Raw genomic sequence first — 193,942 nt, forward strand, 5'->3', positions numbered from 1 at the left:
ACCCCCGCCCCCAGCGACACCGTCGGCATCAACCTTCCCAAGCCCGAACGACTCCAGGCAGCTTGACAACGCCCGATTTCACTAGGAAATGGAGGCTTTTGTGACTGCTCGCGGCTGTTACTCCCCGGCCGGCGCACCCGCCTGAGCGAGATCCGCCTCGGCCGGCTTCTGGCTGCCGGCGAAGGTGAACACCGCATTCTCATGCGCGCCCTCGCCGTCCCAGTTCTCGACGTCGACGGTGATCAGCTGACCGGCGACGATCTCGTCGAACAGGATCTTCTCGGAGAGCTGGTCCTCGATCTCGCGCTGGATGGTGCGCCGCAGCGGGCGCGCACCCAGCACGGGGTCGAAGCCGCGCTTGGCCAACAGCGACTTCGCCTTGTCGGTCATCACGATGTCCATGTCCTTGGCCTTGAGCTGCTTGGCCACCCGGCCGATCATCAGATCGACCATCTGGACGATCTCTTCCTTGGTGAGCTGGTGGAAGACGATGATGTCGTCGATGCGGTTGAGGAACTCCGGGCGGAAGTGCTTCTTGAGCTCGTCGTTGACCTTGAGCTTCATCCGCTCGTAGTTGTTGTCCCCGCCGCCCTGGGTGAACCCGAGCCCGACAGCCTTGGAGATATCGGAGGTCCCCAGGTTGGAGGTGAAGATCAGCACGCAATTCTTGAAGTCCACCGTGCGGCCCTGACCGTCGGTGAGGCGGCCGTCCTCCAGCACCTGCAACAGACTGTTGTAGATCTCCTGGTGCGCCTTCTCGATCTCGTCGAACAGCACCACCGAGAACGGCTTGCGCCGCACCTTCTCGGTCAGCTGGCCGCCTTCCTCGTAGCCGACGTAGCCGGGAGGCGCACCGAACAGCCGCGACGCGGTGAACCGGTCGTGGAACTCGCCCATGTCGATCTGGATGAGCGCGTCGTCGTCGCCGAAGAGGAATTCCGCCAGCGCCTTGGACAACTCGGTTTTACCGACACCGGACGGGCCGGCGAAGATGAACGAGCCGGAAGGCCGCTTCGGATCCTTCAACCCGGCACGGGTGCGCCGGATCGCCTTGGAAACCGCCTTGACCGCGTCGTCCTGGCCGATGATCCGCTTGTGCAGCTCGTCTTCCATCCGTAGCAGACGGGTGGTCTCGGCCTCGGTCAGCTTGAACACCGGGATACCGGTCCAATTGCCCAGCACCTCGGCGATCTCATTGTCGTCGACCTCGGACACGACATCGAGATCACCGGAGCGCCACTGCTTTTCGCGCTCCGCGCGCTGCGCGACGAGTTGCTTCTCCCGATCCCGCAGGCTGGCCGCCTTCTCGAAGTCCTGCGCGTCGATCGCGGACTCCTTCTCACGGCGCGCGTCGGCGATCTTCTCGTCGAACTCGCGCAGGTCCGGCGGTGCGGTCATCCGGCGGATCCGCATCCGCGCACCGGCCTCGTCGATCAGGTCGATCGCCTTGTCCGGCAGGAACCGGTCGTTGATGTAGCGGTCGGCCAGGGTGGCTGCCGCCACGATGGCCGAGTCGGTGATCGAGACCCGGTGGTGGGCTTCGTAACGGTCCCGCAGGCCCTTGAGGATCTCGATGGTGTGCTCGACAGTGGGCTCACCGACCTGCACCGGCTGGAACCGCCGCTCCAGGGCGGCGTCCTTCTCGATGTACTTGCGGTACTCGTCGAGGGTGGTGGCGCCGATCGTTTGAAGTTCACCACGAGCGAGCTTCGGTTTCAGGATCGAGGCCGCGTCGATCGCGCCCTCGGCCGCGCCGGCACCGACCAGGGTGTGCAACTCGTCGATGAACAAGATGATGTCGCCGCGGGTGTTGATCTCCTTGAGGACCTTCTTCAGCCGCTCCTCGAAGTCACCGCGGTACCGGCTGCCGGCCACCAGCGAGCCCAGGTCAAGGGTGTAAAGCTGCTTGTCCTTGAGCGTCTCCGGAACCTCGCCGGCCACGATCGCCTGGGCCAGTCCCTCCACGACGGCCGTCTTGCCGACGCCGGGCTCACCGATCAGCACCGGGTTGTTCTTGGTGCGCCGGGAAAGCACCTGCATGACCCGCTCGATTTCCTTCTCCCGGCCGATAACCGGGTCGAGCTTGCCCTCCATCGCCGCGGCGGTCAGGTTGCGGCCGAACTGGTCGAGCACCAATGAGGTGGACGGCGAGCCGGACTCCCCGCCGCGGCCACCGGTGCCGGCTTCGGCGGTCTCCTTGCCCTGGTAGCCACTCAGCAGCTGGATGACCTGCTGACGCACCCGGGTCAGGTCGGCACCCAACTTGACCAGCACCTGCGCGGCAACACCCTCACCCTCTCGGATCAGGCCGAGCAGAATGTGCTCGGTGCCGATGTAGTTGTGGCCGAGCTGCAACGCCTCACGCAGGCTCAGCTCGAGCACCTTCTTGGCACGGGGGGTGAACGGGATGTGCCCGGACGGCGCCTGCTGGCCCTGGCCGATGATCTCCTCGACCTGGCTGCGCACGCCCTCCAGGGAGATGCCCAGCGACTCCAGCGACTTGGCGGCCACGCCTTCGCCCTCGTGGATCAGGCCCAACAGGATGTGCTCGGTCCCGATGTAGTTGTGGTTCAGCATCCGGGCCTCTTCCTGGGCCAGGACGACAACCCTGCGGGCGCGGTCGGTAAATCTTTCGAACATCGGCGGTTACCTGCTCTCCCTCACCATCGGTACCTGGTCGGCCTCACGTACCTGCCGTCCACTGTAGTGGGCGGCACAGCGCACTGTGACCTGCCGTGCAATGCGCACTGAATCGACCACTTGCGGTGGCAGACCCCGAATGGCCTGGCACCTGATGTAAGGGAGTAACGCCGTGGCCCCCGAATGCGTTCCGGGGGGGCATCCGGTTCGCCAGAAGCGAAACGCCGGGTTGATGCGGCGGTCCCAGCTTCGGCTCTCCTTCGTCGAGCCTCGCTGAACGGCCTGGGTCCATGCGGCGGTCCCAGCTTCGGCTCTCCTTCGTCGAGCCTCGCTGAACCGCCTGGGTCCATGCGGCGGTCCCAGCTTCGGCTCTCCTTCGTCGAGCCTCGCTGAACCGCCGGGTCAGCTTGCGGCGTGAAAGGCGTCGATGATGTCGGCCGGGATACGACCGCGTGTCGACACGTTGTGGCCGTTGCGGCGAGCCCATTCGCGGATCGCGGCGCTTTGTTCGCGGTCGATCGTTCCGCGGCGGCCACCACCCGCCCGTCCTCGCCGGCGCCCGCCGACCCGACGGCCCGCGTCGGCCCACTTCTTCAACTCAGCGCGCAGTTTCCCGGCATTCTTGCTTGAAAGGTCGATCTCGTAGGTCACCCCGTCCAGCCCGAATTCGACTGTTTCGTCGGCGGCACCTTCACCATCGAAATCATCGATCAAGGTGACGGTCACTTTTTTCGCCATTGGCACCCCTCAGTTAGCTTTCGTGCGCGCAAACTGTGCGCAAAGCCGTATTCGACCTCGCGGACCAATGTGCCATAAAAATACGCCTGCTTCAACACAACAGGTGCCGGCAGGAGTTTCAGTTGCCGTGACGCCGAACAATCGGGAACAAAACGGTGTCCCTAATTGACAGGCCTGTCAAGACCATCAGCAGCCGGTCGATGCCCATTCCGGTACCGGTACACGGCGGCATCGCGTGTTCCATCGCGACCAGGAAGTCCTCGTCAAGGGCCATCGCCTCGTCGTCGCCGGCCGCCGCGGCACGCGCCTGGGCCTCGAAACGGTCGCGCTGCACCACCGGGTCGATGAGCTCGGAGTAGCCGGTGGCCAGTTCAACGCCCCGCATGTACAGATCCCACTTCTCGGTGACCCCGTCGATGCTGCGGTGCTGGCGGGTCAGCGGAGTCGTCTCGACCGGGAAGTCCCTGACGAAAGTCGGGGCGCTCAGGCCGTGGCCGACCGTGTGTTCCCACAGCTCCTCGACCAGCTTGCCGTGCCCGTAGCCGCGGTCGGTGGGAATTTCCACACCCAGGCGGTCGGCGACGGCCCATAACCGATCGGCCGGGGTCGCCGGGGTGATCTCCTCGCCGATCGCCTCAGACAGTGACGGATACATTTCAACGGTCACCCATTCGCCGTCAATGTCGTAGAAGCTGCCGTCGGGCAGCGGCAGTTGACGGGTCCCGATCACTTCGTCCGCGACCTCTTGAATAATCTCCCGGGTAGCCACGGCCGAGTCATCATAGGTGCCATAGGCCTGGTAGGTCTCCAGCATCGAGAACTCCGGGGAATGGGTGGAATCCGCGCCTTCGTTTCGGAACACCCGATTGAGTTCGAAGACTCGGTCGAACCCGCCGACAACGCACCGTTTCAGGAACAGTTCGGGAGCGATTCGCAGGTAAAGATCCGCGTCGAGAGCGTTCGAATGGGTGACGAACGGCCGGGCCGCCGCCCCACCGGCCAATGTCTGCAACATCGGCGTTTCGACTTCGAGGAATCCGTGGCGCTCCAATGAGGAGCGAACGGCTCGAACGATAGCGATCCGCTGGCGAGCCACGGTGCGCGCCTCCGGACGGACGATCAGGTCGACATAGCGCTGCCGGACCCGCGACTCCTCGCTCATCTCCTTGTGTGCGACCGGCAGTGGCCGCAGCGACTTCGACGCCATCTCCCAGGAATCGGCCAGCACCGACAGCTCGCCGCGGCGGGAGCTGATCACCTCGCCGTGCACGTAGACGATGTCGCCGAGGTCGACGTCGGACTTCCATGCCTCCAACACCTGCTCGCCGACGCCGGCCAGGCTGATCATCACCTGCAACTGGGTGCCGTCGCCCTCTTGCAGGGTGGCGAAGCACAATTTGCCGGAGTTGCGGGCGAACACCACCCGGCCGGCGACGCCGACGACCTCGCCGGTGGCGGTGTCGGCGGCAAGGTCGGGGTGGGCGGCCCGGATCTGGGCGAGCGTGTGGGTGCGGTCGACGGCCACCGGGTACGGATCGCGGCCCTGCTGAAGCAACCGGGCCCGCTTGTCGCGGCGGATCCGGAACTGCTCGGGAAGATCGAGATCGTCGTTCTGCGACAGGTCTGGGGTATCGGCGGAGCTCACGACGTGCCAGCTTAATCAACCGGCGGGCGCTCAGCGCGCCGGCCGCAACCTGCCCCGTTGACTGTCCCGGTTGCGTTCGAACACCAACCGCAGCCCGTCCAGGGTCAGGTTGGCGTCGTACTGGTCGACCGTTTCCAAGTCGGCGAGCAACAGCGGAGCGGTGTGCCCGGTTGCCACCACAGTCACGTTGTCCCCGAAGCCGGGTGCATCGTCGCGGACCCGTCGCACCAGTCCGTCGACCAGCCCGGCGAAACCGAACACCGCACCGGCCTGCATGCATTCGACGGTGTTCTTGCCGATCACCGAGCGCGGGCGGGTGAGCTCGACCCGGCGCAACCCCGCGGATCGGGCCGCGGCGGCGTCCGAGGAGATCTGAACCCCGGGCGCGATGGCGCCGCCCAGGAATTCACCCTTGGCCGAAACCACGTCGACGCAGATCGACGAACCGAAGTCCACCACGATCGCCGCCGTATTGAACTTGTGGAAGGCAGCCAGGCAGTTGACGATCCGGTCGGCGCCGACTTCCTTGGGATTGTCCACCAGCAGTGGGATACCGGTGCGCACGCCCGGTTCGATCAGCACCGACGGCACCGAGGGCCAGTACTGATCGAGCATCAGCCGGACCTCGTGCAGCACCGACGGCACGGTGGACAACGCGGCAGCACCGGTGAGCTGTTCACCGTCGTCACCGATCAGGCCGTCCAGGGTCAGCGCCAGCTCGTCGGCAGTGATCTCCGCTTCGGTGCGAATCCGCCACTGCTGCACGACGTTTCCGTGTTCGCCCGAACCGGCGATCAGGCCGATGACGGTGTGGGTGTTGCGGACGTCGATGGCCAGCAGCACGGCTATCGCACGCTTCTGGGTGAGAGTAGATCCGACACGTCGTCGGGCACGAAGGCCGGGTCGTCGCCGAGGTCCACTTGCTTGTTGTCGGAGTCGACGAAGACGATCCTGGGCCGGTAGCGGCGGGCCTCGGCGTCCTCCATCGTGCCGTAGGCGATCAGGATCACCAGATCGCCGGGGTGCACCAGATGCGCTGCGGCACCGTTGATCCCGATAACACCGCTGCCCCGCTCCCCGGTGATGGCATAGGTCACCAGCCGAGCGCCGTTGTCGATGTCGACGATGGTGACCTGCTCGCCTTCGAGCAGGTCGGCGGCCTCCATCAGATCGGCGTCGATGGTCACCGAGCCGACATAGTGCAGGTCGGCATGGGTGACCGTGGCACGGTGAATCTTCGACTTGAGCATCGTCCGAAACATCAATTCCTCCGGTTTGATACGTGATATCGATCCGAACCGACCGACGCCACCTCGGCGTCGATGGGAAGTCCGAGCGTTATGGCGGCGTTGTCGATCAATCGGGTCGCGTCCACCCGGGCGGCGATCAGCAGCCGCCCCGGGCCGTCGACCGGTGCCGGGCCGAGGTCGACCCCGCGCACCTGCAGGTAGTCGACTTCGACGGCGGGCACCGCGGACAGCACCGCGCCGGCGGCATCGAGCACCGCGGTAGCCCCGTCCGAAGCCGCGTGCTCACCGGCCGCCAAGGCCGCCGACAGCGCCGCCGCGGCTTCGCGCTGCGCGGCGTCGAGGTAGCGGTTGCGCGACGAGAGCGCCAGACCGTCGGATTCGCGCACCGTCGGCACCCCCACCACGGCCACATCGAGGTTGAGGTCGGCGACCATCTCGCGCACCAGCACCAGCTGCTGATAGTCCTTCTCGCCGAAGAACACCCGGTCGGGGCGCACGATCGACAGCAACTTGCACACCACGGTGAGCATCCCGGCGAAGTGCGTCGGGCGTGCGGCGCCTTCGAGGTCGGCTCCCAACGCACCGGGGTGCACGGCGGACCGCGGGCCGTCCGGATACATCGCGGCGGCGGTCGGGGTGAAGGCCAGCTCGACACCTTCGGCGCGCAGCAGGGCCAGGTCGTCGTCCAGGGTGCGCGGATAGGCGTCGAGGTCTTCGCCGGCGCCGAACTGCAGCGGGTTGACGAAGATCGACACCACCACAACCGCGCCGGGCACTTTACGCGCGGCGCGCACCAACGCCAGGTGGCCTTGGTGTAAGGCTCCCATCGTCGGCACCAGCATCACCCGGCGTCCGGTCGACCGCAGCGCGCCGGTGACGCGGGCGACCTCATCCGGCCGGGCGTAGACGTTGAGCCCGCCGGCGGCGAAGGTGGGCGCAGACCCCCCGGCAGCGTTCGGCCTCACCGCGTCAGCACCGTCAGCACGTCGTCGGCGGCGCCTGCGCAGTGCGCGGTGCGCAGCGCATTGGTGCGATAAGCCTCCGCCAGATCGGGGTCCACGCCGGCCAGCGCTTCCAGGTGTCGGGCCAAGGTGGCCGAATCGCCGCGGGCCACCGGCCCGGTCAGTGCGGCCCGGCCGTCCCGCAGGGTGTTGGCCAGTGCCGCCCGCACCAACGGCCCGAGCACTCGTTCAGCTACGCCGTCGGGGTCTGCTACCCCGGTGGCGCCGAGTCCCCCGCCAACAGAAGGTCCCCCCAGGCCGGGCAAGGCCGCCCGCAACGCCGCCAGCGCGTCGTCGATCACGGTGACCACGTGGTTGCCGCCGTGACACAGCGCGGCGTGGTAGAGGGTGCGGGCGCTTTCGTCGACCCGGAACGGCTGGGCGCCGATCTCCAGCACCAGCGCCTCGGCGATGGCGTAGCCGATCTCGTCGGCGGCGGTGATGCCGAAGCAGCTGTCCGCCAGCCGGTCGATGTCCTCGTCCGCGCCGGTGAACGCCATCGCAGGGTGTATCGCCAACGGCAGACAGCCCTGCTCGGTCAGCGGCGCCAGCACGCCGATCCCGCTGGCACCGGAAGTGTGCACGACGATCGTTCCGGCGCGCACCGCTCCGGTGGCCGCCAGGCCGGACACGATGCCGGCCAGCTCGGTGTCGGGAACGCACAACAGCAGCAATTCGGCGTCGCCTGCGACATCGTGGGCCGGACGCACCAGGGTGTCTGGCAGTCGCAGCCGGGCGCGCTGCCGTGACTCTTCGGAGATGGCGCTGCAGGCCACCACGACATGGTCGACACGTTCCAACGCGACGCCCAGGGCGGTGCCGACCCGGCCGGCAGAGATGACGCCTACCTTGAGTCGGGCGGGCCGCAACCCGTCGAACTGCGCCATGCAGACGACCTCACAGGTTCTCTTGGTTCGTTCCAGTCCCGCGTTGCAGGTACCGGACGGTCGCGGAGAGTCTATCTCGATCGACCCTGGCCCCGCGAGTGACGTTGGTCGCAGATGCGGCTGTTACTCCTCGCGGCGGCGACGCCGGCGGCCCTCGGTGGGGGCGGTCTGCAAACGGGCCAGCAGGTCAGCCACCGACTGACCGCCGGTGTTCGGGGCGGCCTCGGTTCCCCGCTCGGAGCCGGTGGAATGGCGTGCCGCCGCAGCCGGGGCGCTTTCGGGCACCGTCTCCACCTGCGCCGGCTGGGCATGGCTGCCGGCCGCATCCGCCGAGTGCCGGGAGGGTGCCCGCCGGCGTCCCTCCCCGTCGGGACGTACCTGCTCGGCGCCGTTCACCGGAGCGTCGGCGGGCGCGCCGGGGCCGGCGTGGCGGCCGTGCCGGGACGGCGCCTCGGCGCCATGCTCGGGCACACTCGCCGCGCGGTCGCCGGAATACCCGGGCTCGTCGGCACCGTGTCGACCTGAGTCCGCGGGAGGATTCGCGGACCAGTTGCTGCCCGGGGAGCCGGGCGGTAGCCATTCCCCTTCGGCGCCAACCGGTTTCCATGAGGCGGGTGGCGGGGGTGACGTCGCGACCCAGGGTTGCTGCGGCGTCGGGGGCGGGGAGGGAGGCGCAGGCGGCGGCGGTTCGGGCCCGCGACGGGGTTCCGGCGGGACGAACGGCTGCGACGGTTGCGCCCAACGGCCCGGGGGTTTCTGGACTTCTTCCGCGGACCGGCGGGGAGCCTCGTCGGCGGGCCGGCCGGGGGCCTCGTCCGCGGCCCGGCGGGGAGTCTCGTCGGCGGCCCGACGGGGAGCCTCGTCGGCGGCCCGGCGATGCGAACCCCGGCGGGCGGTCTCGTCATGCGGGGTCTGAGGCGTCTGAGACGCCGCAGGCGTGGGAATTCCGCCGGTCGGAATCCGCACCTCCGGAACGTCGATGATCGGATTCTCGGCCGTTTGGGTGACCGCGTCCTCGGGATAGAACCCCGCAGCGGCCGGGGCGACTCGGGCACCGACGGACTCCCCACCCGAACGTGCCCAGTCGCTGTAGGCACGAATAGTCGTGCGCGCAGAGGAATCAGTCTCCAGCGCCGGCCGGTGACTCAAGTCGGCGTCGAAGAGGATCTCCAGGTTGGTCCGTAGCGCGGACAGCTCGGTTCGCAACGCGGCAACCTCGTCGGCGGCCTGCGCCCGCAGCTCCGATGCCAGCTCGCGGCGCAGCTGCGACTCCACCGTCAGCTCGTACTCGCGTCGTGCCGAGATCTCACGGTCCAGTTGCAGGTCGTAGACCAGCTTCAGGTCACGGGCCCGGGCTTGGTCGACGTCACTTTGCCGCCGGTAGATCACCGACACGAACGCCGCTGCGACCGCGGCCCACAGCGCCACGATGACGGCGAGCTTGAGTAACTCCACCCGACTGGTGAACACCAGTGCCGAACTCGCCGCGATCGCAAGGATCAGCAACGCGGTCATCAACGTCCAGCCCGGCCTGCGACCGCCACGCCGACCCGGGGCGCGGGACAGGACCGAATTCATCTGCGCCGCTCCACCTCGTCGCCTTGTCCCTGTCGCCGCTGCGCGACTGGGGGTGCCCCAGCGCATCCGCATCATTGCTGACACGCATTGCCCGACTGTACCTGTACGAGGTCATTCCGCGTGTCGCCCCGCTCCGGCGATTCTCACCCAGGTTGATTTCCGGTCAGCTGCCCGGACTGACCGGGATCCTGCGGCGATTTGCAGCAGTTCTGCAGCCACAGTGCGGCGACGAGCACAGCCAGCGCGCTCGCCGCGGCGACCGCGGCACCCCCGGTGTCCTCGGCCGCGGCGTGCAGGGTGGACCGGCGCGGCAGCAGGTAGCCCAGCACGCCCAACCAGAAGCCCAACACCAGCGCACCCATCCAGGCCGAGGCCTTGGCGATCACAACAGTGCGGGCCACCGCCAATGGGTCCAGCCACCCGGATCCGACGCCGATCCGGCCGTCATCGATCTTCCCCCGGACGTAGCGGCCCCAGGCGGCCTCGGCGACCGCGACCACCAGCAGCGATATCCCGGTCCACACGGTGATCGGCGGGAACCATCGGTACAACAGACCCATCGCCAGGTAGCTGAGGACGGCGGCGACCGCGGCGGCTGTGGTCACGTCTCGTTTGCGGGTCGGGCCCATCAGCGGTGCAGCACCAGGTCGGTCAGCCGCAGTGAGTCGCGGTCGGCGGGCTCCAGTTCGTTCAGCAGATCCGCCACCGGGCACCGCCGACCGGCCACCGTGAGCTGCGCCTCCGGCTCAACATCGAGCCACGGGACCATGACGAACGCCCGCAGGTGAGCCAGCGGATGCGGCAGGGTCAGCCCTTTGTCGCGAGACGCCAGCTCGGTCCCTCCTGGCTCACGGCAGCTGATCACGTCGACGTCCAGGGTTCGCGGGCCCCAGCGTTCGCCGCGCACCCGGTCTGCCGCCTGTTCGAGCTCGTGGGCCCGCCGCAGCCAACCGTGTCCGTCGATGGCCGCGTCGTCCGCGATCAGCACCGCGTTGAGGAAGCGCCCCTGGTCGACCCCGCCCCACGCCTCGCTCTCGTACACACCCGACACCTCCCGCACCGCAGCGCCGAAACCGTCGACGGCCGACTGCAGCCGGGCCAGTCGATCACCCAGGTTGGACCCGATGGAAAGCACCGCTTCAGTCATCGGCGCGCTCATCCTCGTAACCTTCGGCGCGCGTCATGCCGGGACCACCGTGCCGCGCCGATCGCGCCGTGACCGCCGCGCCACCACCGCTACGTCGGCGAAGGTCAGCGGGATGGGGGCGTGCGGCTTGTGCAACGTCACCTCGACGGCCTGCACCCGCGTATCGCCCATGACCTCCTCGGCTATCTCGGCGGCCACGGTCTCGATGAGGTCCCGGGCCGGGCCGGTGACGATGTCCGCGGCCCGCTGGGCCAGTACCCCGTAGTCGTAGGTGTCGGCCAGCGCGTCGCTTGCGGCTGCGGCGGAAAGGTCCATCCACACGGTGATGTCGACGATGAAATCCTGTCCATCGGCCCGCTCATGGGCGAACACCCCGTGGTTGCCGCGAACCTTCAGGCCGCGCAACTCGATCCGATCAGTCATCGCTCGTGTCTCCCTGCGTCCGGGCTGCAGTCCAGGCTTCCAAGACCCTAAGCGCGTCGACCGAGCCGCGCACGTCGTGCACCCGCACGCCCCAGGCCCCGTGCAGGCCGGCGAGCGCCGAGACCACCGCGGTGGCCGTCTCCCGCTCGTCGGGCGGCCGCGGCGTACCGTCCGCTCCGGACAGCAGCGTACCGAGAAATCGCTTGCGCGACGCCCCGACGAGGACCGGCATGCCGAGCTCGACCAATTGCGGCAGCGCGTTCAGCAGGGCCCAATTATCTTGCGCCGTTTTAGCGAAGCCCAGACCGGGATCGACGATCAACTTCGCCGGGTCCACCCCGGCGGCGACGGCGGCATCGACGGAGACGAGTAGATCGTCGCGCACTTCGGCGACGACGTCGCGGTAGTCCGGTACGCGGTGCGGGTGTTCGGGATCGACTGGGCGCCAGTGCATCAGCACCCAGCGGGCACCCGACGAGGCCAGCAGGGGCGCCATCGCCGGGTCGGCCCGTCCTCCGGAGACGTCGTTGACGATCCCGGCCCCGCAGTCCAGAGCTGCCCGAGCCACTGCAGCGTTCATCGTGTCGATGCTGACGGTAATGCCCTGGGCGGCAAGTTCTTTCACGACCGGGACGACCCGCTGCGCTTCGGCGGTCGGATCGACACGCACCGCGCCGGGCCGGGTCGATTCACCCCCGACATCGATGATCGCGGCTCCCTGGGCCGCCAGCGCCAAGCCGTGTTCCACGGCACGTCCGGCATTCAGGTAGCGCCCGCCATCGGAGAACGAGTCGGCGGTGACGTTGACCACCCCGACGACCTGGACGCGTGTCGGGCTCACTTGCGCCGGATGAGTTCCAGGGCCTCAGCGCGCGACGTGCTGTCGGATTTGAACTGTCCGCGAACCGCCGACGTGGTTGTGATCGCCCCGGGCTTGCGCACACCTCGCATCGCCATGCACAGGTGCTCAGCCTCGACCACCACGATCACTCCGCGCGGGTTGAGTTTGCGCATCAGGGCGTCAGCGACCTGCGCGGTCAACCGCTCCTGCACCTGCGGTCGCTTCGAGTAGAGGTCGACCACCCTCGCCAGCTTGGACAGGCCGGTGATCCGGCCGTCGTAGCCGGGGATGTACCCGACGTGCGCGACTCCGTGAAAGGCCACCAGATGGTGCTCGCAGGTCGAGTACAGCGGGATCTCCCTGACGATCACCAGCTCTTCGTGCTGCTCGTCGAAGGTGGTCTCCAGCACCGCGTCCGGGTCGGTGTAGAGCCCGGCGAACATCTCCTGATAAGCCCGCGCGACCCGCGCCGGGGTGTCGACCAGACCCGCTCGGTCGGGGTCTTCGCCCACCGCGAACAGCAGTTCACGCACTGCGGCCTCAGCCCGCGCCTGATCGAAAATCGCCGGCGTCATCGTCGACCCAACTTTCTCAGTCACCGGACGGCTGCTCGGGCCGGTTGTTCTCCGCACTGCGACGGCCGTCGGCCTCACCGGGAGGCGCCGGCGGTGGTGGCGGCGGCTGGCCCGCACCGGGGTACGGCCCAGCAGGCGGGTAGGACGCAGCCGGCGGGTAGTGCGAGGCCGGCGGATAGCCCTGCTGCGGCCACTGCTGGGGCGGATACCAGTAGCCGGCCTGCGGCGACGGCTGTTGGCCTGCGGGAGGCCAGCCGGGCGCATGCCAGCCCGCCGGGGCGCCGTAGTCTGGCTGGGTGCCCGGGGCTGCGTCTCCGCCGGCAGGCACGCCGTTGCTGCCGTTGGGAACGGAATCGCCCACCTTGGCTGCTGCTTCGCGGGAAGCCTGGGCGATCGCGGCCTTGAACGCCGGCTCGGGGACCGGCTGGGGCCACGGCTCGCCCCGCTCGATGGCCAGTTCGCCGGGAGTCTTGATCGGCGGCTTGTCGGACGGCACCCGCCCGCCGAAGTCGTCGAACGTCGTCAGTCGGGGTCGCTTGTTCACGTCGCCGAAGATCTTCTCCAGATCGGCGCGGTGCAGCGTCTCCTTCTCCAGCAGTTCGCCGGCCAGCACATCGAGGACCTCGCGGTACTCGGTGAGGATCTCCCAGGCCTCGGTGTGCGCGGCCTCGATCAGCTTGCGCACCTCGTCGTCGATGTCGCGGGCCACCTCGTGGGAGTAGTCGGGCTGGGTGCCCATCGCGCGCCCGACGAACGGGTCACCGTGGTCGGTGCCGTAGCGGACCGCGCCGAGCTTGGCGCTCATGCCGTATTCGGTGACCATGGCACGCGCGACCGCGGTGGCCTTCTCGATGTCGGAGACCGCTCCGGTGGTCGGCTCGCGGAACACCAGTTCCTCGGCGGCGCGCCCGCCCATGGCGAAGACCAGTTGGGCGATCATCTCCGAGCGGGTACGCAGCCCCTTGTCCTCCTCGGGCACTGCCACCGCGTGCCCACCGGTGCGGCCGCGGGCCAGGATCGTCACCTTGTAGACCGGGTCGATGTCGGGCATCGCCCATGCCGCCAGAGTGTGTCCGCCCTCGTGGTAGGCGGTGATCTTCTTCTCGTGCTCGCTGATGATGCGGCCCTTGCGGCGCGGACCGCCGATCACCCGGTCCACCGCTTCTTCCAGTGCCGCACCGGTGATCACGGTGCCGTTCTCCCGCGCGGTCAGCAGCGCCGCCTCGTTGATCACGTTTGCCAGGTCCGCGCCGGACATGCCGACGGTGCGCTTGGCCAGCCCGTCGAGGTCGGCGTCCGGGCCGATCGGTTTGCCGGCCGAATGCACCCGCAGCACCGCGCGCCGCCCCGCGATGTCGGGGTTGGTCACCGGGATCTGACGGTCGAACCGGCCGGGGCGCAACAGCGCCGGGTCCAGGATGTCGGGCCGGTTGGTGGCCGCGATCAGGATGACGCCGGCGCGCTCACCGAAACCGTCCATCTCCACCAGCAACTGGTTGAGGGTCTGCTCACGCTCGTCGTGGCCACCGCCCATGCCGGCGCCGCGCTGGCGTCCGACTGCGTCGATCTCGTCGACGAAGATGATGCAGGGGCTGTTCTGTTTGGCCTGCTCGAACAGGTCACGCACCCGCGAGGCGCCCACACCGACGAACATCTCCACGAAATCCGAGCCGGAGATGGTGAAGAAGGGCACGCCTGCCTCACCGGCCACCGCGCGGGCCAGCAGTGTCTTGCCGGTGCCCGGCGGGCCGTAGAGCAGCACGCCCTTGGGGATCTTGGCGCCCAGCGCCTGGTATCTGCTGGGGTTCTGTAGGAAGTCCTTGATCTCGTAGAGCTCTTCGACCGCCTCGTCGACGCCGGCGACATCGGCGAAGGTGGTCTTGGGCATGTCCTTGCCCAGCTGCTTGGCCCGGGATTTGCCCATCCCGAAGCCCATCCGGGCGCCGCCCTGCATCCGCGAGAACATCACGAACAGCCCGATCAGCAACAGCATCGGCAGCATGTAGATCAGCAGTGAACCCAGCACGCTGCCCTGGTTGACGACGGTGTTGATCTCCGCCTTCTTGTTGGTCAGCGCGGTGTAGAGCGGAACCGCGTACCCGGTCGGGTACTTGGTGATCAGCTTGTCGACCTTCTCGTCCTTGCCGGACTTGGCGGCCTTGTCGGCTTTGTCGGACACCTCGACGCTGGTGAGTGGTTTCTTCAGAATCAGCCGCAGCTGTTGCTCGCGGTCGTCGAGCTGAGCGCTCTTGACGTTGCCGCTGTGGATCTGGGCCACGGCGATCGAGGTGTCGACCGGTTTGTATCCGCGGGTGTCGTCACTGAAATAGAAGAACGACCAACCAAGCAACAGCACCACGGCGATCGCGGTGATGGTGCGGATCACGTTTTTGCGATTCATCAGACACGGCCGAACTCGGCCCCATTTCCTTCCAGTACATGCAGCTGGGCATGTTCAGGCTACCGTCCCCGGACATCTGGCATGGTCGGAGCTGCCCGGACCCGGCAATCCGTTCTCCGTCCAGGTCCGGTTGTGCTTTGGTGAGACGGTGACCCCCGCAATTCAACGAACAACCGAACGCCTCGTCAACACCAACGGCGTGACCCTGCGGGTAACTGAAGCGGGCGAGCACAATGGGCCCGGCGCTCCGGTCGTCCTATTGGCGCACGGGTTCCCGGAGCTGGCCTATTCCTGGCGACATCAGATCCCGGCGCTGGCCGACGCGGGCTTCCACGTGCTGGCCCCCGACCAGCGCGGCTACGGGGGTTCGTCACGGCCGGATGAGATAGCGGCCTATGACATAGCTGCGCTCACCGGCGACCTGGTCGGTCTGTTGGACGACGTCGGCGCCGAGCGCGCGATCTGGATCGGTCATGACTGGGGCGGTCCGGTGGTGTGGAGCGCCGCCCAACTACACCCCGACCGAGTGGCCGGCGTGGTGGGGCTCAGCGTTCCGCCGGTGCCGCGTCCACAGGTCTCGCCGACGGCGGCGTTCGGCAAGATTTTCGGTGAGAACTTTTTCTACATGCTCTATTTCCAGCAACCCGGCGTCGCCGACGCGGAGCTGGATTCCGATCCCGGGCGCACCATGCGCCGGATGATGGGCAGCCTCAGTCCGGCCGACCGCGACTCGGCGCTGTTGATGACCGCCCCCGGCCCGATGGGCTTCATCGATCGACTGGCCGAGCCGGCTGCGCGACCGGACTGGATCAACGCCGACGAACTGGACCACTACATCGCCGAGTTCACCCGCACCGGTTTCACCGGCGGACTGAACTGGTACCGCAACCTCGACCGCAATTGGGAGATCATGGCGAATCCGCCCTCGGCCACCATCGACGTCCCCGCGTTGTTCATCGCCGGAACCGCCGACCCGGTGCTCGCTTTCACCCGACGCGACCGGGCCAGCGAACTGGTCAGCGGCCCATACCGCGAGGTGATGATCGACGGCGCCGGGCACTGGCTGCAGCAGGAACGGCCCGACGAGGTCAACGCGGCGCTGCTGGAGTTTCTGGCCGCCGTGCCGTCCGGACGGGTGTCGTGATGGCCGCGCCGCTGCGCTTCGGGGTCTTCATCACCCCGTTTCACGCGCTGGGTCAATCACCGACGGTCGCACTGGAATACGACCTTGAACGGGTAGTCGCACTGGACCGGCTGGGATTCGACGAAGCCTGGTTCGGCGAGCATCACTCGGGTGGCTACGAACTGATCGCCTGCCCCGAGGTTTTCATCGCGGCGGCCGCGGAACGCACCAAACACATCCGGCTGGGCACCGGCGTCGTCTCGCTGCCCTATCACCACCCGCTGATGGTGGCCGACCGCTGGGTGCTGCTGGACCACCTGACCCGCGGCCGGGTGATGTTCGGCACCGGGCCGGGCGCCCTGCCCACCGACGCCTACATGATGGGCATCGATCCCGTCGAGCAGCGCCGAATGATGCAGGAGTCTCTGGAGGCGATCCTGGCGTTGTTCCGCGCCGAGCCCGGCGAATTGGTCACCCGGCACTCGGACTGGTTCACCTTGCGCGACGCCGCGCTGCACATCCGGCCCTACACCTGGCCGTATCCGGAGATCTCCACGGCGGCAATGATTTCCCCGTCCGGGCCGCGGCTCGCCGGAACGCTGGGCACCTCACTGCTGTCACTGTCGATGTCGGTGCCGGGCGGATTCGCCGCACTGGAGAACACCTGGGAGGTGGTTCGCGATCAGGCCGCCAAAGCCGGCCGCGACGAACCGGATCGCAACGACTGGCGGGTGTTGAGCATCATGCACATCGCCGACACCCGCGAGCAGGCGGTGGCCGACTGCACCTACGGCCTGCAGGATTTCGCGAACTACTTCGGCGCGGCCGGGTTCGTCCCGCTGGCCAGCGAAGTCGAAGGCTCACCGCAGACGCCGACCGAGTTCGTCGAGGCTTACGCCGCCGCCGGCAGCAGCTGCATCGGCACCCCCGATGACGCGATCGAACACATCACCGGCCTGCTGGAGCGCTCCGGCGGATTCGGCACCCTGCTGTTCCTGGGACATGACTGGGCCTCACCGGAAGCGACGTATCACAGTTACGAACTGTTGGCCCGCAAGGTGATTCCACACTTCAAGGGCCAGCTCACCGCACCCCGGGCATCACACGACTGGGCGCGGGGCATGCGTGACACCCTGTTCGGCCGGGCAGGTGAGGCGATCAAGAACGCCGTCGTCGAGCACGTCACCGAGTCAGGCTCCGATCAGGCCAATAGGCCACGCTGATGCGCGCCGCGGTGCTGCGCGACGGCCGAATGATCTACCGCGATGACGTGCCGGAGCCGACACCGGGCCCGGGTCAGGTGCTCGTCGAGGTGACGGCCTGCGGTATCTGCGGTTCCGACTTGCACTTCGCCGCGCACGGCGACCAGGTGCTGGCCGCGACGCAGTCGATGTCCGGCAGCCCTTCCTCCGGCGCGGTTGTCGACCTGGGCGCCGACATCTTCATGGGTCACGAGTTCAGCGCGAAGGTGCTGGAAGCCGGTCCCGGCACCGAGACCGTTACCCCCGGAACGCCGGTCACCTCGATCCCGGTTCTGCTGGCCGCCAAAGGCATTGAACCGATCGTCTACTCCAACACCACGGTGGGCGGCTACGCCGAAAAGATGCTGCTGTCGGCGCCGCTGCTGGTGCCCATCCCCAACGGACTGGACCCCCGCCACGCCGCGCTGACCGAACCGATGGCGGTAGGACTGCACGCGGTCAACAAGTCCGGCGTGGCGCCCGGCGAGACCGCACTGGTGTTGGGCTGCGGACCGATCGGGATGGCCATCATCGCCGCACTGCGCACCTCGGGCGTGGAAGACATTGTGGCCGTGGATTATTCACATGCCCGCCGAAATCTGGCGACGATGATGGGCGCGCATCGCACACTCGACCCGGCGCAGGGTTCGCCGTTCGACACAGTCAAACCGAAGGTGATCTTCGAAGCGGTCGGCGTGCCGGGCATCATCGACGACGTACTGCGGCGGGCACCGGTCGGCAGCCGGCTGGTCGTTGCGGGAGTGTGTATGCAGCCCGACACCGTGCACCCGTTCTACGGCATCGCCAAGGAGATCAGCGTGCAGTTCGTGTTGGCCTACGAGCCTGTGGAGTTCACCGCGTCGCTGCGGGCCATCGCCGAGGGACGAATCGACGTGGCGCCGCTGATCACCGGCGAGGTCGGACTCGACGGCGTGGGTGCTGCGTTCGACGACCTGGCCGACCCCGATCGGCACTGCAAGATCCTGGTCACCCCTTAAGCAGACGGCGACGGCCCGCCGCTACGGGAACGCGCCGGCGTCGCGCAGCAGCTGCGACCACCCACCCACCAGCTCGACCAACTCTCCCAAGTCGTCACCGAGACGAGCGACGATCGGGGCACACGCCTCGTCGGTGGTCGTCTCGACCCCCTCGCGAGCCGCGTGTCCGGCATCGGTGAGTGCGCCGTCACGCGCCAGGCCCCGCTCGGCCAGCCGAGCCTCGCCGGCGGTGAGTTCGTCATCGGTCCAGGCCCTGGTGCGGACGTAGGTGCGCGGCGGAAGTCCCCGGTAGAGCTCGGTGATCAGCCCGATCTCGACGCCGTCGAATCCGGCTGCCGTCCAGGCGTTCACGTGCGCGTCACCGCGGAACTCACGCAGCTGGTCGGCCAACTGCCAGGCGTCGGTGAGCGGGTCTCCCGCCGGCCCGTCGGCAACCAGCCCGGCGAACAGTGGCTTGCCGGCCAGCGAGAGCCCGTCGGCGGCGCGACGCAACAGCAGCACCGCCCGATCGAGACCGTCCGGTGCGTCCCCGAGGACGCGCCGCAGCTGGGCCACCGAGCCCTCGACGCGGGCCGCGCGGATGGTCGGCGCGTCGGTGAGCGTCCAGCCGTAGTCGACTGCCGGCACCACCACCGCCGGGTTGAACACCCCGAAAGTCGCGGCGATCACCTCCCCAGAGGCCTGCCCCAACGCCGAGCCGCGGCTGCAGAAGTAGGCCGGTCCGTCCGGCATCTCGACGCCACCGGATTTTGCGGGACTGGGCGCAAAGCCCAGGGTCGCGTACCCCCGGTGACACTCCGGTGCGAAGTACACCTGCCCGGCGAAGGGTTCGATGGCCTTGGACAGTGCTCTGCACGGCGCGACGGTCATCGTCTCAGTGTGCCGCATCGGACTTTCATCAAGACCTGGTCCTCGACTCCGATAAGGTGCCAGTCATGCCGACACGCAGCGCCCGGAAGGTTCTCCGCTGGTCGATGACGCTGGCCCTGGCCGGCCTGACCACCGCCGCGATAGCCGGATGCGACGTCAGTCCCGGCGGTGACGGCGCGGATCTGCCCAGGCAGGTCACGGTCGTCGGATCCGGTGAGGTACAGGGTATTCCGGACACGTTGACCACCGAGGCGGGCATCGAGTTCATCGCCGGAGATGTCACCAACGCGATGAATCAGACCAGCGAGCGTCAGCAGGCGGTGATCGACGCACTGGTGGACGCCGGGGTGGACCGCAAGGACATCAGCACCACCGGCGTCAGTCTGCAACCGCAGTACGGCAACTCCGAGCCCAGCGGTTCGGCGAACATCACCGGCTACCGGGCCGGCAACACGATCCGCGTCAAGGTCGAACGGGATTCCGCCTCCCAGGTGCTGGCCGTGATCGTGCGGGCCGGCGGGGACGCCACCCGGATCAACGGGGTCAGCTACTCCATCGAGGATGATTCTCAGCTGGTGCGCGACGCGCGTGAGCGGGCCTTCAACGACGCCAAGGACCGCGCGGATCAGTACGCGCAGCTGTCCGGTCTGCATCTGGGCCGGGTGCTCTCGATTTCCGAGGTGGCCGGTGGGGCGGCGCCCCCGGTAGCGGCGGGGATGCCGATGCCGCGCGCGATGGCCGCCCCGCCACCGGTGGAGCCCGGCCAGCAGACCGTCAGCTTCTCGGTGACGGCGGTGTGGGAGCTCAGTTAGCCCGATCATTCCACTGCGACAACGCCACAGTGTGGCGTACGGTAGGTCACAGCGGTGATGCTCCACTTCATCCGATCGAAGCCACATTCTTTGCGGACCCGCAGGGCGGGCGTTTGAGCCTCCCAGTCGCAACGAGGTGCCCTTGTGCCATCGCGACCACCGGGATCGTCGTCGACCTGAAGATGCGAGGCGAAGGCAACCCTCCGCGGTATCTGGGTGCGGATCGACCAGATTCACCCAGCCGAACCGGCGTTCTCGCGTAACCACTTTCGAATCGCCGACGGCGCCTGTGCCGTGTCTGGAGTTTGTGCCCTGATGTTGATTCCCATGTCCCTAACCGACTCGATGTTCTTGCTGGCCGAATCGGAGAATCGCCAGATGCAGGTCGGTGGTCTGGCATTGTTCACCCCGCCCGAGGGTGCCTGCGCCTCCGATGTGCGCCAGATGTTCGCCGCGGCCGTCGCCCGCGACAAGGTGACCGGCATGTGGCGCAAGCGGGCCCGCCGGTCGGTGCTGTCACTGGGACAGTGGGGCTGGGACAGCGACGCCGACGTCGACCTCGACCGCCACGTGCACTATTCGGCGCTGCCGCGGCCCGCCGGAATGCTGGAGTTGTGGACGCTGGTGTCGTGGCTGCACGCGACCCCACTGGACCGGGATCGGCCGCTGTGGGAGATGCACCTGATCGAGGGCCTCGCCGACGGTCGGTATGCGGTCTACATCAAGGTCCACCACGCACTCACGGACGGAGTTTCCGCGATGGGGATGCTGCGGGCCGCACTGAGTGCCGACCCCGAGCTGCGCGGTCAGCCTGCGTTGTGGGAGCCGGTCGAGACCGCATCCGAGCCTGCAGCGGCGGCGACGTCGGGTGGTTGGCTGCCGGGGCGCGCGGCGACGGCGATATGGGATGGCGCGCGAGATGCCGCCGGGTTGCTACCCGCACTCGGCGGCACCCTCGTGCAGGCTCTGCGCCAGCGCGGCGGGGCGCTGTCGCTGGTCACACCCAACACCATGTTCAACGTGGCGATCGACGGTGCCCGGTCCTTCACCGGGGGCTCGTGGCCGCTGGAACGACTGCGGTTGGTCGCCAAGCACAGCGACGCCACCGTCAACGACGTGGTGCTGGCCATGTGCGCCGGCGCGCTGCGCAGCTACCTGACCGGTCGGAGTGCGCTGCCATTGGCCTCGCTGGTGGCGATGATTCCGGTATCGCTGCGGCTGCCCCGGCCCGCGGGCGGCCGGGACGACACCGCCGACACCGGCAATAAAATCGGGTCTTTGATGTGCGGCCTGGCCACCGATCTGGCCGATTCCGGCGAGCGGCTGCTGTCCGTGCGCAACAGCATGCGCGAGGGCAAGGCCGCGCTCGGCGCGCACAGTCAGTTGCAGATCCTCGCGATGAGTGCGCTGGGAGCCACACCACTGGCACTGGGCATGCTGCTCGGTCACCACGGGCTGCTGCGGCCGCCCAACGTGATGATCTCCAACGTGACCGGGTCGCCGGTGCCGCTGTACTGGAATGGCGCCCGTCTCGATGCGCTTTACCCCCTGTCGATCCCGGTCGACGGGCAGGCGCTGAACATCACCTGCACCAGCACCGACGACACGATCGCGTTCGGGCTCACCGGCTGCCGCGACGCCGTTCCCGGGATGGGCGCGCTGACCGGACTGCTCGACGACGAGCTCCGGCTTCTCGAGCATGCCGCTGGGCTCTGATGACCGCGCGGACCGGGTCGCGCCGGGTGGCCCGGCGTCCGCTCTTCGGGCTCCCTTCGGCCCGGACTCGGGTAGACTTCGACATATCGGCGGTATATCGCATCTGACCGCTTTCTAGGTTGTATCGCCGCCGATTTGAAGATTATTTGGCCGGTTCGCGGCCAAGTCAGGAACGTCGCAATGACGCTACAAATGACGCTGCAACAGGACCGCTCCGCAGGGGGCCGACACCCGACGCCACCCGAACACCGGCCGCGGTTGCGATTGAAGCCGAAGGCGCCGCAAACGGGGTACGTCGACGGGGCTTGGTGGCCGTGGAGTGGCGATCTGACCACTGAACTCCCGGGCCTGCTCTCGGTGTTGTCGGTTCGAGTCGGGTCAATTCGGCGAGTGAGGTACAACGTCGGCGAATGGGCGACCGCTCCCGCCAAGCTCGTTACCGATGGACGAACGGTGCGACTCGACGGGTACCAACGCCAGCCGGTGAACACGCTGGAGGTACTCGGCGCCAGCGGGGCCAAGATCGTCCTGCTCGTGGTTCCCGCGCACACCGACCCAGACCAAGCACACGAGGCGATGATGACGGCGGCCGCCCCCGATAACGACTCGAGCGTCGACGCCCTGCTGGTGATCAGTGGGAGCGAAAGAGAGACCCGCAGCGAAAGAACCTGTGCAGAAGAGCAATGGGTCTCCGAAGGTGGCTTCGCTCAGCCCTGATAAACCCGCGGATCCAGCGTGCCGATGTAGGGCAGGTCGCGGTAGCGCTCGATGTAGTCCAGCCCGTAGCCGACCACGAAGTCGTTCGGGATGTCGAAGCCCACGTAGGCGATGTCGACGCCGGCGCGCGCCGCGTCAGGTTTGCGCAGCAGCGTGCAGACCCGCAGCGACCGGGGCCGGCGGGCGGCCAGGTTGCGCAGCAGCCAGGACAACGTCAGGCCGGAGTCGACGACGTCCTCGACGATCAGCACGTCGCGGTCGCTGATGTCGCGGTCCAGGTCCTTGAGGATGCGCACCACCCCCGACGACGACGTCGAGGACCCGTAGGAGCTGACCGCCATGAACTCGAACTGGGTGGGCAGCGGGATCGCCCGGGCCAGGTCGGTGACGAACAGCACTGCGCCCTTGAGCACGGTGATCAACAGCAGATCCCGGTGCTCGCCGCGGTCCGCAGGATTCGAGTCGTCGGAATAGTCGGCGGCGATCTGCGCACCGAGTTCGGCGGTGCGGGTCCGGATCTGCTCCTCGCTCAGCAGCACCGATTTGATATCACCCGCGTACGACTCGGGTGTCTCCCCCGGCGAGAACGCAGCCACCAACACAGCGTGCCATGCGCGATGTTCGACAACCAACTCAGATCGGCTCCCGGCGCAGCCGCAGCAGACCGTCCGCACGGACCGCGAAAAGTCGTTCCCGCCGCAGGCCCGATCCGACCGCCACCCCGCCCTGCCCGCGCCACTGCGTGATCAGCCGATCCACCGCGCGGATCTGCAGGTCGGTCAGCCCGCGGCCGCCGCCGGCCAGCAACCAGCGGCGGATCACCGCCCGCCGCACCGGGCCGGGCAGCGCGACGAGGCGAGCAGCGTCCAAGGCGGCGGTGTCCGGACCGGCGCCAGCTGCGCCGGCGTCGACCGTGGCGTCGGGCAGGGCCTGCTCGGCCAGCGCATCGATCAGCCCGGTGTTCTCCCGCAAGGCGACCGCGCTGCGGGCCAGGGCCTCGGCCACCCCGCCCCCCAGCACGTCCTCCAGCAACGGCAGCACCTCGGAGCGCAGCCGCACCCTGGTGAAGCGCTTATCGCGGTTGTGCGGGTCGAGCCACGGGGTCAATCCCAGCTCGGCGCAGGCATCCCGGGTCACCTCGCGGCGCACACCCAGCAGCGGCCGGCACCACGGCGGGTCGTACGGCCGCATCCCGGCCAACGAGCGGGGCCCCGATCCGCGGCCCAGGCCGAGCAGCACCGTCTCGGCCTGATCGTCGAGGGTGTGCCCCAGCAGCACCGGCCTGCCGGCGCGGGCGTTGTCCAGGGCGGCGTAGCGGGCGGTGCGTGCCGCCGCCTCCGGGCCGCCCTCGGATCCAACGGTCACCGAGATAACCTGCGCATCAACACATCCCAACTCAAGGGCCTGCTTGCGGGCGAGATCCGCCACCTGCGCCGAGCCGGGCTGCAGGCCGTGATCGACGATCAGCGCAGTGGTGGGCCGCTCGGGCGCGGCGACAGCGGTCAGGGCCAGCGAGTCCGGCCCACCCGACAGCGCCACGCACCAGCGCCCTGGCTCGGGCAGCTGCTGCTCGGCGAACGCCAGCAGCGCGCCACGCAGCCGGGCTACAGCACCCGGTCGATCCACTGCTGCGGCTCTTCGATCTCGGCGGGCAACGGCAGGTTCTGCGGACGCGCCCACACCGCGTTGAACCGGTCCATGCCGACCCGGGCCACCACGGCGTCGACGAAAGCCTTGCCGCGGACGTACTGGCTGAGCTTGGCGTCGAGACCCATCAGCGCCCGCAGCAAGCGTTGCAGCGGCGGCTGGCTGCGCTGACGACGTTCCTCGAAGCGGCTCCGGATCGTCGCCACCGAAGGCACCGCCACCGGCCCCACAGCGTCCATCACGTGGTCGGCGTGGCCCTCGAGCAGCGTGCCCAGGGTCAGCAGCTGGTCCAGCGCGGTGCGCTGCTCCTCGGACTGCACGGCCCGCACCAGGCCCAGGATTCCCGACGGCCCGGCCGCCACGTCAGCGGCGTTACGGCCCCTTACGTGGTCGGCCAGCCGGCTCACCACCTGCGTGACGTCCAGGCCGCTCTCGTCGGTCAGCACCGCCAGTGCCTCCGACATGTAGCCGGCCAGCCACGGGTTCACCGAGAACTGCACCCGGTGGGTCACCTCGTGCAGGCACACCCACAGCCGGAAGTCGGCCGGTGTCACCCGCAGCTGCCGCTCGACGGCGATCACGTTGGGGTAGACCAGCAGCAGCTGCCCCGCACCCTCAGCTCCGTCGGCACCGAACGGGTCGTACTGGCCGAGGATGCCCGAGGAGACGAATGCCAGCAGCGCGCCGGTCTGCGCCCCGGCCAGCCGGCCGCTGAGGAATCCGACGGACTTCTCGGCGCCGCCTGTCATCACCCGCATCGACTCGGCGGCGGCGGCGATCCACTGCGGCCGGTCGATGACGCGCGCTTCGGGCACAGGGCCGTCGGCGCCCAGCCCGGTCACCTCACGGACCAGCGGTTCGGCGGCCCGGGAGCTGCGGTGCAGGTCGTCGATCACCTGCGCGCGGGTGTAGTCGGTCATCGGGGGCGCCGGGCGCGTCAGCCAGCCGCCGACCGTTGCGGCGAACCCCCAGTCCACCGCGCGCCCGATATCGAGGTCGCTCATCCGCATCCGCAGGTCCGCAGCACCGCGGCCAGCGCGTCGATCGCGATTCGACCGGTCGGCCCGGCGTCATTGGAGATGAACGCGAACGTCAGCACCCGGCGGTCGCGGTCGGTGACGATCCCGGCCAGCGCGTTGGTACGGGTCAGCGAGCCGGTCTTGGCGCGCAGCCAGCCGGCCGCACCGCGCCCGGTGTTGAGGTTGAGAAAACGATCGGACAGCGTGCCGCTGCCACCGGCGACCGGCAGCATGTCCAGCAGTGGCCGCAACTCCGGCTGGTCCGGGCCGGCCGCCGCCTGCACCACCGCGTCGAGGGTCCGGGCCGACAACCGGTCGTCGACGGACAGGCCGCTGGAGTCCATCAGCGTGGCCCCGCTGACCGCGATGTGGGCGGTCGCCAGCCGGTTGGTCACCGCGTCGACCGCACCGGCGAACGACCGCGGCCGGCCCATCGACGCCGCCACCTCCCGGGCGATGCATTCGGCCATCACGTTGTCCGAGGCGTTCATCATCTCGCCCAGTCGCACCACCAGCGGCGCCGAGGAAACCGCGCCCAGTTCGCGACCGGTCACCGATGCGGTCGTGATGCTGACCGTCTCGGTGTCGATGCCGAGCGAGGCGGCCAGCGCCCGGCCGGCATCCAGCGCGGGGGTCAGCGAGCGCCGCGACTCGACCGTGGTCGGCTGGATGCGGCCGCCGTCGACCATCACCGCCTCGATCGGGGCGATGTCGCCACCTTCGATGTCGTCCGGGTCCCAGCCCGGCGCCATGCTCGGGCCGCTGAACGCCGACACGTCGACACGGACCTCGGTGGGCGTCACCCCGCTGCGACGGATCTGGTCGGCAAGGTCGCCGATCCGCGCGGCGTCCCGGTACCAGGTGTCCTGGCCGACTTCGGCGGTCGACAGCGTCGGATCGCCCCCGCCGACCAGCACCACCACGCCGGGCTCGTCACCCGTCGTCACCCGGGTGGTGACGCGGGCGCCCAGGTCCAGCGCCAGCAGTGCGGCTGCCGCGGTGAGCACCTTGTTGGTCGACGCCGGCTGCATCGGCAGGTTTTCCTGCTGCGTCCACAGCGTCTTGCCGGTCAGCGCGTCGGTGATCCGGCCGGTGAGGTGGCCCAGGTTCGGGTCGGCCAACGCGGCTGACATGGCTGCCGCCAATGCGCTGCCGGTCGGGACCGGGGCGTCGTCGGAGACCGGGACCACCCCCGGTTTGGCGGTCGCCACCGGCGCCTGCGGCACGTCGTGCGCGCCGGCACCGGACTCGTCCGGGAGCACCACCGCAGCCACGACCACCACGGCGGCGGCCAGCGCCAGTATCGCTCCCGCTATTCCCAGATGGGTGCTGCTGTGTCGCCACCGAGTCGGGTGCATGTCCCTCCCTGCCTGTCGGGGCCAATTGTGCCGGAAGGGCGGGGTCGGGGCATGACTCCGGCCCGCCTTAGACTGTCCGGGTGCAATTCGACGTGACCATCGAAATCCCCAAGGGCCAGCGCAACAAGTACGAGATCGACCATGCCACCGGCAGGCTCCGGCTCGACCGCTACCTGTACACGCCGATGGGCTACCCCGCCGACTACGGCTTCATCGAAGACACCCTCGGCGAGGACGGCGACCCACTGGACGCGATGGTGCTGTTGCCGCAGTCGGTGTTTCCCGGCGTGCTGATCGAGGCCCGTCCGGTCGGGATGTTCCGGATGACCGACGAGGCCGGCGGCGACGACAAGGTGCTGTGCGTGCCGGCCGGTGACCACCGCTGGGACCACATCGCCGACATCGACGACGTGCCGGCGCACGAACTGGATGCGATCAAGCACTTCTTCGTGCACTACAAGGACCTGGAGCCGGGCAAGTTCGTCAAGGCCGCCGACTGGGTGAGCCGCGCCGAGGCCGAGGCCGAAGTCACCCGGTCGATCGAACGGTTCACGTCCACCGGTCACTGATTCGGCGGTTTAGCGAGGCTCGACGAAGGAGAGCCGAGGCTGGAACCGCCGCGTTAATCCGCTTGCTGCGCGAACACGTCCAGCAGTAGCCCGAGCTGACGATCGAACATGTCCCGAGGGGCTGAGACGGTATCGGCGCCGTAGCCACCGAACACTTCCAGGCTGATCGCGCCGACCACGGCGGCCCACAGCAGGAAGCATTTCGCCAGGACGGCATTGTCGCCGGCGAAGCCGAACTCTTCGCGAACGTGATCGAAGTCGGCCGACAACGGCTGTGCCGCAACCTGATTGGTGGCCGCGACGTCCCCGGCGGCGATGCCGGCCGCAACGGCCTCGAGCATCGCCGCGATCACCCGGGTACCGGGGACGACGGTCTGTTCGGGCGGCGCGTGATAACCCGGAACCGGGCTACCGTACAGCAATGCCCACCGGGCCGGGTGCTCCAAGGCCCAGTCCCGCACCGCGTGGGCCATGACCCCCAGCTCGTCGCGCCACCCGGTCACCGGCGCGCGGGCGCGGTCCACCGTGTCGGCCAAGTCGGAAAAGGCGTCGACCAGAAGCAGAGTGAGTAGATCGTCACGACTGGCGACGTAGCGGTAGACCGCCGAGGACACCATGCCCACGTCGCGCGCGACGGCACGCAGCGACAACGCGGCCGGCCCGTGCGTCACCAGGTGGTGCCGACCGACCTCGATGATCTTCGCCTCGATTCGCGCGCGCGACTCCTGCCTTTTGCCCACCGGCCCAGTCTGACAGATCTGAGAGCACTGCTCTTGTTTTTGCCCGCGCAGTGTGTCACGATCCTCCAAGCGAGAGCACTGCTCTCAAACTGAAAGGGGCGGAACATGACCACCCGATACGACCGACCGAGTGCACCGGCCCGATTCGGCAATGCGCTGATCCGCAGGCTCGCCGAGGCGGGCATCAGCATCGCCGGCACCCGTGCGCTCGCGGTGCGCGGCCGCAAGAGCGGCGAGCTCCGCGGCGTCGTGATCAACCTGCTCACCGTCGACGGCGTGGCCTACCTGGTAGCACCGCGCGGTGAGACCGAGTGGGTGCGCAATGCGCGAGCCGCCGGCGAGGTGCTGATCGGGCCACGGTGGCGCCGGACCCGGGCCCTGATCACCGAACTCTCCGACGACGCCAAACCGGCAGTACTGCGCCCGTATCTGCAGCGGTGGTACTGGCAGGTCAGGGGCTACATCGCCGGAGTGACACCGGAGTCCAGCGATGACGAACTGCGTATCGCGGCGCCCTCGATCCCGGTCTTCTCACTCGGGTGACGAACCCGTCTGGGCCCCGCGGGTGCGGTAGAGGCTGGCCGCGGTCGTCAGCACCAGCACCCCCACGACGACCGTCAGGCTCGCCGGGGTGGGGATCTCCGGGACATTGAGGTTGCGGCCGGAGTTGATGAACCACACCTCGTTGGTGCGCAGCGCGTGCAACACCATCCGCACCCCGATGAACCCCAGGATCAGTGCCAGCCCCTTGGACAGGTACACGAAGCGGTTCAGCAGCTTGCCCAGGATGAAGTAGAGCTGACGCAGCCCCATCAGGGCGAACACGTTGGCGGTGAAAACCAGGTAGGGCTGGCGGGTCAGCCCGTAGATGGCCGGAATCGAGTCCATCGCGAACACCAGGTCGGTGGTGCCCAGTGCCAGCGCCACCAGGAACATCGGGGTGATGGCCCAGGCCCCGGTGTTGTCCCGGGTGAAGAACCGCACGCCCGCCCAACGATCGGTGGCGTTGAAGTGGGTGCGCGCGAACCGCACCACGAAGTTGTTGCCCCCGCCGCCGTCGCCGCCGCCCCCGTCACCGTCGCCGCCGTGGTCACCGTGGCGGAGCAGTTTGATCGCGGTGAAGGCCATGAACGCGCCGAACAGGTAGAACGTCCACGACAGGCGTTGCACGGCGACCCCGCCCAGCGCGATGAACACCGACCGGAACGACAAGGCCATGACGATGCCGACGAACAGCGCTTCCTGCCGGTACTTCTTGGGCACGTTGAAGCTGTTCATGATGATCACGAAGACGAACAGGTTGTCCACCGACAGGCTGTACTCGGTGAGCCAGCCCGCGAAGAACTGCATGCCGTACTTCGCGCCGTGATGCGCCCACACCCAGACGCCGAACGCCACCGCCAGGCCGATGTAGAACGTCAGCCGGGTCACGACCTCGCGGATCGTCGGCTCATGCACCCGGTGGGCGACCAGGAACAGGTCGAATCCGAGTACCACAGCCAATCCCGCGAACGTCACCAGCCATTCCAACAGCGACGCGTCCAACGGTGGGGCCTCCGGTCGATCAGCTTTTTTGGAAGTGGGCTTGCGCGGGCTGCTGCCGGCTTGTTCCAGCTAGTTTCAAGGGACGACCGACGGTACCCCGCAGCCCGCTTAGTATTTTCGCCGTGGTGACAGATATCGGTGGTAGCGGACCCCGCCGATCCCCCGGCGGTTTGACCGGTGGCCCCGTCACCCGGGCGAGTGTGGCCCGGGTCGGCACCGCGACCCTGCTCAGCGCCCTGTGCGGCTACGCGGTGCTCTACCTGGCGGCACGTGACCTGGATCCGGCCGGCTTCTCGGTGTTCGGCGTGTTCTGGGGCGCGTTCGGCCTGGTCGCCGGTGCCGCCAACGGGCTGCTGCAGGAAACCACCCGGGAGGTCCGGTTCGCCCGGGAAGTCCGGGACGCGTCGGCAGCACACACCCGGCCGCTGTGGGTGGCCGGGCTGGCCGGAGTGACGGCGGCCGGGCTGGTCGCCGGCAGCTCGCCGCTGTGGAGCAACCACGTGTTCGTCGAAGCGCGGTGGCTGTCGGTGGGCCTGCTGTGCTTCGGGCTGGTCAACTTCGCCGTGCACGCCACCCTGCTGGGCATGCTGGCCGGCACCAACCGGTGGACCCAGTACGGGGCGTTGATGGTGACCGACGCGAGCATCCGGGTGGCGGTGGCCACCGCGACGTTCGTGATCGGCTGGGGTCTGGTCGGGTTCCTGTGGGCCACTGTCGCCGGCGCGGTGGCCTGGCTGCTGCTGCTGGCCGCATCTCCCGCGACCCGATCGGCGGCACAGCTGTTGACCCCGGTGGGCACCGCGGATTTCCTACGCGGCGCGGCGCATTCGATCACCGCGGCCGGTGCCAGCGCGATCCTGGTGATGGGTTTTCCGGTGCTGCTGCAGGCCACCTACGGCGAGCTGGGCGCCGAGGGCGGCGTGGTGATCCTGGCGGTCACCGTGACCCGCGCACCGCTGCTGGTGCCGCTGACCGCCCTGCAGGGCAACCTGATCGCACACTTCGTCGACCAGCGCGGAAGACGACTGCGGGCGCTGCGAACCCCGACGGCGTCCGTCACCGCGGTGGGCGCGGTGGGCGCGGTGGCCGCCGGCCTGCTCGGCCCGTGGCTGCTGCGTACGGCTTTTGGCCCGGACTACAACGCCGGCGGGCTGCTGCTGGCCGGACTGACCACGGGGGCGACCGCGATCGCGCTGCTGACGCTCACCGGCGCGGCGGCGGTGGCCGCGGCACTGCATCGCGCATACGCGCTGGGCTGGGTGGGCGCGACCGTGACGTCGGCGTTGCTGTTGATGCTGCCCTTGGAACTGCCGACCAGGACCGTCGTCGCACTGCTGTGCGGGCCGCTGGTGGGAATCGCGGTGCATCTGGCCGCGTTGCGCGCGGCACCCTGAACCACCCACCGGCCCGGCTACACCGGTGCCAGCGGACCGACGTGTATTTTTTAGACATCGATACCAGGTCAAAGCCCCCTTATCCCGACGTCTGGATCATCGTCCCGGCCTTCGGCGAGGCGGCCGTCATCGGCGATGTGATCGCCGGCATCCGATCGGTTTTCGCATCGGTGGTCTGCGTGGACGACGGCAGCACCGACGACACCGCCGCGATCGCCCGGCGCGCCGGCGCCTACGTCGTGCGTCATCCGGTCAACCTCGGTCAGGGCGCGGCCATCCAGACCGGGGTCGAGTTCGCCCGCCGACAACCCGGCGCCCGACTGTTCGCCACCTTCGACGCCGACGGTCAGCACCGGGTGGCCGACGTGGTGCGCATGATCGAGCGTCTGGACAGCGCGGATCCCGACGCCGCGGTTCTCGATATCGTCATCGGCACCCGCTTCGCCGCGCCCGAGGCGGCCGCCGCGGTACCGCCGCTCAAACGACTGGTGCTGCGCACTGCGGTGTGGCTGAACCCGCGGATCCGCCGGCTGGGGCTCTCCGATGCCCACAACGGGCTGCGGGTGTTCAACCGGCGGGTCGCCGACCGTCTCGACCTCACCATGAACGGGATGAGCCACGCCGGGGAGTTCATCGCTCTGATCGCCGAAAACCATTGGCGGGTAGGCGAAGAGCCGGTCGAGGTGCTCTACACCGACTATTCGAAGTCGAAGGGCCAGCCGCTGCTCAACGGCGTCAACATCATGTTCGACGGCTTGCTGCGCAAGAGGATGTCGCGATGAACAGGATCGTTTTTCAGTGAACTGGATCAAGGTACTGCTGATCGCGGCGGTGATGGCGCTGTTGATCTACCTGCTGCTGTCGCGACGGTCCGCCCAGTCCCGGGCCTGGGTGAAGGTCGGCTACCTGGTGTTCGTGGTGGCGGGTATCTATGCGGTGCTGCGTCCGGATGACACCACCGTGGTGGCGAACTGGGTCGGGGTGCGCCGCGGCACCGACCTGATGCTCTACATCCTGATCATCGTGTTCGCATTCACGACACTGAGCACCTACATGCGGTTTCGCGACCTGGAACTGCGTTATGCCCGGCTGGCGAGGGTAGTGGCGCTCACGAAGGCCCAGCCGCCGGAACCTCCGCTGGAACCGCAGCCGAAACCACAGTAATTCGGCGACAGTTGGCCTCGCGGTAACAACAGGTTTGCCGCTCGTCTGGGTCCGCCCGTCACGCTTGGGCATATGAGGTCAACCGAAGTCCTGGCGGAACCACTGGCCGAAGTCACGGCACAGGTCCTGACGGTGCCGGTGATCGAGTTGTACGCGTGGCTCTGGCGCGCCGGGCTGCTCGAGGTGCGGCATCCCGCGTCCAAGCGCCCGCCGTCCGAAATACGGCACCTTCGAACGGCGGGATGACCCCTCCGGTGCCATGAAGGGAATCAGTTCGATGAACCAGAAACGGCTCAGCGCACCAATTCCAGCTTCCGGGACGTCTTCTTGGCGGTGGCCTTCGTGACCGGGGCCTGCTTGGCCGGCGTCTTCGCCGCCGGGGCCTTCTTGACCGGCGTCTTCTTGGCGGGAGCCTTTTTCGCCACCGGAGCCTTCTTGACCGGGGCCTTTTTCGCCACCGGAGGCTTCTTGACCGCCGCAATCTGCTTGGCCGGCGTCTTCTTCGCCACCGGGGACTTCTTGGCCGGGGTCTTTTTCGCCGCCGGGGCCTTCTTGGCCGCCGCGATCTGCTTGGCCGGAGCCGTCTTGACCAGGGCCAATACCGGGGGGACCTCGAGTGGGGCGTTCGCCGGGTCCTTGACGGGGCCGTCTTCAGCGACACCCGAGAACCGGCTTGCCACGGCCACCGCGGCGGTGGCCGCCGCGGCCGTGCCGACGCCCTGCGCCCAGCCGATCGGGCCGACCGGCGTGCAGCCGAGCAACTGGCTGATGCCGGGGGTGCTGACGAGCGCGGCGAACAGCGCGAACGACCCGGCCGCGGTCGCCAGCACCATCGGCGCCCGCGAATCGACCACGGTCTGACCGAGTTCGGTAGTCACCAGGGAGATGAGCGCCACCGTCGCCGCCCGCTGCGGCATGCCGGTGACGGAGGCCATCGCCCAGGCTGCGGTGCCCGCGGCCGCGGTGACCCCGCCTCGGAACGCCACCGCGCGCCACAACTTCTGCTCGTCGAGTCCGCGCACCGCGCCACCGATCGGGCCGGCCGGTGTGCTCACCGCGACGGCAGTGGCCGGCAGCGCGTCGGTCAGGGTGTTCATCAGCAGCAATTGCCGGGTGTTCAGCGGCGAATTCCCGGTGACCGCGGTCCCGATGACGGAGAAGATCACTTCGCCGGCATTGCCACCGAGCAGCCCGGAGATGGCGAGCTGCACACCGCGCCACAGTCGCCGGCCCTCGTCGATCGCGTCGACCAAGGCACCGATCTTGCCGTCGGTCAGCACGACGTCAGCGGTGGCGTGTGCCGAGTCGCTGCCGTGCGCGACGACACCCAGTCCCACGGTGGCGGCCCGGATCGCGGCCGCATCGTTGGCACCGTCGCCCACCATTGCCGAAACCCGGCCGGCGCGCTCGAGCGTCTGGACGATCTGCACCTTGTTCTCCGGCGACATCCGGGCGAAGATCACCCGTTCACACACCACCTGCTCTTGTTCCTTGCGGTTCAACGCATTCCACTCCGAGCCGGTGATGACCTGCTCGGCCGGGACCGTCACACCCATCTCGGCGGCGATGGCGGTGGCCGTGATCGGGTGGTCGCCGGTGATCATCCGGATGTCCACCCCGCGGGCGGCCAGATCAGCCAGCAGCTGCGGGGCGTCGGCGCGGGGGGTATCGGCCAGACCGAGGAACCCGATCAGCGTCAACCCCGAACCGGCCACGTCGACGATCCGGTCGGAGTCATCTCGAACGCTCCGCACCTGCACCGCGGTCAGCTTGCTCTGCGCCACCGCGATCACCCGCAGCCCTTGGGCGGCCATCTCGGCGACCTGCTGCTCCACCGCGGCACCGGCGTTCTTGCAGGCCTCCAGCACCACTTCGGGTGCGCCCTTGACGACCAGGTCCGACCCCAGCATCGATGCCGAGAACGCGCGTCCCGAACGGAATGGCAGGTGGGCGTCCGGTTCCTTCCACGGGCGGGTGCCGGACGCGGCTGCTGCACCCTCGACGATGGCCTGGTCGGTGGCGTGCGCGTACGCCGCACCGTCGGGCGCCGGCGCCGCCTGCGCCGCGGTACCGAGCACGTCGTCGGAGGAATGGCCCGGAAGCGGGCGCACGGTGGTGACCCGCAGCCGGTTCTCGCTGAGCGTCCCGGTCTTGTCGAAGCAGACCACGTCGACCCGGCCGAGCGCCTCCACCGACCGCGGGATCCGCACCAGCGCACCGGATTTGCTCAGTCGCTGCGACGACGCATGCTGGGCCAGGGTCGCCATCAGCGGCATCCCCTCCGGGACCGCGGCGATCGCGACCGCGATCGCGTTGCCGAGTGCCACCCGCAGTCCGCCCTGACGCAGCAGACCGAGCGCGCCGACCGCCACACCTCCGGCGGCGCTGTACGGGAAGGTCCGGTACATCAGCTGGGACAGGTGGTGTTGCAGACCGACCTCGGGCAGCTCGCCGGAGGCCAGTTCGGAGGCCCGGCGGGCTTGGGTGTCCGCACCGACAGCGGTCACCATCGCCAGTGCCTTCCCGGCGATCACCGTGCTGCCCGCGTAGAGCATGGAGCTGCGCTCGGCGATTTCGGCGCCGGGGGTCGGTTCGAGCTGTTTGCCGACCGACAGCGATTCGCCGGTCAGCGACGACTCGTCGACCTCCAGGTCGGACACCTCGATCACGCGGGCGTCTGCGGGCACCACCTCGTTACTGCGCACCTCGATCAGGTCACCGGGCAGCAGTTGTTCAGCGACGATCTCGTGGTAGGTCGGGGTCCCGTCGGCTCCGGTCAGCACGAGGCGGGCCGGCGGGGCCTGCTGCGCCAGCAGGATGTTCAGTCGGCTCTCGGCCCGCAGCCGCTGGTAGGCCGCCAGCATGGCGTTGCCGGTGAGCACCGTGCCCACCATGACGGCGTCGATCGGCGAACCCAGCATGGCGGTCGCCGCCGAGCACAGCGCCAGGATCGGGGTCATCGGGTCCGACAATTCGGCGCGCACGGCATGGAAGTACGGCCAGAACACGCCCTGCGATGCCGACTCGACCGGAGCCCGGTCGGCCAGCGGGGTCAGCTGCTCCGGCGTCAGCAGTTCCTGCACCTGCTCGATCGACATGGCGTGCCATTCATAGGCCGGCGCCGGCTTCGGCGCGCGAGTACGCAGCGTCCGGCGCGCGAGCAGGTAGCCGGACAGCATCCCGGCGCCCGCGCCGATGGTCACCGGCCCGGGGCCGCGGCCCTGCCCCGCACCGACGCCGGGAATCGTCGCCCGGACACCCCGAACCAGCAGCAGCCCGGCGATGGTCGAGGCACCGATCGAGATCGCGACACCGCGCTCACTGGCTTCGCGGGCGGCCGGCAGCGCGCGCAGCACCTGCCATGCGTCGGCCAGGTCGGCCAGCAACAGGTCGGCGTAAAAGGGTGGTGGGGTGTCAGCCTCCGGCATGACCCCCAGAGCCAGGTCCGCCGACGCCAGTGCCTGCGCCGCGACGCTGGACAGCACCGCCACGGTGCGGCCGGCCTGCTGCAGATCGGTCACCGCTGCGGCCAGGGCCGCGTCGATGTCGTCAGCGGCACTGCCGCCTTCGACTCCACGGACGTCGTCGAAGCCGGGACGCAACTCGCCCAGGATGTCGACGTCCACCGTGACCAGTTCTGCTCCCGAAGCACGCGCCTCGAGCACCACCGCCGACGCCAGCGCGTGGTGCGCGGGCAGGATCAGCGCTTCGACGGGCTGGTTGCGGCTTGATCCGCGAGCAGCCATCTTGGGGACCCGGTGCCAGCCCGAATGCAGCCCGGGCCGGTCGAGCAGGCTCTGCGCTTGCTTCCAGGCCAGCGGCAACTCATGCTCACCGGCGCCGCGGATCTGCACCACCCGGCGCTGCTCGCCTGCCAGCACCCGCGGGTCGATGACCACGGTGTCGACCTTGTCGAGGCGGCGCAGGCTGTCCGGGCGCAGCGGCAGCACCCCGTGCTGCTCCGCCAGGCCCTGGCCCAGGGTCGCGGCGAACGACTCGCAGCTGGTGCGCACCGCTTTCGGGGAGGCCGCCAGGATCGCGTTCGAAGTCATGTCCAGGTTGCGGGTCAGCGCTCCCACCACGCCGGCACCGACCACCTGCGCCAGCGCCGTGCGTTTCAGGTGGCGTTCGGCTGCGCCGTCCGGCCGCGGGACCGGGCGCGGTGCGGCGTACACGCCCGGATGATCGGCGTAACGGGCCAGCTCCGGCTCGTAGCGGTTCCATGCCAGGGCCCCGGCGCGCAACTCGGCGGCTTTGAGTCCCTCCACCATCAGGTCCACCGCGAGGATCACCGGTGACATCGTGATGACGTGCGACCCGAGCGAGGCCAGCGAGAGCACGGTGTCGGTCTTGCTGCGCCCGATCCGGCTTTCCAGCAGGCTGCGAACCCGCGGCTGGTAGCGCGCCACCGACGCCGCGGCATCGAAGATCTTGGGCGCGGCCGGCCATCGCAGCGCGCTGCCCGCCGTCGCGATCGCCAGTCCTACGGCATTGGCGCCCACCATCGCGCCCTTGGCTGCCAGCAGCAGGCCGTCGCCCGGCAGTGCCGCACCGTCGGTGGCGCTCAATTCGGCACCACTCTCGACGGCTTCCACCGCGGCACACAGGTCGGCCAGCGCAGTATCGTCGTCGATTTCGACGACCACCCTCGACAGCGGGCGGTTCAGCCGCACCGAGGTGACGCCCGGCTGGGCCTGCAGGGCTTCGAGCACCGCGGCCCCGATATCAGCGTCGGCGTCCTGATCCAGCCCGCGGATTTCGATCCAGGCCCGTCCCGCACCGCGCCAGCTGCGCCGGCTGGTCAGATCCGAGCGCTCACCGGCCAGGATTTTGGCGCCTTCACGAAGGGGGATGGCAGCGATGTCCAGGCTGGCCGACGCCATCGCGCCGACGGTGTCCAGGCCGACGCGGCCGAACGAGAACACATCCATGGATTTCCTCCAGCGTCATTGGTGCGCTGGAGGTCTCTTCCGCCGGTAACCGGCCCACAGCACCGGTCGTCCGATGACGGGCGACGAGTTGACGACACTGCGACGAAGGAATACTCCCCTCCGTGGAGGAAGTATGCCACATCGTTCAGTTCGATTTCACCTGCCGGAAATACGACACCGTTCGGGCGACGCCGTCGGCCAGCTCGACTCGCGGGTGCCAGTCCAGCACCTCCCGCGCCCGGGAGATGTCCAGGCAGGACCGCTTCAGATCGCCCAGCCGGGGCGGGTGGAACTCCGGGTCATCGGGTGCGCCGACCGCGGCGGCCACCGCCGAATGCAGTTGCCGGTCCGAGGTTTCCACGCCGGTGCCGACGTTGAACCGCTGCCCGTCGCCTCCCTCGCCAGCCGCCCGCACGAAGGCGTCCACCACGTCGTCGACGAAAACGTAGTCGCGGGTGTTGGATCCGTCGCCGAACACCTTGGTCTGTGTGCCGTTCAACAGCGCCTGGGCGAAGATCGCCACCACTCCGGCCTCCCCGTGCGGATCCTGTCGGGGGCCGTAGACGTTGGCCGGCGCGATGGCCGAACACTGCAGGCCGTAGAGGTGCCGGAACGTGTTGAGGTAGATCTCGCCGGCCACCTTGCCCGCGGCGTACGGCGAAGCCGGGTCGGTGGGATCGTCCTCACTGGTCGGGTAGCGCGGCGGGGTGCCGTAGATCGACCCGCCCGAGGAGGTGTGCACGATCTTGCGCACTCCGGCCGCGCGCGCGGCGTCGGCGAGCCGGATCGTGCCGACGACGTTGACCGAGGCGTCGAATGCTGGGTCGGCGACCGAATGCCGGACGTCGATCTGGGCGGCCAGGTGGAAGATCACCTCCGGGCGGTAGCGTGCCAGCACATCGCCCAAGTCGGCGGTGACGATGTCGGCCTCGACGAAACTGAAGTCGGCGTCATCGGTGAGGTGCTCGAGATTGGTGGCCCGCCCGGTCGCGAAATTGTCCAGTCCGACCACCACGTGACCGTCCACCCGCAGGCGGTCGACCAGCGTTGATCCGATGAATCCAGCTGCTCCGGTGACCAGTGCTCGCACCGGCCCACCATACCGACAGGTAAGAAAGACCAATGCGCATGCGCCGCCGGCGACGATGCGGAGCGGAGCGACGAGGAGGAGTGGCGGCATATGCCGAGCCGGATGACCACCCGACCCTGGGTCTGCTGGATTGCGGTGGCCCTGGTCGCCGCCCAGCTGGCGGTCCGGGCGGTGGTGGCGTTCGGAGGCTATTTCTACTGGGACGACCTGATCCTGATCGGCCGGGCCGGCACCCACGATCTGCTGTCGTCGTCGTATCTGTTCGACGATCACGACGGTCACGTGATGCCGGGCGCGTTTCTTCTCGCCGGCGCACTGAGCCGGATGTGGCCGCTGCAGTGGGCCGCGCCGGCGGCCAGCCTGGTGGTGTTGCAGCTGCTGGCGTCGTTGGCGCTGCTGCGGGCGCTGTGGGTGATTCTGGGCTGGCGGCCGGCGCTGTTGGTGCCGTTGACCTTCGCGCTGTTCTGCCCGCTGGGCCTGCCGGCGTTCGCGTGGTGGGCGGCCGCGCTGAACTCGCTGCCGATGTGCGCGGCGCTGGCCTGGGTGTGCGCCGACGCGATCCTGTTGGCGCGCACCGGGAATCGTCGCTACGCGCTCACCGGCACGCTGGCATACGCGGGCGGTCTGCTGTTCTTCGAGAAGGCCGCGGTGATCCCGTTCGTCGCGTTCGCGGTGGTGGCGCTGCTGCGCTACGTGTCCGGGGAGCGGTTGGTGGGTGCGCTCGCGGAGGCGTGGCGGGGCGGGGCCCGGTTGTGGACCGCGACGCTGGTGGTGACCGGTGGGTGGATCGCGGTCTATCTGGCGGTGGTCAACCAGAAGCGGTGGAGTTTCGACCTGGACATGACCCGCGATCTGCTGCTGCGCTCGATCACCCACGGGATCGTTCCGAGTCTGGCCGGCGGCCCGTGGTCGTGGGCCCGCTGGGCCCCGGCCTCACCATGGGCCCTGCCCGGTCCGGCGGTGATGACGCTGGGCTGGCTGGTGCTGGCGGGCCTGCTGGCGGTGTCGTTGGCCCGCAAGCAGCGGCTGGTGCCGGTGTGGCTGGTCGCGGCAGGCTACGCGGCGGCCTGCCAGGTCCCGATCTATCTGATGCGGTCCTCGGCGTTCACCGCGCTGGAACTGGCTCAGACCCTGCGATACCTCGCTGATCTGGTCGTGGTGCTGGCGATTCTGGGCGCCGTCGGATTCGGCGCCCCGAACCGGGATTCGTCGCGGTGGCTGGACGCCTCGCCGTTGCGCACCGCGGTGGTGACCGGTCTGGCGGCGGCATTCACGATGAGCAGCCTGTATTCGACGGCGACGTTCCTGACCCGCTGGCGCGACGACCCGGCCCGGTCCTATCTGCAGAACGCCCAGCACGCCCTGGCCGCCGCCCACGCCGACTCCGACGCGCCGCTGCTCGACCAGGAGGTGGACCCGCTGGTGCTGCAACGGGTGGTCCACCCGGAGAACCTGGCCAGCCACCTGTTCGCCCTCGTTCGTGACCGGCCCGAGTTCGCTTCGGCGACAACGCAACTGCGGATGCTCACCAGTGCGGGAACGTTGACCGACGCCCAGGTGACCTGGGTGCGGTCCATCGTGGCCGGACCGGTGCCCCGCTGCGGGTATCTGGTGCAGCCGGATCTGCCGGTAACGCTCGCGCTGGACGGTCCGCTGCTGCCGGCCGACTGGACCGCCGAGATCAACTACCTGGCCAACGTCGACGGTTCGATGACGCTGTCGCTGTCCGACGGACCCGATGTCCGGGTCCGGGTGCTCCCGGGGCTCAATCGTGTCTACGTGCGGCTTCCCGGAGCCGGCTACAACGTCACCGCCCGTGCCGACACCGCGGCGCTGTCGGTGTGCATCGCAGCGGGGCCGCTCGGGTACGTCGCGCCGAAATGACTCCGCGCGGCGCGCCGCACGTCGACCCGGCGCCGGTACGTTCTACAGACGTGCCCATGGTGCCAGTCCCGACGCCGCGTGTACCGACGCCGCGTGTACCGATGCAGTACCTGCGCGGCTCGTCGGCCGCGGAGCCGCGCACCCTGATCGACGTCCTGCAGGCGACCGCGGCCCGCTACCCCGAAGCCGCCGCGATCGACGACGGCGAAGTGATGTTGACCTACGGCGAGCTGATCGCCGACATCGAGGAGAGCATCGCGTGGCTGGGCGCCCGCGGTCTCGGCCGCGGCGACCGCATCGGCATCCGGATGCCATCGGGCAGTTACGCGCTCTACGTGGCGATCCTGGCCACGTTGGCCGCCGGCGCCGCCTACGTGCCGGTCGACGCCGACGATCCCGCCGAGCGCGCCGAACTGGTGTTCAACGAGGCGCAGGTGGCGGCGGTGCTCACCGAACAAGGCTTGATCGCCGGCCCGGGGACGTCGCACGGTCGGCAGGCGTCGGCGCCATCGCCCAGCGATGACGCCTGGATCATCTTCACCTCGGGTTCCACCGGCACCCCCAAGGGGGTGGCGATCACGCACCGCAATGCGGCGGCCTTCGTCGACGCCGAAGCACAACTGTTCTTGCAAGACAACCCGATCGGTCCCGGCGATCGGGTCCTGGCCGGGCTGTCGGTCGCGTTCGACGCCTCGTGCGAGGAGATGTGGCTGGCGTGGCGATACGGCGCATGTCTGGTGCCCGCACCGCGGTCGCTGGTGCGCAGCGGCATGGACCTGGGTCCGTGGCTGGTGTCCCGTGACGTGACCGTGGTGTCGACCGTGCCGTCCCTGGCAGCGCTGTGGCCGGCCGAGGCGCTGGAAGAGGTGCGGCTGCTGATCTTCGGTGGTGAGGCGTGCCCGCCGGAACTGGCGGCCCGGCTGGCGATGGACGGCCGCGAGGTGTGGAACACCTACGGCCCCACCGAGGCCACCGTGGTGGCCTGCGCGGCGCGGCTGGGCGGGTCCGGGCCGATTCAGATCGGATTGCCGCTGTCGGGCTGGGATCTGGCCGTGATCGACGCCGACGGGCAACCCGTCGCCCTCGGCGAGGTCGGCGAGTTGGTGATCGGCGGTGTGGGGTTGGGCCGCTACCTCGACGCCGACCGGGACACCGAGAAGTACGCGCCGCTGGCCTCCTTGGAGTGGCCGCGCGCTTACCGCAGCGGCGACCTGGTCCAGCTGGAACCCGACGGGCTGATCTTCTGCGGCCGTGCCGACGATCAGGTCAAGGTCGGCGGTCGGCGCATCGAGCTGGGAGAGGTCGACACCGCGCTGTTGGCACTGCCCGGGGTCAGCGGGTGCGCGACCGCAGTGCGGGCCAGCCTGACCGGTACGCCGCTGATGGTCGGCTACCTGGTGAGCAGCGACCCGGAGTTCGATCTGGCCGCCGCGCGCGCGGAGCTCGACCGGCGGCTGCCTTCCGCACTGGTCCCCCGGCTGGTGCTGATCGACGAGCTGCCCACCCGGACCTCGGGCAAGGTGGACCGTGACGCTCTGCCGTGGCCGGTGGGTCCGGAGCCCGGGTCGGGCAGCCTGTCGGGCACCGGCGACCCGGACAGCACCCTGGGCTGGCTGGCCGGGCTGTGGCGCGACGTGTTGGGCACCGCGATCGACGACGAGCAGGCCGATTTCTTCACCCTCGGTGGCGGGTCGCTGCAGGCAGCCCAGCTGGTGGCCGCGTTGCGGCAGCGCTACCCGCAGACCACCGTCGCCCAGCTCTACGACCGGCCGCGGCTGGGCTCGCTGGCCGGATTCCTTGACGACATGGGCCGGACCGATCCCGCGGGCGCGGCCACACCGTGCACGGTGCGGCCCACCCCGGCGCTGACGCAGGCCGCCCAGGTGCTGTTGTCGGTGCCGCTGGCCACCCTGACCGGGTGGGCGTGGGTGACCTGGCTGGCGCTGGCCAACAACACGCTTGCCGCATGGCACCCACTGCCCTGGCTGGTGCACCTCGACTGGTGGTGGGTGATCGCCGCCTTCGTGCTGTTCGTCACCCCGCTGGGCCGGATGGGCATCGCGGTGCTCGGGGCCCGCGTACTGCTGGCCGGCCTGCGGCCGGGAACCTATCGGCGCGGGGGCCCCGAGCACCTGCGAGTATGGACCGCCGAACGCCTCGCGGCGGCCAGCGGTGCCGAGAATCTCGCCGGGGCACCATGGCTGGTGTATTACGCGCGGGCGCTGGGCAACAAGATCGGCGAGGGTGTCGATCTGCACTCCGCCCCGCCCGTGACCGGGATGCTCACGCTGGGGCACCGCTGCTCCATCGAACCGGAGGTCGACCTGAGCGGGTATTGGCTCGACGGCGAGAAGTTCCACGTCGGCCCCGTCACGGTCGGCAACGACGCCACCATCGGCACCCGAACCACGTTGCTGCCGGGCGCCTCGATCGGCAAGGACGCCGACGTCGCCCCCGGCTCCGGGGTGATCGGCGAGGTGCGCAAGGGGCAGTACTGGACCGGTTCGCCGGCGATGAAATCCGGTAAGGCGCGCCACCCTTGGCCAGATCACCGGCCGCCGCCCCGCCCGGTCTGGGTGGCGATCTACGGGCTGACGTCGATACTGCTGGGCGCCGTGCCGTTGCTGGCGCTGGGCGCCGGGCTGGCCGTGCTGGGTTGGGCGATCCATGACGCCGCCACCTTGGGTGCGGCGATAGGCCCGGCGGCGTGGTGGACGCCGGTGGCGGCGCTGACCGCGTTGGGCAGCTACGCCGCCTTGACCATCGCCGGGGTGCGGCTGCTGTCGATCGGGCTGACCGAGGGCTACCACCCGGTGCGCAGCCGGGTGGGCTGGCAGCTGTGGGCCACCGAACGCCTGATGGACGCCGCCCGCGACTACCTGTTTCCGGTGTATGCCAGCCTGATCACGCCGTGGTGGCTGCGGTTGTTGGGGGCGAAAGTCGGTGCGGGCACCGAGATCTCGACGGCCCTGCTGATCCCGAAGTTCACCGTTATCGCCGACGGCGCCTTTCTCGCCGACGACACCATGGTCGCCTCCTATGAGCTGGGTGGCGGCTGGATCCACGTCGCGCCGGCCACCATCGGCAAGCGCGCATTCCTGGGGAACTCCGGGATCACCCAGCCGGGCCGACGGGTACCCGACAGGGCGTTGGTGGCGGTGCTGTCGACGGCGCCGTACAAGGCCAAATCCGGCTCGTCGTGGCTGGGCAGCCCCCCGGTCCGATTGCGCCGCAAAGCAGCCGACCTCGACGCCGAGCGGACCTTCGAACCACCGCTGCGGCTGAAGCTGATGCGCGCCGCCATGGAAATCTTCCGGTTGGTGCCGGTAATGGTGACCTTCGCGATCGGGGTCGCCACGCTCGGCGTCTTGCAGTGGGGGGCAACACAGTTCGGTTACGGCTGGACGGCCCTGGGCAGCGGGGTGACGCTACTGGGGGCGGGAGCGGTGGCCGGCGGCATCGCGGTGGTGGCGAAATGGCTGATCGTCGGCCGGATCCGGGCGAGGCAGCACCCGCTGTGGTCGCCGTTCGTCTGGCGCAACGAGGTGTCCGACACCTTCGTCGAGACGGTGGCCGCCCCGTGGTTCGCCCGTGCGGCCACCGGGACCCCGGTGATGAACCTGTGGTTGCGGGCCTTGGGCGCCACCATCGGCCGCGGGGTGTGGTGCGAGACGTACTGGCTGCCCGAAGCCGACCTGGTGACGCTGGGCCCCGGAGCGACCGTCAACCGCGGATGCGTGGTGCAGACCCACCTGTTCCACGACCGGATCATGGCGATGGACACCGTCACGTTGGAGGCCGGCGCCACCCTGGGACCGCATTGCGTGGCGTTGCCGGCGGCGCGACTGGGCGCGGGTGCCACCGTCGGCCCGGCCTCGCTGGTGATGCGCGGCGACGAAGTGCCGCCGGCGACCCGCTGGCAGGGCAACCCCATCGCGCCGTGGCCGGTGTCCCGCAAAAAGCGCGGCTCTTCGGATGGCCCGCCCGAGGAGTCCGCAGCGTGAGCAAACCTGTCAAAGCGTCCGCCAAGGAGGCCGAGATCGACCAGCCCGTCCTGGACCCCTACCTGCCCGGCAGCGGCAATACCGGCTACCGGGTGTCCCGCTACGAGCTCGACTTGGAGTACAAGGTCAACAGCAATCGGCTGTCCGGCACCGCGACCATCACCGCGGTCACCGTCGCCGCATTGCGCGATTTCACCCTGGATCTCGCAGATGCGCTGTCGGTGGCCAAGGTATGGGTCAACGGCCGGCAGCCCGCCCGGTTCGCCACCTCAGCCGCGAAGCTTCGGATCACCTTGGCGACCCAGTTGCCGGCCGGGGCCGCACTGATGATCACGATCCGGTACTCGGGTTCCCCGGGGCCCAGCGAAACCCTGTGGGGTGAGGTGGGTTTCGAGGAACTGTCCGACGGCGTGCTGGTCTCCGGACAACCCAACGGCGCACCGTCGTGGTTCCCCTGTGACGATCAGCCCACGGCCAAGGCCAGCTACCTGATCCGAATCAGCACCGACAGCTCCTATCGCGCGGTCGCCAACGGCGAACTGGTGTCGCGGCGGGCCCGCTCGGCCCGCACCACCTGGACCTACGAGCAGCCCGAGCCGACACCGACCTATCTGGTCACCCTGCAGATCGGCCGGTATGTGACCCACCAACTGCCCGATTCGGCGGTCCCCATCCACGCGGTGCTGCCCGCCCGGCTGGCACGCGAGTTCGACCAGGATTTCGCCCGTCAGTCGCAGATGATGGAACTGTTCGTGCAGTTGTTCGGACCCTACCCGCTGAGCGCCGGCTACACGGTGCTGGTCACCGACGATGATCTGGAAATTCCCCTTGAGGCCCAGGGGATTTCGATCTTCGGCGCCAATCATTGCAACGGCACGGGGAAAGCGGAGCGGCTGATCGCCCACGAGCTGGCCCACCAATGGTTCGGCAACAGTGTCACGGTGCGACGCTGGCGCGATATCTGGCTGCATGAGGGATTTGCCTGCTACGCCGAGTGGCTGTGGTCGGAGCATTCCGGCGGACGCAGCGCCGACGAATGGGCGAGCCACTACCACCGCCGGCTGGCCGCGCTGCCGCAGGATCTGCTGCTGGCCGATCCGGGGCCGGCCGACATGTTCGACGACCGGGTGTACAAACGCGGCGCGCTCACCCTGCATCTGCTGCGTGGTCAATTGGGTGACGACGCCTTCTTCGCCCTGCTGCGCGAGTGGACGACGCGCTACCGCCACGACAACGCCGATACCGATGACTTCACCGGGTTGGCCGCCGGCTATGCCAGCGAGGCCTCGGGGCCGCTGCAGCCGTTGTGGCAGGCCTGGCTGTATTCCACCGAGCTCCCCGCGCTGTAGCGCGGTCTGTGACCCGGACACATATGCGTTTCGTATGAGTCCCGGATGTCAGCTTGCCCGGCCGGCGCGACCGAAAATACCTTTGGATATCGGCGATTGAGGAGTGCCGATGAATTTTGCAGCGTTGCCGCCAGAGGTCAACTCTGCGCTGATGTATTCCGGGGCGGGATCCGGCCCGATCCGGGCCGCCGCCACGGCCTGGAAAGCCATGGCCGCCGAACTGGAATCAGCAGCCAACTCCTACCGCACCGTCATCGCCGGACTCACCGACGAAGCCTGGCAAGGCCCCGCCGCCACCTCCATGGCCGCCGCCGCAGCCCCCTACGCCGCCTGGATGTCCACCACCGCAGCACAAGCCGGCCAAGCCGGCACCCAGGCCAGCGCCGCCGCCGCCGCCTACGAAACCGCCTTCGCCATGACCGTGCCCCCACCGGTCATCGCCACCAACCGCACCCAACTGGCCACCCTGATCGCCACCAACTTCCTCGGCCAAAACACCGCCGCCATCGCCGCCAACGAAGCCCTCTACGGGCAAATGTGGGCCCAAGACGCCACCGCCATGTACGGCTACGCCGGCAGCGCCGCAGCCGCCACCCAACTCCCCACCTTCACCGCACCCCACAACAACGCCAACGCAGCCACCCAAAGCGCCTCAGCCCTGCAAAATGCCGGCAATGCCGCCGGACTGGTCGGCTCCGCTGCGGAGTCCTCCGGGGCCTACCAGGGTGCCGGTGAGGAGGGCTTGCTGCTGGACGTCCTGGTCGCGCTCGTCGAGGTGGACAGTCTTGCGCCGTTCGAGGGCGGCGGCGCGGGCCTTGAATTCGGTGGCCTGGCGATCGAGGCAGCCAGCCTGGGGCCATTCGCCGGGCTGGGTATCACCGGTGACTTCGGCGCCGCGAGCGGTCTGGGCCTGATCGGCCAGACAGCGCCGGCCGGCGGCCTGCTGGGGCTTGGCCCGTCCGTCGGCGCTTCGCTGCCCGCGGCCGGTCTGAGCGGCGCCGGCCGGGTCGGTGCGACCTGGGCGAGCATGGGCAAGGCGGTGCCGCTGGGCTCACTGTCGGTGCCGCAGGCCTGGGCCGCCGCCACACCGACCGTGGTACGCGAGATCGCCTTGGTGTCGGCACAATCCGGCGCGGCCTCAGCGGCTGCGGCCGTCGGAGCCGTGGGAGTGCAAACCCCCTTCGGCGAGATGGCCCTGGCCGGCATGGCCGGACGCGCCATGGCCGGCACCGTCGGCCCGGGACGCCGGCCGCCGATGGCAACCCAGCCAAACCCCACGGCACGTCCCGATCCCCCGTCCGAAGCCCCGAACGAACCCGGAGCGCCGGAGGACACCGTGACGGGCGTCCAGATTCTCGCCGAACTGCGGGGTCTCGCGGAGCTGCGGGATTCCGGGGTTCTGACGGACGAGGAATTCAACAAACAACGAGAACGCGTTATCGAAGCCTTTGTCGACGAGTGAATTTCAAACGGGGAGGTCAGTAGATGTCTTTCGTGGTCACACAACCGGAGCTGCTGTCGGGGGCGGCCGGCGATCTGGCGGGAATCGGTTCGGCGGTGCAGGCGCAAAGCGCCGCGGTCGCCGCCCCGACCACCGCGATGGCGGCGCCCGCCTCCGATGCGGTCTCGACGTCGATTGCGGTGCTGTTCAACACCAACGGCGCGCTGTTTCAAAGCGTGGCCGCGCAGGCCGCGGCCGTCAATGCGATGTTCGTCGCCGCGCTGAATGGCGGCGGTGCGTCCTATGCGACCGCCGAGGCCGCCAACGCGTTCGCCGCGGGTTGAGCCGAACGAGGAGTAACCGATGAATTTTGCAGCGTTGCCGCCAGAGGTCAACTCTGCGCTGATGTATTCCGGGGCGGGATCCGGCCCGATCCGGGCCGCCGCCACGGCCTGGAAAGCCATGGCCGCCGAACTGGAATCAGCAGCCAACTCCTACCGCACCGTCATCGCCGGACTCACCGACGAAGCCTGGCAAGGCCCCGCCGCCACCTCCATGGCCGCCGCCGCAGCCCCCTACGCCGCCTGGATGTCCACCACCGCAGCACAAGCCGGCCAAGCCGGCACCCAGGCCAGCGCCGCCGCCGCCGCCTACGAAACCGCCTTCGCCATGACCGTGCCCCCACCGGTCATCGCCACCAACCGCACCCAACTGGCCACCCTGATCGCCACCAACTTCCTCGGCCAAAACACCGCCGCCATCGCCGCCAACGAAGCCCTCTACGGGCAAATGTGGGCCCAAGACGCCACCGCCATGTACGGCTACGCCGGCAGCGCCGCAGCCGCCACCCAACTCCCCACCTTCACCGCACCCCACAACAACGCCAACGCAGCCACCCCGAGCGCTGCACCGGCACAGGCCATGCAAACCGCCGGCAGCGCCGCCGCCGGCCACGCCCTGACCGCAGCCACCCAACTGGCCGCGCCCGCCGCAGAAACATCCAGCGGTGCCATATCGCCCGGCTTGGCCTTCGATCTGGCCGGCGCGGTGCTCGAGGTGGGCAGTGTCGGCCCGTTCGGCGGAATCGGCTTGGGTGGCGCATTCGGCGGGTTGGCGATCACCCTGGGCGAACTCGCCTTCCCGGAAGGCGCCGAAGGGCTCGGAGCGCTGGGTGGCCTGGGCCTGATCGGCCAAACCGCCCCGGCCGTCGGTGCTCTGGGATCCGCAGTCGGCCCGGCCGGCGCGACGTGGGCGAGCATGGGCAAGGCGGTGCCGCTGGGCTCGCTGTCGGTGCCGCAGGCCTGGGCCGCCGCCGCACCGACTGCGGTACGCGAGATCGCCTTGGTGTCGGCGCAATCCGGCGCGGCCTCAGCCGCCGCTGCCGCCGGAGCCGCCGAAGCCGAAACCCCCTTCGCCGAGATGGCACTGGCGAGCATGGCCGGACGCGCCATGGCCGGCACCGTCGGCCCGGGACGCCGCCCACCGATGACCACCCAGCCCAATGCCACCGCACCGCCCAAGCCGGCCGACGAACCCGAAGAATCGGACAAGCCGGCGAAGGCGAAGGCGATCGGCGTCGTCGCCGAATTGCGCGCGCTCGTGGAGTTACGGGACACGGGCGTTCTGACCCAGGAGAAGTTCACCCAGCGCAAGGAACGCCTCCTCGGCGAATGACCTCGGATTCGGGGTGGACAATGATGACCGATGGCGGGTAACACGGACCACCGGAGTCCGCGCAAACCGATCCTCGGGCAACTGCCGCGGATCAATCGGCCCGACGGATCACCGATCCGCGTGCTGCTGGTCGACGACGAGCCGGCGCTGACCAACCTGGTGACGATGGCCCTGCACTACGAGGGGTGGGTTGTCGACGTCGCCCACAACGGACGGGACGCCGTTGCCAAGTTCCACAGCGGCCAACCCGATCTGCTGGTTCTCGACATCATGTTGCCCGATGTCGACGGGCTGCAGATTCTGCAGCGGGTCCGCGAATCCGACGCCTATACCCCGACGCTGTTCCTCACCGCCCGCGACTCGGTCACCGACCGGGTCACCGGCCTGACCTCAGGCGCCGACGACTACATGACCAAGCCGTTCAGTCTGGAGGAGTTGGTCGCCCGGCTGCGCGGTCTGCTGCGCCGTACCGCCGGGCTGATGCCACCGGTGGACGAGGTGCTCACCGTCGGTGATCTGACACTCGACGGTGCCAGCCGGCAGGTCACTTTCGGCCGCACCCCGGTGTCGCTGAGCACGACCGAATTCGAGTTGCTGCGGTTTCTGATGCGCAACCCGGGACGGGCGCTGGCTCGCGCCGAAATCCTGGACCGGGTCTGGAACTACGACTTCGCCGGCCGCACCAGCATCGTCGACCTCTATATCTCCTACCTGCGCAAGAAGATCGACGCCGACCCGCCGATGATCCATACCGTGCGCGGAGTGGGCTACATGCTGAAGCCGCAGCCGTGACCGCGCCCCGGGACGCACCGTGGTGGCGTCCGCGGGCGCTGCGCCGCCAACTGGTGCTCGGGGTGTCAGCCGTGGTGACCGTGGTGTTCGTGGCGGTCGGCGTGGTGTCGGTCTTGAGCCTGCGCGACTACGTCACCGCGACGAGCGACGCCGACCTGTCGGAGTCGCTGAACGCCTTCAGCCACTCCTACGCCAAGTATCGCCGCACCCAGAACGTCACCGGCCCGGACGACGTGTCGACCATCGGGCCGGCCATGCTCGGTTTCAGCGATCAAACGCCGGGCAACGTGCTGGCGGTGCTGCACAACGGCAGGGTGACCGGGTCGGCGGTGTTCACCGTCGAGGATCCCTACCCGGCACCCGCCGATGTGGTCGCGGCCATCAATGCGCACCACTGGCACAACGGTCCCCCACAGTCCATGGACTTGGGCAGCCTGGGACCGTACCGGGTTGAGACCCGCGTCGTCGACAACGACAACCTGTTGTTCATCGGCGGGTCACTCAACCTGGCGAACCGCACGGTCGCCCGTCGGATGGCCTCCGCCGCAGCGCTTTACACATTTGCGCTGCTGATCACCGCGGGGCTGACGATCACCGTGGTCAGCTATGCGTTGCGCCCGCTGCGGCGGGTCGCGACCACCGCCGCGTCGGTGGCCGCGATGCCACTCACCGACGGCGACGAACGCATCACCATCCGAGTCGCCGACGCCGACGTCGACCCGGACAACGAGGTGGGTATCGTGGCCGGCGCCTTGAATCGCTTGTTGGACAACGTCGACAGCGCGCTGGCCTACCGCAGCGAAGCCGACCGCCGGATGCGCCAGTTCATCACCGACGCCAGCCACGAGCTGCGTACACCGCTGGCGGCGATCCAGGGTTACGCCGAACTGACCCGACAGGACTCCTCGACCCTGCCGCCGACCACCGAATATGCGCTGGCCCGTATCGAATCCGAGGCGCAGCGGATGGCATCGCTGGTCGAGGAACTGCTGTTGCTGTCGCGGCTCGGCGAAGGCGAGGATCTGAACGTCGAAGACGTCGACTTGGCTGACCTGGCGCAGGACGCGGTCAACGACGCGGCGGCTGCCGCACCGAGCCACCACTGGATCAAAGACCTGCCCGAGTCCCCGTTGTGGGTTCGCGGCGACCGCGCCCGGCTGCACCAGGTCGTCACCAATCTGTTGAAGAACGCCTGGGTGCACACCCCGCCCGGCGTGACGGTCACCACCGCCATCACCGAGGATCGCTCCGGAGTGGGCGGGCCCACCGCGGAGTTGACGGTGGCCAACGATGGGCCCGGGATCGACGCCGACATGGTGCCGCACCTGTTCGAGCGGTTCGTCCGTGCGGACAAGGCTCGCACCGGCAAGCTGGGCAGCACCGGGCTGGGGTTGGCGATCGTCGCCTCGATCGTCGGCGCGCACCGCGGCTCGGTCGGCGCGGAATCCACCGATGGCGGCACGGTGTTCCGGGTTCGGCTGCCGGTGGCGAAGGGTCCCGGCGAGCGTGCACAGAATGCCGGCTGAAACGGTGTGCGGCGTAAAGACACGCACGCTCTCGGTCTCGTCATAGGTCAGCGCGACAACCCAGCACCCCGCAATCCCTTGGCGTCAATCCCGAAACCTTAATCGAGAACAACGATCTGGCCCGTGTCCCCGTTTACTTCAACCAGTTGCCCGTCTTGAAGTACCCGCGAGGCGATTTCGGTCCCGACGACGGCTGGGATACCGAACTCTCTCGCGACGATCGCAGCGTGTGACATCATCCCCCCAACGTCGGTGACTATGGCCGCGGCGGTGGCAAAAAACGGTGTCCAGCCGGTGTCGGTCACTTTGGCCACCAACACTTCGCCCGGTTCCAGCTCGTCATCTGGCGACCGCAGCACTCGGACCCGCCCGCGCACCACACCCGAGACTGCGGGCACGCCAGAGATGACAGATCCGACGACATCGCACCGTGATACCACGGTCAGGTCCATCGGTTGGCTGAACCGAAGTGGCAGGTCGAACTTGGCGAGCCGCTCGTGTTCTTCTCGACGCCGAGAAGCAATCGCCGCGAGTTCGGTGCCGCAACCAAATAGCTCGTCGTATCGGAGGTAGAAGACATCGAATCCTGACAGGAGAAAACCGCGCTCCGTCAGCCTGCCACCCCATTCCCGCAGAGCCAATCTCAACTGATGCGTCAAGCGCATCACTGCGTCACGACAGCGTTCACGCTGTCCCATCGTCAGCCAGCTGAGTTTGGTCAATCGCCGGCCGAGGAAATCGAGCCTCGGGATCTCGGCCGTCACAGGTCCGGCATCACTGGCACCGGCAATGGCCCGCAGCAGCAGACCGGGCTCATCGGCGTATACGCCGTTGGCCAATTCGGTCTCGCCAGGACCTCGGTGTCCGGCAACGTCGAGCAACCGCTGCATCAGCTCGGCAAACGGCGGGTCCCGGCGCTGCAATTCATGCCAGCTGTCGGACCGAACGCTCGAAAGCACCGCAGCGACTTCCGGCCGCTGTTTGGACAAAGCCGACAGCTCTCGGACACCACGCAGCAGGCGTGAACTCGCCAAACCCGGTGACTGCTGCGTGCGCTGCGCGATGGCGCCGGGGCCATACCGGCGTTCCAGCACCGAGGTTGGCGCACTAACCAGGAAAGTGCACAACAAGCCGACCTTCCACCCGTCAATGCAATCACTCCACAATGTGTCGATGCGTGCGCGTAGCCGTTCGTCGGTCAGATCGCCGAGGGATGTCTGTACAGAACACATTTCATCTGCGCGCTTCTCGACATCGCGAACGGCCCTCGGGAGACCCAACAGGCGAGGCCCGGCGACAGCCGCAAACTTCACGTATCCAGGTACATCGCGGAGGTTGGATTTCGGGCGAACATAATCGGCCGGATACGGCCTACCGTTGATCTGGTGCTCGAAATCCTCCGCGGTCTGTCCGGGAATCGCCGAGGCCATCTCCCGCAGCACAGTGACGTTTTGATAGAACCGGTGACCGAAGACGCCCAGTTGTCTACGCCGCACGTTGTCGCGCAATTGCTCGTTCAACGGCAGTAGCAACGCGACTTGGTCAGCGCCGGTGAACAGTGCGTCGCCGATCAGTTGAATCGACAACGGGGTCATCGGTCCCGGGAAGGCCTCGGCGAGGTTGGCGCAGGTCCACTCCGGATATCCCGGATCGGCTTGCCGCGTGTCCAGTTCTCCGGACGGTTCACCTGATATCACGTCGAGCGAGTGGCCTTCGGTGTCACCTTGTGCGGGTGGGTAAGGACGCGCTCGGTCCAATTTGGTCGGTCTGCGGATCTCCTTCATGCCGAGCACGAAGTGGCTGGTGGCATGCCGTCCCTGGTCCGCGATGGCCTCGGCAGACGAGTACCCGAGTTCGAATCGGAAATCCTCCTTCAACCGAGTGGTGTCGGCAATTGGCCAGTGCAGGAACATGTCGAACAATTCCGGGGCCGACCGGGCTACCGGCGCCAGCTTGCTGAGTAGGCGTAGAGCCGGGACCAAACTCCGGGGCGGCGTGGGAAGCCTGGGCCGGCGCGCCAGCTGTGCGACCTGACTCCAGGTGAGCACATCGTCAGCCGCCAGGTTGACTGCACCGACGGCGGCGCTGTCACATGCATGGGCAAAGAAACGGCCTACATCGTCGTGGTGGATCATCTGAATATTCGCACCACCGAGAGTGGGAATCATCAGCTGCCGATACACATTCGCCGGAGCATTGCGTGCGTCACGCCCGACGACCACCGTAGGTCGCACACGGACCGCCTCGACTCCAGAATCGACGACGCACTGCTCGGCTTGCGCCTTGTGCCATTCGTACACCAAACCGTGGGCCGGATCGAGATCTTCATCCTCGTGCCACGGCTGCGGGTGATCTGCATGGGCACCATAGGCGGTGACCGACGAAGAAAACACCAAGCGTTGACAGCCGGTATCACTCATGGCTCGCAGCACATTTCGGGTTCCGCCCATGTTTATCGGATCGGCCTGTTCATGGGTGATCGAGCCACTGAGTGCCCATGCCAGGTGCACCACAGTGTCGCAACCGCCCATACCGCGCCGGACCGACTCCGCTTCGGCGATGTCACCCGCCACGAACCGGGCACCCCTGGGCAGAGTGTCCGGTTCGTGGCGGGCAAAGACGACGACATCGTGGCCTGCGCGTAGTAGCCACTTGGTGGTCGCGGCACCGAGAGCGCCGGTGCCCCCGGTGACCAACACACGACCGTTCGATGTCACGAAATCTCCTATAGCTCAGTTGTTTGCGGCGTCGTCAAAAGATGGGATCTTGCTCTCCCGGATCCGATCACCGAATGTCTCCAACCAACTGAAGCCCAACCGCACTTTGCGGTCGTCACCGACGCGGCGGGTGTGCCCGGCCTGCGCTCGGTAGCCGCCCCACCGGGCTGCGGTGAACTCAGAGAGCTTGCCGCCTTCTTCCAATTCGAAGGTCCATTCTTCACCGCTGGACGCCTTCCATCGAGTGCGCTGCGCCCAATCGCCGTCACCGAGGTCGATACCGCCGGTGACGCCGCTGTCCATCACCACGGCACCGTTCTGGTCCCCCACACCGGCGAAGTTGAAGCCCTCGCGGCCCAAACACAGGTGTCCCCATTCGATGGTGCCGTCGTCGTACTCGTTGGCGTACGCCTCCCAGCCCAACTGCAGATCCTTGAACACCCGGAATTCTTTCCAGTCGTAGCCGGCCGGCCAGTAGGAGTGGTCCCAGAACACGAACCCCTCGACATCGTCCCCCAGCACTTTGCCATTGACCTTGTACAACTCGCTGATGTAGAGGATCGGTTCGCGCTCGTCTGGCGCATAGATCTGGACACCAGGACCGACGAGCGTTCCGTCGAGCGACAACAGATCGCCTTCGCTCCACTCAAACTTGCCGGGTGTGGCCTCAAAACGGAAGGCGCCGCCCGAGTCTCCCACCTTCTCCATCATCGCCCCGTGGAGCAGGACCCGATCATCGGAATACTCTCGTTTTACCTCGCCCCGAACGGTTTTCGCAGAATCAGGTTCGATGGCCACAGAGCCGCCGCGGGCGTTCATCAGCCAAAGCCCAGCGGTCATGGGCCCAATGAACTTGCGCTCGAAGACGTGCAGCGTTCCGTCAGCTTCGCGCCATCCCCCATAAAAGTAGACGACCTGCTCGGTAAGGCCGAACGGGGTGTTGTACGGGTGATGCACGCTCACGTCGGGTGTGTAGGCCGCCGTCAAGGCGCGGTGCTGAAACGATCCAATGTCTGATGCCATATCCCTTGTTCTTCCTAGCTCTTGGCTGATGAAGGCCCGAATCAACGCGGCCCTGGCCGCGGTCACCTCGGCCGTGTGTGTTGGCGTTGGTTACCACTTGGGATGCCCCTCCGTGGCGCGCCATAGGCAGCTTATTACCGACACTTTGTGTTGGCAATAGCCGCTCCGGCTAGTATTCCGCACAGCGCACTTCACGACCGCATACGTAGAGGGATACCGATGCCCAAGAGGGCCGACGCCGCCGATCCGTCGGGCTCCCCCGAATCCGACAAGACGCCGGGCGAATCGCGACGACGGCGACGCCCCGGTGGTGGACGTCGGCGCGACCCTGATATCGACCTTCGGGTTCTCGTGGCGGCCCGCCAGACCTACGCCGAATTCGGCTGGTCGGGTTTCCATTTCGATCGGGTTGCCAAAGCTGCGCAGGTGAGTCGCGATGTCATTTACCGGCGACACTCGGACCGCGAAGCGCTTCTGCTCGATGCACTCGCAGATGCAGTTCTGCCCGTCGTCGACGGACGTGGCCCCATCCGTGAGCAACTGATGCGGTACGCGCGTGACATCTACCGCTACTTCACCTCGGTCGAAGGCATCGCCAGTTTGCGCATCCACCTGGAAGGTCAGCAGTTTCCACAGCTGTACCACGCCTACCGGGAACGCGTCGTCGACCCGAATTTTGTCGTCAACGTGGCCGCGCTCGATGCCGCAGCACACCACCGGGGGCTGCGCGAAACCGTCGACCCCGTGGCGGTTTTGGAAGCCATCGGCGGAGGCGTCCTGATACACGCGCTCTTCAGCCAACATGCCGGCGCCGCACCCGAGGCCAGCGCGCCGAGTGACGATCAGCTCGAGGCGACGCTGACAAACTTCGTGAACCTCGCACTCGACACCCCACGGACATAGTGGGGTTAGAGCCACCCAAAGCCATTCGCGTCATACGCCGCCATTATATCGGTAACCAGGTTAGCATTTTGATCGCACGAGCCACCACGCCGGCGGGTCGGCGTATGTACGCAACAGCCCGGAGGCAACCGAAGTATGACAACGTTCGCAGGCAAGACCATGTTCATCTCGGGCGCCAGTCGAGGCATCGGTCTGGCCATCGCCAAGCGAGTGGCAGCTGAGGGCGCCAATGTCGCCCTGCTGGCGAAGACCGCCGATCCGCATCCCAAGCTTCCGGGCACCGTGTTCACCGCCGCCAAGGAGATCGAGGATGTCGGTGGTCACGCTCTCCCGATCGTGGGTGATGTGCGTGATGGCGATTCGGTCTCCGCTGCTGTGGCCCAGGCGGTCGCACAATTCGGTGGCATCGACCTCTGCGTGAACAATGCCTCGGCGATCAATCTCGGCTCCATCGTAGAGGTTCCGCTCAAACGGTTCGACCTGATGAACGGCATCCAGGTTCGGGGCACCTACGCCGTATCCCAGGCCTGCATCCCGCACATGAAAGGCCGGGACAACCCGCACATCCTGACCCTCTCTCCCCCGCTACGCCTGGATGCCGAGTCACTCAGGCAGACGCCATACATGATTGCGAAGTTCGGAATGACATTGTGTGCGTTGGGCATCGCCGAAGAGCTCCGCGAAGCCGGCATCGCCTCCAACACCTTGTGGCCGCGTACGACGGTGGCGACCGCGGCGGTGCAGAACCTGCTCGGCGGCGATGAGGTGATGGCCCGCTCCCGTAAGCCGGAGGTCTACTCCGATGCCGCCTATGCGGTATTCACCAAGCCGTCTCGGGCATATACCGGGCAGAGCCTGCTGTGCGAGGACGTCTTGGTGGACTCGGGAGTCACCGACCTGTCTGTCTACGACTGCATAGCCGGCGCCGAACTGAGCATCGACCTGTGGGTTGACACCCCGAATCCTCCTGGATACCAGGCATCGTCGGCGACCGCGGCCGGGGCGTTCTGATGGGCGTGAGGGTCGCGGTGGTCACCGGCGCAGCCAGCGGTATCGGTCGCGTTGCAGCAACCCGGCTGGTCGCCGATGGCTGGGCCGTGGCAGCGGTCGACCTGCCTGGCGCCGCACTGGAGCAGGCTGCCAATGAGCTCGGCGCCACCGCTTTCCCTTGTGATGTCTCCGATGCGGAGCAGGTATCGACGACCGCCGATGCGGTGCGGGCTCGACTCGGTGCGATCGATCGATTGGTCAATGCCGCCGGAATTGCGACCGCCGGTCGCATCGATGAACTTGCACCCGAACAGTTCGCCCGCACCATGGCTATCAACTATCTGGGCACTGTGCACTGGGTACAGGCAGTACTGCCGGACATGCAACGGCGACGCCGCGGTGAAATCGGGCTGATAGCGTCCATGGCGGGCTGGATGCCGTCACCGCAGATGGGTGCCTACACCGCCACGAAATTCGCCGTAGTCGGCCTCGCCGAGACCTTGGCCATGGAACAACGGCATTCCGGCGTGACCATCCGCTGCGTCTGTCCAATGGCGGTGAAGACGCCGATGCTCAAGGACATTCTGGGGCAGGGCCGTCATGAACGGCTGCAGCGACTGGTGCCCTTCATCACACCGGAGAAGGTCGTCGACGCACTGGACAAGTCACTGGCCAAGCGCGGCGGGAAGGTAATGGTGTTGCCCGATCTGTCCAGCGCGCTGGCGTGGCGGGCGCGCCGGTGGACCCCAGGCCTGTTGACCGCCGCGTTCAATGCCGCTGCAACTCGGTAATCAGGAATTCCACGTTATCCCTGGCATTCTCGGCAAGGGCCGGATCGATCCGTCCGCTGTAATCGACGATGGACCCGTAGGTCAGACCGGCGTCGGCGTAATCAGCCAGCCGCTGGCATACCTGCTCGCGGGTTCCGGCGAAGAACGCCAAGTCGCCGACGGCCTGCGGCGGGACCTGATCGATCGCGGCGTTCAGGTCGTCGGCGGTCGCCCGGCCCGGCGCGGCATCACGGGCATAGCCCCAGTTATCGCCCAGCGGATGCCGGTAGCCCCGGTCCTTCCAATAGACTCCGCGATCGGCGCCGAGTAGCAGGGTGTAGAAGCGTGCAACCCGACTGTCCAACAACGCATCCAAGGTCGACTTATCATCGGCGATCAGGCACAGTGCTACGCCTGCAACATCCATTCTCGAGGCGTCCCGGCCGGCATCCTTTATAGCCGAGCGCAATCGATCGACGTCGGCGCGAAAGCCCTCCAGCCCACCCCGATGGCGGCGCAGGCTCGTCAGCAGTCCATCGGCGCAGCGGCCCAGCACCTCCCACGGTGGACCGGGTGTGGACCAGATCGCCGGTGGCCGGTTCCCGTGGGGACGGATCGGCAGCCGGCCGCCGTCGATTCGCCAGTGTTCACCGTCCACATACACCGGTGCACCGTTGGAATCCAGGAGTGCCCGTAGGCATCGCAAACTGTCGGTCTGCTTGGCCAGCGCTGCTTTTCGACTGTAGCCGTACCCGGCGAGCTGTTTGACCTCGCCGGCACCGACGGCGAGCTTCACACGGCCTTCGGTGGCATGGTCGAGGGTCAACAGCGTCTGGGCCAGCACCGCCGGCCCCCTTCGTACGGTGTCGTAGGCACTGATCACCAGATCGATGTCACTGGTCAGCTGGCCCGCCGCCGCGATCACCGGCGCCGGGTCCGGGAACCCCATGCCGATCCGGTCACTGCCCAGCGGGCGTCCCGTCACCGCTTCGAGCACCTCGGGCTCGTAGTAACCCTGCATCTGGCTGGTGAAGAAACTCGCCTGATGGCCGCGCTGCTCTGCCTCGGCGGTGGCCGCGACACACGTCTTGAAGCTGTCGAATCGTAGGTTCGGCGTGCCGCATTTCACGTCCGCGGTGCTCCTGTCGTCGGCATCCGCACCACCAGACCCTCGGCTTCGGCGCACAGTCGCTGCAACGTGGTCGTCATGGTGGAACGCAACCGTCGTGGGCGAAGGGCAATTCGATCGAGGATCAAGACGAACACCGGTGAGTTGATGGTGCGGTAACTCTCGTACACGGTCGTGCCTCGCACCGCCGGTTGCATCGCAAACGTCCAGCGGGTGGTGGCTCCGCTGAAATGTCGGGCATCGAAGGTCAGGAGCCGACCGGGCTCGGCGACCAGAATGGTGCAGGTCGTCGACCACCGCAGCCTGCCCCACCTGTTCATCCCACGGAACTTGCGGCCCTGCAATGGTTCCGAATCAGGCATGAGCCACGTTCCGCCGGTGCATTCCGAACTCCACCGACCCATCTGCGTCACGTCACTGAGCAACGCCCAGATCGCGTCGGCCGACGCCGACGTTTGAATCGAGACCTGTCCGGCAAGAGATCTCATCGCGGGCGGAGATCAGCTCGTTGAGTCTGCCGACAGCAGCGCCTCCACCGAGCCGACGCCCTCCTCTCGGAAGCGCTCCATGAATGTCTCCCCCCAGGAGAAGGCGACTTTGACGTCCCGATCCTCACCGTCACGCAGAATGTGGCCGGCCTGCGCGCGGTAGCCACCCCAGCGCGCCGCGGAGAACTGCGACATCTGCCCTCCGGGCTCCAACGCGAATATCCAGGTCCGGCCGTCGTGTGCCTGGTAGCCGATGCGCTGGGCCCAGTCTTCGGGATCGGGGTCGATACCGCCGGCGGTGTCGACATCCATGACCACCGAACCGTGCTCGTCGGCGACGGCCACGAAATTGAAGCCCTGACGTCCGATGGCCACCTGGCCCCATTCGACATGCCCGTCGGCGAATTCAGTCGCGAATGCCGACCACGACAGCTGGATGCCATTGAAGATCTGGTATTCCTTCCAGTCCCGGCCGTGTGGCCAGTAGCCGTGGTCTAAGAACACGAACCCCTCGACAGCCTCACCCAGTACCGATCCGGTGACCTTGTACAACTCGCTGGTGTAGAAGAACGGCTCCTCGTGGTCAATCGACCCGATCTGGATGCCCGGTCCTACCAGGGCACCGTCGAGCTCGAGCACGGTGCCCTCACGCCAGTGCATGGCACCCGGGGTCAGCCTGTACTCGAGGCCCTCCTCGGGAGCGCCACCTGCCTTGCCGAGCAGCGAGCCATGCAAATGGTGCTCGGCGTCGGAGTATTCGCGCTTGACCTCGCCACGCACGGTCTGCAGTGACTCCGGCGCCAACGTGACCTTTCCCGATCTGTTGGTCATCATCCACAAGCCCGCAGTCATCGGACCGCAGAACTTGCGCTCAACGATGTGCAGGGCACCGGACTCGTCACGCCAGCCGCCGTACAAGTACATCGACTCTTCGGTGAGGCCGAGCGGCCGTGCCGTGGGCAGGTGCATGGCGAGGTTCGGCTGGTAACAGCTGACCGAGGTGGCAAAGTTGAGGTCACCGACCGCGGGGGCGGATGTCATAGATTGCTCCTATCGATGTGAATAATCAATCACCAGGCGGGATCTGCCAGCCGATGTACTTGACGGTGGTGTATTCGAGGACGCCTTCGTGTCCGACTTCGCGGCCGACGCCGGATTGCTTGTACCCACCGAACGGCGCCTCATTGGTCGACGCGGTGGCATTGACGCGCACTTGGCCCGCCCGAATGCGCTCAGCCAGCTGCAGACCGAGCGTAGTGTCGGCCGTCCAGACCGCACCGACCAGACCGTAGGGGTTGTCGTTGACGATACGAACGCCTTCGTCGGGATCACCGCTGTACCGGATGACCACGACGACCGGCCCGAAGACCTCTTCTCGGGCGATCGCCATATCGTTGGTCACGTTGGTCAGAACTGTCGGCTCCAGATAGAACCCGCTGTCCGGGACGTCTGCGGGGCGTCCGCCGCCGAAGGCGATGCGGGCACCATCGGCGAGAGCCTGACGCACGGTGGCTTCGATGCGGTCCCTGGCCGCCGCGGAGATGACCGGTCCCATCAGAACCTCGGGATCATCGGCCGGTCCTACCCGCACCCGACGCAGCGCCTCGACCAGGCCTGCAACCACGCCGTCGTGCAGCGTGTCGGGCACCACGATCCGCGTCAACAGACCGCAGCCCTGTCCCGCGAGCGTGACGAAGCGCAGTACCGCTGCCACCAATGACGGAATGTCCGCATCGGGCAGGGCAAGCAGCGCGGACTTGCCGCCCAGCTCCAGCAGGGTGTGCTTGAGTGTCGCGCCGGCCGACTGCGCGATCGCTCGGCCCACGGCGGACGACCCGGTGAACGCCACCATGTCGACCCGCGGATCGGCGACCATGGCCCGGCCTACCTCGGCACCGCCGGTGATCACGTTGAGCACCCCGGCGGGCACACCGGCTTCGGCGGCCAACTCACCGAGGAGCAGTGCACAGCTCGGCGCTTCGGGAGCAGGCTTGAGCACCATGGTGTTTCCGGTCGCCAGTGCCGGGCCCACCTTCCACAGGTTCAGCAGATGGGGTGCGTTCCACGGGGTGATCGCGGCCACCACACCCCAGGGCTCACGCCGGACACGCTGACCCGTCACGGGCGGTCCGGCCAACTGTGGGAGGGAACGACCGAGTTCAGAGCCTGCTCGCGCCACCATGTCTCGGTAGTGATCCATCGGTCTGACGACTTGCCCGGGACCGGCAATCTTGCGGCAGGTGCCGACCTCGGTCTCCACGAAGTGCGTGAAGTCGGCGGTATGGGCATCGACCAGATCGGCGAGACGGAGCAGAACCAGGGCACGCTCCTCGGCGGCCAACTGCGGCCAGCGTCCATCGTCGAATGCCCGGCGTGCCGCAGCGAGCGCGCAATCCAATTCGGTAGGGCCACCGTGCGGCACGGTACGTACTACTGCTCCGGTTGACGGATCGATGACCTCCGAGCGTGCCCCAGTCGAGTCGATCAGCGCACCGTCGATCAGCAACTGCCTCCCGAGGGTGTCTGTCGAGGTCATCGAGGCGAACCAGTGGGAAAAACGACCGGCATGGACTTGACACCACGCATCATCAACGGCCCGTGCGGCTGGTAAACGTAACTGTCCGCCAGTGCGAGGTCGGGGAGACGCTCCAGTAGCGCTTCCAGTGCAATGCTCGCTTCCAGCCGCGCCAGCGAGGAGCCGATGCAGAAATGCTCGCCGAAACCGAAGGTCTGATGGGTCCGGTTGTGTGCTGCTGGACGGTCCATGTCCCATTCAAAGGGTCGCTCCAGTCCCTCGACGTCACGGTTCGCGTGTCCAACGGCGTTGCACACCAACGTTCCCGACGGAATGGTTGTGCCGGCGAGTTCGGTGTCCGCGGCGGCTTTGCGCGGCACCCAGTACAACGGCGGGTCGAAACGCAGTGTTTCCTCGACCACGTTCGGTATCAGCGTCGGCTCGGCGATCAGGCGTTGCCAACGCGACGGCTCCGACAGCAGTTGATGCAGCATTGATCCGATCAGGTTTGCGGTCGTGTCGGTTCCCGCGAGAATCAACATGCGCACCAAGGCAACCAGCTCATCGGTGGTGAGGTGGTCGTCTCCGTCGTGTACTTGGATGAGTTGACTGAGCAGGTCCTCACCCGGAGCCGTACGACGTCGGTCGATGATGTCAAGCACGTAGGCCCGCAAGTCCGGATCCGACTCCGCATAACCGCTGGAACCCGGGCCGGCGGCGGTGATCGCGTCATCAGCCCACTGCACGAACGTCGAGCGGTCCCCCTCCGGGATACCGACCAGTTCGGCGATCACCATGGCCGGCAACAGGAAGGCGAATTCCGCACACAAGTTTGCCGTTCCACGTGTGACGAACCCGTCGATGAGTTCGTGCGCCATGGCGTAGGTCGGCGCTTCGAGCTTCTTCACCGCCCGTGGCGTGAACGCCTTGACCACCAGCTTGCGCATCCGGCTGTGCTCGGGACCGTCGAGGTGCACAAGGCTGGGCTGGGTCCCGGGTGCCGGCGGGCGCAGCTCGTTGAGAAAGGACTGCGCGTCCCTGAACACCGCCGCCACGTGCTGCGCGCCGGTGATCACCAGCGCGCCGCCGGGAGCCGTCAGCACCGGACAGCGCGCCGCAGCCTCGCTCAACGGCGTATACGGGTCCAATACCGGGGTGAACGGGTCGAATTGGGTCGTCGTGGTGACATTCTGCTCGGACATTGCTACCTCGCCTCTCGGACTGTGATCACGGTGGAATCGTCAATGGTGATAGCTGATTCCGGACATGCCTCGGCACCTGTGATGGCCTGTGCCACCAAGTCCCCGGTGATCTCGGCTACCGGCACCACGCAGTAACCCTGATCGTCCGACTGGTAGACATCGGGGCCCCAGGTGTAGCACTGTCCGTGGCCCATGCAGCGCTCGGAATCCACCGTCACCTTCATGACGACACCGCTTCGGGCGCACCCACTCGCGCACGCAGGTCGGCCTGGGTGGCCGGCCTGAGTCCCCGTTTGGTGATCAGGTCGATCGCGCGGTCTACCATCTCGGCATTGGTGGCGTCGGGGTAGGCCCACGGGCAGTCGCCGACACCGACGCGGATGCCCAGGCCTCGGTCGAGCGCGCGTTCCCACAGTTGTTGGCACCGCTGCGCCGAACTCATCGCGTAGGGCACCACTACGGTCTCGTGGTCGATGCCTTCGGGGATGCGCGAGATCAGAAAGTCGATCACGTCGGGATCGGGATCGTTGTTGGAAACCCATCGGTCGGAGAAGAACAGCTTGATGTTCAACGGCTGTCGCAGGATTCCGATCCGGGCCGCCAAGGTCACCCATCTCATGTCCGCAGCATTGAACACCGCGATATTCGGTACCAACCCGAGTTCGGCGAATCGATCCAGTTCCGGTGGATACGGGGGGTTCGAGTTGTTCGGGTCATCGGGACCGAAACTGACGACACCGAATCGGCTTTCGTCCTCCAGCCAGAGCACCCGTTTGATGTGCTGCACCGGGTCAAACGGAGTCAGCAGCAGCTTGGTCCCGGCCGGCGGACGCTCGGCCAGAGACCAGATGTGCTCGAGACTACCGTGATAGCTGGGGTATGCGAGGGGGTCGACCTCTCGCGCCGCGGCGGCGAGCACCGTGCGCGAGATCTCGTCATCGACCCAGGCTTGGGTCCCGTCGTCATTGCGGGCGTGGAAATGCACCGCGGTGGCACCGTGCTGGATGCAGTCGACGATGTTGCGCGCGGTTTCTTCGGCGCCGTAGGGCACGTTGGGGTTGTCGTCTTTGCTGACCACCTCGTTGACGCCGACCTCAAGGTAGACCTTGCCGTCATCGCGAAAACTCATGGCGCTCCTTCATTCTGCCGCTCGATATGGTGGATCTCGTTGTATGTGCGCAGTTTCCAGTTCCCGTCGGGTGCGATGGCAATGCGAGTAATCGATCCGTAGTCCGGCTCCGTGAGAGGCAGAGTCTCCCTGCCCAGTGCCCTTTCCAGGCATGCGCCGATCACCCCGCCGTGACAGAAGATCGCGGCGACTCCGGGTGGGCTCGCGGCCGCCACTCGTGCCACTGCCGCCGCTGCTGAGCGCCGGAATTCGACGAGTACTGTCTGCATGGCCGGATCAGCCAGGGTCCGCCGCCACTCGTCCAAGCGTGGATCGGCCTCAATGACCAACTCTTCGATGGGGACGTAGAAGTCCTCGCCGTTACTGAATTCCGCCAGGTCGTCGTGGATGTCGGTGACCAGCCCGAATTTCTCCGCCGTCGGTGCTGCGGTTTCACGAGCGCGCAGCAGAGCGCTGCTGGCGACGGCGCTGACCGGCAACAGCACCATCGCCGCCGCGACGGCGCGGGCCTGGCTTGCACCGACTTCGGTCAGTCCGGGATCCGGCTTCGCGACGCCCTCAACCCGCTTGGGTAGACCGTGCCGGATCAGTGCCACTTCCCTCATCGGCGCACCAGCAGCGCAGCGCCGGCTGTCGGGCCACCGCCGACGCCGACCGCAACCGTAGCCGGTTGCCCGGCCTGACGATCTCCGCCCCGGTCGGATAACTGCACGCACGCCTCGTAGAGCAGACCGCAGCCGTGCAGCCTGCCAGCGGACAGTTGGCCGCCACCGGTGTTCAGCGGCAGTGCACCCCCGCGCGCGATTCGCTTGCCCGATTCCAGGAACGGGCCGGACTCACCCTTGCCGCAAAACTGCAGCGCTTCCAACCACATCAGCGGCAGGAACGAGAAGCCGTCGTACAGCTGCACCTGATCGACCTCGGCTGGCGTCAGGTCACTGCGCTCCCACAGGTGCGCGGCGGCGTCCCAGGCCGCCATCTCCGTCCAGTCCGGCCATTGGTCCCACAGCGGCCGGTGGCGCATAGCCCAACCGATGGATTCGATGCCGATAGCGGGGTGGGGACCGTCGTCGGCGGTGTCGACGTGCGACACGATGAAAGCGACCGACCCGTCGCACGGAACATCACAGTCGAACATCCCGAACGGTGTCGTGATCATCCGCGCGGCGAAGTAATCGTCAAGCGTTATCGGGCTGCGGTAGACCGCATCCGGGTTACCACCGGCGTTACGCCGGTTGTTGACCGCGATCGCACCCAAATGCTCACGTGTGGTCCCGAACTCATGCATGTGTCGCTGGGCGTAGAGGGCGATCCAGTTTGCCGGTGAATGCGCGTCGAACGGGGCCAGCCACCGCCGGAACCCCGACACCGCAACGTCGGCCGTTGCTGCGAGCGCACCGGCCCGCCCGGCGGCACCTTGAGCGCTGGCTTCTCCGACGGTTCGGTACACCAGTACATGCCTGGCCAGTCCAGTCGCCACCGCCAAGCAGGCCGAGAAGAATGCACCCAGTTGACCACTCTCTGCGCCGCCGAACTTCCAATTGGTCCGCAGTCCCAGTGCGGCATGCACTTCGTCAGCCCCCGGTCCCGCCAGACCCGGGGTGTCGAAGCCGCCACCGGGGAATGTCGCCAAGCCATCGATATCATCACGGCTCAGACCTGCATCGGCGATGGCGGCCAGACACGCGTCGACGGTCAGCGCCATCTCACTGGCCGGAAGCCTGCGTCCGACCCGCGAAGATCCGAATCCACGGATCACCGCCTGTTGTTCGGGCCGGGTCATGCGGCTTCCTCCGCGGTGAACAGTGGTATGAACAGCCCGTCTCCGAGTGGCCGGAACGTCACTCGGACGCGCAATCCGATGCGGACCTCCGCGACGTCCACATCCACCAGGCGGCTGACGAACCGCAGACCGGGCTGCTCGTCCAATTCGACGACGATCACGGCGTAGGGCTCGTTCAGGTGCGGCAACCACGGCTGGTGGTTGACCGTGAATGAATACACCACCCCGGTGCCGTGGACGGGTTCAAACCTCACGTCACGCGAAAGACAGTGATGGCATACGGGGTTCGGAGGATGTTGCCATTTATCGCATCCCTGGCATCGCTGCATCCGCAGCAACTCGTCTGCTCCCGAACGCCAGAACTCCTCTTCGTCGGGATTAGGCGCGGGTCGCAACACCGGAACTTCGGTCATCGCCCGATGATCCGTCCCGTGCTTTCCCACGCCTTGATGGCAGGCGGAAAGAACTCGTTGTAAGAGTGGTAGACCACCGGCGTGCGGGTCTCCCCGGTGCGACGCAGGTAACCCTCCGACGAGCGGTAGAAGTCATGTCCCGAGGCCTGATCCGGTAGTTCACCGTCGTCTACGGCGCTCCACTCCCAGTCCACACCGTCAACTTCGTAGTACATGTGCTCGGGGAATGTGTCCGCCTGGTACTTGATGTCGCGCGCCTTCACATCTGACGTGCAGTGCAAGACCTGGTCGTCGCCGGTAGCGATCAGCGAGAAGTTGAAGCCGTTCGCGCCATAGCAGATATGTCCCATTTCGATGGAACCGTCGGAAAATTCGGTGCCGAACGGTGTCCAGGCCAGCTCGACACCCTTGAAGAAGTCGCTGTTACGCCACGTCACCCCGGGCGGGAGGTAGCACTGGTCCTGCCACAAGAAACCGTCAGCAGGCTTTCCGAATGCCGTTCCCGAAACACGGTGCTGCAACGAGGTATACAACAGCGGAGTCGGACCACTCGGCACGTATACCTGCATACCCGGGCCGATCCGCCGACCAGAGAACTGAAGCTCGTCGCCTTCTCGATATGTCAGATCGCTTGAGGTGCGTACGAATTCGAATGGCTGGCCCGTCGCATATCCTGCCTCTGCGGGCTTGCTGGCCATTCGGTAGATACCGTCGCCGGTCGTCGTGACCACCGGGCCGCGGAAGAACTCGCGCCCCTCGGGCATGGCGATCTTGCGCAGCGCCCCGTCACGCGATTCGTTGCAGGTGAAGTGCAACGATCCTTCCAGCCCCAGGGTCGTGCGGTAGGCGAAGTGCAGCTTGCCGTCTGCGTCGCGAAAGTTCAGGTAGAACCACGTACACGACAACGAAAGTCCGAAGTACGTGCGCGTCGGGTCGTCGTCGGCCGCAGCCGGATCAAACGTTCCGACCAGCGTTCGATGGCCGTAGTCACCTTTTCCTGACATGTTTCGCTCCTCTTAGCTGACAGGTGCTTGGTGGATGACGCGAACGGTTCCCGCACTGCCGTCGACCTCGACCAATTGCCCGTCCTGCAGTTGTTGAGTCGCGGTCACAGTGTTCACAACGGCGGGAATGCCGAACTCTCGAGCCACAATCGCCGCATGGGACATCGGGCCACCGACATTGGTGACGATCGCAACGGCGCAGCCGAAGAACGGGGTCCAACCGGTATCGGTGACATTGGCCACCAGCACCTCCCCTGGTTCGAAATCGTCGTCGGGATGCGCCAGGATGCGGACGATGCCGCGTGCGGTGCCCGGCGATACCGCTTGACCGGTGACCACCTCGTCGGCGCCGACCTCGACTGCATCCTCGGGCGTCCACGGCTGGGTGAAGTGCACTGGGTAATCGAGTTTGGCCAGGCGTTTCCGCTCATCACGTCGGCGTATCACCGCGTCTTTGGAATCGTCTGGAGGACAATAGATTTCGCTCATCGATAGGTAGTGAACGTCGTCGACAGAATCCAGGATTTCGCGGACCACCAGCCGGCGCCCCCATTCCCGCAGGACAAGACGCAACTCGTAGGTGATCTTCATACAGACGTCGCGTCCGTTTTCCCGACGCTCCATCGCGCTCACCGCGACACGCGTGAGCAACCGGCGCACCGGAGACCCGGGTGGCGCCGACACGGGAAGCGCTTCGACTCCCCGGATACTGCCCAACACCGACCGCAGCAGGAGTTCGGGCGAATCCGCGTAAACCTGGTTGCTCAGCTCGGTTTCACCGGGCCCACGGTGCCCGCAGTCGGCCACCAGCGCGTCGAATCTCGCCGCGAAGTCAGGCGCATCGCTACGCAGTTTGTCGAGCACCACCTCGCGCGGGCTGTCGATGATCAGTCGCCGCAGTCCAACGTCTTGTGCGACTAGATCGGCGAGCTCACGCACCCCACGCAGCAGTGCCGCGCTGCGCAGATTCTGCGTTCCGGCGCGTACGTTCATGGCGGCCCGTTCGCCATACCGCTGGGTGATCAGGTTCATGGGCAGACTCACCATGAAGGTGTTCATCAGGTTGATATCCCAGGCACGCACGACCATATCGGAGACCAATTCCAGCCGGGCCAGCAGCTGCTCATCGGTGATCTCCGCCAGCTCGGGACGATCAGCTACCAGACGCTGTGCCCGCCGTTCCATGTCGGCAACCTCGCGACCGAGACCGGCGATCTGGGGCCCCCCCTTCACCGCCGCATGGCCGCCCGCGAGTAGGTCCGCACGAGACATCGGCGGTGCCTTGTATCCCTCGGGCAGGGGGGTCCCGTTCATTTGCAGTTCGAAGCTCTCAGGGGTCTGCCCCGGGATGACGCTCGCCAACCGCTTCATCACCGTCATGTTGTTGTAGATGCGGTGCCCGATGGTGCCGACCTGTTTTGCACTCACCGTGCTGATGAGTTCCCGATCCATCGGAAACAGGTGATCGAGCATGTTGGCGCCGCTGAACAAGATGCGATTCGCGAGGCCGAGCGAAAACGGCGTCATCGGTCCCGGAAATGCTTCCGAGAGATTGGCGGCGCTCCATTCCGGAAAGTCGGGATCACCCGTGACGCTGTCGAACTCGCCGGTGTAGTCCGGCGGCACAATACGCGTCGAGCTGCCGTCGGGACCGCTGTTGCGTCGCGCATGTACGGCCGGCACCGCCAGCCTGTTCGGCTTCCGCACGGAGCGGGTCCCGACCGTCCACGAGCCGGCCGACCAGTCCCTCATGTCGGCGACGGCATCCGCAGAGCTATAGGCACATCGGAAACCGAAATCTTCCCGCAGCTTTCGCGTGTCACCCAGCGGATAGTGCAGGAACAAGTCGATGAGGTCCGGTACCGAGCTGAAGTTCTCGGACCGGCCGATCAGACCGGCAAGCGACTGCGAGAATCGCTTGCCCGAGTTGACCACGGGCCGTCCGACGATGCGCGCCATCTCGGTGAACGTCAGTGCGTCATCGGCGTTCAGGTTCACCGTGCCGGTGGGTCCGCCCAAGGCGGCCAGCGCGCAGAACCTTCCGACGTCGTCGATGTGCACCAGTTGCATGCGGGCGTCGCGCCCCGGCGTGACGACCACCGGCTGGCGGAAGATGTTGGCCGGCGCGCTCCATGATGAGCGGCCGACAATCACAGTTGGCCGTACGTTGACGGCCTCGACACCGGAGTCGACGATCATCTTCTCCGCGCGAACCTTGTTCCGCTCATAATGGAAGGAATCTGCCGGACAGGGGGTCTCATCCTCTGTGTACGGCTGCGGATGATCCGCATGTCCGCCGTACACCGTAATCGATGAGGCGAAGACCATGCGCCGGCAATCATGGTCGGCCATCGCACGCAGCAGGTTCGCGGTTCCACCTATGTCGATGCCCTCGGCTACCTCGGCGCTCTGCATCGCCGACACGGTCCATGCGAAGTGGGCGATCGCGTCGCACCCGGCGACCGCACGCGAGACGCCTTCGGCGTCCTGGATGTCGGCGGCCACATACTCCACGTCGGCAATGGGGACCGCCGGTGTGCGGCGCGCCAACACGACAACATCTGCGCCCATCCGCTTGAGCCATTTGACGGTGGCCGAGCCCGCAGCGCCGGTGCCACCAGTTACCAGAACTCGTCCCGCCATCTCACCTTCACACATCTCGTAGGAACGTTGTAACTATAACCTGGTTATATTATTCATGGTGTGGTGTGGAGCATAAACCTGACGATAGGTCGCGGTCCTATCCGCACACCGGTGCCTGTCACCGCACGGTGTAGCCGCCATCGACCGCGTAGCACGCCCCCGTGACGAACGATGCCTCGTCCGACAACAGGAATGCGACGACAGCTGCGACCTCGCGCGGCGTGCCGAGCCTGCCGATCGGATGCAACGCCGCCACAGCGTCCCGGACATCCGGCCGACTCGCGGTCATAGGGCTTTCGATCACACCCGGGCACACCGCATTGATCCGCACACCCTGCGCGGCGTACTCAAGCGCAGCACTCCGGGTCAGGCCAACCACGGCGTGCTTCGCTGCGGCGTACGCACCCCCGCCCGGCATCGATACGATTCCGAACATCGACGACATGTTCACGATGGATCCCGCCCCGCCCGCGAGCATCGTCGGGATCTCGGCCTTCAAGCACAGCATCACGCCGTCGAGGTCGACCGAGGTCACTCGTCGCCAGGTCTCCAGATCGATATCAGCCGTGTGCGGCTGACTTTCATCTCCGATACCGGCATTGTTGATCGCCAAATCGAGGCGCCCGAAGTGCGCGAGAGCCTTCTGCACCATTGCATTGACGTCGCCCTCGACCGTGACATCAGTCCGGTGGGCGACCGCCGCCTCTCCTAATCGCTTAGCGACCCTGCCGGCCGCGGCCTCGTCGATGTCGGCGATGACCACGCGGGAACCGCGCTCAACAAGCAGCTCGGCGCACGCCTCGCCGATACCGGATCCGCCGCCGGTCACCACCGCTACCTTCCCGGACAGATTGGCCATGACACCCAATTCCCCTCTACAACAGTCGGTTTCTCTCACAGGTCCGCCGGCAGGTCTGGGGGTCTGTGAACAGTTCCGCCGTTAGCCCGGCTGCGGTCGCGCCTGCCACGTTCTCCTCGGCATCGTCGAAGTAGAGCAGTTCGTCGGGTTTGCAACCCATCCGTTCCGATGCCAGAGCAAAGATCGCCGGATCTGGCTTGCGTAGGCCCACGTCAGATGAATCCACCACAGCGGTAAAGGTTTCCAACGGAAGGACGCCACTGCTCCACCACGACCTGGCCTCTTTGGCGTTGTTGGTCAGGATTCCGAGCTTCACGCCGTTGGCTGTCAGGTCACCGAGCAGCGCCACCATCTCGGTGCGCACCCGTTGGCCGGCGGCGAGGCACTCGGCGAGCCGGCGGATGTCGACCCGGACCCCATACCTTGCCCCTACATCCCCGCAGGCGAACTTCAGGAAGTCCCGCACCGACCGAATGCCGGTCTCCACTTCCGCGAACACCTTTCCGCGCAGCTGATCGACGAATGTCTCCACCGGGAGTCCCAGCTCTTCGGCGTAGCGTCGACCGGCCTCGAACGGATCCACGGTCAGCACCCCACCCATATCGAAAACCACTGCGATGGGTGAGTTCCCGTCCTTGCCCTTCATCTGGGTGCGTTCGCCTGAGCAGCCGCGATCCGCGCCGCAGCCTGGATCAACTCATCGAGGCGGCTCCGGTCGGCACCGAGGTCCGGCGCCGGCGCGCCGGCTCCGGCCGCCATGTCCTCAGCCTGCTGGATCCGTCGTCGCAAGATGGCGATTTCGTCCGAGAGGCGATCCGTGGCCTCGACAACAGTCAGCAGATCCTCGTCGTCCCAATCCGAGCTCCCGTGCATGTCCTCAGGCGGATTAGGGGTGACTGGCTCGCGGCTCATTTCTCGACGCGGGGAAAGTTGAACACTCTGCGCGCATTGAGTTCGACGATCTTGTGTACATCCTCGTCGGGAACCTTCTCGAAGACTTCCTGCGCGATCTTGCGACTGTTGGGCCAGTTGGAATCCGAATGCGGGTAGTCGCATTCCCACAGGATGTTGTCGAGCCCGACCTTGTCGCGGGCTTCGAGCCCGTGACGGTCGTCGATGAAGCACGAGTAGACGTGCTTGTAGTACAGCTCCGAAGGTCGGTACTCCTGATTGACGTTCTGGTAGAACCGATGCCGCTCCCACACGTAGTCGGCACGCTCGAGCATGTAGGGCACCCAGCCGATGCCGCCCTCGGACAAGGCGACCTTGAGCTTGGGGTGGTCATGAAACACCGGCGAGAACAGCAGGTCGGTCAGCGCAGACATGGAGTTGGTGCCGAACAACGTGATGCTGACCGCCATGGGCCCCTCAGGCGAGGGCTTCGGGGACTGACCCGAGGTACCGAAATGCATGGACAGCGGCAGGTCGTACTCTTCGGCGACGCTGAATAGCGGGCCCCAGTGATCAGTGTGGATCGAGGGCAGCCCCAACGGGTAAGGGTTCTCCGGGAACGCGATGGTCCGGGCACCCTTGGCGAATGTGCGGTGCACTTCGGCGACCGCGAGTTGCACGTCCCACAGCGGCAGGATTACCAGCGGGATGTAGCGGTGCGGTGCCGCCGCACACCACTCGTCGAGGATGAAGTCGTTGAACGCCTGCACGCTGGCCAGCGCCACATCGCGGTCCTCGCCCTCAAGGAACACGGTGCCGGCGAACCGCGGGAAGGACGGGAAGCACAGCGCGGCCTCTACTCCGTCGAGGTCCATGTCGGCCAACCGCTGCATCGGGTCGTAGCAGCCGGGCAGCATCTCGTCGAATCGCGACGGGTCGATGCCGTAGTCCTCGGGCTTCTTGCCGGCGACGGCGTTCAGGCCGATCTGCGGGTAGGTCTTGCCCTGGTACTCCCAGACCTGACTCGGTGGGCCGCCCTTGGCCCGGGGCACCTCGACGATCCGCGGACCGAGCTCGGCGTACTTGGCCGGCAACCGATCCGACCAGACCCTCGGATGCTCGATCAGGTGGTCGTCAACAGAGATCAACTGCATGTGATCCTGCAGAGGCATGAATACTCCTATTGTATAACCTGGTTATTGTTTTCTAGTCTAGTGCCGAAACGTCGCGTCCGAAAGGGGTCGCGGACGATCAACCCGCCCGGCGTTCGAGCACATGCACGGCACACGCACTGCCCAGTCCCAGGACATGCGCCAACCCGACCTTGGCACCGTCGATCTGCCGGTCACCAGCCTCTCCGCGCAGGTGCGTGACGACCTCGAAGACGCCGGCGATACCGGTGGCACCCAACGGGTGCCCCTTCGACAACAGGCCGCCGGAGATGTTGACCGGCGTCTTGCCGCCGCGCCACGGCGCCCCGGAATCCAGGAAGCCCGCCGCACCGCCCGGTTCGCACAGACCCAGATTCTCGTAGTGCACCAGTTCCGCTGTGGCGAAGCAGTCGTGCAGTTCGACCATGTCCAGATCTGCCGGCCCGATGCCGGCCGCCTCGTAGGCCTGCTGCGCCGCATCCTGGGTGACGGTGTCCACGTCCCACGACGCTTCGGCCTGCTCGACCCAGGGATCGCTGACCAACACCGACGCGCTGACCTTGACCGCGCGGTCGCGCACGCCGGGGTCGAGCTTGCTCAGGGCGGCATCGGTGGCCAGTACCACCGCCGCGGCGCCGTCACCGGTCGGCGAGCACATCAGCGCCGTGTTCGGATACGCGATCACGTCACCGCCGGCGATCTGCTCGAGACTGAATTCCTTGCGGTACTGGGCCAGCGGGTTCAGCGTGGAGTTCAGGTGATTCTTCTGCGCCACCTTGTAGAAGTGCTCGACGGTGGCCTCGGCGTTGCGCGCCAGGTAGGCGACGCCGGCCTCGGCGAACACCGAGGGCATCAGGGCACTACCGATCACACCTTCGGGTTCGACGACCGCGCCATCGCGGCCGCGCGGGCTGAACTCCGACCCGCGCGGCTCTTCACCGGCCGCCAGCAGACCCCGCTTGCCGAGCTGTTCGCACCCGATGGCCAGTGCCAGGTCTCCCTCGCCGGCGCGCAACGAGAGCAACGCAGTGCGTAGCGCGGTCGCGCCGGTCGCGCATGCGTTGGACACGTTGTAGACGGGTGCGCCCGTCTGCCCGATCTGATGCATGATCCGCTGCCCTACCCCGGTAATCCCCTCGAAGACATTACCGACGGCAACCGTATGCATTTGATGAATGGTGGTGCCACTGTCGGCCAACGCGGCGCGAGCGGCACTGGCACCCAGGTCGACCAGGTCGGCGTCGGGGAAGCGGCCGAACTTGGTCATGGCCGCGCCGACGATCCACACGGTGTCCGTCATTATTTCTGCACCTCGAATTCGTAAGCCACCGCTTCAACCCCGCGACTGTCGGTTCCGATCGACCTGGTGCGCATCGACGCGCGCCGGCCGACCGCCGCCACCGGATCCTCGGCGGCGCCCGTCAGGTTGGTTCGCACGTAGCCACCACTATCGAGTGCCACCACGCCGCTGACGAACGGGGTCTGCACACCTTCGGGTGCGCGATGAACCACCGTCGCCGCCGTCACTACACCGACATCGCCGAGGTCGACGCGCTCGCCGAGTTCCGCACCGCCGCATCGGGAGCACGCGGATCGGCGCAGCAAGTAGACGGCGTCGCAGTCCGCGCAGCGGAAGCCCGCCAGATGCGGGCTGTCGCCGAGCACGAGGTAATCAACGACGGGTATCACCTGATCGGTCATGCGGTCGGCCTTTCATGTGCGGCACCGGACGGAAGGAGGACCGTGGCCGAAGCGGACACAGCCACGCCCCCGATACTGCGCGAAATAGCCAGATCGATCTCGGCGGTATGGCCGTCATCGGTGGGCGTCACCGAGGTGACGTTGCCCCGGCACACCAGCTCGTCGCCGGGCCACACCTGCTCAGCGAACCGGACCGCGAGCCGGCGGACGCTGGTGGCGCCGAACAGGTCCACGCAGTAGCTGCCCAGATAGCCCGCCTGCAGCATGCCGACGCTGAACACCCCCGGCATGCCCGCCGACCGGGCGAATTCGGGGTCGTGATGGATCGGGTTGAAGTCACCGCTGGCACCCTGATACCGAATGATGTCGGTGTGCGTCTGCGGACCGAAGCGCCGTTCGGGCAGTACCGTCCCGACGCTGAACTGTGCCGGCGCGGTCATGATTCAGCTCGCTCGATCACCGTCGCGCGGCCCTCGACGGCCAAGCTGCCTGCGGGTCGGGTGAATCGGGTGAGCACCACGATCATCGTCATCGCACCACCGCGGCTGCTGTGCTTTTCGGTGACCGATTCCACCGAGGTCTCCGCGTGCAGGCTGTCGCCGGCCCGCGGCAGCGGGCCGGCGAAGGTGTATTCCTGACCGCCCTGCAGAACCCGGCTGAGGTTCAGGCCCAGCAGGGTCGCCAGCGGCGGGTCCTGAGGTTCCCAGTGCATGCTGGTGGCCATGAAGGTCGGCGGCACCGGCGGATTCGCTGTTTGGTAGGCCGGGTCGGTGGCCCCGGTGGCCGCGGCGAACTCGCGGATCTTGCCGCGCTCGATGGGCATTTCGTAGCTGAAAAGGACTGTGCCAATCAGCTTTTCGGCGGGGTGACTGGTGGATGTACTCATCGGTCCGGTCGGTGTCCGGTAATGTCGGCGCCCGGCAGCGCTTTGTCCAGCAGCCTGGGCATTTCCTGATCCAGCCGCTCCACCGTCCACCGTTCGGCGCTGTGGATCTCCGGTCCGTAGGCCCAACCGTCGACCACCGCCACGGTGCCGCCGATGGCCGCCAGCACCCGGCCGGTCACCCCGCGCGCTGCAGGACCGGCCAACCACAACACCAGCGGCGACACGCCTTCCGGTGCCATGTCGGTCGACGCTGCCAGATCGTGCATGGCCGGGACATCGTCGGTCAGTCGCGTCAACGCCGTCGGCGCAACCGCGTTGACGGTGACGCCGTAGCGAGCCAATTCCATCGCGGTGATGACGGTGAATCCGGCGATCCCGGCTTTTGCCGAACCGTAGTTGCTTTGGCCCGGCGCGCCGAATAATCCCGATGGCGACGTGGTGTTGATGACGCGGGCGTCGACCGGAGCGCCGGCCTTGGATTGGTTGCGCCAGTATTCGGCAGCGTGACGGGTCGGGCAGAACACGCCTTTGAGATGCACGGCGATCACGGCGTCCCACTCGGCTTCCGACATCGAGGTCAGCATGCGGTCACGCAGGATCCCGGCGTTGTTGACGAGGACATCGAGTTTGCCGAACGTGTCCACGGCCTGATCGATCAGTGACTTGGCGCCATTCCAGGTGCTGATGTCGTCGGTGTTGGCTGCGGCCCGGCCACCCGCAGCGATGATCTCATCAACTACCTGCTGAGCGGGACCGGTGGACCCGCCGTTGCCGTCGCGGCTTCCGCCGAGGTCGTTGACCACGACCGCGGCACCGGCTTGCGCGAAAGCAAGTGCGTGTGCGCGCCCGAGGCCGTTGCCGGCTCCCGTGATGACGACGACGCGGTCAGTCATGTCGGACTGCACTGTCGGGCTCCTTTGTTTATCAGATCCGCATCTATTGCGTTGCTGTCATAGATAATTCGAACTTCTCACGAACCTGCCTCCGGAGGATCTTCATCGCCGAGTTCCGTGGAATCGCATCGGTGAGTTGCACTCGCGTCGGCACTTTGTAACCGGGCAGTCGGGTCCGCGTCCAGGAGATCAGATCCTCGGCCGAGACCTCTCCGGCAGTTACTGCGACGGCGACGGGCACCTCGCCCAACCGCTCGTCTGCGACACCGAAGACCACGGCCTCGCGCACCTGGGGATGTGCTTCCAGACAGTCCTCGACTTCGGCCGGGAAGATCTTGAAGCCGCCGCGATTGATGACGTCGTCCGCGCGGCCATGGATCCAAACGAAGCCGTCGGAGTCAACACTGCCGAGGTCGTTGGTGCGCACCCACTGCGCGTTGCCTCCGGATGCCTGTGCAGAACGAATTTGGAAAATGCCCTGTTCGCCCGGCTCGAGCAGTTCACCGGTGGCCGCGTCGACCACCGAGATCTCCACGCCCGGATGCGCCCGTCCGACACTGCCGCGCTTGGTGTCGTTCCACTGCTGCCAGTCCTTGAGAGACCAGCCGGTGATGCCGCCGGTGAACTCGGTCGCGCCATAACTGAGCAGTACCGGGCAGCCGTAGGTCTCTTCGAATTGCAAGGCCAGATCGGCCCCCGTCGGAGCCGCGCCGGCCCACACCGCCTTGAGGCTGGCCAGTTTGGCCGGTTCCACTCCGGCGTCGAGGACCATGCGCAGCGCAGCGGGTGGCAGCGAGACCGAGCGCGGCCGATACTCGGCGACCGCCTCGGACCAGGCCAGCGGCTCGAACTTGTCCTGCAGCAATGCGCGACCGCCACCACTGAGTGCGGTGATGATCGCCCACAGTCCGCTGATATTGGTCGACGGCAGCGAAATGATCTGGACGCCACCGCCGCGGACACTGCCCGCACGGGCACTGCCCGCCATGTAATGCTCCTGCGCCCCATCGAGCGCCTGCTCGATCTCCTTGTACTGCAGGGGGATGCGTTTGGGCGGACCGGTTGTCCCGCTGGTCGGCATCAGAATGGCAACGCCCTCGTCAATGACAGCACACGGCGTATCGGTCCTGAGCGTCACTACGGTTGCCGGCGGATCAACGCCCGAAGGTACGTCAACCTGGATGCCCAGGGCGCCACAGGCGGAGACCGCCTTGACGAGTTCCGGACGCGACCAGTCTTCGGCGTCGGCAAGCACGGCCGCCGGACGCAGCGCCAACACGTCGTCGCCGATCGCACCGTCGGGCGTCGCCGGGTTGAGTACCACGAGCGGGCGCTCGGTGGCGAGCACGACGGTCAGCGCGGCCACCAGTCCCGGTCGGTTGCGCATGAAAATGCCCACAGGATCACCCCGAAGGACGCCGTTGTTCCTGAGAATGTCGTCGATATACGTTGCTGCAGCTGCGAATTCACTTCGACTCCGCCATTCGCCGCGATAGCACAGTAGCGGCTCGCTATCCACAGCGCGCATGCGCAACCGCATCGTTTCGATCAAATCCATCCAGACACCCTCACCAAGCGCAGTGCAATGTTCGTCGAACAAGCAGAATAATATAACCAGGTTAGCTTAACAAAATTCCCTGGGTCTGGGAAGCCGCTCAGCCGTCCGATCCCGACGCACCCACAGGTAGCCGCCCACCGCCCGACGACGACCGCCGGCGCCGACCAGCCACGACAACCACTGCAGGGCAGTTGTTTTCACTACTGCGCAAACAAGAACAACCGGGCGATACCGCAACAGTCCCAGATACGTGCCACTCCCCCGACATGCGTCAGGTGATGGCCCCCTCGACCTTCATCTGGACCAGTTCGTCCCAGTCGTAGCCGAGATCGAGCAGCAACCGGTCGGTATCGGCACCGAGCTCGGGCGCCGCAATCGGCTGCGGCGCGGCAGCCCCTTCAAACTGGATCGGCGCCATCGCCACCGAGACGGCGACATCATCGTCTCGCCGCACGGCTCCCACATATCCGTTGGCGCACACCTGGGGATCGGACGCGAGTTCGCGTGGGGTCTGTACCAGCGCCCAAACGCCGCGCTGGCGTCCGAGCAGCTCCGACCATTCGGTAGCGGTGCGTTGCGAGAACAGGGCATCCAACTCGGCGATGCAGGCGACATTGTTGGCGGCCCGAGCGGAGGCGTCACGAAACCGGGGATCTCCGGCCAGCTCCGGCCGGCCCGCCAGTTCGACCAGTGGCGCCCAGAAGCGGTCCGACTCGAGCATCACCAGCGCGACGAACCGGCCGTCTTTCGTGCGATAGGTATTGCTGATCGGGTTGTGCGCCGAGTGGTGATCACCCCGTGGCATCGCGTCGATGTCATAACACGATGTTGCTGCGATGTGCGGGGCGGTGCCCCACACCGCTGCTCCCAGCAGGCTGACATCGACAACTTGGGACTGGCCCGTGCGCTCGCGACCCAGCAGCGCCGCCGCCACACCGCCCGCTGCGTAAAGACCCGACTGCAGGTCGCCGAAGGCCGCGCCCGGCATCGGAGGCGGATAGTCCGCTTCGGCGTCGGTACTCACGTAGCCCACACCACCTCGAGACCAGTACGAAGCCAGGTCAAATCCACCGGTTGCGGCCTCGTCACCCTTCGGACCCAAACCACTTCCGCGGGCGTACACCAACCGGGGGTTGACTGCGAGCAGGTCATCGACGTCGACCCGCAGCTTCTTGCGCACTGGCTCGAGGTAATTCGTCAGGAATACGTCGGCAGAGGCAACAAGGCGAAGCAGCGCCTCTCGACCTGCCTCGGTCGTGAGATCGATACCCACGCTGGCCTTGTTACGGCTGAACGTCTCGAACATGAACGGAACCGGCCGTTGCCCCTTCGCCGCCAGCGCTCCACTGACCAGCCCCCGCATCGGGTCACCGTGGATCGGGTGCTCCACTTTGATTACCTCGGCACCCCAATCTGCCAGCGCCACACCGGCCGATGGGATGAATCCCCACGTTGCGAGCTCGATGACACGAATGCCATCCATGACCCCGGGCATGTGACGTTTCTCCTCGCGTAGGCAGCGTGACCATAATAGACTAACCACGTCATATAATTTGATGTGTTCGGACGTTGAAGCTGTGGAGAGAGGTCTGCGATGGGGCGAGTTCAGGGAAAGAAGGCGCTGATCACCGGGGCTGCGCGCGGCCAGGGCCGGCACCATGCGATCCGGCTCGCCGAGGAAGGTGCCGACGTCATCCTGATCGATGTCTGCGCCGACATCCCCGGTGTCGGCTACTCGATGGCCACGCCGGAAGACCTCGATGAGACGGTGCGGATGGTCGAGAAGTTCGAGCGGCGCGCCGTCCCTGCAATCGTCGATGTGCGCGACCGACACTCGATGGAGAAGGCCATTCAATCGGCTGTCGAGGCCCTTGGCGGCCTCGATATCGTCGTGGCCAATGCCGGAATCTGTCCGATCGGACCCGATTATCCGGTCACCGCGTTCGCCGATGCAGTCGATGTCGACCTGGTCGGCGTGTTGAACACCATTCACGTTGCACTACCACTGATTTCGCCTGGTGGGTCTATCATCGCCACCGGCTCGGTCGCGGCGATGCTGCCCAATGCAGTGAGCAACCCGGGCAACGGGCCAGGCGGAGCCGGCTACGGTCTGGCCAAGCAATTCATCACCGACTATGTCGTGGTGCTGGCCCGGCAGGTCGCTGCACAGGGCATCCGCGTCAATGCGGTCCATCCGACGAACTGCAACACCGACATGCTGCACAGCCCGCCGATGTACAAAGCATTCCGCAAGGACCTGGCCGAGCCGACCCGCGCCGACGCCGAAGAGGCGTTCCCGCACATGCAGTCGATGCCCATCCCCTACGTCGAGCCCGATGACATCGCCAATGCGGTGGTGTTCCTGGCCTCGGACGAATCCCGTTACGTCACCGGGCTGCAACTGCCGGTCGACGGCGGAGCACTGCTCAAGATCTGACGGCACCGAGAGGCGCCCTGGCATCCCGTCGACCGGAAAGCTAGGACACCTCTGCCCACCGTGGCGGACGCTTCTCGACGAAAGCAGCGAGGCCCTCACGCCCCTCATCGGAGGCGAAGTAGCGGGCAGATAGCTTCTCCAGGACGGCAAGTTCTGTCTCCAGCCGCGCGATCGCGTCATCGCTTCGCGACAGCCGCTTGGTGGCAGCCAGAGCCCGCGGCGCCGCCACGCTGAATGCGTCGGTGTACCGCCGCACTTCGTCATCAAGCCGATCGGGTTCAGCCACGACATCGACTAGCCCGGCCTGCTGTGCCCACTGCGCGGACAGCGGCAGCCCGGTCATATACAGCTGGTGGATCGCTGCACTCGACATCCTGGGGCGCATCACCGCGGAGATCACCGCGGGCACCACCCCGATCCGTACCTCGGTACACGCGAAACTCATCTCGCTGCTGGCAAGCACCAGATCGCATGCCGCTACCAGGCCCAGTCCGCCGGCTCGTGCCACCCCGTCCAGAACGGCGATGACCGGCTTGGGCGTGCGCCAGATCTCGACAAGAATCTGCGGAACTGTCGGGGTACCCGGTTCCGCTGGATCACCGCGCGCTTCCTTGAGATCCGCGCCCGAACAGAAGACGGTTCCGGCGTGGCTCAACACAACGCTGCGCACGCCATCGTCAGCGGCGGCAGCACGAAGTGCCGCGTAAAGCTCGGTGCGCAGTTGAGCCGAGAGCGCGTTGCGATTCGATGGCGAGTCCAGAATCAGCCGAGCCACACCACCGCTTCGCTCGACGTTGACCAGGCTCACGCGCCGCGGCCCGCCTCTGCCTCTTCGGCTCTCGTCAAGCCGGCCAACCCGATCAGGTCTTCATGCAGTTCGAACCAAACCGTGTGATAGCTGTCCAGAATGGGCTTGGACACGTAGTTGTTGTCGCCGGCGGCCACCGCGTCCGCGGCCTTGGCCAGCCGGGCCCGATAGTGAGTCAATCGCGGCGCGGCACTGCAGATTTGGTCGACCAGCGGCAGTAACTGCTGGTGCAGTCCCAGCAGCCGTCGCAGAACCTCGGCGTCGTATGCTGCGTCGGTGTGGTCGTTGGGCTGATCGGGGCCGCGAGTCTGCCAATCAGTGATGATCGCCTTGAGCTCGGTGTTGTGCTCAGTGAAGGCACCGTAGATCTCTGCCACAACCGCCGCGTCAGCACCCTGGTGTTCGGCGACCACCAGTTCGGTGCAGCGCTCGCGCCCCACCGGTGTGATCCGGTAACCCATCGGCGTGTTCTTGAATAGCCCCCGTTCGGCGAAGTCATCCAATTGGGCCTGAACCCGGGCCGCATCGGCACCCAGGCTGCCGGCGATTGCATCGGCGGTTACGCGCCCCTTGATGGCAACGAGCCGCAGGATGGTCAGTTCGTCGATCATGATCAGCTTTCCTTGCTCGAAGTGATACCGACTGAGGCTGCGATGGACTCACGATGCGCATCGGCGGAGCCCAGCAGGGTGGCGTTCACCCGTGCGCGTCGCAGATACCAGTGCGCGGAGTGCTCCCAGGTGAAGCCGGTACCACCGTGAATGTGAATACAGGATTCGGCGGCCGAGATCGCCGCGCGAGTGCCGACGACGAACGCCAACTCGGCGTCATCGAAGCTACGGTTGCTCACCGCCTGCTCCAGTACGCCTGCGGCCATCTCTACATCGAGCAAAGTTTCGGCTAGTCGGTGTTTGATCGCCTGGAACGATCCGATCGGTACACCGAACTGGGTTCGGGTCTTGGCGTAGTCGACCGATATCTCCAGACAGACTCGAGCCACGCCGAGTTGCTCGGCGCTCACCGCCAGCAGGGCCCGCCGGTAGGCAGCCTGCAGTGCCGCCGTCGCACTGTCCGCTTCGGCTACCAGCCGGGCCGGCGCCTGGTCCAGCACCACGTGCACCAGACCGCGTTGCGGGTCCAACTCGTTGGCGGGAGTGAGCGTCACGTCGGCGCCGTCTGCCACCAGCAGCGCAGTGGCCCCGTCGACGGCGACAGCGATCAGCAGCGCCTCAGCAGGCTCAGGTGTGGTCAACGCCCAAGCCGCCCCTTGCAGGACGTACTGTCCCGCGATCGATTTCGACGCGGTGACCGCGTCCGGCGAAGCGTCGACGAACCCGGTCAGGGCAACAGCATGGCGCTTTTCGGCCGCCGATGCCAGCAGGTCGGTCGCACCGGCCTCGGCCAGCAGCGTGGTGGCCAGCACCACCGCGGGCAGAAAGGAAGACGCCACGGGGTTGCGGCCGAGCTCTTCGCCGACGAGGACCATTTCGCGTTCGGTCATGCCGAGTCCGCCGTGTGCGGCGTCGAGCAGCAGACCGGCAAGGTCCAGTTGGTCGACGACATCGTGGTCGCCCCCACTGGACAGGGCTTGCCGAGTGGCCCGGCGCAGGTCGTCGAGCAGGTCTGAGCTCACGTCATCACTCTCCTCCAGCCGATACGATCAGAGAAAAGTATAACCAGGTTAACCCAAAGAGCTGCAGGGGGATCAGTCAATCAGGTCGAGCAACTCACGTTGTCCCTGATTTGAGAGCATCTTCTCAGTCGTCTCCTCGAGGTGACGACGCCAAAGCATCTCGGCGTCAGCGGATTTACCCTCCTCGACCAGACTCACAAGTTTGCGGTGCACCCGATGAGCGAGTTCGGCATCGGTCCGCTTCTGCGCGTCGTCGGTCGCGTGCTGCCATACAGCCTGGGTGTGCGCCGTGGTGATTTCGGACATGATGTTCGCGAACAGCGCTAGCGTGTTGCTGCCCGACAGCTCGACCACCAAGGTGTGAAAGTCCGCATGAATTTTGCCCCACCGACGTGAGTCGTTGATGCTTTCGGATTCCAGCTCGAGTGCCTCGCGGAGGCGCTGAGCCGTACTGGCCGTGGCGTTTTCGGTGAGCAAGCGCACCGCAGGTGGCTCGATGATGGCTCGCGCGCGAAATACGTCGAACACCGTGGTGTGACCGTATTGCAACAGCCCTCCGGCCTGCCGCGCGACCGGCTCGGGGCGCGGCGCATTGACCCGGGCTCCACCCTTGCTGCCGCGGCGGATAGTCAGCAGCGACTCGGACTGAAGAATGCGTATGGCCTCACGCAGCACCGGCCTCGACACTCCGTACTGGGTAAGCAAATGCGCCTCGTTGGGCAGGAAATCGCCATCCCGGAACTCGCCCAGAATGATCTTCCGGCGGATGTTGTCCGCCACCAGTTGGCCCGCGGTTGGGTGCGAAATGGCCTCGCTGTCGGAATACACGGGAATCATTCTCGCATCCAAATAGGAATCCTGGTTAGTGGATACCGCTGTCGGTGCTTCGAGACCGTGCCAGCAATGTCAGCAACACCGGGAGCGGATGCTCAGCAGCCACCGCCCGCTGTCCCGAATCGACGGCGCTGAGCACCCCTGCGATATCACGGTGATCGACCGTCGGCAGGCCCTCAACCTGTGGGGTACCGGCTTGATGGACCTCGACCGAGCAGCGCTGTCGGGCCCACTCCAGTAGCACCGCCATGTTCGGGTCGGCGTCCTCAGAAGGACTAGTCATCGGTAACAGGCCAGCAAACACTTGGCCGCTCGCCCCGTCGACGGTGACCATGCTGCCTGCGAGGTCGGCCAGCGCCCCCTTGCCACACCCCACCACGCAGGGAGTGTGCAGTTCCCGGCTGACTACGGCGGCATGCGATGTCGAGCCCCCCTGTTCGGTGATAACGGCCTGGGCGGCGATCATCCCGCCGACATCATCGGGGCTGGTCGTCACCCGGGAGAGCACGACATGCTCACCTTCGTCGGCGGAGTCTTCGGCACTGTCGCTGTCGGTAACCACCCGGCCGGCACCGACACCCGGGCTGGCCGGCAGCCCGCGGGCCACTACGGTGGCCGCTGCCATCGCCGCCGGCTCGATCACCGGCGTCAGAAGGGTTTCCAGCTGAGCCGGTGTCACTCGGGACAATGCCTGGTCAATATTGATCAGCCCTTGGCGCTGAAGTGCCACCGCAACCGAAACAGCAGCCTGCGCCGACCTTTTTGCAGCCCTGGTCTGCAGCAGGTACAGCTCGCCCGCCTCGACTGTGAACTCGATGTCTTGGATATCGGCTCCATCGTTTTCCAGCCAGCGGGCCGCCTCTAACAGTTCTCGGTGAATTTCTGGATGGTGGTCGGCGAGTGCCGTCAGTGGCATCGGGTCAAACTTGCCGCTGACCACATCTTCGCCCTGGCCCCGTGGCAGCCACTCGCCGTAGGGGACGTTTTCTCCGGTCAGGGGGTTACGGCTGAAGAGCACACCAGTGCCGGACTGGTCATCGAGATTGCCGAATACCATGGCCTGCACCGTGACCGATGTACCTGCCATCTTGCCTTCCAGGTTGTGGTGGCGCCGGTAGGCCACCGCCCGCGGCGAATTCCACGACTCGAAGACTGCGGTAACCGCACCACGCAACTGGTCCCATGGATCCGCGGGCACCACACCGTCCCGCGGATCGACGACCTGGCGGTACAACTCGCGGAATCGGGCGTGGGTGTCGGCAGCGAACTCGGCGCCACACTTTGCCGCCAGCATCTGCTCGACCTCATTATTGATGCCGAGATTCAGCACGGTATCCATCATCCCGGGCATGCTGGCCGGTGCGCCGCTGCGCACCGAGACCAGAAGCGGCACCGGTCCTTGCCCGAACGCGTGACCGGACTGCGTTTCCAGCCAGGACAAACCTTCGCGCACTTGCGGCCGCAACCGCCTAAGAAGATCGTCGGGAGCCTCGAAGTACTGCCGGCAGGCGTCGACGGTGACCGTGAAGGCCGGCGGAGTTGGCAGACCCGCAGCACGGATTTTCGAGAGACCATGGGCCTTGCCGCCAACCAGCTGCCGAGAATAGATACGGGCTCCGTCGAGGCGAACGACCAACTGCCCTTCGTCGAGTAGATCGACGGCGGGCTGCCCGTCCGGAGTGAACAACGGAGAACTCACTTACGACTCCTCGGTGCGACGTGATATCACTATCATATAACCAGGTTAGTAATTAAGTGCCAAGTGTCACCGCCCCAGACTGTACGGAGTGTGATGGAACCCCAACCGCCTTCGCTCGATACCTTCCGCCAACAGGCCAAGGTATTCCTCGACGCTCACGCCGAGCATCGGCCCGACGGCTTTCCCGATGCCATGTACGCGCAGTTCCGCTACCTGCGGGACCCCGAGCATTTCCGGGCCGACTGCGTCGCCTGGCAACGGTTGCTCTTCGACAACGGATTCGCCGGCCTCACCTGGTCGCGTGAGGTCGGTGGCCAGGATCTGCCGTCGGCCTACGCCCTGGCCTGGGCAGATCTGGAGGCCGAGTACGAGATTCCGCGTGGACTGTTCGGCGTGACGCTTGAGATGGTGGGTCCGACGCTGCTGGCGGTCGGCAATGGCGAGCAGAAGAAGCACTGCGAGGCCATCCTGCGCGGTGATGAGGTGTGGTGCCAGTTGTTCAGTGAGCCCGGCGCCGGCAGCGATCTGGCCGGGGTGGCCACCAAGGCGGTACGCACCGAGACCGGTTGGCGGATCAACGGTCAGAAGGTATGGACATCGGAGGCACGGCACGCGCAGTACGGCTACCTGATCGCCCGCAGCGATCCGACTCAATCGCGCCACAAGGGACTAACCGCATTTGTGGTGGACATGTCCACCCCGGGCATCGATGTGCGCCCGCTCAAGCAGATGACCGGCGGGGCGTCCTTCTCAGAGGTCTTCTTCGATGATGTGGATATGCCCGCCGATGCGGTGCTCGGTGAGGTCGGCGGGGGTTGGGCCGTCGCCATGACCACCCTGGGATTCGAGCGATTCTCCAGCTTCGGCCGATCACTGGGCCGTCTGGTGCGGCAGGCCGGCGCACTAGGTTGGGACGACAGCGTCGCCCGCGATACCTTCATCGACGCGGTGATCGATCAGCGGGCGCTGGCCGCGTTCGAGGCCGGGATACACCACCGCCTGGTGGCGGGTCAATCACCGGGGCCCGAGGCCGCGCTTGCCAAACTCGCAACCGGCAAGGTCGCCTCGCAGATTGCTGATGCGGTGGCCAAGAGACTGGGTAATGACCTCTCCAAACCCGATCCCGCCCTTGATGACTGGCGACTGGTCGTGCTGTCGGCACCCGCGTTCCATATCGCTGGCGGCACGGACGAGATCGTCAAGACCATGATCGCCGAGCGCGTGCTCGGACTACCGAAAGGCTGATGATGACCGACAACGACCCAGCGCCGATCATCGACGCATGGTTGCAGCCTTGGCTGCCGGACACGGTGGCCAAGATGCCCGAGCGAAACATGACCCTGGCCGACCGCATGCAGCACGGCGCCCGACTGCGCACCGGGATGCCGCTGGAGACCCTCATTGAGGAGATGGACGCCAACAACATCAGCAAGGCGCTGTGTTCGGCGGGCCCGTTGATCCCGAACGAGGACGTCCTCGAGGCCGTGCGGCGCTACCCGGACCGGTTGATCGGCGTCGCGAACGTCAACCCGTGGTCGGTGGACGGCGTCATGCCCGCCGTCCGCGAACTTCGCCGACTGGTGGGCGATTACGGTTTCAAGGGACTCAAGCTCGAACCATTCATCCTCGACAAGCTACCCACCGCGGCACAGTGGTACCCGCTCTACGCGGCCTGCACCGAACTCGACATCACCCTGCAGATCCAGGTGGGTGGCACCGGCCCGTCGACCTATACCTCCGAGACCGGCCGGCCCGGTCACATCGACCGGATCGCGATCGACTTCCCGGAATTGCGCATCGTCGCGGGACACATCGGTTGGCCGTGGACCGAGGAAATGATCGCCGTGGCCGCCAAACACCCGAATGTCTACATCGACACCAGCGCGCATCTGCCGAAGTACTACCCCGCCGCCTTCGTGCACTTCCTGCGCACCTACGGCCGCCGCAAGTGCATCTGGGCCAGCGACTGGCCGATTCTGACGTTCGAAGCTGCCCTGGACGGCTTAGACGCGTTGGACCTCAAACCAGAGGTGCGTCGGCTATTCCTGCACGACAACGCAGTGGAGGCGTTCGCGCTACAAGAGTGATGGGCTTGCTTCGACGCACATTCTTTTATATAACCAGGTTATCGACTTTGGAGGAATGGTGCCCCTTCTCACCACCGAGGTGAACCCGTCGAGCGAGCCCTACCGCAGGGCCCGCTCGCGCATGGAGGCGCTGCTCGCCGAAGTGGACGATCTTCACGGCCAGGTTGCCGAGGGCGGCTCGGCCACATCGGTACAGCGCCACCGTGACCGCGGAAAACTGCCGGTACGCGAACGCCTTTCGCTGCTCGCCGACCGCCACGGCTTCGTCATGGAACTCTCACCGCTGGCCGGCTGGGGCACCACAGATCCCCTCGGCGGCGGACTGGTCACCGCAGTCACAGAAATCCACGGGCGCGCGATCATGGTGATCGCCAACGATCCGACCGTGCGCGGCGGATCGCTGTCGCCGACCTCGATCGCCCGCACCCTGCGCGCCATGGACATCGCCGAGACCAACCGATTGCCGGTGGTCACCCTGGTTGAATCGGGCGGCGCTGACCTGGACAAGCAGGCCGACATCTTCGTCCCAGGCGGCGAGCAGTTCCGCCGCCTGACCGAGTTGTCGGCCGCCGGAATCCCCACGGTATCGGTCGTTTTCGGATCCTCCACGGCGGGCGGGGCCTACCTGCCCGGAATGAGTGACTACACCATCTTCGTCAAGGACCGCGGGTACGCCTTCCTCGGCGGTCCGCCCCTGGTCAAGATGGCGATCGACGAGGATGTCAGCGAACAGGAACTCGGCGGCGCCGACATGCATGCCCGGGTATCCGGGCTCGCGGACTATCTCGCCGCCGATGAACCGGACGCCCTCCGGCAGGCCCGATCGGTGATTTCCCGCTTCGGACTTTCGGATCGACTGCCCGGTGGGCCGGTGCCGGCACACGACCCCGACGAACTACTGGGCATCGTGCCCGAAGATCCCAAGACTCCGTTCGACATTCGCGAGGTCATCGCTCGGATCGTCGACGCCTCGCAGTTCGACGAGTTCAAACCGCTCTACGGGCCGAATCTGGTAACCGGCTGGGCCGAATTGAATGGTATGCCGATCGGCGTGCTGGCCAACAACGGCATCCTGTTCTCCCCCGAGTCACAGAAGGGTGCGCAGTTCATCGAACTGTGCAACCAACTCGGTACCCCGATTCTGTTCGTGCAGAACATCACCGGGTTCATGGTGGGCAGCGCGGCCGAGAAGGGCGGGATCATCAAAGACGGCGCCAAGCTCATCAACGCGGTGTCCAACTCGCGCGTGCCGCATGTGACGTTGATGGTCGGGGTCAGCTACGGCGCGGGAAACTATGCCATGGCCGGCCGCGCCTACCGTCCTCGGTTGGTGCTGACCTGGCCGACTCATCGCATCGCGGTGATGGGCGGACGCCAGCTCGCCGGCGTGATGTCCATTGTGCGTAAGCGTTCGGCGCAGTCGCGCAATATCGAGTTCGACGAGGTGGCCGATCAGGCGCAACGCGCCGAAGACGAGGCCCGCATCGACGCCGAGTCCACCGCGCTGTATGCCACCGGCCGCGTCTGGGACGACGGCATCATCGACCCGCGGGACAGTCGCGCCGCGCTGACCGTCGCATTCGCCATGTCACGCGACACCGAACGTCCGGGCACGCGCCAGCCCTCCGGTTTTGGCGTCTTCCGTTTCTAGTAAGGGATTTTCGTGCATCGACTGTTGATCGCCAACCGCGCCGAGGTTGCCAGCCGGGTGGCCCGCGCCGCGCGTGCCCGCGGTATTCACACCGTGGGGTTGTATTCCGATCCCGATGCGGCACTGCCCTATCTCGATGATGTCGATGAGGCCGTGTCGTTGCCCGGCGTGTCGGCGACCGACACCTACCTGAACATCGCGGCGGTGCTCGACGCCGCCCGTCGCACCGACTGCGATGCCATTCACCCCGGATATGGCTTCCTGGCCGAGAGCGCCGAGTTCGCCGATGCCGTTGCCGCAGCGGGCTTGACTTTCGTGGGCCCGTCCGCCAATTGCATCGCGACCATGGGATCGAAGGTGCAGGCAAAACAACTGGCGCGTGAAGCATCGGTACCGGTACTGCCCGACGCCGTTATCACCGACGAGACAACCGAGCTGAACGCACTCGGCACTCAGGTGGGCTATCCGCTGCTGGTCAAGGCGAGCGCCGGCGGCGGGGGCCGCGGCATCCGGCGGGTCGAATCCCCCGACGAACTGGCCACCGCGGTGACCTCCGCGCAGCGTGAGGCCCGGACTTCGTTCGGCGACGAGACCGTGTTCCTCGAACGGTTCCTGGCCGACCCCCGCCATATCGAGATCCAGATCTTCGGCGACACGCACGGCAACGTCGTGCATCTGGGCGACCGTGAGTGTTCGGTGCAGCGCCGCCACCAGAAGCTCCTGGAGGAATGCCCGGCGTCGCTGGTCGAGGCCGGGCTACGCGCCGCGATGGCCGAGGCTGCCGTGCGACTGGCCGCCGAGATCGGCTACGTCGGCGCCGGCACGTGCGAATTCCTGGTCCAGGGCGACGAATTCTTCTTCCTGGAGATGAACACCCGACTGCAGGTCGAGCACACCGTGACCGAGCAGGTCACCGGGCTCGATCTGGTTGCGCTGCAACTCGATGTCGCCGCGGGTGCACCGTTGCCGATCACTCAGGCCGATGTCACCTACACCGGCCATGCCATCCAGGCCCGAGTGTGCGCCGAGGATCCGCACGCCGGTTGGCTCCCCAGCACCGGCCGTATCGACCGATACTGGCATCCGGCCGATGACGGGGTGCGCTATGAGGACGGCGTTGCCTCGGGCAGCACCGTCAGCCCTTACTACGACTCGATGATCACCAAGATCATCGCCACCGGCCGCACCCGCCTGGACGCCATCAACACGCTGCGCGCCGCGTTGACCGCCCTGGAGCTGCACGGCCCGGCCACCAATGTGGTTGCGCTGCGGTCGGTCCTGTCTGACGCCGATTACCGCAGCGGCGAGGTGACGGTCAACTGGCTCGAACAGCGCGCTGATCTGGCTGCTGCCCGACCACTTCCACCGCATACGCTGGCAGCCGCCGTCATCAGTTCGATCGACGCCGAATCCGACCGGTTCGCGCTGCCCTCGGCCTGGTCGAACACCGCGCGCCCGCCGGTGCAGTTGACCGTCACCGACGATCACGGCGCCAACTACCAGGTCGATTACCGCCCGCCCGCGCGTTGCGACGAGATATTCGGCCTGTTTCGCATCGACGGCGTCGAGCACACCGTGCGCGCGCTGGCCAGTGACGGTGAACGCCACCGGGTCGAAGTCGACGGCATCGCCCGTAATCAGTGGGTGCGCTCCGATGGCGATATCGACTCCGATACCCAAACTCGGGTGTGGGTCAACGGAACCGACGGTCAGAGCTCGTTCACCGTCGCACCGCGGTTCAGCGAATCCAGCATCGACAGTATCGTCGGTGGCCCCACCTCCCCGATGCCCGGCACCGTGTTGTCGGTGTATGTCACCGCCGGCCAAGAGGTTTCGGCCGGTGATCGACTGGTCGTCGTAGAGGCGATGAAGATGGAACACGTAATCCGCGCCTCCGCGGATTCGGTGGTGACCGGCGTGCTGGTCGAGGCCGGACAGTCCGTCACCGCCGGGCGGGTTCTGGTGGAGCTCGAGGACCGGTCATGATCACCGGCACGGCCGACCGTCCGGTCCGGATCGCCAACTGTTCCGGCTTCTTCGGCGACCGCATCGGTGCGGCCGCGCAGCTGCTCGACAGCGGCGAGCAGATCGACGTGCTGACCGGCGACTGGCTCGCCGAACTCACCATGTCGATCCTGGCCAAGAGCCGCGGTCGAGGCCGGGCCGGGTACGCCGGCACCTTCATCACCCAGATGGATCAGGTGTTGGGCACCTGCCTGCGGCGCGGCATCAAGGTGGTGGCCAACGCCGGCGGCATCGACCCGCAGGGCTGCGCTGATCACGTGCGCGCCATCGCCGAGCGGCTGGGTGTGCCGATCGCGGTGGCTGTCGTCGACGGTGACAACCTGACGGACCGAATCGACGAATTGCGGTCCGCCGGTGAGGTTCTTCGCCACCTGGATACCGGACAGGCCTGGAGTATCGATGCCGGTGAGGTGATAGCGGCCAATGCCTATCTCGGTGGACATGCCATCACCGCCGGGCTGGCCGCGGGCGCCGAGGTGGTGATCACCGGTCGAGTTGCCGATGCCGCAGTTGTCTCCGGGGCGGCGGCCTGGTGGCACGGCTGGTCCCCCGATGACTTCGACGCGCTGGCCGGGGCGACCATCGCCGGTCACGCGATCGAATGCGGCACACAGGTCACCGGGGGCAACCTGGCGTTCTTCACCGAGGTGGCCGACCTGACCGAGCCGGGCTTCCCGATCGCCGAGATAGCCCACGACGGCAGCAGTGTCATCACCAAACCTGCGAACACCGGCGGAGCGGTGTCGCTGGACTCGCTCTCCGCACAGCTGCTCTACGAGATCGCCGGCCCACGCTACCCGGTACCCGACGTGGTGGCCCGTTTCGACAGCGTGCGGCTCAATCAGCTTGGCCCGGACCGCGTGCAAATCTCGGCCGCTCACGGCGAGCTGGCGCCCGCGCAGGCGAAAGCGCTACTCACCTTCCCGGGCGGCTATCGAAACGCGATGACACTGGCGATCACCGGCGCCCAGCGGCATGCCAAGGCCGAGCTCGGCGAGCGGGCAGTGTGGGCGCAAATTCCAGGTGGCCGCGAACGTTTTGCAGAGTCGATGGTCGAGGTGGTCGGTGCGAGCCTGGACTCTGACGCCCCCGGCGACCAAAGCTACCTGCGGATCTCAGTCGCCGACCCGCACGCCGACGCGGTCGGCCGCGAATTCTCGTCGGCGGTCGTAGCTACCGCTCTCGGCAGCTATCCGGGGCTGTATCTGACGGCGCCACCGGGCGCGGCCAGCGCGTTCATGGTGGGATGGCCCACGCTGATCGACGTGGGACACCTGCACCCCCGTGTGCAGCTCGATGGTAAGTCGCTCGTGGTGGCCAAGCCCAAAGCCACCGCATCACTGATCACCGATCAGCCCCGCGAACCGTCCGCGAAAGACGATGTCGCCGATACGGACCTCATCGAGATCCGTATCGGGCAGTACCTGGGCGCCCGCTCGGGCGATAAGGGCGGCAACGCGAATCTGGGTCTGTGGGTCCGAGACGCGCGTCACCTACCACTGCTCGACTACCTGAGCGCTCCCGCCCGTCTCCCGCAGCTCTTCCCGGAATTCGAAGGTCATCCGATGAAGGTCTTCCCCCTGCCGAACCTGCTCGCCGCGAATATCGTCGTGGTCGGTTTCCTGGGCAACGGGGTGGCCGCCTCGCTGCGCGAGGACCCGCAGGCCAAGAGTCTCGGTGAACGTTTCCGCGCGGCCCGCACACCGGTTCCTGCCGCACTCCTGCCCGACCTGATCTCCACGGAGGCCTGATGCAATTCACCGAAGAGCACGACCTGTTCCGCGCCAGTGTCCGCGAGATGCTGGCCAAGACCGTCGAGCCGCATTACGAAGAGTGGGAGCAGCGCGGCCAGTTCCCCGCCCATGAAATCTTCCCCGAATTTGCCAAGCTGGGTCTGCTCGGCCTGGAGTACGACCCCGCTTACGGCGGTGAGGGCGCCGATCACTGGTTTTCGGTGATCGCCTGCGAGGAGTTCGGCCGACTATCTGGTAACGGAATCCCGATGGCGTACAACGTGCAGGCGAACATGGCCACGCCGTCCCTGCATGCGCACGGCAGCGACGAACTCAAGCGTGAATTCCTCGCGCCGGCGATCGCCGGCGAACTGGTCTGCTCGATCGCGGTGACCGAACCCGACGCCGGCTCCGATGTCGCGGGCATCCGCACCAAAGCCGTTCGCGACGGCGATGATTGGTTGATCAGCGGCGCCAAGACCTATATCACCAACGGTGTCCAGGGTGACTGGTTATGCCTGCTGGTACGTACGTCCGACGAAGGCGGCTACCGCGGAATGAGCCAGGTCATCGTCCCGAACAACAGCCCCGGCCTGACCGTGAGCCGATCCCTGAAGAAGCTCGGCAACTGGTGCTCGGACACCGCCGAGCTCACCTTCGACAACGTGCGGGTGCCGATGCGCAACACGATCGGTGAAATCGGGCGCGGCTTCCAGCAGCAGATGGAGCAGTTCCAGACCGAACGCATCAGCGCCGTCTACCAGGCCATCGGCCAGATGCAGACCGCGATCGATCAGACGGTGGACTACCTGCAGGACCGTCCGGCATTCGGCGGCAAACTGATCGACAACCAGTACCTGCAATACACCCTGGCCGAACTGGCGTGTGAGGTCGACGCCCTCAAGCAGTACGCCTACTCGTGTGCCGAACTCATCGTTGCCGGCACCGATGTCACGCGCCGGACCAGCAGTGCAAAACTGCTGACTGGAAAGCTGATTCGTCGAGTGGCCGATACCTGCCTGCAGTATCACGGTGGTATGGGCTATATGGCGGAGACCTGGACGTCACGCTTTTTCCGCGATTCCCGTCTGCTCTCGATCGGCGGTGGTGCCGACGAAGTCATGCTGCGGGTCCTCGCCCGTGACGTCACCAGCAAGCGGTTCTTCTCCTAAACACCGCAAAAGACCCACACCCCCGTCACTTCGAAAGAAAGTAGGCCAACGATGACTACCTCCGAGACCACAACCGAACGGGTGCGGCTGGAAAAAGACCACGAGACCCACATCGCGAGGATCACCATCTCCAATCCGGAGAAGAAGAACGCGATGGCACCCGAGGATTGCGAGCTGATGGGCCGCCTGCTCGATGACGTCGCTGACGACGACGCCATCAAAGTCGTGATCATCCGGGGCGAGGGTGGCGTTTTCACCACCGGCGTCGACCTCAACCGAGCCTATGGCTGGTACAGCACGCCGGGGGATGACCGTCGGCCGAGCCAACGGCGGCGGCTCACCATCGATCGCAAGGGCCAGCGGATGTTCCACGAGTTCATCGGCTTTCCCAAGGTCACTGTCGTGCAGCTCGAGTCCTACGCCCTGGGATTGGGTTTCGAGTTGGCGCTCTCTGCCGACCTGGTCGTCGCATCCCGCCAGGCCAAGATCGGTATGCCCGCAGCACGTTTCCTGGGCCCGGTACTGGGCAATGTCGCTTTATTCCTGCATCGGCTTGGCCCCGTCGTCATGCGCGACCTCATGCTGACCGGCCGGATGGCCGCCGCCGAGGAATTCGAGTCGATGAAGCTGTTCACCCGGTTCGTCGACGAAGTCGACGTGGCCGCCGAGACTGAAGCGTTGGCCGCCCAGGTCGCCAAGATGCCGGCCGATGGCATCACCATCGCCAAGGAGGCTTACCGTTTGGTCGAGGCAAGCTCGGCGCTCGGCCTGGAAGAGACGACGGCTTACCTGTTCCATAGCTACGGTACTAACTTGCGGTTCGAGCCTGATGAGTTCAATTTCGTCAAAGAGCGTAAGACGAGCGGTACCAGCCAAGCCTTCAAGAAGCGCGATGAACACTTCGGAACCGGGAGCGCAGCACAATGACATCTGAGACGGCGAGCCAAAGAGCCCACTCGCGCACCTTGCCGGACAAGGTCTTCGTCATCGGTGGTAGCCGGGGAATCGGACGGTCGACGGTGATCCAGCTGACCGCGGCCGGAATCCACTGCGCCATCGGATATCTCGAGAACGACGCCGCGGCCAAACAGACCCAGGCGCTGGCCCGCGCCAGCGGCGGCCCCGAACCGGTGCTGGTACGCGGCGACCTGGGTACCGATGCCGCGGGCTTCGTAGGCGCCGCAATCGAGACGCTGGGAGGCCTGGGTGGATTGGTCACCACCGCGGTGCCGATCATCGCCGGCCGCACCCTGAAGGTCACCCGGGAGGAATACGACCGCGTCTTCGACGTCCAGGTGTGGGGCCTGTGGGAAGCGATCCGCACCGCGTTGCCCGAGCTGGAGAAGGACGGTGGCTCGGTTGTCGCGGTCAGCAGCCTCGGCGCCAACCACTACGCCCGCTACTACGGGGCCATCGGCCCAGCTAAGGCCGCGATGGAAAACCTGGTGCGCTACTTCGGCGCCGAACTGGGCCCCAAAGGTGTTCGTGTCAATGGGATCTCTCCGTCTCTGGTAGACAATCCTGGCCACGGCGGCGAGGACATCATCGCCGGGGTAGCCGATATGCAGGCGGCGGTGGCACAGAAGACCCCGCTGCGACGGTTGGGGCATCCCGATGAGCTCGCGTCGGTCATCGTCTCGTTGTTGTCCAGCGACTTCCAGTTCGTCACCGGACTGACCATCCCGGTCGACGGCGGTTACAGCCTGCTGGCCTGAGCGCCGACGGATAGGAAAGGTAGTCCCATGCGCTTCCGTCTCGACGAGTCCGAATCCCGACGACGCGACGATTTGCGCTTGCATATCGACGAATTCAGCACCGAAGACATGGCCGCGATACATGCGGAGATGACCGAACTGGAGAGTGACCGCCAGGCGCCGACCGCGTTCCACCCCTGGCTAGTGCGTCAGGATGTCATCGGATTGGGCTGGCCGGAGCCCCACGGCCGGCCCGCCACCCAGACCGACCGTTTCATCGCCCACGAGGAGATGGACTCAGCCGGATTGCCCACCTACGGCTTGGAGCAGGCCGAGGCCGTCGGCTGGATGCTGGCTACTTTCGGGCCCGATGAACTCGCCGGCGAACATCTTCCGCATGTCCTCGACGCCTCTTGGAACTATGCGGGCGGCTACAGCGAGCCCGAAGCGGGCAGTGACATGCTGGCCCTGCGCACGAAGGCCACCCGCAACGACAGCGGTGACTTCATCGTCAGCGGGCAGAAGATGTGGACCTCGGGCGCGCACCTCGCCGATTGGATCTTCACCCTGGTCCGAACCGACCCGGACAGCACCCGGCATAGAGGGCTGTCGCTGCTGATGATCGACGCGCATGCCCCGGGTGTGACCATCCAACCCGTACGGGTGATGGGCGGATGGCGGGTCAACGCATGCTTTTTCGACGAAGCGATTGTGCCGGCCCACAACCTCATCGGCGAAGAGGGCCAGGCCTGGTCGATGATGTCTCGGGCACTGGACATGGAGCGATCGATGAGCTTCGGCGGGCGCGAGGCCCGGCTGTTGCTGGCCCGTTATCTGCACCGCATCGGCGAGCGTGGTATCGAACTGGACGAGGCCGAGTACCGGCAGATCGGCGAGTTCGTCATGGAACTGCAGGCCGAACGCCTCCTTGGTCAACAGGTGGTGGCCTTGGGCGAGCGCGATGAATCGGCCAGCGGCGAAGCATCGATGAGCAAGCTGCACGGACCGGCCGCCGCGCAACGGGTGGCGCAGTGGCTGGTCGATGCTCTTGGACCGGACGCATACACCATGGACAGCGGCGACCGGCTGGCTGAGGACGCCGAGCATTTTCTGCGGGCGTCCACGGTCTTGTCGATCATCGGCGGTACCAGCGAAATTCAACGCAACATCATCGCCCAACGTTGGCTCGGACTGCCTCGGGGCTGAGGGGACGCTTGGGATGGATCTCGGTTTGAAGGGCAAGGTTGCACTGGTTCTGGGCGCTACTCAGGGCATGGGGCGAGCCACCGCTATGCGGCTCGCCGGTGAAGGTGTGCACTTGATCGTGTGCTCACGCGGCCACGTGGAGGGCGACGAACACTACAGCTACACCGCCAAGCCCGCCCTGGAGGCCGTGGCGGCCGATGCCCGCGCTGCCGGCGCGACATCGACGTCGGCGATCCCCGCCGACCTCACCGAGGCCGGCCAGGCCGAGCACCTGATCGCGGCCATCGCCGACCAGCACGGCCGGCTCGACATCCTGGTCAATACCGTGGGGCTGTGCGAACTCGGGGAATCGGTCACCGAGCCGGACGACTGGTGGGACCGCTCGTATCAGTCGGTACTGATGACCTCGGTGCGCGCCTGCCGCGCCGGGGTACCGCTGATGCTGCGATCGGGCGGTGGGTCCATCGTGACCACCTCGGCCATGTCGATGCGGCATTTCGTCCCGCGGATCGCGCACTATTCGGCACAGAAAGCGGCCCTGGCCCATTTCACCAAAAACCTCGCCCGCGAATATGGCCCGCAGGGCATCCGCGCCAATGCGGTGCTGCCGGGCATGATCGTCAACGAGCAGATCGCCGAGAAGCGCCGGCACTGGATGGCCAACACCGGCGGTGACGAGGACGATTACTTCGCCGACGCCAATGCGCGCTGGCATCAGGCCACCTGGGGCACCCGGCTCGGCGTGCCCGACGATATCGCCGACGCCATCACCTTCCTGGTGTCGCAGCGAGCCAGTTACATCAACGGTGTGCTGCTCAATGTCGACGGTGGGTCCGAGTACCTCTGACGGGGGGATAGCGCCCCTGCTATCGCCCGTCCCGACCGGTCGCCGATGAGCACGCGAATTTTGTGACAACTACCCGACCCGGGTGACCGTGCCGCGTGTGCCGTCGACCTCGACTAGGTCCCCGTCGTGCAAGTCGAGCGTCGCGCTGTTGGTTCCCACCACACAGGGCACGCCGAATTCACGGGCCACGATCGCCGCGTGCGAGTGCAGACCACCCACATCGGTGATGACCGCGGCAACGCACCCAAACAGCGGCGTCCATCCCACATCGGTGACCCGGACCACCAGGATGGTGTCGGGCTCGATATCGTCGATATCCTCGGCCGACGCCACCACACGGACAGGTCCGCGCACTCGCCCGGGCGAAGCGCCCACACCGTGCAAGATGTCGATGTGGGTGGAAGCAACCGAATTCAGCGGCTCCCAGTGCCTGGTGAACATCGGCGGCAAGTGCAGCCCGGCCAACCGCTTCCGCTCAGCTCGGCGGCCGGCAATCCGGTCGGCGAACAGCGCAGGAGCCGCGATCTCTTCTGGTGTCAGATAGAAGACGTCGCCGATCTCGTCGAATACTCCCGCGTCGACCTGGCGGCGTCCCACCTCACGCAGGGCCCGCCGGAGCAGGTGGGTGCTGCGCATCGTGACGTCCTTCGAGCGCTCACGCCTGCGTACCGCGGCGTTGAGCATGCCCACCGCACGCTTCGATGCCCCGGAGAGCGCGGTCGCGGTGGCTGCGGTGCGGGCCGGAACATCAAGGGCCATCCGAATCACGTCGATCAGTTGCGCCGGGCGGTCGCCGTACATCGGGTTCGCGAGCTCGGTCTCACCGGGGCCTCGATGGCCGGCCTCGGCGATCAGCTTCCAGAAGGCCGCGGCGAACATCGGGTCGAGGTCGTCGAGCCGCTTGAGCAGACCCTCGGACGGTTCGTCGCGCAAGATTCTCGCGGTGCGTGGTTGTGCCTGTGCAAGATCGGCCAGATGACGGACGCCGAAGAGCAGCGAGGCACTGGCCAAACCTTCTGCCCCACCGCGCATCGCGCCCAGACCGAGATTGGGCGAGACTTTGCGTACCAGTGCCTGGGCGGCTGAGGCGACGAGGTTGGTGGTCGTGCTGTACGCCCAAGAATCGAGCGTGAGTTCGCGCACCGAATCGATCAGCGTCAACAAGGCGTTGCGATCCAGCTCCAGCAGGGCCGCGTCGGTGACATTCATGGCGAGCAGGCGCGCATCGATGTCGGCGATTCTGCGCCCGCTGCCGGCCATCCGCAACACCGCAGTGGGCATACCCAGCACCGAACGCACCGAGGTCAGCACCGAGACGCGCTTATCGGTGGTCTCCGGGACATGGGCAATGCCCAGGATGTGCTCGTCGACGTCCCGAGCATTGGTGCCCGGCATCGCCGCGGCCATGGCGTGCACCACCGAGAGGTTGGTGTATAGCCGGTGCCCGACCGATGAGATACCCAATGTACGTTGGGCCGCAATAACATCAGCGTCGCGCATCCCGAGCACCTCGACCTGGATGGCCCCAGCCAACCGTAACGCATCGCGGCCTACCAACAGTGACATCGGGGTGAGTGTGCCACCGAATGCCTCCCCCACGTTCGCCGTCGTCAGCGTGGGAAAGCGATCGTCGATGAAATCATCGAATTCTCCGCGCAGCCCGGCAGGCGCCGGGTCGACGCGATGTTCCTCCGGCGGAAGGTGATCGCGCGTCCACCGGTGATCGGGAGCCGGCGTACGCCATGGGATGGGGACCTTCGCGGTACCGAGATAGGTCACCGCCCGCACTCCCGCGCGTGCATCGGCTAGCGCCGACCCCGAGTCGTACACCGGCGTGTACCCCCACTCACCGGCCATCCGCCTGGTGTCCAGCGTCGGCATGTACCGGAACCCGTCCAGATCGGCCGGGCTCAGCTCGAGCAGGTCAGCACGCCAAGCCATACCCGCGCCCGAACGCAGTGCCTTGAAGGGCAATTTGATCAGCGGCTTGCCCAGTATTTCGGCGATTTCTTCGATCGTGAGCCCGGTATCAAGCGGACCTACGTTGACGATTCCGGTGCGGTCGCCGAGCGTGGCCTGGGCGTGGAAACGGCCGACGTCATCGGTATGCAGGAACTGCCAGGGACGCATCACCCCGGTGGGCGCGACCAACATCGGGTGCGCCAGGAATCGGAACTCGTAATTGTCCATGTCCCGGCCGGCCACCACACACGTTCGGGTGATCACCGACGGGATGCCGGACTGCGTGATGAGCTCCTCACATTGCGCCTTGTGCCGCGCGTAGAGCACATCCGGGTGCGGACGCAGTGGATGCTCCTCGGGAATCACCTCAGGGTTGTCCGGCCAGGGTCCGTAGGCCAGGGTCGAGGAGGTGAAGACCAGGTGGTTAGCGCCCGTAGATTCCATGGCACGCAGCACGTTTCGCGTACCACCGATGTTGATGTCCTCCACTCCCGTCGATGACCGCAGCGGTGCGAGCAGGAAGGCCAGGTGTATCACCCGTTCACAGCCCTGCATGGCACGTTCAACGGCCTCGATATCGCGGATGTCACCGCTGATGGAATTCACTCCCGGAATATCAACGGTTCGCCGCGCCAGCGCCACCACGTCGGCGCCCTGGCGCACCAGGTCACGACAGATGACGCGGCCGAAGACCCCGCTGGCCCCGGTGACGAGGACCCGCATCAGCGGACCCGCTCCGGAAAAACTTCCTGCCAGGCCCAGTGCCGCTTAAGTTTCCGGGTCTCGCCGACCCGGCGGATCACGCCGGTGTGGCCGGACCATCCCGGGCGAGCGGCCGAGAAGTCAACCATCTTGCCGTTCGGATCGGTGACGAACTCCCAGGGTCGTCCATCGCCGACATCGAAGGTGATCCGATCCACGAATTCCTCGTCGCGCCACTCGATCGCCTCCTGCACAGACGCTGAATTCACCAGAACCGCATCGGCCGAGGACACCGCCACGAACCGGAAACGATCGGCGCCGATACTCATGTGCCCCCATTCGATAGAGCCGTCATCGTATTCGTTCGCGAAGACATTCCAGCCGCCCTGCAGGCGCATCCAGATGGCGCTGTTGTTCCAGCCGACACCGTTTGGCAGATAACTGTGGTCGACGGCGAAAAAGCCGGTGACCCGCTTGCCGAGCATGGTGCCCTCGGCCAGGTACGGCGTGGAGGTGTAGAAGCACGCGCCCGACTCGCCGGGCACGCCGCCTTCGCCCTCTGCGGTACGCCACGGCACGTAGACCTGGAAGCCCGGGGCGGCCAGGGTACCGCTGATGTTCAGCAGGGGCCCCTCGAGGCCATGCTCACGCCACAGGAAGTCGTGATCACCTAGCTGCACTTCGAAATTCGCGCCACGCGACGAGCCGCCCACGAAGGTCTCCCGGCCATCGACGTAGCCGCGTTCGACCTTGCACCCCTTGGCCCCCTGGGCACTGGCCGGGTGCACGCGCAGTCCGGTGTCATCGGCCGCCATGATCGAGATGTCGCGAGTGGTGTACGTGATCGCCTTACGGATGAAGGCAAATTCTTCGCCGTCGTCGGTACGCATGATCCCGTAGAAGTAGGTGCCCTCCAGCGGCAGGCCAAAGTAGGACTTGTGCAACAGGTGCTGGTCGGCTTCCGGGCGGAAGAATCCGACCAGGGGCTGATGGTCGAAATCTGCACGGCGGGGGAAGTCTTGCGTCATCGGCGACGTCCTCTCAGGGGATTGGGAACGCTCTGCGGCCCAGTCAAGTATTTAACTACAGTCATTGCAGTTAATTGATTGTCCTGAAGCTACACCGCATCCCCACATAGCAGCAAGAGTCTCAATCGGCCGCGAGTAACCGGCCGTCCAAAAGGAAGTCGACAAGCCGGCGAGCATCGGCCCCAGCGTCGGTCAACCGCTCCGGGAACGCCATGTGCGTATAGATGCCCTCCAGCATGGTGGCGCCGGTCAGGCTGCGGAGGAATTCGGCCGACGCGACATCGGCACGCCACTCCCCTCGCGCCACTCCACGTTTGAGAACCTCGGTGGCGCTCTGCAGCCGAACGGTGTTGATCTTCTCCCATTCCCGTCGCAACACTTGGTCGTCGCGACTGTCGAGCACGATGCGGAACGTCGCTATGCCGTGGACGCTGGAGAATCCTTCGAGCATCTGCTGAGTCACTGAGACCAGCTGATCGCGGGCACTCCCCTCGTCGGCCACCTCGAGACCGGCATCGAAGGTCTGCACAGCAGCCAGCAGCAGATCTTCCTTTGTGGGCCAACGCGCATACACCGCAGGTCGGCTGCAGCAGGCGGTCTTGGCCACCAGATCGACGGTGAAACCCGCCTTGCCGTGGGCGGCGTACACGCGCAAGGCAGCATCCAGAACCCGCGGATCCAGGTCGGGATCACGCGGTCGGCCCCGACCCGCACTCGACGTTCGACGTACCGTCACGCCGGGATTGTTACATGCCACTACAAGTCAGCGCGCTTCTCTGGCCCAGCGCGGCAGCTCGAATCCACGATCGAACTGCCACAGGTCAGAAACCTCTGAACGAGTCGCCGGGTCGGCCAGCGTTCGGGCCATCGCACCCAAGGTTGGCATCGGATCGCCCATAGCCGCACTCCACGCCCGGATCCGGCGCGAATACAGTTGGCAGTCGGCCTCAACGGTGAACCCATACCCGCCAAGCGCTTGGTGCACGATGCTGGCAGCTTGCCGCGACGCCGACCGCGCCTTAGCCGCCGCCATCGCGGCCCCGAACAACGGGACCGCGCCATCACAATCGGCTAGGTAGGCGGCATGCCGGGTCAGCAGATCGGCGGCTTGTACCGCCGTCGCGGCCTCGGCGAGCGGATGAGCCACCCCCTGGAAGCTGCCGATCGGAACACCGAACTGACGGCGCTCGGACACATACCCGACTCCGTAACGGATCAGCGCCTGCGCAGCCCCGACCAACTGCGCGGCTTCGAGTAGAAACCCCCAGGAGCGCACCGCATCCAGGTCCCCTTCCACCTCTGCACCAGCGACCTCACCGACCACCACCACGAGTTCTCCGCCGGCGCTGCGCCTCACGTCGTTCGACGCCTCGCCGATGGCGATCCGCGCGCCGGCGGCCACCGCGATTCGCGGCAATCCGACCGGAACCGTCTCCCGATCAACGCCATTGGCTACATCCGCCTCGCCGAGCACCACCCGCGCCGCCGTCGATGATACGAACGGTACCGGCGCCAAGCGAGCACCTAGGCATGCCGCTGCCCTGGCCAGCAGAATAGGCTCGTGCGGCAAGTCCCCCAATCCGAACTCACGCAACGCCCGACTGAGATCATCGCGACGGTCGACAGATTCGGCCCCCTCGCCCTCCATCACCCGAAGCGCATCTGGCGAGCAGTACCTGGCCAGGATGCCGTCCAGCGCATCCGCAAGTTCCTCGGCCTCTTCCGGCCAACGTTCATCGAACAAGGCTCACTCCAAGCCACTACACGAACAATGTGACAACCAGGTTATAGTATTCATGTGCAGCATGACACCGGGGCGCCGTCTCCCACCGGCCTCGACGAACTCGACATCGACTTGTCCGAGGCTGACGCCGCCTTCGGTGCGGCATGGTCGAGCTGGCTGGACGCGAATCTCCCGGCGATACATGCCGATTACGCGACGGCGACATCCGCCGCGGACAAACACGCCCTGGCCCGCAAGTGGCAGGCGCAGATGTCTAAGGGACGATGGGCCGCAATCCACTGGCCACCGGAGTTCGGTGGCCGATCGGCCACCGCCCGCCAGCAACTGCTCTACTACTTGATCTCGGCCGAGCGTCGGGTACCACCGCTTGCCGGGCGCATCGGGCTCAACCTCTGCGGTCCCACTCTGATCGCTCATGGCACTCCCGAACAACAGCAACGCTTCCTGCCCCCGATGCTCGACGCCAGCGAGGTGTGGTGTCAAGGATTCTCCGAGCCCGGCGCAGGGTCGGACCTGGCCTCGCTGAGTACCCGAGGTGAGATCGACGGCGACGAGCTGGTCATCTCCGGTCAGAAGATCTGGACCTCCGGAGCCCAGGTCGCCGACTGGATGTTCGCGCTGGTACGCACCGATCCCGACGCGCCAAAGCGCCAGGGCATCAGCTTCGTGCTGGTGCCGATGCACGCACCGGGTGTCGATGTGCGGCCAATCCGCCAGATCTCCGGCGATGCCGAGTTCAACGAGGTCTTCCTCGACGATGTCCGGGTGCCGCTGACCAACGTGGTCGGCCGACTCAACGACGGCTGGAACGTCACCCGCACCACGTTGGCCAACGAACGCGCGATCTTGTTCATGGGTCAGCAGATGGCGCTGACCGCCACGCTGCGCAAGACGATCTCGATGGCGAAAACACCCGATCCGTTCGGTGTGCGCGCCGCCGACAATCCACATCTGCGCGACCGCATCGCCCAAGGGTGGATCGACGTCGAACTGGTGCGACTCAACGGCATGCGCAACCTGGCCAAGGTGCTCTCCGGCCGAGAGCCCGGGCCCGAAGGGGCGATGTCGAAGCTGTTCGGTCAGCACACCGAGCAGAGTCTGCACGAACTCGCTCTCGATCTGGGCGGCGAATTCGCCATCCTCGATCGTGGTGCCGACAGCGCGCCCCACAAGGGCAAGTGGGCGCTTGGCTGGCTGCGCACCCGCGCGTCGACCATCGGTGGCGGCACTTCCGAAATTCAACGTAACGTGCTGGCCGAGCGCATTCTCGGCCAGCCCCGAGATCCATGGGCCGATGCATAGATGAAGTTTGAGTTCACCGACGAACACGAGGCCCTGCGCAGCCTGCTGCACGACGTCTGCACACGGGAGGGCGACGCCCGGACGGTCTACGACACCGATATCACCATCGATGGCCGGCTGTGGTCGGCGTTCGGCACTTCCGGACTGCTGGGGGTCGGCGCACCCGAAGTGTACGAGGGGGGCGGCGCCGGACCGGTCGAGCAAGTACTGATCGCCGAAGAACTGGGTCGTGTCGCAGGCGCTATCCCCTTCAGTGAACACACCGCCGCTGCCGATACCATCGCGCGACTGGGCTCCGACGATCAATGCAAAAGGCTTCTGGTCCCGCTCAATCGTGCCGAGCAGGTCGCCGGGATCGTGCTGCCCACCAAGGCCAATCTGGCCCGTATCAATGCCCGTACCGACGGTAACGGTTGGCGACTCGATGGCCGACTGCCACTGATCCCCAACGCCGCCGCGACAAACGTCTTGGTGGTTTCGGCGGTCATCGACGAGCAGGTGCGCTGGTTGGTCAGCGACGGCGCTGCGGTCACCGCACTGGCCACCGTCGACCGCACCCGACCGGCGGCGGCCATCGAATTCTCCGGCGCGGCGGCCGAACTGCTGGCCGTCGACGAGACACTCGGCCGCCCAAACGAACTCCTGTGGACACTCGCCGCAGCCGAAGCTGTTGGCGCCGCATCGACGGCGCTTGACATCACTGCACGGTATACCACCGAACGTCACCAGTTCGGGCTGCCGATCGGCACGTTCCAGGCGGTCAAACACCGCCTCGCGGACATGCTGGTGGCGGTCGAGAATTCCCGATCGGCGGTCTATGCCGCCGCCTGGGCGCTGGCCGAAGAAGGACGCGCCGGCCGGACCGCATCACTGGCGCAGGCCGTGGCAACCGGATCGGCCATCGAGGTCGTCAGCAGCGCGGTTCAGCTGCACGGTGGTATAGGCGTGACGTGGGAATGCGACCTGCACCTGTACCTGCGCCGAGCCAAGGCGCTGGAGGTCACCTACGGTTCGCCCGCCGAGCACCGGGCGCACATCGCCGAGAGTCTGCTCGACTCATGACGCAGGTGGTTGGCGCTGCCATGAACCTGTTGAGGTCAACGCCGAACAACGCGCAAACGTTGGCAAATGCGGCGGGTACCGGCGAGGTCAGCACCCCGCCGTAATCGATCAACAGCGTGGGCACAGCTGCACCCGAATTCGACACATCGACCTCCAGATCAGGGGACGGCAGAGCCCTCGTTGAGTTCGCGCGCCAATTCGCGCCGCAAAATCTTGCCGGTCGGCGACACCGGAAGTTCGGTGCGGAACACCACGCGGTCGGGCGTCCGCGAACCACGCAACCGGGCACGGACCCAGTCACGCAGTTCCTCGACGGCCGGGTCGGTATCCGGTTCGGCCACCACCACGGCCACGATGATCTGGCCCCATCCGGGGTCGTCGGCACCCACCACGGCGACCTGGTGGACCGAAGGGTGTTCGACCAGGACGTCCTCCAGCTCGCCGGGAGCGATGTTCTCCCCGCCCCGGATGATGGTGTCGTCGCTGCGGCCGTGCACGAACAGGTAGCCGCCGTCGTCTATGGTCGCCAGATCCTTGGTGGGGAACCATCCTTCGGCGTCCAGCACCGATCCGATCTCGGCGTAGCGGCCCGACACCTGCGGTCCGCGCAGGTACAGCTCACCTGTGCCGTCGGCAGCCAGGACCTGCCCTTGTTCGTCACGGATCTGCACCTCGATCCCCGGTACCGGGCGCCCCACCGAGCCGAGTCTGTGCACCGCGACCGTATCGTCGGCATCGAGCGCGGCCCAATGGTCCTCGGGCGTCAGGATCGCGACCGTCGAACTGGTCTCGGTCAGCCCGTATGCGTTGACGAAGCCGACATGAGGTAACAGCGCCAGTGCCTTTCGCACCAGGGGTAGCGGAACCCGCGAGCCGCCGTAGGCGAGGGTGCACAGCGAGCTCAGGGGTGCAGGCTGCCGTTGCAGCACCGACACGATGCGGTCGAGCATGGTCGGTACCACCGTCGCCGAAGTGACCTGCTCGGTGTCGATCAGCTCGATCCACGCGGCCGGATCGAAGGTCGGCAGATAGACCAACCGGCGCCCGGCGTACAGGTTCGACAACACCGCCCCGACACCGGCGATGTGATAGGGCGGCACACACACGAGTGCAGCGTCTTCCGGTTCCGCCGAATCGAATTCGACAGTGCCGGTGACATAACTGAACAGGTTGTCGTGGGTCAGCTCGACTGCCTTGGGTCGAGCGGTGGTCCCCGACGTGAAGAGGACGACCCCGACGTCATCGCTGTCGGCCACCGCGTCCACGTGGTCGGCCTTCTCAGCACGGCGCAGGAATTCGGCGCTGTCGACGACCTCGACCGCCGATGCTGCATCGACCGCATCGCGATACTGCGGGTCGGCGACCACCAGTGGTGCCGGCAGCCGCGCCAGCAGGCCATCGAGACCGTCGGCGCCCAGCCGATAGTTCAACGGGCAGAACGGAACCGCTGCCAGCGCGGCCGAGAACAGCAGTGCCGGCAGCATGGCACCGCCGACCCCGATGTACACCAGGGTGCGGGCACCACTTGCGGCGATCACCCCGGCGCCACCCCCGGCGAGGGCACCGAGCTGACCAGCCGACCATCGATGCTGACCATCGACGACGGCGATCCGGTCGGCATCACCCGAGGCCATCTCGAGCAGGAGCGAGAGAGTCAACCGTCCACCCTTTCGTGCATGCGCGGGCGCCGACCGGCCACCGCGTTGATCCGTCAGTTATTTGCAGCGTCAGTCGCTGGCCGGCAACGGCGCAGCAGTCTTGAGGGTCATGGCGGTCGAACCGACCGCCAGTGTCCCGGTACCGGCACGGGTCACCAGCACTTCGGCACCGGATGCATCGACGTAGCGTTTGCCCATTACGACACCCGCAGACCAATCCGGTTCCAGCGCCAGCCCATCGGCGTGCGCCGATCCGATTGGCACCATCGGGTGGCCGCCGGCGCGCAGGTCGTCGAGGCTGTCGGTGGCTTTCACCACGATGACCTGTGTGTCGCAGACCTGACTTTCCAGTCGTGCGCCGTTCTTGATCACGGGCCATTCTCCTCAAACCTCGACCGCCCCTGAGGGGCACAATATCGCCATAATAATACAACCTGGTTATATCTATTGATATTGCGTACAGGTACCAGCCGACTCTCTGGCGACCAGTGCGCATCTGCGCAGGCGCTCCGCAATACCATCGAACAAACACGTCAGGAGGGGCCGCGGTAGCGAGTCGGCCGGGCACTCCTGCTCGACATCAGGACCAGGATGAGCCAGACAACGAGCACCGGCGCGGGCCGTCCGCGCGATCCCCTGTTGGAGCAACGGGTGCGTAACGCCGCGGTGCAACTCTACGGCCGGGTCGGCTGGGCCGGATTCACCATCGACACCGTCGCCCGGGAAGCTCGGGTCGGCAAGTCCTCGATCTATCTTCGCTGGTCGGACAATACCGCGCTGCTCCTGGACACCCTCGAGGCCCGCATCGCCGTACCGTATGACATCGACACCGGTTCTGTGCGCGGCGATCTGCTGGCGATCGCTCGCAGCATCTTTGCGCTACTGACCGGCGATGCGGGTGACGCGTTACTGCGACTGTCCGCCGAGGGACGGCTGGTCCCCGAACTCGCCCCGCGCTGGGAAGACTTCATGAACGGCAACGTGACGGCGATGCGCAACATCACGCGTCGGGCGATCGAGCGCAACGATCTGCCAGCCGATACCCCCATGACCCTGTTCCTCGACGCACTTTTCGGCGGTCTGCTGATGCAGTGCCTGGCGACCCCGCCGTCGCGGATGGCCAAGCTGGTCGAGCAGTCCGACAGCTACGTCGAAGGCCTGGTCGACCTTATGCTGGCCTCGGTCACTCGGCCGCGCTGAGCCCCGAGTACTCCTCGATCAGTTCCCGTTTGTAGAGCTTGCCGGTGTCGCTACGCGGCAGCTGCGCCGCGAAAGCCACCGAACGCGGACATTTATAGTGCGCCAACCGATCTCGCAGCCAAACGATCAGCTGGGCACCGAATTCAGCGGTGCCATCCGCCGGGTTCACGGTCTGCACCACGGCGTGCACCGCCTGCCCCATCTCGGCATCGGGGATCCCGAAGACCGCCGCGTCCGCCACCTGTGGATGGGTGATCAATAGATTCTCGGCTTCCTGCGGATAGATGTTGACCCCGCCGGAGATGATCACGTGGTGGCGGCGGTCGGTCAAGAACAGGTAGCCGTTCACGTCCAGATACCCCATGTCCCCGACGGTGGCCCAACCCTGGCCGTTACGTGAGGCCACGGTCTTGGCCTGATCGTTGAGGTAACTGAACGCCATTCCGTCACCGAAGTAGATCTCCCCCACTTCACCGGGTGAAAGCTCTTGGCCGTCGTCGCCGACGATGTGCGGTACCCCGACCAGCGGTCTGCCGACCGAACCCGGGTGCGCCAGCCACTCTTCGGCGGTGATGTATGTGCTGCCCGCGCCTTCCGATGAAGCGTAAAACTCGTCGAGAATCGGTCCCCACCATTCGATCATCTGCGCCTTGATGCCCACCGGACAGGGCGCGGCCGCGTGTATCACGCGGCGCAGGCTGGACAGGTCGAAAATATTGCGCACGCTCTCGGGGAGTTTCAGCATGCGCACGAACATGGCGGGCACGAACTGCCCGTGTGTCACCCGGTACCTTTCGATGGCCTCCAGCGCACCTCGCGCATCGAAGGTCTCCATGACCACGACGGTGGCGCCCACCGCCTGGGCCGACATCGACCAGTAGGCCGGTGCCGTGTGATAGACCGGTGCCGGATTGAGATACACCGAGTCACGGTCGATGCCGAGTTTGTCGAACATCGGGGTCAGCAGCATCGGCGCATCGGCCGGCGACAGTCCGCTGAGCTGACGGACGATCCCCTTGGGTTTGCCGGTGGTCCCCGAGGAGTACTGCAGCAGGTCGCCCTCGCGCTCGTCGGGCACCGGCGTATCGGGATGCTCGGCCACGCATTCCGGATACCGCTGCCACCCTCGGATTTCAGTGTCGGCGATGATACGCAGCCCCGGCATCCGCGCGCCGAGCTCCGCATCGATCCCGCGGCACAGATCCGCAGTGGCGGGGGCACCGATCAGCCCGGCCGCGCCGCTGTTCGACACGATATAAGCAGCCTCCATGGCGGTGAGATGGGTGTTGACGACGACGTAGTACAAGCCGGTGCGACGGGCGGCCCACATCACCGCGTGGATGTGCTCGTTGTTGTTCATCACGACCGCGATCACCTCGCCCTCGCGTAGACCTGCCCGCCGAAAATGGTGGGCCAGCCGGTTCGCCCGGGCCTCCAACTCGGCGAAGCTCACGGTCGTCCCGGACGGATGCAGGACAAGTGCCGGCTTCTGCGAATCCATGTACTGACGAATCTGCACTGGCTTCCCACGTGGTCGTCGTGTGCGGCGCCGACGGCACCGATTCACTTGCAAGGCAGCGTGACCGAATGAATCACACAAGTTCTGATCATATAGCTACGTCGGCCTTGCCGGTGACGGCCGTGTCCGGCGACGGGCTCGGCTCGCGTCCCCACCCTTGCCGATCTTGCCACTCCCGCGGCGCCGTCCACGCTGAACTGGGAATGCCAGCGCTGCTCGGTATCTGAGTCGACACCGCAGCCACCGTCTCTGAATTCCACAACTCAATAACCGCGCTATTTCGTCGTCACGACACTAGCTAAGCCCACTGCGCCAGGGTCGATTTCCCCAGCGGTCGATGTGGGCCACCTCACCCACCGGTCGGCGGGAATTCGGTCCGTATCTGCCGCGTGGCCAGCCGAGCGGAATCACTCCCACCGGTGTGACGTTGCGGGGCAGGCCAAGAATGCGGCGCAATTTGCCGAGTCGCCACAGGGGCAGCGAAATGAGGCCTGCACCCAGGCCTACGGCACGCGCCGCAAGTAACACGTTCTGCATCGACGGGTACACCGACGCATACGGCGCGGAGTTGAACATGATTGGCCGCGGCAGGATTCGACCCGTCCAGCACGCCACGATGACCACTGGTATTTCGTTGAAATTATCGCGTTGCCACTCGATGGCCTTCCAGGTGCGGGCCCAGGCCACGTCGGTGCGCAACCGCCGCCGGTAGTACAGCGACATGATCGGAAAACCGCTGCGGTTCAATCGCGCCAACTCCGCTCGCACCAAAGGGTCTTTGACGATTACGAAGACAGCCTTCTGCTCGTTGCCTCCACTGGGGGCTTTCGTCCCGAGTTCGAGGACACGTTGAAGCACAGCATCATCCACCGGGTCGGGGTGCAGGCGCCGGATCGCCCGCTGGGTCTCCATCGCGTCCTGCAGGGGCATCACCAGTCCGCTCAGCGCAGCCTCTACCGTAGGGACGACACCAGTGGGTACCGCCTCGTCTGTCGTCACGATCACCTTTCGTCAATTCGAAGCCGACCATGCGCGGCCATACTGCCGGCCAGCTGGCGGAGCCAGCGAAGTCGTCGGCCGATCAGCAGTGCCCGCCGCTCGCATGGCGTGCTCTGCACACGAAACAACTTGGCACATCGATCGTTCAGGCCTTGCCCAGACAATGCGCTAACCAGGTTAGTAGATCACAGCGTGATGTCGCGCACAATCCGCTGGGAGGGTTTCACGGAGCCGCTGGGGCGGGTCCGCGGCAAGACAGCTGCCGAGCGGAGGCGGAGTTGAACGCCCCGACGCGTCCGAGAATCGGGGCGCTTCCGGAGAACTACTGCGCCTCGGTCTCCGTCGTCTGTCACCAACGCGAGAACGGGTTAGTCGGGTACGAGGCCACACTGCGTCGCGGTCGGTCATCCTGCGGCAGTCGCCCCGTCCTCGTGATGGTCTTTGCAATTATATTACCTAGTTAGTATTATCTGCCGCTGAGCTCAACAACCTAAGGACAGTGCCCCGATGGATTCACCGGTACTCGACGATCTGGTTGCCGAACAAGCGGTTCTCGATGACCTTCTATGCGATCTCGACGAGGCAGAGTGGGCGACTCCGACCCCCGCCGCGGGCTGGAGCGTTCGCGACCAGATCGCCCACTTGGCGATGTTCGATGACGTGACGATAACGTCGTTGACCGGCGGAGGCGAAGAGCGCTTTGCCAAGATCATCGCCGCGGTGGCGCGTGGAGACACGGCGTTCATCGATAGTCCGGCCGGGGATAGGCCGGGCAACGAAGTCCTGTCGGAGTGGCGGCAGGCCCGAGAGGGCGAGTTGGCAGCATTCCGGCGAATCGACCCCACCACTCGGGTGCCGTGGGGGCCGAACCTCATGTCGCCGGTGAGCTTGTGCACAGCCCGCCTTATGGAGACCTGGGCGCACGGACTCGATTGCTTCACGGCACTTGGTGTCGAGCCTGTCGATACCGACAGGCTCCGCCACGTCTGTCACATCACCTATCAAGCGATACCCTATGCGTTGATGCAATCCGGCGCGTCGACGCCGGTCGCGATCGATGATCTCGTTGTCGAGGTCGCCTCGCCCGCGGGAGCCTTGTGGCGTTTCGGCCGGCGCGACGCACCTAATCGCATAGCCGGGAACGCATCCGAGTTTGCCCGCGTCGGGGTCAGGCGGATGCCTCTGGAGAAATCGACTTTGCGTGCACAGGGACCCCTTGCCGAGTTGGCCTTGCCGAAGCTCAAGGCATACCTCTAGCAGGGCTCGCCCCAGACCGACGCGGCGCGGCGCATGAAACCGCGCATAGCGGTTCGTTGACCCGGTTGGCTGCCGTTTTCGACGAGAGCCCGATAACGGCGTGGCGCGAGCTGTCGCCGATGCCTTGGCTGATGGCGCTCGCTGAAATTCGGGGTAACCGAAACTGCAGCAGGCCCCCACCTTTGACATGTGTCGGCGCGTCCACGAGCAGCAGGGCGCCCTCAGCGCCATCCCCGCGTTGGCCTGAATGGATTTGCTCCTGCCTCTTCCGCGAACTGCCCTCACAATGATATAACCTGGTTGTCGTAATCGCGCAGCGGATTCTTCTGCGCCAATCTTTTGGACAGGAGGCTGGCCGATGACGTCCACCGAACTGGTCGTCGCCGACCTTGTTGGCAGACAAGCACGTCGGATTCCTGATCACATCGCTATCCAGGATGTCGCCAGCGCGGTCACCTACCGGGAGTTGGACCGTCGGGTGGATGGGTTGGCGGCTGGGTTCGCGCATGCCGGTGTCATGCCCGGCGATCGGATCGCGCTACTGGCGCCCAATTCCGCCCAGTATCTTCAAGTCCTGCTTGCATGTTCGAGAATGGGCGCGACGTTGGTTCCGATCAACGTGCGCTTGATCGCCGCCGAGGTCCGATTCCAAGTTGAGGATGCCAACTCACGATTCGCTGTGATCGACCCGTCGTTCGCCACACTGGCGACCGACGCCGGGCTGTTCGAACGCACCGTCTGGCAGACCGGTACCGAGCTGAATGAGTTGGCCGACCGCCACGTGAGCGAGGCCGCGGTGTCTCGCCCCGACACCCGCTCGACGCTGACCCAGCTCTACACCTCAGGCACCACTGGTCGACCCAAGGGATGCCTGCTGTCTCAATCTGCTTGGCTGGCCACCGTTTCAAACCAGATAATGGGATTCGGCTTCCACCATGCCGACGTAGTCACAATCCCCAACCCCTTGTTTCATGTCGCGGGCCTAGGACAGGCGTTGACGGTATTTGCCGTGGGCGGCACCGTCGTTCTGCCGGTATCGACATCCGTAGAAGATATTTGGGCGAGCTGCCGCGCGTACGGGGTGACGGTCGCTGCCTTCCCCACTGGCTTGGCCACCGCGCTGGATCACCCCAAAGCTGTCGAATCCGGCGTCAGTCTGCGGATGATCCTTGGTGGCGCGGGCATGGAAAAGGTTGACACCCTGCTGCGCTTGTCCACGATGCTGCCATCGGTCGAATTCGGGGGAATCTACGGCAGTACCGAAGCGGGCGGCTACTCCACTCGTAGTACGCAAAACGACGAGATCAGTCGACCCGGGACCATTGGACGTCCGCTGCCGCTGATCGACGCGATCCTGCTCGATGACGACGGTACGCAGGTCGAAGTCGGCGCAGTGGGGGAACTGGCGTTGCGGGGCAACAGCACGATGAGCGGCTACTGGAATCTGCCGACGGCGACAGCCGAGGCAACGCGCGATGGATGGCTGCGCACCGGCGATCTGATGCGGTTCGACGAAGAGGGCTACCTCTACTTCGCCGGCCGGTCCAAGGAAATGGTCAAGCCGGGCGGCGAGAACGTCTACACCATCGAGGTGGAACAAGCATTGCTGCACCATCCTCGGGTCAGTGAAGCGGCCGTCATCGGAGTCCCCGATGAGCGGTGGGGCGAGGCTGTGAAGGCAATTGTGGTGGTGAACGGCCCGGTTGAAGCTCAGGAGCTCGACGCATGGTGCCTCGAACGGCTCGCCCCATACAAGAGACCGCGGTGGTACGAGTTTCGCGAGGATCCGCTGACCCGCACGGCGATGGGGAAAGTGCCGAAAGCCGAACTTCGAGCTAGCCATGATCCGAAGACGTCGATCCGGCTGGGCGAGCGAGACCGCTCCGCTTCGTCGGCGACATGAAATGAGGAACTGATGGAAGCAGATTCAATCAAGATCGGAATCGACATCGGTGGAACATTCACCGACGGCATCGCATTGACCGGAGACGGGCAAGTCGCGCAAGCAAAGGCACTCTCCACACACGACACCAACCCTGCTGAAGGGGTCATGCGAGCCGTGGCATTGCTGGCTGCGAGCCTCGGCCGTGACGTCGAGAGCCTGTTACAGGCAACCGACAGGTTCAGCCACGGCACGACGATCGGCACCAATCTGGTTGTCGAGCGCAAGGGCACCCGCGTGGGCCTGATTACCACGCGCGGTCATCGCGACAACCTTCGAATCATGCGTGGTGCCGGCAGAGTTGCGGGTTTGCCGATCGACCGTGTTTTCGACGTGCAAGCGACCAAGAAGCCTGAGCCGCTGGTACCACACTCCTCCGTTCTCGAGATCGATGAACGCATTGACCGCCATGGGGAAGTGCTGGTCGCCTTCGACCCGCAACGTGTTCGCGCTCAGCTAACAGAATTCCTTGAGACACAGCCGATCGACGCATTGGCGATTAGCCTGCTCTGGTCGTTCAAAAATCCCGTACACGAGCAACAGATCGCAGCACTGGCCCGTTCGATCCGACCGGATCTGTTCCTCAGCCTCTCCTCGGAGGTTTCGCCGCGGCTCGGCGAGTTCGAGCGCACTGTTGCAGCCGTACTCAATGGCTACATCGGACCGGCGAGTCGCAGGTACATGATCGAGACGGGCCATCAGTTGCGCAGTCGCGGACTGGGCAACGAGCTCCTGATCATGCAGTCCCATGGCGGCGTGGTCCCAGTGACCACCGCAGCCGATGTTCCCCTCGCAACACTCGACTCCGGGCCGACCGGTGGGCTGGCCGCCACAGCCAGTCTCGCGGCAACTCTGAACCAACCCAATGTCGTAGCGACCGACATGGGCGGCACCAGCTTTGACGTCGGACTGGTCGTGCGCGGCGAACCGGTACTCGCGGAAGCGCGAGTGATCGACCAGTACACCTACCGCTCACCGGCACTCGACGTGCGCTCGATCGCCTGTGGTGGCGGTTCTTTGGCGTGGATCGATCCATACACCGGATCGCTGAGAGTCGGACCTTCTTCGGCTGGCAGTAACCCCGGTCCGGTCTGCTACGCACGGGGCGGCACCCAGCCGACCGTGACCGACGCCGATCTGGTTCTCGGGCTCCTGGATCCGAGCGGGTTCTTGGGTGGCACCATGTCATTGGATATCGAGGCCGCTCGCGCCTCGTTGGCCGCGTTGGGCGCCCAGCTGGGACTTTCGTCCGAGGAGACCGCAGCCGGAATTCTGCGCATCAACAATCACAACGCCGCGACCTTGATCCGGCAACGCACCGTGGAGCAGGGGCTGGATCCGCGCGAGTTCATGATCTATGCCTTCGGCGGCGCCGGACCAGTGCATGCGTCGGGGTTCGCTACCGACCTTCAGGCTGCCGGTGTTCTGATCCCGTTTGGGAATGGCGCATCGACGTTGTCGGCATACGGGATCGCATCGACCGACGTGCTCCGCTATTTCGACACCGAATGCCTGCTTCCCGCACCGTTCGATCACGAAGAGTTCGACCGCCTGCTGTACCAACTCGAAACGACGGCGTCCAAGGCGCTTGTCGAGGCCGGTTTCGACTCCGAGCAGGTATTGCTGGACCGCTTCGCCCTTTTGCGTTACGCCGAGCAGTACGCGTACAGCATCCGGCTTGCACTGCCCGACGGCGACGCGAAGAGTTGGACGGCAGAGCTTCCGTCTCGTTTCACCGACGCCTACTCCCAGCAATACGGCTCCGGTGCATCGTCGTTGTTCCACGGAATCGAGACCTTTGCGCTGCGTGTTCGTGCGCGCATCGCCTCTGGGGCACGTCCTCAACCGCAACCAGGCGGATCGACCCGCAGCCACCACGGTGTGAAAGAAGTGTTCTGGCCCGACCAGATGGATTGGGCAACCACCTTCCTCTGGGATGGGAGTGACTTGGCTGCGGACAGCCAGATCGACGGACCCGCGATCGTGCAATTGCCGCACACGTCGGTCTCGGTGCCGCTCGGACAGCGGTTGACCCGCGACACGTTGGGCAATCTCCTGCTACAGCCCTTGGAGGCGAAGTGACGTCGAACAGTCAAGCAATTCAGTCAGCTCCACAGACCCGATACTGGGATGGTGTGCTGCGCCCCTATGTTCCCGGGGCTGACTTGCAGATTGCGCCGGAGCTCGTGCTGCACAGGGAGATAGCCGAAGATATTGACCCGGTCACATACGAAGTCATCCGGTATTCTCTGCTTCAACTGAACTTCGAACATGCATCGCTGCTGTGCCGGCTGGCGATCTCGCCCGCGGTGATGATCACCCGCGACATGCAGACCACCATGCTGACGGAAGACGGCGATGTGCCGTTCATGGGTCCCGGACTGCAGTATTTCGCGACGGCGAGCTCGCTGATCGCCAAGTGGACGCTGGAACACCGGGCAGCAAATCCCGGCATCCGCGAAGGCGATATGTTCATATGCAACGACCCATACGTCGGCTCACCGCACCAGCCCGACACCTGTATCGCTGCACCGGTATTCGCCGATGGTCGGCTGTTCGGGTGGGTCACCAATACGATGCACCACCTCGACCTCGGTGGAATCAAGCTGGGCAGCACCGACGAGGCCGCCGCCGACATCTTCCAAGAGGGCATTTGTCTGCCCCCCACCACGGTCATGTCTGGCGGCCAGATTCGCGACGACATTGTTGACCTGTTCGCCCGATCCAGCCGGATGTCGCCCATGGTCGGCATGGATCTGCGCGCCAGCATCGCCGCCTGCGGTCGGGCGCGCGACCAGCTCAGCGCCCTGATCGACAAGTACAGTGCCGGAGCCGTCAAAGCAGTGATGCGGGGCACGATGGCCGCGGCCAGGCAGTGCTTCGAGGACCGGTTGGCTCAGATTCCTGATGGGCGTTGGGTGCATCGGGTGTACGCCGAGACCTGTCGCCCCGGTGACGACGGCATCTTCCGTATTCAGGTCGGCGTCACCAAAGAGGGCGGGCGCCTGCTGATCGACAATCGCGATACCGATCCGCAAGCCGGTTCACTGAACTGCGGATTCGGGGCTTTCTCGGGCGCGGTGCTTGCCGCCATCACGGCGAATCTCGTGTCCGATCTGTCGGGTTGCTACGGGGGGGTGTATTCCAATGTCGACTTCGAGCTCGAGCCCGGACTGCTCAATTGCGCTGAGTTCCCTGCGGCCGTCGGCCCGGTCGGCTCACGTAATGCGATGTTGAACATCAACGCCGCGGCGGTTGCGGTCGCCAAGATGATGTCGTGCGGCACTCCGGAAATTCGCGCGCGGGCGCTCGGGCCCAACACGACCAACTTCTACGGGGCGATCTGCGCCGGAGCCACACCGGCGAACGGTCCATTCACGATGTTCGACGCCGATGGCATGATCGGAGCGCTCGGCGCCCGCGCCAATGAGGATGGTGTCGACGCCGGCGGGCACTTTTGGATCCCCGAAGGCATCGGTGCCAACGTCGAGCACAACGAGCAGGGGAACCCGGTTGTCGCGCTGTACCGTCGTCTGGTGACCGGCGGCGCCGCCGGTGCCGGCCGATTCCGTGGCGGTCGCGGCGTAGAAGTGGCCTACATGATGCACGGAGCCGATGCCGCCGTTCTCTCGCTCTACAAGAATGAAGTCATTCCGAAAACGCAAGGCCTGTGGGGCGCAAACCCGGGATCGCTCGGAGCAATGCGCGTCAAGACCGACGCGCACGTCGACGCTCTGCTCGCGGCGGGCCGTGTTCCACAAGAATTTTCGGAACTCGATGGTGTCGAGACTCCGCTGCCCTTCAGCGGGGGCAGCCACCCGCCGATGACTCAAGGCGACGTGTGGACCATGACCAATCCCGTCGCTCCAGGGCATGGTGACCCGCTGCTACGGGACCCGAAACGCGTCGCCGAAGACCTTGCGGAGGGTGTTTGCTCCGTGGAGACCGCGGAGACGACCTACGGCGTGGTCTTCGACTCCGCAGGGACGCTGGACGCCGCGGCTACGGCGAAGACGAGGTCCAGCATCCGCGAGATCCGTCTCGGATATGCGCCCCGCCGCGACTTCCCCGCCGACGACGCCGAGGACACCGGCCGAGTGGGCGATACGCTACGCCACACCGAGGGCGCGTGGTCGTGCCAATGCGGTGCGGATCTCGGACGGGCGACCTCGTATAAGGAGCTACTTGTCCGACGGGAGACTCCGGGCGACAAGCTCGGCGCTAGCTATGCCTCGCCGGACCCACAGATGGCAGCTCGAATGAGCCTGCGCGAGTTCTTTTGTCCGCAGTGTGCCGTGCGGGTCGAGGCGGAGTTGGCCCGAGCTGATGACAGTGACTTGTGCGACATCGAACTCGCCATCTAGCCATCCAACGACAACGGGCCTCCTCAATGGGGTGCCTCGACGCCCGATAAGGAAGCAGAACATCCATGACCGCTAAGCTGATCCTCTTCGTCCGCAGGCGCAGCGATCTGACTCTCGAGCAGTTCAAGGATCGCTACGAATCCGGGCACGTGCCGCTGGCGCAGAGCCTATCGCCGCTACTGCGCAAATACGTCCGCAATTACTTGACGCAATTTCCGGGCGGCCCGGAACCTACATACGATGCGGTGACCGAGTTCTGGTTCGATAACATGGCGGATCTTGAAACGACGGTGAGCTGGGCGGCAAGCGACGAGGGGCAGGTGCTGGCTCGCGATGAAGCCGAATTCATCGACCGCGACTCGATGCGCCTTTTCATCGCCGACGAATGCAATCTCGCGGATGACTCGCTGCTCTGATCGACGTACCGTGCACAGCGACCCGCTCACCACAACCACTTCGTTCGACTGGTGGTCCGTCGGTGCATTCACGGGTTGAATCGTCCTAGCGGTCCAGAAGGCCTTGATGTGCCCCGGGGTTGGTCGACACCTGACCTATGACGATTCGTCCTTGCTGGAAGGATCAATGTCATGCCGACGCCGTTTCCTGCCGAGTTTCGCGCTGACGTGATCGACGTGGCCCGCAAGGGCCAGGCGCCATTGCGCAGCTGTCGGGAAGCCTCGAAAATGGTCCACGTGGGGAAATAATGTTCCCGCGCTGCAGGACTGGTCGGCGAGGTTGGCACACGCCGGCCAACGACGATCGAGGGAACTGTTCGTGCAGCAGACCCAAATGCCGACTCACGCGCCAATAGGCGCAGAACCCCTGAGTTAGGACATTTGGCATAGGAAGCCACTTTGATGCCGAGATCAGTGAGGATCTTTCGCTGGGGCTCGAGGATTTCGGATGGGAATGCCTGGGTGGGGCCGATGGACTCGACGCGCGAGGACCGGAACGTCAGGGCGGGCTGAGCCAGGTGCGCGTCGGAGTTACAAAGAATTTGTAGGGCCCGCGCGAGCAGAACGTGCTGGTGTCCGCCATGGTCGCGCAGCGGGTACCGTTGTACTCGATGTAGCGGCGAGTGGGTAGTTCCAGTTCTCCACGGCCCGACGGAAATTGCACGCCGAGCAGCCAGTCATAACGGGTCTGGACGTTGCCGTTGACCCAGCCGATGTTACGCGTGCCGGGCGGGGCGCCCCGGATGTCGCCAGTGCAGCCGAAGCTGCCACGATCCCAGATACCGCAGTTGAGTCCCAACGGCGTGGTGAACCACACGCCGCCCGCACTGGTGGTGAAGTAGTCGTCATACTTGACACGCTCGTACACGCGGAGAACGAGGTCGTCGTTGGGATATGGGCTGGGTTCGGCACGGCCCAGCGGCGACGTCATCGATCCGAAGGCAACAGCGATTGCCGCAGAAGTCAACAGCCGCTTGCTTAATCGCACCGCCCGTAGCTTGATCACGGCAGGTTCCCGGGCGATGACTCGTTCTCCGCCCGGTGCGGCACGCTACCGTAACAGGTCGCGTTCCCCACGTCGAGAATGCTCTCGCAGAGCAATTCGTCGCCCCGATAGATCCGCACGGTCACGAAGTGCCCGAGCAGGACTCGCCCGACCGTTGCGGCCGTGCGGAAGGGGGGCCGCCAGTCCGCGCGCAGTTCGGCTCCGTCGTTCTTCGGGCTCGTCGCGTCGACTACCGGCACGGTGAGGCTCCACGGCAGCGGAACATCCCGGAGCAGATGTTTTCCCGCCGTGTCGCGATACTCCACGCCGGCCAGTCCGGTTACCGAGTCCGAGAAGATCTGGTAGGTCACCGACTCCTCAGCGTGCGCCACCGGGAGTGCCGGCACACTTGTGAGAGCGACGAGCAGCGGGATGGCCCGTATCAGTGTTTGCTTCATCGAGGTCCTTTCGGAGGTCCACCGGCATACGGCGGTCGTGCGCCGCGCATCGGAACGTCTACGCGGCCAACACGACGGCCGCAAGAATCCAGCCGACCGAGTTCCCCTGCGACACGTTGACTCCGAAGTCAGTGAAGGAACAGTCGGGTATCTTGTCCCACCCCTGCAGCAGCGCCGCCTTTATCGAGTCGGACTCGTTCTTCGCAGCGCCGTGCAGGATAACCGACTTGGTCGCGGGAAAACCCAGATCATGTAGCCGCGGCTGGGCATCCAATTCGGGTTCGGTCCGTGATGCGTGGTCCAGCCATAGGTCATTGTCCCTGTTGATACCCGCGGCAGCTTCCTGGAGGATCGGGTTCGCCTTAAGGGGCGGGCACGATGGCGCCCGCGCGGCGATCACCGCCGAACCGAGGAGGCCCGAGTCGGCCGCTGCCGAGGGCGCCCAGCACCAACAGGCAACAATCAGGGCGACCGTCGTCACCGCACGACACCCAGCGCGGCATCGCCTCGGCTGACCCGCCAGCCTGTCGGGTTTCAGTTGCCGTGTCACCGATGCCTCCTATTCGCAGACGTGCGAGCGGTGGATGTCGCTGCCCCACCGCTTCGCTTTCTGGACCGACGGGCCTGTGAACCAGTTCGGCTGGTGCGCCAGGATGCCGTTGTTGACGTTGGACAGCTGTTCCCACAGTTTGAAGAACGCCTCGCCCTCGTAGATCGGGAAGTAGTTGTCGCCGAAAGAGTTCTGCGCCTGAGTCAGCGCCTGGGCACGCGGGGTCAGGAAGTCCAGGCTTTGCGCGATGTTGCCGGTGACGATATCGACCTGCTGGTCGATCTCGTCACGGGCGTAGTTGTCATCCCTGCCATCTGGAGCGATCCGGTTGAACTGCACCCGATCGACCTGCGCGCGCAGCGTGGCGTACTGAGCGTTGTACCACTGGCACATCTCCCGCATCGCCGTAACATCCGCATCGGTGACGCTGTTCCTCGTCTGGTCGTACGGGAACGGGTATTTGGGCTGCCAGTTCGAGGCGACCAGCACAACCGGCGGCAATGGGCGGATAACGTCGCTATCGGACGGCGGGTCGGGAGGTGACGGCAGGTCGCCCGGGCCCGCGGACGCCGGGACGACTCCGAACACGGCAGTGACAGCGATGACGACGGCACCGAAAAGACCGGATGCGACACGACCCGTGTACCGTTGTGCACCTTTGTCCTTGGAAGCACGTGCCATAACCAGACCTCCTCTCCGATGAGGGATATCAGTTGCCTTCCAACGCGGAAGCGATCCCACCGACATCGGTGATCTGCCAGTCGTTGTTCGTGTCGATCGTCATGCTGTAAGTGGCCGTCGACTGCAGTGGCTCCGGTGACTGGATCGTTTTGGTCTTGACGCTGACGAAACTGTCGACCACGTATACACCGTCGATGTTGGTGCGGACCTTAGCTACCAGTGGTCGCGCACTCGAACTCCACTGCAGCGGGGTAAGGACCTGCTCCATCGATGTGCCCGCTTCGGTGAGCTTCTTGTTCAGCTCCGGACTGGTGCCCGCGACAAGCCTGACCTTCCAAGCCTGGAGGTCCTTGTAATCCATCGTCGCCGCACTGACCGCGTAGTCCAGCGCCATCTTCTCGGCACGGGAATCGTTCGCCGACTGGGCGGCCTGCGCGTGGAGCTGATGGCGGGCGCCCAAATACAGCCATCCCATTGTCGCCATCGCGGCGATCAACATCGCCATGGCCCCGGTGATCAGCAGGCTACGCACGCTCAACGAGACTGAACGCGACTGCCTCCGCGGCTGACGGTCCGTTACCTCGTCCACGCTGCCGGATCTTTCCCCGCTCACCGTCGAGTCCTCCGCGGTGGCCGGGGCGTCCTGGTCGCCGGCTGCCGCACCATTTCTGTCGTCTGGCGTGGTTGCCATGGTTCTACCTCTCGTCGAACTGTGTTCGTCTCGATCCCCTCGTCACAGAGGTCGGCTCACGGCCTGATCCGAAGGGTGATGATCCCGTCTGGCGGAACCGTTTCGAGGAAATTGTCTAGAAGTTGCCCTGTGTCGAAATTCATCAACGACGCGGCGATGGCATTCAACTTGGGCTGGAACGCCTCGCCCAACACCTTGAGGTCGCTGCCGCGGTCATCGAGTAATGCTTGAATCCGGGCCACCAAGTTGTTCAAGTTTTTCACGTTCGCCGGTTCGCCACGGTGGGCCAAGATCGGATTGTGCTTGTAGAAATCCTGTGCGCCTCTGCCTATCTCGTGGAACTGCGGGGTGAGGAACTCCAGAATCGGACTGACCCATTCGGCGTTTTCGAGTAGGGTCTGAAAATTGCCGAGCAGGAGTCGCCCGCGCCCGTTCTGCTCGTTGACGGCGTTGTTCAGCAGTGTGCTGGCCCGCGCCAAGTTGGGCAGCGTAGCGTTCGGGTCAGGCAGTGCCGTGTTGATCTCGGTAATCACCCGGTTTAATGCGTCGGGGGCCATCTGACCGAGCACTCGTGTGACGCTCGTCGCCAGCTCCGAGATCGACGGGGGCTGAACAACTTCTTCTGTCGCAATCCTCTGACCGCTCTGCAGAATCCGTCCGCCGTCACTACGGGGCATGAGCCCGAGGTAGGACTCTCCGAGCGCGGAAAGATTCTCGAGATGCACTGCGGTGTCGACGGGAATCCGATACTTCCCTTCGACGTAGAAGTCAATCGTCGCCGCTGTCAGCGATGCCCGAATTTCAGTGACCTTACCGACGGGCACACCGCGCAACAGCACGTTCGATCCCACGGCCAGCCCGTTGATGTCCGGAACGTCCATCGACAGGTCGGTCCGGTCGTCTGGCGGGCTCACGCGCAACCCGAGCGTAGTGAGATAGCCCAGAACGAACGCGATGATCGCGGCGAAGGCGAGGAACGAGACGACATCACGCCGTCGGACAGCGAATCTCATGGCATCGCCCCCAATATCCGCAGGACTTCCTGCACGTTGCCCGACAGTTCTCGACCGTCCGGACCGACGATCGAGGTGATGTTGATTGCCGGGTACTTGTCCTCCGGTAGGAAGTAGTCAGTGAACAGCTTCCGGTACTTCGGTATCTCGGCCTCGGTCGCCACCTTCGATTGCTGCACCGCGCCCACGGTGTCGGCCATTGAGTTCAGGAACGGAACCAACCAGTAGCCACCGGACGCGATACTGCCGACGCCGGGAAGCAGCGTCGCGACATAGTTTGTAAGGCCGATGAGGCGCTCCAAGCCGAGTTGACCGTACGGTGAGAGCACGTAATTCAGCTCCGGTACGTGGAAATTGAGAGTGTCCGCCGTCCGGGCGGCGCCATCGAGCAGCTTGTCGACTCGGTCGATGTTCTCCGACAACGCATCGAGGTTCGTGTCGATCTGAGAGGTGAGCCTTCGTACCTCGTCGGTGGTGGGAACCACCCGGTTGAGCCGGATGACTGTGTTCTGCGCCCGCTGGATGGACCCGCTCGACACGAAGTTCGCCAAGCTGGCGATGGTGTCCTCGAGTTGCGGTGGGGACGTCGTCTGCTCGAGCGGTATCACCGCACCCCGACGTAGCGGAGTGTCGCCGGCGGATGCATCCTGGGGCCGCTCGAGTGCAACGTAGATGTCGCCGAGGACAGTGGCCTGCTGCAGTACCGCGTGAACCTGCGACGGGATTACGACATCGCGTCCCACCCGCGCGGTGACGTCGACGGCGTCGGGCGCCAATTTCATGTCGGACACAACACCGACGTTCACGCCGTCGAGCATCACCTTCGCGTGATTGGGCAGATTGAGCACACTCTGAAACCGCATCACGATGTCGTAACCGTCGCTGTAGGACGCTCCGGGTTGCGGGAAGGCGTTGACGTTGATCGACGCGCAGGACGAGATGGAGAGCGCGCACCCGACCGCGATAACAGCCCACCCGCGCCGCGCCCTCATCGACTCGCCTGCGTGAGAACGTACTGAAGCAGGGCGACATCCACTGCGTACGGGGTGCCCCGCACGTTCGCGCAACTGCCGGGCATCGCGGCGTTCATGATGTTGCACTGCGCAACGCCGTTCGGAGTCCGGATGCGGTACAGCGGCGGGCGGTACCGCAGTGTCCCGAACTGATGGTTATTGGCGATGTTGGCCGCTCCGTTGATGAGTCGCGGGGTGATATTCAGTAGGCTCGCGTAGAAAGGAGCGCGCGGCGTCAGCTTTCTGATCGTTACCGCTACCACATCCAGGAGTTGCTGAATCTGAGGGCCTAGTTGGGATTCGAGGTCGGCGGCCATCGTGAGGACGGGACCGATTCCCTCGTAGGCGTTCGATGCTGACACTAGTGTCTGATTGATCTCCGGGGCGACCACGACAGCATCGTGGAAAGCTACCTTCAACGTCGGTTCGATGTCGGCAAGCGACGACGTCAAGGTGCCCAGATTTCTAACTATGGTGCCGAGATCGCCGATTGCCTGGCCTGGCGATTCAAGCACTGCGGCAGCCGAATTCAGCAGCCTGTTCGCATTGGGCCCCTGTCCGCGCAGCGCCTCGTCCACGCCTTTCACTACGGCGGCGATGTTGTTCGACCCCTCGGGGCTGACTGAGTTCACGAAATTCGTCGAGGCGCCGATTACCTGGGACAGACTCTTCGGTGTCAGCGACCGGTCGAGCGGAACGCATGCTCCTGCCGGCAACTTCGGCCCGGCGCCGTAGTTGCCGACGAGTTCCAGTGCTCGGTCGGCGAGGATCGATGTGGACCGGATGACCGCCTTGACATCGTTCGGTAGGGCGCGTTCGTGTTCCACCGTGAAGTCGACGCGCACGGATTGAGCCGACGGGGTTATGCGCGAGACCTTCCCGATCTCATAGCCCATCTGGGTGACCGGATTGCGGACGTACAGTCCGACACTATCCGGCATGATCGCGCAGTACTCGGTTGCCTTGTCCTCGCGTGATGGAAAGTACGAGCCACACGAGAGCATCACGGCGACCGTGAGTAAGGCCGCTGCGGCGGAGCGCATGCGGGTTGACGACATACGGTTCATCAGCATGCGCTCCCCGGGATCGGCATGCACATGTCGGTGGCCAGCAGCGCTGGACTTGCGTTCTGCGCGTCCAGGATTCGGTCAAAAAGGTTCTGCACGCGCTTGAGAGCTCGTATCGTCAGCCCGTTGCGCTCGACGAAGAGTTGCCCCTCGTACAGATAGTTGCGCACTCTCTCGATGAATTCCAAACGGTGGCTCTCGTAGAAGTCGCCCACCGTCTTGAGTTGAAGAAGCACGTACCCCAGTCCGTCGATAGTGTTCTGCATACCACCGTTATAGAGCGCCAGCGTCTGGATCAGGATCGAGGCCTTCCGTACCAACTGACTGAACTTATCGCGATAGTCGGATAGAGCTCGGATGTACTCGTCGGACATGTTGAGGATCTCGGTGATCTGGCCCCGCTGGCGATCTACTGTCGACATGATGGCGTTGCCAGCATCAACCATGGTCGAGACTACCTCGACATTGGTGCCGGACAGACCCTGCTGGAGTTGGTTTAGCGACTCATTCAATGGCGTGGCGTTTACATTTTCGGTGATCTTGGTCGTGTCGGTCAGGGTCTGGATCAAGCTGTAGGGCATCGTCACTCGAGCGCGCGGAATCGTGTCGCCCCCCAGAGGCGTATCCCCGATCGACACGACGTTCACGTAGTAGCCGCCGACGACCGTCAACATCCGCACGTCCACCTGCGAGCGATCGCCGACAAAAGCGGTGTTGGCGACGCGCGCCGTCACCTTGACCTGGTCCGGCTCAAGCGAAAGTCGCTCCACCTTGCCGACCGCTATCCCAGCCATACGAATTTGGTCGCCGGCTCGTATCGACACCACGTCGTCGGTATAGAAGCTGATGGACTTGTTCTGCCCCGGCGGGTGATAGTAGATGTAGGCCAGTAGGAGAGCGACGACGACCGCGAACGCGATCGCACCGGCTCCCCATACCGTCGGGTTGCGAAGCGCCTGTTGCGGATTCAACGGTTGCACAAGACCACCCGCTGACCGTTCAGGAGCACATCCATCGTCTCAGGCAGCTGGAAACGGCCGCGCGAGCACGGTTCGACCACGTCGTCGTTCTCGCCGGGCGGCCGAATGTTGTCGTTCATCACCGGAACGAGCTTGAACGCGTCAAAGAAATTGTCGAGGTTGCTGAAGGCTTTGTCGAGTGCCTCGTCGATGTTGATCCCCGGCTTCAGTCCGGCGTTGTTGAGCAATCGAACCACCGGATCGAAGAAGTCCTTTCCATACAGCAGGGATTTGCGGAACTCGTCGAGGATCGTGAGCGCGGCGTCCAGCGGCTGATTGAACAGGTCGATGAGGTGGACGTACTGCGCGGACTTGCTCTTGATCTCGTTGGCCACATTGGTGAGGTTGTTCATCAACACTGCCACGACCTGCTGGCGGTTCGACACAAACTCGGTGAGGTTGCGCAAGCTTGCCAGCACCGGCGCCAGCCCGCTTCCGTCGCCGCTGAGCAGAGTCGCTGCCTTCGAACTGAAGTCGTTGATCTCCTCGGGGCTGAGCGTGGCGAGTACCGGCTGCAGTCCGTTAAACAATGCGGTGACGTCAAACGAAGGTTGCGTCATGCTCGTCGGAACATTGGCGATCAGGTCCGCCGCTTTGTAGCCCTCGGCCGCGTCGGTGATGTCGATGTACCGGACACCGGTGAGCGCCTGGAACTTGATGGCGAGCCGGGACATCGGCACGATGCCGTACTTCTTGTCGAGGGTGAAGGACACCCTCGCGACGTTCTGTCCGTCTCTGCGAGCAAGATCGACGGTATCGACCTTCCCAACGCGCACACCGCGGACCCGTACGTCGCCGTCGGGGTGCAGCCCTGACGCGTCGGTGAATTCGGCTGTGTAGCCATTCGTCTGCACGGCCACCGGGTTGGTGAGCGTATTGGACAGCAGGATGAACAGGAACGCGGCTATGGCGATGCTGAGACCGACGCGCCACAGCGCAGCAGAGGGTTTCACCGTGAACCTTGCGTCTCGATGCCTATGGGAGCCGCGACCCCCGGCAGGCTGTCCAACATGACGCGCACTGGGATCGCGCGTTGGTCCCCGTTACCCACATACAGCTTCTCGAACCTCGCGCGCAGTTCGGCGAGCTTCTCCGCGATATCCTCCGGGCGCAGCAGCGGAGGCACGGTGTCGGTGATGGACTTGATGCCGGTGATCAACGGATAGAGGTCGTCCACGTGAGTCCGTTCGAGTCGTCCGACGGCGGCGAACAATCCGACCGAAGCGAACTCGGCGAACGCGACCGGCGCCTTCTGGAAGTAGTCCTCGGACATGTCGGCGAGATTCTGCACCTCCGTGCACTCGAGGAACGGATATGCGAGCTGCTGAGGTACCGTCTGCGCCGGCGGACACGGCGCCCGCCCCGGGTAGTACTTGAAATCGGTAACCCGACGGGTGGTCTCGAGCGCCGAGTCCGTGAAACCGGGGAAGGCCGCTGCGATCGACGCAGAGTTCGTCAGTAGCCGCTCGGTCGGAATCGTCTGCACGTCAGCAAACGCTCGCGTCACGGTCGCGGCAGTCTCGAACAACGGGTTCAGCCCGTCGGTGTACTGCGTCACCCTATCGATCACCTGTACCAACTGGGGCGTAAGCGAAGCGGCCGAAACGTCCCCGAGCTGGGCTAGCAACTCGGAGAGAGTGAAGTTGCCCACCGGCACCGAGCTGATCTCGCTCCCGTCGTGCAGCAGCTGTCCACCCGGATTTGGTCTCAGGTTGATGCCCGCGACCCCGAAATAATTGATGGGCCGGAAGTCGAGGTTCATGGCGTCGGTGAGGCCCCGCACCGGATTCTTCTCGAGTTCCGCCACTATGCGAACCCCGCCGCGGGCGGTTCCGGCAACGTTCACCACTTTGCCGACCTCGACGCCGTGTAGCACGACCGCGGTTCCTGCAGCCACCCCCTGCCCGACGTAGGGCGAGTTGATGACGATCGAGAATCGACTGTCGTTGCGGCCGGCGAACGGATTCGCGGCCGCGAGGCACCCGATGAGCACGATCACGAGCAGGACCGTCAGGCCGCTGATCGCCAGCACCCGGTCCTGGTACTTCTGAGACCCTGTCGACAACACGTTCGCCTACCCTTTGAACACGAATTCGGGCTTGAGCCCCCATAGGAGCACGGTTGTCGTGAAGTCCAGAATCATGATCGTCACCAAGCTCGCGCGTACCGCGCGGCCGGACGCCTGACCCACACCGACCGGGCCTCCGGATGCGAAGTACCCGTAATAACAGTGGATGAGCGTAGCCGCAACGCAGTAGGTGGTGGCTTTTATGAGCGAATACAAGAGATCTACTGGAGTCAGGAACTGGATGAAGTAGTGATCGTAGGTTCCAGCGGGCTCGCCGTTGAACGTCGTGACGACTGTCTCGAGGATGAAGAAGGTCGCCACCATCGTGAGGAGGTAACCCGGTACGACGCAGAGCAGCCCACCGATCATCCTGGTGCCGACGACGAAAGGGATGGGCCGCAGCCCCATCACCTCGACGGCGTCGATCTCCTCGGCGATACGCATGGCGCCGATCTCGGCGGTCATGCGGGTGCCGGCCTGCGCGGTGAACGCGATGCCCGCCACCAGCGGTCCGATGACACGGACGGCTCCGACGCCGCCGATGAGTCCCGAAAGGGCGCCGAAACCGATGATGTTCAGGGTGGCCAGCGCCTCGATGGCCAGAGAGGCACCGACCGCCATGCCCAGGATCAGCAGGACAGTGATTGTGCCGCCATCTACGATCAGCGAGCCGCGGCCCCATGCTAGGTTGATCGTCGCCGCGAGCGTCTGTCGGGTGTACTTACGCACCGCCAACGGCAGATAGAGAATCGTCTGCGCGATGAACAACGTCCACTGACCCACCGTCCGCAGTGGCGCCGTCAGCGCCCGCTCCGAGAACAGGCGGCTACGCAGAAGCGAAGCGGGGGCGGCCATCACGCGATCGCCATCGGGAAGAACATGGTCTGGATCTGTGTCATGGCCAGATTCGTGAAGACGATGAGGACCACATTGATGACCACGGCTGCGTTCACCGCATCGGCAACGCCGCGGGGCCCGCCCTTCGCCTCCATGCCCCTCAGCGACGAGATGATCGCGACGATCGCCGCGAAGACCACGCTCTTCACCACGGCGAACCCGACGTCAACCATCTTCGCAAACGTGCCGAACGAACTCCAGAAGGAGCCGGGAGCCACCTCATTCACCGTCACTGACAGGAGGAAGGCCGCACCGGTACCCGACGCGATGATAACCACGCAGAGCACCGGAGCGATGAGGATGAGTGCAAGGAACCGCGGCACGACGAGTCGCCGGACGGGGTCGACGCCCAGGACTCGCATAGCGTCGAGTTCCTCGCGCATCGCCCGCGCCCCGAAATCGGACGCGATCGCCGAAGCGGCAGCACCGCCCATCAGGAGTCCGGCAGTGATCGGGGCGCCCTGCCGCACAACACCAACGCCGCTGGCCGCACCGAGTAGGGCGGTCGCACCGACTTCTGAGACCAAACCGGAGGTCACGACCGTGACCATGGCGCCAAAAGGAATCGCCATCAGCAACGCCGGAATGGCCGTGACCTTGAGCAGCACCCAGGCTTGCCAAAGGAACTCTTGGACCGGCAACCGCAGCGTGACCGTGTCGTACACCGCGTAACGCAGCACGTCAAGTGCGAGCTTCATCCCGCGGCCGGTCGTGCCCGATGCGCGCACCGGTATCGCCGCAGCCTTCGACAATGACCGGCCCACGGTCGATACCGGCCTCATCTCGCTGCCGGTTTTGCCGGACACACGCACCGGTATCGCCGCAGCATCCGATGCAGAATGCTCCCCTGTGGCCGATACCGACGTCAGTCCCCGCGGCGGAGCGGACTCCCCAACCCCGATGGCCACACAGTCTCCTTTGTATCAACCGCGTTCGCCAAGTGGCTGATAGCCAGCCTGCTCGACAATGCAATAACCAGGTTAGTAAATCAGAGTGTAACGGGGACCACAACTCGTACGGCCCCCGCTTGTTCGGCACCTGAACCCCGGTCAAACGACGTACGCCAACTGGCTGACACGCGGCCCTGTTCGGAAATACACTAACCAGGTTATAAAACAGAATGTGCCGGCGACCACAACCGTCGGGCCGACGACCAGTGAAGCTACAACAGATGTCGACAACCGCGCGGAACCGGTCGGTCCATGCACATTCAGTAAGTACGGCGATGAGGTCGAATCGGCGAGCGATGCGGCCTGAACGAGAGGACACGCTGGTGAACGCGCTGGGCAAGGCTGCAAGGGGAGCGCTGATCGCGCTTGCAACAATCGTCTCGAGCTTGAACGTCTCGCCATCTGCGACGGCCGATCCCCTGACGCCGCTGTCGGCGGCGGAGAACGAGTACCTTACCCAGGTTCGCCGGGTGTTCTCGCAGTATCGCGACCCTACCGAGTTCCGCAGCGACGGGGAGCTTTTGCATCTCGGGCGGGTTGCCTGTCATCAAGCCTCGATCGGCCTCGTCGGATACGGGGCGACGCTGATCACCCCCGCCATCACGCAGCTCGCCTTGATCTACCTGTGCCCGAGCTAGCGGACCGACCGTCAACAGCCCTCCCACCACGGAGTACACGCATGCGCATTATCGCCTCGATCGGCATCGCCCTCGCCAGCTCGGTTCTAGTCTCGACGGCTCCGTCGGCATCCGCCGACAACGACAGCTTCGTCAGCGAGACGAAAGACCTCGGATTCGTACAATCGGCCCCGAGCCTCATCAGTACGGCCCATTCCGCCTGCTACTTCCTTTGGCTGAATCGGGATCCCGGCCAGGTATCTGACCGCATATCACGCTATTTGGCCGTGGACCCCGGCACGGCGAACAGGTTCTTCACCATGTCTGTCCACGAGTACTGCCCCTGGTACAGCGATCGGATCGTCGGGTAGAACCGGCCGCCAACCGGATCGCGACAGCTAGTTCGCGCAGTCGGTCCTCGCAGTCGGTCACGAGCGACTCGACGATCTCGCGCGTCGGCCGCAGGTACGTGAACGCCCCGACCACTGCCCAATGAACAGGTCTCCAGCTCAAGGGCGCCAGCATGCCCGTCGGCGGCCGCCGCGTCGATCCGGCTGGAATGTCCCCGGTGCATAGTCCGGCCTGACCTGTCCCAGTGTTGTCAGTCAAGGGTTATGCGAGTCGAGGGCAGAGTGATCATCGGGAGGTCACACGCAGGTGCGGCAGGTAGATCCATCGGGCTGTCAAATGTAAAGGTTCAAGACATGTTGGACGACAGGGGTTCTAGAAATCCTTGACGGGTTCAGGGCTTGCTTGACGGGTCTGGTTTGATCTTGATCTTGTGACTGAACAGCTCCCGGACAGTGCTAGCGACTGGGTGATCGAGCACAGGTACCGCGCGGTCCTTCAGGTACTCGACGGGGTCTCGAAGAGTCAGGTGGCGCGGGAGTGCGGGGCATCACGGCAGTCCGTGCACTCATGGGTCATCCGCTACGAGGCCCTCGGCTTGCCGGGATTGGCCGACCGATCACGGCGGCCGTTGACGTCGCCGAACGAACTGTCGCCGACGGTGGTGGCGATGGTCTGCGAACTGCGCGGGTGGACGCGCCACCCTCGCGTTCGAGCGTGTATCGGATTCTGGTTCGGCACGGCTTGGTGGCTGCCCAACAGCAGAACCACAAACGCAAGTACCGACGCTGGCAGCGCGACGCCCCGATGCAGCTCTGGCAGATCGACATCATGGGCGGGGTCTTCTTAGTAGATGGCCGTGAATGCAAGTTGGTCGCCGGCATCGATGACCACGCCCGGTTCGTCGTGATGGCGACTGTCGTCGCCGATCCCGGGGCTCGCGCAGTGTGCGCGGCGTTCACCGCGGCCATGGCGACCTATGGTGTGCCGTCAGAAGTGTTGACAGACAACGGGAAGCAGTTCACGGGGCGGTTCACCAAGTCGTATCCGTCAGAGGTTCTGTTTGAACGGATCTGTCGGGAGAACGGCATCACCACGCGGTTGACCAAACCCCGGTCCCCGACAACGACCGGCAAGATCGAACGCTTCCATAAGACGCTGCGTCGCGAGTTCCTGGATTCCGCTGGCCCCTTCGCCAGCATCGAGACGGCCCAGGAGGCGATCGACGCCTGGGTGTACGGCTACAACTACAGCCGCCCGCACCAATCGCTGGGAATGGCGACGCCGGCGACGGTGTTTCGACCGGCGCCCGTCGAGGTGGTCCCGCCGGTTCCGGTGGACACCGAACCGCTGACTCCCAACATCGTCGACGTCGTCGTTCCGCCTCGTCCCACGCAACACCTCGCTCCGGCCGCAGAGCACTCGCTGGGCGGCATCGTTCACGCCGTCGAGTGGGAGGCCGTGCTGACGCCGCGAGCGCGGCTCCTGCTGCCGGGTGATCAGCAGTTCAAGTTCACCGCCGCGCTGGCCCGACGCGAGGTCACGGTATGGGCCAGCGACCGCAGCATCCACATCGTGCTCGGCGGCACGGTGATACGCACGCGACCGTCACGACTGTCCGAACACGACCTGCGCGATCTGCTGCGGCGCGGTGCACGCATAGCGGGACCCGAGCCAGCACGCGAGGCTGTCACCATCGACATGCTGACGACCAGCGCGGTGATCGAAGTCGCCCGCACCGTCTCGCGCGATGGCTCCATCGGCCTCGGCGGCCATAAGGTGCTGCTGGAGTCGACGTTGGTCGGCCAGCGCGTCCCCTCCGCTTCGAGGGCAGTCTGATGCACGTCGTGGCCAACGGCCGACTGGTCAAGACGCTGCCCGCGCCGCTGCCACCGGATCAGCGCGCGGCTCTGCGCGGTGCGCGGCCCTCCTCCGAGCCATTGCCGCCGCCAGCACCCCCGCACCAGGCCATGCGACGCGTGGCGGCCAACGGCACGGTCACCGTCGCCGGCCAACGCCTACGCATCGGACGTAGCTACCAAGGGCAAACGGTCGCTATCGTCATCGACGACAACGTCTTTCGCATCTTCACCGACGACAACGAGATATGCACCCGCTCAAGAAGAACCGATACGGACATCACCATCTTCAAGGCCTACCCTCGCCGCGATAGCACCTAACCACCGCGAAGATAAACGCAGACCGAATCCGTCAAGCATGTCCTGAAGCACAACCGTCAAGCATGTCTTGAAACCGCACACGGACACGGGCATCTCCTATGCGGTGCTGTACCTGGCATCGGATGAGTCGCGATTCGTAACCGGTCTGCAGCTTCCAGTGGAAGCCGGCGCGAGGATGAAAGGCACGGGCACCCGCAAAATGAAGCTCGCGGGCCAGGTTGCGATCATAACCGGCGATACCGGCGGAATTCCCGATGACCGCGCCACCTCAGTGCACCCGGGTATCGCAGTGGTGCGACGATGACCACACCGGCGTCGGGCGAAGGCGGTGACGCTGCGGCGGCAGCGTCACTGGAGAACATCCGTGCGTTCCTCTAGCTGATCGATGGGTCAATCAGTATCTTGGCGTGCCTCTCTGGATCGCCAAGGTCTCGAACCGCCTGCTCCACCCCATCGAGCCCAACCCTGCCGGTGATCATCGGAGCGACCTGAAGTTCTTCGGCAGCAAGGTGGTTCAGCGTCTGCACATACTCGTCGATAGAGTAGAAGAAGGAGAAGATCACGTCGACCTCCTTCGTCAACCCCGAAACCGGCTGAAACCGGTCTTCCTCCATACACACGCCGGCGACGACCACCTTCGAACCCGCCGCGGCGCCGGAGAGGATCTGCTGGAGGATTCCCGGCACCCCGGTACATTCGAAGACCACCGACGGCCGGTACGGCAGTCCCTGAAACATCAGCGTTTGCCGACCGAATCGATCTGGGTTGTCAGTCGCCGCGACCTGCTGCCATGCTTCGTACGGCGACGTTTCGCGCGGATCGACCACCACCTCGGCGCCGAGATCGGCGGCACGTTCGCGCCGCCGAGGAGAGAAGTCGGCCGCAACAATCGGCCCGATCCCCCGCATCTTCAACACCGCGATGATCGCGAGACCTATTGGTCCGCAACCAATCACCAGGGGCACCTCGTCGGACCCCAAGCCGGCGCGGTTGACCGCGTGCAACGCCACCGCGATGGGTTCGGTTAGCGCAGCGAGATCGGTACTCAGGTTGTCAGGCACCGGCAGCAGCAACGCCTCTGACAGCACCATCAGCTCGCCGTAGCCGCCCGGTGTGTCGACACCGCCGAATCCGATCAGGGTGGGCTCCGGGCGAAGCAGCATCGGGAACGACACCACCCGCGTTCCCGGCGCGAGCTGACCATTGGTACCCGGACCGTATTCGAGGACCTCGGCGCAGAACTCGTGGCCGAGAATCACCGGTTGCGTGACGTCCATCATGTCGACGCCAGTTACCTCGCGCATGCTTTCGACTAGCTCGGGACCATCGCTGATCGCGTGCAGGTCAGATCCGCAGATACCGGTCGCCAACGTCCGGACCAAGACTTCGCCCGACTGCGGCACCGGTGCGGGTACCGTTTTCACCTGGAGCCTTCGGTCGAGCAGCGTTACCGCGCGCATCGTGGTCATGACCGCGTCCTTTCAAGTGAGATGAATTCGGCGGTGAGTCTGTCAGGCATGGACGGCTCCTTTTCGGGGAGTGAGTCGGGATTCCGATGGTGCTCTGCTACGCGATTCGGGGCGGGAGTCGGCAAGTCCATGTAACGGACCGAGATCACCGTTCGGCTATCAATTCCTTCACCTTGTTTACTACCCCTGCGGAGGTGAGGTTGTACCGCTCACGCAAATGATGGGGCAGCGCAGTCGCCAGATCCGTTGCGGGTAGCGAGATGGTTGCAAGGCGGGCGCGCAGACGGCGCCGGGTCAGCACTTCACTCACCAAACTGCCCAGTCCGCCGATGGACAGGTGTTCCTCGACAACGAGGATGCGTTCGTTGCGGGAGAGTGCGTGTTCAACGATCTCCTCGTCGAATGGCGCGAGATAGATAACGTCGATCACCGTGACACCGATGCCGGCAGCTGCCAGTTCCTTCGCGGCCGTGACTGCGATTCCGGTGCCCAAGCCATGCGCCAAGATCGTGATGTCGGATCCCTGACCGAACTTCGTCCAGCCCTGCGCGGGGACGCTGAAATCCGCCGGATATACCGGTGGGTGTCCAGTGGGGCCGATGCGAAGGTAGAGCGGTCCATCGAGGTCGACGGTGGATCCCAGCACCGCGCAAGCAGCCGCGTCGTCGGCCACGGACGCCACGGACAGACCTGGGATCGCGCGAGTGACCGCGAGGTCCTCAAGCGCGAGGTGGCTGGTTCCGAAGTAGCCCATGTCCATGCCGCCCCAAGCCGCGATCAACCGGACCCGCATCCGGGTATAGGCGAGGTCGGTGCGAATCTGCTCAGCGCACTTCAGTGCGGTGAAGGCGCTCATGCCAACGACATACGGGATCAGTCCGCTCGCCGCCAACCCGGCAGCGACTGAGATCGCGTTGGCCTCGGCGATGCCCACGTCGAAGTATCGATTGGGGTGCCGGTCAACGAATGCGGCGGAAAGCGGTGATAGACCGACGTCTGGTGACACCAGGACAATCTCGTCCCTGGTATCGGCGATGCGCAGAAGTTCTTTAGCGATCGCTTCGCCACCGGTGACCTCGGTGCCACCGGCATTGGAGGAGAATGGGTCTGCGATTGCCGTCGACACTGTATCTGCAGTCACGATGCGTTGCTCCTGATCTCAAGTTCTGCTTGGGCCCGGTCCTGCGGACCCAGAAATCCCAGGTGCCAGTCGCGGGGATTGCTCTCCATGAACGACACACCTTTGCCCTTCAGCGTCCGGGCGACGATGCATGTCGGCGTGCGACTGTCGGGATCGGGTAGCCCGTCAAGGGCAACCATCACAGCGCCAACGTCATGCCCATCGATCTCGATTGCGTTCCAACCGAACGCGTGAAACCGGTCGGCAATAGGTTCGATGTTCATCACGCTGGACGTCGGCCCGTCGGCGCAACTTCCGTTTGCGTCGACAATCGCAACGAGACCGCCGAGCCCGTAGTGGGATGCGGCCATGGCAGCTTCCCAGACCTGCCCTTCGTGTAACTCACCGTCGCCGGTGAGGACGACGGTTCGGTAGTCACTGCCGCGCCGTCGAGCGGCTAAGGCCATCCCAACACCGACGGACAGGTTGTGTCCCAGAGCGCCGGAACTGAAGTCGATTCCCGGGGCAGTGCGCATATTGGGATGGTCGGTCAGCGGCGCGTCGATCGATCCGAACGTGTCTAGCCAAGCCTCGGGGAAGTAGCCCAGATCGGCAAGCACCGGCCAAAGACCAACGGCGACATGTCCTTTGCCAAGCACGAATCGGTCGCGATCCGGCCACTGCGGGTCAGAAGGAGCCAGGCGCAGCGTGTGATAGTAGAGAACCGAAAGCAATTCGGCACACGAGAATGTGCTGGAGTAATGCCCGAGTCCGGCGCGACCGATAAGACGGATGACCTCGAGGCGAATCCAGTTCGCTCGCCGTTCAAGCTCGGCCGCGTCGACCGGCCGCTGGCGATCCAGCACTACCCCCGAAATCCCGGTTGGACTGATGACGGCCATGTATGCAACCTCCAGAAGCTCAACGTCGATGCTCGACGAGGCAGAGGTTACCATTCTCACTGAACATGTGTCTATACATTGAACACGTGTACATCGCCTGTCATGCAGCTACGCTCGCGACAGCTCCCTGGACCATAGCTGCGCGAGCGCATCGACGAGGTGCGCCTCGTCGAAACCGATTTGGCGAACCCGCCACTGATACAGGGCGTACATGAGCTGCAATTGCAGAAGCATTACTCGCATCTGCGCTGGTTCGCGCTCAGCCTCCGGTATCCGGTCGAAGTAGGTCGCCATCCAACTCGCCTGCTCGCCGAACAGTCGGGCGTCAATAGCGCTGAACGTCGAATCCGCCGTGCTGGCCTCCATGCCGACCGCGAATGCAGTGATGTGGGAATCGAATACAACAATGAAGGCGCGGAGCCATTGCGCGACAGCCGCGGGCGTGGGATCGGGCAACGCAGCCAGTCGCCGGAATTCCGCCGCGAAGTCCGGCAGGCAACTCGTGCCGATTTGAACCGCGATCTCACCTTTGTCCTTGAAATGCGCATAGAACGTCCCCCGACTTGCCCCCGCGGTCGAGGCAATCTCATCGACCGTGGCGCCACGGTATCCACGCTCACGAAACACCGCGGTCGCCGCAGCCACGAGATCGTTCCGGGTTTGCAAGCGCCGCCGCTCGCGAAGCGACACAGACTGCGCGGCAGCGGCATCCGAACGGCGGGTACCCATGTCCTCAACTATAGTCAACCGCTCGGGCCGGCCGGTCGTCGGACTAATCAGCACATGAGGGATAGGTTGACAGCGTTCGTTGCCGAACGCAGGTAACGCAATGTCGTGGGCAGTGCGTCTCGGTGGCAGCCGACGCCACTCAGGCCGGGCCGATGAAATCGACGATGCGCCGGGCCGCGGCGAGGGGCTGTTCGACCTGAATGAAGTGACCGGCTTCGGCTACGAGTTCAACAATGCTGCCGGCGGGAAGAACGGCACCCACCCGATCAGCGAATTTCACTGAGATACAACCGTCTTCAGTACCGTGTAGATACAGTACGGGCAGCTTCGGACATGCGTCCCAATGGTCATGTAACGCGGCGTACTGCTCGGGCAGCCGGCCAGGTCGAAGTGTTGCACGGTACGGGCCAAGTGCGGCGCGCCAATTCTCAACGGAACCAATCGATGCGGCAACATAGCCGAGGTCGTTGCCCGCGCTGTGGTTCGGCGACCATCGCCGCCACAGTAGCGCTGGAAGCCACGACACTGACCTGTCCGGCAACCAGGGAAGCTGGATGTACTGGGTATACCAGCTCCGGATGAACTGTGCGGGCATCAACACCGGCAACGATCGCCGGGCACCGAAGCCCCGTAATGAGCGGAACGCCGGCATCGGCGGCACCGACATCACCACGGCTTTGGTGAACGGGGTGCCGGGGGCTGCAGACAGCCCGGTGGCAGCGACCGCGCCCAAGTCGTGACCAATCACCACATCTCGACCAGTAATCCCGGCCGCGCCCAGCACTTGTAGGGCGTCGTCCATCAGGGCTGCGATGTGGTAGCTACCGTCGGTCGGGATGGTTGAGGGCGCGTAGCCTCGCATGAACGGGGCGACCACCCGCCAGCCCGCGGCGGTCAATTCCCGAGCGATCGGACGCCAGCTATATGGAGTGTCGGGAAAACCGTGCAGGCACAACGCGATCGGTGCGGATGCCGGGCGGTTCGCGGGTTCCCAGCACAGCGCCTCCAGTGTTACGGCTGGGGCGGTCACCCGGATGCAGTGCGGTTCGAGGTTGCCCGCTGGACCCGTCGGCAGCGCCATCTGCAACCTTCCTCCTCGTTCGTCCGACTCATCTACGAGCGTGATCGCTCATCACTATAACCTGGTTGTCCATTTGAGTGTCGACCGAATTCTGGCCGATCCGAGATTCGCAGCCGGGAGACACACCCACTCATCGGCTGGGTGCGATGGCCACCGTCGTTCTAGCGCCGATGCGAACCGCGATCGTCGCGCTCCCGCTCCCATCGCTGGTGAAGGTGATGCGTTCTTCCCCCGTCGACGCGGTGTACGCCGACAGCGGACGCAACCGGGTGAGGTCCAATGTCACCTCAGCCTGGGGTGCACCGGAATTCCCGCACAGCACCAGCCGCAGATCATCGCCATCGCTGACCGCGTACGCGACCATCACATCCTCGAACGCGACGTGCTGCAGAATCGGCCCGGTGCGCGCGGAGTCGGACGATGGTTCGGTGATTAGCCGCGTCCAATCGCCTCGCCGAGTCAACAGACCTTGGGCAACAAGCGCATTAGCGAATGTCGAACCGTTGGCGTATCGGCGCATACCATCCTGAACGAGAGGCTCGTTGTAGGCGTCCAGCGCCCGCTGCGCGGCATCAGCGATCTGCTGATCACCCAATTCGCGGGCCGCCAACAAGATGACACCACGGGCGTACATGCCGGTGCTACGGTAATTGCCGGAGTCCAGCATGAACGGCTTGGCCAGGTAGGCCTCGAGTCCACCGTTGTGGATATCGAGAACCTCCCGGCAGGCGATGGCCCACAACGTGCGCGCGAAATCCAGGTAGACCGGCGCGATCCACCCGGCGGCCTGGAAGTACATGACCTCGCCACCGAACGGTATCGAAATACCGGTGTAGTCCGATCTGAACGGAACGATCTCGCCACCAGGCGTCATGAGTTCTTCACGCATCCCCCGCAGAAACGGCTCGCGAAGGGAATCGAGATGGCGCGTACCGAACGCAGCGTCATACGACGCCACGCTGTTGAGACCGTAGATGTTGCAGGCCGAGTAGGTCCAGTTCGGCTCGCAGGCGAACACCGTCTGCGGTGATCGACCGAAGTTCCACATCAGCGACTCGTTGAACGAATGGACATCGTGGCGGTAGGTCTTCTTCGGATTGCCCAGGCCGAATTCGAGCGACCCGGGGCCCACAAATCGGTCACTGCCGGTGTTGGCGCTGTAGGTGTTCAGGCAGATGCCCGACCACCCGGTCAGCATGATGTTCTCGAAGCCGGCCGGATCGTAATGGGTGCTCAGCCGTCCCCAAATCCGCTCCAGCCGCCAGTATTTCCAGACCTTCGGCACCGTCAGCTTCTCGATCAGCCGTTCCTGCGCCTCGGACAGATAACCGTGGAAGTTCGGTGTGTAGTGCCGTTGCACCTGCGCCAGCGCGTATTGCACATGGTTGATCTGGTACCGCAGCGCGGACGGCTGGAACTGCTCGATGATGTCGAATCCGTCGAACTTGTCGACCGGCTGCAAGCCTAGACTCAGTAGCCACTTCACGTGGCCCAGCTGGGTGTCGTCGAGTTCGCGCGGCGCGGGGTCCTCGGGGACCATCCGGCGTTGCAACGCGTCAAGGTCGGCGGGCAGATAGCTCGCACGCGCGGCTCGTAGCCGTGCGCTGCGCCGTACCGCGAGGACACGCCGGACGATCGCCAAGGCGACGATGACTCCGACGATCCCCAACGCCATACCCATGGCTCCGAGACGCGGCACCGGTTGTGGGTGACCGGACGCCAGACCCCCGGCGACCGCCACCGCACCGAGCCATGCCACGACGGGTGCCACCACATTGCCGGTGGCGAACCAGGCGATGAAGGCGATCGCGAATACGATCACTGAGATCACGCTTCCGAGCAGCGCCCACCAACCGAAGACCAGGAAGCCGGCCCCGGGGAAGAGCAGTCCCAGGCCCGCGGCCTGCGATGCCGTCGACAAGCCGAAAAGTGTCGGCAGCACGCCGATCACGGCCATCAGCAGATAAATGCTCGCACTGCGACGCAGTCGCCGTGATGCCACCGGACCGTTGAATTTCGAGCGGCGGGGTAGGTCGGCCGAGTCGGTACCCGATTCCCGCGTTGCGTTGTCGAGCAGGGTACTCATCGTGGACCACCTTGTGCCGCAGGGATGCGGGAACTGGCGGTCGGGAACAACACGGTGCGGTTGGCGCCGCCCATCCCGTGGCGGTGCAGCCACTCGTTGATCCTGGTGAACAGGGCTGCGATCAGCAGACAGCACGCCATCGGCTATCGGCGTCCCTTCGCCCGTTTTGCAACGCGGCGAGTGGCACCGCGTCGCTCCCAGGCAAGGTAGCTCTTCAGACATCGGGTCAGCGCCCGAGGATATGGCGGGGTGATCAGCCGGGCGAAGCTGAACGGCAGCTTGCTCGTCGTCACGGTGCGCTGATGGGTGAACGTGTCGAAACCCGTCTTGCCGTGGTACGCGCCCGATCCGCTATGTCCGACACCACCGAACGGAGCGGCCATCACCGCACAGTGCAGGGCGAAATCGTTGACCGATACACCACCGCTGAATGTGTGCTCTCTGAATTTCTCGAGGCCCCGGCCTTGCGGGCCGAACCAGTAGGCCGCCAAGGGCGCGGGCCGCGCCGCGATGTAATTGCACACTTGCGACAGGTCGTCGTACGGGTAGACCGAGAGCACCGGCCCGAAGACTTCCTCATGGGCCAGGCGCATGTCGTCAGTGACATCGAGCGCGATCATCGGGGGGATGCGCCGTTGGCCACGATCCAGCGGGATGCCGGTGTCGCGGATCGTAGCACCGAGGCGGCGGGCATCCTCGACCAGCCCGGTGACCCGGTCGAAATTCTTGTTATCGACGATGCTGACCATGCCGGCCTCGCCCTCGGTCGAGGCGGCCAGCCGGCCCTGTTCGATGGCGGCGTTCACGAATTGGTCGACGTGGGCACGCGGCACGAAGGCGTAGTCGGGGCACAGGCAGATCTGCCCACCGTTGGCCACCCGGGCGGCCATCACCCGCCGGGCCATCTCGGTGATGTCCGCGTCCGCGGCGATCACGGCCGGGTTCTTACCCCCTAGTTCCAGGGTGATCGGCACCAGGTTCCCTCCCGCCGTCGCGGCCACCAAGGCGCCGACGCCGGGTGATCCGGTGAAAAACAGGTGATCGAAATGCAAGGCGCTGAACGCCGCTCCGACATCGGCGCCGCCGGTGACAACAACCAGTTCGGTCGTGTCGAAGTACTCGGCGACCTTGGCGGCGAAGAGTTCGGCGGTGCGGGACGTCACCTCGGAGAATTTGATCATCACCCGGTTGCCGGCGGCGAATGCCGATGCCGCGGGCTGTACTACCAGGCCGATGGGGAAATTCCATGGGCCGATGACCCCGACCACGCCGAGGGGCTTCTTCTCGACCACGGTGGGCATACCCATCAGTGCACCGGAGCGAATGCGCTCGGGTCGCATCCATTTCTCGACATTGCGACGAGTCGCGCTGATATCGGGCAGGATTCCGGCCATCTCGGACAGCAGATTGACTCCGTAGGGACGGTTACCGAAGTCGGCGTGCAGGGCTTCTGCGAACTCGTCCGCGTTCTCCGTGAGCAGCAAGATCAGCCGGTCGATCCGATCGTGCCGAGTCCCGGCCGATGGTGTTCCGGCCGCCAAGAAGTCGGCCCGCTGCGCATCCAGCAGGGCCTGCAGTCGAACAGCGGGGGCGTCCGGGGCCGCTTCGGTCGGAAGGTCTACATCAGTGGGCACGGTGCTCCATTCGAACTGTTTGTGATCGGGTCGATCTTGCCAGCCGGCTGGTCAGGGGCAGGGTGACTGCGGCGCAGGTGATAATCATCAGGACGCCGCCGAGGCGTTGGTCGGTGACGGCAGACAATCTGAGTGAATTGACCTGGTGGGTATGGGATGCGGGCATGATGACCGCCGCCAGACCCAGGATCGCCGCAACCTCCTGGCCGACGGTCAGGGCCGCGCGGCGCAGAGCCAACGGAACCCTGCCGGCGGTGAGCAGAATGGCCGACCAGTATCCGATGCCGATCACCACCGCCGACGCGATCACTAACGCAGGGACGGCCATCAGCAGAGCGGATCGACCGTGGATGGCGGGAAGGTGCAGGACGATCAGAAAGGTCGAATTAGCGACTACCGCCGCGACGACCCCCGCCATCCAGACAGACGATCGCCTGACCTGCCGATCAGTCCGTCCTCGCACCCCCGCGACGATCAGCAGCGGAGCGGCTACCAAGACCACCTCCAAGATCACCATCGCGATCAGGTGCGACTGCAGTCCGAGGGACCGGACGGGTTCGGATGCCACGACGGCGATCAGTCCCCCGGCGACAGCGAAGGCAAGCACTCGATTGCGGAAGATCGTCCAGCACAGCAACAACGCTGCGGTGAGAGCCGCAATAGCGAAAACGCTTGCTGACCAGTGGATCTGCATCGGACTGTCGTGCATGCCGGGCAGATGCTGGTGGTGATGAACTGGCATCGGAGTCGCATTGGCGCGCAGCAGCACCGCACCCACGGCCACTGCGACGGCCAGTTCGGCGGTGGCCGCCAACCACAGGCCCGGCGACAATCGAATGCCACCCGGTGCGGTAATCGTGGGCTCGACCATCGAGGTCATGGGTTGCGCACGAGGGTGGGCAGACGCTTCTGTGACACCACCCGGGACATCACCGCGGCCACTCTCGATCCCCTACCGACCAGAGCTTGAGCCTTCCCTGCCGCCAGCGCGTCGTAGCCAGCACGGGCCACCTCGGCCGGAGAGCCGGCCTTGTTCTTTGCGAACATATTGTGCAGCAAGGATTTGCCTTTGAATGTGTCGATTCCTCCGGCCTGGGCGAACTTGGTCTGGGTGGCACCAGGGGTCAGGCAAGTCACCGTGACGCCGAACTGCTTCAGTTCCGCGGCCAAGGCGTAGGTGAAGGTATTGACGTAAGACTTACTGGCGCCGTAGGACGCCATTCGGGTCGAGGGAACCATCCCCGCAGTGGAGCCCACGTTGAGGATGGCGCCGCGGCGACGGGCCTTCATCTCCTGGCCGAACAGCATCGAGGTCATGGTGAGCGTGATCACGTTGAGTTCGAGCATGTTCGCCACTCGCGCGGGCTCCAGGTCCACCGAATCGCCGAAGCACGCGAAGCCGGCATTGTTGATCAAGGTGTCGGGGAACCAGTCGTGCTCGTGACACCAGCGAAGCAGTGCCTCGGCGGCATGCGGCTCGGCTAGGTCCATCTGCAGCGTCTCCAACCGATCGGCGGCGAAGCCGAAGTCCTCGGCAAGCTGGTCGAGTTCGGATTGCACCAGACTGACCGCCAGCACGCGGGACCCGTCCTGCAGGAACAGCTTGGTGAATTCCTTCCCGATGCCCGATCCGGCGCCGGTCACGATGACTTTCTTCATTCCTTGAATCCGTTCTTGTCGATGATCTCGCTGGTGACGCGCTGGCCTGTCAGGACACCGGAGTGAGGGAGACCTCGGTGCGGTCGCGAAGGTCGACCTCCAGGTGGATGCGGCCCTGGTTGTCGGCGGTCGCTTCGTCTGCGGTGGCGCCTCGCAGTCGGTAGCGGCTGCGAGGCTGCAGGCGCCGGACGCCGATGCTGGCTCGTGCCGCACCGGTTCCGGGCCGCAGCACCAGGCGTAGATCGGTGCCGTCGGTATGGGCCGAGGCGACCAGGACTTCGGGGTAGACGACGTCATCGAGTAGCGGGCCGCTCAGGGTCGCCATTCCGGGTCCATCGGCGATCAGTGCGCGCTGCCCGCCGGGCGGGTTGAACCGCGCCATGGCGAGCATCGCGTTCATGTTGGTCGACAACGCCGTGTACCACCGCGTTCCGCCGCTTTCGCTGACCGGCGCTTGACGGTCCAGCGAGTCCGACAGCTGGCCGAATAGTTCGGTGTCTCCCATCTCGGCCGCGGCCCACATTACCGGGGCGTAGGCGCCTAGCGGGGTCTTGCGGTAATTGCCGGTGTCGATGGCATCCCAGCCGCGCAGCAGGATTGCCGGTTCGGCTCCGCTGGTGTCGATGAATTCGCGGCGGGCAATAGTCCAACACCGTTGTGCGAGTTCGGGGTCGAAGGCATGCAGCATTGCCGCGAGACCGCAATCCGCGATGGTGGAGGTCAACATGGGTATGGTCACGCCCAGACGTGAAGACCGGATTGCGGTGACGCGGCCATCGGGTGTGATGAATTCGTCGTTGAGCCGCCGACGGAAGTCCGCGCCGGCCGATTCGATGAATCGAGTGCCGTGCATACGGTCGGACAGCATGAGGGTGCTGATCGCCTGCATGTTGCAGGCGCTGTAGATCCAGTTCGGCTCACACGGGAACAGCGTCATGCCCGAGCGCTGCATGTTGGCATGTACGGCCGCGCTGACCATGTCGTGGGTATAGGGCCAGGTGCGCTTGCCAAGCCGGAACGGCAGCGCACCGCTGCGACGGTATCGGTCGTCACCGGTATTGGATTCGTAGGTCCCCAGCATCATGCCGAGGTATCCCGAGAGCATGACGTTGTCTCGCTTCATCGGGTCCCAGTCCAGGCTGAGGTTGCCCCAGGTCTGTTCGAATGCCCAATAGCGCCACACCGCGGGCAGCGTGAGTTTGTCGATCAGGTTGCGTTGTGCCGCTGACAGGTATCCGTGAAACGACGGCGTGAAGTGGAGCTGAGCCGTCGCCAGTGCGTACTGCATGAAATTGAGCTGGTAACGCATAGCCGAGGTTTGGAACTGGTCGATCCGGTCAAAGCCATCGAAGCGTTCCAGCGGCTGCAGCGCTCGATCGAGCAGCGAGCGGGCGACTGCGAGATCGGTCTCCGACAATTCCAGCGCAGCGTGGTCTTTCGGCCGTGGATCCAGACGCACAGCCGTTGCCAGGTAGCCGGCGCGGGTATGGCCTCGGTCCTGCGCGGCCCGGAAGGCACGACGCCTGGCCACGACACCCGCCACAGTCGTTCCTACGAGCGCGGCAGGAATCGCCAGTCGCGCACCGTTCCACGTCCGCCTGCCTCCGGCAGCCTGGTTGCGGGCATTCATCGCGGCGGCCAGCCACAGCAGTATCGGCGCGACGATGTTGCCGCTGCCAAACCAGGCGACCAGGGATGCGAAGAAGCCGGCAATCGTGGCCACGAACCGCAGCGGGCTGCGGGTGTAGAGATAGCCAGCACCGGGGGCCAACGCGCCGAGCGCCAGTGCTCGAACTCCTGAGCGCTTACTCACCGCGGCTGTCGCCGTTGCCGCCGTTGCGATGGACACCATGACTAATGCCGTGCGCCGCAGCAATCGTCGAACAGCTGGGCCATTTGGTTGAGTCGGCACCTCAAACGCATAGCCGATACCCGCAACCTGTTCAGTGTCCACGGCGGAACTGCTCATCCGTCACCTCTCCTCTGGAGTGCTGAGCCGAGTCGACCAACTGGCTACCGCGACAGGTGCGGATGCTCCCGGGTCACGCCGGAGTCGACGGAGCACGGCTCCGAAGAGCGCGGCGACGAGCACACAACACGCCATCGACGCCACCCATCCCGGTTGTTCTTCAGTCGAATTCGTACTCACCGCGACGCCCGCCTCGCTGGGCAAGGCGTCACGACGTACGCCGAAGCTTAATACCGTCGGCCCCCGTCGGCAATAGCTGGATTGCGCGAAGTTTCCCCGCGGCACGGCTTAGACTCGGGCGGACGAAAGGATGTCGAGTGGCGGAAGGCGCAGTCGGTCGGCCGGCCCAGGCACAAGGCCGACCGCGCACACGCAAGCCCGGCGCGGGCCGGCGACGCGACCCTGCCATCGATGCGAAGCTCCAGTGCTCGGCCCGCGCACTCTATGCCCGCGAAGGTTGGGCCGGATTCCATTTCGAGGGTGTGGCTCGAGCCGCCGGGGTCAGCAAGGATGCCGTGTACCGACGCTATCCCGATGCCAAAACCCTTTTACTCGAAGCACTCTCGGGCCAGCCTGTTCCCCTGCTGTCCGCCGATCCGCCTGTTGAAACTGCCCTGATCTCCTTCGCCTGCGATGCATTCGCCTATTTCGCCAGCGGCGATGGCCTGGCGAATCTACGGGTGCACATCGACGGTGTACAGCATCCGGACATCCTGCAGGAATACCGAAACCGAGTGGTGCAGCCGCAGATTGAGCACGCCATCGGCGTACTTGAAGCCGCCCAACGCGACGGGCAGCTGCACCCCGACGTCTCCCCCGCGGCGGTAATCGAGGCATTGGGCGGGGTGATCATGCTGCACGCTCTCGCCACAACGCCCCAACTCACAACGACTGGAGCCCCCGACGAGGCCACGGTGGATCAGATCACGGTGTTCGTTAATCAGATCCTGCACGGCCGGGTCACACAACGGCTGCCGCGCTGAGCGCATCGCCCCACAGCGTCGATGCTCGAAGGCGCTAACGGACCGTATTCGCGCGATCTTCTCAATCGAAGCCGGCGACGAACTCCAAGACGTGTTTAGCCGGTATCCGCCACTGTGGATCCAGCATCATGTCGTGGCACAGGCCGTCTAGCAGCAGCGCCGGCACCCCGTAGGCCCGAGCTGTGGCCTGCAGACTGCGTGTCCCGAAGAGCGCGTCGTCGCGCGAGCCGATCACCAGCATCGGTGGAAGGTCTTGTGGCACCAAGGAAACTCTTCTGAGTAGGTCGCACACTGCCCGCAGCGATTCTGGCCCCAAACGTTCAGCATGCGCGTGCGCGTCAGCAGCATTCAACCGACCGCTGAAGAAGGGGGTGTTGTTGGCCTGATCGGCCGTCCCCCTGCGCCCCGATACGAAACGCAGAGCGTTGAGGACCGCTGCGGGACGGTTTCCCCGGATGGCGTCGAGGAACCCGTGACCGCCCAGGCCACCCGCGGTCGCCGAGGCGAACAGCACCGCGGCACGCACCTTCTGAGCCCGCGTCGCCAGATAGCGCTGGACAACGGCTCCGCCCATGGAGTGGCCGACCAGAACCGGCCTACGCCCTAATACCTCGACTACGTCGTCGACGTCGTCGACGTAGTCGTCCAGCCCGATCCGGTGTAGTCGGTCGCGCCCCGAACTGGCACCGTGCCCACGCAGGCTCAGCGCGATGACGTGATGTCCGCGTTGAGCGAAGAAGGAAACGTAGCGCCGCCAGCACCATGCGCCGTGGCACACCCCGTGGACAAAAAGGATCGGTACCGCAGCGTCTTTCGGTCCGCTGCGGAGGATCTCCAGCTGTTTATCCGCGAAGCGCCAGGTCTCGGCCTCCGGCAGCGGTTGGGTCACCGTCTCGATGACCTCGATGACCGGTTCGGGCAGTCAGATCGCCGGCACATTGGCCAGCGTTCCTCTACGTGACGTCCCGCTCGCCGTGCGCGCACCGGGACAGTCGCCGCCTTGCTGCCTACCATGCCTGTTCGCCGGCCTGTTCGGGTAATCGACTAGGTGGACTCGGCAGGGGCTTCAAGCACTCCCGCACTGACGAGTTCCTCGATCTCTGTGTCCGACAATCCGAGCAGCATGCCCGCGAGTTCGCGGGTGTCGGCGGCCATCGCCGGTGCGGGACGAAGTTCCAACTCGGGGATGTTTTCGAACAACGCGGGCCCCAGGAACGCCTCCAACGGTTCGTCATAGCCCGGCTGCACCAGTTCACCTAGCCGGTGTCGGGCCGCCACTTGAGGATCGGTGAGGAGATGCTTGACGTGCACTGCCGCACCAGCGGCCACCCCCGCCGCCTGGAGACGGTCCTGCGCTTCGCGTGGCGTCAGCACGGCAGTCCACTCCTGTACCGCCGCTTCGAGTGTGGCTCGATGCGCTACCCGGCCCGAGGCGATCGCGTAATCGGGGTTGTCGGCCAGATCGCGGCGGCCGATAGCGTTGGCGAGGTTGACCCAGTCCTCGTCACCGTCGACCGTCACCGCGCAATAGGAATCTTCACCCACACAGGAATAAATCCCTGAGGGCGCATCGAATTCGCCGCCGTTTCCCTTGGCCACCAACGTACCCGGCTGTAGTGATTCCCGGACATAGTCGGTGGCCAACTGGCTGAAGACAGTCTCCATCTGGGCCAGGTTGATCCGCCGTCCCGCACCTGTGCGTTCCCGCTCGATCAACGCCGCGATCACCGCGGCGGTGCCGACCCGGCCGGCCGCATGGTCGGGGTAGACCGTCTGATCGTCACCGAAGCCGCCAACCGCATCGGGGTGACGCCACAGCGCGGTCAGACCGACGGCGGCACGAACCAGCGGGCCGTAACCCATCCGCTTCGACCACGATCCCGTATGCCCCAGTGCGCTGCTCTCGACCACGATGATCCTCGGGTTGATCGCCTTGAGCTCGTCGTAGCCCAGCCCCAGCGATTCCAGCGTGCCCGGTTTGAAGTTGGTCAACACCACATCGGAGTCCGCAACCAACCGCCCGAACAGCTCCTTGCCCGCCGCGCTGCGCAGGTTCAGCCCGAAGCTACGTTTGCCGCGGTTACCCAGCGAGAACGAATAGCTGACTTTGGCGGGTGCGTCGGCCTGCCGGGCGCCGTCGATGAACGCGCGGTTCTCCACCTTGATGACTTCGGCGCCCTGATCTGCCAGTGCACGACCAGTTTCCGCGCCGACCACAATGACGCCCAGGTCGAGCACCCGCACGCCCGTCAGCGGCCGAGCCGGCACCTGTTGGTGCGCGGTAGGCTCGCGCTCGGACACCTCGGCCATGACCTCGGCCGTGTGCTCACCGAGCTCGGGGGCCCGATGTCGGAATCCGGCGCGCACCTCGTCGAACTCCAGATAACCGTTCGGGATCGTCGCCTGCAGCCCTGGCGCAATCTCAGCGTGTACGAATGAGTTACGTTCCCGCACATGATCGCTGGTTAGAATTTCCTCGGCAGTGTTCAGTGGGCCGACTGCAATGCCGAGTTCTGAGCCACGCGAAACGATCTCAGCACGGGTCTTGTCGGCAAAGAATTCCACCAGGGCTGGCTGGATCTTGGCCGCCCAGTTCATGAACCTGCCAAGCAGGTTCTCCAGTGCTGGGTCGGCAAGCTCCTCGGGCTCCCCCATCCAGGTGAACAACGCCCGCCACTGCTTGGCCGAGGCAACGAAGATGCGGACATGCCCATCCGCGCAGGGCAGGATCGGATACATCATCCGGACATCCGGGCGCCCCGGTGGCATGTTGATCATCGGCTGACCCATAGTTGCCGTCCCAGCCATACCGAACCCAGGATCGAGATCCTGCACCACCAGGTCGAACAGCGAAACATCCAGGTAGTCACCACCGGCACCGCGTTGGGCCCGGAAATAGGCGAGTAGTGCCGCATAGGCGACGTCGACGGCTGCTGTCTGGGTCGCCAGGCGTCCGGGCGGGAGGAGCGGCTCACGCCCTGGCGCGCCCGATCGGGTCAGCAGTGACGACATCGCCACGAACACTGCTTCACTCGATTTGTAGTCGCGATATGGGCCGGTCTGTCCGAAGTCGCTTACTGATGCGACGACGAGATTCGGGTTGCGCTGGCGCATGACGTCTTGTCCCGCACCGAGTTCGGTGAGCCGACCGACGCGCTGGGACTCCAGAAAGATATCGGCGCTGTCGGTGAGCGTCAGCAGTTGGGAGCGTCCCGCATCGGTGTCTACGTCGATAGCTACCCCCCGCTTGTTTGCGTGTGCGGTGGCAAAACCCAATCCGTGGCCGTCGTGCTGGGGCTGTGCCCGCCGGCTGCCGGCACCTTCCGGCGGTTCCACCAGAACAACATCCGCGCCGAGATCGGCCAGAAAGCGACCCGCGAAGCCGGCCGGCCCGTCGGTGAAGTCGACCACCCGAACACCACTCAGCGGGAGTGAAACATCAGGCCGTGAAATATCGAGCATAATCGCGCTTCCTCTCCCGAGCCCCTAACGGGGCAGTCCTAAACCGCGTGCAATCAGGCCGCGTTGAACATCGTTGGTACCGCCTCCGACCACATACATGATCGACTGGCGCAGCCCATATTCGAAGGCTCCGCCGCCGGGAATGTCGCTTGCACCCTCCCCGCTCAACGCTGCGGCCGGACCGCAGACGGCCAGCGTGGCCTCGCCGAAGTCCTCCGACACATCACCGCCCATCACACCTGCCATCGCGGCGTCGAACATTGCCCCGATATCAGTCGAGCTGGCCTGAACCGCCGCGTTGACCAGAGAGCGGGTGGCCTGCACGCGCACTGCCAGATCCGTGATCACGGCTCTTTTGGCCGACCCGCGTGGGCCGGCGAGCAATTCGGGTTCGGTGCCGACGAAGTCGAGCAAGTCATCGAGCTGACGGTGCAGTGCGGCGGCGATGTTGCCCATCGTGATCCGTTCTCCGGCGAGGGCGTCCACAATGACCGCCCATCCGCCATTGACCTCACCGACGCGTGCCGAATCCGGGATGCGGACCTCGTCGTAGAACACTGTGCACGACACCTCACCAGACAGCGCTGTGTGCTGCTGAATGGTGACGCCCGGTGTGTGGATCGAGAACAGGAACACCGTGATGCCCGCATGCCGGGGCTTGGCATCCGGATCGGTGCGCGCAGCCAGCCACACCCAGTCCGAGATCTGCGCGGTGGTGGTCCACAGTTTCTGCCCGTTGATCACCCAGTCGTTGCCGTCGCGCACCGCGCTGGTACGCAACGACGCCAGATCCGAACCGGCTTCGGGCTCGGAGTAGCCCAGGCAGAAGTTCATCTCGCCCGCCTGGATGATCGGCAGGAACTGTTGCTTTTGTTCCTCGGTACCGTGCCGCAGGATCGACGAACCGAGGAGCATGACCGAGCCGAGTGCCTTGGCCGCGCCGACGCGGTTGTAGGTGGTCTCCTCGTTGAGCACCACCTGCTCGGCCAATGAGGCATTGCGTCCGCCGTATTGCTCGGGCCAGCCGAAGCCGAACCAGCCCTTCTCAGCGATGGCACGCGTAACGTTCTCGTCGGTGTGCGTCTGTGTCGGCGCACCGTCTCGAGCCCCCTGCTCGGAGAGGAACTGCCGATACTCCTCGCGGAACGCCTCACCGTCCTCACCGAGGTCGGCGGACGGTAGACGAGATCCGTTCTCTACTAATGCATCACCTACGGTGCCTTGCGCAGACTCAATCGTGGCGAGCAAGGTGATATCACTATGCACGCGGCGGAACAACCAGGGCGCGGGGTGTTCGTTGAAGTAGCCAATCGCGGCCAGCGTGTGGTGAGCGCACAGTTGTACCTTCGGTGCAATCGCCGCGATATGGCTGACGGCGATCTCGGCCATCAGCAACGCGTCATCCCGACCGTGTTCGAGTGCCGACACTGCATCGGCCAGCAGCAGATTTGCCGACCTGATCTCAATGGCGCACTGCGCAGTGCGCTGCTGCACCGCACCAAAGCTGCCGATAGCCTTTCCGAACTGATGCCGGGTCTTCGCATGTTCGATCGCCATCTCCTGGGCATATTCGGCCGCTGCCAGCGCCCTTGCCGCCTTTCCCATTCGAGTCAGCACCAGAACCCGGTCAGCCTGGGTCCGGTCGATCTCACGCTCCACAACGATGTTTCCCGGCGTGATGCGACTCCACGACGGAATCGCCAGGCCAGCCAGCGGCTCCGCATTCTGGATAGCTACCACCCGCGCGACGCCGCCGTTCTTCGGCACCACCAGCACATGGGTGGCGGCGCCGCCTTCATCGACCGGCGACGAGTCATCTCCGGTCACCACCACACGCATTTCGCCGGAACCGATCCCGATGTCTGCGAACAGCTCGGCGGTGCCGTAGCCATCCATCAGCGGGAGCGGACACGCTGCGCGGCCCAGGCGTCGGGATGCGGCAACAGCCAGACCGATCGCCCCGGCGTCGGCCAGTTCGAACCAGCCCTGTTCGGCGGCGGCCGTCCAGAGTTTCCCGACATCGCCATGCTCGGCCGCAGTAGCGTCACCCCAGATCTTGGCGATCAGCCCGGCAACCGAATCGTCGAAAGCCGCCAGCTCCGGATTACTTCGACCGCTCAACGGTTTTTCCATTCTGCGGGGCGCTTCATCGCAAACGCCGTCATGCCTTCGATCGCGTCGGCACTGGTCATGAGCTCATCGGCGACGTCGCTGGGTGCTGTCACCGCGTCGACGGTGTCCGGGATGCCCTGTGTCTGTGCCATCACTTTGAGTGACAGGCGCACCGATGTCGGCGACCCGTTGAGAATCTCGGCGGCCAATTCGCGCGCGGCCGCCAATGCCTGGCCCTCGGCAGCAATTCGGTTGACCACACCCAGCTCGCGGGCCTCCTCGGCGCCGATTCTTCGACCCGTGAGAATCAGCTCATTAGCGACCTTCTGCGGGATTGCGCGCGGCAGTCGAACCAGACCGCCGGCACCGGCGAACAGACCAACCTTGACCTCGCTCAGCGCGAACTTGGCCGACTGGTCGGCCACCACCAGATGACAGGCCAGCGCAATCTCGAAACCACCGCCCATCGCGAATCCGTTCACGGCGGCAATGACCGGCTTGTGCATACTGCGCCGGCCGGTCAGCCCCCCAAAGCCGCTGAGCGGTATGTACATCGGCTTGCCGCTCGCGCTGTAGACCAGATCGTTGCCGGCGCAGAACGCCTTGGCGCCCTCACCGGTGATGATGGCCACCCACAGCTCACGGTCGGCGAAGAAGGCGTCGAAGATGCTCTCCAACTCTTCGTGGGCGGGCGGGTGCAAGCAGTTGCGTACCTCCGGCCGGTTGATGCTGACTTCGAGCAGATGTCCGTCGCGACGAACATTGACGAATTCATACGCCTCTCGCAGGACGGGCTCGACCTTCGGATACAGCCGTTCGGCGACCTCTTGAGAGCCCGTCACCCGGTTGCCGTATCCGAATGCGGTGACGTAGATACGTTTACCGATCGGATTGTCGGCGCTCTCCAGAACGGACATCAGTTCATCGTCACCGGGAGCGATCTGCGCGAGGAAACGCCCACCGCCGTCATCCAGCCGCCCAATGACTATCGCAGTCTTCTTCCCACCACGACCATAGACGATGGTGTATGCCTCGACCGTCGCCCAGCCCAGCGGATGTTCCACATGTTCCGGGCTGTCCAATGCGTCGATCTGCCCCTGTAATCCCGCGCTGTCGTCCGACTTGAGTTCAGTGGGCTGGGTGCTGTAGATGCCGACCGAGGTCTTCGACATCACCCCACCGTTGGCCGAAACCAACGCATAACTGCACGGTAGGGACCGAGCGCGGTCCACCGCCTCGGCGATGGCGTGCATCGAGTAGTTGTTGCCCGCTCCGCCGAAGAACGGCAGCCCGCCAGTAAGGGTCAACCCACGTGGGTCGTCTGCCGAAAGACCCAATGTGTCGGTGATATTCGAGACAGCGATCGGGAAGCACGAGTAGAAATCGAAGAATTGGATCTCATCGGCACCCAGTCCGGCAACCTCCAGCGCATGCCGGACGGCAGTTACCGCTGACGGTGCCGAACCGAGATCCTGTCGGTCCAACAGGTTTCGCTCTCGCAGATCGGCCTGGCCGTGCAAGAACACCCACTTGCTTTCATCGATGCCGAGCTTCTGGGCCGCGCCGACCGACGCCAACAGCACCGCTGCGCCTTGGTTGACCTGGTCACGTGCCACGAGGAAACGCGGGTACGGCTCGGCGATCATCCGGTTGCGTTCGGTGACCGCGACCAATTCGTCGGAGTCATGTTCATCCCGAGCTGCCGACAATGGGTTCGTAGCTGCCACTTTGGTGAACGGTGCGAACAACGCACCCATCGACGCCAGGTACTTGCCCCTGCTTTCTGCGCGGGCGGCCCGTCGCGCATTCTCCAGCAGGGCGTACTGGGCAGGTGCCGTTGTCAGACCGTGGGCAGCCTGCTCCATGGTGGTGAGCCCGAACAGACCGAACCCACGATCTTCGAATGCGCGGTTCGGATCAGCGGGATCGTCGGAGAAGTCTGGTCTACTGTCCTGCTTGGCGAGGTGGCGGATGGTCGAGATTGCCTCGGCCCCGGCCAACAGCACCACATCTGCTCTACCTGACTGGATCTCACGCGCGAACTCAGTGGCGAGATGTTGGGGCGACTGTCCCCCGGCCACGTCCAGAATCGCGCGCTTCGGATCAGCACCGAGCCGATTTGCCACCGATAGCGGATATTTTGCCGACTTTCCCAACGGTGCGAGAGCCCCGGGGGTCGAGTCCTCAAACTGTCGGGTGCACGCGACGACGTCGATCGCGGCGATGAGCTCCGACGCCTCGACGCCGGTGTCGACCACCGCCGCCCGGGCGGCCTTGACTGCCAAGTCTATGGGCGACAAACCCTCGTAATCAGCACCATCGACGCGTTCGGCGGCTTGGCCCACTCCGATGATGATCGGGGTACGCGGGTCTACCGTCGCTGCCATATCAGTTGTCCTCCAGAGACTTTGCGATGCATTCAGCCGCCTCGAGATAGTCCTCGATCATTTCTCGGACGACTTCGCGCGCAGGCTTGACCTTGTTCATCAACCCCACTCCCTGACCTACCCAGTAGGTAGCCAAATCCTGGGCACCCTTGTTGCCGTTCTCAGCGAGGACGTCGACTCGTCGCAGTACGTTGTCGGCGATCACCGCCTGCAGAGGCATGGGTAGCGCTCCCGGCCCTTGCGCGGCCGGTTCCCACGCATCCGTCCACGCCGACTTGAGTTGACGGGAATACTTTCCGGTGCGCCCCTTCGACCGAACGGTGTCACGCGAACTTGCGGCCAACATCTTCTGCACGGTGTATGGCGCGGTCTCAGCCTCTTCGGTGGTCAGCCACACCGACCCGGTCCAGGCCCCTGCGGCACCGAGAGCGATAGAGGCCGCGACTTGCCTGCCGGTGACGATGCCACCCGCGGCAAGGACCGGGACGTTGCGGATCGGGCGAATAGCCTCGATGATCTCGGGGATCAACACCAAGGTGGTCACCTCTCCGCAGTGACCACCGGCCTCGGTGCCCTGCGCCACGAGAATGTCGACGCCGGCATGCACCTGCTTGATCGCGTGCTCCATGGCGCCGACCAACGCAGCCACCGGCACAGCCTCGGCCTTAGCTCGATCGATCATGAACTGCGGCGGTACACCGAGCGCATTGGCGATCAACTTGATCGGGTGACGGAATGACACCTCGAGCAACTGCTCGCCGATGGAGTCCGACAGAGTCTGCAGCATTTGGAACGGGTGCTCGCCGATCTCATCCATGCTGACGCCATGTTCCGCCAGCAGCGTGACCACATAGTCGCGGTGCACGGTCGGGACCATCTCCAGGAGTTGCTCGGATGTCAGATCCAGGCCTTTGCCTTCGAATTTCTCCGGACAGACGATATCCACGCCATAGGGTTTGCCCCCGACGTGCTCGTCGATCCACGAGAGCTCGTGCTCCAGTTGCTCGGGACTGTGCGAAGAGGCCCCCAACACACCGAATCCCCCAGCATTGGTCACCGCGGCGACGACATCCCGGCAGTGGCTGAAGGCCAGAACCGGGAATTCGATACCGAGCATTTCGCAGATCTGAGTCTTCACTGTCGCTCCCACTTCCGTACACATTTCCGACGATATCCGTCCGTTAGCCAGACCATAGAGGTTGCCGGTTGATTGGGCAAGCTCTCTACTTGGTTCGGCGGTAGCTCGTGCTGATCGTCAACGCGGCACCCGGCAGGGCTGCACACCCCGAGTTGACAGTGGCGACCGGCGCCAGCAATGCGGCGGTGCACGCCGCACTCGTTCCGGCGTGCCGCCGCCACCATCGTCCGCGACAGCCTCGGCGTCGAGGCGGCGCAGCAGCATCTCGGCCACCACATTTGACAACCACCGAAGGCCACTACGCCGAGCGGAAAACCACCGGTCCGGATGCCCGAGAAACCCTGGCAGGTTGTTTTAGGTACGGAACAAGGTGTGAGACCAGTGTTTCCGCTGGTGGATGGAGCCGCCTAGGAGAATCGAACTCCTGACCTATTCATTACGAGTGAATCGCTCTACCGACTGAGCTAAGGCGGCGCGCCCAGCACAACCGGGCCGGCCCAGTTTACAGGTCGGCCCGCAGCGCCTGTCCGACGGTGGCGACCATGGCCCCGACGGCGAACCGGGGCTTCACGTTCGCGGCCAGCGCGTCGCGGCATTCCAGTACCGCCTCGATACAGCGCAACAGCGCATCCGCCGACGCGTGCGCAGCCATCGCCGCGGCGGCATCGGTCATGTCCGGGTGGTTGGGCCGCGCGGAGCCGGCCCCCGATGCGACCAGCAGGGCATCCCGGAAATAGGTGGCGAGGTCGATCAGGGCCCGGTCCAGCGCATCGCGTGACGCCCTGGTCTGGCGCGACTTCTGTCGGCGCTCCAGATCCTTGATCACCCCGGCCGTGCCACGCAGCGTCCCGGCGGTGCCCTTGCCGGTGCCGCCGGCGCCCAGCGCGGTGCGCAGTTCCTCGGTCTCGGCCTCGGCCCGATCGGCGGTCAGATCGCGGGCCTCGGACTCCGCGGCGGCCACCAACTCGTCGACCGCGGTGAACGCCCGCGACGGGGTCGCCGCGTCGCGGGCCAGCGCCAGCGCGCGCTGGCGACGCTGACGGGCGTCTGGATCGGTGGCCAGCCGCCGGGCCCGGCCCACGTGGCCGCCGCTGACCGCCGCCGCCCAGGCGGCCGTCTCGCCGTCGAGCCCGTCGGTGTCGATCAGCACCTGGGCGATCGCCGCCGGCGCCGGCGTCACCAAGGCGACGTGCCGGCATCGGGACCGCAGGGTGATCGCGATGTCCTCGGGATCGACCGACGGCGCGCACAGCAGGAACACCGTCGACGGCGGCGGTTCCTCGACGACCTTGAGTAGGGCGTTGGCCGCGCCCTCGGTGAGCCGGTCGGCGTCCTCGACCACCACGATCTGCCACCGGCCGGTTCCGGGCCGCCGGGAGGCGACCTGCACGATGGCCCGCATCTCGTCGACGCCGATGGACAACCCCTCCGGCACCACCCGCCGGACATCGGCATGCGTTCCCGCCATCGTGGTGGTGCAGGCCCGGCACACTCCGCATCCCGGCGTGCCGTCGGCTTCGTCGGCGGTGCACTGCAGCGCCGCCGCAAAGCACAGTGCCGCGATCGATCGACCTGATCCCGGTGGCCCGGTGATCAACCAGGCGTGTGACATCCCTCCGGCGGTCATCGCGTTGTGAGCTGAATCATGCCGCGCTGCGCGCGCTGCTGCCAGCAGCGCGGCCTCCACCGCCTGCTGGCCTGTCAATCGTGCGAAAACCCCGGACATCACCGGTCACAGTAGTGGCTGGCCGGGACATTCGGACTCCGGCTTTGTCGGTCCGCCCGATACGGTGTCCTGGTGGGTACCAGGACCTTGGGCGGGCGAATCAGCCGATTCGTCCGTTGGGTGGTGCGCACGCCGTGGCCGGTGTTCACGCTGAGCTTGTTGCAGGCCGACATCATCGGTTCGCTGTTCGTGTTCGGCTTTCTGCGGTTCGGCCTGCCGCTCGAGGACCGGATCAACCTGCAGGACCTGCCCCGCGCCAACGTGGTGTTCTTCGCCGTCACCCTGTTGTGCCTATTCGCTTTCGGCTTCTCGATCAGTACTTCAATGCTGATGCCGGTGTTCCGCTGGCAACGCCGGGAAGCACTGCTTTCCGGCACCGGCGCCGACACCGATCCCGCAGACACCGAACTGGCCCGATCCCGGGCGCTGCGGATGCCGTTCTACCGCTCGCTGATCAGCATCAGCTACTGGACCGTCGGCGGGGTGGTGTTCGTCATCATCAGCTGGCCGGTAGCCCACGACGTGGTGCCGGTGGTGGTCACCGCCACCGCGCTGGGTGCCGCCGCCACCGCGATCATCGGCTACCTGCAATCCGAGCGCGTGCTGCGGCCGGTGGCCGTCGCGGCGCTGCGCGGTGGGGCACCGGAGAATCTGCGGGCGCCCGGGGTCATCCTGCGTCAGCTACTGACCTGGCTGCTGTCGACCGGGGTGCCGCTGCTGGCGATCGTGTTGTCGGTGCTGGCCGCCAAAACGTCGTTGCTCAACGCTTCGGCGGACAAGCTGTTCACCCCGATCCTGCTGATGGCGCTGGCCGCGCTGGGCTTCGGGTTGGCCGGCACCGTCCTGGTGTCGATGTCGATCGCCGACCCACTGCGCCAGCTGCGCTGGGCGCTCGGGGAGGTGCAGCGCGGCAACTACAACGCGCACATGCAGATCTATGACGCCAGCGAGCTGGGCCTGCTGCAGGCCGGGTTCAACGACATGGTGCGGGATCTGGCCGAGCGGCAGCGGCTGCGCGACCTGTTCGGGCGCTACGTCGGCGAAGATGTGGCGCGGCGTGCGCTGGAGCGCGGCACCGAGTTGGGTGGCCAGGAACGCGACGTCGCGGTGCTCTTCGTCGACCTGGTGGGCTCCACCCAGCTCGCATCGACGCGGCCACCCAGCGAAGTGGTCAACCTGCTCAACGAGTTCTTCCGGGTGGTGGTCGAGGCCGTGGGACGGCACGGTGGTTTCGTCAACAAATTCCAGGGTGATGCCGCACTGGCGATCTTCGGCGCGCCGATCGAGCACCCGGATGCCTCGAGCGCGGCGTTGGCGGCGGCCCGCGAACTGCACGACGGGCTGCTGCCGGTGCTCGGTTCGGAGGAGTTCGGCATCGGGGTGTCGACCGGGCGGGCGATCGCGGGCCACATCGGCGCCCGCGCCCGCTTCGAGTACACCGTGATCGGCGACCCGGTCAACGAGGCCGCCCGGCTGACCGAGCTGGCCAAACTGGAGGAGGGCCACGTGCTGGCTTCGGCGGTCGCGGTCAGTGGCGCCGTCGATTCGGAGGCACTGTGCTGGGAGGTCGGCGAGATCGTTGAGCTGCGCGGGCGCGCCGCCTTCACTCAGCTGGCACGGCCGCTGAATCTGGCGGTGCTCGAATCGGTTCCGGCCTCGAACGACAAGGCCGCAGAAAACGACACGGCTGCAGAAACCTCGGCCGCAACCGACTGACTCAGCGCTTAGCCGCCTTTTTCGCAGGCGCCTTGCGGGTGGCCTTCTTCGCCGGAGCCTTCTTCGCGGCCTTCTTGACCGGCCCCCTGGCCCGCCGGTCGGCAAGCAGTTCCGCAGCGCGCTCGTCGGTGATCGAAGCCACCTCGTCGCCCTTGCGCAGGCTTGCGTTGGTCTCGCCGTCGGTGACGTACGGCCCGAATCGGCCATCCTTGATCACCATCGGCTTGCCGCTCGCCGGGTCCGCGCCCAGTTCGCGCAGCGGCGGAGCCGAAGCCGATTGGCGCCCACGACGTTTCGGCTCGGCGTAGATCTTGAGCGCTTCCTCGAGGGTGATGTCGAAGATCTGCTCCTCGGTCGACAGCGACCGAGAATCGGTGCCGCGCTTCAGGTACGGGCCGTAGCGACCGTTCTGCGCGGTGATCTCCTCGCCGGAGCCGGGATCGACACCGACCACCCGCGGCAACGACAACAGCCTCAGCGCGTCGTCGAGGGTGACCGTCTGCAGATCCATGCTGCGCAGCAATGACCCGGTGCGCGGTTTGGGTCCGGTCGGCTTCTTGCCCTTCTTAGCCGGCGCCCCGGACTCGTCATCCGGCGGCGGCGGCAGGACTTCGGTGACGTACGGGCCGTACCGGCCGTCTTTGGCGACGATCGGGTGGCCCGTCACCGGATCGATGCCCAGCTCCCGGCCCTCCTGCGGGGTGGCGAAGCGTTCCTCGGCCATCGCCAGGGTCAGCTCGTCGGGGGGCAGCGAGTCGTCGAGGTTGGCCCGCTGCGGGGTGGGCTCGCCGTCGTCGCCGGTGACCATGCGCTCCAGGTACGGGCCGTTCTTGCCGACCCGGACGTACACCGCCCTGCCCTCGGCGTCGTCGAACAGTTTGATCGAGTTGATCTCGCGGGCGTCGATGCCCTCCAGGTTGACGCCCACCAGCTTCTTGAGGCCACCGGCCCGGGCGATCGACCCCTCCACCCCGTAGTCGCCACCGAAGTAGAAGTTGTGCAACCAGTCGGTGCGGCGCTGACGGCCGGCGGCGATCCCGTCGAGTTCGTCCTCCATCGCCGCGGTGAAGTCGTAGTCGACCAACCGGCCGAAGTGCCGCTCGAGCAACCCGATGACGGCGAACGCCACCCAGGTCGGGACCAGCGCGCTGCCCTTCTTGTAGACGTAGCCGCGGTCTTGGATGGTCTTGATGATCGACGAGTAGGTCGACGGTCGCCCGATGCCCAGCTCTTCGAGCGCCTTGACCAGCGAGGCCTCGGTGTAGCGGGCCGGCGGGTTGGTGGAATGCCCGTCCGGGGTCAACCGGGTGGCGTCGACGCGCTGTCCCTGGGTCAACTGCGGCAGCCGGCTCTCGGCGTCGTCGGCTTCACCGCCGGCCAACTCGTCCACGGTCTCCACGTAGGCCTTGAGGAACCCGGCGAAGGTGATGGTGCGGCCGCTGGCGGCGAACGTCACTTCGCTTTTCTGGCCAAGTGTGTCCGCCGTTCCGCCGATCCGCAGGCTCAGCGTGGTGCCGCGGGCATCGGCCATCTGCGAGGCCACGGTGCGCTGCCAGATCAACTCGTAGAGCCGGAACTCGTCGCTGCCCAGCTCATTGCGCACCGCGTCGGGGGTGGCGAACGTCTCGCCGGCCGGCCGGATGGCCTCGTGGGCTTCCTGGGCGTTCTTGACCTTGCGGGTGTACTGCCGCGGCGACGGCGAGACGTACTCCTCGCCATAGAGCTGACGGGCCTGGGTACGCGCAGCATCGATGGCCGACTGCGACAGCGTCGTCGAGTCGGTACGCATGTAGGTGATGTAGCCGTTCTCGTAGAGCCGCTGGGCGATGCTCATCGTCCGTTCGGCGGAGAACCGCAGCTTGCGGCCGGCTTCCTGCTGCAACGTCGAGGTCATGAACGGCGCGTAGGGCCGCCGGGTGTAGGGCTTCTCCTCCACCGAGGTCACCGACAGCGAGGCGCCGCGCAATCCGTCCGCCAGCGCGGTTGCCGCGGCCTCGTCGAGCACCCGGACCTCTGCGGGCTTTTTCAGCGCCCCCAGCGAGTCGAAGTCGCGGCCGCTGGCCACCCGCAGCTCGTCGACGCTGACCAGCCGGGCGGTGAAGGTGGGCGGGGACGCCGCGGGGTCGGAGACGCTGGCGTCCAGTTGAGCCACGACGTCCCAGTAGGACGCACTGCGGAACGCCATCCGCTCGCGTTCGCGCTGCACGATGATGCGGGTGGCCACCGATTGGACCCGCCCCGCCGACAGCTTCGGGGCGACCTTCTTCCACAGCACCGGGCTGACCTCGTAGCCGTACAGCCGGTCCAGCACACGCCGGGTCTCCTGCGCGTCCACCAGGTCGATGTCCAGGTCACGGGGGTTCTCGGCGGCATTGCGGATCGCCGGCTCGGTGATCTCGTGAAAGACCATCCGCTTGACCGGGACGCGCGGCTTCAGGGTCTCCAGCAGGTGCCAGGCGATCGCCTCACCCTCCCGGTCACCATCGGTGGCCAGATAGAGCTCGTCGACGTCCTTGAGCAGGCCCTTGAGTTCGGTGACGGTGCTCTTCTTGTCGGGGCTGACGATGTAGAGCGGCTCGAACTCGGCATCGACGTTGACGCCCAGCCGCGCCCACGGCTCGGTCTTGTACTTCGCCGGCACGTCGGCGGCATTGCGCGGCAGGTCGCGGATGTGCCCGCGGGACGACTCGACGACGTAGTTACTGCCCAGGTAACCGGCGATTTTTCGCGCCTTGGTGGGCGACTCGACTATGACGAGTCGCCGCACGGGTGTTTTATCGCCATTGCGGGCGCTCACCGTCTTAGAGTCAGCCACCTTGCGCTTACCACTCCACTTCTGTCCGCACCTGCAGGCCACGCCGCCGGTGGACAACTGACAATCTCGCACTCACGGCCGTGCCGATGCAAACCGACGTTCAGCGGTGAATCATCTCAAAGATGACCCCGATGGCCCGGCATCGGCGCCTCGACACGCGGCCATTGGGCCAACGCTTCGGGATCAGGCGGTGATTCCCCGACATTTTCCACCAGCCGCGCGAGCCTGCGACGACCGGTGATCCGCAACGCCGGCCGGCTGCCGCGGGTGCCGATCAGGGTGGGCGCTATCCCCGCCCGCATCATGGCCGAGGCCAGCGGCGCGAAGGTGTCCGGCGCGTGCGGGTCCAAGCCGAGCAGATACCGGTCGGCTTCGGCGGCGCCCGCCGCCAACGTCCATGCCCGCAGTTCACGCGGACCCGGAAGCCATTGCGGCGGTACCGTCTTCACCGCTCCGCGAGTCCACGTCTGGGCCAGCACGAGCAGTTGCGAATCCACCGCGGTCCGCACCAACGGCGTGTCCTCCTCGGTGCGGGTGATCTCCGGCTGCAGGCCGGCCTGACTGATCAGCTCGGCCAGGGCCACCGCACGCCACTGCGCATCGACGACGACCGACAGCCGCGCTCCGCCGCCCGTCTGGACGATCTGTCCCGGGCCAGCCAGTACCCCGGTCAGGTCGGCGACGCTGGGCGGCACCGACTCTGCCGAAAAGAAGGAAAGCTGGCTCACGTCACCGACAGTAAGCCGGTCCAGCATCCGGCGGTGTCCGGGTCGGTCCAACTCGCCCGACCCGCCCGTAACGAAACCCCCCGGTTTTGCTCCCTTAGCGGGAGTTGGCCGGGGGGTATCGTCAAATCTCGTTGCTTAGACGGCGCGGACGCCCGTGGCCTGGGGGCCCTTAGGGCTCTGGCCGACCTCGAACTCCACCCGCTGATTTTCCTCGAGGGTACGAAAGCCGGACCCTTGGATCTCCGTGTAGTGGACAAACACGTCCGCTGACCCGTCTTCAGGCGCGATAAAGCCGAAGCCCTTCTCCGCGTTGAACCACTTCACAGTTCCCTGTGGCATTTGTCGATCTTTCCTTACTCTTCTTGCCCGGTGCATTGCACCGTTGTTCGAGGCACCGCCCTTCGCTGCCCCGGGCCTGTTCCGGCCGCCGTACCCTGGCGGTCAATCGGTGCTGCCACCGACCACTCCCCGCGGGCACTGCGGCCGCAACCACAGATCCTGCGAAGGCTTTACACGAACACAGAAGCTACGACCGCCCATCAGTCAACCATGTTCGTCGCGCCGAGGACAGCCTGCCGTGCTCAATTGGTCTGTCGAAGGTTTGGGGCAGGGTGAACAATACGGCGGCGGGTTTGTATGCAGGCGATTAAGGACGGCAGGAATGACGGTGAATTTCGGCGGAGAATTGCTGGCCGCCGCGCTCGCCGGAATCGAACCCGGAGAACATCCGCTGCGGCACGTCGCCGACCTACCGGCATCGGCAGGGCAGGTGGCGGCCTGGCCGGACTGGGCCGGCCCCGACGTCATCGGCGCCTTCACCGGGCGGGGCATCGACGCACCGTGGTCGCATCAGCTGGCCGCCGCCGAACTGGCCCACGCCGGGCGTCACGTGGTGATCAGCACCGGCACGGCGTCGGGAAAGTCGCTGGCCTATCAACTTCCGGTTCTGGCCGCACTGGCGACCGATCCGCGTGCCCGGGTGCTGTACCTGTCGCCGACGAAGGCGCTGGGCCATGACCAGCTGCGCACCGCATACGCCCTGACCGCGGCGGTTCCGCGGCTGGATGGCGCAGCGGGTACTGCCGGCGCCGTGGCGCCGAGCGCCTACGACGGCGACAGCCCGGCTGAGCTGCGCCGGTTCGCCCGGGAACGGTCCCGCTGGGTGTTCTCCAACCCGGACATGATCCATCTGTCGATGCTGCGCAACCATGCCCGCTGGTCGGTCTTCCTGCGCGGGCTGCGCTTCGTGGTCGTCGACGAATGCCACTACTACCGGGGTGTCTTCGGCTCACATGTGGCGATGGTGCTGCGGCGGCTGCTGCGGTTGTGTGCCCGCTATGCAGCGCCTGGTGCGCCGGGGCCGGCAGTGATCTTCGCCAGCGCCACCACCGCGGCACCGGGCGCGAGCGCGTCGGCACTGATCGGGCAACCGGTCGTCGAGGTCACACAGGACGGTTCGCCGCACGGCGCCCGGACGGTGGCACTGTGGGAACCCGCGCTGCGCACCGATGTGACCGGCGAGAACGGTGCACCGGTGCGCCGGGCGGCCGGCACCGAGGCGGCCCGCGTGATGGCCGACCTGATCGCCGAGGGTGCGCGCACCCTGACCTTCGTCCGATCGCGCCGCGGCGCCGAACTGACCGCACTGGCGGCCCGCACCCGCCTGGAATCGGTCGCGCCGGCACTGGTGGACAAGGTCGCCTCCTACCGGGCGGGTTATCTGGCCGAGGACCGCCGCGCCTTGGAACGCGCACTGGCCGACGGCGAGTTGTACGGCCTGGCCACCACCAATGCCCTGGAACTCGGGGTGGACATCGCCGGACTGGACGCGGTGGTGATCGCCGGCTTCCCCGGCACGGTGACGTCGTTCTGGCAGCAGGCCGGACGATCGGGCCGGCGCGGTCAGACGGCGCTGATCGTGCTGATCGCCCGCGACGACCCGCTGGACAGTTACCTGGTGCACCATCCCGCGGCCCTGCTGGACAAGCCGATCGAGCAGGTGGTGATCGACCCGGCCAACCCCTACGTACTGGGTCCGCAGCTGCTGTGCGCGGCCGTTGAACTCCCCCTGACCACGTCCGAGGTAACCCAACTGGGTGCCGAACAGGTTGCCGAGAACCTGGTCGACGACGGATTGCTGCGCCGACGGGCCGAGAAGTACTTTCCGGCGCCCGGGCTCGACCCGCATTCGGCGGTGGACATCCGGGGGTCGGTGGGCGGGCAGGTGGTGATCGTGGAGGCCGACACCGGCCGGCTGCTGGGCAGCGTCGACGCCGGCCGGGCGCCGGCCACGGTGCACACCGGCGCGGTGTATCTGCATCAGGGCGAGAGTTACCTGGTCGACTCGCTGGACACCGAGCGTCAGATCGCCTTCGTGCACGCCGAGGATCCCGGTTACGCGACCTTCGCGCGGGAGATCACCGATATCGACGTGACCGGCGCCGGGGAACGCGGCTGGTTCGGGCCGGTCAGCCTCGGACTGGTTCCGGTCACGGTGACCAGTCAGATCGTCGGCTACCTGCGCCGGCTGCCCTCCGGCGAGGTGCTGGACTTCGTCGACCTGGACCTGCCCCCCGCGGCGCTGCCGACCACCGCGGTGGTCTACACCGTCACCGCCGAGGCGTTGACCGGCTGTGAAATAGCCGAACCACGCATACCGGGGGCGTTGCACGCCGCCGAGCATGCGGCGATCGGGTTGCTACCGCTGGTCGCAAGCTGCGACCGCGGCGACATCGGCGGCCTGTCCACCGCGCTGGGTCCGGATGCCCTCGGTGGGCTGCCCAGCGTGTTCGTCTACGACGGCCACCCGGGCGGCGCCGGTTTCGCTGAACGAGGGTTCCGCTCGGCCGCCACCTGGTTGGCAGCCACGGCGGCGACGATCGAATCCTGCGAATGCCGCCACGGCTGTCCGTCGTGTGTTCAATCACCCAAGTGCGGTAACGGCAACGAACCGTTGGACAAGGACGGCGCGGTTCGGGTGCTGCGATTAGTGCTCGGCAAGCTGAATTCGGGCTAGGCGGGTCGCCGAATTTGCGTCGTGAACGACTGCGGGAGTCGGCCGACCCCCCGAACGGCCGACTCCCCCGAGTCGGCACCCCGCGGGCTCGCAGTGGCGAAATGTGCCCTGCGGAAACACTGGCGGAGCCGCAACGGGAACGGTCGAAAAAAGCGAGCCGTTCCCAAACGCCGGTACCGAGCCGGACGCGGCGCTAAGTTACCGGCTGTATCGGGCCGGCGCAACTTGGAAACGACCCAGAGTACTCGCAGTCGGCCGGAGACGCGGGCAAACGGCCACTGTTGGTGCTGGCAGCTCACCGTGGGCCGTAAAATCCCGGGTTATGGCCCATGACTGGTTGCTGGTGGAGACACTCGGCGATGAACCGGCAGTAGTCGCCCAGGGCCGCCAGGTGAAGAATCTGGTGCCGATCACCCAGTTCCTGCGTCGCAGCCCGCACCTGGCCGCGATTCAGACCGCGATCGCCGAATCCATGCGCACCGGGCAGAGTCTGGCCAGCATCACCCCCAAGCGCGATCGGGTGATCCGCACCGAGCCGGTGGTGATGTCCGACGGCCGCGTGCACGGCGTGCACGTCTGGAGCGGGCCGGCCGACGTCGAGCCATCGGAGCGGCCCACCCCGGGTCCACTGAAGTGGGACTTGACCCTGGGGATCGCCACCGAGACGAAGGAGTCGCTTGCCAACGGCGGCAAAGACCCCGAGGTGGAGGCCACCCACGGCCGAGCGTTCGCCGAGGAGCTGCCCGCCCGCGACTTCAGCCCGAACGAGAACAAGGTGTTAGCACTGGCGATTCGGGCCGAACCTGCCCAGACCATTTGCAACAGTTGGGATATCACCGATTTCCGCGGCGACGCGATCCGGGTGGGTTTCGTGGCGCGTACCGCCTGGGAGTCTGATCCCAGCGGGCGTGAGCACCTGGTTGCGCGCGGCATGAACTGGCGCGGCCAACTCGACGGCAGCGTGCAGCGCCCCGACTTCCTGGCGCAGCAGATCCTGCACGGACTGGCCCAGCCCGGGGTGCACCGGGCCATCGTCGACCTGATCGACTGGCGGCTGCTGAAATGGCTGGACGACCCGTGCCCGTTCTACGACTGGCGCGGCGCGGTGGACGCTCCGCGGGTTCATCCCGATGATGAGGCCCTGATCGCCCGCATGACAACCGATTTCAGCGAAGGGCCGACGACCGGGGTATTGCGTTTACGTCAGGCAGACGGAGGTTGGGGGCCGGTTCATGTGACCGTGAACCGGATTGAGCTCGAAGAAGGCACCTACGCCGGCCTGGTCGCACTGCGCCTGCCCACCGACCGGGACCTGGCCGACGCCGGGTTGGACGAAAGCAATTCGGGCCAAGCCGGTTTGGAGTAGAGAACCCCCACCCGTTACGTCACGGGGCCGGCACGAGCACTGGCGCGGGCCGGGCCGAGCCGCCAGCCGGGCACCGGCACCGCGACTGCGACCGTCACATCGAGCCCGTCTACCGTACAAGCGATTTCACCGACCCTCATCCGTCCCGCCAGCGCTTTGGCTTGCGCGCAGGCCGTATCGGGCCCAGCGGGCATCCGGGACGCACCAGCCAGCGCGGCCAGATCGGCGACCGCCTGTGCCCGGTGCCGCGCAATGACCGCCGCGCCGAGCAGGATGCCACCGCCGGTGACCATCAGTAACACCGCGACCATCGCGGCGGCGGCCACGGTAGCCGAACCGGTCTCACCGGGACGGCTCAGCAGCCGACACCGCCTCGGCGCTGACCGCCAGCCCGGGCAGCAGGACCGGTCGGACGGTGACCGTCGCGACCACGAATCCGCCGTCGGAGCGCAGCCGGACCGTCGCGCCGGCGGGCGCGATCCGCCGCACCACCAGTGCGGCTGCCGGGGCGTCGCCGCGCGCCGCCAGCCTGGCGGCTTCCCGGGCGGCGTCGATACAGCGGACCTGGGCGGACACCGCGCTGATCCCGGCCAGTCCCAACACCAGCACCGACACCAGGGCCGCCAATGCGAACGCCGCCTCGACGGTGCTGGCGCCCGCATCATCGGCAAGTCGGCCACAACCGGTCAAAGCCCGTCAGACCTTGGTGTTCAGCGCGCGCCCGATGACCCGGTTCAGCGCGGAGACGATCGAATCGCCGGTGACGACGGTGTAGAGGATCGCGCCGAAGGCGGCGGCTGCGATCGTCCCGATCGCGTATTCCACCGTAGACATCCCGGACTCGTCGGACGCCAGCAGCAACAGCCTGAGCTGGATGACACGAAACATGTTATGTGTCTTTGATACTCGTGTTCCCACGAAATCTCCCTTCATCATCACCCGGTACGGGTTCTCGCGGACCTCCGCGAAGCATGGGCGGTCACAGCAGACCCGACCGCAGCACGTCGCCGGCCAGCCCGGCCACCACCGGCACGATGCCCAGGCACACGAAAGCCGGCAGGAAGCACAAGCCGAGCGGCCCGGCGATCAGCACCCCGGCTCGCTCCGCGGCAGCCGTCGCCACGTGTGCTGCCTCGGCACGGCATTGGGCGGCGAGCTCACCGAGTCCGGTCGCCAGTGCCGTGCCGGAGGACCCCGACCTCCGGGCCAGTCGGAGCACCGCGATGGTCGACGGGTCGAGCGCACCGGCCGTTCGGTCCGGCGGCACCGACCACGCGATGCCCGGATCGGCGCCCAGGGCCAACAGATCCGCACCGCGCCGCAGCGTCGCCGCCAGCCGCGGCGTCGCGGACCGGGCGGTGGCGGCGGCGGCACCGGAGACCGGCATTCCGGCGGTCAGGCAGAGCGCGAACACATCGAGGCCGGCGGCGAGCGACAGCGCGTCGGTGCCTGGCGCTGCCCGGTGGCGCATCGGACGAGCCGGCCGGCGCATCCCTGCCCGTGCCCGCACCGTCGACGGGGCGGCCAGCATGGCCGCCGCGAGCAACACCGCGGCGGCACTCACGCGGCGGCGCCCACGCGTCCGGTGATCCGGTCCGACCACAGCAAGCCGGTGCAGATCAGGCTCACCCCGACCACCGACAGCACCCCGCCCGCTCCGCTGAGCAGAAAGCTCATCGGGCGGGCCCCGATCAATTGCCCCAGCAGCACACCGAGCACCGGCAAGCAGCCCAGGATGGTCGCCGAGGCCCGCGCACCGGCCATCCCGGCATCGGTTTGCGCCGAGAACCGTTGTCGGGCGGTGATATCGCTCTGTGCGGCCTGCATCAGGGTGGCTACCGCCAGGCCGTGCTCGCCGCCGAGCTCCCAGTAGGCTGCGAGCCGTTCCCAGTGCGAGGGCAGCGTCGAGGACCTGGCCGCGTCCCGCAGGCCGGTGGCGACGTCGGCGCCCAGTCGGGCCCGGGCTACCACCCCGCGCAGACCCGCGGCCACCGAGCAGTGGTCGGTTTCAGCGGCCGCAACGGAGAAGGCGCGCACCGGATGTGCTCCAACCCGCAACTCACCGACGAGAACATCGAGCGCGGCTTCCAAGGCGCGTGACTCTGCCACTGCACGACGGCCGCGACGGCGGCGGCGGTGGCGCAACGCGGCGGTGCAGGCGAATACCGCCCCGGCCAGGCACGTGCTCACCGGAAGAGCGACCGCGGCCAGCACCGCGGCGCAGCCCGCCAGCGATCCGAGGACCCCCCACCGGCCGATCCCGTCACGGCGGTGGCCGATCGGCCAAAGCCGGCGGCGCGGGGAGACGCCGAGCAGAGCCGCCGCGGCCAGGGCGAGCGCCGCGACCGCCGGACCGGTCACGACTGCATCCGCTCGCCCAGCAGGGCGTGGAATTCGGTGGCGAGGTCACTCAGGCCCCGCTCGTGCTGCCACACCGGTGCGGCCTGCACCATTCCGGTGGCAGTCCGGCGCAGCAGCGAGATCTCGGTGAGCCGCCGCCTGCCGCTGCGATCGCGTCCGACGTGCAACAACACTTGGACGGCCGCGGCCAATTGGCTGTGCAGGCCGGCGCGGTCCAACCCGCCGAGTGCGGCCAGGGCTTCCAGCCGGGCCGGTACCTCGGCTGGGCTGTTGGCGTGCACGGTGCCCGCGCCGCCGTCGTGCCCGGTGTTCAACGCGGCCAGCAGGTCGACCACCTCGGCGCCCCTGACCTCGCCGATCACCAGCCGGTCCGGCCGCATCCGTAGCGCCTGCCGGACGAGGTCGCGCAGCCCGACCTCCCCGGCGCCCTCGACGTTGGCCGCGCGGGCCACCAGCCTGACCAGATGCGGGTGGCGGGGCTGCAACTCCGGGGCGTCCTCGACGCAGACCAGACGCTCGGCGGCAGGCACCGCACCCAGCATGGCCGCCAGCAGAGTGGTCTTTCCTGCGCCGGTGCCACCGGAGACCAGGAACGCCAGCCGGGCGTTGATGATGTCGGCCAGTAACGCAGCCGCGGGTGGCGGTATGGCGCCTGCGGCGGCCAATGCGGCGATGTCCTGAGTGGCCGGCCGCAACACCCGCAGCGACAAGCAGGTGCCGTCGGCGGCGACCGGCGGCAGTATCGCGTGCAGGCGCACGGTGAATTCGCCGGTGCCGATACCGCTGAGCCGGCCGTCGACCCATGGTTGGGCGTCGTCGAGCCGGCGCCCCGCCGCGACCGCCAGCCGTTGGGCAAGCCGGCGCACGGCGGCCTCGTCGGCGAACCGGATCTCGGTGCGGCGCAAGCCGGCCCCATCGTCGACCCACACCGCATCCGGGGCGGTGACCAGGACGTCGGTGGTGCCCGTCGCGCACAACAGTGGCTCCAGGATCCCGGCGCCGATCAGTTCGGTTTGCAGCACCCGCAGGTTGGACAACATCTCGGTGTCGCCGAGCACCCCGCCGGATTCGGCCCGGATCGCCGCGGCTACCGCATCCGGACGCAACTCCGCGGCGCCCCGGGCCTCCCAAGATTCAGCGGCCAGCCTTTCCCGGACCCGGTCTATCAACGAATCCCTCATGCCACTAAGGCCTTTCGTGCAGGCAACACGTCAAGGACCCGGGCAGCGGCCGTTGCCAGCGCGGATCGACGTTGCAGGCGCAGGCCCGCGTGTTCGAGCCGCTCGGCCAGCCGCGGCTCGGCACGCAGCGCCGCCAGCAACGGCAGGCCGATGATCTCGGCCACCTCGGCGGCGCGGAGTCCACCCGGGGCCGGCCCGCGCACCACCAGCCCGACGTTGGGATTGGCGGCGCGCAGCCGCGGTGCGATCGCCGCACCGGCCGCACACGAACGCACGTCGCATGGGCTGACAACCACCACCAGATCAGCAGCGCTGAGCGCGGTCTCGACCGGGTCGACCCACGTCCGGGGCAGATCACAGACCACGGTGATCCCGCCGCGGCGTCCGGCATCCACCACGGCGTCAACGGTTCCGGCTTCGACCTCATAAGCTTCAGAACCCCGCCGGGCACCGGAAAGGACGCTCACGCCGCGCTGGCGGGGCAGTGCTTCGCGCAACGCCGGCCAGGTCAGCCGCCCGCTCTGCGCGGTCAGGTCGCACCAGCGCAGACCGGCGGCGTTCTCGGTGCCGGCCAGCAGGTCGATGCCGCCGCCCCAAGCGTCCAGGTCGACCAGCAGCGCGTCACCGGCACTTTGGGCCAGGGCCGTCGCCAACAACGACGCGCCGGCACCGCCGCGGGCGCCGATCACCGCAATGGCCTCGCCGCGGCGGCCGCCATCGCGTACCGCGTCGGCGGCCTCGGCCAACTCGGCCACCAGCTCGTTCCCGTCGGCGGGCAGTGCCAGGACTCGCTGCGCCCCGATCGCGACGGCGGCCTGCCAGCTGGCTGCGGTGGGTTCAGCACCGGTGACCACGACGACGTGCGCGCGGCGCGGCAGCCCTGCCGATGAGCAACAGGCGACGGCAGCCTCGTCGAGCACCACCGCCGCGGCCGCCGCCCAGGCTTTGCGGTCCGGCGCCGACGCGGCTCCGAGATGGATGACCCGCACACCCACCGCAGCGCCCACCCGATCCAACTCGTCACGCAATCCGGGTTGGGCGACGAGGGCCAACAGGCCGGCGGCTGTGCTCACGCCCTCACCGTGGCGGCGCGGCCTTGGCCACACCAGTCAATACGCGACAGATGTGGATGGGATCCCCGACTGTGGATAACTAACCGTCCAGTAACGGCGCAATATCAAGTCGAATCGGATCATAATTCCGGTTTTGTAACACGTTCAGGAAGGTGCTGAGCCCGTTCCAGCGAATAATGACCGGATAAAAAAGACGACCCCCGCCAGGGGGGGAGGAGGCGGAGGTCGTCGTGTATCAACCCCGGGGGGTCGGGCCGATACACACTCAGCATAAGCCGAGTGATGCCACTATACACACGACAGGCAGGTCCGGCGCAAGTGTTGTCGCCAAATGCCGGCGTTTCACCTCCGCACGGCCGCTGAAGTGCTCTTTCCGGCATAGCGCCGGGCCAGCCGGGCCCCCACACCTATGCTGTAGCGGTGACCGCTTCCGACCCCGGCGCCCGGCAGTCGCAGTCGCTGCGATCGCCGAGGCAGGCGGGCAGTCGAACCCGCACCGCCGCGTTCCTGGACCTCGACCAGACCGTGATCGCCAAGTCCAGTGCGCTGGCCTTCAGCAAACCTTTCATGGATCAGGGACTGATCAACCGGCGCACGGTGCTCAAGTCGAGCTACGCCCAGTTCCTCATGCTGTTGTCCGGCGCCGACCACGATCAGATGGAGCGGATGCGGACGCATCTGACCAACATGTGCACCGGCTGGAACGTGGAACAGGTCAAGGCGATCGTCAACGAGACGATGCACGACGTCGTCACTCCGCTGGTGTTCGCCGAGGCGGCTCAGCTGATCGCCGATCACAAACTCTGCGGGCGCGACGTTGTGGTGGTGTCGGCCTCCGGAGAGGAGATCGTCGCGCCGATCGCCCGGGCACTGGGTGCCACGCACGCCATGGCGACCCGGATGGTCGTCGCCGACGGCAAGTACACCGGCGAGATCGCGTTCTACTGCTACGGGGAGGGCAAGGTGCAGGCCATCCGGGAGCTGGCCGCCCGGGAGGGCTACCCCCTGGAGCACTGTTACGCCTATTCGGATTCGATCACCGATCTGCCGATGCTCCAGGTGGTCGGCCACCCGTCGGCGGTGAATCCCGATCGCGCACTGCGCAAAGAGGCGATCGCCAACGGGTGGCCGGTGCTCACCTTCTCCCGGCCGGTGTCACTGCGCGACCGGATCCCCGCGCCATCCGGTGCGGCGGTGGCCACCAGCGCGGCGGTCGGCATCAGCGCGGTCGCTGCCGGAGCGTTGACCTACGCGCTGCTGCGCCGGCTGGTGTTCTGACTCAACCGCCCGCCTTCTCCCCAGCGCTCCGCGCTCTGCATCGTCGGCGAGCTAGCCCTTCCAGCAAACACCGGCGGTCACAATCCGATGACGTCGTACAGACTGTTCGCGATTGGGCCTTGCTGTGGCCTGCATCACGTAGTACAAAGGAAGCACGGAAGCCGGTAAGGCCAGGGTCGACCCGGAAGAGAAGGATCGACCTCCCGAACCGAACTTCCCAGTACGGACAGCGGTACCCACGCGGAGCCACAGCCGCGCAGATGGCAGAAGCGTTGCGGGCCTGCGTAATTGCGGAAAGTGAATGGTATCGACAGCCCTTTGGGTGGGGCTGCAGCCGAAGAACACCGCATGAGCGCCGAGGCCACCCACGCAACCCACGTTGGACGCTTGGTAACCGTGCACCGTACTAGCGGGCGGCGAGCCGAATTCTTCGGAGCGCCGCCCGCTTCGTTTCGCTCCGGCGCCGGCGAGATCAGCGCTTAGCGCCCGCCTCAGCAATCCCCAGCGCATCCAGCGCGCCGGCATGCAGCGCACCGCAACACAGCAGCAGCCACGCAGTCACACCCTCTGTCGAACCGTCGGCGAAATCCCGCGCAGCGCGCCGGTACTCGCCGGCCTTGCGCATCCAGGTCACCTCGGGAACCCCCAGGCCGTGCCGGTCCAGCCCGCTGGCGATCGTCACGAGTCGGGCCGCGCCACGGGCGACCACGCCATCGGCGCTCCCGAACGGCGCGAGCGTCAGCAGCTCGCCGTGCACCACCGCGGCGAACACCGGAGCCGGCGCCGTGGTGCCACCGGCGGCCAGGTCGGCCAGCATCTCCAGCCGGCGGCCGACCTGCGCGCCGCCAGCCGGCCGGCCGAGGTGGTCTTCGTCGACCAGATCGGCGGCGGCCAACACGTGCAGCCGGGCCAAGGCCTGCAACGGAGCCCGCCGCCACACCTCGACCAGCGAGGTCTCCCCGCCCTCCAGTGCCTGGGCCACCCGCAGCGCACCGGCGAAGACCGGATCGGCAGTCGCGTGCGCGTCGACCGTGGTGGGTCCCCCGTCGAGCACCGAGGACGCCCGGGCCGCCCGCAGCGACGCCTCGGCGGCACTGACCGGCCAGCCCCGCACGTTGGTCTTGTGGCGATGGGCCCGGGCCAACTCATCACGGGCCTTCTCGCTGGCCTCGGTGACACCGGGCAACTCGAGCAGCGGGGCCAGGGGGTCGGTGGTCACGGGCTGTGACACTACCGCCGGGTGGTTAGGCTGCTGACCGTGAGCCGGAACCCTGACACCTCCCCCGCCGATTCGCCGTCGTCGTACCCACCTTCCCCGGAGTTCGCCGCCCGCGCCAACACCGGCGCCGAGTCCTACCGCGCGGCCGAGCACGACCGGCTCGCGTTCTGGGCCGAGCAGGCCAACCGGCTGCACTGGGCGACGCCGTTCACCGAGGTGCTGGACTACTCGCGGGCGCCGTTCGCCCGCTGGTTCGCCGACGGCACGCTCAACGTCGCCTACAACTGCGTGGACCGCCACGTGGAGGCCGGCCACGGCGACCGGGTGGCGATCCACTGGGAAGGCGAGCCGGTCGGCGGTTCAGCGAGCCTCGACGAAGGAGAGGCGAAGCTGGGACCGGCGCATGAGCACCGCGGTTCAGCGAGCCTCGACGAAGGAGAGGCGAAGCTGGGACCGGCGCATGAGCACGGCGATGCGCGCACCATCACCTACGCCGAGTTGCTCACCGAGGTGAGCCGGGCGGCCAACGCACTGACCGGGCTCGGTTTGGTCGCCGGTGATCGGGTGGCGATCTATCTGCCGATGATCCCCGAGGCGATCGTCGCGATGCTGGCGTGCGCCCGGTTGGGTGTGTTGCACACCGTGGTGTTCGCCGGGTACTCCGCTCACGCGCTGCGTTCCCGCATCGACGACGCGCAGGCGAAGGTGGTGATCACCTCCGACGGGCAGTATCGGCGCGGTCAGGCCGTGGCGCTCAAGCCGGCGGTCGACGAGGCACTCGGCGCAGCCGATGGCCAAAGCACCGTGGAGCATGTGCTGGTGGTGCGCCGTACCGGTGGCGAGGTTGCCTGGGCGCCGGGCCGCGACCTGTGGTGGCACGAGGTGGTCGACACTTCCTCACCGCAGCACGCGCCGGAGGCGTTCGAAGCCGAACAGCCGCTGTTCTTGCTGTACACGTCGGGGACGACGGGCAAGCCGAAGGGCATCGTGCACACCACCGGTGGCTACCTGACCCAGGCCGCCTACACGCACAACTGCGTTTTCGATCTGAAGGCCGACACCGACGTCTTCTGGTGTACCGCGGACATCGGCTGGGTCACCGGCCACACCTACGCGGTGTACGGTCCGCTGGCCAACGGCGCCACCGAGGTGATCTATGAGGGCACCCCGGACTTCCCGGACCAGCATCGGCATTTCCAGATCATCGAAAAATACGGCGTCACAATCTATTACACCGCACCGACGCTGATCCGCACGTTCAAGAAGTGGGGTCGCGAAATCCCCGACGCCCACGACCTGTCCAGTCTGCGGCTGCTGGGTTCAGTCGGTGAGCCGATCAACCCGGAGGCCTGGCGCTGGTACCGGCGGGTGATCGGCACGGACGCGGTGCCGGTGGTCGACACCTGGTGGCAGACCGAGACCGGAGCGACGATGATCTGCCCGCTGCCCGGGGTGGCCGCGGCCAAGCCGGGTGCGGCGATGACCCCGCTGCCCGGGATTTCGGCGCGGATCGTGGACGACCACGGCGATCTGGTATCCCCCAATGATGCTGCCGGAGAACCTGTGTCGGGATATCTCGTGATCGATCAGCCGTGGCCGGCGATGGCCCGCGGGATCTGGGGTGACGAGCAGCGCTTCATCGACACCTACTGGTCGCGGTTCGCCGAGCAGGGCTGGTATTTCGCCGGTGACGGCGCCCGCTACGACGCCGACGGTGACATCTGGGTGCTCGGCCGTATCGACGACGTGATGAACGTATCCGGACATCGCATCTCCACCGCCGAGGTGGAGTCCGCGCTGGTCGGTCACGCCGGCGTGGCCGAGGCCGCGGTGGTCGGGGCGCTCGACGAGCAGACCGGCCAACGGATCTGCGCGTTCGTGGTGCTCGCGTCGTCGCACAGCGAGGTCGGTGGCGCGATCGTCGACGAACTGCGTGAGCGTGTCACGGTGGAGATCTCGCCGATCGCGCGTCCCCGCAACGTCCACGTGGTCCCGGAACTGCCCAAGACCCGCAGCGGCAAGATCATGCGCCGGCTGCTGCGCGACATCGCCGACGGACGCCCGCTCGGTGACACCTCGACTCTGGTAGACCCCGGCGTGTTCGACGCGATTCGGGCGGCCGACTGAGCCGATGCGGCGACCGCCGCGCCGGCTCCCTCGCGCCTGCGGTCCGCTAGGGGACCGGGACGAAACCCGCGCCCGGCCGGTCGTTTTCGGTGACGTCACCCAGCACGGCGTTGATCGACACCACCACCGCAGGCGTGTGCAGGGGGATGTACTTGACCACGCAGGTGGGAAGCGCCTCGCTGAACGCCCCGTGAATCATGCCGACCAGCATGTTGTCCACCACGACGGGGCCGCCGGAATCGCCCGGGCGACCGCACACCTGCATCACGATGGTTCCCGGGTCCTGACCCGGCCCCCAGGTGACGCCGCAGGAGTTGCCGGTGGTTCGGCCCTGTTTGCAGGCGATCTGGCCGAAGGACGGGTCCGGTCCGATGCCGCTGATGATGAAGCCGCCGAAGTTGGACACCGGCGTCACCTTGTTCGGGTCGAATTCGATCACCGCGTAGTCCAGGTTGTCATTGCCGGCCACCATTTGGCCGATCGTGCCGCTGGATTCCGACCCCTCGGCAGCGACCTGGGCGCCCGGGCCGCCGCAGTGCGCGGAGGTGAAGCCGATCAGTGCACCGGTGTTGTCATGGCCGATCGTGGTCAGCGTGCACATCGTGTCGCCGTCGACGACGACTCCGGCGCCGCCCCCCATCACCACCTTGTTGTCGGCGGTGACCGGTCCGGCCGGTGCGGCAAGCGTGCCGAGGATGGTCAGGCCGGCGCAAGCCATCCACGTCAGCAGCGTCGCCATGGCGCGCAGCGACCAGCGGTGTGCGAAGTGCACAGCGGTTCTCCCGTCGATCAGCTCCACCCCCGGGTGGCTAGAAAACAGCTTAGCGGCGGAGCCGGGCGCAGCGGGCCGCCGCCGCTGCTTTACCGGGGGCGCTCGTCGGGTCCGCTGCCGCATGGCAACATTAAGCCGCGACGACAGCGAACGGGAGGACAGCCAGTGAGCAAGACCGATCGCAGGAACACGAGACGCTCCGCGGCGAAGACGGACCGCAACGGGGTGCCCAACACCCTGGCGACCATCCCGCTGGCAGACCCGCACGCATTGCCCGCCGACCCTTCGCTGGGCGAGCTGGTCAAGGACGCGACGGCGCAGATGTCGACGCTGGTACGCGCAGAGGTCGAGCTCGCCCGCGCCGAGATCACCCGTGACGTCAAGAAGGGCCTGACCGGCAGCGTGTTCTTCATCGCGGCCCTGGTCGTGCTGTTCTATTCCACTTTCTTTTTCTTCTTCTTCCTCGCCGAGGTGCTCAACATGTGGCTCCAGGACTGGGCCGCCTATCTGATCGTGTTCGGGATCATGCTGACGGTCACGGCGGCCTTGGCACTGTTGGGCTTCCTGCGGGTTCGGCGCATCCGGGGACCCCGCCAAACCATCGAATCGGTGCGGGAGACCCGCGATGCGCTGCGCCCTGATCCGGATCGCCTGCATTCGTCGGGTCCCCACGCGCTGCGCGCGCACGACGGCAAATCAACCACCGACCCCTCGGGCTGGTAGTGCCGCCACCGGATCCGTCGATCACCCGCATCGACGGGCCGTGGCGACATCAGGACGTCCACGCCAACGGCATCCGCTTCCATGTCGTCGAGGCGACACCGGCCGGCAACGATGCGGCCGATGGGCCGCCGACGGCGCGGCCGCTGGTGATACTGCTGCACGGATTCGGCTCTTTCTGGTGGACCTGGCGTCACCAGTTGCGCGGGCTCGCCGGTGTCCGGGTCGTCGCGGTCGACCTGCGCGGTTACGGCGGCAGTGACAAACCACCCCGCGGCTACGACGGCTGGACCCTGGCCGGCGACACCGCCGGGCTCATCCGTGCCCTGGGGCACTCTTCGGCGATCCTGGTCGGCCATGCCGATGGCGGCCTGGTGTGCTGGGCGACCGCGCTCCTGCACCCGCGGCTGGTGCAAGCCATCGCCGTGGTCAGCTCGCCGCATCCAGCGGCGCTGCGCAACTCGGCACTGACTCGTTCCGATCAGGGCCGCGCATTGCTGCCGTGGTTGCTGCGCTACCAGGTACCGTTCTGGCCCGAACACACTCTGACCCGCCGTGGGGGCGCCGAGATCGAACACTTGGTGCGCAGCAGAGCCGGTGCGAATTGGCAAGCGGGCGCGGATTTTTCCGAAACAGTCGGTTACCTTCGTACCGCGATCCAGATTCCGTCGGCGGCGCATTCCGCGCTGGAGTACCAACGCTGGGCGGTGCGCAGCCAACTCCGCTCCGAGGGCCGGCGGTTCATGAAGGCGCTGGATCTTCGGACGCTTGACATCCCGCTGCTGCACCTACGCGGCGAGGACGACCCCTATGTACTCGCGGATCCGGTCGAGAAGACCCGGCGGTACGCACCGCATGGTCAGTACGTGTCCGTAACGGGCGTAGGACATTTCGCCCACGAGGAGGCGCCCGAGGAAGTCAACGCCCACCTGGCGCGGTTTCTGACCGCCGAAGCCCCGGCTTAGCCGTCCTCGGGGCAGCGCTCACTCACCACCGACGCAGGTCTGGGTCGAGACCGGTTGAGTGTCGCCGATCCGGGCGAGCTGGTTCGCCACTTCCTCGGCAGTCATCACGAACCCGGTGTCGGCGTCGTCGACCGCCGCGCCGAACACCACACCGAGCACCCGGCCATCCATATCGATCATCGGGCCGCCGGAATTACCTTGCTGCACAGTGCCTCTGATCGTGTATACCCGGCGGGTGACGGTTGCTGTGCGGTAGATGTCGGGTCCCTCGAGGTTGATCGTGTCGCGGACCCGGGCGGGGGTCGCCTCGAAAACCCCACCGCCGGGGTAGCCCAGCACCAGCGCGTCGGTGTCGGCCTCAGCCGGCGAGGGAGCGAACGTCAACGGCGGCAAGGGCAGATCCGGCACGGCCAGGATCGAGATGTCTTCCTTGGGGTCGAACGAGATCACCGTCGCCTCGTAGGACTTGGTGCCGCTCTCCACGGTGACGCTGTCCGAGCCGGCCACCACGTGCGCGTTCGTCATCACCCGATTGGGTGAGATCACAAAACCGGTGCCCTCCAACACTTTCTGGCAGTTGGGCGCAACGCCGCGGATCCGCAGCACACTCGGCGCGGTGGCCTCGACCACCGGGCTGGCGGCCAGTCCCGGGTCCGGCGCGTCGACGGCGGCGATCGGGGTGCGGCTGAACGGTTCCAGTACGCCCGGCAGCCCGGAGTCGTCGAGCACCGCCGACAATCGTCGCGGCACGTTCTTGAGCCAGCGCGGGGCGAGGTCGTCGACCTGACGCAAGACTCGAGAGTCGTTGACCGCGGTGGCCAGGTTGGGCTGATCGGATGCGGTCAGCGGGGTGGCCAGCAGCCAGGCCGCGATCAGCACCACCACCAACTGCAGCACCACGCCGATGATGGAGTCCACCCCGCGGACTCCGGGACTGCGGATCGCTCCGCGTACCGCCCGGCCCAGCACCACGCCGGCCACCTCACCGATGACGACCATGGCCAGGATCAGAAACAGCGCGGCGAACAGCTTCAACCGGGCACCGGCGACGTGCTCGATCAGGTGCGGGGCCAGCAGCACACCGGCCATCGCGCCGAGCGCCACGCCGACGAAGGACAGCAGGGAGCCCAGCGCGCCGGAGCGCCAGCCGGAGACTGCGGCAACGAAGGCGATCGCCAGCACGGCGATATCCAGCCACTGCGACGACGTCATATCCCAGTCATCCCCGTTCCACCAGGTTCTCCTCCAACCAAGGCCATGGCCTCGTCCAGCCCGCGCACCTCGGTGGCGTCCCAGGGCTGCGCCCAGCCAGCCACGTCCAACATCGCCGAGATCACCTGGGCGGTGAACCCCCAGACCAGCATCTCGTTGAGCCGAAACGCCGGCATGGCCCAACGCCGACTGCGCGCATCACGGTAAACCATCAACCGGTTCTCGGGGTTGATGAATGCCCGGACCGGAACACGTGCCACGACAGCGGTCTCGGCCGGATCCACCACACCCACGGGGCCGGGATCTTCGGAGTAGGCCAACACCGGCACGACTTGGAATCCCGAGGGGGCGATGAAAACCTTCTCCAACACCACCAGCGGGTTCACCCGGCCCGGATCGATTCCGGTCTCCTCGTTGGCCTCCCGCAGCGCGGTGGCCACCGGTCCGGAATCGCCGGGATCGACTGCCCCGCCCGGGAATGCGGCCTGACCGGCGTGGTGGCGCAGCGTCGAGGCCCGCACCGTCACCAGCAGGTCGGCCGATTCCGGTATGCCGTCCGGCGAATCCGACGGCGGCCCGGAGAACAGCACCAGCACCGCTGCGTCGCGCCCGTGCCCGGTGACGTGGGCCTTGGCGTTGGCCGCAGCGACCATCGCGCGGACGTCGGCGGGCAGCCGGTGCAGATAGGCCTTGGGCAGCTTCTCGACGTTGTCGACCAGCGGGTGCAGCCAAGAAGGGGCCCCAGGCGCTGACCCGGACCGGGAAACGCCAGCGCTCACCGTGTCTCCCTCTGTGCTGGATCCCGATCGCCCACGTCAGCGCCCACTGCCCTCGACGGCGGCGGCGATCTCCTCGGCGGTGGCGAAGGACTGCGGCAGGATGCGGGCAACGCTACCGTCCACGGCCAACACCACGGTCGCGGGCATCACGTTGGGGACCCGCAAAGCCGCCGCCACCTGACGCCGGCCGTCCTGCAGCGTCGGAAGCCGCACGCCCAGCTCGGCCAGCAGCGCCAAACCCGCGGCCTGGTTGTCGTCTTGATGCACGGTCACCACCGTCACGCCCGGCCCGGCCCGGCGCTGGTATTCGGCGAACGCCGGCAACTCCTCGCGGCACGGGCGGCACCAGTAGGCCCACAGGTTCAGCACCACCCGGCGGCCGGCGAACATTCCGGCCACGTCGACGGGCGCACCGTCGGCCGCGCATTCGACGGTGACGTCGCGCAGGGCCGTGGGTCCCGCCCCGTCCGGCGCGACTCGGCACGGCGGCAGACCGGCACGCTCACGCAGGTCAGTCAGGTCTTGCACCGTTGCGGGTGCGGTCGCACCGGATCGATGGGGGCCCTGCTGCACCGGCTCACGGCGCAGTTCGATCACCAGTCCGGCGACCAGCACGGCCGCCACCGCAAGCACCGCGAGGGTCCACCCGGTCGACCTGCTCATCGGACTCATCCGTGCGAGGCCGCTACATGCCGGCCAGGGCCAGCAGGTGCTCGGTCTCGGGGCCTTTGACCAGCGCGGCGGCCTCCATCGGATCGGTGGGCCCGAGTCCGAACGAGGGGCAGTCCTTGGCCAGCAGGCATACGCCGCAGGCCGGTTTGCGGGAGTGACAGACGCGGCGGCCGTGGAAGATCACCCGGTGACTGAGCAGCGTCCATTCCTTGCGTTCGATCAGTTCACCGACCGCGTGCTCGACCTTGACCGGGTCCTCCTCGCTGGTCCAGCCCCACCGTCGCACCAGGCGCCCGAAATGGGTGTCGACGGTGATGCCCGGCACCCCGAAGGCGTTGCCCAGGATCACGTTGGCGGTCTTGCGGCCCACCCCGGGCAGGCGCACCAATTCGTCCATGGTGGCCGGTAGTTCACCGTCGTACCGCTCGACGAGCGCCTGCCCCAGGTTGATCAACGACGTCGTCTTGTTGCGGTAGAAGCCGGTGGGCCGGATGAGCTCCTCCAACTCGGTGCGGTCGGCCTGGGCGTAGTCCAGCGCGGCCGGGTAGCGGGCGAACAGTGCCGGCGTCGTGAGGTTCACCCGCACGTCGGTGCATTGGGCCGACAACACCGTCGCGACGGCCAGCTCCAGCGGCGTGGTGAAGTCCAACTCGCAGTGGGCGTCCGGAAATGCCTGCGCCAGAGTTCGATTCATTCGCCGGGCGCGCCGCACCAGCCCGGTCCGGGTCTCCGTCCGCGCGGCGCGGGAGGCTGGGGAGGTCTTGTCCACTGTCACCTCCGACAGGGTACTAATTCGTGACCGCGATGAGACCTTGCCCGGGTTTACTGTCACTTTGTGTCCTGGCTGCTGATCACCGCCATACCGACGTTGCTGATGCTGGCAGCGGTCGGGCTGGAGCGCATTGAGACCGGGTTGAGCGAGGTCGAGACGACGAATCCGCAGTTTCCCCAGACTCGGCACGCCAATCGTGTGTAGCGTTGGCACGTCGCTTGGCGCCTAGCCGTAGACTCAGATGGCTAGCCGGGTAGAGGCTGGTGCTTACGCGTCTCAAACCTTCATCATGAGCATCTAAGGGGCAACGTGGACGAGATCCTGGCGAGGGCCGGAATCTTCCAGGGAGTTGAGCCCAGCGCCGTCGCCGCGCTGACCAAGCAGCTTCAGCCAGTGGACTTTCCGCGCGGACACACCGTGTTCGCCGAAGGCGAGCCCGGTGATCGGCTGTACATCATCGTCACCGGGAAGGTGAAGATCGGCCGACGGTCGCCGGACGGTCGGGAGAACCTGCTGACCATCATGGGCCCGTCGGACATGTTCGGTGAGTTGTCGATCTTCGACCCCGGCCCGCGGACCTCCAGCGCGACCACCATCACCGAGGTTCGGGCGGTCTCGATGGACCGCGACGCGCTGCGGTCGTGGATCTCCGACCGACCCGAGATCGCCGAGCAGCTGCTGCGGGTGCTGGCTCGCCGGCTGCGCCGCACCAACAACAACCTTGCCGACCTGATCTTCACCGACGTGCCCGGTCGGGTCGCCAAGCAGCTGTTGCAGCTGGCGCAGCGGTTCGGCACCCAGGAGGGCGGCGCCCTGCGGGTCACCCATGACCTGACCCAGGAAGAGATCGCCCAGCTGGTCGGGGCCTCCCGGGAGACGGTGAACAAGGCGCTGGCCGACTTCGCCCACCGCGGCTGGATCCGGCTGGAGGGCAAGAGTGTGCTGATTTCCGACTCCGAGCGGCTGGCAAGGCGCGCCCGCTAGGCCTGACTTACGCCGAAACCGACGTTTTGCAGGGTTCTACTCGCACTTTCGCTGCAAAATGTCGGTCTCGCCGCGAGCGTCAGCCCCGCAGGTAGTCCAGTTGGGCCTGCACCGACCATTCGGCGGCGCCCCACAGCTCCTCGTCGACGTCGGTGTAGACGTGTTCGACGACCTGACGCGCGGTGGCGTCGTCCCCGAGTGCGGCCAGGGCGGAGCGCACCTGCTCGAGCCGCTGCTCGCGGTGCGCCAGGTATCCGCTGGCCACCGCCTCGATGTCCGGCAGCTCCGGCCCGTGGCCGGGCAGCACCGTTCGCCCCTGCAGCCCGCGCAGGCGGCGCAGTGAGTCCAGGTAGTGCGCCAGGTCGCCGTCTTCGCTGTCGATGACGGTGGTGCCGCGGCCCAGCACGGTGTCGGCGGTCAGAACGGCGTCGTCCAGCACGAACGACAGCGAGTCCGCGGTATGCCCCGGGGTGGCGAACACCGTGATGCGCAGTCCGGCCGCGTCGATCACCTGGCCGTCGGTCAACCCGCCGCCGAGCCGCCGCTGAAATCCGCTGCCCGCCGAGTACACCGGCACCCCGACCGCGTCGGCCAGCTTGTCGATGCCATCGGTGTGGTCGAAGTGCCGGTGGCTGATCAGCACCAGCGCGATCTTGCCGACCTCGGCGAGCCGGGTGATGTGCTCGTCGTCATCCGGCCCGGGGTCGACGACCACCACTTCGTCGCTGCCCGGCCCCCGGAGCACCCAGGTGTTGGTGCCCTCCAACGTCATCAGGCCCGGGTTGTCGGCCAGCAGCACCGACGCGGTCTCGGTGACCGGTCGCAACCGGCCGTAGGCGGGGTGACTGAGGGGCACGGCGGGGCTACCCCACCGCTCCTATTTCGCAGATCAACTCGACTTCTACCGGCGCATCCAGCGGCAGCTCGGAGACCCCGACGGCCGAGCGGGCATGCGCGCCGGCCTCGCCGAACACCTCGCCGAGCAGCTCGGAAGCACCGTTGACCACGGCCGGCTGGCCGTTGAAATTCGGGCCGGACGCGACGAACCCGACCACCTTGACCACCCGGGTCACCGCGTCGAGTCCGACCAGGGCGTCCACGGCGGCCAGCGCGTTGAGCGCGCAGATCCGGGCCAGCGCGTGCCCGTCCTCCGGGCTGACGTCAGTGCCCACCTTGCCGCTGCGGGCCAGTTTTCCGCCGGCCATCGGCAGCTGCCCCGAGGTGTAGACCAGGTTGCCGGTCCGCACCGCCGGAACGTACGCCGCCAGCGGTGCCGCCGTCTCGGGCAACTCGATCCCGAGTTCGGTCAACCGGGCCCGCCAGCTCATTTCGGGCGCTTCAGGAAGGCGATGAGCTGCTCACCTGACGGCCCGGGGAGCACCGAGACCAACTCCCAGCCGTCCTCGCCCCATTGATCGAGAATCTGCTTGGTGGCGTGCGTGATCAACGGGACGTTGGCGTACTCCCACACTGTGCGTTCGCTCATGGGGGCGAGCTTATCGCTAGCCCGTGCAAGCGCTTGGTTAGCATGCAGTGGTGACAGCCACACCGGAGAAGGACGGCGCGCACGCGCCGGCGGGCACGGGACCTATGGGCTGGCCTTCGCGTTTGTCGAAGGCCCGGCTGCATTTCGTGACCGGTAAGGGCGGTACCGGCAAGTCGACCGTGGCGGCCGCGTTGGCGTTGTCCCTGGCCGCCGGCGGGCGTCGGGTACTTCTGGTGGAAGTCGAAGAGCGCCAAGGGATCGCGCAACTCTTCGACGTGCCACCGCTGCCCATCGACCCGCTCAAGGTCGCGACCGCCGAAGACGGCGGGCAGGTCGACGCGCTGGCGATGGACATCGAAGCCGCGTTCCTGGAATACCTCGACTTGTTCTACAACCTGGGCATCGCCGGGCGGGCCATGCGGCGCGTCGGGGCCGTCGAGTTCGCCACCACCATCGCTCCGGGCCTGCGCGATGTCATCCTCACCGGCAAGATCAAGTACCACGTGATCCAGACCGACAAGAACAAGAAGCCGGTCTATGACGCGATCGTGGTCGACGCTCCGCCCACCGGCCGGATCGCCCGGTTCCTCGACGTCACCAAGGCGGTATCTTCGCTGGCCAAGGGCGGACCGGTGCATTCGCAGGCCGACGGCGTGGTGAAGCTGCTGCACTCCGATCAAACCGCTATCCACCTGGTGACCCTGCTGGAGTCGTTGCCGATGCAGGAGACCCTGGAAGCCATCGACGAACTGCGGGAGCTGGATTTGCCGATCGGCAGTGTGATCGTCAACCGCGACATCCCCGCGCACCTGGCCGCCGACGACCTGGCCAAGGCCGCCGAGGGTGTCGTCGACGCCGACGCGGTCCGCGCCGGCCTGACCGCGGCCGGGATCACGCTGACCGACGACGACTTCGCCGGCCTGCTGACCGAAACCATCCAGCACGCCACCCGCATCAGCGCCCGCACCGAAACCGCCGAGCAGTTGGAGCAACTGGACGTGCCACGCCTACATCTGCCGACGATCACCGACGGAGTCGATCTCGGCAGCCTCTATGAGCTCTCCGAGATTCTCGCCCGACAGGGGGTTCGATGACACCCGATCCGACCGGCAAGCCGCTGGCACTGGACATGGCCGCCATCCTGGCCGACACCGCCAACAGGGTGGTGGTGTGCTGTGGCGCCGGTGGCGTCGGCAAGACCACCACCGCGGCCGCGGTTGCGGTACGAGCCGCCGAATACGGCCGCACCGTGGTGGTGCTGACCATCGACCCGGCCCGGCGGCTGGCACAGGCGCTGGGCATCGACGATCTCGGCAATACCCCGCAGCGGGTGCCGCTGGGCCCGGAGGTGTCCGGCGAACTGCACGCGATGATGCTCGACATGCGCCGCACCTTCGATGAGATGGTGACGCAGTACTCCGGTCCGGAGCGCGCCGATGCGATCCTGAGCAACCAGTTCTACCAAACGGTCGCCACCTCGCTGTCCGGCACGCAGGAGTACATGGCGATGGAGAAACTCGGCCAGCTTCTCGCCGAGGACCGCTGGGATCTGGTCGTGGTCGACACCCCGCCGTCGCGCAACGCCCTGGACTTCCTGGACGCACCGAAGCGGCTGGGCAGCTTCATGGACAGCCGGCTGTGGAAGCTGCTGCTGGGCCCCGGGCGCGGTATCGGCAAGCTGGTCGCCGGCGCCGTCGGCTTGGCGATGAAAGCCCTGTCCACCGTGCTCGGCTCTCAGATGCTTTCCGACGCAGCTAATTTCGTACAATCACTGGACGCCACCTTCGGCGGGTTCCGGGAGAAGGCCGACCGGACCTACGAGCTGCTAAAGCGCCGTGGCACCCAGTTCGTGGTGGTGTCGGCGGCAGAGCCCGACGCGTTGCGGGAAGCGTCCTTCTTCGTCGACCGGCTATCCCAGGAGCACATGCCGCTGGCCGGACTGATCCTCAACCGGACGCATCCGATGCTGTGCGATCTGCCCATGGAGCGGGCGATCGACGCTATCGAAACGCTGCAGGAGACCCCGGCCGGCGAGTCGGTGTCCGACGGCGCGAAGGCGCTCACCACTGCGGCGTTACGGATTCACGCCGAACGCGCTGCCACCGCCAAGCGTGAGATCCGGCTGCTGTCGCGTTTCACCCGGGCGAACCCGCGCGTTCCCATCGTGGGGGTTCCGTCGCTGCCGTTCGACGTCTCCGACCTGGAGGCGCTCGGCGCGATCGCCGACCAGCTGACGGCGAAGTAGACGCGAAGAAGACTCAGCCGGGTTTCAGCCGGCGTCGCGCTGCTTGCGCTGGGACGCGAAGTACTCGCCCCAGGAGGTCACCTCGGGGTGTTGTTTGAGCAGTGCCCGTCGTTGCCGCTCGGTCATGCCGCCCCACACGCCGAACTCCACCCGGTTGTCCAGGGCGTCGGCCAGGCATTCGAGAACCACCGGGCAGTGCCGGCAGATCACTGCTGCCTTGCGCTGGGCGGCACCGCGTACGAAGAGTTCATCAGGGTCGGCGCCCCGGCACAGTGCCTTGGAGACCCAGGCGATCCTGCCCTCGTCCTGCACACCTGGCAATACGGTTCGGGGTATCGGTGTCGTTAGTGTGCTGGTCTTTTGAACCGCTGACCGTGTAAGAGACACTGACGATCCTCCGTCCCGGCCGCCCCAGCAGCCACCTATTCAACATCAACGTCGACCACCATTGCGATCTACGCCACATCGTGTCATCAGTGTTACCTGAATCGCACTCGATGTCCAAGTTAGGTGGTCAGGTGGCGTCTGCGCAACTGGTAGATCCCCCCTTTTTTGGGACAACCGTGCCGTCCGATCATGATCTGCGCGGTTCCGGACCGCTCCGGACACTCCGGACCCCGCGTTTTCTCGACGCCGGCAACAATTCCCCCGATCCGGCGGTTCAGCGAGGCTCGACGGAGGAGAGGCGAAGCTGGGACCGCCGAATGAACCCGCGGTTCAGCGAGGCTCGACGGAGGAGAGGCGAAGCTGGGACCGCCGAATGAACCCGCGATTGCCCCGGCTTCGGGGTCTTGGGCGAGCGTCACCCGGTACCGGCGTTAGTGTGTTAGCCATGTCGGAGCGTCCCCCGACCGGCCCAACCGTGTTCAAACTGGCCGGGTGTTGTTTGCTCGCCGCCGTGCTGCTTGCTGCGCTGCTGTTCCCGGTCGCCGGTGGTATCGGCCTGATGTCCAATCGCGCTTCCGACGTGGTGGCCAACGGCTCGACCCAGTTGGTCAGCGGCGAGGTGCCGGCGGTGACGACGATGGTCGATGCCAAGGGCGGCACGATCGCCTGGTTGTACTCGCAACGCCGCTTCGAGGTTCCCAGCGACAAGATCTCCGACACGATGAAGCTGGCGATCGTCTCCATCGAGGACAAGCGGTTCGCCGAGCACAGCGGCGTCGACTGGAAGGGCACGCTGACCGGGTTGGCCGGCTATGCCTCCGGTGACCTCGACACCCGCGGCGGGTCCACCCTTGAGCAGCAGTACATCAAGAACTACCAGTTGCTGGTGTTGGCCCAGACCGACGCCGAGAAGCGCGCCGCGATCGAGACCACCCCGGCTCGCAAGCTTCGCGAGATCCGGATGGCGCTCACTCTGGACCGCACCTTCACCAAGCCGCAGATCCTGACCCGCTACCTGAACCTGGTGTCGTTCGGCAACAACTCGTTCGGCATCCAGGATGCGGCCCAGACGTACTTCGGCGTCGACGCATTGGTCCTGAACTGGCAGCAGTCGGCGCTCTTGGCCGGGATGGTCCAGTCGACCAGCGCGCTGAACCCCTACACCAATCCCGAGGGTGCGCTGGCACGGCGCAATCTGGTGCTGGACACCATGATCGAGAACCTGCCCGGCGAGGCTGACGCTCTGCGAGCGGCCAAGGAGGAGCCACTGGGGATTCTGCCGCAGCCCAACGAGTTGCCGCGCGGCTGCATCGCAGCCGGTGACCGGGCCTTCTTCTGCGATTACGTGCAGGAGTACCTGTCCCGGGCCGGCATCAGCAAGGAGCAGGTCGCCCGAGGCGGCTACGTCATCCGCACGACGCTGGATCCCGACGTGCAGGGCCCGGTCAAGCAGGCGATCGACAGTTTCGCCAACCCTAATGTGCAGGGCGTCGCCAGCGTGATGAGCGTGATCAAGCCGGGTTCCGACGCGCACCCGGTCTTGGCGATGGCCAGCAACCGCACCTACGGGTTGAACGGTGAGATCGGCGAAACCATGCGGCCGCAACCGTTCTCACTGGTCGGTGACGGCGCCGGATCGATCTTCAAGACGTTCACGGTGGCCGCCGCGCTGGAGATGGGCATGGGCATCAGCGCCGAGCTCGACGTGCCGGGCCGGTTCCAGACCAAGGGCATGGGCAGCGGCGGCGCCAAGGGCTGCCCCAAGGAGACCTGGTGCGTGGTGAACGTCGCGCCCTACCGGTCGCCGATGAACGTCTCCACCGCGCTGGCCACCTCGCCCAACACCGCGTTCGCCAAACTCATCTCACAGGTCGGGGTGGGTCGCTCCGTCGACATGGCGATCAAGCTGGGGCTGCGCTCTTACGCCGACCCGGGTACCGCCCGCGACTACGACCCGGACAGCAACGAGAGCCTGGCCGACTTCGTCAAACGACAGAACCTGGGGTCGTTCACCCTGGGTCCGATCGAGGTCAACGCACTGGAGCTGTCCAACGTCGCGGCCACCTTGGCCTCCGGCGGCATCTGGTGCCCGCCGAACCCGATCGACAAGGTCTTCGACCGCGACGGCAACGAGGTGGCCGTCACCACCGAGACCTGTGACCGGGTGGTCCCCGAAGGTCTGGCGAACACCCTGGCCAACGCCTTGAACAAGGACTCGCTGGGCGGTGGCACCGCGGCCGGGGCAGCCGGTTCGGTGGGCTGGGACCTGCCGATGTCGGGCAAGACCGGCACCACCGAGGCGCACCGGTCGTCGGGCTTTCTGGGTTTCACCAACCGCTACGCGGCGGCGAACTACATCTTCGACGACTCCAGCTCGCCGTCGGACCTGTGCTCTTTCCCCCTGCGGCACTGCGGAGACGGCGACCTCTACGGCGGCAACGAGCCGGCCCGGACCTGGTTCGCCGCGATGAAGCCGATCGCCACCAACTTCGGCGACGTCATCATGCCGCCGACCGACCCGCGCTACGTCGACGGCGGACCCAACTCGCGGGTGCCCAGCGTTGTGGGCTTGGAGGTCGACTCCGCGCGCCAGCGACTCAAGGAGGTCGGGTTCCAGGTCGCCGAGCAACCGAACTGGGTGAACAGCAGCGCTCGCTCCGGATCGGTCGTCGGTACCTCGCCGAGCGGGCAGACCATTCCCGGGTCGATCGTCACCATCGAAGTCAGCAACGGCATTCCGCCGCCACCCCCGCCGCCACCGGAGGGCCTGCCGCCACCGGTGGGCTCGACCGTGGTGGAGATTCCCGGACTGCCGCCGATCACCATTCCGCTGCTGCCGCCCCCTGCGCCGCCGCCGTAACCGCGGTAACTCGGTCCGGGCGCAGTAGTCTGAAACCCATGGCTGCCTCACCCGCCCTGACCCGGTCCCTCGTCGCCGCATCGGCTGCGCTCGGGCCGGCGGCCCTCGCCATCGGCTATGGAGCGATCATCGAACGCAACGCCTTCGTGCTGCGCGAGGCGACGATGCCGGTGCTGGCGCCGGGCTCGTCACCGCTGCGGGTGCTGCACATCAGCGACATCCACATGCGGCCCGGCCAGCGCCGCAAACAGGCTTGGCTGCGCGATCTGGTCCGCCTGGAGCCGGACCTGGTGGTCAACACCGGCGACAACCTGGCCCACCCCAAGGCGGTGCCGGCGGTGGTGCAGGCTCTCGGTGATCTGCTGTCGGTGCCGGGTGTGTTCGTCTTCGGCAGCAACGACTACTTCGGGCCGCGGCTGAAGAACCCGGCGAAGTACCTGACCAAGCCGACGCATCGCATCTACGGCACCCCGCTGCCGTGGCAGGACCTGCGGGCGGCGTTCACCGAGCGGGGCTGGCTGGACCTGACCCACAACCGTCGCGAGTTCGACGTGGCCGGCCATCGGATCGCCGCGGCCGGCGTCGACGACCCGCATATCGAACGGGACCGCTACGACACCATCGCCGGGCCGGCCGACCTGACCACCGACCTGCGGCTGGGGCTCACCCACTCGCCGGAGCCGCGGGTGCTGGACCGCTTCGCCGGCGACGGCTACCAGCTGGTGATGGCAGGCCACACCCATGGCGGCCAGCTGTGCCTGCCGTTCTACGGCGCGCTGGTGACCAACTGCGGCCTGGACCGCTCGCGGGCCAAGGGGCAGTCACAGTGGGGCGCCCACATGCGCCTGCACGTCTCGGCCGGGATCGGCACCTCGCCGTTTGCGCCGGTGCGCTTCGCCTGCCGCCCGGAGGCCACCCTGCTGACCCTGGTCGCAGCGCCGACCGGCGGCGATGACTCGCGGCACACCCGCGACTCCACGCAGCCGTCCGTGTCGGCCCGTTGACTCAAAGGTCGGCGCTTGTTACCACCCATGGTCGCCCGCGCCGTTGGGCCGACAACGCGATCCGGCTGATCGAGGCAGATTCGCGGCGCAGCGCCGACACCCACCTGCTGCGCTACCCGCTGCCGTCGGCGTGGGCCGCCGACGTGGACGTGGCGCTGTATCTCAAAGACGAGACCACCCACATCACCGGCAGCCTCAAACACCGGCTGGCCCGCTCACTGTTCCTCTACGGACTGTGCAACGGCTGGATCGGCGAGGGCACCACGGTGGTGGAGGCGTCCTCGGGGTCGACGGCGGTCTCCGAGGCCTACTTCGCGGCCATGCTGGGCCTGCCGTTCGTCGCGGTGATGCCGGCCTCGACCAGCGCGTCGAAGGTGGCGCTGATCGAGGCGCAGGGCGGGCGCTGCCATTTCGTCGCGCATTCGGCCGACGTCTACGCCGAAGCGGAACGGATTGCCGCCGAGACCGGCGGGCACTACCTGGATCAATTCACCAACGCCGAGCGGGCCACCGACTGGCGCGGCAACAACAACATCGCCGAGTCGATCTTCTCCCAGCTGCGCGACGAAGCCCACCCGATCCCGGAGTGGATCGTGGTCGGGGCCGGCACCGGTGGCACCAGCGCCACGATCGGCCGCTACATCCGGTACCGCCGGTATGCCACGCGGCTGTGCGTCGTCGACCCGGAGCATTCCGCCTTCTACCCGGCCTACGAGCAGTGCCGCTATGACCTGGTGATCGAGGAGTCGTCGCGTATCGAGGGCATCGGGCGACCGCGGGTGGAGCCGTCGTTCCTACCCGATGTGGTGGATCGGATGGTGTCGGTGCCGGATGGGTCCTCGGTGGCCGCGGCACGGCATGTCAGTGCGGTCCTGGGACGACGGGTGGGCCCCTCCACGGGAACCAATGTCTGGGGTGCGTTCGGGTTGTTGTCCGAGATGGTCGCCGAGGGGCGCAGCGGATCGGTGGTGACTCTGCTGGCCGACAGCGGTGACCGCTACGCCGACACCTACTTCAGCGACGACTGGCTGGCGCAGCAGGGGCTGGACCCGACAGGTGCGGCAGCGGTGCTGGCCGACTTCGAGCGGTCCTGTCGGTTCGCGTTCGCGTGAGCTCGCTCTTCGGCGGGGTCGGGGTTGGTGGCCACCAGCCACAGCGCTGCCAGAGCGAAGAAACCGGCATACATCGCGCCGCCCAACAGCGTCATGATCTGGCTCCCTTGCACTTACGTTATTAGCCAGTCTGCCTAATTCCGGCCACATTTGCAGCTCCCCACGCCCGAATGTGGGGCGTTTCATGCTCGGGCGGACCTGGTGACCTGCGCCGCCACAGTGGTTCAGGCAGCGCGTTTGGGTAGCTGCCGGGGCGGTGCGATACGCTGTCGTGGCTTCACACGGGGTGTGGCGCAGCTTGGTAGCGTGCTTCGTTCGGGACGAAGAGGTCGTGGGTTCGAATCCCGCCACCCCGACTCGTGTGACTGCAGGTAGAAGGCCCTGACCGGGAATTCCGGTCGGGGCCTTCTTACTTCCCAGTCCGCAGCTGGTCCGCAGTGGCTGCCAGAGACCGCATTCGCGCGGCATCTAGTGCAACTGAAACTTGCTCCAGGTCGTCGGGGAACAGGTCGGCATACGTATCCAGGGTCAAGACCGCAGAAGCGTGTCCCAGCATCGTCTGAACAGCCTTGACGTTGGCCCCGGCGCTGATCGACAAGGACGCTGCCGTATGACGAAGGTCGTGAGGCGTGACGGTGGGATACGCCGGGTCTGCTTCCTGAAGCCGTTGGACAGCCATGTTGAACACCCGCGGCCGCCACGTCGACACTCGCAACAATGCTCCGCCGGGTGACGTGAACACCAAATCGTCTCGTCGCTTGCCGATCATGATCGCGGCCAGCGGATCAGCAAGGAACGCAGGGAAGGGCACCGAGCGACGCTCGTGGGATTTGGGTGACGACCACACCACACGTCCCTTGACCTCGGCGACCGCCTCACGGATATTTACCCTCCGGCGGAGCATGTCGAAGGACTCCACCCGTAGCGCTGCCATCTCGCCCCAGCGCAGCCCGGTGTAGGCCAGGAATCGAACAACAACGGCGTACTCGCCGACCTCGCGGGCCAGAAGCTCCACCTGCTGGTGTGTCAGGTAGCCCCGCGCTCGGTGCTGTCGTCGCGGCGACTTCACTCCTGTGCACGGATTGCGGGGGATCCGTCGATCGTCGACGGCCATCTCCAAGATCTGCCTCAGGACGCTGAGCGCGTTCTCGATGGTGGCCGGTTTGGCTCCGCCCGCCGCCAATTGCTGCACCCACGCCCTGATATCCGACGATTGCACGTCGGCTACAGCGACCGCGGCCCACCGGCCTTCGACGTAGCCCGACCAGGCGAATGCGCGTGTCGCAACCGTCGTCTCCTTCAAATGACCCTGTGTGCCAAGCCATTTCCCATGCAGCTCACGGACGGTGATGCGCCCGGCTTTCGGCGCGACATAGGTGCCGATCGTCTGAGCGGCCGTGATCTCATTGAGAAAGGCCTGAGCGTCCACCTTGCGGTCGAACGAACGCGTGTTCTCCCCGCCTTGATCGTCGACGTAACGGGCCAACCAGCGGCGGCCCATACCGCTACGTGCGGTGGGGCTCCCGTCTGATCGACGCCACCGGTCCTCGACACCAGCCCGACGGTTTCGTCGCTGCAAGTCGACCACCTCCTCTACCGCCAGTTTCACACCGACCACCGACATGTCGACGGCACGTGAAAACTGACCCCGGTGCGGCAACTGAATTTTGACCCCCTGACCCGGTGTCCTGGCTCTAGTC

The 193,942-nt window shown here is 66.3% G+C and carries 169 protein-coding genes, 2 tRNA genes and 6 pseudogenes; 63 read left to right on the forward strand and 114 right to left on the reverse strand.

The genetic code is table 11. From position 1 onward, the window contains the following. Window positions 1–117 precede the first annotated feature (117 nt). From clpC1 to ftsH, 14 genes are all read right to left on the reverse strand, one after another. Window positions 118–2,640, reverse strand: a complete 2,523-nt coding sequence (clpC1, locus tag ACZYY4_RS16320) for an ATP-dependent protease ATP-binding subunit ClpC (protein WP_463811044.1) — start codon at window positions 2,638–2,640, stop codon at window positions 118–120. 402 nt (window positions 2,641–3,042) lie between these two features. Further along, window positions 3,043–3,378, reverse strand: a complete 336-nt coding sequence (lsr2, locus tag ACZYY4_RS16325) for a histone-like nucleoid-structuring protein Lsr2 (protein WP_463811045.1) — start codon at window positions 3,376–3,378, stop codon at window positions 3,043–3,045. Between the two features lie 118 nt (window positions 3,379–3,496). Next, window positions 3,497–5,023: a lysine--tRNA ligase gene (gene lysS / locus ACZYY4_RS16330; RefSeq protein ID WP_463811046.1), complete on the reverse strand. Its 1,527-nt coding sequence runs from the start codon at window positions 5,021–5,023 to the stop codon at window positions 3,497–3,499. A gap of 30 nt (window positions 5,024–5,053) precedes the next feature. Then, window positions 5,054–5,866: a type III pantothenate kinase gene (locus ACZYY4_RS16335; protein WP_463811047.1), complete on the reverse strand. Its 813-nt coding sequence runs from the start codon at window positions 5,864–5,866 to the stop codon at window positions 5,054–5,056. A gap of 2 nt (window positions 5,867–5,868) precedes the next feature. Next, on the reverse strand, window positions 5,869–6,285 hold the full coding sequence (panD, locus tag ACZYY4_RS16340; RefSeq protein ID WP_463811048.1) for an aspartate 1-decarboxylase: 417 nt from the start codon (window positions 6,283–6,285) through the stop codon (window positions 5,869–5,871). Further along, on the reverse strand, window positions 6,285–7,238 hold the full coding sequence (gene panC / locus ACZYY4_RS16345; protein WP_463811049.1) for a pantoate--beta-alanine ligase: 954 nt from the start codon (window positions 7,236–7,238) through the stop codon (window positions 6,285–6,287). The genes panD and panC overlap by 1 nt, the downstream gene beginning before the upstream one ends. Continuing rightward, a complete protein-coding gene (locus ACZYY4_RS16350) occupies window positions 7,235–8,161 on the reverse strand; it encodes a Rossmann-like and DUF2520 domain-containing protein (RefSeq protein ID WP_463811050.1) in 927 nt (308 codons plus the stop codon). Before ACZYY4_RS16350 ends, panC begins: the two co-directional genes overlap by 4 nt. A gap of 123 nt (window positions 8,162–8,284) precedes the next feature. Then, the gene (locus tag ACZYY4_RS16355; RefSeq protein WP_463811051.1) at window positions 8,285–9,739 is read right to left on the reverse strand and encodes a DUF6779 domain-containing protein; all 1,455 of its coding nucleotides are present in this window, start codon (window positions 9,737–9,739) and stop codon (window positions 8,285–8,287) included. Between the two features lie 143 nt (window positions 9,740–9,882). Then, on the reverse strand, window positions 9,883–10,368 hold the full coding sequence (locus ACZYY4_RS16360) for a DUF3180 domain-containing protein (RefSeq protein ID WP_463811052.1): 486 nt from the start codon (window positions 10,366–10,368) through the stop codon (window positions 9,883–9,885). Beyond that, window positions 10,368–10,886, reverse strand: coding sequence for a 2-amino-4-hydroxy-6-hydroxymethyldihydropteridine diphosphokinase (gene folK, locus ACZYY4_RS16365; RefSeq protein ID WP_463811200.1), 519 nt, complete (start codon window positions 10,884–10,886; stop codon window positions 10,368–10,370). Before folK ends, ACZYY4_RS16360 begins: the two co-directional genes overlap by 1 nt. Window positions 10,887–10,919: 33 nt before the next feature. Then, entirely contained in the window at window positions 10,920–11,309 is a 390-nt protein-coding gene (gene folB, locus ACZYY4_RS16370; RefSeq protein WP_463811053.1) for a dihydroneopterin aldolase, read from the reverse strand. Beyond that, entirely contained in the window at window positions 11,302–12,150 is an 849-nt protein-coding gene (gene folP / locus ACZYY4_RS16375) for a dihydropteroate synthase (RefSeq protein WP_463811054.1), read from the reverse strand. Before folP ends, folB begins: the two co-directional genes overlap by 8 nt. Continuing rightward, window positions 12,147–12,725 carry a GTP cyclohydrolase I FolE gene (gene folE, locus ACZYY4_RS16380; RefSeq protein ID WP_463811201.1) on the reverse strand — a complete coding sequence of 193 codons (579 nt, stop codon included), beginning with the start codon at window positions 12,723–12,725 and terminating at the stop codon, window positions 12,147–12,149. Before folE ends, folP begins: the two co-directional genes overlap by 4 nt. A 16-nt stretch (window positions 12,726–12,741) precedes the next feature. Continuing rightward, entirely contained in the window at window positions 12,742–15,126 is a 2,385-nt protein-coding gene (gene ftsH / locus ACZYY4_RS16385; protein ID WP_463811055.1) for an ATP-dependent zinc metalloprotease FtsH, read from the reverse strand. A 160-nt stretch (window positions 15,127–15,286) separates the two neighbouring features. Here ftsH and ACZYY4_RS16390 point away from each other — a divergent pair, with 160 nt between their 5' ends. Genes ACZYY4_RS16390 through ACZYY4_RS16400 form a run of 3 tightly spaced genes read left to right on the forward strand, consistent with a single transcriptional unit; the run spans window position 15,287 to window position 18,488 of the window. Then, entirely contained in the window at window positions 15,287–16,270 is a 984-nt protein-coding gene (locus tag ACZYY4_RS16390) for an alpha/beta fold hydrolase (RefSeq protein WP_463811202.1), read from the forward strand. Continuing rightward, complete coding sequence (locus ACZYY4_RS16395) at window positions 16,270–17,472, forward strand: LLM class flavin-dependent oxidoreductase (RefSeq protein WP_463811056.1); 1,203 nt, start codon at window positions 16,270–16,272, stop codon at window positions 17,470–17,472. The genes ACZYY4_RS16390 and ACZYY4_RS16395 overlap by 1 nt, the downstream gene beginning before the upstream one ends. Then, window positions 17,472–18,488, forward strand: coding sequence for a zinc-binding dehydrogenase (locus tag ACZYY4_RS16400; RefSeq protein ID WP_463811057.1), 1,017 nt, complete (start codon window positions 17,472–17,474; stop codon window positions 18,486–18,488). Before ACZYY4_RS16395 ends, ACZYY4_RS16400 begins: the two co-directional genes overlap by 1 nt. 21 nt (window positions 18,489–18,509) lie before the next feature. Here ACZYY4_RS16400 and ACZYY4_RS16405 read toward each other — a convergent pair whose 3' ends face one another. After that, a complete protein-coding gene (locus ACZYY4_RS16405) occupies window positions 18,510–19,358 on the reverse strand; it encodes an SCO6745 family protein (protein WP_463811058.1) in 849 nt (282 codons plus the stop codon). A gap of 65 nt (window positions 19,359–19,423) precedes the next feature. Here ACZYY4_RS16405 and ACZYY4_RS16410 point away from each other — a divergent pair, with 65 nt between their 5' ends. The 3 genes from ACZYY4_RS16410 to ACZYY4_RS16420 all read left to right on the forward strand — a co-directional run bounded on the left by ACZYY4_RS16410 (window position 19,424) and on the right by ACZYY4_RS16420 (window position 22,603). Then, window positions 19,424–20,170: an SIMPL domain-containing protein gene (locus ACZYY4_RS16410; protein ID WP_463811059.1), complete on the forward strand. Its 747-nt coding sequence runs from the start codon at window positions 19,424–19,426 to the stop codon at window positions 20,168–20,170. Window positions 20,171–20,485: 315 nt separating this feature from the next. Further along, window positions 20,486–21,886, forward strand: a complete 1,401-nt coding sequence (locus tag ACZYY4_RS16415; RefSeq protein ID WP_463811060.1) for a WS/DGAT/MGAT family O-acyltransferase — start codon at window positions 20,486–20,488, stop codon at window positions 21,884–21,886. Window positions 21,887–22,078: 192 nt separating this feature from the next. Beyond that, the gene (locus ACZYY4_RS16420; protein WP_463811203.1) at window positions 22,079–22,603 is read left to right on the forward strand and encodes a DUF5994 family protein; all 525 of its coding nucleotides are present in this window, start codon (window positions 22,079–22,081) and stop codon (window positions 22,601–22,603) included. Here the strand turns inward: ACZYY4_RS16420 and hpt are convergent. From hpt to dacB, 4 genes are read right to left on the reverse strand one after another with little or no spacing between them, the layout of a single operon-like run. Next, complete coding sequence (gene hpt / locus ACZYY4_RS16425; protein WP_463811061.1) at window positions 22,594–23,235, reverse strand: hypoxanthine phosphoribosyltransferase; 642 nt, start codon at window positions 23,233–23,235, stop codon at window positions 22,594–22,596. The genes ACZYY4_RS16420 and hpt overlap by 10 nt on opposite strands. A 1-nt stretch (window position 23,236) precedes the next feature. After that, window positions 23,237–24,229: a tRNA lysidine(34) synthetase TilS gene (gene tilS, locus ACZYY4_RS16430; RefSeq protein ID WP_463811062.1), complete on the reverse strand. Its 993-nt coding sequence runs from the start codon at window positions 24,227–24,229 to the stop codon at window positions 23,237–23,239. Then, on the reverse strand, window positions 24,208–25,254 hold the full coding sequence (locus ACZYY4_RS16435; RefSeq protein WP_463811063.1) for a zinc-dependent metalloprotease: 1,047 nt from the start codon (window positions 25,252–25,254) through the stop codon (window positions 24,208–24,210). The genes tilS and ACZYY4_RS16435 overlap by 22 nt, the downstream gene beginning before the upstream one ends. Continuing rightward, complete coding sequence (gene dacB / locus ACZYY4_RS16440; protein ID WP_463811064.1) at window positions 25,251–26,627, reverse strand: D-alanyl-D-alanine carboxypeptidase/D-alanyl-D-alanine endopeptidase; 1,377 nt, start codon at window positions 26,625–26,627, stop codon at window positions 25,251–25,253. The genes ACZYY4_RS16435 and dacB overlap by 4 nt, the downstream gene beginning before the upstream one ends. An 80-nt stretch (window positions 26,628–26,707) precedes the next feature. Between dacB and ACZYY4_RS16445 the strand changes: the two genes are divergently transcribed. After that, window positions 26,708–27,196, forward strand: coding sequence for an inorganic diphosphatase (locus ACZYY4_RS16445; protein ID WP_463811065.1), 489 nt, complete (start codon window positions 26,708–26,710; stop codon window positions 27,194–27,196). A gap of 53 nt (window positions 27,197–27,249) precedes the next feature. Here the strand turns inward: ACZYY4_RS16445 and ACZYY4_RS16450 are convergent, their stop codons facing one another. Then, the gene (locus tag ACZYY4_RS16450) at window positions 27,250–27,936 is read right to left on the reverse strand and encodes a TetR/AcrR family transcriptional regulator (RefSeq protein ID WP_463811066.1); all 687 of its coding nucleotides are present in this window, start codon (window positions 27,934–27,936) and stop codon (window positions 27,250–27,252) included. Between the two features lie 105 nt (window positions 27,937–28,041). Here ACZYY4_RS16450 and ACZYY4_RS16455 point away from each other — a divergent pair, with 105 nt between their 5' ends. Continuing rightward, window positions 28,042–28,479: a PNPOx family protein gene (locus tag ACZYY4_RS16455; RefSeq protein ID WP_463811067.1), complete on the forward strand. Its 438-nt coding sequence runs from the start codon at window positions 28,042–28,044 to the stop codon at window positions 28,477–28,479. Here the strand turns inward: ACZYY4_RS16455 and ACZYY4_RS16460 are convergent. Continuing rightward, window positions 28,468–29,481, reverse strand: a complete 1,014-nt coding sequence (locus tag ACZYY4_RS16460) for a TerC/Alx family metal homeostasis membrane protein (RefSeq protein WP_463811068.1) — start codon at window positions 29,479–29,481, stop codon at window positions 28,468–28,470. The two genes, ACZYY4_RS16455 and ACZYY4_RS16460, sit on opposite strands and share 12 nt — an antisense overlap. A gap of 122 nt (window positions 29,482–29,603) precedes the next feature. Between ACZYY4_RS16460 and ACZYY4_RS16465 the strand changes: the two genes are divergently transcribed. From ACZYY4_RS16465 to ACZYY4_RS16480, 4 genes are all read left to right on the forward strand, one after another. Then, window positions 29,604–30,875, forward strand: coding sequence for an MATE family efflux transporter (locus ACZYY4_RS16465; RefSeq protein ID WP_463811069.1), 1,272 nt, complete (start codon window positions 29,604–29,606; stop codon window positions 30,873–30,875). Window positions 30,876–30,916: 41 nt separating this feature from the next. Beyond that, window positions 30,917–31,657 (forward strand): glycosyltransferase family 2 protein, encoded by a 741-nt coding sequence (locus ACZYY4_RS16470; protein ID WP_463811070.1) that lies wholly within the window; start codon window positions 30,917–30,919, stop codon window positions 31,655–31,657. A gap of 16 nt (window positions 31,658–31,673) precedes the next feature. After that, window positions 31,674–32,039, forward strand: coding sequence for a DUF2304 domain-containing protein (locus ACZYY4_RS16475; protein ID WP_463811071.1), 366 nt, complete (start codon window positions 31,674–31,676; stop codon window positions 32,037–32,039). Between the two features lie 72 nt (window positions 32,040–32,111). After that, a complete protein-coding gene (locus ACZYY4_RS16480) occupies window positions 32,112–32,285 on the forward strand; it encodes an Rv1535 domain-containing protein (protein WP_463811072.1) in 174 nt (57 codons plus the stop codon). Between the two features lie 104 nt (window positions 32,286–32,389). Here the strand turns inward: ACZYY4_RS16480 and ACZYY4_RS16485 are convergent. The 3 genes and pseudogenes from ACZYY4_RS16485 to ACZYY4_RS16495 form a co-directional block, all read right to left on the reverse strand. After that, window positions 32,390–32,521: pseudogene (locus tag ACZYY4_RS16485) on the reverse strand (hypothetical protein); the annotation flags it as partial. Beyond that, a pseudogene (locus tag ACZYY4_RS16490) lies at window positions 32,498–36,922 on the reverse strand (HAD-IC family P-type ATPase); the annotation flags it as partial. The pseudogenes ACZYY4_RS16490 and ACZYY4_RS16485, both read right to left, overlap by 24 nt. Before the next feature lie 193 nt (window positions 36,923–37,115). After that, window positions 37,116–38,060, reverse strand: coding sequence for an NAD-dependent epimerase/dehydratase family protein (locus ACZYY4_RS16495; RefSeq protein ID WP_463811073.1), 945 nt, complete (start codon window positions 38,058–38,060; stop codon window positions 37,116–37,118). Window positions 38,061–38,162: 102 nt separating this feature from the next. Here ACZYY4_RS16495 and ACZYY4_RS16500 point away from each other — a divergent pair, with 102 nt between their 5' ends. The 8 genes from ACZYY4_RS16500 to ACZYY4_RS16535 all read left to right on the forward strand — a co-directional run bounded on the left by ACZYY4_RS16500 (window position 38,163) and on the right by ACZYY4_RS16535 (window position 50,730). Beyond that, complete coding sequence (locus tag ACZYY4_RS16500; RefSeq protein ID WP_463811074.1) at window positions 38,163–39,944, forward strand: hypothetical protein; 1,782 nt, start codon at window positions 38,163–38,165, stop codon at window positions 39,942–39,944. After that, window positions 39,941–43,948 (forward strand): Pls/PosA family non-ribosomal peptide synthetase, encoded by a 4,008-nt coding sequence (locus tag ACZYY4_RS16505; RefSeq protein ID WP_463811075.1) that lies wholly within the window; start codon window positions 39,941–39,943, stop codon window positions 43,946–43,948. Before ACZYY4_RS16500 ends, ACZYY4_RS16505 begins: the two co-directional genes overlap by 4 nt. Continuing rightward, entirely contained in the window at window positions 43,945–45,297 is a 1,353-nt protein-coding gene (locus ACZYY4_RS16510; protein WP_463811076.1) for a M1 family metallopeptidase, read from the forward strand. The genes ACZYY4_RS16505 and ACZYY4_RS16510 overlap by 4 nt, the downstream gene beginning before the upstream one ends. Before the next feature lie 109 nt (window positions 45,298–45,406). Then, window positions 45,407–46,759 (forward strand): PPE family protein, SVP subgroup, encoded by a 1,353-nt coding sequence (locus tag ACZYY4_RS16515; protein ID WP_463811077.1) that lies wholly within the window; start codon window positions 45,407–45,409, stop codon window positions 46,757–46,759. A gap of 23 nt (window positions 46,760–46,782) precedes the next feature. Next, entirely contained in the window at window positions 46,783–47,082 is a 300-nt protein-coding gene (locus ACZYY4_RS16520) for a PE family protein (protein ID WP_463811078.1), read from the forward strand. Between the two features lie 19 nt (window positions 47,083–47,101). Next, window positions 47,102–48,412, forward strand: coding sequence for a PPE family protein, SVP subgroup (locus tag ACZYY4_RS16525; protein WP_463811079.1), 1,311 nt, complete (start codon window positions 47,102–47,104; stop codon window positions 48,410–48,412). A gap of 30 nt (window positions 48,413–48,442) precedes the next feature. Next, window positions 48,443–49,204, forward strand: coding sequence for a response regulator transcription factor (locus ACZYY4_RS16530; protein WP_463811080.1), 762 nt, complete (start codon window positions 48,443–48,445; stop codon window positions 49,202–49,204). Beyond that, window positions 49,201–50,730, forward strand: a complete 1,530-nt coding sequence (locus tag ACZYY4_RS16535) for a sensor histidine kinase (protein WP_463811081.1) — start codon at window positions 49,201–49,203, stop codon at window positions 50,728–50,730. Before ACZYY4_RS16530 ends, ACZYY4_RS16535 begins: the two co-directional genes overlap by 4 nt. Before the next feature lie 98 nt (window positions 50,731–50,828). On the opposite strand, the gene ACZYY4_RS16540 is transcribed toward ACZYY4_RS16535, so the two are convergent. Further along, window positions 50,829–53,447: an NAD-dependent epimerase/dehydratase family protein gene (locus ACZYY4_RS16540; RefSeq protein ID WP_463811082.1), complete on the reverse strand. Its 2,619-nt coding sequence runs from the start codon at window positions 53,445–53,447 to the stop codon at window positions 50,829–50,831. 15 nt (window positions 53,448–53,462) lie between these two features. After that, the gene (locus ACZYY4_RS16545; protein WP_463811083.1) at window positions 53,463–54,410 is read right to left on the reverse strand and encodes a hypothetical protein; all 948 of its coding nucleotides are present in this window, start codon (window positions 54,408–54,410) and stop codon (window positions 53,463–53,465) included. 279 nt (window positions 54,411–54,689) lie between these two features. Here ACZYY4_RS16545 and ACZYY4_RS16550 point away from each other — a divergent pair, with 279 nt between their 5' ends. The 3 genes from ACZYY4_RS16550 to ACZYY4_RS16560 all read left to right on the forward strand — a co-directional run bounded on the left by ACZYY4_RS16550 (window position 54,690) and on the right by ACZYY4_RS16560 (window position 57,154). Continuing rightward, a complete protein-coding gene (locus tag ACZYY4_RS16550; protein WP_463811084.1) occupies window positions 54,690–55,373 on the forward strand; it encodes a TetR/AcrR family transcriptional regulator in 684 nt (227 codons plus the stop codon). A gap of 135 nt (window positions 55,374–55,508) precedes the next feature. Beyond that, a complete protein-coding gene (locus ACZYY4_RS16555; RefSeq protein ID WP_463811085.1) occupies window positions 55,509–56,384 on the forward strand; it encodes an SDR family oxidoreductase in 876 nt (291 codons plus the stop codon). Further along, window positions 56,384–57,154, forward strand: coding sequence for an SDR family NAD(P)-dependent oxidoreductase (locus ACZYY4_RS16560; RefSeq protein ID WP_463811086.1), 771 nt, complete (start codon window positions 56,384–56,386; stop codon window positions 57,152–57,154). The genes ACZYY4_RS16555 and ACZYY4_RS16560 overlap by 1 nt, the downstream gene beginning before the upstream one ends. On the opposite strand, the gene ACZYY4_RS16565 is transcribed toward ACZYY4_RS16560, so the two are convergent. The 24 genes and pseudogenes from ACZYY4_RS16565 to ACZYY4_RS16680 form a co-directional block, all read right to left on the reverse strand. Further along, window positions 57,132–58,262, reverse strand: coding sequence for an LLM class flavin-dependent oxidoreductase (locus tag ACZYY4_RS16565; RefSeq protein WP_463811087.1), 1,131 nt, complete (start codon window positions 58,260–58,262; stop codon window positions 57,132–57,134). The two genes, ACZYY4_RS16560 and ACZYY4_RS16565, sit on opposite strands and share 23 nt — an antisense overlap. Further along, entirely contained in the window at window positions 58,259–58,750 is a 492-nt protein-coding gene (locus ACZYY4_RS16570) for an SRPBCC family protein (protein ID WP_463811088.1), read from the reverse strand. Before ACZYY4_RS16570 ends, ACZYY4_RS16565 begins: the two co-directional genes overlap by 4 nt. A gap of 12 nt (window positions 58,751–58,762) precedes the next feature. Further along, a complete protein-coding gene (locus ACZYY4_RS16575; protein ID WP_463811089.1) occupies window positions 58,763–59,791 on the reverse strand; it encodes a hypothetical protein in 1,029 nt (342 codons plus the stop codon). 25 nt (window positions 59,792–59,816) lie between these two features. Continuing rightward, entirely contained in the window at window positions 59,817–61,286 is a 1,470-nt protein-coding gene (locus ACZYY4_RS16580) for an aldehyde dehydrogenase family protein (RefSeq protein ID WP_463811090.1), read from the reverse strand. Next, window positions 61,283–62,467 (reverse strand): cytochrome P450, encoded by a 1,185-nt coding sequence (locus ACZYY4_RS16585; protein WP_463811091.1) that lies wholly within the window; start codon window positions 62,465–62,467, stop codon window positions 61,283–61,285. Before ACZYY4_RS16585 ends, ACZYY4_RS16580 begins: the two co-directional genes overlap by 4 nt. Window positions 62,468–62,469: 2 nt before the next feature. Next, window positions 62,470–62,691 (reverse strand): ferredoxin, encoded by a 222-nt coding sequence (locus tag ACZYY4_RS16590; protein WP_463811092.1) that lies wholly within the window; start codon window positions 62,689–62,691, stop codon window positions 62,470–62,472. Then, a complete protein-coding gene (locus tag ACZYY4_RS16595) occupies window positions 62,688–63,596 on the reverse strand; it encodes a 3-keto-5-aminohexanoate cleavage protein (RefSeq protein ID WP_463811093.1) in 909 nt (302 codons plus the stop codon). The genes ACZYY4_RS16590 and ACZYY4_RS16595 overlap by 4 nt, the downstream gene beginning before the upstream one ends. After that, complete coding sequence (locus ACZYY4_RS16600) at window positions 63,593–64,201, reverse strand: histidine phosphatase family protein (protein ID WP_463811094.1); 609 nt, start codon at window positions 64,199–64,201, stop codon at window positions 63,593–63,595. The genes ACZYY4_RS16595 and ACZYY4_RS16600 overlap by 4 nt, the downstream gene beginning before the upstream one ends. Next, a complete protein-coding gene (locus tag ACZYY4_RS16605; RefSeq protein WP_463811095.1) occupies window positions 64,198–65,379 on the reverse strand; it encodes a thiolase family protein in 1,182 nt (393 codons plus the stop codon). Before ACZYY4_RS16605 ends, ACZYY4_RS16600 begins: the two co-directional genes overlap by 4 nt. Next, window positions 65,376–65,633, reverse strand: coding sequence for a Zn-ribbon domain-containing OB-fold protein (locus ACZYY4_RS16610; protein WP_463811204.1), 258 nt, complete (start codon window positions 65,631–65,633; stop codon window positions 65,376–65,378). Before ACZYY4_RS16610 ends, ACZYY4_RS16605 begins: the two co-directional genes overlap by 4 nt. Before the next feature lie 9 nt (window positions 65,634–65,642). Continuing rightward, window positions 65,643–65,792 (reverse strand): annotated as a pseudogene (locus tag ACZYY4_RS16615) (zinc ribbon domain-containing protein); the annotation flags it as partial. After that, a complete protein-coding gene (locus ACZYY4_RS16620) occupies window positions 65,789–66,796 on the reverse strand; it encodes a hypothetical protein (RefSeq protein ID WP_463811096.1) in 1,008 nt (335 codons plus the stop codon). The gene ACZYY4_RS16620 and the pseudogene ACZYY4_RS16615, both read right to left, overlap by 4 nt. A 12-nt stretch (window positions 66,797–66,808) precedes the next feature. Continuing rightward, window positions 66,809–69,454, reverse strand: a complete 2,646-nt coding sequence (locus tag ACZYY4_RS16625; protein WP_463811097.1) for an NAD-dependent epimerase/dehydratase family protein — start codon at window positions 69,452–69,454, stop codon at window positions 66,809–66,811. A 103-nt stretch (window positions 69,455–69,557) separates the two neighbouring features. Then, a complete protein-coding gene (locus ACZYY4_RS16630; protein WP_463811098.1) occupies window positions 69,558–70,298 on the reverse strand; it encodes an SDR family NAD(P)-dependent oxidoreductase in 741 nt (246 codons plus the stop codon). 16 nt (window positions 70,299–70,314) lie between these two features. Beyond that, window positions 70,315–70,944, reverse strand: coding sequence for an HAD family hydrolase (locus tag ACZYY4_RS16635; RefSeq protein ID WP_463811099.1), 630 nt, complete (start codon window positions 70,942–70,944; stop codon window positions 70,315–70,317). Then, window positions 70,941–71,210: a hypothetical protein gene (locus ACZYY4_RS16640; RefSeq protein ID WP_463811100.1), complete on the reverse strand. Its 270-nt coding sequence runs from the start codon at window positions 71,208–71,210 to the stop codon at window positions 70,941–70,943. The genes ACZYY4_RS16635 and ACZYY4_RS16640 overlap by 4 nt, the downstream gene beginning before the upstream one ends. Next, window positions 71,207–72,361 carry an amidohydrolase family protein gene (locus ACZYY4_RS16645; RefSeq protein ID WP_463811101.1) on the reverse strand — a complete coding sequence of 385 codons (1,155 nt, stop codon included), beginning with the start codon at window positions 72,359–72,361 and terminating at the stop codon, window positions 71,207–71,209. The genes ACZYY4_RS16640 and ACZYY4_RS16645 overlap by 4 nt, the downstream gene beginning before the upstream one ends. A gap of 79 nt (window positions 72,362–72,440) precedes the next feature. Next, window positions 72,441–73,640 (reverse strand): thiolase C-terminal domain-containing protein, encoded by a 1,200-nt coding sequence (locus ACZYY4_RS16650; protein ID WP_463811102.1) that lies wholly within the window; start codon window positions 73,638–73,640, stop codon window positions 72,441–72,443. Further along, window positions 73,640–74,041, reverse strand: coding sequence for a Zn-ribbon domain-containing OB-fold protein (locus ACZYY4_RS16655; protein WP_463811103.1), 402 nt, complete (start codon window positions 74,039–74,041; stop codon window positions 73,640–73,642). Before ACZYY4_RS16655 ends, ACZYY4_RS16650 begins: the two co-directional genes overlap by 1 nt. After that, on the reverse strand, window positions 74,038–74,481 hold the full coding sequence (locus tag ACZYY4_RS16660) for a MaoC/PaaZ C-terminal domain-containing protein (protein WP_463811104.1): 444 nt from the start codon (window positions 74,479–74,481) through the stop codon (window positions 74,038–74,040). Before ACZYY4_RS16660 ends, ACZYY4_RS16655 begins: the two co-directional genes overlap by 4 nt. Further along, a complete protein-coding gene (locus ACZYY4_RS16665) occupies window positions 74,478–74,927 on the reverse strand; it encodes an FAS1-like dehydratase domain-containing protein (protein WP_463811105.1) in 450 nt (149 codons plus the stop codon). Before ACZYY4_RS16665 ends, ACZYY4_RS16660 begins: the two co-directional genes overlap by 4 nt. Continuing rightward, complete coding sequence (locus ACZYY4_RS16670) at window positions 74,924–75,820, reverse strand: SDR family oxidoreductase (RefSeq protein ID WP_463811106.1); 897 nt, start codon at window positions 75,818–75,820, stop codon at window positions 74,924–74,926. Before ACZYY4_RS16670 ends, ACZYY4_RS16665 begins: the two co-directional genes overlap by 4 nt. A 43-nt stretch (window positions 75,821–75,863) precedes the next feature. Next, window positions 75,864–77,378 carry a class I adenylate-forming enzyme family protein gene (locus ACZYY4_RS16675; RefSeq protein ID WP_463811107.1) on the reverse strand — a complete coding sequence of 505 codons (1,515 nt, stop codon included), beginning with the start codon at window positions 77,376–77,378 and terminating at the stop codon, window positions 75,864–75,866. Between the two features lie 271 nt (window positions 77,379–77,649). Continuing rightward, on the reverse strand, window positions 77,650–79,038 hold the full coding sequence (locus tag ACZYY4_RS16680) for a CaiB/BaiF CoA transferase family protein (RefSeq protein ID WP_463811108.1): 1,389 nt from the start codon (window positions 79,036–79,038) through the stop codon (window positions 77,650–77,652). Between ACZYY4_RS16680 and ACZYY4_RS16685 the strand changes: the two genes are divergently transcribed. After that, window positions 78,973–79,815 (forward strand): mycofactocin-coupled SDR family oxidoreductase, encoded by an 843-nt coding sequence (locus ACZYY4_RS16685; RefSeq protein WP_463811109.1) that lies wholly within the window; start codon window positions 78,973–78,975, stop codon window positions 79,813–79,815. The genes ACZYY4_RS16680 and ACZYY4_RS16685 overlap by 66 nt on opposite strands. Before the next feature lie 40 nt (window positions 79,816–79,855). On the opposite strand, the gene ACZYY4_RS16690 is transcribed toward ACZYY4_RS16685, so the two are convergent. From ACZYY4_RS16690 to ACZYY4_RS16710, 5 genes are all read right to left on the reverse strand, one after another. Then, complete coding sequence (locus ACZYY4_RS16690) at window positions 79,856–80,623, reverse strand: enoyl-CoA hydratase-related protein (RefSeq protein WP_463811110.1); 768 nt, start codon at window positions 80,621–80,623, stop codon at window positions 79,856–79,858. Further along, window positions 80,620–81,234: a hypothetical protein gene (locus tag ACZYY4_RS16695; RefSeq protein ID WP_463811111.1), complete on the reverse strand. Its 615-nt coding sequence runs from the start codon at window positions 81,232–81,234 to the stop codon at window positions 80,620–80,622. Before ACZYY4_RS16695 ends, ACZYY4_RS16690 begins: the two co-directional genes overlap by 4 nt. A 2-nt stretch (window positions 81,235–81,236) precedes the next feature. After that, a complete protein-coding gene (locus tag ACZYY4_RS16700; protein ID WP_463811112.1) occupies window positions 81,237–82,256 on the reverse strand; it encodes an acyl-CoA dehydrogenase family protein in 1,020 nt (339 codons plus the stop codon). 72 nt (window positions 82,257–82,328) lie between these two features. Further along, a complete protein-coding gene (locus ACZYY4_RS16705; RefSeq protein ID WP_463811113.1) occupies window positions 82,329–83,084 on the reverse strand; it encodes a FadR/GntR family transcriptional regulator in 756 nt (251 codons plus the stop codon). A 34-nt stretch (window positions 83,085–83,118) separates the two neighbouring features. After that, a complete protein-coding gene (locus ACZYY4_RS16710; RefSeq protein WP_463811205.1) occupies window positions 83,119–84,726 on the reverse strand; it encodes a pyruvate, phosphate dikinase in 1,608 nt (535 codons plus the stop codon). A 156-nt stretch (window positions 84,727–84,882) separates the two neighbouring features. Between ACZYY4_RS16710 and ACZYY4_RS16715 the strand changes: the two genes are divergently transcribed. The 10 genes from ACZYY4_RS16715 to ACZYY4_RS16760 are packed head-to-tail and all read left to right on the forward strand — an operon-like array spanning window position 84,883 to window position 97,204. Further along, window positions 84,883–86,034 carry an acyl-CoA dehydrogenase family protein gene (locus ACZYY4_RS16715; RefSeq protein WP_463811114.1) on the forward strand — a complete coding sequence of 384 codons (1,152 nt, stop codon included), beginning with the start codon at window positions 84,883–84,885 and terminating at the stop codon, window positions 86,032–86,034. Then, a complete protein-coding gene (locus ACZYY4_RS16720; RefSeq protein WP_463811115.1) occupies window positions 86,034–86,876 on the forward strand; it encodes an amidohydrolase family protein in 843 nt (280 codons plus the stop codon). Before ACZYY4_RS16715 ends, ACZYY4_RS16720 begins: the two co-directional genes overlap by 1 nt. A 55-nt stretch (window positions 86,877–86,931) precedes the next feature. Then, window positions 86,932–88,527 carry an acyl-CoA carboxylase subunit beta gene (locus ACZYY4_RS16725; protein WP_463811116.1) on the forward strand — a complete coding sequence of 532 codons (1,596 nt, stop codon included), beginning with the start codon at window positions 86,932–86,934 and terminating at the stop codon, window positions 88,525–88,527. 12 nt (window positions 88,528–88,539) lie between these two features. Next, window positions 88,540–90,513 (forward strand): acetyl/propionyl/methylcrotonyl-CoA carboxylase subunit alpha, encoded by a 1,974-nt coding sequence (locus ACZYY4_RS16730; protein ID WP_463811117.1) that lies wholly within the window; start codon window positions 88,540–88,542, stop codon window positions 90,511–90,513. After that, window positions 90,510–92,303 carry an acyclic terpene utilization AtuA family protein gene (locus ACZYY4_RS16735; protein WP_463811118.1) on the forward strand — a complete coding sequence of 598 codons (1,794 nt, stop codon included), beginning with the start codon at window positions 90,510–90,512 and terminating at the stop codon, window positions 92,301–92,303. The genes ACZYY4_RS16730 and ACZYY4_RS16735 overlap by 4 nt, the downstream gene beginning before the upstream one ends. Beyond that, window positions 92,303–93,457, forward strand: a complete 1,155-nt coding sequence (locus tag ACZYY4_RS16740) for an acyl-CoA dehydrogenase family protein (protein WP_463811119.1) — start codon at window positions 92,303–92,305, stop codon at window positions 93,455–93,457. Before ACZYY4_RS16735 ends, ACZYY4_RS16740 begins: the two co-directional genes overlap by 1 nt. A 51-nt stretch (window positions 93,458–93,508) precedes the next feature. Next, window positions 93,509–94,384 (forward strand): enoyl-CoA hydratase/isomerase family protein, encoded by an 876-nt coding sequence (locus tag ACZYY4_RS16745; protein ID WP_463811120.1) that lies wholly within the window; start codon window positions 93,509–93,511, stop codon window positions 94,382–94,384. Next, window positions 94,381–95,172 carry an SDR family oxidoreductase gene (locus tag ACZYY4_RS16750; protein ID WP_463811121.1) on the forward strand — a complete coding sequence of 264 codons (792 nt, stop codon included), beginning with the start codon at window positions 94,381–94,383 and terminating at the stop codon, window positions 95,170–95,172. The genes ACZYY4_RS16745 and ACZYY4_RS16750 overlap by 4 nt, the downstream gene beginning before the upstream one ends. A gap of 27 nt (window positions 95,173–95,199) precedes the next feature. Continuing rightward, the gene (locus ACZYY4_RS16755) at window positions 95,200–96,357 is read left to right on the forward strand and encodes an acyl-CoA dehydrogenase family protein (RefSeq protein WP_463811122.1); all 1,158 of its coding nucleotides are present in this window, start codon (window positions 95,200–95,202) and stop codon (window positions 96,355–96,357) included. 13 nt (window positions 96,358–96,370) lie between these two features. Further along, complete coding sequence (locus ACZYY4_RS16760) at window positions 96,371–97,204, forward strand: SDR family NAD(P)-dependent oxidoreductase (RefSeq protein ID WP_463811123.1); 834 nt, start codon at window positions 96,371–96,373, stop codon at window positions 97,202–97,204. A gap of 69 nt (window positions 97,205–97,273) precedes the next feature. Here the strand turns inward: ACZYY4_RS16760 and ACZYY4_RS16765 are convergent, their stop codons facing one another. The 4 genes from ACZYY4_RS16765 to ACZYY4_RS16780 all read right to left on the reverse strand — a co-directional run bounded on the left by ACZYY4_RS16765 (window position 97,274) and on the right by ACZYY4_RS16780 (window position 102,640). Then, window positions 97,274–99,889, reverse strand: a complete 2,616-nt coding sequence (locus tag ACZYY4_RS16765) for an NAD-dependent epimerase/dehydratase family protein (RefSeq protein WP_463811124.1) — start codon at window positions 99,887–99,889, stop codon at window positions 97,274–97,276. Then, window positions 99,889–100,812 (reverse strand): hypothetical protein, encoded by a 924-nt coding sequence (locus tag ACZYY4_RS16770; RefSeq protein ID WP_463811125.1) that lies wholly within the window; start codon window positions 100,810–100,812, stop codon window positions 99,889–99,891. The genes ACZYY4_RS16765 and ACZYY4_RS16770 overlap by 1 nt, the downstream gene beginning before the upstream one ends. 205 nt (window positions 100,813–101,017) lie before the next feature. Next, window positions 101,018–101,632, reverse strand: coding sequence for a TetR/AcrR family transcriptional regulator (locus ACZYY4_RS16775; protein ID WP_463811126.1), 615 nt, complete (start codon window positions 101,630–101,632; stop codon window positions 101,018–101,020). Between the two features lie 27 nt (window positions 101,633–101,659). Next, window positions 101,660–102,640 carry an acyl-CoA dehydrogenase family protein gene (locus ACZYY4_RS16780; RefSeq protein WP_463811127.1) on the reverse strand — a complete coding sequence of 327 codons (981 nt, stop codon included), beginning with the start codon at window positions 102,638–102,640 and terminating at the stop codon, window positions 101,660–101,662. A 54-nt stretch (window positions 102,641–102,694) separates the two neighbouring features. On the opposite strand from ACZYY4_RS16780, the gene ACZYY4_RS16785 reads away from it, so the two are divergent. Together ACZYY4_RS16785 and ACZYY4_RS16790 are read left to right on the forward strand one after the other, a co-directional pair. Continuing rightward, entirely contained in the window at window positions 102,695–103,942 is a 1,248-nt protein-coding gene (locus ACZYY4_RS16785; protein ID WP_463811128.1) for an acyl-CoA dehydrogenase family protein, read from the forward strand. After that, entirely contained in the window at window positions 103,943–105,004 is a 1,062-nt protein-coding gene (locus tag ACZYY4_RS16790; RefSeq protein ID WP_463811129.1) for an acyl-CoA dehydrogenase family protein, read from the forward strand. Window positions 105,005–105,162: 158 nt separating this feature from the next. Here the strand turns inward: ACZYY4_RS16790 and ACZYY4_RS16795 are convergent, their stop codons facing one another. Together ACZYY4_RS16795 and ACZYY4_RS16800 are read right to left on the reverse strand one after the other, a co-directional pair. Beyond that, window positions 105,163–106,662: a class I adenylate-forming enzyme family protein gene (locus ACZYY4_RS16795; protein ID WP_463811130.1), complete on the reverse strand. Its 1,500-nt coding sequence runs from the start codon at window positions 106,660–106,662 to the stop codon at window positions 105,163–105,165. A 69-nt stretch (window positions 106,663–106,731) separates the two neighbouring features. Continuing rightward, complete coding sequence (locus tag ACZYY4_RS16800; protein WP_463811131.1) at window positions 106,732–107,034, reverse strand: hypothetical protein; 303 nt, start codon at window positions 107,032–107,034, stop codon at window positions 106,732–106,734. Window positions 107,035–107,253: 219 nt separating this feature from the next. Here ACZYY4_RS16800 and ACZYY4_RS16805 point away from each other — a divergent pair, with 219 nt between their 5' ends. Further along, a complete protein-coding gene (locus tag ACZYY4_RS16805; RefSeq protein ID WP_463811132.1) occupies window positions 107,254–107,862 on the forward strand; it encodes a TetR-like C-terminal domain-containing protein in 609 nt (202 codons plus the stop codon). On the opposite strand, the gene fadD4 is transcribed toward ACZYY4_RS16805, so the two are convergent. Both fadD4 and ACZYY4_RS16815 read right to left on the reverse strand, forming a co-directional pair. Further along, entirely contained in the window at window positions 107,846–109,381 is a 1,536-nt protein-coding gene (fadD4, locus tag ACZYY4_RS16810) for a fatty-acid--CoA ligase FadD4 (RefSeq protein ID WP_463811133.1), read from the reverse strand. The two genes, ACZYY4_RS16805 and fadD4, sit on opposite strands and share 17 nt — an antisense overlap. Before the next feature lie 294 nt (window positions 109,382–109,675). Beyond that, on the reverse strand, window positions 109,676–110,293 hold the full coding sequence (locus ACZYY4_RS16815) for a nitroreductase family protein (protein WP_463811134.1): 618 nt from the start codon (window positions 110,291–110,293) through the stop codon (window positions 109,676–109,678). A gap of 594 nt (window positions 110,294–110,887) precedes the next feature. Between ACZYY4_RS16815 and ACZYY4_RS16820 the strand changes: the two genes are divergently transcribed. From ACZYY4_RS16820 to ACZYY4_RS16840, 5 genes are all read left to right on the forward strand, one after another. Beyond that, window positions 110,888–111,637, forward strand: a complete 750-nt coding sequence (locus ACZYY4_RS16820; RefSeq protein ID WP_463811135.1) for a maleylpyruvate isomerase family mycothiol-dependent enzyme — start codon at window positions 110,888–110,890, stop codon at window positions 111,635–111,637. A 358-nt stretch (window positions 111,638–111,995) separates the two neighbouring features. Continuing rightward, a complete protein-coding gene (locus ACZYY4_RS16825; RefSeq protein WP_463811136.1) occupies window positions 111,996–113,540 on the forward strand; it encodes a class I adenylate-forming enzyme family protein in 1,545 nt (514 codons plus the stop codon). A gap of 12 nt (window positions 113,541–113,552) precedes the next feature. Next, on the forward strand, window positions 113,553–115,661 hold the full coding sequence (locus ACZYY4_RS16830; RefSeq protein WP_463811137.1) for a hydantoinase/oxoprolinase family protein: 2,109 nt from the start codon (window positions 113,553–113,555) through the stop codon (window positions 115,659–115,661). A 53-nt stretch (window positions 115,662–115,714) separates the two neighbouring features. Continuing rightward, on the forward strand, window positions 115,715–117,943 hold the full coding sequence (locus ACZYY4_RS16835; RefSeq protein WP_463811138.1) for a hydantoinase B/oxoprolinase family protein: 2,229 nt from the start codon (window positions 115,715–115,717) through the stop codon (window positions 117,941–117,943). Window positions 117,944–118,008: 65 nt separating this feature from the next. Beyond that, window positions 118,009–118,359 carry an EthD domain-containing protein gene (locus ACZYY4_RS16840; protein ID WP_463811139.1) on the forward strand — a complete coding sequence of 117 codons (351 nt, stop codon included), beginning with the start codon at window positions 118,009–118,011 and terminating at the stop codon, window positions 118,357–118,359. 538 nt (window positions 118,360–118,897) lie between these two features. Here the strand turns inward: ACZYY4_RS16840 and ACZYY4_RS16845 are convergent. The 13 genes from ACZYY4_RS16845 to ACZYY4_RS16905 all read right to left on the reverse strand — a co-directional run bounded on the left by ACZYY4_RS16845 (window position 118,898) and on the right by ACZYY4_RS16905 (window position 129,622). Continuing rightward, window positions 118,898–119,404 (reverse strand): hypothetical protein, encoded by a 507-nt coding sequence (locus ACZYY4_RS16845; protein WP_463811140.1) that lies wholly within the window; start codon window positions 119,402–119,404, stop codon window positions 118,898–118,900. Further along, window positions 119,401–119,841, reverse strand: coding sequence for a hypothetical protein (locus ACZYY4_RS16850; protein WP_463811141.1), 441 nt, complete (start codon window positions 119,839–119,841; stop codon window positions 119,401–119,403). Before ACZYY4_RS16850 ends, ACZYY4_RS16845 begins: the two co-directional genes overlap by 4 nt. 58 nt (window positions 119,842–119,899) lie before the next feature. After that, entirely contained in the window at window positions 119,900–120,322 is a 423-nt protein-coding gene (locus tag ACZYY4_RS16855) for a hypothetical protein (protein ID WP_463811142.1), read from the reverse strand. A 78-nt stretch (window positions 120,323–120,400) separates the two neighbouring features. Further along, window positions 120,401–121,072 (reverse strand): hypothetical protein, encoded by a 672-nt coding sequence (locus ACZYY4_RS16860; RefSeq protein ID WP_463811143.1) that lies wholly within the window; start codon window positions 121,070–121,072, stop codon window positions 120,401–120,403. Between the two features lie 28 nt (window positions 121,073–121,100). Next, window positions 121,101–121,763 (reverse strand): hypothetical protein, encoded by a 663-nt coding sequence (locus ACZYY4_RS16865; RefSeq protein WP_463811144.1) that lies wholly within the window; start codon window positions 121,761–121,763, stop codon window positions 121,101–121,103. 56 nt (window positions 121,764–121,819) lie between these two features. Continuing rightward, a complete protein-coding gene (locus ACZYY4_RS16870) occupies window positions 121,820–122,776 on the reverse strand; it encodes an MlaD family protein (protein ID WP_463811145.1) in 957 nt (318 codons plus the stop codon). Beyond that, complete coding sequence (locus ACZYY4_RS16875) at window positions 122,773–123,768, reverse strand: MlaD family protein (protein ID WP_463811146.1); 996 nt, start codon at window positions 123,766–123,768, stop codon at window positions 122,773–122,775. Before ACZYY4_RS16875 ends, ACZYY4_RS16870 begins: the two co-directional genes overlap by 4 nt. Then, complete coding sequence (locus tag ACZYY4_RS16880; protein ID WP_463811147.1) at window positions 123,765–124,862, reverse strand: MCE family protein; 1,098 nt, start codon at window positions 124,860–124,862, stop codon at window positions 123,765–123,767. The genes ACZYY4_RS16875 and ACZYY4_RS16880 overlap by 4 nt, the downstream gene beginning before the upstream one ends. Further along, the gene (locus ACZYY4_RS16885) at window positions 124,856–125,827 is read right to left on the reverse strand and encodes an MlaD family protein (RefSeq protein ID WP_463811206.1); all 972 of its coding nucleotides are present in this window, start codon (window positions 125,825–125,827) and stop codon (window positions 124,856–124,858) included. The genes ACZYY4_RS16880 and ACZYY4_RS16885 overlap by 7 nt, the downstream gene beginning before the upstream one ends. Next, complete coding sequence (locus tag ACZYY4_RS16890) at window positions 125,824–126,828, reverse strand: MlaD family protein (protein ID WP_463811148.1); 1,005 nt, start codon at window positions 126,826–126,828, stop codon at window positions 125,824–125,826. Before ACZYY4_RS16890 ends, ACZYY4_RS16885 begins: the two co-directional genes overlap by 4 nt. Further along, a complete protein-coding gene (locus tag ACZYY4_RS16895) occupies window positions 126,825–127,943 on the reverse strand; it encodes an MlaD family protein (protein ID WP_463811149.1) in 1,119 nt (372 codons plus the stop codon). The genes ACZYY4_RS16890 and ACZYY4_RS16895 overlap by 4 nt, the downstream gene beginning before the upstream one ends. Window positions 127,944–127,949: 6 nt before the next feature. Then, a complete protein-coding gene (locus tag ACZYY4_RS16900) occupies window positions 127,950–128,798 on the reverse strand; it encodes an ABC transporter permease (protein WP_463811150.1) in 849 nt (282 codons plus the stop codon). Then, a complete protein-coding gene (locus ACZYY4_RS16905; RefSeq protein ID WP_463811207.1) occupies window positions 128,798–129,622 on the reverse strand; it encodes an ABC transporter permease in 825 nt (274 codons plus the stop codon). Before ACZYY4_RS16905 ends, ACZYY4_RS16900 begins: the two co-directional genes overlap by 1 nt. A 491-nt stretch (window positions 129,623–130,113) precedes the next feature. Between ACZYY4_RS16905 and ACZYY4_RS16910 the strand changes: the two genes are divergently transcribed. The 4 genes and pseudogenes from ACZYY4_RS16910 to ACZYY4_RS16925 form a co-directional block, all read left to right on the forward strand. Next, window positions 130,114–130,428: a hypothetical protein gene (locus tag ACZYY4_RS16910; RefSeq protein WP_463811151.1), complete on the forward strand. Its 315-nt coding sequence runs from the start codon at window positions 130,114–130,116 to the stop codon at window positions 130,426–130,428. Between the two features lie 41 nt (window positions 130,429–130,469). Next, window positions 130,470–130,778: a DUF732 domain-containing protein gene (locus tag ACZYY4_RS16915; RefSeq protein WP_463811152.1), complete on the forward strand. Its 309-nt coding sequence runs from the start codon at window positions 130,470–130,472 to the stop codon at window positions 130,776–130,778. A gap of 410 nt (window positions 130,779–131,188) precedes the next feature. Next, window positions 131,189–132,935: pseudogene (locus ACZYY4_RS16920) on the forward strand (IS481 family transposase). A gap of 91 nt (window positions 132,936–133,026) precedes the next feature. Further along, window positions 133,027–133,116: pseudogene (locus tag ACZYY4_RS16925) on the forward strand (SDR family mycofactocin-dependent oxidoreductase); the annotation flags it as partial. 193 nt (window positions 133,117–133,309) lie between these two features. On the opposite strand, the gene ACZYY4_RS16930 reads toward ACZYY4_RS16925, so the two are convergent. The 10 genes from ACZYY4_RS16930 to ACZYY4_RS16975 form a co-directional block, all read right to left on the reverse strand. Further along, window positions 133,310–134,404 (reverse strand): zinc-binding dehydrogenase, encoded by a 1,095-nt coding sequence (locus ACZYY4_RS16930; protein WP_463811153.1) that lies wholly within the window; start codon window positions 134,402–134,404, stop codon window positions 133,310–133,312. Window positions 134,405–134,549: 145 nt separating this feature from the next. Next, a complete protein-coding gene (locus ACZYY4_RS16935) occupies window positions 134,550–135,545 on the reverse strand; it encodes a transketolase family protein (RefSeq protein ID WP_463811154.1) in 996 nt (331 codons plus the stop codon). Continuing rightward, window positions 135,542–136,426, reverse strand: coding sequence for a transketolase (locus ACZYY4_RS16940; protein ID WP_463811155.1), 885 nt, complete (start codon window positions 136,424–136,426; stop codon window positions 135,542–135,544). The genes ACZYY4_RS16935 and ACZYY4_RS16940 overlap by 4 nt, the downstream gene beginning before the upstream one ends. A gap of 108 nt (window positions 136,427–136,534) precedes the next feature. Further along, window positions 136,535–137,155 carry a TetR/AcrR family transcriptional regulator gene (locus ACZYY4_RS16945; protein WP_463811156.1) on the reverse strand — a complete coding sequence of 207 codons (621 nt, stop codon included), beginning with the start codon at window positions 137,153–137,155 and terminating at the stop codon, window positions 136,535–136,537. Between the two features lie 139 nt (window positions 137,156–137,294). Continuing rightward, entirely contained in the window at window positions 137,295–138,236 is a 942-nt protein-coding gene (locus tag ACZYY4_RS16950; protein ID WP_463811157.1) for an alpha/beta fold hydrolase, read from the reverse strand. A gap of 130 nt (window positions 138,237–138,366) precedes the next feature. Further along, window positions 138,367–140,322: a linalool dehydratase/isomerase domain-containing protein gene (locus ACZYY4_RS16955; protein WP_463811158.1), complete on the reverse strand. Its 1,956-nt coding sequence runs from the start codon at window positions 140,320–140,322 to the stop codon at window positions 138,367–138,369. 143 nt (window positions 140,323–140,465) lie between these two features. Further along, on the reverse strand, window positions 140,466–141,956 hold the full coding sequence (locus ACZYY4_RS16960) for an aldehyde dehydrogenase family protein (protein ID WP_463811159.1): 1,491 nt from the start codon (window positions 141,954–141,956) through the stop codon (window positions 140,466–140,468). Then, the gene (locus ACZYY4_RS16965; protein WP_463811160.1) at window positions 141,946–142,770 is read right to left on the reverse strand and encodes a cytochrome c oxidase assembly protein; all 825 of its coding nucleotides are present in this window, start codon (window positions 142,768–142,770) and stop codon (window positions 141,946–141,948) included. The genes ACZYY4_RS16960 and ACZYY4_RS16965 overlap by 11 nt, the downstream gene beginning before the upstream one ends. A gap of 62 nt (window positions 142,771–142,832) precedes the next feature. After that, window positions 142,833–143,615, reverse strand: coding sequence for an SDR family NAD(P)-dependent oxidoreductase (locus tag ACZYY4_RS16970; RefSeq protein WP_463811161.1), 783 nt, complete (start codon window positions 143,613–143,615; stop codon window positions 142,833–142,835). Window positions 143,616–143,664: 49 nt separating this feature from the next. Then, a complete protein-coding gene (locus tag ACZYY4_RS16975) occupies window positions 143,665–145,428 on the reverse strand; it encodes a linalool dehydratase/isomerase domain-containing protein (RefSeq protein WP_463811162.1) in 1,764 nt (587 codons plus the stop codon). A gap of 473 nt (window positions 145,429–145,901) precedes the next feature. Here ACZYY4_RS16975 and ACZYY4_RS16980 point away from each other — a divergent pair, with 473 nt between their 5' ends. Further along, complete coding sequence (locus ACZYY4_RS16980) at window positions 145,902–146,567, forward strand: TetR/AcrR family transcriptional regulator (RefSeq protein ID WP_463811163.1); 666 nt, start codon at window positions 145,902–145,904, stop codon at window positions 146,565–146,567. A gap of 61 nt (window positions 146,568–146,628) precedes the next feature. On the opposite strand, the gene ACZYY4_RS16985 is transcribed toward ACZYY4_RS16980, so the two are convergent. The 5 genes from ACZYY4_RS16985 to ACZYY4_RS17005 all read right to left on the reverse strand — a co-directional run bounded on the left by ACZYY4_RS16985 (window position 146,629) and on the right by ACZYY4_RS17005 (window position 155,666). After that, window positions 146,629–147,456 (reverse strand): alpha/beta hydrolase, encoded by an 828-nt coding sequence (locus tag ACZYY4_RS16985; protein ID WP_463811164.1) that lies wholly within the window; start codon window positions 147,454–147,456, stop codon window positions 146,629–146,631. A gap of 155 nt (window positions 147,457–147,611) precedes the next feature. Then, on the reverse strand, window positions 147,612–150,029 hold the full coding sequence (locus ACZYY4_RS16990) for a CaiB/BaiF CoA transferase family protein (protein WP_463811165.1): 2,418 nt from the start codon (window positions 150,027–150,029) through the stop codon (window positions 147,612–147,614). Window positions 150,030–150,053: 24 nt separating this feature from the next. Next, a complete protein-coding gene (locus ACZYY4_RS16995) occupies window positions 150,054–151,925 on the reverse strand; it encodes an acyl-CoA dehydrogenase family protein (RefSeq protein WP_463811166.1) in 1,872 nt (623 codons plus the stop codon). Between the two features lie 221 nt (window positions 151,926–152,146). Next, window positions 152,147–154,528, reverse strand: a complete 2,382-nt coding sequence (locus tag ACZYY4_RS17000; RefSeq protein ID WP_463811167.1) for an acetyl-CoA acetyltransferase — start codon at window positions 154,526–154,528, stop codon at window positions 152,147–152,149. Window position 154,529: 1 nt separating this feature from the next. Beyond that, window positions 154,530–155,666, reverse strand: a complete 1,137-nt coding sequence (locus ACZYY4_RS17005) for a nitronate monooxygenase (RefSeq protein WP_463811168.1) — start codon at window positions 155,664–155,666, stop codon at window positions 154,530–154,532. 189 nt (window positions 155,667–155,855) lie between these two features. Here ACZYY4_RS17005 and ACZYY4_RS17010 point away from each other — a divergent pair. Next, window positions 155,856–156,094: pseudogene (locus ACZYY4_RS17010) on the forward strand (hypothetical protein); the annotation flags it as partial. On the opposite strand, the gene ACZYY4_RS17015 reads toward ACZYY4_RS17010, so the two are convergent. Further along, window positions 156,065–156,140, reverse strand: a tRNA-Thr gene (locus ACZYY4_RS17015). The pseudogene ACZYY4_RS17010 and the gene ACZYY4_RS17015 overlap by 30 nt on opposite strands. A gap of 28 nt (window positions 156,141–156,168) precedes the next feature. Next, window positions 156,169–157,392, reverse strand: coding sequence for a DNA polymerase III subunit delta' (locus tag ACZYY4_RS17020; protein ID WP_463811169.1), 1,224 nt, complete (start codon window positions 157,390–157,392; stop codon window positions 156,169–156,171). A 72-nt stretch (window positions 157,393–157,464) separates the two neighbouring features. Here ACZYY4_RS17020 and ACZYY4_RS17025 point away from each other — a divergent pair, with 72 nt between their 5' ends. Beyond that, window positions 157,465–159,108, forward strand: a complete 1,644-nt coding sequence (locus ACZYY4_RS17025) for an adenylate/guanylate cyclase domain-containing protein (protein ID WP_463811170.1) — start codon at window positions 157,465–157,467, stop codon at window positions 159,106–159,108. Window position 159,109: 1 nt separating this feature from the next. On the opposite strand, the gene topA is transcribed toward ACZYY4_RS17025, so the two are convergent. The 3 genes from topA to ACZYY4_RS17040 all read right to left on the reverse strand — a co-directional run bounded on the left by topA (window position 159,110) and on the right by ACZYY4_RS17040 (window position 162,990). Next, complete coding sequence (gene topA, locus ACZYY4_RS17030; protein WP_463811171.1) at window positions 159,110–161,923, reverse strand: type I DNA topoisomerase; 2,814 nt, start codon at window positions 161,921–161,923, stop codon at window positions 159,110–159,112. Between the two features lie 116 nt (window positions 161,924–162,039). Continuing rightward, the gene (locus ACZYY4_RS17035; RefSeq protein ID WP_463811172.1) at window positions 162,040–162,651 is read right to left on the reverse strand and encodes a hypothetical protein; all 612 of its coding nucleotides are present in this window, start codon (window positions 162,649–162,651) and stop codon (window positions 162,040–162,042) included. Window positions 162,652–162,786: 135 nt separating this feature from the next. Continuing rightward, window positions 162,787–162,990, reverse strand: a complete 204-nt coding sequence (locus ACZYY4_RS17040) for a cold-shock protein (RefSeq protein ID WP_005138711.1) — start codon at window positions 162,988–162,990, stop codon at window positions 162,787–162,789. Between the two features lie 322 nt (window positions 162,991–163,312). Here ACZYY4_RS17040 and ACZYY4_RS17045 point away from each other — a divergent pair, with 322 nt between their 5' ends. Both ACZYY4_RS17045 and ACZYY4_RS17050 read left to right on the forward strand, forming a co-directional pair. After that, window positions 163,313–165,667, forward strand: coding sequence for a DEAD/DEAH box helicase (locus ACZYY4_RS17045; protein ID WP_463811173.1), 2,355 nt, complete (start codon window positions 163,313–163,315; stop codon window positions 165,665–165,667). Window positions 165,668–165,989: 322 nt separating this feature from the next. Next, on the forward strand, window positions 165,990–167,033 hold the full coding sequence (locus ACZYY4_RS17050; RefSeq protein ID WP_463811174.1) for a PAS domain-containing protein: 1,044 nt from the start codon (window positions 165,990–165,992) through the stop codon (window positions 167,031–167,033). 14 nt (window positions 167,034–167,047) lie between these two features. Here ACZYY4_RS17050 and ACZYY4_RS17055 read toward each other — a convergent pair whose 3' ends face one another. The 7 genes from ACZYY4_RS17055 to ssd all read right to left on the reverse strand — a co-directional run bounded on the left by ACZYY4_RS17055 (window position 167,048) and on the right by ssd (window position 171,648). Beyond that, window positions 167,048–167,359, reverse strand: a complete 312-nt coding sequence (locus tag ACZYY4_RS17055) for an Rv3654c family TadE-like protein (protein ID WP_463811175.1) — start codon at window positions 167,357–167,359, stop codon at window positions 167,048–167,050. A gap of 16 nt (window positions 167,360–167,375) precedes the next feature. After that, window positions 167,376–167,723 (reverse strand): TadE family type IV pilus minor pilin, encoded by a 348-nt coding sequence (locus tag ACZYY4_RS17060; RefSeq protein ID WP_463811176.1) that lies wholly within the window; start codon window positions 167,721–167,723, stop codon window positions 167,376–167,378. A 6-nt stretch (window positions 167,724–167,729) separates the two neighbouring features. Next, window positions 167,730–167,921 carry a DUF4244 domain-containing protein gene (locus ACZYY4_RS17065; RefSeq protein WP_463811177.1) on the reverse strand — a complete coding sequence of 64 codons (192 nt, stop codon included), beginning with the start codon at window positions 167,919–167,921 and terminating at the stop codon, window positions 167,730–167,732. A 91-nt stretch (window positions 167,922–168,012) separates the two neighbouring features. Next, window positions 168,013–168,597 (reverse strand): type II secretion system F family protein, encoded by a 585-nt coding sequence (locus ACZYY4_RS17070; RefSeq protein ID WP_463811178.1) that lies wholly within the window; start codon window positions 168,595–168,597, stop codon window positions 168,013–168,015. Then, a complete protein-coding gene (locus ACZYY4_RS17075; RefSeq protein WP_463811179.1) occupies window positions 168,594–169,394 on the reverse strand; it encodes a type II secretion system F family protein in 801 nt (266 codons plus the stop codon). Before ACZYY4_RS17075 ends, ACZYY4_RS17070 begins: the two co-directional genes overlap by 4 nt. Then, window positions 169,391–170,575, reverse strand: coding sequence for a TadA family conjugal transfer-associated ATPase (locus ACZYY4_RS17080; RefSeq protein WP_463811180.1), 1,185 nt, complete (start codon window positions 170,573–170,575; stop codon window positions 169,391–169,393). The genes ACZYY4_RS17075 and ACZYY4_RS17080 overlap by 4 nt, the downstream gene beginning before the upstream one ends. Further along, window positions 170,572–171,648 carry a septum site-determining protein Ssd gene (gene ssd / locus ACZYY4_RS17085; protein ID WP_463811181.1) on the reverse strand — a complete coding sequence of 359 codons (1,077 nt, stop codon included), beginning with the start codon at window positions 171,646–171,648 and terminating at the stop codon, window positions 170,572–170,574. Before ssd ends, ACZYY4_RS17080 begins: the two co-directional genes overlap by 4 nt. A 420-nt stretch (window positions 171,649–172,068) precedes the next feature. Here ssd and ACZYY4_RS17090 point away from each other — a divergent pair, with 420 nt between their 5' ends. Then, on the forward strand, window positions 172,069–172,926 hold the full coding sequence (locus ACZYY4_RS17090) for an HAD-IB family hydrolase (RefSeq protein ID WP_463811182.1): 858 nt from the start codon (window positions 172,069–172,071) through the stop codon (window positions 172,924–172,926). Window positions 172,927–173,398: 472 nt separating this feature from the next. On the opposite strand, the gene ACZYY4_RS17095 is transcribed toward ACZYY4_RS17090, so the two are convergent. After that, on the reverse strand, window positions 173,399–174,145 hold the full coding sequence (locus tag ACZYY4_RS17095; protein ID WP_463811183.1) for a Fic family protein: 747 nt from the start codon (window positions 174,143–174,145) through the stop codon (window positions 173,399–173,401). A 39-nt stretch (window positions 174,146–174,184) separates the two neighbouring features. Between ACZYY4_RS17095 and acs the strand changes: the two genes are divergently transcribed. Continuing rightward, a complete protein-coding gene (gene acs / locus ACZYY4_RS17100; protein ID WP_463811184.1) occupies window positions 174,185–176,272 on the forward strand; it encodes an acetate--CoA ligase in 2,088 nt (695 codons plus the stop codon). A 46-nt stretch (window positions 176,273–176,318) separates the two neighbouring features. On the opposite strand, the gene ACZYY4_RS17105 is transcribed toward acs, so the two are convergent. Continuing rightward, on the reverse strand, window positions 176,319–177,044 hold the full coding sequence (locus ACZYY4_RS17105) for a chymotrypsin family serine protease (RefSeq protein WP_463811185.1): 726 nt from the start codon (window positions 177,042–177,044) through the stop codon (window positions 176,319–176,321). 165 nt (window positions 177,045–177,209) lie between these two features. On the opposite strand from ACZYY4_RS17105, the gene ACZYY4_RS17110 reads away from it, so the two are divergent. Both ACZYY4_RS17110 and ACZYY4_RS17115 read left to right on the forward strand, forming a co-directional pair. Beyond that, window positions 177,210–177,767: a phage holin family protein gene (locus ACZYY4_RS17110; RefSeq protein ID WP_463811186.1), complete on the forward strand. Its 558-nt coding sequence runs from the start codon at window positions 177,210–177,212 to the stop codon at window positions 177,765–177,767. Further along, the gene (locus tag ACZYY4_RS17115; RefSeq protein ID WP_463811187.1) at window positions 177,767–178,729 is read left to right on the forward strand and encodes an alpha/beta fold hydrolase; all 963 of its coding nucleotides are present in this window, start codon (window positions 177,767–177,769) and stop codon (window positions 178,727–178,729) included. Before ACZYY4_RS17110 ends, ACZYY4_RS17115 begins: the two co-directional genes overlap by 1 nt. A gap of 18 nt (window positions 178,730–178,747) precedes the next feature. Here the strand turns inward: ACZYY4_RS17115 and marP are convergent, their stop codons facing one another. The 4 genes from marP to nth are packed head-to-tail and all read right to left on the reverse strand — an operon-like array spanning window position 178,748 to window position 182,086. Then, window positions 178,748–179,941 carry an acid resistance serine protease MarP gene (marP, locus tag ACZYY4_RS17120; protein WP_463811188.1) on the reverse strand — a complete coding sequence of 398 codons (1,194 nt, stop codon included), beginning with the start codon at window positions 179,939–179,941 and terminating at the stop codon, window positions 178,748–178,750. Then, a complete protein-coding gene (locus ACZYY4_RS17125) occupies window positions 179,938–180,720 on the reverse strand; it encodes an NUDIX hydrolase (RefSeq protein WP_463811189.1) in 783 nt (260 codons plus the stop codon). Before ACZYY4_RS17125 ends, marP begins: the two co-directional genes overlap by 4 nt. Window positions 180,721–180,756: 36 nt before the next feature. Next, entirely contained in the window at window positions 180,757–181,383 is a 627-nt protein-coding gene (locus ACZYY4_RS17130; RefSeq protein ID WP_463811190.1) for a TlpA family protein disulfide reductase, read from the reverse strand. A 22-nt stretch (window positions 181,384–181,405) separates the two neighbouring features. Continuing rightward, the gene (gene nth, locus ACZYY4_RS17135) at window positions 181,406–182,086 is read right to left on the reverse strand and encodes an endonuclease III (RefSeq protein WP_463811208.1); all 681 of its coding nucleotides are present in this window, start codon (window positions 182,084–182,086) and stop codon (window positions 181,406–181,408) included. Window positions 182,087–182,227: 141 nt separating this feature from the next. Between nth and ACZYY4_RS17140 the strand changes: the two genes are divergently transcribed. Together ACZYY4_RS17140 and crp are read left to right on the forward strand one after the other, a co-directional pair. Then, the gene (locus tag ACZYY4_RS17140; RefSeq protein WP_463811191.1) at window positions 182,228–182,368 is read left to right on the forward strand and encodes a hypothetical protein; all 141 of its coding nucleotides are present in this window, start codon (window positions 182,228–182,230) and stop codon (window positions 182,366–182,368) included. Between the two features lie 105 nt (window positions 182,369–182,473). Beyond that, the gene (crp, locus tag ACZYY4_RS17145) at window positions 182,474–183,148 is read left to right on the forward strand and encodes a cAMP-activated global transcriptional regulator CRP (protein WP_046294057.1); all 675 of its coding nucleotides are present in this window, start codon (window positions 182,474–182,476) and stop codon (window positions 183,146–183,148) included. 79 nt (window positions 183,149–183,227) lie between these two features. Here crp and ACZYY4_RS17150 read toward each other — a convergent pair whose 3' ends face one another. The 3 genes from ACZYY4_RS17150 to ACZYY4_RS17160 are packed head-to-tail and all read right to left on the reverse strand — an operon-like array spanning window position 183,228 to window position 184,634. Next, complete coding sequence (locus ACZYY4_RS17150) at window positions 183,228–184,004, reverse strand: MBL fold metallo-hydrolase (protein ID WP_463811192.1); 777 nt, start codon at window positions 184,002–184,004, stop codon at window positions 183,228–183,230. A gap of 7 nt (window positions 184,005–184,011) precedes the next feature. After that, the gene (locus ACZYY4_RS17155) at window positions 184,012–184,476 is read right to left on the reverse strand and encodes a RidA family protein (protein ID WP_463811193.1); all 465 of its coding nucleotides are present in this window, start codon (window positions 184,474–184,476) and stop codon (window positions 184,012–184,014) included. Continuing rightward, entirely contained in the window at window positions 184,473–184,634 is a 162-nt protein-coding gene (locus ACZYY4_RS17160; protein WP_463811194.1) for a DUF4177 domain-containing protein, read from the reverse strand. The genes ACZYY4_RS17155 and ACZYY4_RS17160 overlap by 4 nt, the downstream gene beginning before the upstream one ends. Window positions 184,635–184,738: 104 nt before the next feature. Here ACZYY4_RS17160 and bagA point away from each other — a divergent pair, with 104 nt between their 5' ends. Both bagA and bagB read left to right on the forward strand, forming a co-directional pair. Next, window positions 184,739–185,728, forward strand: coding sequence for an ATPase BagA (gene bagA, locus ACZYY4_RS17165; protein ID WP_463811209.1), 990 nt, complete (start codon window positions 184,739–184,741; stop codon window positions 185,726–185,728). Beyond that, on the forward strand, window positions 185,725–186,879 hold the full coding sequence (gene bagB / locus ACZYY4_RS17170) for an ATPase BagB (RefSeq protein ID WP_463811195.1): 1,155 nt from the start codon (window positions 185,725–185,727) through the stop codon (window positions 186,877–186,879). The genes bagA and bagB overlap by 4 nt, the downstream gene beginning before the upstream one ends. Window positions 186,880–186,903: 24 nt before the next feature. Here bagB and ACZYY4_RS17175 read toward each other — a convergent pair whose 3' ends face one another. Further along, on the reverse strand, window positions 186,904–187,266 hold the full coding sequence (locus tag ACZYY4_RS17175; RefSeq protein ID WP_463811196.1) for a WhiB family transcriptional regulator: 363 nt from the start codon (window positions 187,264–187,266) through the stop codon (window positions 186,904–186,906). A gap of 445 nt (window positions 187,267–187,711) precedes the next feature. Here ACZYY4_RS17175 and ponA2 point away from each other — a divergent pair, with 445 nt between their 5' ends. From ponA2 to ACZYY4_RS17195, 4 genes are all read left to right on the forward strand, one after another. Next, entirely contained in the window at window positions 187,712–190,126 is a 2,415-nt protein-coding gene (ponA2, locus tag ACZYY4_RS17180; protein ID WP_463811197.1) for a transglycosylase/D,D-transpeptidase PonA2, read from the forward strand. Window positions 190,127–190,164: 38 nt separating this feature from the next. Then, the gene (locus ACZYY4_RS17185; RefSeq protein WP_463811198.1) at window positions 190,165–191,130 is read left to right on the forward strand and encodes a metallophosphoesterase; all 966 of its coding nucleotides are present in this window, start codon (window positions 190,165–190,167) and stop codon (window positions 191,128–191,130) included. Next, window positions 191,127–192,242, forward strand: coding sequence for an L-cysteine desulfhydrase Cds1 (gene cds1 / locus ACZYY4_RS17190; protein WP_463811199.1), 1,116 nt, complete (start codon window positions 191,127–191,129; stop codon window positions 192,240–192,242). The genes ACZYY4_RS17185 and cds1 overlap by 4 nt, the downstream gene beginning before the upstream one ends. A 282-nt stretch (window positions 192,243–192,524) precedes the next feature. After that, window positions 192,525–192,598, forward strand: a tRNA-Pro gene (locus tag ACZYY4_RS17195). A gap of 53 nt (window positions 192,599–192,651) precedes the next feature. On the opposite strand, the gene ACZYY4_RS17200 is transcribed toward ACZYY4_RS17195, so the two are convergent. Further along, window positions 192,652–193,743, reverse strand: a complete 1,092-nt coding sequence (locus ACZYY4_RS17200) for a tyrosine-type recombinase/integrase (protein WP_074243618.1) — start codon at window positions 193,741–193,743, stop codon at window positions 192,652–192,654. Between the last annotated feature and the right edge of the window lie 199 nt (window positions 193,744–193,942).

Source organism: Mycobacterium sp. IDUB_21 (genome assembly GCF_055419425.1).

Coding starts and splice junctions, on each gene's coding strand:
- ACZYY4_RS17000 (WP_463811167.1), bottom strand. CDS start 154,528: ATGGCAGCGACGGTAGACCCGCGTACCCCGATCATCATCGGAGTGGGC.
- ACZYY4_RS16525 (WP_463811079.1), top strand. CDS start 47,102: ATGAATTTTGCAGCGTTGCCGCCAGAGGTCAACTCTGCGCTGATGTAT.
- ACZYY4_RS16420 (WP_463811203.1), top strand. CDS start 22,079: ATGACGCTGCAACAGGACCGCTCCGCAGGGGGCCGACACCCGACGCCA.
- ACZYY4_RS16820 (WP_463811135.1), top strand. CDS start 110,888: ATGGATTCACCGGTACTCGACGATCTGGTTGCCGAACAAGCGGTTCTC.
- ACZYY4_RS17200 (WP_074243618.1), bottom strand. CDS start 193,743: ATGGGCCGCCGCTGGTTGGCCCGTTACGTCGACGATCAAGGCGGGGAG.
- ACZYY4_RS16815 (WP_463811134.1), bottom strand. CDS start 110,293: ATGGAGACCCAGCGGGCGATCCGGCGCCTGCACCCCGACCCGGTGGAT.
- ACZYY4_RS16350 (WP_463811050.1), bottom strand. CDS start 8,161: ATGGCGCAGTTCGACGGGTTGCGGCCCGCCCGACTCAAGGTAGGCGTC.
- ACZYY4_RS16650 (WP_463811102.1), bottom strand. CDS start 73,640: ATGACGGACACCGTGTGGATCGTCGGCGCGGCCATGACCAAGTTCGGC.
- ftsH (WP_463811055.1), bottom strand. CDS start 15,126: ATGAATCGCAAAAACGTGATCCGCACCATCACCGCGATCGCCGTGGTG.
- ACZYY4_RS16755 (WP_463811122.1), top strand. CDS start 95,200: ATGCGCTTCCGTCTCGACGAGTCCGAATCCCGACGACGCGACGATTTG.
- bagA (WP_463811209.1), top strand. CDS start 184,739: ATGGGCTGGCCTTCGCGTTTGTCGAAGGCCCGGCTGCATTTCGTGACC.
- ACZYY4_RS16990 (WP_463811165.1), bottom strand. CDS start 150,029: ATGCTCGATATTTCACGGCCTGATGTTTCACTCCCGCTGAGTGGTGTT.
- ACZYY4_RS16805 (WP_463811132.1), top strand. CDS start 107,254: ATGAGCCAGACAACGAGCACCGGCGCGGGCCGTCCGCGCGATCCCCTG.
- ACZYY4_RS16865 (WP_463811144.1), bottom strand. CDS start 121,763: ATGGCAACCACGCCAGACGACAGAAATGGTGCGGCAGCCGGCGACCAG.
- ACZYY4_RS16605 (WP_463811095.1), bottom strand. CDS start 65,379: ATGACCCGGCCCGAACAACAGGCGGTGATCCGTGGATTCGGATCTTCG.
- ACZYY4_RS16505 (WP_463811075.1), top strand. CDS start 39,941: ATGACTCCGCGCGGCGCGCCGCACGTCGACCCGGCGCCGGTACGTTCT.
- ACZYY4_RS16850 (WP_463811141.1), bottom strand. CDS start 119,841: ATGAAGCAAACACTGATACGGGCCATCCCGCTGCTCGTCGCTCTCACA.
- ACZYY4_RS16620 (WP_463811096.1), bottom strand. CDS start 66,796: ATGTCAGGAAAAGGTGACTACGGCCATCGAACGCTGGTCGGAACGTTT.
- ACZYY4_RS16825 (WP_463811136.1), top strand. CDS start 111,996: ATGACGTCCACCGAACTGGTCGTCGCCGACCTTGTTGGCAGACAAGCA.
- ACZYY4_RS16715 (WP_463811114.1), top strand. CDS start 84,883: ATGGAACCCCAACCGCCTTCGCTCGATACCTTCCGCCAACAGGCCAAG.
- ACZYY4_RS16655 (WP_463811103.1), bottom strand. CDS start 74,041: ATGACCGATCAGGTGATACCCGTCGTTGATTACCTCGTGCTCGGCGAC.
- ACZYY4_RS16515 (WP_463811077.1), top strand. CDS start 45,407: ATGAATTTTGCAGCGTTGCCGCCAGAGGTCAACTCTGCGCTGATGTAT.
- ACZYY4_RS16750 (WP_463811121.1), top strand. CDS start 94,381: ATGACATCTGAGACGGCGAGCCAAAGAGCCCACTCGCGCACCTTGCCG.
- ACZYY4_RS16435 (WP_463811063.1), bottom strand. CDS start 25,254: ATGAGCGACCTCGATATCGGGCGCGCGGTGGACTGGGGGTTCGCCGCA.
- bagB (WP_463811195.1), top strand. CDS start 185,725: ATGACACCCGATCCGACCGGCAAGCCGCTGGCACTGGACATGGCCGCC.
- ACZYY4_RS16630 (WP_463811098.1), bottom strand. CDS start 70,298: ATGGCCAATCTGTCCGGGAAGGTAGCGGTGGTGACCGGCGGCGGATCC.
- panD (WP_463811048.1), bottom strand. CDS start 6,285: ATGTTTCGGACGATGCTCAAGTCGAAGATTCACCGTGCCACGGTCACC.
- ACZYY4_RS16945 (WP_463811156.1), bottom strand. CDS start 137,155: ATGGGTACCCGCCGTTCGGATGCCGCTGCCGCGCAGTCTGTGTCGCTT.
- lsr2 (WP_463811045.1), bottom strand. CDS start 3,378: ATGGCGAAAAAAGTGACCGTCACCTTGATCGATGATTTCGATGGTGAA.
- ACZYY4_RS17160 (WP_463811194.1), bottom strand. CDS start 184,634: ATGAGCGAACGCACAGTGTGGGAGTACGCCAACGTCCCGTTGATCACG.
- ACZYY4_RS16555 (WP_463811085.1), top strand. CDS start 55,509: ATGACAACGTTCGCAGGCAAGACCATGTTCATCTCGGGCGCCAGTCGA.
- clpC1 (WP_463811044.1), bottom strand. CDS start 2,640: ATGTTCGAAAGATTTACCGACCGCGCCCGCAGGGTTGTCGTCCTGGCC.
- ACZYY4_RS16900 (WP_463811150.1), bottom strand. CDS start 128,798: ATGGCCGCCCCCGCTTCGCTTCTGCGTAGCCGCCTGTTCTCGGAGCGG.
- ACZYY4_RS16500 (WP_463811074.1), top strand. CDS start 38,163: ATGACCACCCGACCCTGGGTCTGCTGGATTGCGGTGGCCCTGGTCGCC.
- ponA2 (WP_463811197.1), top strand. CDS start 187,712: ATGTCGGAGCGTCCCCCGACCGGCCCAACCGTGTTCAAACTGGCCGGG.
- ACZYY4_RS16530 (WP_463811080.1), top strand. CDS start 48,443: ATGGCGGGTAACACGGACCACCGGAGTCCGCGCAAACCGATCCTCGGG.
- ACZYY4_RS16840 (WP_463811139.1), top strand. CDS start 118,009: ATGACCGCTAAGCTGATCCTCTTCGTCCGCAGGCGCAGCGATCTGACT.
- folB (WP_463811053.1), bottom strand. CDS start 11,309: ATGACTGATCGGATCGAGTTGCGCGGCCTGAAGGTTCGCGGCAACCAC.
- ACZYY4_RS16665 (WP_463811105.1), bottom strand. CDS start 74,927: ATGAGTACATCCACCAGTCACCCCGCCGAAAAGCTGATTGGCACAGTC.
- ACZYY4_RS16735 (WP_463811118.1), top strand. CDS start 90,510: ATGATCACCGGCACGGCCGACCGTCCGGTCCGGATCGCCAACTGTTCC.
- ACZYY4_RS16355 (WP_463811051.1), bottom strand. CDS start 9,739: ATGAATTCGGTCCTGTCCCGCGCCCCGGGTCGGCGTGGCGGTCGCAGG.
- nth (WP_463811208.1), bottom strand. CDS start 182,086: ATGAATCGAACTCTGGCGCAGGCATTTCCGGACGCCCACTGCGAGTTG.
- ACZYY4_RS16995 (WP_463811166.1), bottom strand. CDS start 151,925: ATGGATGGCTACGGCACCGCCGAGCTGTTCGCAGACATCGGGATCGGT.
- ACZYY4_RS16670 (WP_463811106.1), bottom strand. CDS start 75,820: ATGACTGACCGCGTCGTCGTCATCACGGGAGCCGGCAACGGCCTCGGG.
- ACZYY4_RS16740 (WP_463811119.1), top strand. CDS start 92,303: ATGCAATTCACCGAAGAGCACGACCTGTTCCGCGCCAGTGTCCGCGAG.
- ACZYY4_RS17080 (WP_463811180.1), bottom strand. CDS start 170,575: ATGAGGGATTCGTTGATAGACCGGGTCCGGGAAAGGCTGGCCGCTGAA.
- ACZYY4_RS16970 (WP_463811161.1), bottom strand. CDS start 143,615: ATGAAGAAAGTCATCGTGACCGGCGCCGGATCGGGCATCGGGAAGGAA.
- ACZYY4_RS16870 (WP_463811145.1), bottom strand. CDS start 122,776: ATGAGATTCGCTGTCCGACGGCGTGATGTCGTCTCGTTCCTCGCCTTC.
- folE (WP_463811201.1), bottom strand. CDS start 12,725: ATGACGCCGGCGATTTTCGATCAGGCGCGGGCTGAGGCCGCAGTGCGT.
- ACZYY4_RS16720 (WP_463811115.1), top strand. CDS start 86,034: ATGATGACCGACAACGACCCAGCGCCGATCATCGACGCATGGTTGCAG.
- ACZYY4_RS16635 (WP_463811099.1), bottom strand. CDS start 70,944: ATGAAGGGCAAGGACGGGAACTCACCCATCGCAGTGGTTTTCGATATG.
- ACZYY4_RS16400 (WP_463811057.1), top strand. CDS start 17,472: ATGCGCGCCGCGGTGCTGCGCGACGGCCGAATGATCTACCGCGATGAC.
- ACZYY4_RS16745 (WP_463811120.1), top strand. CDS start 93,509: ATGACTACCTCCGAGACCACAACCGAACGGGTGCGGCTGGAAAAAGAC.
- ACZYY4_RS16760 (WP_463811123.1), top strand. CDS start 96,371: ATGGATCTCGGTTTGAAGGGCAAGGTTGCACTGGTTCTGGGCGCTACT.
- ACZYY4_RS17185 (WP_463811198.1), top strand. CDS start 190,165: ATGGCTGCCTCACCCGCCCTGACCCGGTCCCTCGTCGCCGCATCGGCT.
- ACZYY4_RS16680 (WP_463811108.1), bottom strand. CDS start 79,038: ATGGTGCCGGCCCTGGCCGCGCGCAGCCCCGGTGATCAGCGCCTTCTT.
- folK (WP_463811200.1), bottom strand. CDS start 10,886: ATGACTGAAGCGGTGCTTTCCATCGGGTCCAACCTGGGTGATCGACTG.
- ACZYY4_RS16405 (WP_463811058.1), bottom strand. CDS start 19,358: ATGACCGTCGCGCCGTGCAGAGCACTGTCCAAGGCCATCGAACCCTTC.
- ACZYY4_RS16360 (WP_463811052.1), bottom strand. CDS start 10,368: ATGGGCCCGACCCGCAAACGAGACGTGACCACAGCCGCCGCGGTCGCC.
- ACZYY4_RS16410 (WP_463811059.1), top strand. CDS start 19,424: ATGCCGACACGCAGCGCCCGGAAGGTTCTCCGCTGGTCGATGACGCTG.
- ACZYY4_RS16765 (WP_463811124.1), bottom strand. CDS start 99,889: ATGCGGGTCCTCGTCACCGGGGCCAGCGGGGTCTTCGGCCGCGTCATC.
- ACZYY4_RS16570 (WP_463811088.1), bottom strand. CDS start 58,750: ATGAGATCTCTTGCCGGACAGGTCTCGATTCAAACGTCGGCGTCGGCC.
- ACZYY4_RS16645 (WP_463811101.1), bottom strand. CDS start 72,361: ATGCCTCTGCAGGATCACATGCAGTTGATCTCTGTTGACGACCACCTG.
- ACZYY4_RS17065 (WP_463811177.1), bottom strand. CDS start 167,921: ATGTTTCGTGTCATCCAGCTCAGGCTGTTGCTGCTGGCGTCCGACGAG.
- ACZYY4_RS16695 (WP_463811111.1), bottom strand. CDS start 81,234: ATGATCGACGAACTGACCATCCTGCGGCTCGTTGCCATCAAGGGGCGC.
- ACZYY4_RS16905 (WP_463811207.1), bottom strand. CDS start 129,622: ATGAGGCCGGTATCGACCGTGGGCCGGTCATTGTCGAAGGCTGCGGCG.
- ACZYY4_RS16860 (WP_463811143.1), bottom strand. CDS start 121,072: ATGGCACGTGCTTCCAAGGACAAAGGTGCACAACGGTACACGGGTCGT.
- ACZYY4_RS16520 (WP_463811078.1), top strand. CDS start 46,783: ATGTCTTTCGTGGTCACACAACCGGAGCTGCTGTCGGGGGCGGCCGGC.
- marP (WP_463811188.1), bottom strand. CDS start 179,941: ATGACGTCGTCGCAGTGGCTGGATATCGCCGTGCTGGCGATCGCCTTC.
- ACZYY4_RS16660 (WP_463811104.1), bottom strand. CDS start 74,481: ATGACCGCGCCGGCACAGTTCAGCGTCGGGACGGTACTGCCCGAACGG.
- ACZYY4_RS16875 (WP_463811146.1), bottom strand. CDS start 123,768: ATGAGGGCGCGGCGCGGGTGGGCTGTTATCGCGGTCGGGTGCGCGCTC.
- ACZYY4_RS16455 (WP_463811067.1), top strand. CDS start 28,042: ATGACCACCCGATACGACCGACCGAGTGCACCGGCCCGATTCGGCAAT.
- ACZYY4_RS16930 (WP_463811153.1), bottom strand. CDS start 134,404: ATGACCACGATGCGCGCGGTAACGCTGCTCGACCGAAGGCTCCAGGTG.
- ACZYY4_RS16625 (WP_463811097.1), bottom strand. CDS start 69,454: ATGTGTGAAGGTGAGATGGCGGGACGAGTTCTGGTAACTGGTGGCACC.
- ACZYY4_RS17050 (WP_463811174.1), top strand. CDS start 165,990: ATGGCCCATGACTGGTTGCTGGTGGAGACACTCGGCGATGAACCGGCA.
- ACZYY4_RS16880 (WP_463811147.1), bottom strand. CDS start 124,862: ATGCTGATGAACCGTATGTCGTCAACCCGCATGCGCTCCGCCGCAGCG.
- ACZYY4_RS16550 (WP_463811084.1), top strand. CDS start 54,690: ATGCCCAAGAGGGCCGACGCCGCCGATCCGTCGGGCTCCCCCGAATCC.
- ACZYY4_RS17020 (WP_463811169.1), bottom strand. CDS start 157,392: ATGTCCGGGGTTTTCGCACGATTGACAGGCCAGCAGGCGGTGGAGGCC.
- ACZYY4_RS16950 (WP_463811157.1), bottom strand. CDS start 138,236: ATGGCGCTGCCGACGGGTCCAGCGGGCAACCTCGAACCGCACTGCATC.
- ACZYY4_RS16600 (WP_463811094.1), bottom strand. CDS start 64,201: ATGAGGGAAGTGGCACTGATCCGGCACGGTCTACCCAAGCGGGTTGAG.
- ACZYY4_RS16395 (WP_463811056.1), top strand. CDS start 16,270: ATGGCCGCGCCGCTGCGCTTCGGGGTCTTCATCACCCCGTTTCACGCG.
- ACZYY4_RS17130 (WP_463811190.1), bottom strand. CDS start 181,383: ATGAGCAGGTCGACCGGGTGGACCCTCGCGGTGCTTGCGGTGGCGGCC.
- ACZYY4_RS16940 (WP_463811155.1), bottom strand. CDS start 136,426: ATGGCCGTCATCAGTCCAACCGGGATTTCGGGGGTAGTGCTGGATCGC.
- ACZYY4_RS17155 (WP_463811193.1), bottom strand. CDS start 184,476: ATGAGCTGGCGGGCCCGGTTGACCGAACTCGGGATCGAGTTGCCCGAG.
- ACZYY4_RS16575 (WP_463811089.1), bottom strand. CDS start 59,791: ATGACATCCGCCCCCGCGGTCGGTGACCTCAACTTTGCCACCTCGGTC.
- ACZYY4_RS16580 (WP_463811090.1), bottom strand. CDS start 61,286: ATGACCTCGACAGACACCCTCGGGAGGCAGTTGCTGATCGACGGTGCG.
- ACZYY4_RS16955 (WP_463811158.1), bottom strand. CDS start 140,322: ATGAGTACCCTGCTCGACAACGCAACGCGGGAATCGGGTACCGACTCG.
- ACZYY4_RS16640 (WP_463811100.1), bottom strand. CDS start 71,210: ATGAGCCGCGAGCCAGTCACCCCTAATCCGCCTGAGGACATGCACGGG.
- ACZYY4_RS16595 (WP_463811093.1), bottom strand. CDS start 63,596: ATGAGTTTTCGCGATGACGGCAAGGTCTACCTTGAGGTCGGCGTCAAC.
- ACZYY4_RS16480 (WP_463811072.1), top strand. CDS start 32,112: ATGAGGTCAACCGAAGTCCTGGCGGAACCACTGGCCGAAGTCACGGCA.
- ACZYY4_RS16725 (WP_463811116.1), top strand. CDS start 86,932: ATGGTGCCCCTTCTCACCACCGAGGTGAACCCGTCGAGCGAGCCCTAC.
- ACZYY4_RS16915 (WP_463811152.1), top strand. CDS start 130,470: ATGCGCATTATCGCCTCGATCGGCATCGCCCTCGCCAGCTCGGTTCTA.
- ACZYY4_RS16590 (WP_463811092.1), bottom strand. CDS start 62,691: ATGAAGGTGACGGTGGATTCCGAGCGCTGCATGGGCCACGGACAGTGC.
- ACZYY4_RS16415 (WP_463811060.1), top strand. CDS start 20,486: ATGTTGATTCCCATGTCCCTAACCGACTCGATGTTCTTGCTGGCCGAA.
- ACZYY4_RS16560 (WP_463811086.1), top strand. CDS start 56,384: ATGGGCGTGAGGGTCGCGGTGGTCACCGGCGCAGCCAGCGGTATCGGT.
- ACZYY4_RS16830 (WP_463811137.1), top strand. CDS start 113,553: ATGGAAGCAGATTCAATCAAGATCGGAATCGACATCGGTGGAACATTC.
- ACZYY4_RS16685 (WP_463811109.1), top strand. CDS start 78,973: ATGGGGCGAGTTCAGGGAAAGAAGGCGCTGATCACCGGGGCTGCGCGC.
- dacB (WP_463811064.1), bottom strand. CDS start 26,627: ATGCACCCGACTCGGTGGCGACACAGCAGCACCCATCTGGGAATAGCG.
- ACZYY4_RS16790 (WP_463811129.1), top strand. CDS start 103,943: ATGAAGTTTGAGTTCACCGACGAACACGAGGCCCTGCGCAGCCTGCTG.
- ACZYY4_RS16585 (WP_463811091.1), bottom strand. CDS start 62,467: ATGTCCGAGCAGAATGTCACCACGACGACCCAATTCGACCCGTTCACC.
- ACZYY4_RS17040 (WP_005138711.1), bottom strand. CDS start 162,990: ATGCCACAGGGAACTGTGAAGTGGTTCAACGCGGAGAAGGGCTTCGGC.
- ACZYY4_RS17045 (WP_463811173.1), top strand. CDS start 163,313: ATGACGGTGAATTTCGGCGGAGAATTGCTGGCCGCCGCGCTCGCCGGA.
- ACZYY4_RS16675 (WP_463811107.1), bottom strand. CDS start 77,378: ATGGATTTGATCGAAACGATGCGGTTGCGCATGCGCGCTGTGGATAGC.